Source organism: Streptomyces syringium (assembly GCF_017876625.1).
Taxonomy (GTDB): domain Bacteria; phylum Actinomycetota; class Actinomycetes; order Streptomycetales; family Streptomycetaceae; genus Streptomyces; species Streptomyces syringius.
The window spans coordinates 5,207,522-5,438,207 of sequence record NZ_JAGIOH010000001.1 but is presented as its reverse complement, the minus strand read 5'-3'; the positions used below and the strand labels follow the sequence as shown (position 1 = coordinate 5,438,207).

At 71.1% G+C, this 230,686-nt stretch carries 202 protein-coding genes, 2 tRNA genes and 1 riboswitch (2 of these 205 cut by a window edge); of the genes, 86 read left to right on the top strand and 118 right to left on the bottom strand.

Annotation, left to right across the window (positions count from 1 at the left end; all coding sequences use genetic code 11):
• The 3 genes from JO379_RS24355 to JO379_RS24345 all read left to right on the top strand — a co-directional run.
• Positions 1 to 85, top strand: partial view of a roadblock/LC7 domain-containing protein gene (locus tag JO379_RS24355; RefSeq protein ID WP_130880092.1) — the 3' portion only. It extends 338 nt beyond the left edge of the window; 85 of the gene's 423 nt are visible here — the last part of the coding sequence; its start codon lies off the left edge, out of view; its stop codon occupies positions 83 to 85.
• 84 nt (positions 86 to 169) lie between these two features.
• On the top strand, positions 170 to 691 hold the full coding sequence (locus tag JO379_RS24350; RefSeq protein ID WP_130880091.1) for a DUF742 domain-containing protein: 522 nt from the start codon (positions 170 to 172) through the stop codon (positions 689 to 691).
• Positions 672 to 1,253 carry a GTP-binding protein gene (locus tag JO379_RS24345; protein WP_130880090.1) on the top strand — a complete coding sequence of 194 codons (582 nt, stop codon included), beginning with the start codon at positions 672 to 674 and terminating at the stop codon, positions 1,251 to 1,253. Before JO379_RS24350 ends, JO379_RS24345 begins: the two co-directional genes overlap by 20 nt.
• 219 nt (positions 1,254 to 1,472) lie before the next feature.
• Here the strand turns inward: JO379_RS24345 and JO379_RS24340 are convergent, their stop codons facing one another.
• The 3 genes from JO379_RS24340 to JO379_RS24330 form a co-directional block, all read right to left on the bottom strand.
• A complete protein-coding gene (locus tag JO379_RS24340; protein WP_130880089.1) occupies positions 1,473 to 1,670 on the bottom strand; it encodes an acyl-CoA carboxylase subunit epsilon in 198 nt (65 codons plus the stop codon).
• 11 nt (positions 1,671 to 1,681) lie between these two features.
• Complete coding sequence (locus JO379_RS24335) at positions 1,682 to 3,265, bottom strand: acyl-CoA carboxylase subunit beta (protein WP_130880088.1); 1,584 nt, start codon at positions 3,263 to 3,265, stop codon at positions 1,682 to 1,684.
• Positions 3,266 to 3,464: 199 nt separating this feature from the next.
• On the bottom strand, positions 3,465 to 5,867 hold the full coding sequence (locus JO379_RS24330; protein ID WP_307842116.1) for a polysaccharide lyase 8 family protein: 2,403 nt from the start codon (positions 5,865 to 5,867) through the stop codon (positions 3,465 to 3,467).
• 223 nt (positions 5,868 to 6,090) lie between these two features.
• Between JO379_RS24330 and JO379_RS24325 the strand changes: the two genes are divergently transcribed.
• Entirely contained in the window at positions 6,091 to 6,723 is a 633-nt protein-coding gene (locus JO379_RS24325; protein WP_130880086.1) for a YceI family protein, read from the top strand.
• A 12-nt stretch (positions 6,724 to 6,735) separates the two neighbouring features.
• Here the strand turns inward: JO379_RS24325 and JO379_RS24320 are convergent, their stop codons facing one another.
• A complete protein-coding gene (locus tag JO379_RS24320) occupies positions 6,736 to 8,253 on the bottom strand; it encodes an FAD-dependent monooxygenase (protein WP_209516993.1) in 1,518 nt (505 codons plus the stop codon).
• A gap of 106 nt (positions 8,254 to 8,359) precedes the next feature.
• Between JO379_RS24320 and JO379_RS24315 the strand changes: the two genes are divergently transcribed.
• The gene (locus tag JO379_RS24315; protein ID WP_130880084.1) at positions 8,360 to 9,007 is read left to right on the top strand and encodes a TetR/AcrR family transcriptional regulator; all 648 of its coding nucleotides are present in this window, start codon (positions 8,360 to 8,362) and stop codon (positions 9,005 to 9,007) included.
• A gap of 70 nt (positions 9,008 to 9,077) precedes the next feature.
• Here JO379_RS24315 and cimA read toward each other — a convergent pair whose 3' ends face one another.
• From cimA to JO379_RS24295, 4 genes are all read right to left on the bottom strand, one after another.
• Positions 9,078 to 10,712: a citramalate synthase gene (gene cimA, locus JO379_RS24310; RefSeq protein ID WP_130880083.1), complete on the bottom strand. Its 1,635-nt coding sequence runs from the start codon at positions 10,710 to 10,712 to the stop codon at positions 9,078 to 9,080.
• A 381-nt stretch (positions 10,713 to 11,093) separates the two neighbouring features.
• On the bottom strand, positions 11,094 to 12,434 hold the full coding sequence (locus JO379_RS24305; protein ID WP_130880082.1) for an MFS transporter: 1,341 nt from the start codon (positions 12,432 to 12,434) through the stop codon (positions 11,094 to 11,096).
• A gap of 168 nt (positions 12,435 to 12,602) precedes the next feature.
• Positions 12,603 to 13,709 carry a branched-chain amino acid aminotransferase gene (locus tag JO379_RS24300; protein ID WP_130880081.1) on the bottom strand — a complete coding sequence of 369 codons (1,107 nt, stop codon included), beginning with the start codon at positions 13,707 to 13,709 and terminating at the stop codon, positions 12,603 to 12,605.
• 262 nt (positions 13,710 to 13,971) lie between these two features.
• Positions 13,972 to 15,012 (bottom strand): 3-isopropylmalate dehydrogenase, encoded by a 1,041-nt coding sequence (locus JO379_RS24295; RefSeq protein WP_130880080.1) that lies wholly within the window; start codon positions 15,010 to 15,012, stop codon positions 13,972 to 13,974.
• Positions 15,013 to 15,142: 130 nt separating this feature from the next.
• Here JO379_RS24295 and JO379_RS24290 point away from each other — a divergent pair, with 130 nt between their 5' ends.
• Complete coding sequence (locus JO379_RS24290; protein WP_130880079.1) at positions 15,143 to 16,720, top strand: purple acid phosphatase family protein; 1,578 nt, start codon at positions 15,143 to 15,145, stop codon at positions 16,718 to 16,720.
• 223 nt (positions 16,721 to 16,943) lie between these two features.
• Here JO379_RS24290 and JO379_RS24285 read toward each other — a convergent pair whose 3' ends face one another.
• Positions 16,944 to 17,096, bottom strand: a complete 153-nt coding sequence (locus JO379_RS24285; protein WP_130880078.1) for a hypothetical protein — start codon at positions 17,094 to 17,096, stop codon at positions 16,944 to 16,946.
• 330 nt (positions 17,097 to 17,426) lie between these two features.
• Here JO379_RS24285 and JO379_RS24280 point away from each other — a divergent pair, with 330 nt between their 5' ends.
• Entirely contained in the window at positions 17,427 to 18,311 is an 885-nt protein-coding gene (locus tag JO379_RS24280) for a phosphatidate cytidylyltransferase (protein ID WP_130880077.1), read from the top strand.
• 185 nt (positions 18,312 to 18,496) lie between these two features.
• Positions 18,497 to 18,847, top strand: coding sequence for an SH3 domain-containing protein (locus tag JO379_RS24275; RefSeq protein ID WP_165451608.1), 351 nt, complete (start codon positions 18,497 to 18,499; stop codon positions 18,845 to 18,847).
• A 143-nt stretch (positions 18,848 to 18,990) separates the two neighbouring features.
• Here JO379_RS24275 and pruA read toward each other — a convergent pair whose 3' ends face one another.
• Both pruA and JO379_RS24265 read right to left on the bottom strand, forming a co-directional pair.
• Entirely contained in the window at positions 18,991 to 20,622 is a 1,632-nt protein-coding gene (gene pruA, locus JO379_RS24270; protein ID WP_130880075.1) for an L-glutamate gamma-semialdehyde dehydrogenase, read from the bottom strand.
• A gap of 42 nt (positions 20,623 to 20,664) precedes the next feature.
• Positions 20,665 to 21,591, bottom strand: coding sequence for a proline dehydrogenase family protein (locus JO379_RS24265; RefSeq protein WP_209518846.1), 927 nt, complete (start codon positions 21,589 to 21,591; stop codon positions 20,665 to 20,667).
• A gap of 189 nt (positions 21,592 to 21,780) precedes the next feature.
• Between JO379_RS24265 and JO379_RS24260 the strand changes: the two genes are divergently transcribed.
• Positions 21,781 to 23,040, top strand: a complete 1,260-nt coding sequence (locus tag JO379_RS24260) for a helix-turn-helix domain-containing protein (RefSeq protein ID WP_130880074.1) — start codon at positions 21,781 to 21,783, stop codon at positions 23,038 to 23,040.
• Between the two features lie 14 nt (positions 23,041 to 23,054).
• Here the strand turns inward: JO379_RS24260 and JO379_RS24255 are convergent, their stop codons facing one another.
• From JO379_RS24255 to JO379_RS24245, 3 genes are all read right to left on the bottom strand, one after another.
• The gene (locus JO379_RS24255) at positions 23,055 to 23,249 is read right to left on the bottom strand and encodes a ferredoxin (protein ID WP_130880073.1); all 195 of its coding nucleotides are present in this window, start codon (positions 23,247 to 23,249) and stop codon (positions 23,055 to 23,057) included.
• Positions 23,250 to 23,293: 44 nt separating this feature from the next.
• Entirely contained in the window at positions 23,294 to 24,556 is a 1,263-nt protein-coding gene (locus JO379_RS24250; RefSeq protein WP_242626265.1) for a cytochrome P450, read from the bottom strand.
• 132 nt (positions 24,557 to 24,688) lie between these two features.
• Complete coding sequence (locus tag JO379_RS24245; protein WP_130880071.1) at positions 24,689 to 25,294, bottom strand: TetR/AcrR family transcriptional regulator; 606 nt, start codon at positions 25,292 to 25,294, stop codon at positions 24,689 to 24,691.
• Between the two features lie 96 nt (positions 25,295 to 25,390).
• On the opposite strand from JO379_RS24245, the gene JO379_RS24240 reads away from it, so the two are divergent.
• Positions 25,391 to 26,953: an MFS transporter gene (locus JO379_RS24240; RefSeq protein WP_209516990.1), complete on the top strand. Its 1,563-nt coding sequence runs from the start codon at positions 25,391 to 25,393 to the stop codon at positions 26,951 to 26,953.
• A 106-nt stretch (positions 26,954 to 27,059) separates the two neighbouring features.
• Here JO379_RS24240 and serA read toward each other — a convergent pair whose 3' ends face one another.
• The 6 genes from serA to JO379_RS24210 form a co-directional block, all read right to left on the bottom strand.
• The gene (gene serA, locus JO379_RS24235; RefSeq protein ID WP_130880069.1) at positions 27,060 to 28,664 is read right to left on the bottom strand and encodes a phosphoglycerate dehydrogenase; all 1,605 of its coding nucleotides are present in this window, start codon (positions 28,662 to 28,664) and stop codon (positions 27,060 to 27,062) included.
• Between the two features lie 285 nt (positions 28,665 to 28,949).
• A complete protein-coding gene (gene ilvC, locus JO379_RS24230) occupies positions 28,950 to 29,951 on the bottom strand; it encodes a ketol-acid reductoisomerase (RefSeq protein ID WP_130880068.1) in 1,002 nt (333 codons plus the stop codon).
• Between the two features lie 155 nt (positions 29,952 to 30,106).
• Positions 30,107 to 30,631: an acetolactate synthase small subunit gene (ilvN, locus tag JO379_RS24225; protein ID WP_130880067.1), complete on the bottom strand. Its 525-nt coding sequence runs from the start codon at positions 30,629 to 30,631 to the stop codon at positions 30,107 to 30,109.
• A 48-nt stretch (positions 30,632 to 30,679) separates the two neighbouring features.
• On the bottom strand, positions 30,680 to 32,539 hold the full coding sequence (locus tag JO379_RS24220) for an acetolactate synthase large subunit (RefSeq protein WP_130880066.1): 1,860 nt from the start codon (positions 32,537 to 32,539) through the stop codon (positions 30,680 to 30,682).
• 243 nt (positions 32,540 to 32,782) lie between these two features.
• A complete protein-coding gene (locus JO379_RS24215) occupies positions 32,783 to 35,710 on the bottom strand; it encodes a putative bifunctional diguanylate cyclase/phosphodiesterase (protein WP_307842219.1) in 2,928 nt (975 codons plus the stop codon).
• A 292-nt stretch (positions 35,711 to 36,002) separates the two neighbouring features.
• Entirely contained in the window at positions 36,003 to 36,965 is a 963-nt protein-coding gene (locus JO379_RS24210; protein WP_209516985.1) for a 2-hydroxyacid dehydrogenase, read from the bottom strand.
• A gap of 72 nt (positions 36,966 to 37,037) precedes the next feature.
• Here JO379_RS24210 and JO379_RS24205 point away from each other — a divergent pair, with 72 nt between their 5' ends.
• From JO379_RS24205 to JO379_RS24195, 3 genes are all read left to right on the top strand, one after another.
• Positions 37,038 to 38,030, top strand: a complete 993-nt coding sequence (locus JO379_RS24205) for an aldo/keto reductase (RefSeq protein WP_209516982.1) — start codon at positions 37,038 to 37,040, stop codon at positions 38,028 to 38,030.
• Between the two features lie 181 nt (positions 38,031 to 38,211).
• Positions 38,212 to 39,390 carry a PQQ-dependent sugar dehydrogenase gene (locus JO379_RS24200; RefSeq protein WP_209516979.1) on the top strand — a complete coding sequence of 393 codons (1,179 nt, stop codon included), beginning with the start codon at positions 38,212 to 38,214 and terminating at the stop codon, positions 39,388 to 39,390.
• Between the two features lie 77 nt (positions 39,391 to 39,467).
• Positions 39,468 to 39,644 (top strand): DUF6191 domain-containing protein, encoded by a 177-nt coding sequence (locus JO379_RS24195; RefSeq protein WP_165451581.1) that lies wholly within the window; start codon positions 39,468 to 39,470, stop codon positions 39,642 to 39,644.
• Here JO379_RS24195 and JO379_RS24190 read toward each other — a convergent pair.
• The 13 genes from JO379_RS24190 to JO379_RS24130 all read right to left on the bottom strand — a co-directional run bounded on the left by JO379_RS24190 (position 39,622) and on the right by JO379_RS24130 (position 58,050).
• The gene (locus JO379_RS24190) at positions 39,622 to 42,651 is read right to left on the bottom strand and encodes a helix-turn-helix transcriptional regulator (protein ID WP_209516976.1); all 3,030 of its coding nucleotides are present in this window, start codon (positions 42,649 to 42,651) and stop codon (positions 39,622 to 39,624) included. The genes JO379_RS24195 and JO379_RS24190 overlap by 23 nt on opposite strands.
• A gap of 101 nt (positions 42,652 to 42,752) precedes the next feature.
• Positions 42,753 to 42,971 carry a hypothetical protein gene (locus tag JO379_RS24185; RefSeq protein ID WP_130880059.1) on the bottom strand — a complete coding sequence of 73 codons (219 nt, stop codon included), beginning with the start codon at positions 42,969 to 42,971 and terminating at the stop codon, positions 42,753 to 42,755.
• A 151-nt stretch (positions 42,972 to 43,122) separates the two neighbouring features.
• Positions 43,123 to 45,363: an MMPL family transporter gene (locus JO379_RS24180; RefSeq protein WP_209516973.1), complete on the bottom strand. Its 2,241-nt coding sequence runs from the start codon at positions 45,361 to 45,363 to the stop codon at positions 43,123 to 43,125.
• Between the two features lie 368 nt (positions 45,364 to 45,731).
• Positions 45,732 to 46,322 carry an AMIN-like domain-containing (lipo)protein gene (locus tag JO379_RS24175; protein ID WP_209516969.1) on the bottom strand — a complete coding sequence of 197 codons (591 nt, stop codon included), beginning with the start codon at positions 46,320 to 46,322 and terminating at the stop codon, positions 45,732 to 45,734.
• Positions 46,323 to 46,546: 224 nt separating this feature from the next.
• A complete protein-coding gene (gene gatB, locus JO379_RS24170; protein WP_130880056.1) occupies positions 46,547 to 48,055 on the bottom strand; it encodes an Asp-tRNA(Asn)/Glu-tRNA(Gln) amidotransferase subunit GatB in 1,509 nt (502 codons plus the stop codon).
• 14 nt (positions 48,056 to 48,069) lie between these two features.
• On the bottom strand, positions 48,070 to 48,324 hold the full coding sequence (locus JO379_RS24165) for a hypothetical protein (protein WP_130880055.1): 255 nt from the start codon (positions 48,322 to 48,324) through the stop codon (positions 48,070 to 48,072).
• Complete coding sequence (gatA, locus tag JO379_RS24160) at positions 48,321 to 49,820, bottom strand: Asp-tRNA(Asn)/Glu-tRNA(Gln) amidotransferase subunit GatA (protein ID WP_209516965.1); 1,500 nt, start codon at positions 49,818 to 49,820, stop codon at positions 48,321 to 48,323. Before gatA ends, JO379_RS24165 begins: the two co-directional genes overlap by 4 nt.
• Before the next feature lies 1 nt (position 49,821).
• Positions 49,822 to 50,118 (bottom strand): Asp-tRNA(Asn)/Glu-tRNA(Gln) amidotransferase subunit GatC, encoded by a 297-nt coding sequence (gene gatC, locus JO379_RS24155; RefSeq protein WP_130880053.1) that lies wholly within the window; start codon positions 50,116 to 50,118, stop codon positions 49,822 to 49,824.
• Between the two features lie 717 nt (positions 50,119 to 50,835).
• A complete protein-coding gene (locus tag JO379_RS24150) occupies positions 50,836 to 52,965 on the bottom strand; it encodes a putative bifunctional diguanylate cyclase/phosphodiesterase (protein WP_130880052.1) in 2,130 nt (709 codons plus the stop codon).
• A gap of 241 nt (positions 52,966 to 53,206) precedes the next feature.
• Entirely contained in the window at positions 53,207 to 55,510 is a 2,304-nt protein-coding gene (gene ligA, locus JO379_RS24145) for an NAD-dependent DNA ligase LigA (RefSeq protein ID WP_209516962.1), read from the bottom strand.
• A 33-nt stretch (positions 55,511 to 55,543) separates the two neighbouring features.
• On the bottom strand, positions 55,544 to 56,566 hold the full coding sequence (locus JO379_RS24140; protein ID WP_130880050.1) for a methionine synthase: 1,023 nt from the start codon (positions 56,564 to 56,566) through the stop codon (positions 55,544 to 55,546).
• Positions 56,567 to 56,805: 239 nt separating this feature from the next.
• Positions 56,806 to 57,495 carry an SDR family oxidoreductase gene (locus tag JO379_RS24135; protein WP_130880049.1) on the bottom strand — a complete coding sequence of 230 codons (690 nt, stop codon included), beginning with the start codon at positions 57,493 to 57,495 and terminating at the stop codon, positions 56,806 to 56,808.
• A gap of 15 nt (positions 57,496 to 57,510) precedes the next feature.
• Positions 57,511 to 58,050 carry an LOG family protein gene (locus JO379_RS24130; protein WP_209516959.1) on the bottom strand — a complete coding sequence of 180 codons (540 nt, stop codon included), beginning with the start codon at positions 58,048 to 58,050 and terminating at the stop codon, positions 57,511 to 57,513.
• Between the two features lie 248 nt (positions 58,051 to 58,298).
• Between JO379_RS24130 and JO379_RS24125 the strand changes: the two genes are divergently transcribed.
• Entirely contained in the window at positions 58,299 to 58,895 is a 597-nt protein-coding gene (locus JO379_RS24125) for a hypothetical protein (protein ID WP_130880047.1), read from the top strand.
• A gap of 101 nt (positions 58,896 to 58,996) precedes the next feature.
• On the opposite strand, the gene mnmA is transcribed toward JO379_RS24125, so the two are convergent.
• Positions 58,997 to 60,154 carry a tRNA 2-thiouridine(34) synthase MnmA gene (mnmA, locus tag JO379_RS24120; RefSeq protein WP_130880046.1) on the bottom strand — a complete coding sequence of 386 codons (1,158 nt, stop codon included), beginning with the start codon at positions 60,152 to 60,154 and terminating at the stop codon, positions 58,997 to 58,999.
• 139 nt (positions 60,155 to 60,293) lie between these two features.
• On the opposite strand from mnmA, the gene JO379_RS24115 reads away from it, so the two are divergent.
• A complete protein-coding gene (locus JO379_RS24115; protein ID WP_242626264.1) occupies positions 60,294 to 60,932 on the top strand; it encodes an N-acetylmuramoyl-L-alanine amidase in 639 nt (212 codons plus the stop codon).
• Here the strand turns inward: JO379_RS24115 and JO379_RS24110 are convergent.
• The 11 genes from JO379_RS24110 to JO379_RS24060 all read right to left on the bottom strand — a co-directional run bounded on the left by JO379_RS24110 (position 60,929) and on the right by JO379_RS24060 (position 73,758).
• Positions 60,929 to 62,098: a cysteine desulfurase family protein gene (locus tag JO379_RS24110; protein ID WP_209516956.1), complete on the bottom strand. Its 1,170-nt coding sequence runs from the start codon at positions 62,096 to 62,098 to the stop codon at positions 60,929 to 60,931. The two genes, JO379_RS24115 and JO379_RS24110, sit on opposite strands and share 4 nt — an antisense overlap.
• A 50-nt stretch (positions 62,099 to 62,148) precedes the next feature.
• Positions 62,149 to 62,991 (bottom strand): thioesterase family protein, encoded by an 843-nt coding sequence (locus tag JO379_RS24105; protein ID WP_209516954.1) that lies wholly within the window; start codon positions 62,989 to 62,991, stop codon positions 62,149 to 62,151.
• A gap of 81 nt (positions 62,992 to 63,072) precedes the next feature.
• Positions 63,073 to 63,732 carry a trimeric intracellular cation channel family protein gene (locus JO379_RS24100; protein WP_130880043.1) on the bottom strand — a complete coding sequence of 220 codons (660 nt, stop codon included), beginning with the start codon at positions 63,730 to 63,732 and terminating at the stop codon, positions 63,073 to 63,075.
• Positions 63,733 to 63,825: 93 nt separating this feature from the next.
• Entirely contained in the window at positions 63,826 to 65,238 is a 1,413-nt protein-coding gene (locus tag JO379_RS24095; RefSeq protein WP_130880042.1) for a M1 family metallopeptidase, read from the bottom strand.
• A 93-nt stretch (positions 65,239 to 65,331) separates the two neighbouring features.
• Positions 65,332 to 66,369: an ABC transporter ATP-binding protein gene (locus JO379_RS24090; RefSeq protein ID WP_130880331.1), complete on the bottom strand. Its 1,038-nt coding sequence runs from the start codon at positions 66,367 to 66,369 to the stop codon at positions 65,332 to 65,334.
• 56 nt (positions 66,370 to 66,425) lie between these two features.
• Complete coding sequence (locus tag JO379_RS24085; RefSeq protein ID WP_130880041.1) at positions 66,426 to 67,535, bottom strand: ABC transporter ATP-binding protein; 1,110 nt, start codon at positions 67,533 to 67,535, stop codon at positions 66,426 to 66,428.
• Positions 67,532 to 68,530, bottom strand: a complete 999-nt coding sequence (locus tag JO379_RS24080) for an ABC transporter permease (RefSeq protein ID WP_130880040.1) — start codon at positions 68,528 to 68,530, stop codon at positions 67,532 to 67,534. Before JO379_RS24080 ends, JO379_RS24085 begins: the two co-directional genes overlap by 4 nt.
• A gap of 121 nt (positions 68,531 to 68,651) precedes the next feature.
• The gene (locus JO379_RS24075; RefSeq protein ID WP_130880039.1) at positions 68,652 to 70,421 is read right to left on the bottom strand and encodes an ABC transporter substrate-binding protein; all 1,770 of its coding nucleotides are present in this window, start codon (positions 70,419 to 70,421) and stop codon (positions 68,652 to 68,654) included.
• Positions 70,422 to 70,536: 115 nt separating this feature from the next.
• Positions 70,537 to 71,535, bottom strand: a complete 999-nt coding sequence (locus JO379_RS24070) for an ABC transporter permease (RefSeq protein ID WP_130880038.1) — start codon at positions 71,533 to 71,535, stop codon at positions 70,537 to 70,539.
• A 486-nt stretch (positions 71,536 to 72,021) separates the two neighbouring features.
• Entirely contained in the window at positions 72,022 to 72,780 is a 759-nt protein-coding gene (locus JO379_RS24065) for an enhanced serine sensitivity protein SseB C-terminal domain-containing protein (protein WP_130880330.1), read from the bottom strand.
• Between the two features lie 144 nt (positions 72,781 to 72,924).
• Positions 72,925 to 73,758, bottom strand: a complete 834-nt coding sequence (locus JO379_RS24060) for an enhanced serine sensitivity protein SseB C-terminal domain-containing protein (RefSeq protein ID WP_209518844.1) — start codon at positions 73,756 to 73,758, stop codon at positions 72,925 to 72,927.
• Positions 73,759 to 74,136: 378 nt separating this feature from the next.
• Between JO379_RS24060 and JO379_RS24055 the strand changes: the two genes are divergently transcribed.
• Entirely contained in the window at positions 74,137 to 74,667 is a 531-nt protein-coding gene (locus tag JO379_RS24055) for a hypothetical protein (protein WP_130880037.1), read from the top strand.
• Between the two features lie 58 nt (positions 74,668 to 74,725).
• On the opposite strand, the gene JO379_RS24050 is transcribed toward JO379_RS24055, so the two are convergent.
• Positions 74,726 to 75,412 carry an AAA family ATPase gene (locus tag JO379_RS24050; RefSeq protein ID WP_372449150.1) on the bottom strand — a complete coding sequence of 229 codons (687 nt, stop codon included), beginning with the start codon at positions 75,410 to 75,412 and terminating at the stop codon, positions 74,726 to 74,728.
• Between the two features lie 147 nt (positions 75,413 to 75,559).
• Positions 75,560 to 75,656: riboswitch (glycine riboswitch) on the top strand.
• 176 nt (positions 75,657 to 75,832) lie between these two features.
• Between JO379_RS24050 and gcvT the strand changes: the two genes are divergently transcribed.
• The 5 genes from gcvT (at position 75,833) to JO379_RS24025 (ending at position 80,879) form a co-directional block, all read left to right on the top strand.
• Positions 75,833 to 76,948 carry a glycine cleavage system aminomethyltransferase GcvT gene (gene gcvT / locus JO379_RS24045; protein ID WP_130880035.1) on the top strand — a complete coding sequence of 372 codons (1,116 nt, stop codon included), beginning with the start codon at positions 75,833 to 75,835 and terminating at the stop codon, positions 76,946 to 76,948.
• A gap of 77 nt (positions 76,949 to 77,025) precedes the next feature.
• A complete protein-coding gene (gene gcvH, locus JO379_RS24040) occupies positions 77,026 to 77,400 on the top strand; it encodes a glycine cleavage system protein GcvH (RefSeq protein ID WP_130880034.1) in 375 nt (124 codons plus the stop codon).
• 46 nt (positions 77,401 to 77,446) lie between these two features.
• Positions 77,447 to 78,709, top strand: coding sequence for a serine hydroxymethyltransferase (gene glyA, locus JO379_RS24035; RefSeq protein ID WP_130880033.1), 1,263 nt, complete (start codon positions 77,447 to 77,449; stop codon positions 78,707 to 78,709).
• Positions 78,710 to 78,959: 250 nt separating this feature from the next.
• A complete protein-coding gene (locus tag JO379_RS24030; protein WP_130880032.1) occupies positions 78,960 to 80,342 on the top strand; it encodes an L-serine ammonia-lyase in 1,383 nt (460 codons plus the stop codon).
• A 105-nt stretch (positions 80,343 to 80,447) separates the two neighbouring features.
• Positions 80,448 to 80,879 carry a VOC family protein gene (locus JO379_RS24025; RefSeq protein WP_209516952.1) on the top strand — a complete coding sequence of 144 codons (432 nt, stop codon included), beginning with the start codon at positions 80,448 to 80,450 and terminating at the stop codon, positions 80,877 to 80,879.
• Here the strand turns inward: JO379_RS24025 and cutA are convergent.
• Entirely contained in the window at positions 80,839 to 81,174 is a 336-nt protein-coding gene (cutA, locus tag JO379_RS24020) for a divalent-cation tolerance protein CutA (protein WP_130880027.1), read from the bottom strand. The genes JO379_RS24025 and cutA overlap by 41 nt on opposite strands.
• A gap of 62 nt (positions 81,175 to 81,236) precedes the next feature.
• On the opposite strand from cutA, the gene JO379_RS24015 reads away from it, so the two are divergent.
• On the top strand, positions 81,237 to 81,545 hold the full coding sequence (locus JO379_RS24015; protein WP_130880026.1) for a hypothetical protein: 309 nt from the start codon (positions 81,237 to 81,239) through the stop codon (positions 81,543 to 81,545).
• Positions 81,546 to 81,582: 37 nt separating this feature from the next.
• Here the strand turns inward: JO379_RS24015 and JO379_RS24010 are convergent, their stop codons facing one another.
• From JO379_RS24010 to JO379_RS23990, 5 genes are all read right to left on the bottom strand, one after another.
• Complete coding sequence (locus JO379_RS24010) at positions 81,583 to 81,795, bottom strand: EF-hand domain-containing protein (RefSeq protein ID WP_130880025.1); 213 nt, start codon at positions 81,793 to 81,795, stop codon at positions 81,583 to 81,585.
• Between the two features lie 73 nt (positions 81,796 to 81,868).
• Positions 81,869 to 82,393, bottom strand: coding sequence for an N-acetylmuramoyl-L-alanine amidase (locus JO379_RS24005; protein ID WP_245381538.1), 525 nt, complete (start codon positions 82,391 to 82,393; stop codon positions 81,869 to 81,871).
• A gap of 433 nt (positions 82,394 to 82,826) precedes the next feature.
• Positions 82,827 to 83,435 (bottom strand): ATP-binding protein, encoded by a 609-nt coding sequence (locus tag JO379_RS24000; protein ID WP_370423964.1) that lies wholly within the window; start codon positions 83,433 to 83,435, stop codon positions 82,827 to 82,829.
• A 178-nt stretch (positions 83,436 to 83,613) separates the two neighbouring features.
• Positions 83,614 to 84,381, bottom strand: coding sequence for an enoyl-CoA hydratase/isomerase family protein (locus JO379_RS23995; RefSeq protein ID WP_209516946.1), 768 nt, complete (start codon positions 84,379 to 84,381; stop codon positions 83,614 to 83,616).
• A 105-nt stretch (positions 84,382 to 84,486) separates the two neighbouring features.
• Positions 84,487 to 85,710 (bottom strand): L,D-transpeptidase, encoded by a 1,224-nt coding sequence (locus JO379_RS23990; RefSeq protein WP_245381537.1) that lies wholly within the window; start codon positions 85,708 to 85,710, stop codon positions 84,487 to 84,489.
• Positions 85,711 to 86,116: 406 nt separating this feature from the next.
• Between JO379_RS23990 and glgX the strand changes: the two genes are divergently transcribed.
• The gene (gene glgX / locus JO379_RS23985; RefSeq protein WP_209516943.1) at positions 86,117 to 88,504 is read left to right on the top strand and encodes a glycogen debranching protein GlgX; all 2,388 of its coding nucleotides are present in this window, start codon (positions 86,117 to 86,119) and stop codon (positions 88,502 to 88,504) included.
• Here the strand turns inward: glgX and JO379_RS23980 are convergent.
• Complete coding sequence (locus tag JO379_RS23980) at positions 88,474 to 89,658, bottom strand: hypothetical protein (protein ID WP_209516940.1); 1,185 nt, start codon at positions 89,656 to 89,658, stop codon at positions 88,474 to 88,476. The genes glgX and JO379_RS23980 overlap by 31 nt on opposite strands.
• 190 nt (positions 89,659 to 89,848) lie before the next feature.
• On the opposite strand from JO379_RS23980, the gene JO379_RS23975 reads away from it, so the two are divergent.
• Both JO379_RS23975 and JO379_RS23970 read left to right on the top strand, forming a co-directional pair.
• On the top strand, positions 89,849 to 91,690 hold the full coding sequence (locus JO379_RS23975; protein WP_209516937.1) for an ABC transporter ATP-binding protein: 1,842 nt from the start codon (positions 89,849 to 89,851) through the stop codon (positions 91,688 to 91,690).
• Complete coding sequence (locus JO379_RS23970) at positions 91,687 to 93,540, top strand: ABC transporter ATP-binding protein (RefSeq protein ID WP_130880018.1); 1,854 nt, start codon at positions 91,687 to 91,689, stop codon at positions 93,538 to 93,540. Before JO379_RS23975 ends, JO379_RS23970 begins: the two co-directional genes overlap by 4 nt.
• Before the next feature lie 50 nt (positions 93,541 to 93,590).
• Here JO379_RS23970 and JO379_RS23965 read toward each other — a convergent pair whose 3' ends face one another.
• The gene (locus tag JO379_RS23965) at positions 93,591 to 95,087 is read right to left on the bottom strand and encodes an alpha/beta hydrolase (RefSeq protein WP_209516934.1); all 1,497 of its coding nucleotides are present in this window, start codon (positions 95,085 to 95,087) and stop codon (positions 93,591 to 93,593) included.
• Between the two features lie 69 nt (positions 95,088 to 95,156).
• A complete protein-coding gene (locus JO379_RS23960; RefSeq protein ID WP_209516931.1) occupies positions 95,157 to 95,303 on the bottom strand; it encodes a hypothetical protein in 147 nt (48 codons plus the stop codon).
• A gap of 219 nt (positions 95,304 to 95,522) precedes the next feature.
• On the opposite strand from JO379_RS23960, the gene JO379_RS23955 reads away from it, so the two are divergent.
• The 4 genes from JO379_RS23955 to JO379_RS23940 all read left to right on the top strand — a co-directional run bounded on the left by JO379_RS23955 (position 95,523) and on the right by JO379_RS23940 (position 102,178).
• A complete protein-coding gene (locus JO379_RS23955) occupies positions 95,523 to 96,752 on the top strand; it encodes a sensor histidine kinase (RefSeq protein ID WP_209516928.1) in 1,230 nt (409 codons plus the stop codon).
• A complete protein-coding gene (locus JO379_RS23950) occupies positions 96,749 to 97,489 on the top strand; it encodes a response regulator transcription factor (protein WP_209516925.1) in 741 nt (246 codons plus the stop codon). The genes JO379_RS23955 and JO379_RS23950 overlap by 4 nt, the downstream gene beginning before the upstream one ends.
• 582 nt (positions 97,490 to 98,071) lie before the next feature.
• On the top strand, positions 98,072 to 100,339 hold the full coding sequence (locus JO379_RS23945) for a M4 family metallopeptidase (RefSeq protein WP_130880014.1): 2,268 nt from the start codon (positions 98,072 to 98,074) through the stop codon (positions 100,337 to 100,339).
• 264 nt (positions 100,340 to 100,603) lie between these two features.
• Positions 100,604 to 102,178, top strand: coding sequence for a M4 family metallopeptidase (locus JO379_RS23940; RefSeq protein WP_209516922.1), 1,575 nt, complete (start codon positions 100,604 to 100,606; stop codon positions 102,176 to 102,178).
• A gap of 71 nt (positions 102,179 to 102,249) precedes the next feature.
• On the opposite strand, the gene glgP is transcribed toward JO379_RS23940, so the two are convergent.
• Positions 102,250 to 104,877, bottom strand: a complete 2,628-nt coding sequence (gene glgP, locus JO379_RS23935; protein ID WP_165451606.1) for an alpha-glucan family phosphorylase — start codon at positions 104,875 to 104,877, stop codon at positions 102,250 to 102,252.
• Positions 104,878 to 104,985: 108 nt separating this feature from the next.
• Between glgP and JO379_RS23930 the strand changes: the two genes are divergently transcribed.
• The 5 genes from JO379_RS23930 to glgB all read left to right on the top strand — a co-directional run bounded on the left by JO379_RS23930 (position 104,986) and on the right by glgB (position 114,696).
• Positions 104,986 to 105,957, top strand: a complete 972-nt coding sequence (locus JO379_RS23930) for a helix-turn-helix domain-containing protein (protein ID WP_130880011.1) — start codon at positions 104,986 to 104,988, stop codon at positions 105,955 to 105,957.
• A gap of 471 nt (positions 105,958 to 106,428) precedes the next feature.
• Positions 106,429 to 108,420, top strand: a complete 1,992-nt coding sequence (locus JO379_RS23925) for an alpha-1,4-glucan--maltose-1-phosphate maltosyltransferase (protein WP_209516919.1) — start codon at positions 106,429 to 106,431, stop codon at positions 108,418 to 108,420.
• A complete protein-coding gene (gene treS / locus JO379_RS23920; protein WP_130880009.1) occupies positions 108,417 to 110,147 on the top strand; it encodes a maltose alpha-D-glucosyltransferase in 1,731 nt (576 codons plus the stop codon). Before JO379_RS23925 ends, treS begins: the two co-directional genes overlap by 4 nt.
• Positions 110,148 to 110,447: 300 nt before the next feature.
• On the top strand, positions 110,448 to 112,031 hold the full coding sequence (locus tag JO379_RS23915) for a maltokinase N-terminal cap-like domain-containing protein (protein ID WP_130880008.1): 1,584 nt from the start codon (positions 110,448 to 110,450) through the stop codon (positions 112,029 to 112,031).
• 445 nt (positions 112,032 to 112,476) lie between these two features.
• A complete protein-coding gene (gene glgB / locus JO379_RS23910) occupies positions 112,477 to 114,696 on the top strand; it encodes a 1,4-alpha-glucan branching enzyme (protein ID WP_209516916.1) in 2,220 nt (739 codons plus the stop codon).
• Positions 114,697 to 114,763: 67 nt separating this feature from the next.
• Here the strand turns inward: glgB and JO379_RS23905 are convergent.
• The 4 genes from JO379_RS23905 to JO379_RS23890 form a co-directional block, all read right to left on the bottom strand.
• Positions 114,764 to 114,837, bottom strand: a tRNA-Met gene (locus JO379_RS23905).
• Positions 114,838 to 114,891: 54 nt separating this feature from the next.
• A complete protein-coding gene (locus tag JO379_RS23900) occupies positions 114,892 to 115,269 on the bottom strand; it encodes a MerR family transcriptional regulator (RefSeq protein ID WP_207304000.1) in 378 nt (125 codons plus the stop codon).
• 26 nt (positions 115,270 to 115,295) lie between these two features.
• A complete protein-coding gene (locus tag JO379_RS23895) occupies positions 115,296 to 116,054 on the bottom strand; it encodes an SDR family NAD(P)-dependent oxidoreductase (protein WP_207303985.1) in 759 nt (252 codons plus the stop codon).
• Positions 116,055 to 116,165: 111 nt separating this feature from the next.
• Complete coding sequence (locus tag JO379_RS23890; RefSeq protein ID WP_209516913.1) at positions 116,166 to 117,845, bottom strand: MFS transporter; 1,680 nt, start codon at positions 117,843 to 117,845, stop codon at positions 116,166 to 116,168.
• Positions 117,846 to 118,003: 158 nt separating this feature from the next.
• On the opposite strand from JO379_RS23890, the gene JO379_RS23885 reads away from it, so the two are divergent.
• Positions 118,004 to 118,681 carry a TetR/AcrR family transcriptional regulator gene (locus JO379_RS23885; protein WP_209516910.1) on the top strand — a complete coding sequence of 226 codons (678 nt, stop codon included), beginning with the start codon at positions 118,004 to 118,006 and terminating at the stop codon, positions 118,679 to 118,681.
• A gap of 60 nt (positions 118,682 to 118,741) precedes the next feature.
• Here JO379_RS23885 and JO379_RS23880 read toward each other — a convergent pair whose 3' ends face one another.
• The gene (locus tag JO379_RS23880) at positions 118,742 to 120,127 is read right to left on the bottom strand and encodes a cation:dicarboxylate symporter family transporter (RefSeq protein ID WP_209516907.1); all 1,386 of its coding nucleotides are present in this window, start codon (positions 120,125 to 120,127) and stop codon (positions 118,742 to 118,744) included.
• A 153-nt stretch (positions 120,128 to 120,280) separates the two neighbouring features.
• Here JO379_RS23880 and JO379_RS34315 point away from each other — a divergent pair, with 153 nt between their 5' ends.
• The 10 genes from JO379_RS34315 (at position 120,281) to JO379_RS23825 (ending at position 133,195) form a co-directional block, all read left to right on the top strand.
• The gene (locus JO379_RS34315; protein ID WP_245381536.1) at positions 120,281 to 122,521 is read left to right on the top strand and encodes a sensor histidine kinase; all 2,241 of its coding nucleotides are present in this window, start codon (positions 120,281 to 120,283) and stop codon (positions 122,519 to 122,521) included.
• Positions 122,518 to 123,219 carry a response regulator gene (locus tag JO379_RS23865; RefSeq protein WP_130880001.1) on the top strand — a complete coding sequence of 234 codons (702 nt, stop codon included), beginning with the start codon at positions 122,518 to 122,520 and terminating at the stop codon, positions 123,217 to 123,219. Before JO379_RS34315 ends, JO379_RS23865 begins: the two co-directional genes overlap by 4 nt.
• Before the next feature lie 144 nt (positions 123,220 to 123,363).
• Positions 123,364 to 124,725 (top strand): extracellular solute-binding protein, encoded by a 1,362-nt coding sequence (locus JO379_RS23860; protein WP_209516904.1) that lies wholly within the window; start codon positions 123,364 to 123,366, stop codon positions 124,723 to 124,725.
• Positions 124,722 to 125,621, top strand: a complete 900-nt coding sequence (locus JO379_RS23855; RefSeq protein ID WP_130879999.1) for a carbohydrate ABC transporter permease — start codon at positions 124,722 to 124,724, stop codon at positions 125,619 to 125,621. The genes JO379_RS23860 and JO379_RS23855 overlap by 4 nt, the downstream gene beginning before the upstream one ends.
• A gap of 51 nt (positions 125,622 to 125,672) precedes the next feature.
• A complete protein-coding gene (locus JO379_RS23850; protein ID WP_130879998.1) occupies positions 125,673 to 126,116 on the top strand; it encodes an RICIN domain-containing protein in 444 nt (147 codons plus the stop codon).
• 213 nt (positions 126,117 to 126,329) lie between these two features.
• The gene (locus JO379_RS23845) at positions 126,330 to 127,166 is read left to right on the top strand and encodes a carbohydrate ABC transporter permease (protein ID WP_130879997.1); all 837 of its coding nucleotides are present in this window, start codon (positions 126,330 to 126,332) and stop codon (positions 127,164 to 127,166) included.
• A gap of 298 nt (positions 127,167 to 127,464) precedes the next feature.
• Entirely contained in the window at positions 127,465 to 128,490 is a 1,026-nt protein-coding gene (locus JO379_RS23840) for an AraC family transcriptional regulator (protein ID WP_242626257.1), read from the top strand.
• A complete protein-coding gene (locus JO379_RS23835; RefSeq protein ID WP_307842114.1) occupies positions 128,487 to 129,365 on the top strand; it encodes an SDR family NAD(P)-dependent oxidoreductase in 879 nt (292 codons plus the stop codon). Before JO379_RS23840 ends, JO379_RS23835 begins: the two co-directional genes overlap by 4 nt.
• A 268-nt stretch (positions 129,366 to 129,633) precedes the next feature.
• Positions 129,634 to 130,425, top strand: coding sequence for an ABC transporter ATP-binding protein (locus tag JO379_RS23830; protein ID WP_207303984.1), 792 nt, complete (start codon positions 129,634 to 129,636; stop codon positions 130,423 to 130,425).
• 226 nt (positions 130,426 to 130,651) lie between these two features.
• A complete protein-coding gene (locus tag JO379_RS23825; protein ID WP_130879996.1) occupies positions 130,652 to 133,195 on the top strand; it encodes an ABC transporter permease in 2,544 nt (847 codons plus the stop codon).
• A gap of 87 nt (positions 133,196 to 133,282) precedes the next feature.
• Here JO379_RS23825 and JO379_RS23820 read toward each other — a convergent pair whose 3' ends face one another.
• A complete protein-coding gene (locus tag JO379_RS23820) occupies positions 133,283 to 134,308 on the bottom strand; it encodes an ATP-dependent 6-phosphofructokinase (protein ID WP_130879995.1) in 1,026 nt (341 codons plus the stop codon).
• Positions 134,309 to 134,544: 236 nt separating this feature from the next.
• Between JO379_RS23820 and pta the strand changes: the two genes are divergently transcribed.
• The 3 genes from pta (at position 134,545) to pyk (ending at position 139,426) form a co-directional block, all read left to right on the top strand.
• A complete protein-coding gene (gene pta / locus JO379_RS23815; RefSeq protein WP_130879994.1) occupies positions 134,545 to 136,626 on the top strand; it encodes a phosphate acetyltransferase in 2,082 nt (693 codons plus the stop codon).
• Positions 136,627 to 136,718: 92 nt separating this feature from the next.
• Positions 136,719 to 137,930: an acetate kinase gene (locus JO379_RS23810; RefSeq protein ID WP_130879993.1), complete on the top strand. Its 1,212-nt coding sequence runs from the start codon at positions 136,719 to 136,721 to the stop codon at positions 137,928 to 137,930.
• 71 nt (positions 137,931 to 138,001) lie between these two features.
• On the top strand, positions 138,002 to 139,426 hold the full coding sequence (pyk, locus tag JO379_RS23805) for a pyruvate kinase (protein WP_130879992.1): 1,425 nt from the start codon (positions 138,002 to 138,004) through the stop codon (positions 139,424 to 139,426).
• Positions 139,427 to 139,636: 210 nt separating this feature from the next.
• On the opposite strand, the gene JO379_RS23800 is transcribed toward pyk, so the two are convergent.
• From JO379_RS23800 to JO379_RS23785, 4 genes are all read right to left on the bottom strand, one after another.
• Entirely contained in the window at positions 139,637 to 140,923 is a 1,287-nt protein-coding gene (locus JO379_RS23800) for a hypothetical protein (RefSeq protein ID WP_130879991.1), read from the bottom strand.
• Positions 140,913 to 141,452 (bottom strand): DUF6114 domain-containing protein, encoded by a 540-nt coding sequence (locus tag JO379_RS23795; RefSeq protein WP_242626255.1) that lies wholly within the window; start codon positions 141,450 to 141,452, stop codon positions 140,913 to 140,915. The genes JO379_RS23800 and JO379_RS23795 overlap by 11 nt, the downstream gene beginning before the upstream one ends.
• Before the next feature lie 138 nt (positions 141,453 to 141,590).
• Complete coding sequence (locus tag JO379_RS23790) at positions 141,591 to 142,232, bottom strand: DUF6230 family protein (RefSeq protein ID WP_130879990.1); 642 nt, start codon at positions 142,230 to 142,232, stop codon at positions 141,591 to 141,593.
• Positions 142,233 to 142,811: 579 nt separating this feature from the next.
• Complete coding sequence (locus JO379_RS23785) at positions 142,812 to 143,789, bottom strand: tetratricopeptide repeat protein (RefSeq protein ID WP_130879989.1); 978 nt, start codon at positions 143,787 to 143,789, stop codon at positions 142,812 to 142,814.
• A gap of 264 nt (positions 143,790 to 144,053) precedes the next feature.
• Here JO379_RS23785 and JO379_RS23780 point away from each other — a divergent pair, with 264 nt between their 5' ends.
• Complete coding sequence (locus tag JO379_RS23780) at positions 144,054 to 144,695, top strand: TetR/AcrR family transcriptional regulator (RefSeq protein ID WP_130879988.1); 642 nt, start codon at positions 144,054 to 144,056, stop codon at positions 144,693 to 144,695.
• Between the two features lie 37 nt (positions 144,696 to 144,732).
• Here JO379_RS23780 and icmA read toward each other — a convergent pair whose 3' ends face one another.
• The 5 genes from icmA to JO379_RS23755 all read right to left on the bottom strand — a co-directional run bounded on the left by icmA (position 144,733) and on the right by JO379_RS23755 (position 149,542).
• Positions 144,733 to 146,436: a coenzyme B12-dependent isobutyryl-CoA mutase large subunit gene (gene icmA / locus JO379_RS23775; protein WP_130879987.1), complete on the bottom strand. Its 1,704-nt coding sequence runs from the start codon at positions 146,434 to 146,436 to the stop codon at positions 144,733 to 144,735.
• A 148-nt stretch (positions 146,437 to 146,584) separates the two neighbouring features.
• Positions 146,585 to 146,920, bottom strand: coding sequence for a DUF3817 domain-containing protein (locus JO379_RS23770; RefSeq protein WP_130879986.1), 336 nt, complete (start codon positions 146,918 to 146,920; stop codon positions 146,585 to 146,587).
• Positions 146,921 to 147,236: 316 nt separating this feature from the next.
• Positions 147,237 to 147,758: a MarR family winged helix-turn-helix transcriptional regulator gene (locus JO379_RS23765; RefSeq protein WP_209516901.1), complete on the bottom strand. Its 522-nt coding sequence runs from the start codon at positions 147,756 to 147,758 to the stop codon at positions 147,237 to 147,239.
• A gap of 195 nt (positions 147,759 to 147,953) precedes the next feature.
• Positions 147,954 to 148,298 (bottom strand): hypothetical protein, encoded by a 345-nt coding sequence (locus JO379_RS23760; RefSeq protein ID WP_130879984.1) that lies wholly within the window; start codon positions 148,296 to 148,298, stop codon positions 147,954 to 147,956.
• 32 nt (positions 148,299 to 148,330) lie between these two features.
• Positions 148,331 to 149,542: an MFS transporter gene (locus tag JO379_RS23755; RefSeq protein WP_209516898.1), complete on the bottom strand. Its 1,212-nt coding sequence runs from the start codon at positions 149,540 to 149,542 to the stop codon at positions 148,331 to 148,333.
• A 68-nt stretch (positions 149,543 to 149,610) separates the two neighbouring features.
• On the opposite strand from JO379_RS23755, the gene JO379_RS23750 reads away from it, so the two are divergent.
• Complete coding sequence (locus JO379_RS23750; RefSeq protein WP_209516895.1) at positions 149,611 to 150,594, top strand: ArsR/SmtB family transcription factor; 984 nt, start codon at positions 149,611 to 149,613, stop codon at positions 150,592 to 150,594.
• A gap of 117 nt (positions 150,595 to 150,711) precedes the next feature.
• Positions 150,712 to 152,271, top strand: a complete 1,560-nt coding sequence (locus JO379_RS23745) for an alpha/beta hydrolase (protein ID WP_209516892.1) — start codon at positions 150,712 to 150,714, stop codon at positions 152,269 to 152,271.
• A gap of 73 nt (positions 152,272 to 152,344) precedes the next feature.
• On the opposite strand, the gene JO379_RS23740 is transcribed toward JO379_RS23745, so the two are convergent.
• The gene (locus JO379_RS23740; protein WP_130879980.1) at positions 152,345 to 152,641 is read right to left on the bottom strand and encodes an MTH1187 family thiamine-binding protein; all 297 of its coding nucleotides are present in this window, start codon (positions 152,639 to 152,641) and stop codon (positions 152,345 to 152,347) included.
• Entirely contained in the window at positions 152,638 to 152,982 is a 345-nt protein-coding gene (locus JO379_RS23735; RefSeq protein ID WP_130879979.1) for a DUF3817 domain-containing protein, read from the bottom strand. The genes JO379_RS23740 and JO379_RS23735 overlap by 4 nt, the downstream gene beginning before the upstream one ends.
• A gap of 197 nt (positions 152,983 to 153,179) precedes the next feature.
• Here JO379_RS23735 and JO379_RS23730 point away from each other — a divergent pair, with 197 nt between their 5' ends.
• From JO379_RS23730 to JO379_RS23700, 7 genes are all read left to right on the top strand, one after another.
• The gene (locus tag JO379_RS23730; RefSeq protein WP_209516889.1) at positions 153,180 to 153,863 is read left to right on the top strand and encodes an AIM24 family protein; all 684 of its coding nucleotides are present in this window, start codon (positions 153,180 to 153,182) and stop codon (positions 153,861 to 153,863) included.
• Positions 153,863 to 154,513 carry an AIM24 family protein gene (locus tag JO379_RS23725; protein ID WP_130879977.1) on the top strand — a complete coding sequence of 217 codons (651 nt, stop codon included), beginning with the start codon at positions 153,863 to 153,865 and terminating at the stop codon, positions 154,511 to 154,513. The genes JO379_RS23730 and JO379_RS23725 overlap by 1 nt, the downstream gene beginning before the upstream one ends.
• Positions 154,510 to 155,274 carry an AIM24 family protein gene (locus JO379_RS23720; protein ID WP_209516886.1) on the top strand — a complete coding sequence of 255 codons (765 nt, stop codon included), beginning with the start codon at positions 154,510 to 154,512 and terminating at the stop codon, positions 155,272 to 155,274. Before JO379_RS23725 ends, JO379_RS23720 begins: the two co-directional genes overlap by 4 nt.
• A gap of 104 nt (positions 155,275 to 155,378) precedes the next feature.
• Positions 155,379 to 155,855, top strand: a complete 477-nt coding sequence (locus JO379_RS23715) for a MarR family winged helix-turn-helix transcriptional regulator (RefSeq protein ID WP_130879975.1) — start codon at positions 155,379 to 155,381, stop codon at positions 155,853 to 155,855.
• Between the two features lie 166 nt (positions 155,856 to 156,021).
• Positions 156,022 to 156,810: a helix-turn-helix domain-containing protein gene (locus JO379_RS23710; protein WP_209518835.1), complete on the top strand. Its 789-nt coding sequence runs from the start codon at positions 156,022 to 156,024 to the stop codon at positions 156,808 to 156,810.
• Entirely contained in the window at positions 156,807 to 156,992 is a 186-nt protein-coding gene (locus tag JO379_RS23705; protein ID WP_209516883.1) for a DUF397 domain-containing protein, read from the top strand. The genes JO379_RS23710 and JO379_RS23705 overlap by 4 nt, the downstream gene beginning before the upstream one ends.
• 229 nt (positions 156,993 to 157,221) lie before the next feature.
• Entirely contained in the window at positions 157,222 to 158,073 is an 852-nt protein-coding gene (locus JO379_RS23700) for a hypothetical protein (protein WP_209516880.1), read from the top strand.
• 27 nt (positions 158,074 to 158,100) lie between these two features.
• On the opposite strand, the gene JO379_RS23695 is transcribed toward JO379_RS23700, so the two are convergent.
• Positions 158,101 to 158,301, bottom strand: coding sequence for an SCO3870 family protein (locus JO379_RS23695; protein WP_209516878.1), 201 nt, complete (start codon positions 158,299 to 158,301; stop codon positions 158,101 to 158,103).
• A gap of 187 nt (positions 158,302 to 158,488) precedes the next feature.
• Here JO379_RS23695 and JO379_RS23690 point away from each other — a divergent pair, with 187 nt between their 5' ends.
• Both JO379_RS23690 and JO379_RS23685 read left to right on the top strand, forming a co-directional pair.
• Positions 158,489 to 158,962, top strand: a complete 474-nt coding sequence (locus JO379_RS23690) for a carboxymuconolactone decarboxylase family protein (RefSeq protein ID WP_130879972.1) — start codon at positions 158,489 to 158,491, stop codon at positions 158,960 to 158,962.
• A gap of 124 nt (positions 158,963 to 159,086) precedes the next feature.
• Positions 159,087 to 160,013 carry an RNA polymerase sigma-70 factor gene (locus tag JO379_RS23685; protein WP_209516875.1) on the top strand — a complete coding sequence of 309 codons (927 nt, stop codon included), beginning with the start codon at positions 159,087 to 159,089 and terminating at the stop codon, positions 160,011 to 160,013.
• Between the two features lie 6 nt (positions 160,014 to 160,019).
• On the opposite strand, the gene JO379_RS23680 is transcribed toward JO379_RS23685, so the two are convergent.
• A complete protein-coding gene (locus JO379_RS23680; RefSeq protein WP_130879970.1) occupies positions 160,020 to 160,553 on the bottom strand; it encodes a putative immunity protein in 534 nt (177 codons plus the stop codon).
• 138 nt (positions 160,554 to 160,691) lie between these two features.
• Here JO379_RS23680 and JO379_RS23675 point away from each other — a divergent pair, with 138 nt between their 5' ends.
• The 4 genes from JO379_RS23675 to JO379_RS23660 all read left to right on the top strand — a co-directional run bounded on the left by JO379_RS23675 (position 160,692) and on the right by JO379_RS23660 (position 163,761).
• Entirely contained in the window at positions 160,692 to 161,243 is a 552-nt protein-coding gene (locus JO379_RS23675) for an RICIN domain-containing protein (RefSeq protein ID WP_209516871.1), read from the top strand.
• Between the two features lie 130 nt (positions 161,244 to 161,373).
• Positions 161,374 to 162,381, top strand: a complete 1,008-nt coding sequence (locus JO379_RS33425; RefSeq protein WP_245381535.1) for a hypothetical protein — start codon at positions 161,374 to 161,376, stop codon at positions 162,379 to 162,381.
• Positions 162,382 to 162,544: 163 nt separating this feature from the next.
• Positions 162,545 to 162,952, top strand: coding sequence for a hypothetical protein (locus JO379_RS23665; RefSeq protein WP_245381534.1), 408 nt, complete (start codon positions 162,545 to 162,547; stop codon positions 162,950 to 162,952).
• Positions 162,953 to 163,038: 86 nt separating this feature from the next.
• A complete protein-coding gene (locus tag JO379_RS23660) occupies positions 163,039 to 163,761 on the top strand; it encodes a DUF6766 family protein (protein WP_209516869.1) in 723 nt (240 codons plus the stop codon).
• 6 nt (positions 163,762 to 163,767) lie between these two features.
• Here JO379_RS23660 and meaB read toward each other — a convergent pair whose 3' ends face one another.
• Complete coding sequence (meaB, locus tag JO379_RS23655; protein ID WP_130879966.1) at positions 163,768 to 164,736, bottom strand: methylmalonyl Co-A mutase-associated GTPase MeaB; 969 nt, start codon at positions 164,734 to 164,736, stop codon at positions 163,768 to 163,770.
• A 66-nt stretch (positions 164,737 to 164,802) separates the two neighbouring features.
• Complete coding sequence (locus JO379_RS23650; protein WP_372449148.1) at positions 164,803 to 165,978, bottom strand: acetyl-CoA C-acetyltransferase; 1,176 nt, start codon at positions 165,976 to 165,978, stop codon at positions 164,803 to 164,805.
• A gap of 173 nt (positions 165,979 to 166,151) precedes the next feature.
• On the opposite strand from JO379_RS23650, the gene mce reads away from it, so the two are divergent.
• From mce to JO379_RS23615, 7 genes are all read left to right on the top strand, one after another.
• A complete protein-coding gene (mce, locus tag JO379_RS23645) occupies positions 166,152 to 166,592 on the top strand; it encodes a methylmalonyl-CoA epimerase (protein WP_130879964.1) in 441 nt (146 codons plus the stop codon).
• Between the two features lie 175 nt (positions 166,593 to 166,767).
• Entirely contained in the window at positions 166,768 to 171,588 is a 4,821-nt protein-coding gene (scy, locus tag JO379_RS23640; RefSeq protein WP_209516866.1) for a polarized growth protein Scy, read from the top strand.
• A gap of 114 nt (positions 171,589 to 171,702) precedes the next feature.
• A complete protein-coding gene (locus JO379_RS23635) occupies positions 171,703 to 172,641 on the top strand; it encodes a coiled-coil domain-containing protein (protein WP_130879962.1) in 939 nt (312 codons plus the stop codon).
• A gap of 209 nt (positions 172,642 to 172,850) precedes the next feature.
• Positions 172,851 to 173,849: an ABC transporter ATP-binding protein gene (locus JO379_RS23630; protein WP_209516863.1), complete on the top strand. Its 999-nt coding sequence runs from the start codon at positions 172,851 to 172,853 to the stop codon at positions 173,847 to 173,849.
• Positions 173,850 to 173,851: 2 nt separating this feature from the next.
• On the top strand, positions 173,852 to 174,622 hold the full coding sequence (locus JO379_RS23625; RefSeq protein ID WP_207303982.1) for an ABC transporter permease: 771 nt from the start codon (positions 173,852 to 173,854) through the stop codon (positions 174,620 to 174,622).
• 130 nt (positions 174,623 to 174,752) lie between these two features.
• Positions 174,753 to 175,988 (top strand): ABC transporter ATP-binding protein, encoded by a 1,236-nt coding sequence (locus JO379_RS23620; RefSeq protein ID WP_209516860.1) that lies wholly within the window; start codon positions 174,753 to 174,755, stop codon positions 175,986 to 175,988.
• The gene (locus JO379_RS23615; protein ID WP_209516857.1) at positions 175,985 to 176,926 is read left to right on the top strand and encodes an ABC transporter permease subunit; all 942 of its coding nucleotides are present in this window, start codon (positions 175,985 to 175,987) and stop codon (positions 176,924 to 176,926) included. Before JO379_RS23620 ends, JO379_RS23615 begins: the two co-directional genes overlap by 4 nt.
• Before the next feature lie 156 nt (positions 176,927 to 177,082).
• Here the strand turns inward: JO379_RS23615 and JO379_RS23610 are convergent, their stop codons facing one another.
• Together JO379_RS23610 and JO379_RS23605 are read right to left on the bottom strand one after the other, a co-directional pair.
• On the bottom strand, positions 177,083 to 177,688 hold the full coding sequence (locus tag JO379_RS23610) for a flavodoxin family protein (RefSeq protein ID WP_209516855.1): 606 nt from the start codon (positions 177,686 to 177,688) through the stop codon (positions 177,083 to 177,085).
• 175 nt (positions 177,689 to 177,863) lie between these two features.
• Positions 177,864 to 178,205, bottom strand: a complete 342-nt coding sequence (locus JO379_RS23605; RefSeq protein WP_130879956.1) for an Rv1322 family protein — start codon at positions 178,203 to 178,205, stop codon at positions 177,864 to 177,866.
• A gap of 204 nt (positions 178,206 to 178,409) precedes the next feature.
• On the opposite strand from JO379_RS23605, the gene JO379_RS23600 reads away from it, so the two are divergent.
• Positions 178,410 to 179,450 (top strand): LLM class flavin-dependent oxidoreductase, encoded by a 1,041-nt coding sequence (locus JO379_RS23600; protein WP_209516852.1) that lies wholly within the window; start codon positions 178,410 to 178,412, stop codon positions 179,448 to 179,450.
• A gap of 217 nt (positions 179,451 to 179,667) precedes the next feature.
• Here JO379_RS23600 and JO379_RS23595 read toward each other — a convergent pair whose 3' ends face one another.
• The gene (locus JO379_RS23595) at positions 179,668 to 180,060 is read right to left on the bottom strand and encodes an SCO5389 family protein (protein ID WP_184732534.1); all 393 of its coding nucleotides are present in this window, start codon (positions 180,058 to 180,060) and stop codon (positions 179,668 to 179,670) included.
• 221 nt (positions 180,061 to 180,281) lie between these two features.
• Between JO379_RS23595 and nucS the strand changes: the two genes are divergently transcribed.
• A complete protein-coding gene (gene nucS / locus JO379_RS23590; protein WP_130879953.1) occupies positions 180,282 to 180,944 on the top strand; it encodes an endonuclease NucS in 663 nt (220 codons plus the stop codon).
• 180 nt (positions 180,945 to 181,124) lie between these two features.
• Here nucS and JO379_RS23585 read toward each other — a convergent pair whose 3' ends face one another.
• The 4 genes from JO379_RS23585 to JO379_RS23570 all read right to left on the bottom strand — a co-directional run bounded on the left by JO379_RS23585 (position 181,125) and on the right by JO379_RS23570 (position 186,083).
• Positions 181,125 to 183,683: an ATP-binding protein gene (locus JO379_RS23585; RefSeq protein WP_209516849.1), complete on the bottom strand. Its 2,559-nt coding sequence runs from the start codon at positions 183,681 to 183,683 to the stop codon at positions 181,125 to 181,127.
• Between the two features lie 268 nt (positions 183,684 to 183,951).
• Complete coding sequence (locus JO379_RS23580; RefSeq protein ID WP_130879951.1) at positions 183,952 to 184,275, bottom strand: STAS domain-containing protein; 324 nt, start codon at positions 184,273 to 184,275, stop codon at positions 183,952 to 183,954.
• Positions 184,276 to 184,412: 137 nt separating this feature from the next.
• Positions 184,413 to 185,261 carry a 3-hydroxyacyl-CoA dehydrogenase family protein gene (locus tag JO379_RS23575; protein ID WP_130879950.1) on the bottom strand — a complete coding sequence of 283 codons (849 nt, stop codon included), beginning with the start codon at positions 185,259 to 185,261 and terminating at the stop codon, positions 184,413 to 184,415.
• 171 nt (positions 185,262 to 185,432) lie between these two features.
• Positions 185,433 to 186,083 (bottom strand): TetR/AcrR family transcriptional regulator, encoded by a 651-nt coding sequence (locus tag JO379_RS23570; protein ID WP_209516846.1) that lies wholly within the window; start codon positions 186,081 to 186,083, stop codon positions 185,433 to 185,435.
• An 80-nt stretch (positions 186,084 to 186,163) separates the two neighbouring features.
• Between JO379_RS23570 and JO379_RS23565 the strand changes: the two genes are divergently transcribed.
• From JO379_RS23565 to JO379_RS23555, 3 genes are read left to right on the top strand one after another with little or no spacing between them, the layout of a single operon-like run.
• Complete coding sequence (locus tag JO379_RS23565; RefSeq protein ID WP_130879948.1) at positions 186,164 to 186,961, top strand: ABC transporter ATP-binding protein; 798 nt, start codon at positions 186,164 to 186,166, stop codon at positions 186,959 to 186,961.
• 11 nt (positions 186,962 to 186,972) lie between these two features.
• Positions 186,973 to 187,737: an ABC transporter permease gene (locus tag JO379_RS23560; RefSeq protein WP_130879947.1), complete on the top strand. Its 765-nt coding sequence runs from the start codon at positions 186,973 to 186,975 to the stop codon at positions 187,735 to 187,737.
• A gap of 14 nt (positions 187,738 to 187,751) precedes the next feature.
• Entirely contained in the window at positions 187,752 to 188,324 is a 573-nt protein-coding gene (locus JO379_RS23555) for a cob(I)yrinic acid a,c-diamide adenosyltransferase (RefSeq protein WP_130879946.1), read from the top strand.
• 43 nt (positions 188,325 to 188,367) lie between these two features.
• On the opposite strand, the gene JO379_RS23550 is transcribed toward JO379_RS23555, so the two are convergent.
• The gene (locus tag JO379_RS23550) at positions 188,368 to 188,946 is read right to left on the bottom strand and encodes a hypothetical protein (RefSeq protein WP_209516843.1); all 579 of its coding nucleotides are present in this window, start codon (positions 188,944 to 188,946) and stop codon (positions 188,368 to 188,370) included.
• Between the two features lie 179 nt (positions 188,947 to 189,125).
• Between JO379_RS23550 and JO379_RS23545 the strand changes: the two genes are divergently transcribed.
• The 3 genes from JO379_RS23545 to JO379_RS23535 all read left to right on the top strand — a co-directional run bounded on the left by JO379_RS23545 (position 189,126) and on the right by JO379_RS23535 (position 193,514).
• Positions 189,126 to 190,346, top strand: coding sequence for a sensor histidine kinase (locus tag JO379_RS23545; protein WP_245381532.1), 1,221 nt, complete (start codon positions 189,126 to 189,128; stop codon positions 190,344 to 190,346).
• Positions 190,343 to 191,029: a response regulator gene (locus tag JO379_RS23540; protein ID WP_130879943.1), complete on the top strand. Its 687-nt coding sequence runs from the start codon at positions 190,343 to 190,345 to the stop codon at positions 191,027 to 191,029. Before JO379_RS23545 ends, JO379_RS23540 begins: the two co-directional genes overlap by 4 nt.
• A 163-nt stretch (positions 191,030 to 191,192) precedes the next feature.
• Positions 191,193 to 193,514 (top strand): glycoside hydrolase family 18 chitinase, encoded by a 2,322-nt coding sequence (locus JO379_RS23535; protein ID WP_209516839.1) that lies wholly within the window; start codon positions 191,193 to 191,195, stop codon positions 193,512 to 193,514.
• Positions 193,515 to 193,568: 54 nt separating this feature from the next.
• Here the strand turns inward: JO379_RS23535 and JO379_RS23530 are convergent, their stop codons facing one another.
• The 25 genes from JO379_RS23530 to JO379_RS23410 form a co-directional block, all read right to left on the bottom strand.
• Positions 193,569 to 194,018 (bottom strand): DUF2550 domain-containing protein, encoded by a 450-nt coding sequence (locus JO379_RS23530; protein ID WP_130879941.1) that lies wholly within the window; start codon positions 194,016 to 194,018, stop codon positions 193,569 to 193,571.
• A 120-nt stretch (positions 194,019 to 194,138) separates the two neighbouring features.
• On the bottom strand, positions 194,139 to 194,513 hold the full coding sequence (locus JO379_RS23525) for a F0F1 ATP synthase subunit epsilon (protein WP_130879940.1): 375 nt from the start codon (positions 194,511 to 194,513) through the stop codon (positions 194,139 to 194,141).
• Positions 194,514 to 194,641: 128 nt separating this feature from the next.
• Positions 194,642 to 196,084, bottom strand: coding sequence for a F0F1 ATP synthase subunit beta (atpD, locus tag JO379_RS23520; protein WP_130879939.1), 1,443 nt, complete (start codon positions 196,082 to 196,084; stop codon positions 194,642 to 194,644).
• A 5-nt stretch (positions 196,085 to 196,089) separates the two neighbouring features.
• Positions 196,090 to 197,007, bottom strand: coding sequence for a F0F1 ATP synthase subunit gamma (locus tag JO379_RS23515; protein ID WP_130879938.1), 918 nt, complete (start codon positions 197,005 to 197,007; stop codon positions 196,090 to 196,092).
• Positions 197,008 to 197,030: 23 nt separating this feature from the next.
• On the bottom strand, positions 197,031 to 198,623 hold the full coding sequence (atpA, locus tag JO379_RS23510; protein ID WP_130879937.1) for a F0F1 ATP synthase subunit alpha: 1,593 nt from the start codon (positions 198,621 to 198,623) through the stop codon (positions 197,031 to 197,033).
• Between the two features lie 115 nt (positions 198,624 to 198,738).
• A complete protein-coding gene (locus tag JO379_RS23505; protein WP_130879936.1) occupies positions 198,739 to 199,554 on the bottom strand; it encodes a F0F1 ATP synthase subunit delta in 816 nt (271 codons plus the stop codon).
• The gene (locus JO379_RS23500) at positions 199,551 to 200,114 is read right to left on the bottom strand and encodes a F0F1 ATP synthase subunit B (RefSeq protein WP_130879935.1); all 564 of its coding nucleotides are present in this window, start codon (positions 200,112 to 200,114) and stop codon (positions 199,551 to 199,553) included. The genes JO379_RS23505 and JO379_RS23500 overlap by 4 nt, the downstream gene beginning before the upstream one ends.
• 41 nt (positions 200,115 to 200,155) lie before the next feature.
• The gene (gene atpE / locus JO379_RS23495; protein WP_087926250.1) at positions 200,156 to 200,407 is read right to left on the bottom strand and encodes an ATP synthase F0 subunit C; all 252 of its coding nucleotides are present in this window, start codon (positions 200,405 to 200,407) and stop codon (positions 200,156 to 200,158) included.
• Positions 200,408 to 200,483: 76 nt separating this feature from the next.
• A complete protein-coding gene (atpB, locus tag JO379_RS23490; RefSeq protein ID WP_130880319.1) occupies positions 200,484 to 201,278 on the bottom strand; it encodes a F0F1 ATP synthase subunit A in 795 nt (264 codons plus the stop codon).
• A 279-nt stretch (positions 201,279 to 201,557) separates the two neighbouring features.
• Complete coding sequence (locus JO379_RS23485; protein WP_130879934.1) at positions 201,558 to 201,995, bottom strand: Cg1360 family ATP-synthase-associated protein; 438 nt, start codon at positions 201,993 to 201,995, stop codon at positions 201,558 to 201,560.
• Between the two features lie 295 nt (positions 201,996 to 202,290).
• Positions 202,291 to 203,625 (bottom strand): MraY family glycosyltransferase, encoded by a 1,335-nt coding sequence (locus JO379_RS23480; RefSeq protein WP_242626252.1) that lies wholly within the window; start codon positions 203,623 to 203,625, stop codon positions 202,291 to 202,293.
• A 112-nt stretch (positions 203,626 to 203,737) separates the two neighbouring features.
• Complete coding sequence (gene glyA / locus JO379_RS23475; RefSeq protein WP_209516838.1) at positions 203,738 to 205,033, bottom strand: serine hydroxymethyltransferase; 1,296 nt, start codon at positions 205,031 to 205,033, stop codon at positions 203,738 to 203,740.
• 256 nt (positions 205,034 to 205,289) lie between these two features.
• A complete protein-coding gene (locus JO379_RS23470) occupies positions 205,290 to 205,961 on the bottom strand; it encodes an arsenate reductase/protein-tyrosine-phosphatase family protein (protein WP_245381531.1) in 672 nt (223 codons plus the stop codon).
• Complete coding sequence (locus JO379_RS23465; protein ID WP_130879931.1) at positions 205,958 to 206,605, bottom strand: L-threonylcarbamoyladenylate synthase; 648 nt, start codon at positions 206,603 to 206,605, stop codon at positions 205,958 to 205,960. The genes JO379_RS23470 and JO379_RS23465 overlap by 4 nt, the downstream gene beginning before the upstream one ends.
• Before the next feature lie 40 nt (positions 206,606 to 206,645).
• A complete protein-coding gene (gene prmC, locus JO379_RS23460) occupies positions 206,646 to 207,491 on the bottom strand; it encodes a peptide chain release factor N(5)-glutamine methyltransferase (RefSeq protein ID WP_130879930.1) in 846 nt (281 codons plus the stop codon).
• 121 nt (positions 207,492 to 207,612) lie between these two features.
• Positions 207,613 to 208,692, bottom strand: coding sequence for a peptide chain release factor 1 (prfA, locus tag JO379_RS23455; protein WP_130879929.1), 1,080 nt, complete (start codon positions 208,690 to 208,692; stop codon positions 207,613 to 207,615).
• A 103-nt stretch (positions 208,693 to 208,795) separates the two neighbouring features.
• On the bottom strand, positions 208,796 to 209,017 hold the full coding sequence (rpmE, locus tag JO379_RS23450; RefSeq protein ID WP_087926259.1) for a 50S ribosomal protein L31: 222 nt from the start codon (positions 209,015 to 209,017) through the stop codon (positions 208,796 to 208,798).
• A 273-nt stretch (positions 209,018 to 209,290) separates the two neighbouring features.
• Positions 209,291 to 210,466: an LCP family protein gene (locus JO379_RS23445; RefSeq protein WP_130879928.1), complete on the bottom strand. Its 1,176-nt coding sequence runs from the start codon at positions 210,464 to 210,466 to the stop codon at positions 209,291 to 209,293.
• 405 nt (positions 210,467 to 210,871) lie between these two features.
• Positions 210,872 to 212,947 carry a transcription termination factor Rho gene (rho, locus tag JO379_RS23440; RefSeq protein ID WP_209516835.1) on the bottom strand — a complete coding sequence of 692 codons (2,076 nt, stop codon included), beginning with the start codon at positions 212,945 to 212,947 and terminating at the stop codon, positions 210,872 to 210,874.
• A gap of 414 nt (positions 212,948 to 213,361) precedes the next feature.
• Complete coding sequence (gene thrB, locus JO379_RS23435; RefSeq protein WP_130879926.1) at positions 213,362 to 214,276, bottom strand: homoserine kinase; 915 nt, start codon at positions 214,274 to 214,276, stop codon at positions 213,362 to 213,364.
• 325 nt (positions 214,277 to 214,601) lie between these two features.
• On the bottom strand, positions 214,602 to 215,690 hold the full coding sequence (gene thrC / locus JO379_RS23430) for a threonine synthase (RefSeq protein ID WP_209516832.1): 1,089 nt from the start codon (positions 215,688 to 215,690) through the stop codon (positions 214,602 to 214,604).
• 16 nt (positions 215,691 to 215,706) lie between these two features.
• Complete coding sequence (locus JO379_RS23425) at positions 215,707 to 216,999, bottom strand: homoserine dehydrogenase (RefSeq protein ID WP_130879924.1); 1,293 nt, start codon at positions 216,997 to 216,999, stop codon at positions 215,707 to 215,709.
• Positions 217,000 to 217,199: 200 nt separating this feature from the next.
• Positions 217,200 to 218,591 (bottom strand): diaminopimelate decarboxylase, encoded by a 1,392-nt coding sequence (gene lysA, locus JO379_RS23420; RefSeq protein ID WP_130879923.1) that lies wholly within the window; start codon positions 218,589 to 218,591, stop codon positions 217,200 to 217,202.
• Between the two features lie 14 nt (positions 218,592 to 218,605).
• Positions 218,606 to 219,427 carry an ArgS-related anticodon-binding protein NrtL gene (gene nrtL, locus JO379_RS23415; RefSeq protein WP_209516830.1) on the bottom strand — a complete coding sequence of 274 codons (822 nt, stop codon included), beginning with the start codon at positions 219,425 to 219,427 and terminating at the stop codon, positions 218,606 to 218,608.
• 88 nt (positions 219,428 to 219,515) lie between these two features.
• Entirely contained in the window at positions 219,516 to 219,968 is a 453-nt protein-coding gene (locus JO379_RS23410; RefSeq protein ID WP_242626251.1) for a response regulator, read from the bottom strand.
• Between the two features lie 203 nt (positions 219,969 to 220,171).
• Here JO379_RS23410 and JO379_RS23405 point away from each other — a divergent pair.
• Positions 220,172 to 220,243: transfer RNA gene (locus tag JO379_RS23405), tRNA-Arg, on the top strand.
• A gap of 160 nt (positions 220,244 to 220,403) precedes the next feature.
• Here JO379_RS23405 and JO379_RS23400 read toward each other — a convergent pair.
• From JO379_RS23400 to JO379_RS23390, 3 genes are all read right to left on the bottom strand, one after another.
• Positions 220,404 to 220,640: a hypothetical protein gene (locus JO379_RS23400; protein ID WP_130879921.1), complete on the bottom strand. Its 237-nt coding sequence runs from the start codon at positions 220,638 to 220,640 to the stop codon at positions 220,404 to 220,406.
• A 208-nt stretch (positions 220,641 to 220,848) separates the two neighbouring features.
• Entirely contained in the window at positions 220,849 to 221,052 is a 204-nt protein-coding gene (locus JO379_RS23395; RefSeq protein WP_130879920.1) for a hypothetical protein, read from the bottom strand.
• Positions 221,053 to 221,208: 156 nt separating this feature from the next.
• Positions 221,209 to 221,460, bottom strand: coding sequence for a response regulator transcription factor (locus JO379_RS23390; protein ID WP_130879919.1), 252 nt, complete (start codon positions 221,458 to 221,460; stop codon positions 221,209 to 221,211).
• 242 nt (positions 221,461 to 221,702) lie between these two features.
• Between JO379_RS23390 and JO379_RS23385 the strand changes: the two genes are divergently transcribed.
• Together JO379_RS23385 and JO379_RS23380 are read left to right on the top strand one after the other, a co-directional pair.
• Positions 221,703 to 222,764: a helix-turn-helix transcriptional regulator gene (locus JO379_RS23385; protein WP_245381530.1), complete on the top strand. Its 1,062-nt coding sequence runs from the start codon at positions 221,703 to 221,705 to the stop codon at positions 222,762 to 222,764.
• Between the two features lie 89 nt (positions 222,765 to 222,853).
• On the top strand, positions 222,854 to 223,450 hold the full coding sequence (locus tag JO379_RS23380) for a hypothetical protein (RefSeq protein WP_209516827.1): 597 nt from the start codon (positions 222,854 to 222,856) through the stop codon (positions 223,448 to 223,450).
• On the opposite strand, the gene JO379_RS23375 is transcribed toward JO379_RS23380, so the two are convergent.
• Positions 223,357 to 224,472 (bottom strand): ferritin-like domain-containing protein, encoded by a 1,116-nt coding sequence (locus JO379_RS23375; RefSeq protein ID WP_130879917.1) that lies wholly within the window; start codon positions 224,470 to 224,472, stop codon positions 223,357 to 223,359. The two genes, JO379_RS23380 and JO379_RS23375, sit on opposite strands and share 94 nt — an antisense overlap.
• A gap of 202 nt (positions 224,473 to 224,674) precedes the next feature.
• On the opposite strand from JO379_RS23375, the gene JO379_RS23370 reads away from it, so the two are divergent.
• The 4 genes from JO379_RS23370 to JO379_RS23355 all read left to right on the top strand — a co-directional run bounded on the left by JO379_RS23370 (position 224,675) and on the right by JO379_RS23355 (position 228,124).
• Positions 224,675 to 225,604, top strand: coding sequence for an AurF N-oxygenase family protein (locus tag JO379_RS23370; protein ID WP_130879916.1), 930 nt, complete (start codon positions 224,675 to 224,677; stop codon positions 225,602 to 225,604).
• Between the two features lie 55 nt (positions 225,605 to 225,659).
• The gene (locus JO379_RS23365; protein WP_130879915.1) at positions 225,660 to 226,481 is read left to right on the top strand and encodes a TetR/AcrR family transcriptional regulator; all 822 of its coding nucleotides are present in this window, start codon (positions 225,660 to 225,662) and stop codon (positions 226,479 to 226,481) included.
• A gap of 92 nt (positions 226,482 to 226,573) precedes the next feature.
• Positions 226,574 to 226,849 (top strand): DUF8847 domain-containing protein, encoded by a 276-nt coding sequence (locus tag JO379_RS23360; RefSeq protein ID WP_130879914.1) that lies wholly within the window; start codon positions 226,574 to 226,576, stop codon positions 226,847 to 226,849.
• A 150-nt stretch (positions 226,850 to 226,999) separates the two neighbouring features.
• Entirely contained in the window at positions 227,000 to 228,124 is a 1,125-nt protein-coding gene (locus JO379_RS23355; protein ID WP_242626249.1) for a C40 family peptidase, read from the top strand.
• A gap of 19 nt (positions 228,125 to 228,143) precedes the next feature.
• On the opposite strand, the gene JO379_RS23350 is transcribed toward JO379_RS23355, so the two are convergent.
• The 4 genes from JO379_RS23350 to JO379_RS33415 all read right to left on the bottom strand — a co-directional run.
• Positions 228,144 to 229,412: a styrene monooxygenase/indole monooxygenase family protein gene (locus tag JO379_RS23350; RefSeq protein ID WP_130879913.1), complete on the bottom strand. Its 1,269-nt coding sequence runs from the start codon at positions 229,410 to 229,412 to the stop codon at positions 228,144 to 228,146.
• 93 nt (positions 229,413 to 229,505) lie between these two features.
• The gene (locus tag JO379_RS23345) at positions 229,506 to 230,144 is read right to left on the bottom strand and encodes a GTP-binding protein (RefSeq protein ID WP_372449105.1); all 639 of its coding nucleotides are present in this window, start codon (positions 230,142 to 230,144) and stop codon (positions 229,506 to 229,508) included.
• The gene (locus JO379_RS33420) at positions 230,125 to 230,541 is read right to left on the bottom strand and encodes a DUF742 domain-containing protein (protein WP_242626248.1); all 417 of its coding nucleotides are present in this window, start codon (positions 230,539 to 230,541) and stop codon (positions 230,125 to 230,127) included. Before JO379_RS33420 ends, JO379_RS23345 begins: the two co-directional genes overlap by 20 nt.
• A protein-coding gene (locus JO379_RS33415; RefSeq protein WP_242626247.1) for a roadblock/LC7 domain-containing protein crosses the window boundary here: on the bottom strand, positions 230,538 to 230,686 show its end. The gene runs 364 nt beyond the window's last position; the window shows 149 of its 513 coding nt (coding positions 365–513); its start codon lies beyond the right edge, outside the window — the gene reads right to left on this strand; it ends in the stop codon at positions 230,538 to 230,540. The genes JO379_RS33420 and JO379_RS33415 overlap by 4 nt, the downstream gene beginning before the upstream one ends.

Below are 230,686 nucleotides of genomic sequence, written 5' to 3'. Positions count from 1 at the left end.
CGAGATGGCCCTGTTGGTCGACCGCGCGGGCAGTGTGCTCACGCCCGACCTCCGCGCCGAATTGCAGGGGAGCCTTCTCAACTAGCAAAGAGGCAGTGCGTTTCGCGCCACCGCCCCATAAGGTGCGGTGGCGCGACCAGCATCAGACAGGCAAGTTGGAGGAGGAGACGTGGCAACGCCCCCCGGCGGTTACCCGTACGGCAATGAACAGCAGGCTCAGCCCCCGCTGAACCGCTTCAATTTCCCCTCCGCACCGAGCCACCAAGCTCAGCCGGAGGCTCCGCGGTCGCCGTACTCGGCACCCGCGCAGCCCCAGAAGCACCGGCGTGCGACCCCCTCGGGGGGCGCGCACAACCCGCTGGTGCGACCGTATGCGATGACCGGCGGCCGTACGCGGCCGCGCTACCAGCTCGCCATCGAGGCACTGGTGCACACCACGGCTCAGCCGTCCCAGCTCCAAGGGCAGTTGCCGGAACACCAGCGCATCTGCCAACTGTGCCGTGAGATCAAGTCGGTCGCCGAGATCTCGGCACTTCTTTCCATCCCGCTCGGCGTAGCCCGAATCCTCGTCGCCGACTTGGCGGAGGCCGGACTTGTCGCCATCCATCAGCCCGGCGGCGACGAGTCCGCCGGCGGCCAGCCTGACGTGACACTGCTCGAAAGGGTGCTCAGTGGACTTCGGAACCTCTAGCGGCGAGGCAGCCCGCTCCACCACCTCCGCGAAGATTGTGGTGGCCGGTGGCTTCGGCGTGGGCAAGACCACGTTCGTCGGCGCGGTCTCGGAGATCAACCCGCTGCGCACCGAAGCGGTCATGACCTCCGCCTCGGCGGGGATCGACGACCTCACGCACGCGCCGGACAAGACCACGACGACCGTGGCCATGGACTTCGGCCGCATCACCTTGGACCAGGACCTGATCCTGTACCTCTTCGGTACACCCGGTCAGGACCGCTTCTGGTTCATGTGGGACGACCTGGTCCGCGGCGCCATCGGCGCCGTCGTCCTCGTCGACACCAGGCGCCTCGCCGACTGCTTCCCCGCCGTCGACTACTTCGAGAACAGCGGCCTCCCCTTCGTCATCGCCCTCAACGGCTTCGACGGACACCAGCCCTACAACCCCGAAGAAGTCCGCGAAGCACTCCAGATCGGCCCCGACGCACCGATCATCACCACCGACGCCCGCCACCGCAACGAAGCCAAGAGCGCACTCATCACGCTCGTCGAGCACGCCCTCATGGCCCGGCTGCGGTAGAGCGGTCAGGGATGGCTGTGCGGATCTGCTGACACCGGGTGTCAGCACCTCCGCACAGCCATCGCTTTTGGTCGCGCAGACGAAGAGGTCCCCGCACTCGGATGAGTGCGGGGACCTTTTCGCGTGGTTCATTTCGCGTGGCTCAGCCCTGCCAGCTGTGCGGGGCCCGGCTGTGCCCACCCGGGGGCAGCCCCCGGACCCCCGGCCGGGGGCGGCGCGTCAGCCCTGCCAGCTGTGCGGGGCCCGGAAGCCCGGGGTGCGCTCCAGGCGGCGCCAGCCGGCGGAGGAGCGGCGCGGGCGGGCGGGGGCCTCGTGGCCGTTGCCGGCCGCGGCGCGGGCGAGGAGGACGGCGGTGACCGCGGCCAGTTCCTCGGCGTCGGCGGTGCCCTTCTCGACGCGTACGAGCGTGTCGTTCATGTGTTTCTCCCTTACTGGGGCGGGTTGCCGTGCTTGCGCGAGGGCAGATCGGCGTGCTTCGTCGCGAGCATGGCCAGCGACTTGATCAGCACGGAACGGGTCTCGACGGGGTCGATCACGTCGTCGATCAGCCCGCGCTCGGCCGCGTAGTACGGATGCATCAGCTCCGCCTTGTACTCCTTGACCATGCGTGCCCGCATCGCCTCCGGGTCGTCGGCCTCCGCGATCTGCTTCCGGAAGATCACGTTTGCCGCGCCTTCCGCGCCCATCACGGCGATCTCGTTGGTCGGCCACGCGTACGTCAGGTCCGCACCGATGGACTGGGAGTCCATCACGATGTACGCGCCGCCGTACGCCTTGCGCAGGATCACCGAAATACGCGGAACCGTGGCATTGCAGTACGCGTACAGCAGCTTCGCGCCGTGGCGGATGATTCCACCGTGCTCCTGGTCCACACCGGGCAGGAAGCCGGGGACGTCCAGAAGAGTGATGATCGGGATGTTGAAGGCGTCGCACATCTGGATGAATCGCGCGGCCTTCTCCGAGGCCTCGATGTCCAGGACACCGGCCAGGGACTGCGGCTGGTTGGCGACGATGCCCACGACCTGGCCGTCGAGCCGGGCCAGCGCGCAGATGATGTTGGTAGCCCAGCGCTCGTGGATCTCCAGGTGGTCGCCGTCGTCGACGAGCTCCTCGATCACCTTGCGCATGTCGTACGGGCGGTTGCCGTCCGCCGGGACCAGGTCCAGGAGGGCGTCGCCGGTGCGGTCGGCCGGGTCCTCGGAGGCGACCCGCGGCGGGTTCTCGCGGTTGTTCTGCGGGAGGAGCGAGAGGAGGTAGCGAACCTCTTCGAGGCAGGTCTCCTCGTCGTCGTAGGCGAAGTGCGCGACGCCGGAGGTCTCGGCGTGCACATCGGCACCCCCCAGACCGTTCTGGGTGATCTCCTCACCCGTCACGGCCCGCACCACATCCGGGCCCGTGATGAACATCTGCGAGGTCTCACGGACCATGAACACGAAGTCCGTCAGCGCCGGACTGTACGCCGCACCACCCGCGCACGGGCCGAGCATCACACTGATCTGCGGGATGACACCCGACGCCTTGGTGTTCCGCTGGAAGATCCCGCCGTACCCGGCCAGCGCCGAGACGCCCTCCTGGATACGCGCACCCGCACCGTCGTTCAACGACACCAGCGGAGCACCCGCCGAAATCGCCATGTCCATGATCTTGTGGATCTTCGTCGCATGCGCCTCACCCAACGCACCACCGAAGATCCGGAAATCATGCGCGTACACAAAAACCGTACGCCCGTGCACCGTCCCCCACCCGGTGATCACACCATCGGTGTAGGGCTTCTTCGCCTCCAGGCCGAACCCCGAAGCGCGGTGCCGCCGCAGCGGCTCCACCTCGGAAAAAGAGCCTTCGTCGAGGAGGAGGTCAATACGCTCGCGAGCCGTCAGCTTGCCCTTGGCCTTCTGGGCCTCGGTCGCCCGGTCACTGGGCCCACGCCGAACCTGCTCGCGGATGGCGTGCAGCTCGGCGACGCGCCCACGGACGTCACTCGCCTCTACGGGCGCACCTTCGAGATTGCTCATGCATAGACGGTACGTGCCGGGGGTGCTGGAAACTCATGTCGGTTCCATACAACGTCATGCGCTGTTTGGTGGGCAGGCAGCACAGAAACGCACACAGGCTTTATCACTTCACCACACCCGCCGAGGGCTCACAGCGCTGTGGATATTCCACAAATCTCCACGTCATGAGCCGTAGGGCGAGCGTCTTGACGGCGGAGGCTCAGCCGAGGGCCACCTCGCAGACGTGCGCCGCGCACGCCGTGCCCGGCTGGACGCGGAGCCGCAGCGCGGCTCCCGTGGCGAGCACACGGACGGAGGAGTCGTGCGCGGTGACCCGGCGCACGGGCCGGGTCCAGAGGAGATCGATCGGGGTGCCGGCGCGCAGCGGATCGGCGAGATGGAGGATCGCGGTGCGGCCCCGCCGGCGGACGAGCACGGCCGCGGGGGCCGTGACGCAGAGCGTACCGGCCGTGCCCGGGGACCAGAAATTGGCCGCGGTGAGTCCCTGCGCGGGCACATGGACGGCCTGGCAGTCGCGGGAGTTGGCGAGGACCGTGAGCCGGTGCGGGTCCCGGGAGTGGGCGGCCAGGTCGCGGGGGGTGGCGCCGGGCATGAGGACGTAGGCGTACGAGGAGTCCGCGGGGTCGGTGCCGTGGGGGCGCAGGAGGGTGAGATAGCGGCGGGTGATCCGGTCGGCACTGCCGCCGGTGTTGATGTCCCGCCAGGCGCCGGTGCGCGATCGGCGCAGCGCGGTGAGCGGGGTGCCGCCGGGGAAGAGATAGCCGCCGTGCCCTTCGAGGTGGGCCCAGTGGGCGCGCGCGTAGGACTGTGACCAGCCGTCGTCCTGGGGCTGGGGGGTGCCGTCGACGGTGAGCCGCGGGGTGCCGGTGGCGCCGAGGTTGCGGTTGTCGACGATCGTTTCGACGGGGACGCCGTCGTGCGCGGTGATCCCGGCGCCGAGGCAGATGACGGAATCGGCCGCGCAGAACCAGGACTTCCTGGCGTCCAGGGTGGAGCCGAGGCCCTTGAGATGCTGGCCGACGGCGGCGAACTCCCCGTCGGTGACGCCGCCCACCCAGCGCGCGGCGGGCCTGGGTTCGCCCCAGCCGCCGCCCTCGTTGTCGGCGAGGGGCTTGGTGGAAACGGTGGTGCCGGGCAGCCGGTACGGGTCGACGGTGGGCCAGAAGCCGTCCGTGTACTGGCCGCCGCCGTGGTCGCGGCCCCACCAGTAGAGCATTCCGGCGCCGGTGTGCCAGCCGCGCGGGTTCTCGCCGTTGCCGTTCTCGTAGTGGCTGACGCGGTCGGAGGCCATGGCGATGTTCGCGCACCAGCCGGGGCGCCGGTGGACGGCCCGGTCCATGGCGGCGAAGAGCCGGTGTCCGACGGGCTCGGGGGCGGCGGGTGCCGGGCCGTCGGCGACGGCGGCGAGCCGGGCCAGGTCGGCGACGCCGAACTGGGGGTCGGAGCGGACGGGGCTGGTGGTGTCGCGGGCGATCCAGCCCTTGACCAGGGCGTGCCAGCGGTCCCGCTCCGCCGCGCTCGCGCCGCCGGACAGCAGCGCGATGGCCGCGATGAGCGCGTGGCCGCGCTGGTGGTCGCCCTGGGTCAGCCGCCGGGGGTCGGCCGTCTGCACGCCGCGGCTGATGGCGCGGCCGGAGACGCTGTCCATCATCAGGCCGTTGTACAGCAGGGGGGCGTAGGCCCGCTCGACGCTGTCGTGGATGATCTGCCGGCGGGGGTCGGTGACCTCCCAACGCGACCCGCGCAGCAGGGAGAAGAGCCGTCCGAGTCCGTCGAGCAGCACCTGGCCGTAGGTGCCGGAGTAGGCGACCCAGGTGTGCTGGATGAAGGAGCCGTCGGCGTAGAGCCCGTCCCCCTCGGTGACGTAGGGGAAGACCGGGGAGAGGGCGTCGCGGGCGAGGGCGACCTTGGCGGGGGCCTCGCCGAGGATGCCGCGCACGGCCACGACGCGGCACAGGTCGACGCGGTTGGCTCCGGTGCTGGTGCCGGTGTAGGCGCCGAGCATCGTGTCGGGGACGAAGTGGTCGACGGCGGCGAGTTGACCCGCGCGCCGGGTGGGGTCGATGCGGTCGTGGAGGAGGGTGAGGGTGTCGAGGAGCAGTCGGGGGCTGCCGATCTGCCACTCCCACCAATTGCCGTAGCGGGTCGTTCCGGGGTGGTAGATCCGGTCGTGGACGTGGTCGAGTCCGGCGATCACGTCGGCGGCGAGGCCGGCGTCACCGGTGCTGCCGGTGCCGGGCTGGGTGCAGGCCTGGGCCATGGTGTGCAGACGTGCGTAGCTCTGGGTGATGCCGGCGGGCGAGTCGAAGGGCGCGTCGGGCCAGAGCCAGGCGGGACCGGGCCGCATGCCCGCCCGGTGGGATCGGGCGAGGTCGCCGGTGCGGCGCAGGGCCGAGGCGTAGGGCTCGGCCGAGGCGTCGAACCCGCTGCCGAGCATGAGGTCGCGCCATCTCTCCCGCAGCACCCGGAACTCCTCGCCCGGGTCCGCCCCCGCACCGGCCGCGGCGGCCCCGGCCGGCGGACCGGCCGCGGTGAGGCCGAGGGCGGTCACGGCGGAGGCGGCGAGGAAGCCGCGGCGGGTCCAGCTCGGGGCAGACGGCACGGCGGGTCCTCCCGGGGCACGGGGTGCGGGCGGTACCGGGGCCACACCGTGGCACGGCCCGTGGACGTGCGGCAATACCCCCGACTCGGCCATCGCCGATCCCTTCCTGGAAGACCCTCGGGAAAAATCCCCACCACAAATGTTGAAAGTTGAACCAGATCGAGCTAACGTCATTCTCGTTGAACCTTCAACAACCACCTCTCATCTTCTCCAGGAGCACGTCATGGGCATCTTCAGCCGCAAGAGCAATACCGCCGCCACTGCCGCCGACCGTGGCGCCACCGCCGTCCTCGATGTGGACCCCGCGCTGGCGGCCCTGACCGGTGACTACGCCATCGACCCGGCCCACAGCAGCATCGGCTTCACCGTGCGCCACGCCATGGTGACCAATGTGAAGGGCTCCTTCGCCGAGCACGAGGGCAACCTCCACCTCGATGGCACCGACCCGTCCCGCTCCACGGCGAGCATCGACGTCAAGATCGAGAGCGTGGACACCGGCATCAAGGACCGCGACGCCCATCTGCGCGGTGACGACTTCTTCGACGCCGCGGCGTTCCCCCTGATGACCTTCCGCTCCACCGGCGCCGAGCAGCTCGGCGGCGACCGCTACCGGGTCACCGGCGACCTCACCATCAAGGACGTCACCCGCCCCCTCGCCATCGACCTGGAGTTCAACGGCTCGGCCACCGACGTCTACGGCAATGAGCGCGTCGGCTTCGAGGGCAGCGCCGAGATCCTGCGCTCCGACTGGGGCCTGACCTGGAACGCGGCCCTGGAGACCGGTGGTGTGATGGTCAGCGACAAGGTGAAGCTGACCTTCGACATCTCCGCCGTCAAGACCGCCGCCCAGGCCTGACCCCCGTGCGGATCAGCGACCGAGGCGCCGCAGACAGTCGATGACGTCCGCGCCTCGGTCCGCGGCCGCGCTCAGCGCTATGTGGTTGTCGGGCCGCACGAGCACAAGACCTCCCCGGCCCTCCGGCACCCGGTACGCCGCGCGGGCGTGCCCCTCGGGGTCCGCGAGACCCGCCTCGGGCCCCCCGTCGACAAGGCAGGTGCGGACGAGGTCACCGCACTCCCCCGCGACTTCCGCCAGCGCCTTCGCGCTGTCCTCACCGAAGCCCAGCAGCGTGAAGTGCGGTCCGGCGAAGACGTCGAAGAGCCGCACCGGCCGGCCGGTGACCGCGTCCACGCAGGGCGCGTCCGGTGCCCGGTCGCCCGCCGTCTCCCCGCCGCAGGCCAGCGAGCTCCAGCGGTAGCCCACACCCAGCGTGGTGGCGGCGTCGTCGATGACCACCTCCGTGCCGACGCCCGCTTCCTTGACGGCCTCCCGCACCACCCGCATCCGCTCATCGGTGGTCTTCAACGTCCAGGCCGCGACGGGGAGCCGCTCCTCCTCGTACGTGTCCAACAGCCCCTCCCCCGCCTGTCCCTTGGCGACGAGTGCGAGCTTCCAGCCGAGGTTGAAGGCGTCCTGGACGCCGGTGTTCATCCCGAGGCCGCCCGCTATCGGCTGCACGTGTGCCGCGTCGCCCGCGAGGAAGGCACGACCGACCCTGAAGCGCTCGGCCATCCGTACATTGATGCGGTAGGTCGAGATCCACGTCGGGTTGGCGAGCCGCACCCCGGGCAGCCGCGCGTGCCGGTCGAAGAGGCGCTGAAAGGTCTCCAGCGAAGGTGCCACCAAGCGGCCCCGGTCATCGCGCTCGGGCGTCCCCTGGAGCTGCCACGATGTGGTGCCCGGAATGGGCCAGAGCATGATCGCACCGTCCTCGTCGAACCACTGGTGCCAGTAGGCGCGGTCCAGCCCGTCGGCCTCCACGTCCCCGATCACCATGCATTCCTCGTCCTCGGACTCGCCCTCGAAGGGCACGCCGAGCGTCCTGCGCAGCACGCCGCGCCCGCCGTCGCACCCCACGACGTACGACGCCTCGACGCTTCGCCCGTCCGCGAGGGTGACGGTCGCCTTCTCCTCGCCCTGCGTCAACCCGGCCACCTCGCAGCCGAGTTCGACGGCCACCCCGTACTCGGCGAGCTTGGTGCGGAGGATCTCCTCGGTGCGCCACTGCGGAAGGCCCAGCCCCTTTCCGTACGGCGCCGTGGGTGTCGGGACCGCTCCCGCGAAGATCTCGGCATCCGCCAGCGGGACGCCTCCCCGGTACTTGCGCAGCACCATGCGCTCCACGCCGGCGGCATCGAGCTCCGCCGCCACGCCGAGGTCCGCGAACACCTCCCGGCTGCGCTGATTGGGGCCCTTGGCCCGCGAAGTGCGGTGAAAAGCGGGGGACTTGTCGATGATGCGGACCGGCACCCCGGCCCGGGCGATCGTGCACGCGAGAGTCAGCCCGGTCGGCCCGGCGCCCACGATCAGCACTGTGGATGTCATGCGGTGTCCCTCCGTCGTTCGGTGTCTCCATGAAAGACCCCCGGAGCAGAAAACGCAACCGGGTAACGAATCTTTCTTGGTAACGAGAATCTGGTAGGGTGGCCGTGTGAACGAGGTGACCGGACTGCGGGAACGAAAGAAGCAGCGCACGCGAGAAGCGCTGTCCAGCACGGCGATCGAGCTCTTCCTGGAGCGAGGCTTCGATCGGGTGTCGGTCGCGGACGTGGCGGCCGCGGTGGAGGTGTCCAAGCCGACCCTCTTCCGCTACTTCCCGGCCAAGGAGGATCTGGCCCTGCACCGGATCGCCGACCACCAGGGCGAGGCCGCCCGCGTGGTGCGCGCCCGGGCCGAGGGCCAGTCGCCGCTGGCCGCCCTGCGCGCCCACTTCCACGCGCGGCTCGACGCCCATGATCCGATCACGGGTCTCAACGACGACGCCCGGATACGCGCGTTCAACGACATGCTCTACACCACGCCGAGCCTGCTGGCCCGGCTGGTGCGCTACACCGGCCGCGACGAGGAGGAGCTGACCGATGCGCTCCACGAGAGTGCCGACGACGGCGCTGCGGCGGCCCGGTTCACGGCCGGGCTCGCGGCCGCGCAGGTCATCACCCTCCACCGGCGCCTCGCCGAGGGGAACTGGCGCAGGATCACGGACGGCCGCACCGCCGAGCAGGCACTGCCCGAGGCGCACGCCGCCGCCGACCTCGGTTACGACCTGCTCGACGGCGGGCTGGCGGCCCACTACGGCTGACGGGGGCGGTGGCGGGCCGGGCGGGGGCGCGCGCCGGGCGCCGCCCGCCCAAGAGCCCTGCGCTACTGCGCTACTCCTGTGGTTCGACCCCGGCGCGCCGCAGACCGTAGGCATAGGCGTCGTCGAGCGCCTGCCAGGACGCGGCGATGACGTTCTCCGCGACACCGACGGTGGACCACTCGCCGTGCTCGTCGCTCGTGGAGACCAGGACCCGGGTGATCGAGCCCGTGCCCAGACTGCCCTCCAGGATGCGGACCTTGTAGTCCGTCAGCTTCAGGGCGGCCAGCTTCGGATAGATGCGCTCCAGCGCGACGCGCAGCGCGCGGTCGAGGGCGTTGACCGGGCCGTTTCCCTCCGCGGTGGCGACGATGCGCTCGCCCTTGGCCCACAGCTTCACGGTCGCCTCGTTGGCGTGCGTACCGTCGGGGCGGTCCTCGACGATCGCGCGCCAGGACTCCACGCGGTAGTAGCGGCGGGCTCTGCCTTCGACCTCCGCGCGCAGCAGCAGTTCGAAGGACGCGTCGGCGGCCTCGTACGTGTAGCCGGCGAGTTCACGCTCCTTCACGCGCTCGACGACGCGCGCGACCAGGGCGCGGTCGCCGCCGAGGTCGATGCCCAGCTCCTTGCCCTTGAGCTCGATGGATGCCCGTCCGGCCATGTCGGAGACGAGCATCCGCATGGTGTTGCCGACCCGCTCCGGGTCGATGTGCTGGTACAGATCCGGGTCGACCTTGATCGCCGATGCGTGCAGCCCCGCCTTGTGGGCGAAGGCGGAGACCCCCACATAGGGCTGGTGGGTGGAGGGCGTGAGATTGACGACCTCGGCGATGGCGTGCGAGATGCGCGTCATCTCCGCGAGCTTCCCCGCCGGGAGCACCCGCCGGTCGTACTTGATCTCCAGCGCCGCGACCACGGGGAAGAGGTTGGAATTGCCGACCCGTTCGCCGTAGCCGTTGGCGGTGCACTGCACGTGCGTGGCGCCCGCGTCCACGGCGGCGAGCGTATTGGCCACCGCGCAGCCGGTGTCGTCCTGGGCGTGGATGCCGAGCCGGGCGCCGGTCTCGGCCAGCACGGCCGCCACGACCGTCTGGACCTGGGCGGGGAGCATGCCGCCGTTGGTGTCGCAGAGCACGACCACGTCGGCGCCGGCCTCGTGCGCGGTGCGCACGACCTGCGTCGCGTAGCCGGGGTTGGCGTGGTAGCCGTCGAAGAAGTGCTCGCAGTCGACGAAGACGCGACGTCCCCGCGCCCGCAGATGGGCGACGGTGTCCCGCACCATCGCGAGGTTCTCCTCCAGCGTGGTGCGCAGGGCGAGTTCGACGTGCCGGTCGTGGGACTTGGCCACCAGGGTGACGACCGGGGCGCCGGAGTCGACCAGCGCGGCGACCTGCGGGTCGTCCTCGGCCCGCACGCCCGCCTTGCGTGTGGCGCCGAACGCGACGAGCTGCGCGTGCCGGAAGTCGATCTCGGCGGCGGCCCGCTGGAAGAACTCGGTGTCGCGTGGGTTGGCGCCGGGCCAGCCGCCCTCGATGAAGCCGACGCCGAAGTCGTCCAGGTGCCGGGCGATGGTCAGCTTGTCCGCGACGGTGAGGCTGATGCCCTCGCGCTGCGCGCCGTCGCGCAGCGTCGTGTCGAAGACGTGAAAGCTGTCGTCGACCTGAAGGCCGTCCTCGGCGGGAAAGCCGTCCTCGGGTGCGTCCGTCATGCTGCTCTGACTCCTGTCGAGATCTCGGTCTACCGGAATAACCGGTTCCACCGTCCCCCTATGATCCCGCGCGGTGCGCCTCCGGCGTGGTGGGCCGGGAAACGAAAAGACCTCTCGCGGGTGCGAGAGGTCTGCGCGCGGGTCTGGGACGACGGTGTCCGCGTCGTACGGGTTGGTACGAGGCGGTCACTGCGGACCGGCGCGCCTGCTGCCAATAATCATGGCGAACGAGAGCATGGTGCCATCCTGGCACGGTGTCTCGCGTCGGCGCTGCCGAGTCTCACGATGCGGATGCCTCCGGCGATGCGGCTGCGTCCCACGCTGCGGTCAGTGTCGCCCTCAAGCGCCGGGCAGGCTTGGTTTCGCGGGCTGGTGACGTCATCAGACACCCGGACGACTGGCCTCCGTCGCGTCCTCGGTCGTGGTTCGAGCCGGGATCACCGTCCCCGTGGTGCCGACGTTCTTCAGGTCGATGTCCCGCGTCTCGCGCATCGTGAGGTAGACGATCAGCGAGACGGCCGCACAGCCCGCCACGTACCAGTAGTAGCCGGACTCGATGCCGCCCTTCTTGAACCACAGCGCCACGTATTCCGCCGTCCCCCCGAAGAGCGCGTTGGCGATGGCGTAGGGCAGGGCCACGCCCAGCGACCGGACACCGGTGGGGAACAGCTCCGCCTTCACGCACGCGTTGATCGACGTGTAGCCCGTGACGACGATCAGCGCCAGCAGGGCCAGGCCGAGCGCCGGCCAGAAGGAGCCCGCGTGGCCGAGCAGCGTCATGATCGGCACGGTCAGGAAGGTGGAGCCCACGGCGAAGGTGACGAGCAGCGGGCGGCGGCCGATGCGGTCCGAGAGGGCGCCCGCGAGGGGCTGCAGGCACATGAAGACGAAGAGGGCGCAGAAGCTGACGAGGGTCGCCGTCTGCTTGGACAGGCCCGCGCTGTTGGAGAGGTACTTGGTGAGGTAGGTCGTGTAGGTGTAGTACGCGACCGTGCCGCCCATGGTCAGCGCGATGACGAGGAACGCCTCGCGCTTGTGCCGCAGCAGCGCCTTGATCGTGCCGCGGTCCTCCTCGGAGGTCTCGCCCGACTCCTCGTACACCTCCGTCTCCAGCATGTTGCGCCGCAGATAGAAGATGACGGCCGCGCCCAGCGCGCCCACGATGAAGGGGATGCGCCAGCCCCAGCTGTGCAGCGCGCTGTCGGACAGGGTGTGTTGCAGAAGGATCTGCAGGCCGAGGCCGACGAGCTGGCCCGCGGTCATGGAGACGTACTGGAAGCTGGAGGCGAAGCCTCGGCGGCCGGGCGCGGACGCCTCGGTGAGGTAGGTCGCGCTGGCCGCGTACTCGCCGCCGACCGAGAGGCCCTGGAGCAGCCGGGCGACCAGCAGGACCGCCGCGCCGCCGTAGCCCGCGACGGCGTAGGTCGGCGCGATGGCGATCAGTACGGCGGAGGCCGACATCAAGGTGACGGTCAAGGTGAGTGCCGACTTGCGGCCGCGCCGGTCGCCGACGCGGCCGAGCAGCCAGCCGCCGAGGGGGCGCATGAAGAAGCCGACGGCGAAGAGGCCCGCGGTGTTCATGAGCTTCGCCGTGTCGTCACCCGAGGGGAAGAAGGCGCCCGCGAAGTAGGTGGCGAAGCTGGCGTACACGAACCAGTCGAACCATTCGACCATGTTGCCGGCCGAGCCGACCCAGATCTTCTTCCAGTGCTGTCGTCCCATGGTCGATCACGGTGGCGGAGCGACAGGTGTCGGACAAGGGGCCGGGCGGCAACGATCATGCCAACTTGCGTGCGTTGCGTTCACGGCGGCCACCGGAGCCGAGCCGGTACGGCTGAGGCCGCCCCGACGGTTCGTCCGGGGCGGCCTCGGCGGTGGCGAGGAGCGGGCTCAGCCCAGCGGGTGCATCCAGCCGCGGGTGTCCTCGGCCTTGCCGGTCTGGATGGCGAGCAGCGCCTCGCGCAGCTTCATCGTGACCTCGCCGGGCCGGCCGTCGGCCTGGGTCCACTCGGCGCCCGCGGACTTCACGGAGCCGACCGGGGTGATGACCGCGGCCGTGCCGCAGGCGAACACCTCGGTGAGCGTGCCGTTCTCGGTGTCGCGCTTCCAGTCGTCGGTGGAGATGCGGCGCTCCTCGGACTCGTAGCCGAGGTCCTTGGCCAGCTTCAGCAGGGAGTCACGGGTGACGCCGGCGAGGAGCGAGCCGGTGAGCTCGGGGGTGACGATCCTGGGCTGCTCATTGGCTTCGGACCCGTACACGAAGTACAGGTTCATGCCGCCCATCTCCTCGACCCAGCGGTGCTCCAGGGCGTCGAGCCAGACCACCTGGTCGCAGCCCTTCTCCGCCGCCTCGGCCTGGGCGAGCAGGGAGGCCGCGTAGTTGCCGCCGGTCTTGGCGAAACCCATGCCGCCGGGCACCGCGCGGACGTAGTTCTCCGAGAGCCAGACGGACACCGGCTGCACGCCGCCGGGGAAGTACGCGCCGGCGGGCGAGGCGATGACGATGAAGAGGTACTCATTGGCGGGCCGCACGCCGAGACCGACCTCGGTCGCGATCATGAACGGGCGCAGATAGAGCGACTCCTCGCCGCCGTGCTCGGGCACCCACTTCTTGTCCTGCTCGACCAGCACGTCACAGGCCTCGATGAAGGTCTCGACGGGCAGCTCCGGCATCGCCAGACGGCGGGCGGACTTCTGGAAGCGCTCGGCGTTGGCCTCGGGCCGGAAGGTGGCGACCGACCCGTCGGGGCCGCGGTAGGCCTTCAGGCCCTCGAAGATCTCCTGCGCGTAGTGCAGGGTCATGTTGGCCGGGTCGATCGACAGCGGCGCGTACGGGACGAGCTGCCCGTCGTGCCAGCCACGGCCCTCGGTCCACTTGATGGTGACCATGTGGTCGGTGAAGTGCCGGCCGAAACCGGGGGCAGCCAGGATCTTCTCGCGCTCCGCGTCGGACAGCGGGTGCGAGGAGGGCTTGAGCTCGATCGTGGGCGTCGTCATGAATGCGTGTCCTTCACCTTGGTGTGTGGCGGACCGCGCTCATTCCGTCCCGATCGGCTCGAGGACGTCCGAGCTTCCCCTCATGCCGCGGCCCCACGTTCGATTATCTCTCCCGTGGGGCCGTGGACGAAAAAACTGCGCGCGGCCCTGGATGGATGGTCGCACCCAACCGCGCGGTAGCACAGCGACCCACCTCATACAGCGGTGCTCTACGGGTAGAGCACCGCCATCGGGGAGGGTGCCGGGAGCCGGGGCGGCCGGGTCAGCCGGATACTCGTGCGGCGAGCGCGTCGCCGATCTCGTCCGTCGTACGGGGGCCTGTGCCGCGGGCGGCGAGGTCGTCGGCGACGGCCTCCTCGACGCGGTCCGCCTCCGCCTCGTGGCCGAGGTGGCGCAGCAGCAGCGCGACGGAGAGGACGGCGGCCGTGGGGTCGGCCTTGCCGGTGCCGGCGATGTCGGGCGCGGAGCCGTGGACCGGTTCGAACATCGACGGGAAGGCGCCGGTCGGGTTGATGTTCCCGGAGGCGGCCAGGCCGATGCCACCGGTGACGGCGGCGGCGAGGTCGGTGAGGATGTCACCGAAGAGGTTGTCGGTGACGATGACGTCGAAACGCTCGGGCTGGGTGACGAAGAAGATCGTCGCCGCGTCGACGTGCAGATAGTCGGTGGTGACCTCGGGGTATTCCCGGCCGACCCGGTCGAAGACGTTCTTCCACAGGTGGCCCGCGTAGACGAGGACGTTGTTCTTGTGGACGAGGGTCAGCTTCTTGCGCGGCCGGGCCTGCGCGCGCTCGTACGCGTCGCGCACCACGCGCTCCACGCCCAGCGCCGTGTTGAGGCTGACCTCGGTGGCGACCTCGTGGGGGGTGCCGGTGCGCAGGCTGCCGCCGTTGCCGACGTAGGGGCCCTCGGTGCCCTCGCGGACGACGATGAAGTCGATCTCCGGGCGTCCGGCGAGCGGGGTGTCCGTGTGGGGGAAGAGCTTCGAGGGGCGCAGATTGACGTAGTGGTCGAAGGCGAAGCGCAGCTTGAGCAGCAGCCCGCGCTCGAGCACGCCGGACGGCACGGAGGGGTCGCCGACCGCGCCGAGCAGGATCGCGTCGTGGTCCTTGAGGGATTCGAGCTCGGCGTCCGGCAGGGTCTCGCCGGTCGCGTGCCAGCGCCGGGCGCCGAGATCGTACTCCCGGGTCTCCAGCTTCACGTCCGAAGGAAGGACGGCATTGAGGACCTTGAGGCCCTGGGCCACGACTTCCTGGCCGATACCGTCACCGGGGATCACTGCGAGGCGCATGGTGCGAGACATAGCGGGACCGTACTCCGCCGTCCCGGTGGTTGACACGCGATGTCCACGATCCGGACAGATGGCGGTCCGGTCAGGTCACGTTCACCTCAAGGACGGGACGGTGTCGCTCGTTCCTGGGACGTTTTCGAGCATGGAGACACCACGGGTAGGCATCCCCGACCACCTCGCCGTCCGGATGACGATGGCCGAGCAGCACGAGTATCTGCGGACGAAGCTCACCCGGCGCGGGATGCTGCGCGCCGGTGCCGCCACGGCCGGGACGGTCGCCGGGCTGGGTGTCCTCGGCGGCGCGGGCGCGTACGCGGGCCCCACCCTGGTCGGCGCGCCCGCGACCGCCCGGGTGGACGGCTCGGTGGTCGCGCCCTTCGGCCGCCATCTCGCCTTCGGCGCCGATCCGAGGACGCAGATGCGGATCTCCTGGCAGGTGCCGTTCGCGGTCAGGGACCCGTTCGTCCGGGTGGGCCTCGAACCGTGGGACCTCGGCCTGCGCGTGGCGGCGGAGGTGCGCGCTCTGCACACGCCCGCGCTCAGCAAAAAGCTCCCGGCCGTCGACCAGGTCTATCTGCACGCGGCGCTGGACGGCCTCAGCCCGGGCAGGACGTACTACTACGGCGTCGGCCACACCGGCCACGACCCCGCCGACCCGCGCCACTTCGCGACCATCGGCACCTTCCGCACCGCCCCACAGAGCGCGGAGAGATTCGTCTTCACCGCCTTCGGCGACCAGGGCGTCAGCTACGACGCGCTCGCCAACGACCAGCTGATCCTCGGCCAGAACCCCGCGTTCCATCTCCACGCGGGCGACATCTGCTACGCCGACTCCAGCGGCGGGGGCAAGCCGACGGACGTCTACGACGCGCGGGTGTGGGACCAGTTCCTCGCCCAGACCGAGTCCGTGGCGGCGCGGGTGCCGTGGATGGTGACCACCGGCAACCACGACATGGAGGCCTGGTACTCCCCCAACGGCTACGGCGGTCAGCGGGCCCGCTGGACCCTGCCGGACAACGGCTTCGACCCGCGCCAGGCGCCGGGCGTCTACTCCTTCACCTACGGAAACGTGGGGGTCGTCGCGCTGGACGCCAACGACGTCTCGTACGAGATCGCCGCCAACACCGGTTACACCGGCGGCAGACAGACCGCCTGGCTGGACCGGCGGCTGCGGGAGTTGCGCGGGCGGCGCGGGATCGATTTCCTCGTCGTCTTCTTCCACCACTGCGCGTTCTCGACGACGAAGGCGCACGCGTCGGACGGCGGGGTGCGCGAGGCATGGCTGCCGCTGTTCGAGAAGCACCAGGTGGACCTGGTGATCAACGGCCACAATCACGTCTACGAACGGACCGACGCGATCCGCGGCGGGCGAGTGGGCAGGAAGGTCCCGATCGGTGGGAGCGTCGACGGGACGCGCGACGGCATTGTGTACGTCACCGCGGGCGGGGCGGGCAAGGCGCTGTACGACTTCCCGGTGCCGGACAGCTACGAGGGCCGTGTGAAGGACCTCGACGGCATCGCCAGCTACCACTGGGGGAAGGGCCGGGTGAAGCGCCCGGAGACGGTGGAGTGGTCACGTGTGCGCTACACCGGCTTCTCCTTCCTCGCCGTCGAGGCCGAGCCGGGCCGCCACCCGCGACTGCGGGTGACGGCACTGGCGGAGAGCGGAGCGCGGGTGGATTACTTCGAAGTGACGCGGAGCGGAGCCGAGAAGAACTAGCACCGCGAAGTGACGCGGAGCGGAGCCGAGAAGAACTAGCACCGCGAAGTGACGCGGAGCGTCGGCGCGACGTAACGCGCGGCGGAGAAGAAACAGCGGCTGCGGGCCGCCTCACGCGCACCTCCGCTGCGCGGCGGTGTCCTCGATCGCCGGACGGGCTGGATGTGGCTGACCCCAGCCGAAAGCAGCCTGTCCGGCGTTTGAGGACGCGCCCGCAGGGCGCTCAGTGACCCGTCGCGCCGCCGTTGTCGCGGCGGTCGAGCGCGCGCTGGAGCGCGGCGGCGGCGTTGGCGCGGTCGGTCTTGTGGGCGGTGGTGTCGGAGGTGCGGGTGCCGCGGGCGCCGCGGCGGGTCCTGCGGACGACGGTCTCGGCCATGAAGTCACGTCTCCTCTGAATGGAAGCCCGAGAAGTGCGGATGAGAGCCGGAAAGAGTGCGGGGGCCCGCGTACGGCAGGGATCACCTGCGCTCACGCACCGGGCCGCAACCGCCTTCGCTCGATGGAGCGGGACGTTCGGCTGCTTCCACGCTAGGTCAGCGGGGACGCGCTGTCTGCACATTTAGTCGGCCTTCCTACTATCTGAGACGGGGGTGCGGCTCCACCCGCCCGTACAGCGCGGAAACGGGTCGGCGACAGTAGGGCCCATGAACGGCCAGTACGTACGCGAACCCTGGGCCCCGGCCCGCCTCCTGCCCGACGAGGCGCGATGAGTGCGCTGTTGGAAGCCGAGGAGGCGTTCGGCCGCGCCCTGCCGGTCGTCGCGGGGGCGCTGGCCGTCGCCGGTGCGGCCGTCGCGGTCCTCCCCGCGGGCGTCACCGCCCGCCGTGAACTGCGGCGCGCCTGGGGCACTTCGGTCGTGGCGGCGCTGTTGTTCTTCGCCGCGCTGTACCCGGTGGACTCGCCGGGGCCGCTGTTGCTGCCGGCCGTGCTGGGGCTGGTCGCGGTGGCGGAGTACGCGGCTCTGCTGCGCCTCGCGCGGGGCGAGCGGGTGGTGCTGGGCGTCGCGGCCGTGCTGGTGCCGCCGCTGGCGTATGTGGCCCATGTGCTGCCGGAGGAGGTGCGTTTCGACCTGCGGTTCCCGGCGCTCGTGCTGGTCGCGTGCGTGCTGGCGGCGGTGCTGTCCGGGGATCCCGCGCGGGCCGGTGAGCGGGCGGCGCGCACGGTCTTCGGGGTGCTGTGGATCCCGTTGACGCTGAGCGGACTCCTGGTGCTGGAGGGCACGGCGATCGCCGTGGTCGTGGCCGTCGCCTTCGGTGATGTGGCCGCCTGGTGCGGAGGGGCCCTGTTGGCCCGGCTGGGCGGCGGCCTGGCCCGGCCGCTGTCCCGGCTCTCCCCCGACCGGACGTGGGCGCACGTGCTCACGGGGGGCATGGGCGTGGCCGTCGGCCTGGGCGCGGTCGGCGGGTTCACGGTCAGCCTGTGGGCCGCGGTGCTGTGCGGCTGTGTCGTGGGCGGTCTGCTCGGTTCCGCGCTCACCCGCGAGGCCGGCGCGGAGGGTACGGGCAGCTGGCTGCCGGGCTTCGGCGGCCTCCTCGGTCGACTCGGCTCCCTGCTGTCGGCGCTGCCGCTCGCGATGCTGGTGGCGCTGTGACGTCCGCCCGCTCCCGCTGCGACGCGCGCCGCCCGCGGGGACGCCGCCGTCCGCACCACCCGTGACAGGGGCGTGACAAAACCGCCATACGAGCACGACCCGACGGCGCTTAAGGTGATCGCCGCGGCCGTAGCCGCGATCTTGATTCACCGTTCCACTCGCTCCACCCACCGGAGGACATGCCCGTGCGTCGAATATCCCTCGCGCTCACCACCGTCGCGCTGATCGGCACCGCCGCCCTGGCCGCCCCGGCCCAGGCGGCCACCGCGGCACCGCAGCGCGCGGCGGCGGCCAAGCCGTGCAACGCGGACAACGCGGCCATCTACACCGACGGCACCCGGCTGCGCACCAAGGCGAGCGCGTCGAGCGGCGTCAAGGGCCAGCTCTACTTCAAGGACCCGATCCGGATCCTCAGCAAGTCGGGCAAGTGGGACTACGTCCAGCTGAAGGCCAAGAGCAGGGGCGGGCTGCCCAAGGGCACCCGCGGCTATGTGGCCCACGCCAACATCATCCCGCCGTACTGCGGCGGTCTGTAGGACCACCGCCGCACCTCCGCGGCACGCTCCACTGCCGGTCCGGCGGCCGGCCGTGGGGACCGGGGAGGATCCCGGAAACCGGAAAAGCGACGCCGCCGCCCGGCTGGGGAGCCGGGCGGCGGCGTCGCTTGTGAAAGGGCTGGTCAGCCCATGTGCGGGTAGCCGTACTCGGTCGGCGGGACCAGCGTCTCCTTGATGGAGCGGGTCGAGGTCCAGCGCATCAGGTTGGACGCGGCGCCGGCCTTGTCGTTGGTGCCGGACGCGCGGCCGCCACCGAAGGGCTGCTGGCCGACGACGGCACCGGTCGACTTGTCGTTGATGTAGAAGTTGCCCGCGGCGAAGCGGAGCTTCTCCATCGCGTCGGCCGCCGCGTAGCGGTCCTGGGCGATGATCGAGCCGGTCAGGGCGTACGCCGAGACGGACTCCATCTGGGCCAGCATCGCGTCGAAGTCGGCGTCCTCGTAGACGTGGACGGCGAGGATCGGGCCGAAGTACTCGGTCGTGAAGACCTCGTTCTCCGGGTCCGTGCACTCGATGACCGTCGGGCGGACGAAGTAGCCGACCGAGTCGTCGTACGTGCCGCCCGCGATGATCGTGCAGGTCGGGTCGGACTTGGCCCGGTCGATCGCGGCCTTGTTCTTGGCGAACGAACGGTCGTCGATGACGGCGCCGATGAAGTGCGACAGGTCGGTGACGTCACCCATGGTGATGCCGTCGACCTCGGCCGCGAACTGCTCCTTGAAGCCGTTGTCCCAGAGGGAACGCGGGATGTAGGCGCGGGAGGAGGCCGAGCACTTCTGGCCCTGGAACTCGAAGGAGCCGCGGGTCAGCGCGGTCTTCAGGATCGCCGGGTCGGCGCTCGGGTGCGCGACGACGAAGTCCTTGCCACCGGTCTCGCCGACCAGACGCGGGTAGGACTTGTACTTCTCGATGTTGTTGCCGACCGTCTTCCACAGGTACTGGAAGGTCTTGGTCGAGCCGGTGAAGTGGATACCGGCCAGCTCGGGGTGGTTCAGGGCCACCTCGGAGACGGCGATGCCGTCACCGGTCACCAGGTTGATGACGCCCTTGGGCAGGCCCGCCTCCTCCAGGAGCTGCATCAGCAGCACGGCGGAGTGGGTCTGGGTCGGGGACGGCTTCCAGACGACCACGTTGCCCATCAGGGCCGGGGCGGTCGGCAGGTTGCCCGCGATGGCGGTGAAGTTGAAGGGCGTGATCGCGTAGACGAAGCCCTCGAGCGGACGGTGGTCGCTGCGGTTCCACACACCGGCGGAGTTGGCGACCGGCTGCTCGGCGAGAATCTGGCGCGCGAAGTGCACGTTGAAGCGCCAGAAGTCGACGAGCTCACAGGGGGTGTCGATCTCCGCCTGCTGGGCGGTCTTCGACTGGCCGAGCATGGTGGAGGCGGCCAGCGTCTCGCGCCAGGGGCCGGCCAGCAGCTCGGCGGCGCGCAGGATGATCGCCGCGCGGTCGTCGAAGGACATCGCGCGCCACGCCGGGGCGGCGGCCAGGGCGGCGTCGACCGCGTCCTGGGCGTCCCGGACGGTGGCGTTGTTGAAGGTGCCGATGACGGCCGCGTGGTTGTGCGGCTGCACGACCTGGAACGGCTCGCCGCCGCCCATCCGCTTCTCACCGTTGATGGTCATCGGCAGGTCGATGGGGTTGCCGGCCAGCTCCTTGAGCTTGGCCTCGAGGCGGGCACGCTCCGGGGAACCGGGGGCGTAGCTGTGCACCGGCTCGTTGACCGGCGCGGGGACCTGGGTAACGGCGTCCATGAGTTCCGTGTCTCCTTCGGGGCTCTTGCGGGGGTTCGGGGGTCAGCCCGTGGTGAGGATGGAACGGGCGAAGAACAGCAGGTTCGCGGGCTTCTCGGCGAGGCGGCGCATGAAGTAGCCGTACCAGTCGGTGCCGTACGCGGTGTACACCCGCATCCGGTGGCCCTCGGCGGCCAGCCGGACGTGCTCGTCGCTGCGGATGCCGTACAGCATCTGGAATTCGTACTCATCCAGTTTGCGCCCCGCCTGCCGGGCCAGCTCCTGCGAGATGGCGATCAGACGCGGGTCGTGCGACCCGATCATCGGGTAGCCCTCGCCCTGCATGAGGATCTTGACGATGCGGACGAACGCCTTGTCGATCTCGGCCTTGTCCAGGTACGCGACGGAGGCGGGCTCCTTGTACGCACCCTTCACGATACGCACTCGGCTGCCGGCCGCGGCGAGCCGGCGGGCGTCGTCCTCGGTGCGGAAGAGGTAGGCCTGGATCACACAGCCGGTCTGCGGGAAGTCCTTCCGCAGCTCCTCGTGGATGGCGAACATCGAGTCGAGGGTGGTGTGGTCCTCGGCGTCCAGGGTGACCGTGGTGCCGATGGCGGCGGCGGCCTCGACGACCGGGCGGACATTGGCGAGCGCCAGCTCGTGGCCGCCCTCCAGGGCCTGGCCGAACATGGAGAGCTTGACCGACATCTCGGCCTTGGTGCCGAGGCCGAGCGCCTTGAGGCGGTCGATCAGCTCCAGGTAGGCGTCACGGGCGGCGTAGGACTGCTCGACCGTGGTGATGTCCTCGCCCACGACGTCCAGGGTGACCTCCAGGCCCTTGGCCGAGGCGTCCTGCACGATCGGGATGACCTGGTCGACGGTCTCGCCGGCGATGAACCGGTCGACGACCTGCTTGGTGCCCGGGGCAGCCGACACGAAACGGCGCATCTTGTCGCTGCGCGAAGCGGCGAGGATCACGGGAGCCAGCACGGGCACCTCCACAATGACGGCCGCCCCCACCTGGGGAGTCGGCATAAGTAACTCAACGTGAAACGTAGAGTTCATGCCACCGCGCGGCCATCGACAGCTGTCACGCATCCGTGGCCGGGATCTCAGACAGATGTATGACAATGGGGGCACGGGCATGGGGAATACCCGAGGGAAGGAGCGGAGCGCGGCATGCGGGGCGACTATCAGCAGCTCGTGGACGACATCTCGGCGGCGCTCGGCGCGCCCGCGACGCTCGAGGACCGCGACTTCGGGCTGATCGCGTTCGGCGCCCACGGCGGTGACGACGATCTCGACCTGATGATGGACCCGGTCCGCACCCGCTCGATCCTCCAGCGCCGGTCGACGGCGGCGGTCCGGGCGTGGTTCGAGGCGTTCGGCATCGCGCGGGCCCAGTCGCCGCTGCGGATCCCGCCGGACCCGGCGGCGGGGGTCTTCAAGGGGCGCATCTGTCTGCCCGTGCGCCACCGCGGGGTGGTCCACGGCTATGTCTGGCTGCTGGACGACGAGCAGCTCGCGGGGCTCGATCTCGCCCTGCCGTACGCGGACCCCCGGCTCGCGCACGCCATGGAGACCGCCGACCGGATCGGCGCGCTGCTGGCCGCGGAGGCCCGGGCCGGGGCCGAGCTGGGCGAGCTGCTGCGGGAGCTGCTGACGGCCCGCTCCGCCGGGCGGGACGCGGCGCGCGGCGCGCTGCGGGAGGCGCTCGGAGCGGCGGCCGACGGCCCGCTGGCGATCGTCGCGGTGGCCCCCTGGCGCCCGGTGGGCGAACCGGGCTCCGCCGGGGACGAGCCGGACCGGTCGGCGGCGCCGGCGGACACGGGCTCCGGCTCGATGCTCGCCGCGCAGTCGGGCGTCGCCGCGCTCTGCGCCGTCCCGGACTCGCTGCCCGACGGCTCGGCGGCGCTGGCCGCCCTGGTCCGGCTGCGCGCCCTCACCACCCCCGCCCCGGCCCGCACCGCGGCGGAGCGGCTGCTGCGCTCCCCGCGCGCGGCCGGGGCGGCCTCGGCGGCCACGGCGGGGATCGGAACCCCCCGCCGGGGCCTGGCCGAGCTGCCCACCGCCTGGTCGGAGGCGCTGGCCGCGGCCCGCGCGGCGGGTGCCGCGGCCGGGTCGGGGCGGCGGCTGGGACCGGTGGCGGAGTGGGAGGCGCTCGGCGCGTACCGCGCGCTGACGGCCCTGCCGGCCGACCGCGCGGCGGATCCCGCGGTGCTGCGCCTGCTGGAGCCCGCGCACACCGAGCTGGCCCGCACGGCGGAGACCTTCCTCGACTCCGCCGGCCAGGCGGGCAGGGCGGCCGCCGCCCTCGGCATCCACCGCCAGACGCTCTACTACCGGCTCGCGCGCGTGGAGCAGCTCACCGGCCTCGACCTGGACGAGGGCGAGGACCGGCTGCTGCTGCACATGTCGCTCAAGGCCTCCCGGCTCTAGGCGCCCGGGGGCGGTCAGTCCTCCTCGACCGTGATCGCCTGCACGGGGCAGGCCCGTGCCGCTTCCCGTACGAGCGGCTCGCCGGCGCCGTTCTCACGGCCCGGCAGGACTTCGCCGAATCCGTCGTCGTCCTGGGTGAAGACACCGGGTGCGGTGAGGGCGCACTGGCCGCTGCCGATACAGGTGTCCGTGTCGATGCTGATCTTCATGACGGGCTCCGTTCTCTCCGTGGGCGGCTGGTCGGCCGCTCTGCTCACCACGCGACCGGCAGGGCGAACAGTCCCTGGAGCGTCGTGGCGGGCTTGATGAGCAGCTCGTCACGGGCAACGGTGATCCGCAGGGTGGGGATGCGGGTCAGAAGGGTGCTGAGGGCGATTTCCAGCTCGGCGCGGGCCAGGTTCTGGCCCAGGCACTGGTGGATGCCGAAGCCGAAGGCGACGTGGTGCCGGGCCGAGCGGCGGACGTCGAGCGCCCCGGGCCGCTCGTAGACCTCGGCGTCACGGTTGATCAGCGAGACCGCGAGGAGGACCCCGTCCCCCGCCCGGATGGTCCGGCCGCCGATCTCGATGTCCGAGGTGGCGACCCGCATCATGATGTCGGCGATGGACAGATAGCGCAGCAGTTCCTCGACGGCGCCGGGCATCAGTGCCGGATCGGCGCGCAACGCGGCGAGCTGGTCCGGGTGTTCGTGGAGGGTGTATGTCCCGAGGCTGATCATGTTGGCCGTGGTCTCGTGTCCGGCGATGAGCGTGACCATGGCCGTCATGACCAGCTCCCGGCGGTCCAGCTGCCCTTCCGCGAGCCGGTCGGCGATGAGTTCGTCGAGCAGCCCGTCGCCGGGGGCCGCTTCCTTGCGGGCGATGAGCCCGTCGAGGTAGTCCTCGAACTCCATCCGTTTCGCGCGCGCTTCGGCGCTCGTCTCCGAGAGCAGCAGGGCCCGCGACAGGGACTCGAAGAGTTCGTGCTCCTCATAGGGGACGCCGAGCAGTGAACAAATGACCATGGACGGCAGGGGCAGGGCGTACGCGGAGACGAGCTCCGCCTCCGTGCCGCCGGCGAGCATCGCATCGATGAGGTCGTCCGCGATCCGCTGGATCTGCGGGCGCATGGCGGCGATCCGCTTGAGCCCGAAGCTGGGGATCAGCATGCGCCGTTGCCGGGCGTGTTCGGGGTCGTCGTAGCCGATGAGCGGGAAGGAGGCCTCGCCCTGCCCCTCGGCACGGGGGGCGAAGACCGGAAAGGCCGGATTCTTCCGGTCGGAGGAGAGCCTCTGGTCGGTGAGCAGGGCCCGCCCCTCGGCGTGCCCGGTCACCAGCCACACCTCACGGCCGTCGTACAACCTCACGTGTGTCAGGGGGCCGTCCGAGGTGAGGGCTTCATGGCCGGCGGGCGGCTGGTAGGGGCAGGTGCGTGCATGGGGGAAATCGGGGGCGGTGGCGCTCTTCTCGGCGCGGCTGTCGGCGTCGGTGGTGCCGTCGTCGACAACGACGTCGCTGCTGGTGCGGCTCCGGGTCACGGTCAACCTCCCAGTTCGGGACTGACGTCCTTTCCCTTCCCTACCCATGGCGGAACGTCAGGTTGCCGGACTGGGTACGGTTCGGGCCATATTTCCGTTCAACCGCCAACAAGTCCCCCGCGCACCCCCACCTCAGGCGTCCGGCAGGGGCTCGCCGCTCAGGGCCGTGCCGGTCAGGACCCTGCGCATGCCCTCCACCAGCTCATGCCCGGTCGGCACGGCCTCCGGGTCCATGAGCCACTGCACCCACATACCGATGAAGAGCGCGTGGACGAAGGCTCCGGCGGTCCGCGTGGCCTCGGCGGGCACGTCGGTGTCGTCGACGCCCTCGAAGATCGCCAGCATGCCCTCGCGCCCGCTGGGCAGGACCTCGGCGAACCGCTTCTTCAGGTCGGGGTTGCGGTCCAGCTGCCCGATGACCTCCATCTGGACCAGCCAGAACTGCCGGTCCCGCTCGAACTCGCCGAACATCGCGTCCATGGCCTGCGCGAGCTGCCGCTCCCGGCCCGCTTCCCGGTCGCGCCCCGCCGCGAGCCTGCGCGTGGCCCCATCGCCCCACTCCTCGACCATCTGGAAGAACGCCGCCATCATCAGCGCGTCCTTGGAGCCGTAGTGGTAGCCGATGGAGGCGAGGTTGGCGCCGGAGGCGGCCACGATGTCGCGCGCGGTGGTGCGCACCCAGCCCTTTTCGAGCAGGCAGCGCTTCGCGCCTTCGAGCAGATCTTCGCGATGTCCCATGCCGGAACCCTAGCGCCGCCCCATACGCCCGTACCAGACAGGCGTCTTATACAAGCGTCATAGACAAGCGTTTAAGACATCCGTATATTCGTGGCCATGACGAACCTCAGCGCACGCGCCGGGCGGAAGGAATGGACGGCGTTCGTCGTCCTCCTGCTGCCCCTCCTCCTGGTCTCGATGGACGCCTCCGTCCTGTTCTTCGCCGTCCCCTCCATCAGCGAGTCGCTCGACGCCTCCGCCACCCAGCAGCTGTGGATCTTCGATGTCTACGCCTTCGCCCTCGCCGGGCTGCTGATCACGATGGGGTCGCTCGGCGACCGGATCGGCCGGCGCAAGCTGCTGATGTTCGGGGCGGCGGCCTTCGGGGTGGCCTCGGTGGCGGCGGCGTACGCGCAGAGCGCGGAGATGCTGATCGCGGCGCGTGCCGTGCTCGGCATCGGCGGTGCGACGCTGATGCCGAGCACGATGGCGCTGGTACGCAGCATGTTTCACGACGACACCCAGCGCACCAAGGCCATCGGCATCTGGTCCGGGGCCATGGCGGGCGGGATCGCGCTCGGGTCGGTGCTGGGCGGGGTGATGCTGGAGCACTTCTGGTGGGGCTCGGTCTTCCTGATCAACGTCCCCGCGATGGTGCTGCTGCTGGTGCTCGTGCCGTTCCTGGTGCCGGAGCACAAGGACCCGGAGCCGGGGCGGTTCGATCTGCTGAGCGTGCCGCTGTCCATGGCCGCCGTGCTCCCGGTGACCTACGGACTCAAGGAGATCGCCGCCGAGGGGTTCAGCGCGGCGATGGCCCTGTGCGTCGCCGTGGGCCTGGCCGTGGGCGGGGTCTTCGTACGCCGCCAGCGCACCCTGCGGTCCGCGATGATCAGCCGGGAGCTGTTCCGCCACCGCGCCTTCGGGGCGGGCATCGCGCTCAACACCGTCGCGGCGTTCGGCATGATGGGCTCGGTCTACTTCACCACCCAGTACCTGCAGTCCGTGCTCGGCAAGGGCCCGATGGAGGCCGCGCTGTGGAGCGTCGCCCCGTCCCTTGCGGTCGGCATCGCCGCGCCCCTGTCGACGGCGATCGCGCAGAAGGTCGACAAGGCGTACGTCATCGCCGCCGGATTCGTCGTCGCCGCGCTGGGCTACGCCGTTCTGACCCGGGCCGGCACCGACTCGATGTGGACCACGTTGACCGGCGCCGGCGTCATCGGCTGCGGCATCGTGACGGTCATGGCCCTGGTCTCCGACATGGCGCTGTCCACCACCCCGCCGGAGAAGGCCGGTTCGGCGGCCTCGCTGCTGGAGACGGGTCAGGAGTTCGGCGGGGCGCTCGGCATGGCGGTGTTCGGCAGCGTCGGCGTCGCCGTCTACCGCCGTGACGTGACCGACTCCCTGCCCGCAGGCCTGCCGCAGGGGGCCCTGGAGGCGGCCCGCGAGACGCTCGGCGGGGCGGCGGGCGTGGCGGCCGGGCTGCCGGGCCGGGCGGGCGAGAGTGTCCTGGCCGTCGCCCGCGACGCCTTCACCCACGGCATGAACCTCGCCGCCCTCGGCGGAGCCGCCGTGCTGGCCCTCGCCGCCCTCGGCGCGCTGGCCGCACTGCGCAAGGTGACGACGACGCCGGAGCAGCCCACTGCGGAGAGGGCGCCCGAGGCGGTGCTGACCCGGCACTGAGCGGGTCGTCCCTCAGCAGAGCGGCGCCCCCGTCCACCGGGACGGGGGCGCCGCTTCGCCATACGCTCCGCCGGCTCGGCCGTGCCGAACCGGCGGGCGGCGGCCGTCAGTCGGTCAGGTTGACCGCGCGGGCGGACGCGGCGCCGATCTCCTCGGCGATCTCCGCGAGCACGGGTGCCGGGATCGACTCGTCGACCGTGAGGGCGACGAGCGCCTCGCCGCCCTCCGTGGCGCGGGAGACCTGCATGCCGGCGATGTTGATGCCCGCCTCGCCGAGGATGCGGCCGACCGTGCCGACGACGCCGGGGCGGTCGCCGTAGCGGAGGAAGGCCATGTGGTCGGCAAGGCCGAGGTCCACGTCGTGCTCACCGACGGCGACGATCTTCTGGAGGTGCTTCGGGCCGGCCAGCGTGCCGGAGATGGACACCTCGCCACCGCCCGAGAGCGTGCCGCGCACGGTGACCACGTTGCGGTGGTCGGGCGACTCGGAGCTGGTGGTCAGCCGGACCTCGACGCCGCGCTCCTGCGCGAACAGCGGGGCGTTGACGTAGCTCACCGTCTCGTCGACGACGTCTTCGAACACACCCTTGAGCGCGCTCAGTTCGAGCACCTTCACATCGTGCTGGGTGATCTCGCCGTAGACCTCGACGTCGAGCCGGACCGCGACCTCGCCCGCGAGGGCGGTGAAGATCCGGCCCAGCTTCTCGGCCAGCGGCAGCGCGGGCTTGACGTCCTCGGCGATGACCCCGCCCTGGACGTTGACCGCGTCCGGTACCAGCTCGCCCGCGAGCGCGAGCCGCACGGACCGCGCGACCGCGATGCCCGCCTTCTCCTGCGCCTCGCCCGTGGAGGCGCCGAGGTGCGGGGTGGCGACCACGTTGTCGAACTCGAAGAGCGGGGAGTCGGTGCAGGGCTCGGTGGTGTAGACGTCCAGGCCCGCGGCCGCGACCCGGCCCTCCTTCAGGGCCGTCGCCAGCGCGGCCTCGTCCACGATCCCGCCGCGGGCGGCGTTGACGATACGGACCGAGGGCTTGACCTTGTGCAGCGCGTCGTCACCGATCAGCCCGAGGGTCTCGGGGGTCTTCGGCAGGTGCACGGTGATGAAGTCCGCGACCTCCAGCAACTCGTCGAGGGTGAGGAGCTTCACCCCCATCTGCGCGGCGCGCGCGGGCTGGACGTACGGGTCGTAGGCGACGACCTTCATGCCGAACGCGGACATGCGCTGGGCGACGAGGACACCGATCCGGCCGAGGCCGACGACGCCGAGGACCTTCTCGGACAGCTCGACGCCGGTGTACTTCGAGCGCTTCCACTCGCCGTTCTTGAGCGCGGTGTTGGCCTGCGGGATGTTGCGGGCGGTGGCGATGAGCAGACCGCAGGCCAGCTCGGCGGCGGTGACGATGTTGGACGTCGGGGCGTTGACGACCATCACGCCGGCCTTGGTGGCGGCGGAGACGTCGACGTTGTCCAGGCCGACCCCGGCGCGGGCGACGACCCGCAGCTTCTTCGCGGCCGCGATGGCCTCCGCGTCGATCTTCGTGGCGGAGCGCACGAGGATGGCGTCCACGTCGACGACGGCGGGCAGCAGCTCGGCGCGGTCCGCGCCGTTGCAGTGCCGGATCTCGAAGTCCGGACCGAGGGCGTCGACGGTGGCGGGCGACAGCTCTTCGGCGATGAGTACGACGGGTTTACGGGACGAAGCAGTGCTCACGTGGTCCTCACTAGTCCTTTGCGGGACGGCCGTCCCTACGGCCGAAGGCGGTGAAGGGGGCAGCCGCGTGGAAGACGCACGACGCTGTGAGCCTGACGCGTTTGTGCTCCGCAGTGTATCGGGGACCCGGGCCCGGCCCCGGGCGGACGGGAAAAGGTCACCCGCCGGTGCGGCTCCGTGTCGCCCTCGATCGCCGGGCAGGCTTTTTCGAGCCTGCCCGGCGATCGAGGGAGAAGGGGCCCGGGGGGCGACGCCCCCGGAACCCCCCGAACCGCGCCGGAGGTGCTACTCCTTGTCGTCCACCCAGCTCATCAGCTTGCGGAGCTTCTTGCCGGTGGTCTCCAGCAGGTGGTCCTCGTCGGCCTTCTTGTACTCGTTGTACTTCGGCAGACCGTCGTTGTACTCCTTCATCCAGTTGTTGGCGAAGGTGCCGTCCTGGATCTCGCCGAGGACCTTCTTCATCTCGGCCTTGGTCTGGTCCGTGATGATCCGCGGGCCGGTGACGTAGTCGCCCCACTCGGCGGTCTCGGAGACCGACCAGCGCATCTTCTCCAGGCCGCCCTCGTACATCAGGTCCACGATCAGCTTGAGCTCGTGGAGGCACTCGAAGTACGCGATCTCCGGCTGGTAGCCCGCCTCGACCAGGGTCTCGAAGCCCGCCTTGACCAGCGCGGAGGCGCCGCCGCAGAGCACGGCCTGCTCACCGAACAGGTCGGTCTCGGTCTCCTCGGTGAAGGTGGTCTTGATGACGCCGGCGCGGGTACCGCCGATGGCCTTGGCGTAGGAGAGCGCGAGGGCGAAGCCGTTGCCCGTGGCGTCCTGCTCGACGGCCGCGATGCACGGAACGCCGCGGCCCTCCTCGTACTGACGGCGCACCAGGTGGCCGGGGCCCTTGGGGGCGACCATGCAGACGTCGACGCCGGCCGGGGGCTTGATGAAGCCGAAGCGGATGTTCAGACCGTGGCCGAAGAACAGCGCGTCGCCGTCCTTGAGGTGCTCCTTGATGGACTCCTCGTAGACCTTGCCCTGGATCGGGTCCGGGACGAGGATCATGATGACGTCGGCCTCGGCCGCCGCCTCGGCCGGGGTGACGACCCGCAGGCCCTGCTCCTCGGCCTTCGCCTTGGACTTGGAGCCCTCGTGCAGACCGACGCGGACGTCGACGCCCGAGTCGCGCAGCGACAGCGCGTGGGCGTGGCCCTGGCTGCCATATCCGATAACCGCGACCTTGCGGCCCTGGATGATGGACAGGTCGGCGTCGTTGTCGTAGAACAGCTCGGCAGCCACTGGGATATCTCCTTGATTTCCGGTTGTACGTCCCACCGTATGACGGGCGGGTGCGGGAAGGTGTTCGGGTCTCGCTATCCGGGCGCGTCCCGGATGGAGGGGGTGGGGCGGGCGCGCAAGGTCCCCTGGAGGACGCCGCGCGCCGGGGGCGTGCGTCAGGCCGAGCGGTCCAGAGCGCGCAGGCTGCGGTCCGTGATGGACCGGGCGCCACGCCCTATGGCGATCGTCCCGGACTGCACCAGCTCCTTGATGCCGAAGGGCTCCAGCATCTTGAGCATCGCGCCCAGCTTGTCGCTGCCACCGGTGGCCTCGATGGTCACGGCCTCCGGGGAGACGTCGACGGTCTTGGCGCGGAAGAGCTGGACGATCTCGACGATCTGCGAGCGGGTCTCGTTGTCGGCGCGGACCTTCACCAGCACGAGTTCGCGCTGGATCGCCGCGCTGTCCTCCAGCTCGACGATCTTCAGCACGTTGACGAGCTTGTTGAGCTGCTTGGTGACCTGCTCCAGCGGCAGCGTCTCGACGTTGACGACGATGGTGATGCGGGAGATGTCGGGGTGCTCGGTGACCCCGACGGCGAGCGAGTCGATGTTGAAGCCGCGGCGGGCGAACAGCGCGGCGATCCGGGTGAGGATGCCGGGGGTGTTCTCCACCAGGACGGAGAGCGTGTGCTTGGTCATCTCAGATCTTCCTCGTCGTCCTCTTCAGGCCTGGAGTCCCCACGGTCATCAGTCGTCCTCGTTGTCGCCGAAGTCCGGGCGGACGCCGCGCGCCGCGAGGATCTCGTCGTTGGAGGTGCCGGCGGCGACCATCGGCCAGACCATGGCGTCCTGGTGGACGATGAAGTCCACCACGACGGGGCGGTCGTTGATGGCGTTGGCCTGCTCGATGACGGCGTCGAGCTGGGCCGGGTCCTCACAGCGCAGCCCCACGCAGCCCATGGCCTCCGACAGCTTGACGAAGTCCGGGACCCGGGTGCCGGCGGCCGCCTCCTTGCCGTCGTGCCCGGGGCCGGAGTGCAGGACGGTGTTGGAGTAGCGCTGGTTGTAGAAGAGGGTCTGCCACTGGCGGACCATCCCGAGCGCGCCGTTGTTGATGATCGCGACCTTGATCGGGATGTTGTTCAGCGCGCAGGTGACCAGTTCCTGGTTGGTCATCTGGAAGCAGCCGTCGCCGTCGATGGCCCACACCGTGCGCTCGGGCACCCCGGCCTTGGCGCCCATGGCGGCCGGGACCGCGTATCCCATCGTCCCGGCGCCGCCGGAGTTCAGCCAGGTGGCGGGCTGTTCGTAGTCGATGAAGTGCGAGGCCCACATCTGGTGCTGGCCGACGCCGGCCGCGTAGATGGTGCCCTCCGGGGCGAGTTGCCCGATGCGCTGGATGACCTGCTGCGGGGAGAGGCTGCCGTCCTCGGGCTGGTCGTAGCCGAGCGGGTAGGTGTCGCGCCAGCGGTTGAGGTCGGTCCACCAGGCGTCGTAGTCACCCTGGTGACCGGCGGCGTGCTCCGCCTGGAGGGCGACGATCAGATCCGCGATGACCTCGCGGGCGTCACCGACGATGGGGACGTCGGCGGCGCGGTTCTTGCCGATCTCGGCGGGGTCGATGTCCGCGTGGACGATCTTGGCGTAGGGGGCGAACGAGTCGAGCTTGCCGGTGACGCGGTCGTCGAACCGCGCGCCGAGGGCGACGATCAGATCCGCCTTCTGCAGGGCGGTGACGGCGGCGACCGCGCCGTGCATGCCCGGCATGCCGACGTGCAGCGGGTGGCTGTCGGGGAAGGAGCCCAGCGCCATCAGGGTGGTGGTGACGGGGGCGCCGGTCAGCTCGGCGAGGACCTTCAGCTCGGCCGTGGCGCGGGCCTTCATCACACCGCCGCCGACGTAGAGCACCGGCCGTCTGGCCTGCGTGATCAGCTTGGCCGCCTCGCGGATCTGCTTGGCGTGCGGCTTGGTGACCGGGCGGTAGCCGGGCAGGTCGGTGTGCGGCGGCCAGACGAAGGTGGTCTGGGCCTGGAGGGCGTCCTTGGCGATGTCGACGAGCACCGGGCCGGGCCGGCCGGTGGAGGCGACGTGGAACGCCTCGGCGATGGTCCGGGGGATCTCCGCCGGGTCGGTGACCAGCCAGTTGTGCTTGGTGATCGGCATGGTGATGCCGCAGATGTCCGCCTCCTGGAAGGCGTCCGTACCGATCGACTTGGAGGCGACCTGACCGGTGATGGCGACCAGCGGGACGGAGTCCATGTGGGCGTCGGCGATCGGGGTGACGAGGTTGGTCGCGCCGGGGCCCGAAGTGGCCATGCACACCCCGACCTTGCCGGTGGCCTGCGCGTATCCGGTGGCCGCGTGACCCGCCCCCTGCTCGTGGCGCACCAGGACGTGGCGGACCTTCGAGGAGTCCATCATCGGGTCGTACGCGGGGAGGATCGCACCGCCCGGAATGCCGAACACGATGTCGGCCCCGACCTCCTCCAGCGCGCGGATGAGGGACTGCGCACCCGTGACGTGCTCGACGGTGGCGGGCTGCTGCTGCGCCCCGCCGCTACGGGCCCGCGGCTGCGGATGATGGGCCCCGGTGGCCTGCTCGGTCATCGACTTCTCTTCTCGAAGGATTCGGCGATTTCGACGGATTCGATGGAAATACGACGGTGATTTGTGGGGGTCTGCGAGGTGCCGGTGCAACAAAAAACCCCTCGTGCCGGGAGGCAAGCGAGGGGAGCGCGTCGGTGTGGTCAGCAGGGATCAAGATGCTGGCCTGCTTCAGCCGACGCGCTTTCCAAGTACGAGAATTCGGGTGCGCATGGCACTGACCCTCCCCCCGCCGCCCACGAGGTGTCAAGTGGGTGGGACGGGCGTCTCATTATTTGAGCGCAATGGAGCATGCGCGAGGGAGCCCGCGCCGCCCGCCGCTCCGGATCGTACGGGCAGCGAACCCCCGACGAGCACCTGTTCCGCGTCTTCCACCGGAACGGATGCGGCGGCCGGCACGGCGTACGCGCCCCGGTCGAGGGCGTGGCGCAGCCGGTGCTCGTCGACGGGGCCGGCGAAGGCGGCGCCCAGCCCGTGGGTGCAGCCCATGGTGCGCAGGGCGTGCGCCTGCTCGGGCACGTCCACGCCCTCGGCGACGGACTGCATTCCGAGGTCGTCCGCGATCTTCAGCAGCCCGGCGGTGATCTTGTGCAGCCGGGGGGACTCGATGACGCCTTCGACCAGCCCCCGGTCGATCTTGAGCACATCGATCGGGAGCCTGCGCAGCGCGCTGATCGCTGCGTATCCGCTGCCGAAGCCGTCCAGGGCGATGCGCACACCGAAGCGGCGCAGGGCGACCAGCCGTCGCTCCAGCTCGTCCAGCGGGATCCGCGGATCGCTGCCGGACAGCTCCAGGGTGAGCGCGCCGGTGGGCAGGGCGTGCCGGATGAGCAGCGCCTCCAGATTCTTCGGGGGCTGCGACTTGTCCAGCAGCCGGGCGCCGGAGAGCCGGACGTAGACGGGCACGCCGTAGCCCGCGAGACGGCGCTGTGCGGCGTGCTCGAGCGCCTTCTCCAGCGTCCAGCGGCCGAGCTCGGCGGTGCGGGCGCTCTCGTCGGCCCGCTCCATCTCGGCCACCCGGAGGAACTCGGCGGGGGTGAAGAGGATGCCCTGGGTCGAGCGCCAGCGGGGCTGTGCGGCGACCGCGGTGATCCGGCCGGTCGACAGCTCCACCACGGGCTGGTGCAGCAGGGCGAACTCGCCGTCGTGCAGGGCGGTGCGCAGCCGGGTGGCCAGCTCGGCGCGGCGCACGACGTCGGCCTGCATCTGCGGTGCGTACAGCTCGACGCGGCCCTTTCCGGCCTGCTTCGCGCGGTACATCGCGAGGTCGGCGTTGCGCATCAGACCGCCGGGGGTGATGCCGGGCTCGGCGAAGGCGACGCCGATGCTGGCGGCGACGCGGACCTCCTGACCGCCCTCCACCTTGTAGGGCTGGGAGAGGGTGAGCCGCAGCCGGTCGGCGATCTCGTGGATGCGGTACTCGCGGGCGGCGGGGTCGCGGGTGCCGTCACCGATGATCAGCGCGGCGAACTCGTCGCCCCCGAACCGGGCGGTGCTGTCCCCGGCCCGTACCGACTCCTGGAGCCGGCGGGCCGCCTGGACGAGCAGCTCGTCACCCGCCTGGTGGCCGACGGTGTCGTTGACCGCCTTGAAGCCGTCGAGGTCGATGAAGAGCACGGCGGTGCCCGCGTCGGTCGCTCTGCGGCCGGCGAGGGCCTGCTGGACGCGCCGGGTGAACAGGGCGCGGTTGGGCAGGTCGGTGAGCGGGTCGTGCTCGGCCGTGTGCTGCAACTGGGCCTGGAGGCGGACCCGCTCGGTGACGTCCCGGCTGTTGAAGATGAGGCCGCCGTGGTGGCGGTTGACGGTGGACTCCACATTGAGCCAGTCGCCGCTGCCGGAGCGGAAGCGGCACTCGATGCGGGTGGTGGGCTCCTCGGCGGGTGGCGCGGCGAGGAAGCGGCGCACCTCGTGGACGACCCGGCCCAGGTCCTCGGGGTGGATGAGGGAGGCCAGCTCGGAGCCGACCAGCTCCTCGGCGTCGCGGCCGTAGACCCCGGCGGCGGCGGGGCTGACGTAGCGCAGTATTCCGGTGGGGGCGGCGATCATGATGACGTCGCTGGAGCCCTGGACCAGGGAGCGGAAGTGGTTCTCCTTCTGCGCCAGCTCCTGGGTGAGGGAGATGTTGTCCAGCAGCATGATGCCCTGCCGGATGACGAGGGCCAGCACGACCGTACAGCCGGTGAAGAGCACGACGCGGTCGACCTGGTGGCCGTCGAGGACGTTGTACAGGATGCCCAACGTGCAGACGGCGGCGGCGAGATACGGGGTGAGGGCGGCGAGCGAGCCGGCGATGGGCCGGCTGGGGTGCTGGCCCGTCTGCCCCGCCTGGCCCGTCTGCCCCGCCTGGCCGGCCTGGCCCGCCTGGCCCACGGTGTCGTCGCCCTTCTCGCGGGCCACCCAGGGCGCGTACGCCATCAGCATGTAGCCCGCGAACCAGCCCGCGTCGAGGATCTGGCCGGAGCGGTAGTTGACCTTCAGCAGCGGCGAGGTGAACAGGGCGTCGCACAGGACGGTCAGGGCGAGGGCCGCGATGGCGGTGTTGATCGCGGAGCGGTTGGCGGAGGAGCGGCGGAAGTGCAGCGCCAGCACCATCGAGACCAGCACGATGTCGAGCAGCGGATAGGCCAGCGAGAGCGCGGTGTGTGCCACCGTCTCGCCCTCGAAGTGCGCGGTGTGCGCGAGCGCCAGGCTCCAGGAGAGCGTGAGCAGGGAGCCGCCGATCAGCCAGGCGTCGAGCGCGAGGCAGACCCAGCCGGCCCGGGTGACCGGGCGGCGGGCGAGGACCAGCAGGCCGATGATGGCGGGCGGCGCGAAGAGCAGGAAGCAGAAGTCGGCGGGGGACGGGGTGGGCACCGGCTGGCGCAGGATCACCTCGTACCAGCCCCAGACGGCGTTGCCGAAGCCGGCCATCGCGGAGGAGGCGGCGAAGAGCAGCCAGGCGGGGCGGAAGCGGGTGTTGCGCGTGCGGCTGTACCAGGAGCAGGAGATCGCGGCGACGACGGCGGCGGCGCTGAGGCCGAAGTCGCCCATGACGCGGGCCAGCTCGGGCGAGCCCCAGCCGAGGGCCGCGCCCGTGGCGTAGCCGCCGCAGACCAGGGCCAGCAGGAGCTGGGACCACAGCCCGGAGCCGGCGGGGGCCGGCTGGCGGGGCAGCGTCGCTCCGGGGGCGCTCACCGCGCCGCCGTCCCGGGCCGGGGGCTCCCAAGGAGCCGTGGATCCGGGGTCGCGGCGCGGCGGAGTCGTGATCGGCGCATGAGCCGCGTCGGGTAGATCGTCCATTGGCCGTGCATCGCCCGTCGCCCCCCTCGAGTCGCGGTCCCTCGCTGCGGCCGTACGGTGCGCGGCGCAGCCCCCGGTCGGGACGATACACCAGACTCGTCACTCAGGGACATAGCTCATATACACAGCGTAATCAGGCGGGCGTTTATGGATACGCAGTGCAGTCAAACGGTACCTCTACGTGCCGCTACGCCGCGCTGACTACGACATTTCGCAGAGGCTCGTCCAGTACAAATCTGGCCAGTTGATCGCGGAGCAGGGCCTTGGCGCGGGGCAGGAACGCCGACGAAGGACCACCCACATGGGGGGTGATGAGGGTCCCCGGAGCGGTCCACAGCGGGTGTCCCGGGGGCAGCGGCTCGGGGTCGGTCACGTCCAGCGCGGCCCGCAGCCGCCCGCTCTCCAGCTCGGCGAGGAGCGCCTCGGTGTCCACGACGGCGCCGCGCGCGACGTTCACCAGAAGGGCCCCGTCCTTCATCCGGCCGAGGAACCCCGCGTTGACGAGCCCCCGGGTCTCCTCGGTGAGCGGCGTCGCGAGAATCACCACGTCGGCGTCGGGAAGCAACTCGGGCAGGGAGGCGACCGGATGCACCGGACCGCGCGCGGTGTTACGCGCGGAGCGCGCGACGCGCGCCACCCGCGCGCACTCAAAGGGCGCGAGCCGGTCTTCGATCGCACTGCCGATCGAGCCGTAACCCACAATGAGCACGGAGCTGTCGGCGAGCGCCGGGCGGAAGCCCTGCCGCCACTGCCCGGCGTCCTGGGCCCGTACGAAGCCGGGGATGTCCCGCAGGGCGGCGAGGGTCAGCGCGAGGGCCAGCTCGGCGGTGCTCGCGTCGTGCAGCCCGCGCGCGTTGCAGAGCAGGGTGCCCGACGGCATCCGCGGTACGGCGGGCAGGATGTCGTCCACGCCGGCGGTCAGGGTCTGCACGACCCGTAGCCACGGCATGTGCGCCAGGGGACGGGCGGACACCTCGGGGGGCGCCAGATAGGGGACGCCGTAGAAAACGCACCGGGCGGGGTCGGTGGGGAAGTCCGAGACCCCGGCCCAGTAGGCGTAGTCGAGTTCGGCGGGCAGCCCGTCGATCTCCTCGGGGTGGAGGGGCAGCCATGCCAGTGGGCGCCCGGAACCGCTGTGATCTGCACTCATGCCAGGAGGCTATGCGAACCGGGCCGGAGCGCAGAGGTTAGTTTGGGGGCGAGGAACGGGAGGGAACGGCGGGTGGAGCGCAGGACAATCGGTGCGACGGCGCTCGAGGTGGGCGCGATCGGCCTCGGGTGCATGCCCATGCACTGGGCGTACACCGCCTCCCAGCAGAGCGGCGAGGGGGCCCTGCGCACGGTGCACGCGGCGCTCGACGCCGGAGTGAGCCTGCTCGACACCGCCGATATGTACGGGCCCTTCACCAATGAGCTGCTCGTGGGGCGGGTACTGCGGGAGCGGCGCTCGGAGGCGTTCGTGTCGACCAAGTGCGGGCTGCTGGTGGGCGAGCAGCACATCGTCGCCAACGGCCGCCCCGGCTATGTGAAGCGGGCATGCGATGCCTCGCTGCGCCGCCTCCAGACCGATGTCATCGACCTCTACCAGCTCCACCGGCCCGACCCCGAGGTGCCCGTCGAGGAGACCTGGGGCGCGATGGCGGAGCTGGTCTCCGCCGGCAAGGTCCGCGCGCTGGGATGGTGCGCGATCGGGGCGCGCACCCGCCGCCGGTCCCGGGCGGGGCTCTACGACGCGACGGTCCGGCAGCTGGAGCGGGTGCAGCAGGTCTTCCCGGTGAGCTGTGTGCAGGCCGAGCTGTCGGTGTGGTCGCGGGAGGCGCTGGACACGCTGGTCCCGTGGTGCGCGTCGCGAGGGGTCGGGCTGCTGGCCGCGATGCCGCTGGGGAATGGTTTCCTCAGTGGCACGCTCACGCCGGGCCAGGGCTTCGAGCCGGAGGACATCCGGGCCCGCCATCCGCGCTTCACGGCGGAGATGATGGCCGCCAACCAGCCGATCGTGGCGGGGCTGCGCCGGGTCGGGGACCGCCACGGCGCGTCCGCCGCGCAGGTCGCGCTGGCGTGGGTGCTGGCGCAGGGGCGGCACGTGGTGCCCGTACCGGGCACGAAGAAGGCGCGGTGGGCGGTGCACAACGCCGCGGCGGCCGAACTGCGGCTCACCGGGGAGGACTTCGCGGAGCTGGCGGCGCTGCCGAGGGCGCTGGGCTCCTGGTACTGACCGGGCGGGCCGGGCGGCGGCGCCGCGGCGGCGCGGCGCCTGGGGTACGGCGCGGTCCGCCGCGGTGCGGTGTATAAGGAACGCAGGACAGCAGTAGCAGTACAGAGGAACGCAGGACACAGGAACGCAGTACAGGAGAGCGCCGCGCTCCGGCGGGCCGTCCCCGTGAGAGGAACGAACCGTGCGCCGTACCGCCGTCACCGCCGCGCTGGCCGCCGCCGCGCTGCTGATCGCCACGGGCTGCTCCACCGGTGAACTCCCCGACGGCGTCACCACCTCCGGCGACCGGACGCCGTCCGGGGCCAAGTCCCCCGGGGCGGGCGGGCCTTCGGGCTCCCCCACCGCCGCCGCCTCCCCCGCCCCGGCCAAGGGCTCGGTCGAGGTCGTCCGTACGCTCACCACGAAGCTCGGCTCCCCCTGGGGCGTGGCCACGCTGCCCGACGGGGATCTGCTGGTGGCCTCCCGCGACACGGCGAAGATCTTCCGGGTCGCGGTGAAGGACGGCAAGCAGACCGAGCTGGGCTCGGTGCCCGGCGTCTCGCCGGGCGGCGAGGGCGGGCTGCTGGGCCTCGCCGTGAGCGCCGACTTCGACACCGATCACCAGGTGTACGCCTACTTCACCACCGAGTCCGACAATCGCGTCGCGAGCATGCTCTACGACGAGCGGAAGCCCGCGGGGCGCCGGCTCGGCGCACCGAACACGGTCTTCCGGGGCATCCCCAAGGGCACCGTCCACAACGGCGGCCGGATCGCCTTCGGCCCCGACAAAATGCTCTACGCCGGTACGGGTGAGAGCGGGCGGCGCGGCCTGTCCCAGGACCGGGAGTCGCTCGGCGGGAAGATCCTGCGCATGACCCCGGACGGGCGGCCCGCCCCGGGCAATCCGTGGCCCGACTCGGTCGTCTATTCCCTGGGCCACCGCAATGTGCAGGGCCTGGCGTGGGACGCGGACAAGCGGCTGTGGGCGGCGGAGTTCGGCCAGGACACCTGGGACGAGCTGAATCTCGTCGAGCCGGGCAAGAACTACGGCTGGCCGCTCGTCGAGGGCAAGGGCGGCAAGAGCGGCTATGTGGACCCGGTCGCGCAGTGGAAGACCGCCGACGCCTCCCCCAGCGGCCTCGCCTACGCGCAGGGCTCGCTGTGGCTCGCCGGTCTGCGCGGCGAGCGGCTGTGGCGGGTCCCGCTGGCGGGTGCCAGGCCGGTCGCCGATCCGCAGCCGTTCCTGCCGGGCGAGTACGGGCGGCTGCGCACGGTGGTCGCGGCGGACGACGGCGGGCTGTGGCTCACGACGAGCAACACCGACGGCCGCGGCACCCCCGGTGACCAGGACGATCGTCTGCTGCGGCTGAAGGTGCGCTGACGGTCCAGGGCGCCGCCGGGTTCGCGTACCGGGGGACGCGCGCACCGTCTGCCTACACTGACGGGGACAGTTGAGCGATGGGGGTTGACGTGTTCAACGTTTTCGAAGAACTGTTCGCACCCGGGCGGAAGCACGAGGAAGAGGAGCAGAACCGGCTGGAGCTGGTCCGCGAAGACGTCGGCGACGCCGACCCGGGCAAGGGCCCGATCGACCTGGAGTCCGGTCAGGTGGTCATCCGGCCCCGGCAGGGCTGAACAGCCGGAACCGGTGGGCCAGGGCCGCCGCCTCGCCACGGCCCGAGACGCCCAGCTTGGCGAGGATGTTGGACACATGCACGCTCGCCGTCTTCGGCGAGATGAACAGCTCCTCGGCTATCCGGCGGTTGCTGTGCCCCTGGGCGACCAGCCGGAGGACGTCCCGCTCGCGCGGGGTGAGGCCGAGCGACTCGGCGGGCGCGGGCTCCTCGGCGGCCGGCGGCGCCGCGGTGGCCGGGGTGAGCGACAGCCGTGCGCGGCGGGCCAGCAGCTCCGTCGCCTCGCGCAGCGGCCGGGCGCCGATCCGCTCGGCGCTCTCATAGGCCTCCCTCAGCGGCTTCGCGGCGGCCTCCGCGCCGGATCCGCCGGTGGCGAGCAGGGCCTCGGCCCAGCGGTAGCGGACCCGGGCCAGCTCGTAGGGGCGGTCCGTGGCCTCGAAGGCGGCCACCGCGTCCGCCCAGCGGTCCGCGTCCTGCCGGCCGTCCTCGGCCCGCTGGAGTTCGGCCTCCAGGAAGATCCCGTACGCGTCCCAGACGGGCACGGCCCGGGCGAGCTGCTTGGCCCCGGCCCGGATCCGGTCGAGCACGCCGGCCCGGCCGGGCTCGGCGGCGGGCAGACCGCGGGCGTCGGCCTCGGCTGTGGCGGCGGCGACCAGGAGCGGCCAGACGTAGCGCTGGACGGCCGGGTTCACCCCCTGCTCCAGGACGCCGTCCAGCGCCGCGCGGCCCTCGGCGATCCTGCCCCGGGCGGCGGCGAGCTCGACGGTGAAACGGGCGAGGGGGATGGTGTGCTGCGGCTCCGGCTGGTGGGCGTCGTAGTGCTCACGGGCGGTGGCCAGCTCGCGCTCGGCCCGCTCCCAGTGGCCGCGGACCAGTGCCAGCCGGGTGAAGCGGCTGGCAGCGATGCCGCGTGACTTGAGGCTCTGGGCGATGCGCAGGCACTCGCGGGCGGCCTCCTCCGACTCCTCCCAGCGGCCGAGCGAGAACAGGGACTCCGACGCGTTCCCGAACACCCAGGAACGGGCGTCGGGCAGGCCGAAGCGGCACAGTTCCCGGGCCCCCTCGGTCGCCACCTCGACGGCCTCCGCCGACCGGCCCACGCCCTCCAGGGCGGAGGCCAGGTTGATGTAGCACCGGCCGAGCACATGGACGTTGCCCAGCTCGACGACGCGGCCGCAGACCGCGCGCATCTCGGCGATGCCGCCCTCCGCGTCCCCGGCGTCGATCTTCAGGCCGGCCAGGGTGAGGCGGGCGTTGAGCTCCGTGCTCTCGGCGCCGACGAGACGGGACAGCTCGACGGCCCGTTCGGCGATGCCGTAGCTCCCCGGCCCCGGGGTGTGGGTGGCCTCCCAGGCGGCGACCTGCGTCAGCACCTCGGCGTGCACGGCGGACGGCGGAAGCCCGCGCACCAGCTCCTGCGCGTGGGCGAACTCCACCCGGGCGTCGCCCCGGCCGAGGGCTCCCAGCATCCTGCCGCGCTGGGTGCGGAACCAGGCGGCCCGCAGCGGTTCCTTGTGCTCGTCGAGCAGCCGCAGCCCGCTCTTGACGATCGCGAGGGCCCGCTCCCGGTCGCCCGCCATCTGCGCGGCGACGACGGTCTCGGCCAGCAGGTCCAGCCGGCGCAGGGCCTCGTCGCTGCAGCCGCACGCCGGGTAGACGCCCGCGTCGTCGACGGGGCGCTGGCGCTCGCGGACCTCGGCCGGTACGTCCTCCCACAGTTCCAGCGCGCGCTCCAGCAGCCGCAGTTGCTCGGCGTAGGCGTAGCGGCCGCGGGCCCGCACCGACGCGTCGAGCACGGCGGGCAGCGCCTTGGCGGGATCGTGGGCGTGGTACCAGTAGCTGGCCAGGCGGGCGGGGCGTTCGTCGGCCCGGACGATCCCCGGCGCGGCCTCGAGCGCCTCGGCGTAGCGGCGGTTGAGCCGGGAGCGCTCGCCGGGCAGCAGGTCGTCCACGACGGCCTCGCGCACGAGGGCGTGCCGGAAGCGGTAGCCGTCGCCGTCGGGGGTGGGGAGCAGGATGTTGGCGCCGACGGCCGTGCGCAGCGCTTCGATCAGCTCGTCCTCGCCGAGGCCGGTGACGGCGCGCAGCAGTTCGTATTCGACGGTGGAGCCGCCCTCGGCGGCGATGCGGATCACGCGCTGCACAGCGTCGGGCAGCGCCTCGACGCGGACGAGCAGCAGGTCGCGGAGGGACTCGCTGAGTCCGGTGGAACAGCCGCAGGAGAGCGAGGCGACGATCTCCTCGACGAAGAAGGCGTTGCCGTCGGAGCGCTCGAAGATCCGGTCGAGGAGCTCGCGGTCGGGGCGGGCGCCGCTGATGCCGGTGAGCTGGGCGCCCACTTCGGCGCGGGTGAAGCGGGAGAGCTCGACGCGGTGCACGCTGCGGGTGCGGTCGAGTTCGGCGAGGAAGGGGCGCAGCGGGTGGCGGCGGTGGATGTCGTCGGAGCGGTAGGTGGCGACGATGACCAGCCGGGCGGTCTGCAGCGAGCGGAAGAGATAGCCGAGGAGTTCGCGGGTGGAGCGGTCGGCCCAGTGCAGGTCCTCGATGGCGAGGACGAGCGTGCGGTCGGCGGTGAGCCGCTCCAGCAGCCGGGCGGTCAGCTCGAACAGCCGGGCGCGGCCGTCCTCGTCGTGGGACTCGCGGGTCGTCTCGCCCAGCTCCGGCAGCAGTCGGGCCAGCTCGCCCTCCTGGCCGGCGGCGGCGACGGCCAGGGCGTCGCCGAGCTTGCGGTGCAGGGCGCGCAGGGCGGTGGAGACGGGCGCGAACGGCAGCCCGTCCGCGCCGATCTCCACGCAGCCGCCGACCGCGGTGACCGCCCCGGCCGCCGCGGCGGCGGACAGGAACTCCTCGACGAGCCGGGTCTTGCCCACGCCGGCCTCGCCGCCGACGAGCAGGGCCTGCGGCTCGCCGTCGGCGGCACGGGCGAGCGCGTCGGTGAGCGCGGCCAGTTCGTCGGTACGGCCGACGAACACGGGGCTGACGTTGGTGTTCTGCACGGTGCCGAGCATCGCACAACCGTCCGACACCGGGGGACGGATATCCACAGGCCCGCGGGCGGGTGCGGCCGCCGTGGGCAGAGCCGTCGTGGGCAGGGGCGCTGCCACGGTGCTCAGGCGGTGGCGCGGTGGGTCCGGCCGTGGCGGCGGGCGAGGCGCCAGGTGCCGGTGGTCCTCACCCGCCCCTCGGCTTCCCGGCGTCCCTGACGGGTCCTGCGGGCGTCCTCGGTCCGGGCGGCGAGCCGGGCCTCGTGGGCCAGCCGGTGCTCGGCGGCGTCACGGGCGAAGTCGGCGGCGCGGAAGTGGTGGAGGGCGAGGTTGAAGTCGAACATGGTGGTTTCCCCCTGGTGATGACGGGCTTCTCGGTTCTGCCGGGCCGTTTCCTGGCCCACGAGAAGCTTCGTCCCCCAGGGGGGTCGCGCACATCGGGCGACTGCCTCATCTACGGCCCCAGGGGGGCCTTAGGTATGCCTCCGGCCCTGCTCAGAGGGCTTTGGAGGGGACCTTGGCGGACGCGGCCGCGGCCGGGACCGGGATGAGGTCCATCGGTCCCACCGGGCTCGCCGGGACAGCCGCGCTGTCCTCGGACGGTTCGATGCTGATGCGCGGCAGCCTGCGGTCCAGCCACTTCGGCAGCCACCAGTTGGCGCCGCCCAGCATGTGCATGAGGGCCGGGACCAGCAGGGTCCGCAGGACGAAGGCGTCCAGGGCGACGGCGGAGGCCAGTCCGATGCCGAACATCGCGATGACGCGGTCGCCGCTGAGGACGAAGGCCAGGAACACGGCGATCATGATGACCGCGGCGGAGTTGATGACGCGGCTGGTCTCGGCGAGACCGACGCGGACGGCCCGGGTGTTGTCGCGGGTGGCGAGCCACTCCTCGTACATCCGGCTGACCAGGAAGACCTGGTAGTCCATGGAGAGCCCGAAGAGCACGGAGACCATCACGACCGGCAGGAACGGCTCGATCGGGCCCGCGGCCCCGAGGCCGAGCAGCTCGCTGCCCCAGCCCCACTGGAACATCGCGGTGACGACGCCGAAGGAGGAGGCGACGGCGGCGATGTTCATCGCGGCGGCCTTGAGCGGGATGCCGATGCTGCGGAAGGCCAGGAGCAGCAGGACGCAGCCGAGGCCGACGACCGCGCCGACGAACAGCGGCAGCTTGGCGAGGATGACCTTGGCGAAGTCGTCGTAGCTCGCGGTCACCCCGCCGACGTGGACGTCCATGCCGGTGGTGGCGGTGGCCTTGGGCAGGACCTCGGCGCGCAGCCGCTCGACGAGGTCACTGGTGTCGGTGGACTGCGGGGAGGCGGTGGGGATGACGGTGATGACACCGGTGTCGCCGCTGCCGCTGAGGGTGGAGGAGCTGACGGAGGCGACGCCCTCGGTCTGCCGGAGGGTGCCCGGCAGCTGGTCGAAGGCGAGCCGGTCGGCAGCGCCGTCGAGGTCGGCGACGAGGGTGAGCGGGCCGTTGACGCCGGGGCCGAAGCCCTCGCCGAGCATGTCGTACGCCTGGCGGGTGGAGGAGGTCGCCGGGTTGTTGCCCTGGTCGGAGGTGCCCAGGTGGAGGGAGGCCGTGGGCAGGGCCAGCACCAGCATGACGGCGGCGGCGAGGGTGCCCAGCAGCTTGGGGTGGCGCTCGACGAACGCGGACCAGCGGGCGGCGAGTCCGGTGGGGATCTCCGGCCGGGGGCCGTGCTCGGCCAGCCGGCGGCGCTCGCGGCGGCTCAGCGCCCGCGGCCCGATGACCCCGAGGAGGGCGGGCAGCAGGGTGACGGAGGCGGCGACGGTGAGGACGACGGTCAGCGAGGCGGCGATGGCGACGCCGTTGAGGAAGCTGAGCCGCAGGATGAGCATGCCGAGCAGGGCGACGCACACGGTGCCGCCGGCGAAGACCACGGCCCGCCCGGTGGTGGCGACGGCCCGTTCCGCGGCGACGTGCACCGGGAGCCCGGCCCGCAGGCCGCGGCGGTGCCGGGTGACGATGAACAGGGCGTAGTCGATGCCCACCCCGAGCCCGATGAGGGTGCCCAGCATGGGGGCGAAGTCCGCGACGGACATCAGATGGCCGAGCAGGACGGTGCCCATGGCGGCGGTGCCCACGCCCACGAGGGCGGTGGCGATGGGCAGCAGGCTCGCGGCCAGCGAGCCGAAGACGAGGAAGAGCACGACGGCGGCGATGACGACGCCGATGATCTCGCTGAGGTGGCCGCTCTTGCCCTCGGCGGCGCCGGCGGCGCTGCCGCCGACCGCGACGTCCAGATTGTCGGTGGCGGCGGACCGCGCGGTGTCGATCACCCGCTGGACCTCGGCCTTGTCGAGCTGGCCGGAGGTCCGCGCGAAGGCGAGGGAGGCGTAGGCGGTGTGCCCGTCGGCGCTGATCCGGCTCGCGCCGTCGCTGCCGTACGGGCCGCTGACCGAGGCCACGCCGGGCAGCTCGGCGACCTCGCGCAGGGTGTCGGTCATGCGCTGCTCGACGTCGGCCGCCCGTACGGTGCCCCGGTCGGTGTGCCAGACGAGGGTGGCGCTGTCGCCGCCCTGGCCGGGGAACGCCTTCTCCAGGAGGGCGGTGGCACGGGACGCCTCGGTGCCGGGGACGGTGTAGTCGTTGGAGTACGCGGACCCCGTCAGCGTCGCGGCGGCGGTCGTGCCCGCGAGGGCGACGAGCCAGAGCACGATGACGACGAAACGGCGGCGCAGGCACCACCGGGCAAGTGAGGTCAAAATCGCTGCTTCCCGGGTATCGCGTCGATCTCACCGGGAAAATCCCGTGGTGCCGATCGCATGGCTACTGGGGCGGATGGGCCGCTGCCGATACTGATCGGGGGCCCTCTGCTGAGCAACTCTGACAGCCGGAAAAGATCATTTGTCCCTTTTGTGGGTTAGCCCACAAGGCGCTAACAGTGCGCCGAATGGGCGTACCAGCCGGTGACGGACCTGCCCCGACCAGGCACGGAGCAGACATCGCCCGGCGTTTCCCGGGCGCGCGGCCGTTTCCCGGGCATGCCGATGGGGGCCGGCCGGGAAGATCCCCGGCCGGCCCCCGGGGTCGGCGCGCGAACGGTCGGCGGTCCCGCCGCCTCCGGTTCGCGTCAGTCCAGGACGCCCCACCGGTGGGCGACGTCGATCACGATGCGGTGGTCCCACTGGAAGACCCGGAACGGCAGCCGGGCGCGGACGCCCAGACCGAGCTGGGTGTCGCCCTCGAAGCTGCCGACGAACCGGGTGTCCTTGAAGGTGCGGTAGCCGGTGACGTCCACGCCCGGCAGCCGCCGCCCCGCCTTCGCACGGTAGGTCGCCCTGCCCGTGGCCGGGTCGTAGCTGGGCGCCGCGACCCGGATCTCCAGGACCGCACCGCCGGCGACGTGGACGGCGTCGCCGGAACCGTCCTGATCGAGCGAGTCGACGTAACCGACGCGATAACCGATCGGGCGGTGTCCCACGCCCTCCATATCGAGAACCATCCGGTCGAAACACTCGTGCCGCCCGGTTCTCACGTCGGTCAGCGGCTTGTACGAGCTGTCGACGCCGGTCTTGCCGTAGCTTCCCCAGCCGACCTCGCACATCGCCGAGGACGGGTGGGCCTTGGCCGCGGTCCGGGACGCCGAGGCCGGAGCCGTCGTCGTCGCCACTGCGGCGCCCGCCAACAACAGTGCGGCCAGCGCTGTACTCCACCGTCGCATGCAGCTACCCCCAGCCTTCGAGTACGGGCTCCGGATCCGGCCCGTTGCCCGGGATCATGCCGGACCATTCGGAATGCGCACCCCACACCGACCAATTCCGGCCAATACGCCTCTGCACAAAGGCCGCCCCTCGGTGCGAGGGGCGGCCTGGTGTTCTACGTATGCGCTGCTGGACGCGGTGCGGGGATCAGCCCTCGACGCCCAGCTTCTCGAGACTGTGCTGATTATTCTTTCGCGGCAAGCCGCTCAAGAATCAGCTCGCGGACGCGCGCCGCGTCCGCCTGACCGCGGGTGGCCTTCATGACCGCGCCGACGAGCGCGCCCGCCGCCGCGACCTTGCCGGAGCGGATCTTGTCGGCGATGCCCGCGTTGGCCGCGATGGCCTCGTCGACGGCCGTGCCCAGCGCGCCCTCGTCGGAGACGACCGCGAGACCGCGGCCGGCGACGACCGCGTCGGGGTCGCCCTCGCCCGCGAGCACGCCCTCGATGACCTGGCGGGCGAGCTTGTCGTTGAGGGAGCCCTCGGCGACCAGCGCGCACACCCGGGCGACCTGCTCCGGGGTGATCTCCAGGGCGGCGAGGTCGGTACCGGCCTCGTTCGCCCGGCGGGCCAGCTCGCCCATCCACCACTTGCGCGCGGAGGCGGCGTCCGCGCCCGCGTCGATGGTGGCGACGATCAGGTCGACGGCACCGGCGTTGAGGATGGACTGCATGTCGTGCTCGGAGACGCCCCACTCCTCGCGCAGCCGGTTACGGCGCACGCGCGGCAGCTCGGGCAGGCCCTTGCGGAGCTCCTCGACCCACTCCCGGGAGGGAGCGACCGGCACCAGGTCCGGCTCGGGGAAGTAGCGGTAGTCCTCGGCGTTGTCCTTGATGCGGCCCGCCGTGGTCGACCCGTCCTCCTCGTGGAAGTGCCGGGTCTCCTGCACGATCGTGCCGCCGGAGGACAGCACCGCCGCGTGCCGCTGGATCTCGAAGCGGGCGGCGCGCTCGACGCTCCGCAGCGAGTTGACGTTCTTCGTCTCCGAGCGGGTGCCGAACTTCTCGGTGCCGTTCGGGCGCAGCGACAGGTTCACGTCGCAGCGCATCTGGCCCTGCTCCATGCGGGCCTCGGAGACGCCGAGCGCCTTGATGAGCTCGCGCAGCTCGGCGACGTAGGCCTTGGCGACCTCGGGGGCCCGCTCGCCCGCGCCCTCGATCGGCTTGGTGACGATCTCGATGAGCGGGATGCCGGCCCGGTTGTAGTCGAGCAGGGAGTGGGACGCGCCGTGGATACGGCCGGTGGCGCCGCCGACGTGCAGCGACTTTCCGGTGTCCTCCTCCATGTGGGCGCGCTCGATCTCCACGCGGAAGATCTCGCCGTCCTCCAGCTGGACGTCCAGGTAGCCGTTGAAGGCGATGGGCTCGTCGTACTGGGAGGTCTGGAAGTTCTTCGGCATGTCCGGATAGAAGTAGTTCTTCCGGGCGAAGCGGCACCACTCGGCGATCTCGCAGTGCAGCGCGAGACCGATCTTCACGGCCGACTCGACGCCGATCGCGTTGACGACCGGGAGCGAGCCGGGCAGGCCGAGGCAGGTGGGGCAGGTCTGCGCATTGGGCTCGGCGCCCAGCTCCGTGGAGCAGCCGCAGAACATCTTGGTCCTGGTGCCCAGCTCGACATGGACTTCGAGGCCCATGACGGGGTCGTAGGACGCCAGCGCGTCCTCGTACGACACCAGATCAATGGTGGTCACGGAAAACTAACCTCTCAGTCCGCGAGGACGTCGTCGCTGCTCATCCGGCGCAGTTCGCGCACGAGCAGGGCGACACCGGTGGCGATGGCGGCGGCGGAGACGACGGCGTCCACGAGCTGCAGGGTGTCCTGCTCGCCGCGGGCCTTCTTCGCCTGCTTGATGACGCTCACAGCCCCGAAGAGCGTGGTGCCGATGGACAGGTACGTGCCGGGCCGGGACTTCTTGAAGCCCTTGGCCTTCGCGAGCTTTCCGCCCTTTTCGGTGTTCACAGTGACGGTGCCTCCTCGAGCAGCGGGTGACCCCAGCGGGCGTTGAACGCGGCCTCGACCGCGGCACCGACCCGGTAGAGCCGGTCGTCGGCCATCGCGGGCGCGATGATCTGCAGACCCACCGGCATCCCGTCCTCGGGCGCCAGACCGCAGGGCAGCGACATGGCGGCGTTGCCGGCCAGGTTGGTCGGGATGGTGCACAGGTCGGCGAGGTACATCGCCATCGGGTCGTCGGCCCGCTCGCCGATCGGGAACGCCGTGGTCGGGGTGGTCGGCGAGATCAGCACGTCGACACCACCCTCCCCGAAGGCCTTCTCGAAATCGCGCGTGATGAGCGTACGGACCTTCTGCGCGGAGCCGTAGTACGCGTCGTAGTAGCCGGAGCTGAGGGCGTACGTACCCAGGATGACGCGGCGCTTCACCTCGTCGCCGAAGCCGGCCTCGCGGGTGAGCGCGGTGACCTCCTCGGCGGACTTCGTGCCGTCGTCGCCGACGCGCAGGCCGTAGCGCATGGCGTCGAAGCGGGCCAGGTTGGAGGAGCACTCGGACGGCGCGATGAGGTAGTACGCGGCCAGGGCCAGGTCGAAGGACGGGCAGTCCACCTCGACGACCTCGGCACCGAGCTCCTTCAGCAGCTCCACGGACTCGTCGAAGCGCTGCAGGACACCCGCCTGGTAGCCCTCGCCGCGGAACTGCTTGACGACGCCGACGCGCATGCCCTTGACGTCGCCGTTCCGCGCCGCCTCGACGACCGGCGGGACCGGGGCGTCGATGGAGGTGGAGTCCAGCGGGTCGTGGCCGGCGATGGCCTCGTGCAGCAGGGCCGCGTCCAGGACCGTGCGGGCGCAGGGCCCGCCCTGGTCGAGGGAGGAGGAGAAGGCGACCATGCCGTAGCGGGAGACGGCGCCGTAGGTCGGCTTGACGCCGACGGTGCCGGTGACGGCGGCGGGCTGGCGGATCGAGCCGCCGGTGTCCGTGCCGATGGCGAGCGCGGCCTCGTAGGAGGCGAGGGCGGCGGAGGAGCCGCCGCCGGAACCGCCGGGGATCTTGGTCAGGTCCCAGGGGTTGCCGGTGGGGCCGTACGCGCTGTTCTCCGTCGACGACCCCATGGCGAACTCGTCCATGTTGGTCTTGCCGAGGATGACGACGTCCGCTTCCTTGAGCTTGCGGGTGAGCGTCGCGTCGTACGGCGGGATCCAGCCTTCGAGGATCTTGGAACCGACGGTGGTCGGGATCCCCTTGGTGGTGAAGATGTCCTTGAGCGCCAGCGGCACACCGGCCAGCGGGCCGAGCTTCTCGCCGCGCTCGCGCTTGGCGTCCACCTCGCGCGCCTGGGCCAGCGCGCCCTCGCGGTCGACGTGCAGGAAGGCGTGCACCTTCTCGTCGACGGCCTCGATCCGGGCCAGGTGCGCCTCGGTCACCTGGACGGCGGTGACCTCACCCGAGGCGATCTTCGCGGCGATCTCGGCCGCGGTGAGCTTGATCAGGTCGGTCATGTCAGTCCTCCCCCAGGATCTGCGGCACCTTGAAACGCTGCTGCTCCTGGGCCGGGGCGCCGGACAGCGCCTCCTGCGGGGTCAGCGACGGACGGACGTCGTCCGAGCGCATGACGTTGGTCAGCGGCAGCGGGTGGGACGTCGGCGGTACGTCCTCGTCGGCCACATCGGAAACGCGGGCGACCGCGCCGATGATGTCGTCGAGCTGCGTGGCGAAGTGGTCGAGCTCTTCGTCCTTCAGCTCCAGACGTGCCAGCCGTGCGAGGTGGGCGACCTCCTCGCGCGTGATGCCAGGCATGCGGCGATCCTCAGGGTTCGTGACGGTTCTGGGCGGGTTATTGCGCCCAATCCTATGGCGCGGCGAGCACTGCCCGCGAAACGGTTTCGCTGGGCGCTGTGCCGGTGCCGATTTCCGGGCCTCCGGGGAGGGAAGCGCGCTACCGCGCGGGTCGCCTGCGGCGGGCTGCGGGTACGGTCCGGCTGCGCGCGGCGGGGCGGACACCACCGCCGGTCGGCCGCCGTCACGGCGTCCCGCTCCAGCAGTGCGGCGACACCCCATCCCCCACCACAGCGAACGTCCCCATGGCCAGACACGCATTCCCGCCGCCACCGCGCGCACCCACGACGGCGCAGTCCGGCGGTGCCCGACTGTTGGTGGGGGGCATTGCCGACGGCTAGCCGGCACTCATTCCCGCCGCCACCGCGCGCACCCACGACGGCACAGTCCGGCGGTGCCCGACTGCTGGTCGGGGGGCATTGCCGACGCCGAGCCGGCACTCATTCCCGCCGCCACCGCGCGCACCCACGACGGCACAGTCCGGCGGTGCCCGACTGCTGGTCGGGGGGCATTGCCGACGCCGAGCCGGCACTCATTCCCGCCGCCACCGCGCGCACCCACGACGGCACAGTCCGGCGGTGCCCGACTGTTGGTGGGGGGCATTGCCGACGGCGAGTCGGCGCTCGTTACCTCCGCCCGGCGGAGCCGCACCGCAACCCGCCGTTTCCAGCCCGACCGCTAGGTCACGGGCTGGTCCGCTTCTTCCTCCGCCGGGGCCGTGGACGTCGCGGCCGCCGCCGCGGTGGCGGCGTGGAGGGGTTCGTCCTCGCGGTGCCAACCGCTTTCGCTGCGCAGGCGCAGCCACGCCGTCGTCTCGTCCGGCGGCATCGCCGCCGCGACCAGCCAGCCCTGGACCGCGTCACAGCCCAGGTCCCGCAGGCGCTCCCAGGTCTCGTCGTCCTCGACGCCCTCGGCGACGACGACCAGGCCGAGGGAGTGGGCCAGGTCCAGCGTGCAGCGGACGATCTCGGCGTCCTCGTTGTCGATGGCGAGGCGGGCGACGAAGGAACGGTCGATCTTGAGCTCGCTGACCGGCAGGCGGCGCAGGTGGACGAGGGAGGAGTAGCCGGTGCCGAAGTCGTCGAGGGACATCTTCACGCCGTGGCCGGTGAGCCCGGCGAGGGTGTCGGCGGCACGCTGCGGGTCCTCCAGGAGGACGTGCTCCGTTATTTCCAGCTGGAGCGATCCGGCGGGGACACCGTGCCGGGCGAGGCGGGCGGCGACCGAGCCCGCGAAGCCCGGGGTGTGGACGTCGCGCGGCGAGACGTTGACCGCGACGGGCACCTCCAGGCCCATGGCCCGCCACTTGGCGACCTGCCCGAGGGCGGTCTCCAGGACGTACTCCGTCAGCCGGGGCATCAGGCCGGACGATTCGGCTATCGCGATGAACTCGTCCGGGGAGACCCTGCCGCGCTCGGGGTGCACCCAGCGCACCAGCGCCTCCAGCCCCGCGACGTGTCCGTCGAAGCCGACCTTGGGCTGGTAGTGCAGCTCGACGTCGCCCGCGTCCAGGGCGCGCCGCAGATCGCCCAACAGGCCGAGCCGGTCGGGGGTGTTGCCGTCGCGGCGGGCCTCGTAGACCTCGACTCCGCTGCGGTCCCGCTTGGCCTGGTACATCGCCACGTCGGCGCGGCGCAGCAGCCCCTCCGCGTCGAGGGCGTGGTCGGGGTAGACGGCGACGCCGGCGCTGGCTTCGAGGACGAGGGTGAGGCCGTCCAGGTCGAGCGGTGAGCCCAGTGCGGCGACCAGCGACCGGGCCACCCGCTGGGCGCTGGTCAGGGAGTCGGTGGTGGGCAGCAGTACGGCGAATTCGTCGCCGCCGAGCCGGGCGGCCTCCGCGCCGTGCGGCAGGGCGAGCCGCAGCCGCTCGGCTATCTGCAGCAGCAGCCGGTCGCCGGCGAGGTGGCCGAGGGTGTCGTTGACGGACCGGAAGCGGTCGAGGTCGATGAGGACGAGGGCGGCGCGGTCACCGGCCTGCTCGGCCTCGTCGAGGGCGTTCCAGGTGCTCTCCAGCAGCCATTGGCGGTTGGGCAGCCCGGTGAGGGGGTCGCGGAGCTGTTCCTCGGCGCGGGCGTGGGCGATCCACAGGGTGGAGTCCAGCGCGATGAGCGGGACGGCGAAGAGGGGCAGCAGCAGGGGCGCGTGGTCGGCGACGACGGCGATGAGCGGGGCGATGCCGAGGAGGGCGCCGCCGACGAGGGCCTGCCGGACCAGGGCCGTACGGGCGATGCTGCTGATGCCGCCGTTGCGCGGGGCCATGGAGTACCAGAGCAGGGCGCGGGTGACGACGAGGTAGAGGAAGGCGGCGACGGCGATCTGGGGGATGTCGGTGAGCTGCCAGGTGTCCGGGAGCCAGGGGTCCTCGACGGTGGCGGCCGTCCCGCACAGGGCGAGGGCGAGACCGGCGGCGACGATGCCGAGGATGTCGACCGCGCCGTGGAGTAATGCCTGTCGCCAGCGGTGCCGGCGGGCGGTGGCGACGAGGGTGACGACGGCGATGCTGATGAGGGCTGCGGGGACCCAGCCGTAGAGCATCAGGACGGCGAGGGTGAGGGCGGCGCCGGATCCGGTGCCGCCCCACCAGCGGTCCCGGCCGAGGGCGACGAGATGGGCGACGATGAGCGCCGTCAGGGTCGCCAGCGACCAGCCGACGGCACGGCCGGGAAAGAGGCCGTGCCCGGTGCTGAGTGCCCAACAGATTCCGGTGGCGAGCGCGAGCGCGGCCATCACGACACAGACCGCCGGCAGCGCGGGCGGGGGGACCCGGCGCAGCCGCGAGGCCGGTTCGGCGCTGTCGGTGGGTTTCATGCCCGTCCCTCTCACAGCCGGCGGTGCCCGCGCCACGGCAGGCGCACATCTCAACAGTAGGCCGCAGAAGGCTATGACGGGCAGCGATCGGCAGCGGTTGCCCGATTGCGGTCCGCCCTCCTCCGGCCTTTGGTAGGCGCTGTAGAGGTAATGCCCACTGACTATGCGGGCATTACTCCGCTGGGGTGGCGACCTGGGTGCCGCCACCCCTCGCGCGCCCCCCGGCGAGCCGGGGAGCGGGTCAGCCGGCGGCGGGGACGTCGGCCTTGGCGTCACCCGAACTGTCGTCCGTGCCGGCGCCCGCGCCACCCTCCTGGGGGACCGCCGCCGCGCGGGCCGCCTCGGGCCCTTCCGCGAGCAGCACGGCGAAGCCGTCCTCTTCCAGTACCGGGACCTTCAATTGCATGGCCTTGTCGAACTTCGACCCGGGGTTGTCGCCCACGACGACGAAGTCCGTCTTCTTGGAGACCGATCCGGTCACCTTCGCGCCCTGGCTCTGGAGGGCTTCCTTCGCTCCGTCACGGGTGTGGGAGGCCAGCGTTCCGGTGACGACGACCGTCAGCCCCGCCAGCGGGCGCGGGCCTTCGTCCTCGCCGACCTCTTCTTCCATGCGGACGCCGGCGGCCTTCCACTTCTCCACGATCTCGCGGTGCCAGTCCTCGGCGAACCACTGCCGCACCGAGGCCGCGATGGTGCCGCCGACGCCCTCGACGGCGGCCAGCTCCTCCTCGCTCGCCTCGGCGATCCGGTCCAGCGAGCGGAACTCCCGTGCCAGGGCGACCGCCGCGACGGGCCCGACGTGGCGGATGGAGAGCCCGGTGAGGATGCGGGACAGCGGGCTGGACTTGGCCCGCTCCAGCTCGCTCATGAGCTTCTTGGTGTTCTCCTTCGGCTCGGGAGGCAGTGTGCGCTTCTCCTCGCCCCGGCCCACCGTCTTCCCCTGGCCGTAGAAGTACGGCACGAGGAGGCGGTCGTCCTCGGCGGCGCCCTTGCGGGTGTCGCGGCGCCACATGCGGACGTCGCGCAGGTCCTCGACCTTCAGGTCGAACAGGTCGGCCTCGGTGGTGAGCGCGCGGGGGCCCTCGTCGGGGCTCGTGAGCGCCCGGACCGTCTCCTCGCCGAGCGCCTCGATGTCGAGCGCCTTACGGCCCGCCAGGTAGAAGATGCGCTCACGCAACTGCGCCGGACACGACCGGGCATTGGGGCACCGGAGGTCGATGTCGCCCTCCTTCATCGGGCGTAGCCCGGCCCCGCACTCCGGGCACTCGGCGGGCATCACGAACTCCCGCTCGGTGCCGTCGCGCAGATCCACCACGGGGCCCAGGATCTCGGGGATCACATCGCCGGCCTTGCGGAGCACGACGGTGTCGCCGATGAGGACGCCCTTGGCCTTGACGACCTCCTGGTTGTGCAGGGTGGCGAACTCGACCTCGGAGCCCGCGACCGTGACGGGCTCCACCACCGCGTACGGGGTGACGCGGCCGGTGCGGCCGACGCCGACGCGGATGTCGACCAGCTTGGTGTTGACCTCCTCCGGGGCGTACTTCCAGGCGATGGCCCAGCGCGGGGCGCGCGAGGTGGAGCCGAGGCGGCCCTGGAGGGGGATCTCGTCGACCTTGACGACCGTGCCGTCGATCTCGTGCTCCATCGAGTGCCGGACCTCGGGGTCGCCGTAGTGGGCGATGAACTCCCGCACGCCGTCCAGCGAGTCGACGACCTTGGCGTGCGCGGCGGTGGGCAGACCCCACTCGCGCAGCAGTTCGTACGCGTGCGACTGGCAGTCGATGTCGAAGCCCTCGCGGGCGCCGATGCCGTGCACCACCATGTGCAGCGGCCGGGTCGCGGTGATCTTGGGGTCCTTCTGGCGCAGCGAGCCGGCCGCCGCGTTGCGCGGGTTGGCGAAGGGCGGCTTGCCGGCCTCCACCAGGCGGGCGTTCAGCTCCTGGAACTTCTCCATCGGGAAGTAGACCTCGCCGCGCACCTCGACGAAGGCGGGGACGCGGTCGCCCTGGAGCCGGTTGGGGATCTCTTCGATGGTGCGGACGTTGGGCGTGATGTCCTCGCCGGTGCGGCCGTCGCCGCGGGTGGCGGCGCGGACGAGCCTGCCGCGCTCGTACGTGAGGTTGACGGCGAGTCCGTCGACCTTGAGCTCGCACAGGAAGTGGTACGCGGTGCCCTCGCCGATGTCCTTGGCGACGCGCTCGGCCCAGCCGGCCAGCTCTTCGTCGTCGAAGGCGTTGTCGAGGGAGAGCATGCGCTCGCGGTGCTCGACGGCGCTGAATTCCGTCTCGTAGGACCCCGCGACCTTCTGGGTGGGCGAGTCGGGGGTGCGCAGCTCCGGATGCTCCTCCTCCAGGGCCTCCAGTGAGCGCAGCAGCTGGTCGAACTCGGCGTCACTGACGACCGGGGCGTCCTTCACGTAATACCGGAAGCGGTGCTCCTCGATCTGCTCGGCCAGCAGCGCGTGCCTCTCCCGCGCCTCCGCGGGTGCCGTGGCAAGCGGCGTCTTCGCCTCGAGCTGTTCGCCGTGCTGTTCGCCAGCCACCGTCTGGTCCTCCCGTTTATTCCAAGAGCGCAGTCACTCAGGGTTGTCTGCGAGTGATCTCGCCGCCCGGGCGCAGTGGGCGAGGGCCGCCCGGGCATATGCGGGCGAAGCACCCGCGAGCCCGCACGACGGGGTGATCACCACGGACTCCGCGAGGGTCCCCGGCGACAGCCCCAGCCTGCGCCACAGCGTCCTGACACCCATGACGCTACCGGCAGGGTCTGACAATGGACCGTCCACGCCCGGCACCACGCCAGCGAAGAGCTTGGTGCCGGCCTCCGCGGCCTCACCGATCGCCTCGTCATCACGCTCGGTGAGCAGCGAGAAATCGAACGAGACGCCCTCGACGCCGGCTCGGCGCAGAAGGGCGAACGGCACGCCGGGGGCGCACGAGTGCACGACGGGGGGTGCGCCGGTGACGTCCCGCGCGAGGCCCACCAGGTCGCGCAGCGCGCCCTCGACGACGGCCCGGTCGACGGCGCGGTGGGTGCGGTAGCCGCTGGCCGTGCGGACCCGGCCGAGCAGCACGGCGGTCAGCGACGGTTCGTCGAGCTGGAGCACCACCTGGGCGCCGGGCACCCGGCGGCGCACCTCCGTCAGATGGTTCCGCAGCCCCTCCACGAGGGAGGCGGTCAGGTCCCGGCAGGCCCCGGCATCGCTCAGCGCCGCCTCGCCGCCGCGCAGTTCCAGGGCGGAGGCGAGGGTCCACGGGCCGACGGCCGACACCTTGAGCGGCCCCTCGTACCCCTGGGTGAACTCCTCGATCGCGTCCAGGTCCTCGCCCAGCCACGACCGTGCGCGCCGGGTGTCCCGGCCCGGCCGGTCACTGATCCGCCAGCCGCTCGGCTCGACGTGCGCGAACACCTCCACGAGCAGCCCGGCGGTCCTGCCGATCATGTCGGCGCCGGGCCCGCGCGCGGGCAGCTCCGGCAGATACGGCAGGGCCTCCAGCGACCCCGTGACGGTTTTCGCGGCCTCGCGCGCGTCCGTCCCGGGCATCGAACCGACCCCGGTGGCGACGCCCGCACCCCAGCTGAACTTGCTCTTCTCGCTCACGCAGGAAGGGTACGGGGCCGGAGCGGGGCTCCGCCCGCACCGGTCGCCTGGCCGGCGGATCTCCGGCTACCGGCCCGTCCTGCCGCCTCTCGCCTGACCGGCGGATCTCCGGCTACCGGCCCGTCCTGCCGCCTGCGGCGGCGAGCGCCCTGCGGGCGCGTCCTCAAGCGCCGGACGGGCTTGATTCGGCTGAGCTCAGCCAGACCCACGGCCCGTACGGGCAAGCCGCGGGCACCGCGTCAGCGGCCCGGCCGGACCGTCAGGTCGTTGATCTCCGCGTCCCGCGGGAGGTCGATGGCGAGAAGGACGGTCGTCGCGACGGACTCGGGGTCGATGTACGCCGCCGGGTCGTACTCCCTGCCCTCCTGCTGGTGCACCTTCGCCTGCATGGGGGTGGCCGTGCGCCCGGGGTAGACGCTGGTGACCCGGACGCCGTTGCCGTGCTCCTCCTCGCGCAGCGCGTCGGCGAGCGCCTTGAGGCCGTGCTTGCTCGCCGCGTACGCCCCCCAGTTGGCGTGGGCGTGCATCCCGGCCCCGGAGTTGACGAAGACCACATGCCCCTTGGTGACCCGCAGCTGCGGCAGGAACAGCCGGGTCAGCTCGGCCGGGGAGACGAGGTTCGCCGCGAGCTGGCGGTTCCACACCTTGGGTGCCAGGTCACCGACGCCGCCCAGGTCGCAGACGCCCGCGATGTGCAGCAGCGAGTCGACGTGGTCGGGCAGCGTCTGCTTGCTGAGGGCCCACGCCAGCCGGTCGGGGTTGGACAGGTCGCCGACGAGCGTGCGGGCGCCGGGGAACTGCGCGGCCAGCTCCTTCGCCCGGCCCGCGTCCCGCGCGAACAGATACAGCTCGTCGCCGCGCTCGAGCAGCCGCCGGGCGACCGCCGCCCCGATGCCGGAACCGGACCCAGTGATCAGATGTGTTGCCATACCGCCCAGCTTGCCCTACTGAATCCCGGCCGACTCCTCCAGGTACGCCATCGCGCCCACACCGTCCTCCGCGAAGAACACCAGGTCGGCGAGGGGAAGCGGCAGAAAACCCTCCGCGTCCATCCGCTGGAACTGCTGCTTCAGCCCGTCGTAGAAACCGGCGGCGTTCAGCAGCACCACGGGCTTGGAGTGCATTCCGTGCTTCTTCAGCTCCAGGATCTCCGTCGCCTCGTCGAGCGTCCCGGTGCCGCCGACCATGATCACGATTGCGTCGGCCCGCGCGAGCAACTGCGCCTTGCGCTCGGCGAGATCCTTGGTGATCACCATTTCGTCGGCGTTCTTACGGGCCTTCGCCGCGAGGAATTCCACCGAGATCCCGACCAGCCGCCCGCCGTGCGCCTGGACGCCGTCCGCCATGACCTTCATCAGACCGGACTCCGAACCGCCCCAGACCAGGGTGTGCCCGCCCTTGCCGATGAGTTCGGCGAATTCCCGGGCGGGGGTGGTGTAGCAGTCGTCGAGGTCGGCGGCGGAGCAGAAGACGGAAATATGCATAAGCCCACGGTACGCGCGCGGATATGCGGCCCGACGGCGACTCGGCCCCCGTCGGAACAAGGGCGCGAATCGTACCGACCTCCGCTATGACCTGCTTTCGGACATCCTCTGTCCCGTTTCCGGATCTGTTCCGTCGCGACCTCGTCACAGTCCCCGCCGCGATTTGGGGGCTCGGCCCGGCATTGCTAGCCTGACGTGCGCTCGTCAAGCGGGCGCAAATCAAGCCAATTCCTCGGGGGAGTTCTCACGTGAAGCTTCGTCATGTCCGCGGCGCCGCCGTATTCGTCATCGCCGTCGTCGCCCTCACCGGTGCGCGCGGCAGCCACGGCGGCAGCTGTGGCGGTGGCGGCGGGTCGAGCCACAGCTCCTCGTCCTCCTCCGGCGGCACCACCTCGGGCGGTACGTCCGGCGACTCCACCAGTGGTCTCACGAGCGGCGGCACGACCTCCTCCGGTACGACCTCCGGCACGACGAGCGGCACGTCCGGCGACTCGACGACCTCCTCGGGCTCGACCACCTTCGGCTCGACCGGCGGCAGCGGCAGCCGGAACTCCGCGATGCGGGACATCAAGATCCTCGACTGCGCGTACACCGACCGGCTGGGCATCACCGCGAAGCTGGCCGCCACCAACAGCAGCTCGACGGTCTCGTACGACTACCGCATCACCGTGAAGTTCACCGGCCCGGACGGTGCCGTCATCGGCACCCGCAACCCGTCCATCCCGTGGGTCCAGCCGGGCAAGACGAGCAACCTCGACGTCTCGACCCCCTACGTCCCCAAGCCGGGCGCACCCCAGAGCGGCGGCAAGTGCGAGGTCACGAACGTCCTGCGCACGCAGCGCTGACCTCCGAGGGACACCTCTTCATCCGGCGGCGCCGGGTGCCGGAAAAGACCGGCGCCCGGCGCCGCCGTGTGTGCGGGCCGGGCGTATCAGAACAGTCGCGGTCAGCCGCTGTGGGCCGCACCCGCCGGGACACGGTCCGTCGCCGCGATCGTGGCCGAGCCGACGACCCGGGTGCCGTCGTAGAGCACGATGGCCTGGCCGGGGGCCACGCCGCGGACGGGCTCGGCGAAGGACACGCGCAGCTCCTCGCCGACGAGCTCGGCCGTCACCGACGTCTCGCCGCCGTGCGCGCGCAGCTGCGCCGTGTACGTGCCGACGCCCTCCGGGGCCACCCCGCACCAGCGGGGCTTGATCGCGGTCAGGGCGGTCACGTCCAGGGCCTCCACCGGGCCGACGGTCACCGTGTTGTTCACCGGAGAGATGTCCAGGACGTAGCGCGGCTTGCCGTCGGGGGCCGGGTGGCCGATGCGCAGGCCCTTGCGCTGGCCGATGGTGAAGCCGTACGCGCCCTCGTGGGTGCCGATCTTGGTGCCGGACTCGTCGACGATGTCGCCCTCGGACGTGCCCAGGTGCTTGGCGAGGAAGCCCTGGGTGTCACCGTCGGCAATGAAGCAGATGTCGTGGCTGTCGGGCTTCTTCGCCACGGCCAGGCCGCGTCGCTCCGCCTCGGCCCGGATCTCGTCCTTGGTCGTCAGGGTGTCGCCCAGCGGGAACATCGCGTGCGCCAGCTGCTTCTCGTCCAGCACGCCGAGGACGTACGACTGGTCCTTGGCCATGTCGCTCGCGCGGTGCAGCTCGCGGGTGCCGTCCTCGTTCAGCACGACCGTCGCGTAGTGGCCGGTGCAGACCGCGTCGAAGCCGAGCGCGAGGGCCTTGTCGAGCAGCGCCGCGAACTTGATCTTCTCGTTGCAGCGCAGGCAGGGGTTGGGCGTGCGCCCGGCCTCGTACTCCGCGATGAAGTCCTCGACCACGTCCTCACGGAAGCGCTCGGCGAGGTCCCAGCAGTAGAAGGGGATGCCGATGACGTCGGCGGCGCGGCGGGCGTCGCGCGAGTCCTCGATGGTGCAGCAGCCGCGCGCGCCCGTGCGGAAGGACTGCGGGTTCGCGGACAGCGCGAGGTGCACGCCGGTCACCTCGTGCCCGGCCTCGGCGGCACGGGCGGCCGCAACGGCGGAGTCGACGCCGCCGGACATGGCGGCGAGTACGCGCAGGCGACGGCCGTCGCGAGGTCCTGAAGGTGCACCGGGGAAGTCAGTCATAGCTGTACCAGGGTAAGGGTTGCGTCCGGTCGCGGTACCGGTCACCGATGTCCTCAATCGCCGGACGGGCTGGATCTTGCGGAGCCCCGGCTGGAACCAGGGGGGCGCCGCACGCGTTCTGCGCATCAGGGGGTCACACGTGGAACGAAAACGCATCAGCCGTCGCGGGCTGCTGATCGGCGGGGCCGCCGTGGCAGGCGCAGCCGGCTACGCGGGGCGTGACGCACTCGTCCGCTGGTGCTATCGGGCCGCCGGGCTGGAGCGCCCCCGCACGGACGGCGAGCTCGACCACGACGGCGCCGAGTGGGTCGCCGCCTCGTCCGCGAACTGGCGGTGGGCGGACCGGCCGGCCGACTACACCATCGACCGGGTCGTCATCCACGTCGTCCAGGGCAGCTACGGCGACGCCCTGCGGGTCTTCCGCGATCCCCTGCACCAGGCCGCCGCGCACTACGTCGTGCGCAAGGACGGCCATGTCGCGCAGACCGTCCGCGAGCTGGACGTGGCCTTCCACTCCGGGAACCGCCGTTTCAACGAGCGCAGCGTCGGCATAGAGCACGAGGGCTACGTGGACCGGCCCGGTGATTTCACGGACGCGATGTACCGGGCGTCGGCCGCGCTCACGGCCGGGATCTGCGCGCGCTACGGGTTCCCGGCGGACCGGGCCCATATCGTCGCCCACTCCCAGGTGCCGGGGACGGATCACACCGATCCCGGCCCGCACTGGGACTGGGACCGGTATCTGAAGCTCGTCGGGGCGGCGGCGGGGAGCCGCTAACTGAGCCCGGCCGTGCGGGCCCGCTCCACCACCGAGGCGATGACGTCGCGCACGGCGGCCACGTCCTCCTCGGTGGAGGTGTGGCCGAGGGAGAAGCGCAGGGTGCCGCGGGCCAGGTTCCGGTCCGTGCCCGTGGCGAGGACCACATGGCTGGGCTGGGCGACGCCGGCGGTGCAGGCGGAGCCGGTGGAGCACTCGATGCCCTGGGCGTCCAGCAGCAGGAGCAGCGAGTCGCCCTCGCAGCCGGGGAAGGAGAAGTGGGCGTTGGCGGGCAGGCGGCCCGCCGGGTCGGGGTCGCCGCCGAGCACCGCGTCGGGCACGGCCGCCAGGACCGCCTCGACCAGCTCGTCACGGAGCGCGCCGACCTCGCGCGCGAAGTGCTCGCGCCGCTCGGCGGCGAGCACGCCCGCGACCGCGAAGGAGGCGATGCCGGGCACGTCGAGGGTCCCGGAGCGCACGTGCCGCTCCTGGCCGCCGCCGTGCAGCAGGGGTACGGGCGCGTACCGGCGGCCCAGCAGCAGGGCACCGATGCCGTACGGGCCGCCGACCTTGTGGCCGCTGACGGTCATCGCGGCGAGCCCCGAGGCGGCGAAGTCGACGTCCAGCTGTCCGAAGGCCTGCACCGCGTCGGCGTGCAGGGGGATGTCGAACTCGGCCGCCACGTCCGCCAGTTCACGGACCGGCATGACCGTGCCGATCTCGTTGTTGGCCCACATGACGGTGATCAGGGCCACGTCGTCGGGGTCGCGGGCTATGGCCTCGCGCAGCGCGTCGGGGTGCACCCGCCCGTAGGAGTCGACGGGCAGGTACTCCACGGTCGCCCCCTCGTGCGTGGCGAGCCAGTCGACGGCGTCGAGGACGGCGTGGTGCTCCACGGGGCTGGCGAGGACTCGGCGGCGGGCCGGGTCGGCGTCCCGGCGGGCCCAGTACAGGCCCTTGACGGCGAGGTTGTCCGCTTCGGTGCCGCCCGCGGTGAAGACCACTTCGCTGGGGCGCGCGCCGAGCGATGCCGCGAGCGATTCGCGCGACTCCTCGACGGTACGGCGCGCGCGACGCCCGGCGGCGTGCAGCGAGGAGGCGTTCCCGGCGAGGGCGAGCTGGGCGGTCATCGCCTGCACCGCTTCCGGGAGCATCGGGGTGGTGGCGGCGTGGTCGAGGTAGGCCATGGTGGGACGATTCTACGAGCTGGGCCCGGGCGCCGTACCGGGCGTTCCGGTCAGGAGGTGCGCAGCACCCGCGCCAGCTGGCGGGACTGTGCCACCAGGCGGTCCTGGCTGTCCCAGACCTCGGCGTCCTCCTCCAGATAGCCGCCCGCGAGGTTGCGGGTGCTGACGGAGACGCGCAGCGGGCCGGGGGCGGGGCGGCTGCGGATGTGGGCGGTCAGCTCGATGGTGGGGACCCAGCCGGTGACGCCCAGCTCGAAGACGGCGGGCGGCAGCGCGTCGACGGCCAGCAGGAGTGCGAGCGGGTCGGGGTCGCGGCCGTCGGCGAGGCCGAACCAGCCGCGCATCTCGCCCTGCCCGCCGGGGGCGCCGATCGCCCAGCCGGCCGTGGCCGGGTCGAGCCGGATGTCGAGGCGCCCGGCGATCTCGGGTGTCGTCGACGGGTCGCCGTCCTCGCTGCTCAGGCACCGTTCGTAGGGCGGGAGGGCCGGGGGCTTGGCGGTGGTGCGGACGTCCTCGGGGAGGGCGTCCAGCTCGCCGTAGGTGGCCAGGACGCGGATGCGCTCGACCTCGGCGCCGTCCTCGTCGAACTGGAGCAGCGTGGCCTGGCCCGTGGAGAGCGTCCGGCTGGCACGGATCTGCTCGGTGCGGATCAGGGCGGGTCCGGGCTTGGAGGCGGAGAGGTAGTGGGCGGTGATGGAGAACGGGTCGGGGTGCCGGAGCGTCTCGCCGAGGGCCCGGCCCAGCAGGGCGAGGAGGTAGCCGCCGTTGACGGCGTGGCCGATGGTCCACCCCGCGGAGAGGTCCGCGTCGAAGACGGCGGACGTGCCGGGCGCGCGCCGCGCGATGGCGGTGTCCCGGTCGAATTCGCTGGTGCCGATGGTTCCCTGTGCCATGGTCCGCACGCTACACCCGGAAGTTACTGACTGGTAGGGCCAGCGTGCGTCCGGACTCCGGCGCGGGCGGAAGCCCCCTCGTCACACCTCTTCGGCGGCCGCGCTGCGCCGGTGCCAGGCGCGCGGCGCCCGCCAGTGGAAGTGCATCGACAGCAGCCGCAGCGCGAACGCCGTCAGGACCGGGATCACGCTGGTGGTGGCGGAGAGCGCGTCGAAGTGGATCAGCAGGGCGGCCATCGTCGCCCCCATCATCGCGGGCACGGCGTACAGATCGCGGTCCCAGCGCAGCAGCGAGGGCACCTCGTGGGCGAGTATGTCGCGCAGCACGCCGCCGCCGACCGCCGTGGCCACGCCGAGCGCGGCGGCGAAGGTGAGGCCGAGCCCGTAGGCGTGGGCCTTCATCGTGCCGGTGACACAGAACAGGCCGAGGCCGGCGGCGTCGAAGACACCCACCGCCTTGGTGATCCGCTCGACCTCGGGATGCAGGAAGACGACGAGCAGGGTGGCCAGCATCGGGGTCAGGAAGTAGCCGAGGTCGGTGAAGGCGGCGGGCGGCACGGCACCGATGATCAGGTCCCGCAGCACGCCGCCGCCCAGCGCCGTGACCTCGGCGAGCACGGTCATGCCGAAGACGTCGAAGTTCTTCCGCACGGCGAGCAGCGCACCCGAGATGGCGAAGACGAAGATCCCGACGAGATCCAGTGAATGCTGGACTGAGGGGCTGAACAGATCGGTGAGCACGCGACATTCTTACCCGTCGCGGACAGTGGTCCCGACCTCCCCACTGTCCCCAGCACTCTCACTGACTCTACCCAGCCCCACGGCCCCCTGGCGCTACGGCAGCGCGGGCTTCCCCGGCTTCCCGATCCAGGTGTCGAAGAGGCCGCCGAGCTTCTGACCCGAGACCTTCTCGGCGAGCGCGATGAACTGCTTGATCTCGGCGTTGCCGTAGCGGTGCTGCGAGGTCCACAGCGGCAGCAGCTTGAAGAAGGCCTTGTCGCCGATCCGCTCACGCAGCGCCTGCAGGGCCATCGCCCCGCGCGTGTAGACCGCCCGGGAGAACATGGTGTCGCGCTGCGGGTCGGCGACGACGATCTTCCAGAACGGGTCGTCGGCCCCGTAGCGGTTGTAGGCGTCCAGGAAGGACTGGTGGGCGCTCTTCTTGCCCTTGTGCTCGGCCCACAGCCACTCGGAGTAGGAGGCGAAGCCCTCGTTGAGCCAGATGTTCTTCCACTCGCGCACCGAGACGGAGTCGCCGAACCACTGGTGGGCCAGCTCGTGGACGATGGTCTCCTCGTCCCGGACCGCCGAGTAGACCGGCTTGGTCTGGGTCTCCAGCGAGAACTCGGCGTCCGGCATGTCGTCGACGATGGCGCCCGTCTCCTCGAAGGGGTACGGACCGAAGACCTTCGACCAGTAGTCGGTGGCCTCCGCGGTGATCCCGTAGAAGTCGACGGGGTTGTCGCCCTTGAGCTTCGGGTCGATGGCCACGTAGATCGGGGTGCCGGCGGGGGTCCTGCCCGTGCGGACGTCGAACTTCCCGATGGTGGCGGTGGCGAGGTAGGGCGCCATGGGCCGGGTGGCCCGCCAGTGCGAGACGGTCTTGGACCCCTGGGTGCGGGTGGAGACCAGCCGGCCGTTGGAGATGCCGGTGAGGCCCTTGGGGGCCTTGATCCGGACGTCGAACGCCGCCTTGTCCGAGGGGTGGTCGCTGGAGGGGAACCAGGTGGAGGCGGCGTTGGGCTCGCAGGCGACGAAGACGCCGTCGGGGGTCTTCATCCAGCCGTACTTGGAGCCGAAGATGATGGGGCCGCTGAGCGGCTTGGGTATGCCGCCGTACGTCACCGTGGTGGTGAAGGTCCGGCCCTTGGCCAGGTGCCGGCCGGGGCGGATGTTGATCTCGTCGCCGGTGCGGGTGAAGTGCGCGCGCTTGCCGTTCACCTCGACCGAGGTGACCTTCAGCTGCTGGAGGTCGAGGTGGAAGGAGGAGAGGGACTTGGTGGCCCGCGCGGTGATGGTGGCGCGTCCCTCGAGCCGCCCGGTGTCGGGCGTGTAGCCGATGTCGAGGCCGTAGTGCCGGACGTCGAAGCCGCCGTTGCCCAGGTTCGGGAAGTAGGAGTCACCCACACCGGGCGCTCCCGGCACGGGGGCCGGGGCGGCGGAGATCACCCACACGGACGCCGCGGCGGTGGCGAGGGCGAGAAGTCTGGTCGAGCGGTGCCGGGCGGAGCGGCGGGAGAGTGCCATGAGTCGTTCCTTTCGAACACGCGAACGCCAATGCAGCGCACGCGCCGACTCTGCCCCCTCCCGCCCCAACCGGCCAAGGGTTTTACCCATTTGTCACGCCGGGACGTTCGTCACAGCCCCTTCCGGAATGTTCTCGGGGTGGTGGCAGGCAACTTGATGGCCCGTCACCAGGGGAATCAGCGGCGGCTCCTGCTGCTTGCACACGTCCGTCGCCTTCCAGCAGCGGGTGTGGAAGCGGCACCCCGCCGGCGGTGAGATCGGCGAGGGCACATCGCCCTTGAGCAGGATCCGCTCCCGCTTCGCCCGCCGCTTGGGGTCCGGCACCGGCACCGCGGACATCAGCGCCTTGGTGTAGGGGTGCATCGGCGTCTCGTACAACGCCTTGCGGTCGGCCAACTCGACGATCTTTCCGAGGTACATGACCGCGATCCGGTCGGAGACGTGCCGGATGACCGACAGGTCGTGCGCGATGATCACGTAGGTGAGACCCAGTTCGTCCTGGAGGTCGTCCAGCAGGTTGACCACCTGGGCCTGGATCGACACGTCCAGCGCGGAGACCGGCTCGTCCGCGACCACCAGCTTGGGCTTGAGCGCGAGCGCCCGGGCGATGCCGATGCGCTGCCGCTGCCCGCCGGAGAACTCGTGCGGATAGCGGTTGTAGTGCTCGGGGTTGAGCCCCACCAGTCCCAGCAGTCGCTGGACCTCCTTCTTGATCCCGCCTTCGGGCGTGATCCGCTGGAGCTTGAACGGCGCGCTGACGATCGAGCCGACCGTGTGCCGGGGATTCAGCGAGGAGTACGGGTCCTGGAAGATCATCTGGACGTCGCGGCGCATCGGCCGCATCCCGGCCACGCCGAGGTGCGTGATGTCCTTGCCCTCGAACTCGATCCGCCCGCCGGTGGGCTCCAGCAGCCGGGTGATCAGCCGGCCCATGGTGGACTTCCCGCAGCCGGACTCGCCCACCACCCCCAGGGTCTCCCCCGGCCGTACGTCGAAGGAGATGCCGTCCACGGCCTGCACCGCGCCCACCTGGCGGCGCAGCAGCCCCTTGTTGATCGGGAAGTGCTTGACCAGGCCCTCGACCTTGAGCAGGGGCTCGCCCTCGGGCGCCTGCTGCCGGGGAATGGTCACGTCTTTCTCGGGCGCGGTCTCGTCGGGTACGGCGTTATCGGGCACGGGTCGGTCCTTCACAGCTTGGGCGCAATCTCTTCGGTCCAGATGCGCGTCCGCTCCTCCTGCGCCATGTGACAGGCGGAGTGGTGCCGGCCGCCCTCACCACCGGTCACCAGGCGCAGTTCGGGCCGCTCGGTGCGGGTGACGCCGTCCTTGGGAACGTCGGCGTAGGGACAGCGCGGGTTGAAGGCGCAGCCGGACGGCACGTTGATGAGGCTGGGCGGCGAGCCCTTGACCGGGATCAGCCGCTCGGTCTGGTCCCGGTCGATGCGCGGCATCGAGCCCAGCAGGCCCCAGGTGTAGGGGTGCTGGGGTTCGTAGAAGACCTTCTCCGCCGGGCCGCGCTCGACGCAGCGGCCGCCGTACATCACCAGGATGTCGTCGGCCAGTTCGGCGACGACGCCCAGGTCGTGGGTGATGATGATGACCGCGGAGCCGAACTCCTTCTGCAGATCGCGGATCAGGTCGAGGATCTGCGCCTGGACGGTCACGTCCAGGGCGGTCGTCGGCTCGTCCGCGATGAGCAGCTCGGGGTTGTTGACCAGCGCCATCGCGATCATCGCGCGCTGGCGCATCCCGCCGGAGAACTGGTGCGGGTAGTCGTCCACCCGCCGGTCGGGCTGGGGGATGCCGACGCGGTCCAGCAGCTCGATCGCGCGCTTGCGGGCGGCCTTCTTGTCCACGTCGTGGTGGACCCGGTAGGCCTCGACGATCTGGGCGCCGATGGTGAAGTACGGGTGCATGGCCGACAGCGGATCCTGGAAGATCATCGCCATCTCGCGGCCGCGCAGCCGGCGCACCTCGTCCGGGTCGGCGGTCATCAGCTCCTTGCCGTCCAGCCAGATCTCCCCGGAGATCCGGGCCTTGCCGCGCCCGTACTGGCCGACGGTGTGCAGGCCCATGATGCCGAGCGAGGTGACCGACTTGCCGGAGCCGGACTCGCCGACGATGCCGAGGGTCCTGCCCTTCTCCAGCTGGAAGGAGAGCCCGTCGACGGACTTCACCAGGCCGTCGTCGGTGGGGAAGTGGATGTGCAGGTCGCGCACGTCGAGGAAGGCGGAGGGGGTTGCGGCGCCCGTGCGGACGGGCTCGCCGACGGCGCCGCTCTTGGAAAGGTCCGTCACGAGAGCCTCACTCGGGGGTCGATCACGGCGTACAGGAGGTCCACCACGAGGTTGGCGACCACGACGGCGGCCGCGGCGATGAGCGTCACGCCGAGGATCAGCGGCAGGTCGCGGTCGCTGATGGCCTTGACCGCGGCCTGGCCGAGGCCCGGCAGATTGAAGGTGGTCTCGGTGAGGATCGCGCCGCCGACGAGCGCGCCGAGGTCCATGCCGAGGATGGTCAGGATGGGGGTCATCGTGGAGCGCATGGCGTGTTTGCCGATGACGACGGGTTCGCGCAGGCCCTTGGCGCGGGCCGTGCGGATGTAGTCCTCGCCGAGGATCTCCAGCATGGTGGCCCGGGTGAGCCGGGCGTACATCGCCGCGTAGAGGAAGGCGAGGGTGACCCAGGGCAGGATCAGTCCGCCGAACCACGCGGCCGGATCCACGGCGAATTCGACGTACTCGCCGTTCACCCAGCCCAGTCCGTAGCTGAAGACCGCGAGCGAGAGCAGACCGGTGAAGTAGATCGGCAGCGAGACACCGCTGAGGGCGATGGTCATGGCCGCGCGGTCCCATAGGCTGCCGCGCTTGAGCGCGGAGACGATGCCGGTGGTGACGCCGCCCAGCAGCCACAGCACGCACGCGCCCCCGGCCAGCGAGAGCGTGACCGGCAGCCGGTCCTGGAGCACGGGCCAGATGGGCTGCTCGTTGCGGAAGGAGTAGCCGAAGCACGGGGCGTCGCAGCGGACGGTGGTCCCGCCGCCGGTGTAGTCCCGGCCGGCGAAGATGCCGGTGACGAAGTCCCAGAACTGCACGAGGATCGGCTCGCCCAGTCCGAGCTTCTCCCGGATCCCCTCGATCGTGGCCGGGTCCGCCTGCTTGCCGACGTACAGGGCGGCGGGGTCGGCTCCGGTGAGCTTCGGAATCGCGAAGAAGATGCCGAAGGTCACGAGGGTGACCACGAGCAGCATCACAATGACGGCGATCAGCCGCCTGACGATATAAGCGAACACTGCGGTCGGCCCGGCGGCGGCCCGGGAACCCCTTGGGTCAAGGGGCGCCCGGGCCGCCACGCGCGGCCCTCACCTGCCCTTCGGGCCTAGCGGCGGGTGCGCCGGTGGAGCGGACGGACTGTCACTTGACGACACCGAGGGAGGCGTAGTCGTAGCGGCCGTTGTAGGAGTCGGCCGTGTAGACGTTGGTCAGCCGGGAGCTGCGCCAGATGATGTTCTTCTCGTAGGTGAAGGGCAGGTACCAGGCGCCCTCCATGACCTTCTTGTTGGCTTCCTGGTAGATCTTCCCGGCCTTCTCGGGGTCGGTCTCGGCAAGGGCGTCGTCGAAGAGCTTGTTGATCGCCGGGTCGTTCAGCTCGGGGTAGTTCTGGTTGCCGCTCTGCTGGATGAAGCGGCCGTCCGCGATGGGCTTCAGGAAGCCCTGGCCGCTGGGGAAGTCGGCGCCCCAGCCCATGATGATGATGCCGTAGTTCTTGGCCTTGACGTTCTTCGGAGCACCGATGATGCCGGTGGACTGCGCGCCGTCGTACTGGTCGATCTGCGCGTCGATGCCGACCTTCTTCAGGGCCGCCTGGAGCGACTCGGCGGTGGCGACCTCCGGCGGCTTGTTGTTGCGCACCGCGATCGTGGTCTTGAAGCCCCCGGGCTTGCCGCAGGCCTTCAGCTCCTCCTTGGCCTTGGCCTCGTTGGGCTTGCCCTGCTTGACGTCGTACGGGTCGTAATTGGCGTCGAAGCCCTTGACCGACGGCGGGAGCATGCTGGTGCCGATGTCGCCGCCCGCCTGCGGGCCGCCGCGGGCGGTCTGCAGCGAGGTGTGGTCGGCGGCGTAGATGACGGCCTTGCGGCAGTGCTCGTTGTCGAACGGCGCGACCGTCTTCGGGAAGGCGGCGTAGCGGATGAAGCCGGTCTCGGGGTTGTCGACGTTGGCCTTGTGGGACTGCAGTGCCTTCTGCCGGCCGGCCGAGCCCATGCCCGTCGCGTTGATGTCGAGGTCGTAGTCACCGGCGATCAGCCGGTTGTCCATGTCGTCGGCGTTGGTGGTGAGCTTGACCGTGATCTTGTCCGGCAGGGCCTTGCGGACCGGGTCGCTCTCCTTCTTCCACTTGTCGTTGCGGACCAGCTCCAGGCCCTTGTTCGGGGTGTAGGACACCCACTTGTACGGGCCGTTGGAGAAGGGTTTGCTGCCGTACTTCTCCGCGGTGTCCTTGTCCGGGCGGACCGGGCCCGCCGCGGGCACGGCCAGCATCTGCAGGAAGTCGCCGTTGGGCTTGGGCAGCTTGAAGACGATCGTCTTCTCGTCGGGCGTCTCGATCGCCTTCAGGCCCAGCTTGTCCTTGGAGGTGTCCTTGTACGGACCCTTGTACTCGTTCTCCGGGTCCAGGGTGTCCTTCAGCCAGGTCGGACCGCCGGAGATCTTGTCCGTGGCCCAGGTGCGCTCGATGCCGTACTTGATGTGCCGAGAGGTGACGGGCTGGCCGTCCTCCCAGGTCAGGCCGGAGCGCAGCGTGAAGGTGTAGGTCTTCTTGTCGGCCGAGACCTGACCGGTGTCCGTGGCCATGTCCGGCACGATCGTGGAGCTCTGCGCGCCGGGGGCGGCCTTCGGGGTGACGAGGGTGCGGACGTAGTAGCGGGCGAAGTCCCACACGAAACCGTAGTAACCGCGTTGCGGGTCCCATGAGTCGGCGTCCTGGGTGCCGATGAACTTCAGCTCGCCACCCTTCTTGTCGGACGGGCTGGCCACCTTGCCGACGCCGGCGTTGAAGCCCGCGGCCTTGCCGCCCTTGCTGTCGCCGCTCCCGCCGCCGCCACAGGCCGCGGTGCCGACGAGGGCCGCGACCACGAGGGCCGACCCTGCGGCCAGTCTCCGCCTCGAAGTGCTCTGAGTTGTCAAGATGTCGCGACCTCCGTGATCGACGCGGCCCGTGGGACGGGCCGGCTTGTTTCGGGAACGGCCTCCTGACGGAACGACAGGGGCGGTGTACGACAGCGGACTTGGGCTGTTGGGGTCAGCGCGAACCCTTCGGGTCCAGCGCGTCACGCACGCCGTCGCCGAAGAGGTTGAACGCCAGTACGGTGATGAAGATGGCGAGACCGGGGATGATCATGAACATCGGGTCGGACTCGTAGGTGCTGACGGCCTTGGAGAGCATCTGCCCCCAGGACGCGGTGGGCGGCTTGACGCCGGCGCCGAGGAAGCTCAGCGCGGCCTCGGTGAGCACATTGGTGGGGATCATCAGCGTGGCGTACACGGTGATCGGCGCCACCAGGTTGGGCAGCAGCTCGCGGAAGAGGATGTACAACTGTCCGGCGCCCAGGCTGCGCGCCGCCTCGACATACTCGCGCTCCCGTAGAGACAGCGTCTGACCTCGCACGATGCGCCCCACATAGGGCCAGCCGAAGAAGCCGATCACCATGATCAGCACAGCCATGCGCACGCCCGAACCGGACATTCCCCACAGCGAGTTGGGCACCACGGACACCAGTGCGATGATGAACAGCAGCTGCGGGAAGGCCAGCAGCAGGTCCATGACCCGGCTGATGACGGCGTCGACCCAGCCACCGAAGTAGCCGGCGACGATGCCGACGACCGTACCGACCACGACGGCGACGACCGCGGAGAGGAAGGCCACGAGCAGCGAGATCCGGGCCCCGTAGACGACCCGGCTGAAGACATCACGGCCGTTGCCGGGCTCGACGCCGAAGAGGAAGTCGCCGCTGATACCGCCCCAGTCCCCCTTGGGGGTGCTGAACAGCGGGTCGATCTGCTCCTCGTGGAATTCGTTCGGCGGATGCCCGAACGCGCTCACGATGAGCGGGGCGAAGATCGCGACCAGTATGAGCAGCAGCACCACGATGCCGCCGGACAGGGCCACCTTGTCGCGCTTCAGCCGGATCCAGGCGATGCGCCAGGGAGAACGCCCCTCGATCGCCTTCGCCGGGACGCCGGCGGCGACATCGACGGCTGCGGTCTCCGCCGCGCTCGTGTCGTGCAATGGTGCCGTCATCGTCTGGTGGACCCCTCTCGGCCGGCGCAACCGGCCCAACGCCCGCCGCCCGAAAGGCGGCTGGATCACATCACTGGTGCATCACTGGTGCATCGCTTGGTGCAGATGGTGCATGGATGGTGCGATGGTGCGGGAAGTTCACGCGGAGCAGGTCGTACGCAGGGCCGATGGCCCGGAGAGCGAGAGCCGACGGCCCTTGTTGCGGGAGTCTTCAACGCGTTCACGATCACCCGCCAGACCTGACCGGCAATGGATGCGCAACCGTGATGTGTAGAGGAGGGTTCCGTTATACGGACATCCTTGATTCATCAGCGGATGCGGCAACCCGCTGAAACGTTTGGCCAGTTGCCGTCGGCAGGGCGGGGCCACACGGAAAAACACGGCCTGAGCGGGGCGTTCAGGCGGGAAGGGCGCGAAACCGGCGGGCCCGGCCGAGGTCACGCGAGGGTCAGTCGGGACAGCCGGGGCCCCTGGACCGGGCCGGGATCAGTAGGCCCCGGCCTGCCAGCCCTGTTGCGGCGGATAGCCGTAGCCGGCCGAAGGGGCGGGCGCGGCGCCGCCGTAGGCGTCGCGGTCGAAGAAGGGCCGCGCGTTGGCCCGCATCCACATCGCGACCGGGTCGTACTCGTCCGACATCGCCACCGTGGACACCGGCAGCCCCTCGGGCACCACACCGATCGACTGCTGCATCATCAAGCGCACGGATTCCACGGCGGCTTGCGAGGTGTCGTACAGATCGAGGCCGATCGCCAGGTATGGGGTGCCCAGTGCGGGCTGCACCCAGGCCCGGCGCAGCGCCCGGACGGCGGGCGTGCGGTGGGCGTTCTGCCCGAGCAGGGCGTAGAACTGCGGAATGTCTATGGCCGGTTCGCTCAGCCGCAGCGGTCCGGCGGGCAGCCGGTCGAGGCCGCCGGAGATCCGCCGCAGGTCGAGCCACGGGATGCCGACACCGCCGCCGGGCGCGTGCGGGTTGAGCCACAGTCCCCAGCGGTCGGGGAAGAGGGAGGCGGCGATGGACCGCCCGGCAACGACCTCGTGGGCGCGGTTCCAGCCGCTGGCGGCGAGCTCCTGCGCGGAGGTCACACAGGGCGCGTAACCGAGCCCGTCGACCTCCATGTTCCCGTACTGGGCGTCGGGCGATCCGGCCTGCCCGTGCCACAGCAGCATCCAGATCTGCCCCTCGGCGAGGGCGTGCAGCAGCGCCTCATAGGCGTCATACCTGCCGGGCGCCACTTGGCGCAGCATCTGCTCCACGCCGCTCTCCGCGCCCGCGCTCACCTGGGTCCGCCTCTTCTCTCGGCCGTCTCTCCACCGCAGGGGGACGTGACTGCGCGCCCCCTGTCGTCATCCAACCAGCTTACGAGCCCGCGACGGCGGGCACGGGAGGAGTCACAGGTCACGGTCGTAGAACGGGCGGACTCTCTCCCGCAGCCAGTCACCGACGGGGTCCTGCGCGACGTCGAGGAAGACCAGCTGCACGGGCCAGGGCACCGGCACGGTGCCGAGGGCCCGGCCGAGGGCGTCCAGGGCGGCGGTGCGGCTCCCGGGGTCGGGCAGGTCCAGCTCGACGCCGACGAACAGCGCCGGGGCGCCGCCCTCGACGCTCGCCAGGGTGCGGCGCGCGGTCCTCACGACGGCGGCGGCCGCGAATTCCAGCCCGGCGGCGGCGAGGAAGGCGGTGGGCTCGTCCTGCCAGTCGGGCTCGAAGAGCCTGACCCGGCCGCCGGTCGCGTCACCGTCCAGCGCGCTGCGCCCGGCCCGGCAGAGCGCGGCCACGGCGGCCGGCGGCAGCGGAACGCCGACCGCGCCCTCGGGGTTGACCACGATGCCCACCTGCGGGGGCAGCCCGCGGGCGAATTCCACGGCGGGCGCGACGGCGAAGGACATCAGATCGCCGGCGACGCTCCGGAACTGCGCCTCGGAGCTGAAGACGGGGACGAACGCAGCGCCGTCGAGTTCGAGGGTGGGGAGATCGAGGTCGGGGCTGTCGGGGCCGCCGCCGTTCGGCAGCGGTATCCACAGGTGACTGCGGCCGAGGGCCTCGACGATCGCCGGACCGGCGCCGGGGTCGCCGAGGGAGCCGGCGAGCACCGTCTCGAGTTCGTTGGCGGGCCACCCCTGAGGGAGGCCGGGGGCGCCCGGAGCACCGGGGCCGCCCTGGGGGCCGCCCTTAAGGACACCGCCCTGAGCGGGGGTCCAGCCGTACTGCTCGGGGATGCTCATCTCGTCCAACTCGCCCAACGCCGTCCAACCACCGTATCGACAAAGCCGCATCCGAACCCTAGCGGCTCCGGGCCCCGCCGCTCTCGTCGGCCGCCGAATTCGGTGCCGATCCGGGCGTTCGGCGCGGGTGGCGACGTCCGTACCGATATAGGGCACGAGCCCCCGGCGGTCGGGGCGCACGCGCACCCTTTCGGCGGGCAGTGCTCTCTCGGGGCGGCGGCTCCCGAGCGGCCGACGAAGACGCAGGTCAAAGGGGTGGAACGGCGCGTAACAGCCGCCACGCACGGTAGCCGATGAGTTGCGCAGGGCCACCGGCCCGGCACACGGTGAGCGGACAGCTTCCCGGCAGCCTCACCGAACTGAAGGGACACACCCCGCATGCGCGTCAACAAGCTCGTCTCCACCGCCATAGCCGCCGTCGCCTGCGGCTCCCTCGTCGTGGGTGTCGCCGGTCCCGCCCTCGCCGCCGCACCGGAACCGGCCCCCACAGCCGCGGCCCCGGACCCGAAGGCGGCCACGGCACAGCAGCTGGAGACCGTGGCCAATCTGGGTGAGCTGCTCGCCCTGGCCGCGAAGATCGCAACCGAGGCACAGGCGAAGACCCCGAACAAGGCCGTGCTCGCGGATCTGCGCCAGCGGTATCAAGCGGCGGCCGACAAGCTGCTGAAGTCCGTGAAGTCCAGAGCGGGCACGCCCGGCGGTCTGCCGGCGGACGCCGTCAAGGACGTCCGGGACGCCCTGGCGAAGCTGACCAAGGACCTCACCGAGCTGCTCGCGGCCGTGGTGGCCGTCGACCTGCCGAAGGTGACGGCAGGCATCGCGGAGGTCGTCAAGGACCTGCAGGCCCTTCTCACTGCGGTGCCGAAGCTCGCGACGGGCGCGCTGCCGCTGCCGGTTCCCGGCGTCTAGAGGCAGGGGCCCGGCCGGCCCGGCGGGCCGTCAGCCGTCAGCCGTCAGCCGTCAGCCGTCAGCCGTCGAAGACGATGCCCTCCAGCGCCCGGGCGGCGGCGCGGTCGAGCAGCGCCGCGGACACGCATCCGTCCGGCAGCCGCCCGGCCGCGGTGTCCGCGACCAGCCGTGCCATCGCCCGGCGGTGCCGCCCGAAGGCGTAGGCGGAGACGGTGCGGCCGCGCGCCGCCTGACCGGCGAGGGCGGTGGCCGGGTCCACGGCCAGCACCAGCAGATGGACCGAGCTGCCGCGCCGCCGCGCGTCCCGGACGAGCCAGCGGCGGACCCAGCCGCGCTGGCCGCAGTCGTGCACGACCGCGCTCGCGTCCGAGCGCAGGGCCCGGCGCAGCCCGGCGTAGTGGGCGATCCGCACGAGCGGGCGGTAGACCCCGTAGGGCAGCCAGGGCGGCATGCGGCGCTCCAGCCGGTCACGGGCGTCCTGCGAGTCGACGCACCAGACCACCGCGTCCCGGCTGTCGAGGGCGGCCACGGACCGCCGGATCAATGTCGACTTGCCGCTTCCGGGCAGCCCGGAGACGACGAGCAGGTCTCCGGCCGGATAGCGCAGGACCGCGGGGACCGCGCCCCCGCGGAGATCGCGCACACCCGTCGGCCCCACTTGTCGCCGCGCCCCCTGTGCCTGCTGTGGCCCAGGCGGCACGGAGCCCGCCCCTCTCGCGTCCGTACCCCGCGCCCGCACCGTGATCCCCCTCCTCTGGCCTCCCCCGTCCGGCCCTTCCCGCCCCCTACCCACCGAACGTAAAGAAAAGGTAATCCAATTCAGGGGGTCTCGGGCCGTCCGTCGCACGCCTGTACGTGCAATGATGTGCGCGCCAACTGCATACCGGCCGCTCGAATCCGCGCGGGAGAGTCTCAGCACTATGTGTGCTGGGCGCCGAAGGAGCAAGTTCCTCCCTTGAATCTCTCAGGCCCCGTACCGCGCGGGTGAGGCAGATCTGAAAAGCGAGGCGCCCCCGGGCGACCTCCACCCAAGGTGCAAGCCGGGGACTCGCTCGTTTCGAGGCTCCCGGTGAACCTCTCAGGTTCCGATGACAGATGGGGAGGCCGTGACCCCTCTTTCGCGAGCCTTCCGCGAGTCTCGCGACCACGCCTGGGAGCCTGAACCATGACCGAAGCCCCCCGCCGCACCGCCCTCGACGCGCTTCACCGCGCGCTCGGCGCGACGATGACCGACTTCGCGGGCTGGGACATGCCCCTGCGTTACGGGAGCGAGCGCGACGAGCACGTCGCCGTGCGGACCCGTGCCGGTCTCTTCGACCTGTCGCACATGGGCGAGATCACCCTCACCGGCCCGCAGGCCGGCCGGGCGCTGGACTTCGCGCTCGTCGGCAATCTGTCCGCGCTGGCCGTCGGCCGGGCCCGGTACACCATGATCTGTGACGCCGCGGGCGGCATCCTGGACGACCTGATCGTCTACCGCCTGGCCGACGAGGAGTTCATGGTCGTCGCCAACGCCTCGAACGCGCAGGTCGTGCTGGACGCGCTGACCGAGCGCGCCGCGGGCTTCGAGACGGCCGTCCGCGACGACCGCGAGAACTACGCGCTGCTCGCGATCCAGGGCCCGCAGTCCCCCGGCATCCTGAAGTCCCTCACCGACGCCGACCTCGACGGCCTCAAGTACTACGCGGGTCTGCCGGGCACGGTGGCGGGCGTTCCCGCGCTGATCGCCCGTACGGGTTACACCGGCGAGGACGGCTTCGAGCTGTTCGTCGCCCCGGCCGACGCCGAGCGGCTGTGGCAGGCGCTCACCGAGGCGGGCGCGGCTGCCGGTCTGGTGCCGTGCGGCCTCTCCTGCCGCGACACGCTGCGCCTGGAGGCGGGCATGCCGCTGTACGGGCACGAGCTGACCACCGCCACGACGCCCTTCGACGCGGGCCTGGGCCGGGTCGTGAAGTTCGACAAGGAGGGTGACTTCGTCGGCCGCGAGGCCCTCACCGCCGCCGCCGAGCGCGCCGCGGCGAAGGCGCCCCGCAAGCTGGTCGGCCTGATCGCCGAGGGCCGCCGGGTGCCGCGCGCCGGGTTCCAGGTCGTCGCCGACGGCCAGGTCGTCGGCGAGGTCACCTCCGGTGCCCCCTCCCCCACGCTCGGGAAGCCGATCGCCATCGCCTACGTCGACGCGGCGCACGCCGAGCCGGGCACCAAGGGTGTAGCTGTGGACATCCGCGGCACCCACGAGCCGTACGAGGTCGTCGCCCTGCCGTTCTACAAGCGTCAGCGCTGACCCTTCTCGCTCAACTCTCGTCCCACCTGTCAAGACCCGTTGCAAAAGCATCAACGCGCATCCAGGAGAATCAAGCCATGAGCAACCCCCAGCAGCTGCGTTACAGCAAGGAGCACGAGTGGCTGTCGGCCGTCGAGGACGGCGTGGCGACGGTCGGGATCACCGAGTTCGCGGCCAACGCGCTCGGCGATGTCGTCTTCGCCCAGCTCCCCGCGGTCGGCGACACCGTCACCGCCGGTGAGTCCTGTGGCGAGCTGGAGTCGACCAAGTCGGTCAGCGACCTGTACTCCCCGGTGTCCGGCGAGGTCGTCGCGGCCAACCAGGACGTCGTGGACGACCCCGCGCTGGTGAACTCCGCCCCCTTCGAGGGCGGCTGGCTGTTCAAGGTGAAGATCACGGACGAGCCGGCGGACCTGATGTCCGCCGACGAGTACACCGCCTTCGCCGGCTGAGCCCGTACCCCGCCTCCGCCCCACCCAGGAAGTCCAGGAAGAACTCATGTCGCTTCTGAACAGCTCCCTCCATGAGCTCGACCCCGACGTCGCCGCCGCTGTCGACGCCGAACTCCACCGCCAGCAGTCCACCCTCGAGATGATCGCCTCGGAGAACTTCGCTCCGGTCGCGGTCATGGAGGCACAGGGCTCGGTCCTCACCAACAAGTACGCCGAGGGTTACCCGGGCCGCCGCTACTACGGCGGCTGCGAGCACGTGGACGTCGTCGAGCAGATCGCGATCGACCGGATCAAGGCGCTCTTCGGCGCCGAGGCCGCGAACGTGCAGCCGCACTCCGGCGCGCAGGCCAACGCCGCGGCGATGTTCGCCCTGATCAAGCCCGGCGACACGATCCTGGGTCTGAACCTCGCCCACGGCGGGCACCTGACCCACGGCATGAAGATCAACTTCTCCGGCAAGCTCTACAACGTGGTCGCCTACCACGTCGACGAGCAGACCAACGTGGTCGACATGGAGGAGGTCGAGCGCCTCGCCAAGGAGCACCGTCCGAAGCTGATCATCGCCGGCTGGTCGGCGTACCCGCGCCAGCTCGACTTCGCCGCCTTCCGCCGGATCGCGGACGAGGTCGGCGCGTACCTGATGGTCGACATGGCCCACTTCGCGGGCCTCGTCGCCGCCGGGCTGCACCCCTCCCCGGTGCCGCACGCGCACGTCGTGACCACCACCACGCACAAGACCCTCGGCGGTCCGCGCGGTGGTGTGATCCTCTCCACGGCCGAGCTGGCCAAGAAGATCAACTCCGCGGTCTTCCCCGGTCAGCAGGGCGGCCCGCTGGAGCACGTGATCGCGGCGAAGGCGGTGTCCTTCAAGGTCGCGGCGAGCGAGGAGTTCAAGGAGCGCCAGCAGCGCACCCTGGACGGCGCGAAGATCCTGGCCGAGCGCCTGACGCAGTCCGACGTGGCCGAGGTGGGCGTCTCCGTCCTCTCCGGCGGCACGGACGTGCACCTGGTCCTGGTCGACCTGCGCAACTCCGAGCTGGACGGCCAGCAGGCCGAGGACCGGCTCCACGAGGTCGGCATCACGGTCAACCGCAACGCCATCCCGAACGACCCGCGCCCCCCGATGGTCACCTCGGGCCTGCGGATCGGCACCCCGGCGCTGGCCACCCGCGGTTTCCAGGCCGAGGACTTCCGTGAGGTCGCGGACATCATCGCCGAGGCCCTCAAGCCGGTCTACGACGCGGAAGGCCTGCGCGGCCGCGTCACGGCCCTGGCGGACAAGCACCCGCTGTACGCCGGCCTGAAGTAACGAAGGCAGTTCGGATTCACCCGCCGGTCCGGGGCATCGCGCACACTGAGAAGTGAGTGCGGTGCCCCGTACCGTGTGGCGCAGCGCACGCCCCTCGCCCCCAGGAGTGGCGTCCGCACACCGCACACTGGACATACGGCTGTAGAACAGTGCACAGTGCCCGTCCGGTATGTCGGCGCGTACGCGCCCGCCCCGTGCGTCACCGCACGTCCCCCCAGTACCACCCACCAGCAGACAGGAAGCCGCCACCGTGGCCATCTCCGTTTTCGATCTCTTCTCGATCGGCATAGGCCCGTCCAGCTCCCACACGGTCGGCCCGATGCGCGCCGCACTGATGTTCACGCGGCGGCTGAAGAACGAGGGCCTGCTGGCGCACACCACGTCCGTGCGGGCCGAGCTCTTCGGCTCGCTCGGCGCCACCGGCCACGGCCACGGCACCCCCAAGGCCGTCCTGCTGGGCCTGGAGGGCCACTCCCCCCGCACGGTCGACGTCGAGACCGCCGACGACGAGGTCGAGCGCATCCGCACCACGAAGCGGCTGCGGCTGCTCGGCGCGGAGATCGGTTCGGACCACGAGATCGACTTCGACGAGTCGACCCAGCTGATCCTGCACCGCCGCCGCTCCCTGCCGTACCACGCGAACGGCATGACCCTCTTCGCATACGACGAGGCCGGCGCCCCGCTGCTGGAGAAGACGTACTACTCGGTCGGCGGCGGCTTCGTCGTGGACGAGGACGCGGTCGGCGAGGACCGGATCGTCCTCGACGACACCGTGCTGAAGTACCCCTTCCGCACCGGTGACGAGCTGCTGCGCCTCTCCCGCGAGACTGGCCTGTCGATCTCCGCGCTGATGATGGAGAACGAGAAGGCCTGGCGCACCGAGACGGAGATCCGCGAGGGGCTGCTGGAGATCTGGCGCGTCATGCAGGCGTGCGTCGCGCGCGGCATGTCCCGCGAGGGCATCCTCCCCGGCGGTCTCAAGGTCCGCCGCCGTGCCGCGAGCACCGCCCGCCAGCTGCGCGCCGAGGGTGACGCGCAGGCCCGCGCGATGGAGTGGATCACGGTCTACGCCATGGCGGTCAACGAGGAGAACGCCGCCGGCGGCCGGGTCGTCACCGCCCCCACCAACGGCGCCGCCGGCATCATCCCCGCCGTCCTGCACTACTTCCTCGACTTCGTGCCCGGCGCGGACGAGGACGGCATCGTCCGCTTCCTGCTGGCCGCGGGCGCGATCGGCATGCTCTTCAAGGAGAACGCCTCGATCTCCGGCGCCGAGGTCGGCTGCCAGGGCGAGGTCGGCTCGGCCTGCTCGATGGCGTCCGGCGGTCTCGCCGAGGTGCTCGGCGGCTCCCCGGAGCAGGTCGAGAACGCCGCGGAGATCGGCATGGAGCACAACCTGGGCCTGACCTGCGACCCCGTGGGCGGTCTGGTGCAGATCCCGTGCATCGAGCGCAACGGCATGGCCGCCGCCAAGGCCGTCACCGCCGCGCGCATGGCCCTGCGCGGCGACGGCCGCCACCACGTCTCCCTCGACAAGGTCATCAAGACCATGAAGGAGACGGGCGCCGACATGAAGGTCAAGTACAAGGAGACGGCGCGCGGCGGCCTCGCCGTCAACGTCATCGAGTGCTGATCCGGCCGTTCAGCGCCGCGACGGCCTGAAACCTGCCCCCTGCCACCCCGTGGCAGGGGGCAGGGCCGTTTCCCGGGCCGGCCGCTTCCGGGGCATGATCACCACATGCATCGTCTCGGACTGGTGACCCTCGTCGTGCGGGACTACGACGAGGCCATCGCCTTCTACGTGGACGCCGTCGGATTCGAACTCGTCGAGGACACCCGCATCGACGAGCAGAAGCGCTGGGTGGTCGTCCGCCCGCCGGGCGCCCGGGAGACGGGGCTGCTGCTGGCCCGGGCGGCGGGCCCCGCGCAGGAGGCGCGGGTGGGCGATCAGACGGGCGGCCGGGTCGGGCTGTTCCTCAACACCGACGACTTCGCGCGCGACCACGAGCGGATGCGGGCGGCCGGGGTCGTGTTCCAGGAGGCTCCCCGCAAGGAGCCCTACGGGACGGTGGCCGTCTTCCGGGACCTGTACGGGAACCTGTGGGATCTGATCGGGCTCGACGCCCCCGCTACGGCCCCGTCTCCCTCGTCTCCTCCGTCAGCCACCTGAGGTACTCGGCGCTGCCCGTCGTGACCGGCGTGGCGATGATCTCGGGGGTGTCGTAGCCGTGCTCGGCCCGGAGATGGGCTTCCAGCTCCGGGTAGCGGGCGGCCGTGGTCTTGTAGACCACACGCCATTCGGGGGCCGTTTCGACCTGGCCGCGCCACCGGTAGACGCTGGTGACCGGGCCGTCGACCTGGGCGCAGGCGGCAAGACGGCGGGCGATCGCGGTCGTGGCCAGGTGGTGCGCGTGGTCGGCGCTGTCGGTCGTGGTCGTCACCGTGAGGTACTGGGCGTCCGGCATGGCGCCGACCGTACCGCAGCGCGACGAGGGCGTTGTCAGTGGCGCCGCGTACGCTCGCGAGCATGAGTTACGCAGACCTGCGCGAACTCCAGAGCGCGCTCAATACCGCTTCGGACATCGCCTTCTCGCTGGACGCCGCGCCCGCGGCGCACGAGGCCGATCAGCTCGTGGACGCCCTGCGCCGGGCACTGACCGCGGCCAATGCCCTGGGGGCCGGGTTCGGTGCGACGGGCTGCGCCGAGCATCCGCGGGGAGCGGTCGACCCGCTGTACGGGGACAAGGACGATCCGCTGCCGCCGGGGTGGGGGCGGTGCCTGTTGTGCAACGACCGCCGGCGGCGGGCCAGCGCGCAGCGACGGGGCTGGCGCTGACCCGGCGGCCGGGCCCGCATGGTTCCCGCGGGCCGGGTCAGGCGTTGTAGGAGGTCCAGAACTCCTCGAAGGACAGCACGCCGTCGCCGTTGCCGTCCTTCTTGTTGATGATGGCCTGGGCCACGGTCTCGGTGACGTTGAAGTCGCCGAGCTCGGCCATCACGCTCTTGTACTCGGTGGCGGTGATGAAACCGTCCCCGTCCACGTCGAACCGGTCGAACGCCTTGCGCGCTGCATCGATGCTGGCCACGCGGGCCTCCCCTTTTGTGTGCTGGTGTGACCGGCACAGATTAGCCGTCGCCTCCGGGTGCCGGTCCGGGGGTTCAGCCGTCGGCCACCAGCTCCATGTAGCGGGTCCAGTCCCAGTACCGTCCGGGGTCGGTGTGGGTGGCGCCGGGGACCTCGTGGTGGCCGATGACATGGGCGCGGGTCCTGGGGATGCCGTAGCGCGTGCAGATGGCGGCGGCGAGCCTCGCGGAGGAGCGGTAGAGCGCGTCGGTGAAGTACTCGGGGCGGTCGGTCCAGCCCTCGTGCTCGATGCCGATGCTGCGGGTGTTGTAGTCCCAGTTGCCGGCGTGCCAGGCGATGTCCTTCTCGCGGACGAACTGGCCGATGTAGCCGTCGGCGGAGGCGACCATGTAGTGCGCGGAGACCTTCGACCGCGGATTCTGGAAGATCTTCATGGCGTCGGGGAACGTCTCCTGGGTCACATGGACCACGACGTAGCGGACGGGGTAGGCGGCGGGGCGGCCGGAGACCGTGTAGTTGGCGCTGTCGGCCGGGATCCAGTGGGTGGCCGGGTAGCCGGCCGCGGGGGTGGCGGGGTCGGGTAAGGCGGGTTGTGCCATGGGGGGCTCCATCGGTCCGCGGCGCGGGAAGCGCCGGATGGTGCCATGACACCCGCCGGGCACCCGGACCGCAAGGACCGCGGCCGCGGCCCCCGTTATTACTCACAGTAAAGGCGCATAAAGATAAGCGGTCGCGCCAAATGATTCATGGAATGCAAGGCGGGTGGCATAGCTCACCTTTGATTACCGAACGGTATTGCCAGTGATATCCCATTGGGGGTGATTGCCCCTTTGGCTCCCGACCACTCCGCGTGACATAGTCGGGGCAACGACCCCCATTGACCCGGGCCAGGTCGTCATTACGCCGCGGGATACACCCCAATTCATTCCGCGGCCCACGAAGAGGCCTCCGGCCCGTCGCATTCCGACGGATGGAGGCCTCTTCGTTTGGGGTGAACGCGCACGGCACCGGCCGCACCCGCCCGCCACCGGCTCAGCGGTCGGCGACCCGCATCTCGAACCACGTCGTCTTGCCGCGCGCCAGCAGGTCCACGCCCCAGCGGTCGGACAGCTTGTCGACCAGGAACAGCCCCCGGCCGCTCGTGTCGAGCTCGCGCACGGGCAGCAGGCACGGCAGCCCGCGCGAGGGGTCGCGCACCTCTATCCGGAGCCAGCCGCGGCGGCGCAGCATCCGCAGGCCGAAGCACCGGGCACCGGTGTGCCGGACGGCGTTGCCGACGAGCTCGGAGACCAGCAGGACCGCGTGCTCGGTGAGTTGGGCCGACAGGCCCCACTGACGCAGGACGACGGTCTGGGTCAGCCGCCGGGCCGCGGCCGCCGACTCCGGACGCGAAGGCAACCGGACCTCACCGAGTGTGGGGTTGCCGAACAGTTCGAGCGCCTTCAGCGCCAGTTCATCCTCAACGGTCGGGCTCCACCGCACAGCGGCCGTACCGACCCGCTGCCGCGGTTGCTCCGATCCCTCCAGGCCCGCCATGCCCCCATCATGGCCGCCGTAAAGCCGCCACGGAGGGGAACGTAGGGATTCACCGCACCGGAACCTACGATTCCACGCGCCCCTCCCGACATATGCCATGGGCAGCGAGGCCCCTGGGAAACGTTCACCGACCTGCGGCGACGCCCGGTGCCCGACGGGCCCCCGACGGGCCGCGACCGGGTCAATCCAAGGGGTACGCACGCCGGAGGAAATTCCCCCACAAGAGGCAACCCTCCGGCGTGCGCCCCCGACAGGGTGTCGGCGGCCGGCAACCCGGCGCGGGTCAGCTGAACTTGGCCTTGCCCGGCCCGTCCTGGACAAAGCTGCGCATACCGATCTCCCGGTCCTCGGTCGCGAACAGCCCCGCGAACCAGTTCCGCTCGATCGCGAGCCCGGTGTCGATGTCGGTCTCCAGCCCCGCGTCCACCGCCTCCTTGGCCGCGCGCAACGCGATGGCGGGGCCGGCCGCGAGCCTGGCCGCCCACGCGTGTGCCTGCTCGTACACCTCCTCGGCCGGTACGACCCGGTCGACGAGGCCCAGGGAGAGCGCCTCCTCGGCCTTGACCTGACGACCGGTGAAGATGAGGTCCTTGGCCTTGGACGGGCCGATGAGCCGGGACAGCCGCTGGGTGCCGCCCGCGCCGGGGATGAGTCCGAGCAGGATCTCGGGCTGGCCGAACTTGGCGTTCTCGGCGGCGATCCGGAAGTCGGCGCACAGGGCCAGCTCACAGCCGCCGCCCAGGGCGTAGCCGGTGACGGCGGCGACGACGGGCTTGGGGATGCGGGCCACGGCCGTGAAGGAGTCCTGGAGCCCGCGGGACCGCGCCACCATGGCGGCGTGGTCCATGTTCTGCATCTCCTTGATGTCCGCCCCGGCCGCGAACACCTTCTCCCCGCCCCACAGCACGACGGCCCGTACGTCGTCGCGGCGGGACGTCTCCTCGGCCAGCTCCCGGATCCGGTCCTGGGAGGCGATGTCCAGTGCGTTCATCGGCGGACGGTCGAGCCGGATCGTGCCGACGCCCTCGGCTACCTCTAGGTGCACAGTCATGGCAGCAGGTTAGTACTGGTTAACCGCATGTGCGTGGGGCCCGGTCCACGGATCTACCGTGCACCGGGCCCCACAAAAACGACGTCAGGCGTCAGGTGTCAGACGTCAGCTGCTCTTGCCCCAGTCCGCCCAGGGCATGTTCCAGCCGTTGAGGCCGTTCTCGGGCTGGATCGTCTTGTCGTCGGAGTTCTTCACGACGACGACGTCACCGATGAGGGAGTTGTTGTAGAACCAGGCGGCCGGGGTGGACGGGTCGCCACCGCCGCGCTGGTCCTCCAGGCCCACGCAACCGTGGCTGGCGTTCTCCGAGCCGAAGGTGGAGGAGCCGGACCAGTAGTTGCCGTGCAGGAAGGTGCCGGAGGTGGACAGGCGCATCGCGTGCGGCACGTCCGGGATGTCGTACTCGCCCTTGCCGTCGGCCTTGGTGAAGCCGACGGTGGCGCCGTTCATGCGCGTCACCTCGTGCTTCTCGCTGATGACCATCTGGCCGTTGTACGTGGGGCTGGCGGGGGAGCCGGCCGAGATCGGGATGTCCTTGATGACCTTGCCGTCCCGCTCGACCGTCATCCGGTGGGACTTGGCGTCGACCGTGCTGATCTGGCTGCGGCCGACCGTGAACTTCAGGGTCTTGGTCTGCGAGCCGTACACGCCCTCGCGGCCCTCGACGCCGTCGAGGTTGAGCTGGACGGTCACCTTGGTGCCGGCGGCCCAGTACTTCTCGGGGCGGATGTCGAGGCGGTCGTTGCCGAACCAGTGGCCCTTGACGGGTACGGACGGCTCGGCGGTCACCTTGACGGCCCGCTCGACGGCCTTGGGGTTGGTGATGCCACGGCTGAAATTGATCGAAACGGGCATTCCCACGCCGACGGTGGTGCCGTCCTCGGGCGTGAAGTAGCCAACGAAAGTGTTCTTCGGGGTGAGGGTCGTGAACGCCGCGTGCTTGGCGGACGTCCGGCCCTTCTTGTCCTTCGCGATGGCGTCGACCGTGTACTTCGTGGAGGCGGCCAGGTGACTGGTCGGCTCCCAGGCCGCACCATCGCCGGTTATCTTGCCGTCGACCGTTCTGCCCTTGGCGTCGGCGACCTTGACGGACGTGATGCTGCCCTTCTCGGCGGTGACCTTGAGGGCACCGCTCGTCGCGACGTCCTTCGCACCGTCCTTGGGGGCGATGGTGACGACGGCCTCGGAGGGGCCGCTGACACTGGCACCGGCCTTCTTCGCGTCATCCGACCCGCCACAGGCGGTGACCAGCAGCAATGTGGCCCCGAGCAGCGCGGCGAGCGGTGCGCTGCGGCTCCCCCGCCGACCCGGTATCGGCTGCGTCTTCAAAACGGTTGTCTCCCCTCACACGGCCCGCCCACGCGGCGCCCATCTGAGCGCGGCACGCGCGCATGGCGATAGATAACCACACGCCCCGGACGGCACCGCCCCCCGCGTATGTCACCGTTCGGTCCCAAATGGGAGTGGTGGTACGAGCCGTGTGCCTGGCGCTTGACCAGTGGCTCGATCGGGGCAGCATATTTCAGCCACCCGGGCCGGATGACCGGGGCCCGGCCCGACACCGTCGAGGGGACCGGGCGGGGCCGTATCCACCGGTGCACTCGTTTGCCGGTCCCGATCACGCGTGTGAGCACACCCGTGGATCTGGGCAGAACTGGGGGAAGGACGCGACCGCCGACGCCCGGCACGGGAGCCGGGTGCCCGGCGCGCCAGCCGAGCCGCCGGAGGCGAACACGTGTCGAGCGCACCCGAGCAAGAGGCGGAACAGGGCGAGAGCTTCACAGGCGGTCCAGGGCGTCCCGGCGCGGGGGCCGGGCCGGCCCCCGCCACGGCCGGGGCGAACGGCCACCGGCCGACGGCCTCGGCGCGCCCGCCCGCCGCCCCCGTCCGGCCGGGCAGTACCGAGCCGCTCGGGGCCCGCTTCACGGTGGGCGCGGACGGCGTGGCCGGGACGAACTTCGCCCTGTGGGCGGCCGGGGCGGAGGCGGTGGAGCTGTGCCTGTTCGATGACGAGGAAGCCGAAGAAGGGGCCGAGGGGACGACGGGGGCCGGCCCCGGCGGCGCCGTGCGCGAAACCCGCTGCCGGCTGACCGAGTTGACGCACGAGATCTGGCACGGCTTCGTCCCCGGCGTGCTGCCCGGCCGCCGCTACGGCTACCGCGTGCACGGCCGCTGGGACCCCTGGACGGGCGCCCGCTGGAACCCCTCGAAGCTGCTGCTCGACCCGTACGCGCGCGCGGTGGACGGCGACTTCTCCCTCCCTCCCGAGGTGTACGGGCACGTCCGCGACTGGCCGCAGCAGCACATCGCGGACACCGTGCGCGACGAGCGCGACTCGGCCCCGTACGTCCCCAAAGGGGTGGTCGTCGCCGACGATGACGACTGGGCGGACGACCACCGCCCCAAGACCCCCTGGCCCGACTCGGTCATCTACGAGCTGCACGTGCGCGGCTTCACCATGCGCCACCCCGGCATCCCGGAGCGGCTGCGCGGCACCTACGCCGGGCTGGCGCACCCGGCGGCCGTGGAGCACCTGGTCCGGCTCGGGGTGACGGCCGTGGAACTGCTGCCGGTGCACCAGTTCGCGCACGAGGACCACCTGTTACGGCGCGGCCTGCGTAATTACTGGGGCTACAACTCCATCGGCTACTTCGCGCCGCACGCCGCCTACGCCGCCTCGGGATCGCGTGGCCGGCAGGTCGGCGAGTTCAAGCGCATGGTGCGGGCCCTGCACGCGGCGGGCATCGAGGTCATCCTCGACGTCGTCTACAACCACACGGCCGAGGGCGGCGAGCTGGGCCCGACCCTGTCCCTGCGGGGCATCGACAACCGCGGCTACTACCGGCTGCAGGGCGACGCCCGCCGCTACACCGACTACACGGGGTGCGGGAACACCCTCCACGTGGTGCAGCCGAACGTCCTGCGGCTGATCACCGACTCGCTGCGCTACTGGGTCACGGAGATGGGCGTCGACGGCTTCCGCTTCGACCTGGCGGCGGCCCTGGCCCGGTCGATGCACGACGTCGACATGCTCTCCCCCTTCCTCGCGGTCATCGCCCAGGACCCCGTGCTGCGCCGCGTCAAACTGATCGCCGAGCCCTGGGACGTGGGCTCCGGCGGCTATCAGGTCGGCGCCTTCCCCCCGCTGTGGGCGGAGTGGAACGACCGCTACCGCGACGCGGTGCGCGACTTCTGGCGGGGTGCGCTGCCCGACGTCCGCGACCTCGGCTACCGGCTCTCCGGCTCCAGCGACCTCTACGCGTGGGGCGGCCGCCGCCCGTACGCCTCCGTCAACTTCATCACCGCGCACGACGGCTTCACCCTGCGGGACCTGGTCAGTTACGAGCAGAAACACAACGAGGCCAACGGCGAGGGCAACCGGGACGGCACAGGGGACAACCGGTCGTGGAACTGCGGCGCCGAGGGCGAGAGTGACGATCCGGCCGTCCGGTCGCTGCGCCAGCGGCAGTTACGCAACCTGCTGACCACGCTGCTGCTGTCCACCGGGGTGCCGATGCTGGTGGCGGGAGACGAGATGGGCCGCACCCAGCAGGGCAACAACAACGCCTACTGCCAGGACAACGCCACCAGTTGGATCGACTGGTCACTGCTGGACGACACGGCGGACCCGGGCTGGCGGGCCCTGACGGACCTCTGCTCCCGACTGCTCGCGCTGCGCCGCACCCATCCGGTGCTGCGCAGTCACGCCTTCTTCTCCGGCCGCCCGCAGAGCGCGGACGGTCTGCGGGACCTGGCCTGGTTCAGCCCGCGCGGCACGGAGATGACCGAGGCCGACTGGTACGCGCCGGCCCGCACCCTCGGCATGTACCTCTCCGGCCGGGACATCCCGCAGCGCGACCCGAAGGGCGACCCGGTCACGGACGACAGTTTCCTGGCCGTCCTGCACGGCGGCCACCGCCCGCAGCGTTTCACCCTTCCGGGTCCTCCTTGGGCGGACGCGTACGAGCTGCTGGTGGACACCTCACGGGAGGACCAGCGCACGGCACCGGGCACCCGCCGCAGGGCGGGCGCCCGGGTCACGGTGCCGCCCCGGACGGTACTGCTGCTGCGGGCGGTGCCACCGCGCGGTGATCAGGAAGCGGGCGCGGAGGTGCGGACGTAGCAGGTGTATTGGCCTCTGAGCCGGCTGTTGCTCTTGCCGCTGGCGCCGATGTGTCCAGTGAAGCGGGACCCGCCCGTGACCAGGTAGCGGCCTGCCGGGACGGCCTCCCGCACCCATGCCTCGGGGGCCTCGTGGAACTGGTCCCGGCACGATGCCACGGCGTCCTTCCTCGCCGCGCCCTCTTCCACGGCTCGCGAGCCCAGGATGCCCACGAGTGCCTGCCCGAACACGCGAAGATCGTGCTTCCGGGTGCAGGGCACCGTGCGGACCATCGCGGCCGAGGCGAGTCCGGGGGCGAACAGCGCGCAGTCACCCGGGGCCACTTCGCCGATCAGCGTCAGGGTCTTCGTGGCGTCCTCGACCGTGGAAGGGTCGGGCAACGTCCTGGTCGCCCTGCCGCCGTGACCCGACAGCTCGTACGTTGCCCGGACGCTCTGCACTCCCTCCACGTCCCGCATATGGGTGAGCAGCGGTGTCAGGTCCATCGTGGCCCGGGTCACCCGGCCCCGGGAGTCGAGCCGGATCTCCATGGGGAACATGCCGTTCTGTCCTTTGCCGGCTTCGCTGTTCCAGCCGTCCTTCATCTTCCCCAGGCCGCTGGGCAGGGCGGCGGCCGCGACGCCTCCGGGCACCACGGCCCGGTAGTCACGCCCGCCGTCCTCGCGCACCACGGGCCGGCCCTGCGGGCGCGCCGACGGGATCGCCTCGGCCAGAGTGTCGCCGAACGGTGCCGTCTCCCCTTCGAACCGCCTCAGCGAGCGCATCGCGTCAGCGACCGGGCCGACTCCCACGGGCCGGTAGTGGAGCCATACGGATCCGTCGCGGACGAGCACCTGGCGCGCCGTGATCGCGAACGTCTCCGTTCCGGGCGGGCCCAGCCGGTCGGCGACCCTCTCGGGGAAGTCGTCCGCAATACTCACGGTCCGTTCCGCGTAGGCGGTGCCCCTGCCGAAGTCCTGTTCGCCCCGGCTGGTTTCGACCAAGTCGCCTCCGGCGGATCCGACGACGACGGTCGAGGTGAAGCGGGCCAGGCCCGACTGCCGTGTCACGTCCCGGGCCTTGAGCAGCTGCATCGACTGCTCGGCGTCGAACACCGGGTGCGCCGGCTCGGGGGGCTTGTCACCGCCCGGCGTCCCGCAGGAGACAGCCCCCATCAATAAAGCAAGTAACGCCACCGCTCTTCGGCCACCACGGCCCCCACGACCATCACGCATCGCGCCCCACCCCTGAACTCGCTCTGAATTGCCTATGAATCGAACAACCCCCGACCACTACCACGAACTTGAGCCCTAGGTACGAACATCGGCTGGGCGTTGTCAGTGCGGAACCGTACGCTCGCCGGTGATGACTGAGACGACCACGCCCCCGGAGGCCCGCCCCCGGCGCTCCGCCGTGCGCTCGCTCTACCGCCTGTGGCCGTATGTGCGGCCGGTGCGGGGGCGGCTGGTCGGGGCGGCGCTCGTGGGGGTGCTGGCGTCGTGTCTGGGGCTGGTCATTCCGCTCGCGCTCAAGTGGATCGTGGACGGGCCGGTCGCCGATCGGGATCCGTCCGGGGTGTGGGTCGGCGGGGTGGTGCTGCTGGTGCTCGGCACCGCCGAGGCGGTGTTGTTCTGGGTGCGGCGGGTGTTGGTGGCGCGGCCCCTCGCACGGGTCGAGGCGGACATGCGGGCGGCGCTCTTCCGTCATCTGCAGCGGCTGCCCGTCGCCTTCCACGACCGCTGGTCCTCGGGGCAGCTGCTCTCGCGCGGCACGACCGATCTGATGCTGATGCGGATGTTCCTGGCGTTTCCGCTGACCTTCCTCCTGGTCAACGCGACGACGATCGTCGTGGGCTTCGCCATTCTGCTGGCGCAGCAGTGGACGCTGGGGCTGGTGCTGCTCGCCCCCGTGGCCCCGCTGGTCGTGCTGTGCTGGTTCTTCGAGGAGCGTTATTCCCTGGCCGCGCGCACCGCGCAGGACCAGGTGGGTGATGTGACCACGATCGTCGAGGAGAGCGTCCTCGGCATCCGCATCATCAAAGGGTTCGGTCAACACCGGGGGCAGGAGCGGGCCTTCGGTTCGCTGTCCGAGCGGCTGCGGACGACGGAGCTGCGCAAGGCGGGCCTGCTGGGGACGCTCTGGGCGTTGATCATGGTGTTGCCCGAGCTGGCGATCGGGGCGGCGCTCCTGCTCGGGGTGGTGCAGGTCGCGGACGGCGAGCTGTCGGCGGGCACGCTCGTGGCGTTCCTGTCCACGGCGCTGGCGCTGCGCTGGCCGGTCGAGTCGCTCGGCTTCCTGCTCGCGATGACCAATGAGACCGCGACGGCTTCGGACCGTTTCTTCGAGGTGATGGACGTCGCGGAGGCGGACCCCCGGCCGGTGACCCCGGCGGGGAAGCCGGAAGCGCAGGACCGCGGGCTGCGTCTCGAAGGCGTCGAATTCCGCTATCCCGACGCACCACCGGACGCCCCGCCCGTTCTCCGGGGGATCGATCTGCACATCCGGCCGGGCGAGACCATGGCTCTCGTCGGCACCACGGGCAGCGGCAAGACCACGCTGACCGCGCTGATCCCCCGGCTGCACGAGGCGACCGCCGGCCGCATCACCCTCGACGGCGAGGACATCACCGCGCTGCCCCGCCGGCGGCTGCGTGAGCTGGTCTCCGTCGCCTTCGAGGAGCCCACCCTCTTCTCCGCCTCCGTCGGCGAGAACGTCCTGATGGGTTCGGAGGGCGCGGACGAGTCCGATCTGAAGCGTGCGCTGGCCGTCGCCCAGGCCGACTTCGTGGACGCCCTCCCCGACGGGCACCGCACCCAGGTCGGTGAGCAGGGGCTCAGCCTCTCCGGCGGTCAGCGGCAGCGGCTGGCACTGGCCCGGGCGGTCGTCGGCAGCCCGCGCTTCCTCATCCTGGACGACCCGCTGTCGGCGCTCGACGTGCACACGGAGGCGGCGGTCGAGGCGGCGCTGCGCGAGGTGCTGGCGACCACGACGGCCCTCGTCGTCGCCCACCGCCCGTCGACGGTGCTGCTCGCCGATCGCGTCGCGCTGCTCTCGCGGGGCCGGATCGCGGCGGTCGGCACCCACCACGAACTTCTGCACGGCAACGAGGAGTACGCGTCGCTCATGTCCGGCCACGGGAGCTCCGACGACTCCGACGATTCCGACGACTTCGAGGACTACGCGCGGGACGGAGGCTCTCCGCGATGACCACCGATGTCTCCGGCCCACCGGCCGCCCAGCAGAAGGAGAAAGGGGACGAGCCCGCCGGCGACCCCTTCGACCGGGACGTCCTGCCCACCCCCAAGGGCGCCTCCCGCGCCCTGCTGCGCTCACTGCTCACCCCCGCCCGGGGCCGGGTGCGGATCGCCGTCGTCCTGCTGCTGCTCCAGCAGGCCGCGGTGCAGGCGGGCCCGCTGCTCGTCGCGTACGCCATCGACCACGGTGTGCCCGCCGTGCGCCGCCACGACTACGGCCCGCTCGTCGCCGTCGGCGCCGGATATGTGATCTGCGCGCTGGCCGCCGGGCTGTTGCAGCTCGCCTTCGTCCGGCTCGCGGCCCGCATCGGCCAGGGCGCCCTGCTGGACCTGCGCGGCCGGATCTTCCGGCACGCACAGACGCTCGGCGTCGACTTCCACGAGCGCTACACCTCCGGCCGGATCGTCTCCCGCGCCACCACCGACGTCGAGTCGATCCGCGAGCTGCTGAACGACGGCCTCCAGGAGCTGATCGGCGTCGCCCTGTCCGTGGTGTACGTCTCCGCGATGCTGCTCTACCTGGACTGGGGCCTGGGCGCCGCGGCGATGGTCTCCTTCGGCCCGCTGTATCTGTTCGTCCGCTCCTACCAGCGGCGCTCCCGGCGGGTGTACGGCAGGCGGTCCACGGCCATCGCGGCCGTCATCGTGAAGTTCAGCGAGACGATGAACGGCATCCGGCCGGTCCAGGCGTTCCGTCGCGAGCGGGTCAACGAGGCGGACTTCCGGCTGCTCAACGACCGCCATATGCGAGCCAACGGCGATGTGATGCTGGAGATGGCCCGCTATGTGGTCTCCGCGCGGCTGGCGGCCAACGCCTCGCTGGCCGCGATCGTGCTGTGGGGCGCCTACCGGGTGGCGGGCGGCGGGCTGGCGCTCGGGGTGCTCGCGGCGTCGGTGATGTATCTGCGGCGGCTGTACGACCCGATCGACCGGCTCGGGATGTTCCTCAACGCCTATCAGTCCGCGGCGGCCTCGCTGGAGAAGATCGCGGGGTTGCTCGCCCAGCGGCCCTCCGTGCCCGAGCCGGCCGCCCCCCGGCCCCTGCCGGAGCGCCCGTCCGGCCGGCCGGGCCGCGAGGTCCTCTTCGACGGGGTGCGCTTCGCGTACCGCACGGGCGGCGAGGTGCTGCCCCGCTTCGATCTCACCCTCGCCGCCGGGCGGACGGTGGCCGTGGTCGGCTCCACGGGCGCCGGAAAGTCCACACTCGCCAAGCTGCTCGCCCGCTTCTACGACCCCACCGACGGCCGTGTCCTGCTGGACGGAGTCCCCCTGCCCGAGCTGTCGGGTTCCGAGCTGCGCCGCGCGGTGGTCATGGTGACGCAGGAGGCCTTCCTGTTCTCCGGCACGGTGGCGGAGAACATCGCCATCGGCCGCCCGGGGGCCACCCGGGAGGACATCGAGCGCGCGGCGAGGGCCATCGGCGCCCACGACTTCATCACCGCGCTGCCGGACGGCTACGACACGGACGTCCGCAAGCGCGGCGGCCGTATCTCCGCCGGCCAGCGCCAACTGGTCGGCTTCGCACGGGCCTTGCTCGCCGACCCGGCGGTCCTCATCCTCGACGAGGCGACGTCCTCGCTGGACGTTCCCGGTGAGCGTGCGGTGCAGCGCGCGATGCGCACGGTGCTGCGCGGCCGTACGGCGGTGGTCATCGCGCACCGGCTGTCGACCGTGGAGATCGCGGACCGGGTCCTGGTGATGTCCGGCGGCCGGGTCGTGGAGGACGGCACCCCCGCCGAACTGATCGCCGGCACCGGCCGCTTCGCCGCGCTGCACCGCGCGTGGCGGGACAGCCTGGTCTGACGCGGCGCAGGTGGGTTCCACGTGGCCGAGGGACAGCGGACGGGCTCCTTCTACCCGGCCGACGCTCGGCAGGCCAGGTCCTCGGCCGGGAGCCTGCCCGTGGTCAGATAGGCCGTGGCGCTCTTGTCCGCACAGGATCCGGTGCCATAGACGCCATGCCCCTCCCCTCCGGCGACAGTGATCATCCGGGAGCCGCGCAGGGCCCGGTGCATGGCCTGGCCGCCGGCCAGGGGCGTTGCGGGGTCCCATTCGTTCTGCAGGATCAGTGCGCTGACCTCACTGTTCACGGAGGTCGCGGGCTCGCTGCCCGGCTTCCAGAAGGCACACGGCTTGATGTTGGACTCGAAGTCGCCGGACAGCGGATACCGGGCCTTGTCGCGGATCGCGTCGCGGCGGTACTGCTCGGGGTCGCTCGGCCACGTCGTGCGGGTGTCGGCGCAGAGGACAGCCCAGGCGCTCGCGGCTTCATTGTCCGAGGGGACGTCACGGGCGGACGCCGGCCGGAGGGGGCTCGGGACCTGCTCGGGAGTGCCGGACGGATCGGGCTTCCTGCCCTCGGCCGCCTTCTTCAGCTCGGCGACCCATGTGGCGGCTTTCTGAACGCGGGAGAACGTGGCGCGCTGAGCGCGGATGGTGTCACCGGTGAAGAGCGTCCCACCGTGGTCGATGGGTTTGCGGTCGGCCTGGGCGATGAGGTCCCGGAACGTCTTGCGGACCTCGGCCGGGGTACGGCCCAGTGCGTACGTCGTGTGTCGCCGGGCAGTCCATTCGGTCCATCGTGTGAAGGCGGGCTCGGCCCTCTCCGCCATCGCCTGGAACGTGCCCCGCCCGTACCGTACGGGGTCGGCCGCGCTGTCCAGCAGGAACCGGTCGGTTCGCCGGGGGAACATCTGCGCGTAGACGGCGCCGAGGTAGGTGCCGTAGGAGTACCCCAGGTAGGAGATCTTCTTCTCCCCCAGCACGGCACGGATGACGTCCATGTCGCGAGCGGTGTTGCGGGTGGTGAGGTGGCGCAGCCTGTCACCTTCCGCGGCCTGGCACTTGTCGGCCACCGTACGGGCCCACTTCACCTCCTTCGCGAAGGTCTCGGTCCTGTAGGGGCGCTCCAGGTCCTGTTCGTCGGCGGTCAGACCGCAGCTGACGGGCGAGCTCTGCCCGACGCCCCTCGGGTCGAACCCGATGAGGTCGTACTGTCTCTTCACGTCCCCGGGGAAGTCCGCTCCCAGGCCGACGGGCAGCTCCAGGCCCGGCCCGCCGGGGCCGCCGGGGTTGAGCAGCAGAACGCCACGACGTTCCTTCGCGCTGCTTGCCTTGAGCCGGGACACCGCGATGTCCGTCTTCTTGCCGCCGGGATCGCTGTAGTCCAGCGGCACCTCGAGAGTCGTGCACTGAAAGGTGGCGGGGGTCTTCGCATCGCAGCGCTGCCACCGCGGCGCCTGTTGCGTGTACTGCCGCAGAGGGTCCTTGGCCGCGGATGCCTCGGATGGCGAAGAGGCCATGACCGGTGTAAGTGCCGAAAGGAAAGTCGTCACGGCGCCGACGGCCATGAGAGAGGCAATGCGTGTGTTTCGCACAGTGATGCTCGTCCTTGCTGGAAAGAAGTCGCCCGTCGCCCGTCAATTGCCGGTGAGCTGCTGACGGACGCACTGCTTGTACTGCTGGAAACTGTCGGGCTGGTAGCACTCCTGCGTCTTGTTGGCATACCGGACGAAGAAGACGGCGACCAGGACGGACACCGCGATCGCGAGGGCCGACGTCACCACACCGGTGAGCGCCTTGCCCCGGCCGGGCCGTTGGCCGATGCCGTGTGATGCGACGGCATCTCTATTTCCTTGCGTGTTCATCAAACGTCCTCCGGTCGACCGATCAGGGCACGATCCTGGCTTTCGGCGTCGCGGATGCGCATCGCACGAAGGCGGGAAAAGGTGCTCCCTCGATCGGGGGAGGCCCTCGGTGAGCTGCCCGGTCATACTGGGGCGACCATGATCAGGGGACTCCGGCCGCTGCTGCGCGGCTCCACGTATTCGGGCATGCCGTTCGCCTATTGCGGCGCATTGGCGGGCCTTCCGCTGCTGCCTTTCGCCCTGCTGCCGGCACTGGCGTGGCCGTCCGCTCCCTATGGAGTGCAGGCCGTCGTGGTCCTCCTGGTCTGGGCAGCACTGATCGGCTCGGTCGGTCTTGCCCGCACCACGCGGCGGGCCCTGATCGCGGTCGCCCGACAGCTTCTGAGGGTGCCGCTGCCGGCCCCTGCCGCCGTGCCGTCCGGCACCGACCGTTGGCGGACTCCCCTCTGGCTGCTGCTGCACGTGGCACTGGGGTGGACGGGGGCGCTGACGAGCGGCGTGCTGGTCCTCATGGGGATCGCCCTCCCCGGGAACTGGCTCGACGCCGAAGCCGGGCTGAGTGTGTTCGGCCGGTCGCTGCGGTCCGACGGCGGATGGCGGAGCTGGGTGATGGCGCTCGGCTGCGTGCTGCTCGCGGCGGTCGTGTGCGTGCTGGTGACGAGCGTGCTGCGGTGGCTGGCACCGAGGCTCCTGGGTCCTTCGTCGGCCGAGCGGCTCGCGCTGATGGCCGAGCGGGAGCAGCGTCTGGCCGAACGCAACCGGCTGGCCCACGAGTTGCACGACTCGATCGGGCACACGCTGACGGCGGCCACGATCCAGGCCGCGGTGGCGGGTGAGGTGCTCTCCGCCGACCCGGTGGCGGCGCGGGCGGCCATGCGCAGCATCGAGGAGTCGACCCGGGCCGCGCTGGAGGACCTGGACTACGTGCTGGGCGCGCTGCGCGAGGAAGAGGCGGGGACAGCGCCGACCCGGACCCTGGCCGACCTGCCGGAGCTGCTGGACCGCTTGCGGCACGCGGGCGCGACCCTTGAGGTCGAGCAGTCCGGCGAGTCGGCGCAGGTGCAGGGGACGCTCTCCCGGGCCGCGTACCGGATCCTGCAGGAAGGGCTGACGAACGCGTTGCGGCACGGGACGGGCGGCCCGATCGGGGTCCGGGTGGCGGCCCTGCCGGACTGCCTCGAGCTCGGTGTGGTCAATGAGGCGGGCGCGGGCATGCGGACGGGCGCGGGTGTCTTCCGGACGTCGGGGCACGGCCTGCCCGGCCTTGCCGAGCGCGTGCGGCTGCTGCACGGTGAGATCGAGGTCGGCCCGGACGGGCCGCGGCACTGGCGGCTGGCGGTCCGGCTGCCGGTCCGGGTGTCGGCATGACCGGCTCCCACGCGAGCTCGGCCGTCACGACCGGCGCGGGCTCCGGCCCCGCCACCACCGGCCCTGCCGGTACCCCCGTCACCCTCCTGATCGCGGACGACGACGAGGTGACCCGCAGCGGTCTGCGCACCTTGCTCGCGGCTCAGCCGGGTATCGCGGTGGTCGGGGAGGCCGCCGACGGCGTGGAGGCGGTCGAGCAGGCACGGCGGCTGCGGCCGGACGTGGTCCTGATGGATGTGCGGATGCCGCGTCGCAACGGGATCGAGGCCACCCGGCAGCTGCTGGCCGAGCCGACCTGGCCGGACGGGCCGCCGAAGGTCGTGGTGATCACCACCTTCGAGAACGACGGCTATGTCACTGCCGCGCTCTCCGCGGGGGCCAGTGGGTTCGTGCTCAAGCGGCTGCCGGTACGGCAGATCGCGGAGGCGGTGCGGGTGGTGGCGGCGGGCGAGGCGATCCTCTTCCCGGCGGCACTGCGCCGGATGGTCGCCACCCGCCCGCTGGGCTCCGCCGAAGCGTTGCCGAAGGCGGCGCTGACGGGGCGGGAGGAGGAGGTGCTGCGGCTGATGGCCACCGGCCTGTCCAACCCGGAGATCGCGGATTCGCTCACGGTGAGCCTGGAGACGGCGAAGACACACGTCGGGAACGTGCTGACCAAGCTCGGCGCGCAGAACCGTACCCACGCCGTGGTGATCGCGTACGAGTCCGGTCTGGTGGTGCCGGGGTTCGCCGGCTGACACGCCGGACCGTGCGCCCCGCGTGCAACGCAACGCGGCGTTCATAGCACCGAAACACACCGCCCCCGGACCACCGAAGCGGAACCGCCCCACGACGGCAGCGAAAACGCGCCACCCGTGCACCGCGGCAACCTCCGGACGGCCATGGCCGGTTCGCACACCTGGACGGAATGCGGTCCGGGATGTTTACCGACGGTGATCAAGGGGTCCGGTGCCGATCAGGCGGAGCGGCGGCCGACCGGCATCCGCCCGCTATCCGGACCGCGGTCTTTTCTCAACGGACGGATTTTGGCCAACTTGGTTCCACAGTCCTGACACGTACATGCCTGCGATGGCACTCTTCCCTCCACTGACGCACGGCTTCCCCACAGCCTCTCGGCCTCGCGTCGGCCTTCCGTACATCCGCCTGCCCCCACACCCCCGTTCCCCGCGGCCACCGCCCGCTCGCCCCCACGGCGCCGGGCGGCCGCCTCGGCGTACGGAGACGTTCCACGTGTTCCGCCTCGCTCTGCCCGGTCGGCCACTTGGGCCGCCCGGTCACCCCCGGCCACGCCCACCGTGGCCACCGCAGAAGGAGCCAGCGTGAGACCCACCCCCCATCGACGCGCCGTCGCGACCGGCGCGCTCGTCGCCGTCACGGCGATGCTCGCCGTCGGAGTACAGACCGGTTCCGCCAACGCCCGCACGGACGACGCGGGTTCGGGACCGAAGATCCTCGCCAAGGCCGACCCCGGCGCCCTGCCGGTCAAGCTGTCGCCGTCGCAGCGTGCGGAGCTGATACGCGACGCGAACGAGACCAAGGCGACGACCGCGAAGTCCCTCGGCCTCGGCGCCAAGGAGAAGCTGGTCGTCCGCGACGTCACCAAGGACGCCGACGGCACGACCCACACCCGGTACGAGCGCACCTACGACGGCCTGCCCGTGCTCGGCGGCGACCTCGTGGTCGACGCGGCCAAGGGCGGCAAGCTCAAGACCGTCGCCAAGGCCACCAAGGCGCGGGTGACCGTCGCCACGACCTCCGCGTCCTTCGCCGCCTCCACCGCCGAGAAGGACGCCGTCAAGGCGGCCAAGGCGCAGGGCTCGAAGGCCACCAAGGCCGACCGGGCGCCGCGCAAGGTGATCTGGGCCGCGAACGGCAAGCCCGTCCTCGCCTACGAGACGGTCGTCGGCGGTCTCCAGCACGACGGCACGCCCAACGAGCTGCACGTCATCAGCGACGCGAAGACCGGCAAGAAGCTCTTCCAGTTCCAGGGCGTCCAGCAGGGCACCGGCAACAGCCAGTACAGCGGCAAGGTCACCATCGGCACCTCCGGCTCGTACCAGCTGAACGACACGACGCGCGGCGGCCACAAGACGTACAACCTGAACAAGGGCACGTCCGGCACCGGCACGCTGTTCACGGACACCGACGACGTCTGGGGCAACGGCACCACCACCGACCCGGCCACCGCGGGCGTGGACGCGCACTACGGCGCCCAGCTCACCTGGGACTACTACAAGAACGTGCACGGCCGCAACGGCATCAAGGGCGACGGCGTGGGCGCGTACAGCCGGGTCCACTACGGCAACAACTACGTCAACGCCTTCTGGTCCGACGCCTGCTTCTGCATGACCTACGGCGACGGCAGCGGCAACGCCAAGCCGCTCACCTCGATCGACGTGGCCGCGCACGAGATGACGCACGGCGTCACCTCGAACACCGCCAAGCTCGTCTACAGCGGTGAGTCCGGCGGTCTGAACGAGGCCACCTCCGACATCTTCGCCGCGGCCGTCGAGTTCTGGGCCAACAACCCCCAGGACGTCGGCGACTACCTGGTCGGCGAGAAGATCGACATCCGGGGCAACGGCACCCCGCTGCGCTACATGGACAAGCCCAGCAAGGACGGCCAGTCCAAGGACGCGTGGTACTCGGGCATCGGCGGCATCGACGTGCACTACTCGTCGGGCCCGGCCAACCACTGGTTCTACCTGGCCTCCGAGGGCAACGGACAGAAGGAGATCAACGGGGTCAAGTACGACTCCCCGACCTCCGACGGTCTGCCGGTGACCCCGATCGGCCGGGACAACGCCGCGAAGATCTGGTTCAAGGCACTGTCGCAGCGCATGCAGTCCAACACCAACTACGCGGGCGCCCGGGACGCGACGCTGTGGGCCGCCGGTGAGCTGTTCGGCGTCGGCAGCGAGACGTACAACAACACCGCCAACGCCTGGGCCGCCATCAACGTCGGCCCCCGGGTCTCCACCGGTGTCTCGGTCACCAGCCCCGGCGACCAGGTGAGCGTGCTGAACCAGGCCGTCTCCCTCCAGGTCAAGGCCACCGGCTCCGGCGCGCTGAACTACACCGCCACCGGGCTCCCGGCCGGCCTGTCGATCAACGCGTCCACCGGTCTGATCTCCGGCACCGTCACCACCGCCGGCACCAGCAACGTGACCGTGACGGTCAAGGACGCCAACGGCAAGACGGGCACCGCCACCTTCAAGTGGACGGTCAACACCTCGGGTGACGGCAACGTCTTCGAGAACACCACCGACGTGGCCATCCCGGACGCCGGTGACGCCGTGACCTCACCGGTCCTCGTGACCCGCAGCGGCAACGCCCCGACCGCCCTCAAGGTGGACGTCAACATCAAGCACACCTACCGCGGTGACCTCCAGATCGACCTGGTCGCCCCCGACGGCACGGCCTACCGGCTGAAGAACAGCGACGCCTGGGACTCCGCCGCGGACGTCGTCGCCTCCTACACCGTCAACGCCTCCGGCAAGGCGGCCTCCGGCACCTGGAAGCTGAAGGTCCAGGACGTCTACTCCGCCGACGACGGGCACATCGACAGCTGGAAGCTCACGTTCTGAGACCGTGATCCACGGCCGCCCGCACAGTGGCCGATAACCAACTGAACCAGGCGCCGTCCGGGGTGAGTTCGACTCCCCCGGGCGGCGCCGTTGCACTGTTTTGTCCGGTATTTCCGCCCGCAATGCCGCGTTGAAGGAATCTTTACCGGACAGTAATCCCCCAAGCCTCAATATTCCCAGCGGAACGCACGCAAGTTCGAGCACACTGTGCGCAGTTGGGCGTGACCTCCGGCGCCCGGCACCCCACAGTCAGAGGAGTACCGCGTGCGCCACACCTCCCGCATATCCCGCTCCGGTCACCGCCGTGCCGTCGCCGCCAGCGCCGCCACGGTCGCCGCTGCCCTGCTCGCCGCAGGCTTCAGCGCCGGATCGGTCCAGGCCGCCGACGCCCCCGGCGCGGGCGACCACACCAAGACCCTCGGTCTCGGCGGCCAGGAGAAGCTGATCGCCCGTGGCGTCATCACCGACGCGGACGGGACGGTCCACACCCGGTACGAGCGCACCTTCGACGGCCTGCCGGTGCTCGGCGGCGACCTGATCGTCCACCAGGCCAAGAACGGCAAGGTCGAAGAGGTCACCAAGGCCACCGACGCGGACATCAAGGTCCCCACCACCACCCCGAAGGTCAAGGCTCCCGCGGCCGAGAAGCACGCGCTCGCCGCGGCGAAGAACGCCGGCGGCAAGGCGGCCGAGACCGACAAGGCGCCGCGCAAGGTGATCTGGGCCGCGAGCGGCAAGCCCGTCCTCGCGTACGAGACCGTGGTCACCGGTGTGCAGCACGACGGCACGCCCAGCAAGCTGCACGTCATCACCGACGCCACGACCGGCAAGAAGCTCTACGAGTTCCAGGCCGTCGTGACCGGCACCGGCACCGGCCAGTACAGCGGCAAGGTCAAGGTCGGCTCGGTCAAGAGCGGCAAGTCCTTCCTGCTGAAGGACAAGGCGCGCGGCGGCCACATGGTCTACAACCTCAAGCACGCCGAGGACGGCCGGGGCGCCACCTTCACCGACGCCGACGACATCTGGGGCAACGGCAAGCCGACCATCGCCCAGACCGCCGCGGTCGACGCCCAGTACGGCGCTGCCGTCACCTGGGACTACTACAAGAACGTGCTGGGCCGTAAGGGCATCAAGAACGACGGCAAGGCCGCCTTCTCCCGGGTCCACTACGGCAAGGAGTACGTCAACGCCTTCTGGGACGACGACTGCTTCTGCATGACCTACGGCGACGGCGAGGGCGACAAGAAGCCCCTCACCTCGATCGACGTCGCGGCCCACGAGATGAGCCACGGCGTCACCTCCGCCACGGCGAAGCTCAACTACAGCGGCGAGTCCGGCGGTCTCAACGAGGCCACCTCCGACATCTTCGCCGCCGCGACCGAGTTCTACGCCAAGAACTCCGCCGACAAGGGCGACTACCTGGTCGGCGAGAAGATCGACATCAACGGCGACGGCACCCCGCTGCGCTACATGGACAAGCCCAGCCGGGACGGCGGCTCGCCCGACTACTGGAACTCCAAGCTCGGCGACCTCGACGTGCACTACTCCTCGGGCGTCGCCAACCACTTCTTCTACCTGCTGTCCGAGGGCAGCGGCAAGAAGACCATCAACGGCGTCAAGTACGACAGCCCGACCAAGGACGGCAAGGCCGTCAAGGGCATCGGCCGGGCCGCCGCCGAGAAGATCTGGTACAAGGCGCTGACCACGTACATGACGTCCACGACCAACTACAAGGGCGCCCGCGCGGCGACCCTGAAGGCGGCCAAGGCGCTGTACGGGCAGAACAGCGCCCAGTACAAGGCCGTCGGCGCCGCCTGGACCGGCGTCAACGTCAAGTGACGCGCTGACGACCGCATACCTGTGAAGCGCCCGGTGCGCACGGCGAAGGCCGTGCCACCGGGCGCTTCGCGTCACCGCATCAGCACGCCCGCCTTCTCGGCGGAGGACTCCGGCGGCAGCGCCACCAGGCCCAGCTCGGCGCCGCTGGCCAGCAGCCGGTGGGCGGGCAGGATCCGGACGGTGTAGCCGAAGGGGCCCGTGCTGTCGAGGGTCAGCGAGCCCTCGTACTGGCGGCGGCCGTCCATCGCCGGGGCGCCCGTGGGCTTGAGCGGGACGGCGGCGGTCCGCGAGAGCCGGTCGGCGGGGTCGACCCGGCCGGCGACGGCCTGCACCTCCACGTCCGAGGGATCGAGATCGCCGAGGGTGACGCTCACCCGCAGACAGATCGTGGAGCCCAGCTCGGCCGTGCCGTTCAGCGGGCTGTCGGCCACCGTCTCCACGTGGTCGACGGCCACCGCCGGCCACGCGGCCCGCACCCGGGCCTTCCAGTCGGCCAGCTCCCGCGCCGCCTCCGGGAACAGGGCCCGCTGGGCCTCGGCGGCGGGCCCGTAGAGCCGCTCGACGTATTCGCGCACCATGCGCCCGGCGAGCACCTTCGGGCCGAGCGAGCCCAGCGTCCGGCGGACCATCTCGATCCAGCGCCCGGGCAGCCCGCCCGTGCCCCGGTCGTAGAAGCGCGGCGCGACGCGGTCCTCCAGCAGCTGGTAGAGGGCTGCGGCCTCCACGTCGTCGCGGCGGGTCTCGTCCATGGCCGTGCCGTCGGCGGTGGGGATCGCCCAGCCGAAGTCGGGCTCGTACCACTCGTCCCACCAGCCGTCGAGGACGGAGAGGTTCAGACAGCCGTTGAGCGCGGCCTTCATGCCGGAGGTGCCGCAGGCCTCCAGGGGGCGCAGCGGGTTGTTCAGCCAGACGTCACAGCCGGGGTAGAGCTTCTGAGCCATCGCCATGCCGTAGTCCGGGAGGAAGACGACGCGATGGCGCACGCGGGGGTCGTCGGTGAAGCGGACGAGTTCCTGGACGAGCCGTTTGCCGCTGTCGTCGGCGGGGTGGGCCTTGCCCGCGACGACGATCTGGATCGGCCGCTCGGGGTGCAGCAGCAGCCGGGTCAGCCGCTCTGGGTCGCGGAGCATCAGGGTCAGCCGCTTGTACGACGGGACGCGGCGGGCGAAGCCGATGGTGAGGATGTCGGGGTCGAGCACCCCGTCGATCCAGCCGAGCTCGGCCGTGCCGGCGCCGCGCTGCCGCCAGGAGGCGCGCAGCCGCTCCCGCACCTCTTCGACGAGCTGTTCGCGCAGGGTGCGGCGCAGCTCCCAGATGTCGGTGTCGGGGATGTCGGCGACGGTGTCCCAGCGCTGTTTGCCGCCGACGGTCAGGGCGTCCTCGGCGCGGCCCGCGCCGATCTGGCGGGCGCCGAGCCGGAAGACCTCGGGGGCGATCCAGGTGGGGGCGTGGACGCCGTTGGTGATGGCGGTGATCGGCACCTCCTCGGCGTCGAAGCCCGGCCACAGTCCGGCGAACATCTCCCGGCTGACCTGCCCGTGGAGGGTGGAGACGCCGTTGGCCCGCTGGGCCAGGCGCAGGCCCATGACGGCCATGTTGAAGAGGTTGGGCTCGCCGCCCGGGTAGGTCTCCAGACCGAGTTCGAGGATCTTGCCGACGTCGATGCCGGGCAGTTCCCCGCCGTCGCCGAGGTGGCGGGCGACCAGCTCGCGGTCGAAGCGGTCGATGCCGGCGGGCACGGGGGTGTGGGTGGTGAAGACGGCGCCGGCCCGGACGCTCTCCAGGGCGGAGTCGAAGTCGGCACCTTGTTCGGACAGCTCGCGGATGCGTTCCAGGCCGAGGAAGCCGGCGTGGCCCTCGTTGGTGTGGAAGACCTCGGGGGCGGGGTGGCCGGTCAGCCGGCAGTACGTCCGTACGGCGCGGACCCCGCCGATGCCCAGCAGCATCTCCTGGAGCAGCCGGTGCTCGCTGCCGCCGCCGTAGAGCCGGTCGGTGACGTCGCGCTCGCCCGGTCCGTTCTCCTCGACGTCGGAGTCGAGGAGCAGCAGGGGCACCCGGCCGACTCTGGCCTGCCAGATGTACGCGCGCAGGGAGCGGCCGCCGGGGAGGGCGAGGGCGACCCGGCTGGGGGTGCCGTCGGGCTCGCGGAGCATGGACAGGGGCAGCTCGTCGGGGTCGAGGAGGGGGTAGGTCTCCTGCTGCCAGCCCTCGCGGGAGAGGGACTGGCGGAAGTAGCCGTGGCGGTAGAGCAGCCCGACGCCGATGAGGGGGACGCCGAGGTCACTGGCGGACTTCAGATGGTCGCCGGCGAGGATGCCGAGACCGCCGCTGTACTGCGGGAGGGCGGCGGTGATGCCGAACTCGGGGGAGAAATAGGCGACCGCCTCGGGCAGCCCGGGGGGCTGTTCCTGGTACCAGCGCCGGCCGGTGAGGTAGTCGTGCAGATCGTCGGCGGCCGCCGCGAGCCGCCGCCGGAAGCGGCGGTCGTCGGCGAGGGCGGCCAGCCGGGTGGCGGGCACGGCGCCCAGCAGCCGCAGCGGGTCCCCGCCCGCGGCCTGCCAGCCCTCGGGGTCGACGGACTGGAAGAGCTCGCGGGTCTCGGGGTGCCAGGACCAGCGCAGATTGCGCGCCAGCTCACTGAGCGGTCGTAGGGACTCCGGAAGGACGGGGCGCACACTGAATCGACGAATGGCCTTCACCCCCACGACGGTAGCGGCGTGGCCCCCCGGGTTTCCGGCAGTGACGCCAACTGCCTGCCACTGACAGGGGCAGGCAACACGCGTGCGCCCTGTTGTTGACTGGAACGTATGAACACACCTGGCGAGTTGGGAAGCTTCCTCCGTACGCGCCGAGCCCGGTTGCAGCCGGAGGACGTGGGTCTCGTGTCGTACGGGGCACGCCGGCGCGTGCCCGGGCTGCGGCGCGAGGAGCTGGCGCAGCTGGCGGGCGTGAGCGTCGCGTATTACACCCGTTTGGAGCAGGGCCAGTCGGGCAACGCCTCGGACGGCGTCCTGGATGCGATAGCGCGGGCCTTGCGGCTGACCCCGGACGAGCACGATCACCTGCGGAACCTGGCCCGGCCGGGGCGGGCCGGGCGGCGGCCGGTGCCCCGGGCGGAGACGGCCCGGCCGGGGGTGCGGCAGCTGGTCGCGGCCATGGAGGGGGTACCGGCGGTCATCGTCGACCTCCGCTACGACGTGCTGGGCTGGAACGCCCTGGGGCACGCGCTGCTGGCGGGGCATCTGGCCGCCGACGCCCCGGCGCGGCCGGCCGACCGGCCCAATACGCAGCGGTTGTTCTTCCTGGACCCGCACGGGCGCGAGCTGTATCCGCAGTGGGACACGGAGGCGCGGCGGGCGGTCTCCTCGCTGCGGCTGGCGGCGGGCGAGCACCCGGAGGACCGCGGGCTGGCGGAGCTGATCGGTGAGCTGACGATGAAGAGCCCGGAGTTCGCCGCGCTGTGGGCCCGGCATCCTGTGCGGGCGTGCACCTCGGGGGTGAAGGACTTTCATCACCCTTTGGTGGGGCGGATGAGTCTGTCGTTCGAGATGCTGCGGTTGCCGGACTCGGGCGGCCAGGGGGTGGTGGCCTTCAGCGCCGAGCCGGGTTCGGCGTCGGAGGCGGCGCTGCGGCTGCTCTCGTCCGCGGCCGTGCCGATCCCCGCCCCCGCCACCGGGGCACGTGCCGGGAGCGGCACCGAAACAAGCGCGGACACAGGCACCGGTCCGCATGGTGGACAGAACCCGGCGGCCGAACGGGGGAGGCCGATCACCGGCTGATGCAGGGGTATGAGACGGAACTACGCCGCGCGTACAGCAGGAACGCGCGCGGCGAAATCCCGCTACGGCTGTCGGTGAGGTAGCCGGGGCGCCGATTCCCCGATCGGCCGCCGCTTACCCCGTTTCGTCACATTGCACACGATCGGCCGAGGGAGGAGACTCCCTACGGGTGACGCGATCCGGCCGCCCTCCTCAGCTGGTGCCACGGGATCTACGCACCGGCAGTTCGCACGGTCCGGGCATGCCCGGCCGGGGCTGGTGGGAAAGCTCAACCGGTATGCAGCCCGTCACGTGTCCACCGGCTCGGTCACGGCTCCGTTCTCCTCGCCCCCGCTTCCGTCCACCCGAGTGAACCCGGGCCAGCGCGGACAGGAGCAGTCATGCGCGCAGCCAGCCGACTGCCGACGGAGCAGATAGAAAGTACAGAAACCCGCCACACCCTCAGATTCCGTCGAACCTCCAGGTGATCCCATGATCGGTCGCATCCCCGTCCTGGACCTCGGGCCGCTCGTCGACTGCGGTCGCAGACCGGCCAAGGCGGTGGTGGGCGAGACCTTCCAGGTCACGGCCACCGTGTTCCGCGAGGGACACGAGGCGTTGGGTGCCAATGTGGTGCTGCGCGACCCGGCGGGCCGCTCGGGGCCCTGGGCGCCGATGCGGGAGCTGGCGCCGGGCACCGACCGCTGGGGCGCGGAGGTCACCCCGGACACCGAGGGCCGCTGGACGTACGCGGTCGAGGCGTGGAGCGATCCGGTGTCCACCTGGCGGCACCAGGCCCGGATCAAGATTCCGGCGGGCATCGACACCGAACTCGTCCTGGAGGAGGGTGCGCTGCTCTACGAGCGGGCCGCCGCCGGGGTGCCGAAGAGCGACGGCCGGGAGGCGGTGCTGGCCGCGGCCGACGCGCTGCGCGACCGGCGCCGGCAGGTCGCCGACCGGCTCGCGGCCGCCCTCACCCCTGAGGTGACCGCGGCCCTGACCTGCTATCCGTTGCGTGAACTGGTCACCAGCTCACGCTCGCTGCCGCTGCTCGTCGAGCGGGAGCGGGCGCTGTTCGGCTCGTGGTACGAGCTGTTCCCGCGCTCGGAGGGCGCGACGTGGGTGGACGGCAGGCTGCGGTCGGGTACGTTCCGTACGGCCGCCCGGCGGTTGCCCGCGGTGGCGGCCATGGGGTTCGACGTGGTGTATCTGCCGCCGATCCACCCCATCGGCACCTCCTTCCGCAAGGGCCCCAACAACGCGCTGTCCGCGGGCCCGCACGACGTGGGCAGTCCCTGGGCGATCGGCTCGGCCGACGGCGGGCACGACGCGATCCACCCGGACCTCGGCACCTTCGAGGACTTCGACCACTTCGTGTCCTGCGCCCGCGATCTGCGCATGGAGGTCGCGCTCGACTTCGCCCTCCAGTGCTCCCCCGACCATCCGTGGGTGGCGAAGCACCCCGAGTGGTTCCACCACCGGGCGGACGGCTCGATCGCGCACGCCGAGAACCCGCCGAAGAAGTACCAGGACATCTACCCCCTGGCGTTCGACGAGGACTTCGACGGTCTCGTCACGGAGACGCTGCGGGTGCTGCGGGTGTGGATGGACCGCGGCATCCGGATCTTCCGGGTCGACAATCCGCACACCAAGCCGGTGGTCTTCTGGGAGAAGGTCATCGCCGAGGTGGGGCGCACCGACCCCGATGTCGTCTTCCTCGCCGAGGCGTTCACCCGCCCCGCGATGATGCGCACCCTGGGCGCCATCGGCTTCCAGCAGTCGTACACCTACTTCACCTGGCGCAACGACAAGCGTGAACTCACCGACTATCTGCGGGAGCTGTCGGGCGAGTCCGCCGCCGTCATGCGGCCGAACCTCTTCGTGAACACGCCCGACATCCTGCACGCCTATCTCCAGCACGGCGGGCGGGCGGCCTTCGAGGTCCGGGCCGTGCTCGCCGCGACCCTCTCCCCCAGCTGGGGTGTCTACGCGGGCTACGAGCTGTGCGAGAACACCCCGGTGCGCGCGGGCAGCGAGGAGTACCTGGACTCCGAGAAGTACCAGCTGCGGCCGCGCGACTGGGAGGCCGCCGAGCGCGAGGGGCGTTCCCTGGCCCCGCTGCTGACCGCGCTGAACCGGCTGCGACGGCGCCAGCCGGCCCTGCGCCAACTGCGGAACTTGCGCTTCCATGACGCCGACAACGACGCCGTCATCGCCTACTCGAAGCGCACGGCAAGCTCCTGCGTCCTCACGGTCGTCAACCTCGACCCCCACCACACCCAGGAGGCCACGGTCTCGTTGGACATGCCGGAACTCGGCCTCGAATGGCACGAGTCCGTCCCGGTGCGCGACGAGCTCACCGGAGAGACCTATCACTGGGGCAGGGACAACTATGTGCGCCTCGAGCCGGGCCGTTCACTCGCGCCCGCGCACGTGTTCTCGCTGCGACCGTCCTCACCGATCGGAGGGTCACCCACATCATGATCGTCAATGAGCCCGTACAGGACACGTTCGAGGACACACCCGCGAAGGACCTGGATCCCGACTGGTTCAAGCGCGCCGTCTTCTACGAGGTGCTCGTACGGTCCTTCCAGGACAGCGACGGCGACGGCGTCGGCGACCTCAAGGGGCTGACGGCCAAGCTGGACTATCTGCAGTGGCTGGGCGTCGACTGCCTGTGGCTGCCGCCGTTCTTCCAGTCGCCGCTGCGCGACGGGGGCTACGACGTCTCGGACTACACCTCGGTGCTGCCCGAGTTCGGCGATCTCGCCGACTTCGTGGAGTTCGTGGACGCGGCGCATCAGCGGGGCATGCGCGTCATCATCGACTTTGTCATGAACCATACGAGCGATCAGCACGAGTGGTTCCAGCAGTCGCGCACCGACCCCGAGGGCCCCTACGGCGACTACTACGTCTGGGCCGACGACGACAAGCAGTACCAGGACGCGCGGATCATCTTCGTCGACACCGAGTCGTCCAACTGGACCTTCGACCCGGTGCGCCAGCAGTACTACTGGCACCGCTTCTTCTCCCACCAGCCGGATCTCAACTACGAGAACCCGGCGGTGCAGGAGGAGATCCTGGCCGCGCTGCGCTTCTGGCTGGACCTCGGCATCGACGGCTTCCGGCTCGACGCGGTGCCGTACCTCTTCGCCGAGGAGGGCACCAACTGCGAGAACCTGCCGCGCAGCCACGACTTCCTGAAGCGGGTGCGGGCGGAGATCGACGAGCACTACCCGGACACGGTGCTGCTGGCGGAGGCCAATCAATGGCCCGAGGACGTCGTCGACTACTTCGGTGACTACGCGGCCGGCGGCAACGAATGCCATATGGCCTTCCACTTCCCGGTCATGCCGCGCATCTTCATGGCCGTCCGCCGGGAGTCCCGCTATCCGGTCTCGGAAATCCTCGCCAAGACCCCGGCGATCCCCGCCCACTGCCAGTGGGGCATCTTCCTGCGCAACCACGACGAGCTGACGCTCGAGATGGTGACGGACGAAGAGCGCGACTACATGTACGCGGAGTACGCCAAGGATCCGCGGATGCGCGCCAACATCGGCATCCGCCGCAGGCTCGCCCCGCTGCTCGACAACGACCGCAATCAGATCGAGCTGTTCACCGCCCTGCTGCTGTCCCTGCCGGGCTCGCCGATCCTCTACTACGGCGACGAGATCGGCATGGGGGACAACATCTGGCTCGGCGACCGCGACGGGGTGCGCACCCCGATGCAGTGGACACCCGACCGGAACGCGGGCTTCTCCTCCTGCGACCCGGGGCGACTGTATCTGCCGACCATCATGGACCCGGTCTACGGCTACCAGGTCACCAACGTCGAGGCGGCCATGAGCAGCCCCTCCTCGCTGCTGCACTGGACCCGGCGGATGATCGAGATCCGCAAGCAGAACCCGGCCTTCGGCCTCGGCTCGTACACCGAGCTGCCGTCGAGCAATCCGGCCGTGCTCGCCTTCCTGCGCGAGATGCGACTGCCCGGGCAGCGGGAGGACGACCTCGTCCTGTGCGTGAACAATTTCTCGCGCTTCGCACAGCCGACCGAACTGGACCTCCAGACGTTCAACGGACTGCATCCCGTCGAGCTGATCGGTGGGGTGCGCTTCCCGGCCATCGGTGAACTGCCCTATCTGCTCACCCTGGCCGGTCACGGCTTCTACTGGTTCCGGCTGCGGCGCGGCGCGCCACCCGCCGGGCACTGAATCCGCCCCGTGCGCGGCGGCCCTGTTCGTCCGACCGCGCACGGACGGTTTTCCCTTCCGGGCCCGGGGCACCCTCACTACTACGCACGGACCCGGGTCGACCGCACGGCTCGACCCCGTTTGATTCCGCCACACGTGGCCGCACAGTCCGCAGAAGCCACCGACACCGCACACAGGGGCCTCAGGCGCTGACCGTACGGACGATCCTCGCCCGACACGTCCCGCACCGCGCACGGTCAAAGCCGCAATCCGGGACACTTTGCCCTACCTGTCGTGTGCCCGGGGAAAGGACGCGACGCCATGTCGGACGCTGCACCGTCCCGCCGGGGGGCGCCTCCCGGACCTCTGCCGTCCGCGGCCCGGGCCACCGCCGCACGGCCGGCGGCGCCCCCCGCCGACGGGGGGCTGCTCGGCTCGCTCGCCCCGCTGCTGTCGGAATGGCTGCCCCGGCAGCGCTGGTTCGCTGGCAAGGGCCGTCCGATCACCGGCTTCACGCTCGTCGCGGCCACCGAACTGCTGCCGGCCCCGACCGGCGGCACCACCCCCGGCCTGGTCCATCTGCTCATCCGCGCGCAGCAGCTGGGGTCCCCGGGGCCCGGCGGCGCCCCGGCGCACGGCACCGACGACTGCTATCAGCTGCTCCTCGGCGTCCAGGACGTCCTGCCCCCACAGCTCGCGCCCGCCCTGATCGGCCGCCCCGCGGGCGGACCGCTGCACGGCCGCGTCGTCTACGAAGCCCTCGCCGACCCACGGCTGGCGGCCGTGGTCCTGGAGCGGCTGCGGCTGCCGGGGCGCCTGGGGCCGCTGCGCTTCGCCCGGGAGGAGGGGACCGTCATCGCCGCGGGCCTCGCGCCCCGGCTGCTCGGCTCGGAGCAGTCCAACTCCTCGGTCGTTTACGGCGAAACGTATATCCTCAAGCTCTTCCGCCGCGTCTGCCCCGGCACCAACCCCGACCTCGAACTGCCGCGCGCGCTCGCCGGCGCGGGCTGCCGGCGGGTGCCGACGCCCGCCGCCTGGTTCGAGGCGGACCTGAGCGGGCTGAGCGGGCCGGCCGAGCCGGCCGGGCTCTCCGACACCGCAGGTGAGCCGATGACGCTCGGTGTGCTCCAGCCCTTCCTGCCCGGTTCCGCCGACGGCTGGCAACTGGCCCTGGGCGCGCTGGCCGTGCGGGCCGACTTCACCGCCTCCGCCCGGGCGCTCGGGCACGCCACGGCCGAGGTGCACGGCGCGCTGGCCGAGGCCCTGCCCACCGTCGTCCTGCGCCGCCCGCAGCTGGAGCGGCTCGCCGGCGCCATGACCCAGCGCCTGGACGCCGCCGCCGACGCGGTCCCCGCCCTGCGCCCCTACCGGGCCGCGCTGCGCGGGGCCTACGAGGAGCTCGCGGCGCTCGGCCGGGCCGGGCGCACCTGGTCCGCGCAGCGCATCCACGGCGATCTGCACCTGGGGCAGACACTGCGCACGGCCTCGGACGGCCGCTGGTCCCTCATCGACTTCGAGGGCGAGCCGGCCCGCCCGCTGGCCGAGCGCCGCAGGCCGCAGCCCGTGGCGCGGGACATCGCGGGCATGCTGCGCTCCTTCGACTACGCGGCGGCGGTGGGCCGGGCGGCCGGCACCGCCTGGTCCGACCGGGCGCGGGCCGCGTTCTGCGAGGGCTACGCCACGGTCCACGACGACCCGCGCGAGGAGCCGCGGCTGCTGCGCGCCCACGAGACGGACAAGGCCGTCTACGAAGTCCTCTACGAGGCCCGGCACCGCCCCGACTGGCTCCCGGTCCCCATGGCCGCGATCCGGCGGCTCGCGGAGCTCCCGGCGGAGGACGGCACGCCCACCGGCCCGTCCCCGGGCGGCGACGGCCTGCGGCCCGAACCGAGGAATCCCGTATGACCCACCGACCCGCACGACAGATCCGCCCCCGGTCGACCGTCCGGGGGACACCGAGGAGGACCGCCCCGTGACCGCTCGTCCGCCGTCCAGCCGACCGTCCCGCGAGCCCGGGGGCGACCGCCCCGGCGGTCCTGCCCCGGTCCCGGCCACGTTCCTGCCCGCCTTCCCCCCACGCGCGCGTCCGCCGAGGGCGGCCGGGCCGGAGGTACCGGTTCCGGACCAGGCGTCCGGCCCGGAATCGGCGTCGGCAACGGCACGTGAGTCGGCACGCGGCGGCGATGTCGGGCGGGAGGCCGCGCCGGACGCACGGGAAGTACCGGATGCACGGGAAGTACCAGACGCACCGGACGCACCGGAATCCGCGCCCGTCGCACCCGAAGTCCCCGCAGCCTCTGAGGCCCCAGCGGCCCCCGAAGCCCCCGAGGTGCCGGCCCCCGCGCCGTCGGTGGCTCGCGCCGCGACCCGCCGGGGCGTGCGCCCGGCCGATCCACTGGACCCCGGGGAGCGCGGGCGTCTGCTGCACGGCGCGCACCACGATCCGCACGCCCTGCTCGGGGCGCACCCCGTGCCGGGGGGCGTGGCGTTCCGGACCCTGCGCCCCTACGCGCGGGCGGTCTCGGTCACCGCGAAGGGGCTGCGGGCGGAGCTGTACGACGAGGGCGACGGGCTGTTCGGGGGCGTGCTCCCGCTGAAGGAGATCCCCGACTACCGCCTGCTGGTCACGTACGACGACGCCGAGCTGGAGGTGCACGACCCGTACCGCTTCCTGCCCGCCATCGGGGAGCTGGACATGCACCTCATCCGGGAGGGCCGGCACGAGGAGCTGTGGCGGGCGCTCGGCGCGCAGCCGATGACGCACGAGGGCGTGATCGGCACCCGCTTCACCGTGTGGGCGCCGAACGCGCAGGGCGTGCGGGTCGCCGGGGACTTCAACTACTGGGACGCCACCGGGTCCCCGATGCGCTCGCTGGGCTCCTCCGGGGTGTGGGAGCTGTTCCTGCCGGGCATCGGCGAGGGCGCCCTGTACAAGTTCCAGATCACCCGCCCCGACGGTTCGCACACACTGCGCGCCGACCCGATGGCGCGGCGCACGGAGGTCCCCCCGGCCAACGCCTCGATCGTGCACACCTCGCACCACCGGTGGCGTGACGAGGGGTGGCTGGCCCGCCGCGCGGAGCGGCCTGTGCACGAGTCGCCCTTCTCCGTCTACGAGGTGCACCTCGCGTCCTGGCGCCCGGGGCTGACCTACCGGCAGCTGGCCGAGCAGCTCCCCGCGTATGTGAAGGACCTGGGCTTCACGCACGTCGAGCTGATGCCCGTCGCCGAGCACCCCTTCGGCGGCTCGTGGGGGTACCAGGTCACCGGCTTCTACGCCCCGACCGCACGGCTGGGAACACCCGACGACTTCAAGTTCCTGGTCGACGCGTTGCACCGGGCGGGCATCGGGGTGCTCGTGGACTGGGTGCCGGCGCACTTCCCCAAGGACGACTGGGCGCTGGCGGAGTTCGACGGCCGGCCGCTGTACGAGCACGCGGACCCGGCGCGGGCGACGCACCCGGACTGGGGGACGCTGGAGTTCGACTACGGCCGTACGGAGGTCCGTAACTTCCTGGTGGCCAACGCGGTCTATTGGTGCGAGGAGTTCCACATCGACGGGCTGCGGGTCGACGCGGTCGCCTCGATGCTCTACCTCGACTACTCCCGCGAGGACGGCCAGTGGACGCCCAATGAGCGCGGCGGCCGGGAGAACCTCGACGCGGTGGCGTTCCTGCAGGAGATGAACGCGACGGTCTACCGCCGCTGCCCCGGCGTCATCACCGTCGCCGAGGAGTCCACGGCGTGGGACGGGGTCACCCGGGCCACCCACCACGTGGGGGTCAGCGGCTTCGGCGGTCTCGGCTTCGGCCTGAAGTGGAACATGGGCTGGATGCACGACTCGCTGGAGTACGTGTCGAAGGAGCCGGTGCACCGCAAGTACCACCACGGCGAGATGACGTTCTCGATGGTCTACGCCTACAGCGAGAACTACGTCCTGCCCATCTCGCACGACGAGGTGGTGCACGGCAAGCGGGCGCTGGTCTCCAAGATGCCGGGCGACTGGTGGCAGCAGCGCGCCACCCACCGCGCCTATCTGGGCTTCATGTGGGCCCACCCGGGCAAGCAGTTGCTCTTCATGGGGCAGGAGTTCGCCCAGGGCGCGGAGTGGTCCGAGGGGCACGGCCCGGACTGGTGGCTGCTCGACCCGTCGTACTCGGCGGAGGCCGACCACCGGGGCGTGCGGGATCTGGTGCGCGATCTGAACGCGGTCTACACCGCGACGCCTGCGCTGTGGCAGCGCGACACCGACCCGGGGGGCTTCGAGTGGGTCGAGGGCGACGCGAGCGAGGACAACGTCTTCGCGTTCCTGCGCTTCGACGCGGACGGCTCGCCGCTGCTGGCCGTCAGCAACTTCTCCCCCGTCGTCCGGCACGCCTACCGCCTCGGTGTACCGGCGCGGCACGCCCTGTGGCAAGAGGTCCTCAACACCGACGCCGGGCGCTACGGCGGCAGCGATGTCACGGACACGGAACCGATCAAGTCCGAGCCGACCCGGCGGCACGGCCGCCCGTCGAGCATCGCGGTGACCCTGCCTCCGCTGGCGACGGTCTGGCTGCGACCCGTCTGAGCGTCGCGGGGGCGGAGCGGCCCCGGACGCAGTGAAGGCCCGGCATGCGCCGGGCCTTCACTTTTCGTAGCGGGGACAGGATTTGAACCTGCGACCTCTGGGTTATGAGCCCAGCGAGCTACCGAGCTGCTCCACCCCGCGTCGGTAGGTTGAACAGTACGGCACCACACCGGATCGGCCCAATCGGTACCGGGCTCACGACGCCGTGGCCTCGCGGGAGGGGCTGCCGGTGGTGTCCCGGAGGGCGGCTTCCAGCCGGTCGCGGGCCTCGGTCTGGGCGGCGATCCGTTCGTTGAGGACCGCCAGCCGTTCCAAGGCGACGCGCAGGCCCTGGTCCGACGGTGGTGCGGCGGCCACGTCGCCGTCCAGGCAGGGCAGGAACACCTGCACGTCGTCGAGGGTGAGTCCGGCGGCCAGCAGGTAGCGGATGTTGCGGACCCGGACCACTGCCCGTTCGTCGTAGACGCGGTAGTCGTTGGCGGCCCGCTCGGAGGAGATCAGCCCGGCCTGTTCGTAGTGCCGCAGCGCACGGGCAGTCGTCCCGGTCGCCTTGGCCAGCTCGCCGATCCTCACTCGTTCCACCTCACGGGCCACTCCTATCACGCCACGACCGCCCCACCGTCGACCGGGAGGACGACCCCGGTGACGAACGACGCGGCCGGTGAGGCGAGCTGGGTGATGGCCCAGGCCACCTCCTCGGGCCGGCCGATCCGGCCGAGCGGGGTGTGGGCCAGCTGCCATTCCCGCACGGCGGCCATGGCCTCCGGCGTCAGGCCCTGGTGCTCGCCGATCGGGGTGTCGATCGCGCCGGGGGCGACCGCGGCCACGCGGATGCCCCGGGGTGCCAGCTCGACCGCCCAGCTGCGGGTCAGCAGCTCCAGCGCGGTCTTGGTCGCGGCGTAGAGCGAGCTGCCGGGCCAGGCCCGCTGCCCCACCGACGTGCTGACGTTGACGACCACGCCACCGGCCGCCTCCAGGAGCGGGAGCGCGGCCTGGGTCAGCAGGACGGGTGCGATCAGGTTGGTGGCGAGCTGAGCCGTGATCGTCTCCGGCGTCAGCGTGCCGAGGGGGCCGCCGCGCACGATGCCGGCGTTGTTGACGAGGACGTCCAGCCGGCCGTGTGTCTCCAGCACGGCCCGGACGATCCGCTCGGGCCCGCCCTCGGCGGTGATGTCGGCGGCCAGCGGCGTGATCCGCTCGTCCCCGGCAGCGGTCTCCTTCAGCGGTTCGGCCCGCCGCCCGATCGCGACCACGCGGGCGCCCTCGGCGGCGAAGGCGCGGGCGGTGGCCCGGCCGATCCCGGTGCCGGCTCCGGTGACGGCGACGACCCTGCTGCTCTGCGATGCGGTGCTGTTCATGCCGCTGATCGTGCAACCCTGCCGCCAACGGCAAGGTCAAACAGCGGGTTCACCAAGCGCTGTGCCCCGCCCCCCAACGAGGGGACGGGGCACAGGGGCCGTGTCGCAGGGTCAGACGCGCTCGTCCGCGCGCTCCTCGCGCCGCGCGGCCGGGGCATCGGCCGGGGCGGCCGTCGTCGGCTTGCCCGCGTTGCGCGGGAGCAGGGTGACGACCAGGACCGTGCCGACGCCGAGGATGATCGCGCCGATCATGCTGGTGTGGGCGACGGAGTCCGCGAAGGCCTTGTGCACGGCTTCCACGACGGACTGCGCCTGCTGCGCGCCGTAGGCGGCCGCCTTCTCGGCGCCCATCTTGGGCGTGGCACCGGCCGTGACCTGCTTGCCGACCTCCTTGGCGACGTACAGGCCCGCGCCGACCGAGTCCTGCGCGGCGCTCAGGGCCTTCTCCGGGAGCTTCGGACCGCCGCCGGTCGCCACCTTCTCGGCGGCGTCGGCGAGGTTGGAGGAGTAGGTCTTGGCCAGCACCGTGCCGAGGATGGCGATGCCGAGCGAGCCGCCCATCTCGATGGAGGTGCTGTTGACCGCGCCGCCGACACCGAGCTGGTCCTCGGGGAAGGAGCCCATGATGGCGTTGGTGCAGGGCGACAGGGACAGGCCGATGGCCAGGCCCAGGATCATCAGCGGCACGAGGAAGTCGCTGTACGTGGAGCCCGCGTCGACGCGGGTGAGCAGCGCGATCGCGACCGTTCCGACGGTCATGCCCAGCGCGACCGTGACCTTCATGCCGAACCTCGGCGTGAGCAGGGCCGTCAGCACACCGCCCACGAACACCGCGCCGGCCAGCGGCAGCATGCGCACACCGGTGTCCAGCGGCGAGTAGCCGAGGACGAACTGCAGGTGCTGGGTGAGGTAGTAGAAGGCGCCGAAGACGGCGAGGAAGAACAGCGCGACGGCCAGGGTCGAGCCCGCGAAGGCGCGCCGGCCGAAGCGGCGGACGTCCAGGACCGGGCGCGGGTGGCGCAGTTCCCAGAGGATGAAGCAGACCAGGCCGACGCCGGCGAGCACGGCGGCGGTGACGGCCTTGGCGCCCCAGCCGAAGTGCGGACCCTCGATGATCATGTAGATCAGCGAGCCGACCCAGATGACGGACAGCAGACCGCCGATGTAGTCGATCCTGTCGACGTTGGCGGCCTTGGACGGCGGCACCAGCAGCAGCGCGCCGATGATGCCGAGGGCGGCGATCGGCACGTTGATCAGGAACGTCGAGGCCCAGCCGTGGTCCTCCAGCAGCGCACCGGCGACCAGCGGGCCGACGGCGATGGCGAGGCCGGCGGTGGCGGTCCAGATGGTGATGGCCTTGGCCCGCTCGGCGCGCGGGAAGGTGGCGGCGAGCAGCGACAGCGTGGCCGGCATGATCATGGCCGCGCCGACGCCCATCACGGCGCGGGCGGCGATGACGCCGCCCGCGCTGTCGACCAGCGAGCCCGCGACGGAGGCGGCGCCGAAGACGAAGAGGCCGAGGACGAGCGCGCCGCGGCGGCTGTATTTGTCACCGATCGCGCCGAGGATCAGCATCAGCGCGGCGTAGGGGACGGTGTAGCCGTCGATGACCCACTGGAGGTCCGAGCTGCCGAGGCCGAGGTCCTGGACCATGTCGGGAGCGGCGACCGTCAGGGACGTGTTCGCCATGACGATGATCAGCAGACTCAGGCACAGGACGGCCAGGGCCGGCCAGCGTCGCTTGTACGGACCATCCATCTCGTCGACCGGAGTCGACATCGCGAGGCCCATCGGCCCCCCTTTCCAGATCTTGCACATGGTTGTGCAATTACACATCAGTGTGCAATTTACGACCCGATTCCGCGGTGTGCAAAATGAGGGCAGCGCCCAGCCGCATCCAGCGGCGGATTCCGGACAGTTCACGGTCCGCCCGATCGAGAAGAGAGCCAATGGCCGGCAGAGCCGACGCCAATCGCCGCCGCATCATGGACATCGCGCTCGCCGAGCTGCTGCGCGACGCGGACGCGAGCATGGACCAGATCGCGCGGGCGGCGGGCGTCGTCCGCCGCACGGTCTACGGGCACTTCCCCAGCCGCGACGCGCTGATCGTCGCGCTCGTCGACGACGTGGCCGAAACCGTCGGCGCGGCCCACGCGGCGGCGCTGCACGGGGTGGACGATCCGGCCGAGGCGCTGGCCCGGTCGGTGCTGGCCGTCTGGGAGATCGCCGACGGCTACCGCCTGCTGATCTCGCTGGCCCAGCGCAGCGTCACGGTGGAGGGCATCCACCGGCGCCTGGAGCCGGTGCGGCTGGAGACCGCGACGGTGCTCCAGCGCGGCCTGGACGCGGGGCAGTTCACCTCGCCGCTGCCCGTCACGGCCCTCGCCTACGTACGCGAGCAGGTGATCTTCGGCCTGATGCAGGCCGTCAACGAGGGCCTGCTGCCCCCCGAGGACGCGGGCCGCTCCGCCGCCGTCACCGCCCTGGCCACGCTGGGCGTCCCCGTCGCCGCGGCCACCGAGCTGGTGGCGCGCATCCTGGAGACCGGAACGGCGGGAAACGCCGCAGCGCCCGACGCGAGGGCGTCGGACGCTGCGGTGCCGGGAAGCGGGGACATTGGGGTGTAGGACTCCGGTCCACCCCGCCCTCCGGCGGCTCGGGGTGAGCGTTCGCGCTCACATCGGTGATCAGACCCCGGCGGGCTCCTTCGCGTCGTCGCTCTGCTCGGGCAGCTCCGTGCCGCCGTGTCCGTCGCTCAGCAGCGTCGTCTCGTCGAACGGCAGCCGCCCGGCGAGCACCTCGCCGACCCGCTCCTTGTCGATCTCCTTGGTCCAGGTGCCGACCAGGACCGTGGCGACCGCGTTGCCCGCGAAGTTCGTCAGGGCGCGCGCCTCGCTCATGAAGCGGTCGATGCCGACGATGAGACCGACGCCGTCCACCAGCTCGGGGCGGTGCGACTGCAGACCGCCGGCGAGGGTCGCGAGTCCGGCGCCCGTCACGCCCGCCGCGCCCTTCGACGCGATGATCATGAAGAGCAGCAGCGAGATCTGCTGCCCGACCGACAGCGGCTGCCCCATCGCCTCGGCCACGAACAGCGAGGACATCGTCAGATAGATGGCCGTGCCGTCGAGGTTGAAGGAGTAGCCGGTCGGCACGGTGATGCCGACGACCGGCTTGCTCACGCCCAGGTGCTCCATCTTCGCGATCAGGCGCGGCAGCGCCGACTCGGAGGAGGACGTGGAGAGGATGAGCAGGAATTCCCGGCCGAGGTACTTCAGCAGCGCGAAGATGTTCACCCCCGCCACCAGCCGCAGGATCGCGCCGAGCACCAGGAAGACGAAGAGCGCGCAGGTGACGTAGAAGCCGATCATGATGACGGCGAGGGACTTGAGGGCGTCCATGCCGGTCGCGCCGACCACCGCCGCGATCGCGCCGAAGGCGCCCACCGGCGCCGCCCACATGACCATCGCGAGGATCCGGAAGACCAGCCGCTGGATGTGCCCGATGCCGCGCAGCACCGGCTCGCCCGCCGGGCCCATGGCCTGCAGCGCGAAGCCCGCCAGCAGCGCCACGAGCAGGGTCTGGAGCACCTCGCCGCCGGTGAAGGCGGACACCATGGTGGTCGGGATGATCCCGAGCAGGAAGTCGGCCGTCGATTCGTGCGCGCCCTTGGCCTGGGCCTCGCCCGCGTGCCGGAGCGACTCCGTCAGGTGCAGCCCGCTGCCGGGCTCCAGGAGATTGCCGACGACCAGGCCGATGGCGAGCGCGACGGTGGACATCAGCAGGAAGTAACCGAGCGCGAGCCCCCCGACCGCGCCGACCTTCGCCGCTTTCCGCACCGAGCCGACGCCCAGCACGATCGTGCAGAAGATGATCGGGGAGATCATCATCTTGATCAGGTTCACGAAGCCGGTGCCGAGCGGCTTCAGCTCGACGGCCACCCCCGGAGCCGCGAAGCCCACCGCGATGCCGGCCAGCACCGCCGCGATCACCGCGAGATAGAGATAGTGCGTCCGGTCCGGCTTTCTGCGTGCCGTGTCCGTCGGCGGTGACTGCGCCGCTGCGCCTGCCATGGGGGGACTCCTCGTCGTCGCGGCTCGTGGGGGGGGTGAGGTGACCCCTTCCTCCCGACGAGTGGGGTCCCGGCGACTATGCACCCCGCTGTGACCGTGGTCACGATTGCGTGCATTACGTTCACGAACCCGCCGCAGTGCAGACTGTCCGCCATGCGCAAACCTCGCATACGTCGTCCCCACAGCCTGGCCGGCCGGCTCTTCGCGGTACAGATCGTGCTGGTCGCCGCCGTGGTGACCGGCTGCGCGGTCTTCGCGTACCTCACCGACCGCTCCCAGGCCGAGGCGGCCGCGCGCCGCCAGGTGACGGCGACGGCGACCGCCGTCGCCGCGTCGCCCGCCGTACGCGAATCCATCCGTTCGACGGACCCCACGTCCACGCTCCAGCCGTACGCCGAGCAGGTGCGCCGCGACACGGACGTCGACTTCGTGACGATCATGCGCCCGGACGGCAGCCGCTGGACCCACCCGGACTCCACCCGGATCGGCGAGCGCTTCCTCGGCCACACCCGCCCCGCGCTCGACGGCGTCACCTTCTCCGAGACCTACACCGGCACCCTGGGCCCGTCCGTGCGGGCGGTCGCCCCGGTGCGCGACACCGACCAGCCCGACGGCCGGGTCGTGGCACTGGTCAGCGCGGGCATCAAGGTCGACTCGATCAGCGCGGACGTGCGCCGGCAGCTCACCGGGCTGCTCGGCGTCGCCCTCGCCGCGCTCGCCCTCGGCGGCCTCGGCACGTACCTCCTCAACGCCCGGCTGCGCCGGCACACGCACGGCATGAACGCCGCCGAGCTGAGCCGGATGCACGACTACCACCAGGCCGCGCTGCACGCGGTGCGCGAGGGGCTGCTGATGCTCGACGGACGGCGGTGCGTGGCCCTCGTCAACGACGGCGGCCGTGAACTGCTCGGTCTGCACGGCGATGTCGTCGGCCGCCGCGTCGACGCGCTCGGCCTGCCGCCGGCCCTGACCGGGGCCCTGCTGGCCCCCGAGCCGCGCGTCGACGAGGTGCATCTGACCGCCGACCGGATCGTGGTCGTCAACACCTCCCCGGTCTCCGGCGGGGAGCGGCGCGGCACGGTCGTCACCCTGCGGGACCACACCGAACTCCAGGCGCTGTCGGGCGAGCTGGACTCCGTACGGGGCTTCGCGGAGGCGCTGCGCTCGCAGTCCCACGAGGCGGCGAACCTGCTGCACGCCGTGGTCTCGCTGATCGAACTCGGCCGCGCGGACGAGGCCGTCGACTTCGCGACGGCGGAACTCGAACTCGCCCAGGCCCTCACCGACCAGGTCATGGCCGCCGTCGCCGAACCGGTCCTCGCGGCCCTCCTCCTCGGCAAGGCCGCCCAGGCCAACGAACACGGCGTGGAGCTCCTCCTCACCCCGGACACCCGCATAGACGACGGCCTGCTCCCGCCCGCTCTCACACCCCGCGACCTGGTCACGATCCTGGGCAACCTCATCGACAACGCGATCGACGCGTCCGCGTCGGAAGCGAACCGGCCGTTGGCCGAAACCGAACCGACGGCCGCCGGTGCGGGCGCGGCAACGCCGCAGGCAGACCCGGTGGACGCGCCGGACGCGCCGGACGAACCGACGTCCCGGCAGGCCGGACACCTCACCGCGCACCACACGACCGCGCAGCCGCCGCACGCCGGGCGCGGCCCCGGAATCCCCGCCCGTCCGGGCCCGCCCGGCACGACTCGGCCGGAGGCCGGACGTCACGACGCGACAGCGCCACAGGCGGACCCGGCGGGCGTGCCGGACGAACCGGCAGCCCGGCCGATGACGCATGCCGCGCCGCCGCCGTCACACCCGCACCCCGTGCGGCCGGAGGGCCACAGGCCCGGCGCGGCAGCGCAACACGCTGGTCGCGGCACCGTGCTCCCCGGCACGCCCGACCCTGCTCGGCCGGAGGCCGGAAGCCACGGCGCGACAGCGTCGCAGGCGGACCCGGCGTCCCGGCCGACGAGCCACGCCGCAGCGCACCACACGGCCGCGGAGCGGGACACCGCAGCGCAGCCCGCGGGGCGCCGCCCCACACTTCTCACGCCCGCGCACGCGGCACCGCACCGACGTCCGCAGGTCACCGTGACCGTGCGGGCCGACGGCGGGGAGTTGCTGTTGCGGGTCGGGGACACCGGGCCCGGGGTGGCGGCCGAGGTGGTGGACGAGGTGTTCCGCCGGGGGTGGTCGACCAAGTCGGCCGGGCCCGCGCCGCACGGCCGGGGGCTCGGGCTGGCACTGGTCCGGCAGGCCGCCCGGCGCAACGGTGGCACGGTCACGGTCGGGGAGTCCCCCGCCGGGGGCGCCGAGTTCACGGTCCGGCTGCCCCTGCTCGTCGCCGCGAGCGCACCCGCGAGCGCCGCACCCACCCCAGGAGCCACCACATGAGCACGACGCAGGCGACCGCACCGCCCATCCGGGTCCTCGTCGTCGAGGACGACCCCCTCGCCGCCGACGCGCACGCGCTCTACGTCGGGCGCGTTCCCGGCTTCACGGTCGCCGGCGTCGTCCACTCGCGCGCGGACGCCTCGCAGTTCCTCAAGCGGACGGCCGTCGATCTGCTGCTGCTCGATCTGTACCTCCCCGACGGCCACGGGCTCCAGCTCGTGCGCTCGCTGCGCAGCGCCGGGCACACCGCCGACGTCATCGCGGTGACGTCGGCGCGCGATCTGGCCGTCGTCCGGGAGGGCGTCTCGCTGGGCGTCGTCCAGTACGTGCTGAAGCCCTTCACGTTCGCCACCCTCCGCGACCGGCTCGTCCGCTACGCGGAGTTCCGTGCCGTCGTCGGCGAGGCGAGCGGTCAGGACGAGGTGGACCGCGCGCTCGCCGCGCTGCGCGCCCCGCAACCCGCCGCGCTGCCCAAGGGGTTGAGCCTGGACACGCTCCAGGCGATCACCGAGGTGCTGCGCGCGGCGGGCGGCGAGGGCGTCTCCTCGGGCGCGGCCGCCGCCACCGTCGGGATCTCGCGGATCACCGCCCGCCGCTATCTGGAACACCTGGTGACCGGCGGCCGGGCCGCCCGCGCCCCGCAGTACGGGCAGATCGGCCGGCCCGAACTGCGCTACCGGTGGCTGAGCCGGCGGTAGCGGCGGTAACCGGCCCCGAGGCGTGCGACGGCGCCAACGAGGGAACGTACGACTGCATCAGGCCGCCGACCGTCCGCGACGAGGGGACCGAGTGTTCCCGGACGGCCGCCGGCCGGCCCCCGAGGTTCGCAGGAGGTCGTGCCCGTGCGTCCCACCGCCCCTCTGCTCCTGGTCACCGTCCTCGCCGCCGCATCGCTCACCGCCTGTGGCGGGGGCTCCGGCGGCGACCCCGACACCGTGAAGGTCGCCTATCCGCGCAGCACCGACAACAAGGTGCGGATCATGGACGAGTACCTGGCCATGATCAAGAAGCAGTTCGAGCAGCGCCACCGGGGCAAGAAGCTCCAACTCGTCCCGATCCAGGCCTCCCAGGACGACTACTACACCAAGATCCAGCAGATGATGCGGTCGCCGAAGACGGCACCGGACGTGGTGCACGAGGACACCTTCCTCATCAACTCCGACATCAAGAGCGGCTATCTACGGCCCCTGGACGACAAGCTGGCGGCCTGGAAGGACTGGGCGCGGTACGCGGAGACGGCGAAGTCCTCGGCGAGAGCGGAGGACGGCAAGACCTACGGCGTACCGGACGGCACGGACACCCGCGGCCTGTGGTTCAACAAGGAGATCTTCGCCAAGGCCGGGCTCCCCGCCGACTGGCAGCCGAAGACCTGGCAGGAGGTCCTCGACGCGGCCCGCACGGTCAAGCGGAAGGTCCCGGGCGTCATCCCCTTCAACGTCTACACGGGCAAGGGGCCGGGCGAGGCGGCCGTCATGCAGGGCTTCGAGATGCTGCTGTACGGCACGGGGAAGGACCCCCTCTACGACCCGGCGGCGAAGAAGTGGGTGGCCGGCGGGAAGGGCTTCACCGACGCCCTGGAATTCGTCCGGACCGTCTACGGCGAGAAGCTCGGCCCCGAACCCGCGGACGCGCTGGACCCCAACGTCGGCACCCGCGTCTCCGCCGAGTGGATCCCCGGCGGCAAGCTCGCCATCGCCCTCGACGGCAACTGGCTCCCCAAGAGCTGGCTCGCGAAGGGCGCCCGGCCCTGGCCGCAGTGGTCGAAGGTGATGGGCCGGGCCGCCTTCCCCACGCAGAACGGCGCGGCACCGGGCAAGGTGAGCCTCTCCGGCGGCTGGACCTGGTCGATCGGGGCGAAGTCCACGAAGCCGGACCTGGCGTGGCAGCTCATCGAGTTGCTGCAGACGAAGGAGAACGCGCTGGAGTGGACCGTGCGGGACGGCCAGATCGCCGTGCGGGGCGACGTCGCGGCGGACCCGAGGTACCGGACGTCGATGCCCGGCATCGACTTCTTCACCGGCCTGGTCGAGTACACCCACTACCGCCCCACCCTGCCCGTGTACCCGCAGGTGTCCGGGGCGATCGGGGAGGCCATGGAGTCGGTCACGACGGGCGACGCGACGGCGGCGAAGGCGGCCCGGGGCTATGACGAGCAGCTGAAGTCGATCGCGGGTGGCGGCAACGTCCGGGACGGGGCCCGGTGACGAGCGCGCCGGGCGCGGCGAGCGCCTCGCTCCCGGGCGGCCCCCGCCGGGCCGCCCGCTGGCTGCCGCTGGCCCCGGCGACGGTCCTGCTGCTCCTCTTCCTCGCCGGGCCGATCGCCTACTGCGTCTACCTCGCCTTCACCGACACCCAGCTGACCGGCCAGGCCTCGGCGTCCTTCGTCGGCCTCGCCAACTTCCGCCGCGCGTTCGCCGACGACGGCTTCCGCAACGCCGTCGTCCTCACGCTCCTCTTCACGGTCCTCTCCTCGATCGTGGGCCAGAACAGCCTCGGCTTCGCCCTGGCCGCCCTGATGCGGCGCGCGTCGAAGCCCGTGCGCTCCCTGACCGGCTCGATCGTGATCGCCGCGTGGGTGCTCCCGGAGATCGTGGCGGGCTTCCTGCTCTACACCTTCTTCAACCGGCGCGGCACGCTGAACGCCGTGCTGGAGTGGCTCCATCTGCCGGCCCAGAACTGGCTGTTCACCCTGCCCATCCTCGCCGTCTCCTTCGCCAACGTCTGGCGCGGCACGGCCTTCTCCATGCTCGTCTACTCCGCCGCCCTCGCCGAGATCCCCCGGGACGTCACCGAGGCGGCAGAGGTGGACGGCGCGAGCGGCCTGCGTCGCTTCTGGCACATCACGCTGCCGATGATCCGGCGCTCGATCGGCACCAATCTCATGCTCAACACCCTCCAGACGCTGTCGGTCTTCGGCCTCATCTGGGCCATGACCCGGGGCGGCCCCGGCAATCGCAGCCAGACGCTGCCGGTGTTCATGTACGACCAGGCGTTCCTGAAGTCGCTGATCGGCTACGGCACGGCGGTGGCACTGCTGCTTCTGCTGGTGGGGGCGGTGTTCTCGGTGGTGTACCTGCGCATGATGCGGGAGGAGGTGTGACGGCGGATTGTCAGACCCCGGATTGTCGGACCCCGCCCTTACGATCAGCGCATGGAAGGCACGTACCACCTACGCAATGTCCACAGCGGTCTGCTGCTGGAGGTCGCCGACGGCCGCAAGGGCAGCGGAGCCAATGTGCGGCAGGGCAAGGACGACGGCACGCCCGCGCAGTTGTGGCGGGTGAGCCCGGTGCACGCCGGCGGCGGCGTGCACCACCTGGAGAACGTGGGCAGTGGCAAGCGCCTGGACGTGACGGGCGCCTCCACGGAGAACGGGGCGAACGTCCAGCAGTGGAAGGCCAATAACTACGGCGCCCAGGAGTGGCTGATCGAGCAGCACCTGGACGCGCCGGGCACGGTCACGCTCGTCAACCACGTCAGCGGCCTCCTCCTGGAGGTCGCCGACGCGGGCACGTCCCCCGGGGACAACGTCCAGCAGTGGGAGGACAAGGACAGCCCGGCCCAGTGGTGGCGCCTGGAGCCTGCGGCCGGCTAGGGAGGTGTCCAGCGGATCTTCGCGAGAGCGCTTGCCCGTGCGGGCTGTGGCGGGTGCACCTCCGCTGCGCGGCGGTGTCCTCAATCGCCGGACGGGCTGTTTTGGCTGAGCTCAGCCACATCAAGCCCGACCGGCGATTGAGGACGCGCCCGCAGGGCGCCCGCCGCCGCAGACGGCAACACGACCCACGGCACGACAAACCACGGAGGTGCCATGCTCCCGCTCCTCGCCCGCCGCACCCGTCACCGTCTGGCCGCCGACCTCGCACTGCTCGCCGTGGCCGTCTCCTTCGCCGTTCCGCTCGTCTGGCTGCTGGTCTCCTCCGTCGACTCCGAGGCGGGGCTGCGCGTCGCCGCCCCCGCCTCGCCGACGGCGGACAACTTCTCGGCGGTGCTGACCGATGAGATCACTTTCCGGCCGATGCTCAACAGCCTGCTGCTCTGCGGCGGGGCCACCTTCCTGACCATCGGGTGCGCCGCGCTCGCCGCGTACCCCCTCTCCCGCTACCGGTCGCGCTTCAGCAGGCCGTATCTGATGGGCGTCCTGTTCACCACGTGCCTGCCGATCACCGCTGTCATGGTGCCGGTCTACGGGCTGTTCGTGCGGGTCGACCTCATCGACACGGTGTACGGGACGGCCCTGTTCATGGCGACCGCCCAACTGCCCTTCGCGATCTGGCTGATGAAGAACTTCATGGACGGGGTCCCCACCGTCCTCGAGGAGGCCGCCTGGACGGACGGGGCGAGCCGGCTGCAAGCGCTGGTCAGGGTGATTCTGCCGCTGATGGGGCCGGGGATCACGGTCGTGACGATCTACAGCTTCATCATGATGTGGGGGAACTTCTTCGTCCCGTTCATGCTGCTGCTGTCCCCCGACCGACTTCCCGCGTCGGTCAGCATCTTCACGTTCTTCGGCAATTACGGGCAGGTCGCCTACGGCCAGCTCGCCGCCTTTTCGATCCTCTACTCGACGCCCGTGATTCTGCTCTACGCCCTGATTTCCCGCCGTCTCGGCGGCGGCTTCGCCCTGGGCGGCGCCGTGAAGGGGTAGCCCCGGCGGCGGCGTTCCCGGCAGTGACCTGCGAAAAGCCCCCCGGGCACGGAAAGGCCCCGCCGTCCGTGCCCAGACGGCGGGGCGTGCCATCCGATGTCGGATGGCCGGCCCTGAATCTCCCCCGTTAACCCAAGGCCGGGTCCGCTGACCGCGCCCGGCCTGTCCCGAAACCGATGTGGGATTTGCCGACGCCTTGACTGCGAACAAGCAGAACGGTACTAACGGGGCCACCCGTCGGCTACTCGCGAAACGCGGCTGTCGGCCGGATAACGCGGTCATCCCGGGAGGAAGCCCGATGAGTGAATCCGACGCGGGATCCATCAGTCCCGATAGCCCCAATGACCTCATTAACAACAGCAATATGCGCACGCTGGTGCTCAGCAACGACCTCGACGAAACGCAGGAGGCCATCAGCTCCGCGTACAGCCCGTACCGGCTCAGCTGCCTGGGCGACCCCGAGGACTTCTCCGCCTGGTACGCGGAAGGCGGCTTCCCGGGGCTCACCCTCTCGGGGCTCCAGTACGGCGCCGAGACGCTCGTGGACCCCCAGCCCCTCGGCTCGTACCTCCTGGTCTGCCGGCTCGTGAACGGCGGGGTCCGGGTGTCCTCGCCGGGCCGCGAGGAGCGGTTCGTCGGGACCGGCCAGACCTATGTGCTCGACCCGTACCGCAAGTTCCAGGTGCACTGGACCCCCGGCGCCCGGATGACAACCGTCCGCCTCGCCCGGGAGACCGTGGAGCAGGCCGCGGCCGACGCGCTCGGCGTCGAGGGGCCCGTCCGGGCGCGGTTCACGCTGGAGGGCACGGTCTCCGGGAAGGCCGCCGCGAGTTGGGAGAGGATCTCCGAGGCCGTGCACCGGGAGGTGCTCGGCGAGGGCATCGCGCGCAACAGCCCCATCCTCGCGTCCCACCTGACCCAGACGACGGCCGCGATGCTCATGGAGACCCACCATCTGGTCACCGCGGGCATCGACGCGCGCCGCACCGGCGTCGTCGCGCATCCGGCCGTGCGCCGCGTCATGGCCCTGGCCGAGGAGCGGGCGGACGAGCCCCTCACCCTGACCGAGCTCGCGGCGGTGGCGCGGTGCAGCCCACGTGCGCTGCAGGAGGCCTTCCGCCGGTATCTGGACACCACGCCGCTGGGCTACTTACGCGAGGTCCGGCTGGGCCGGGCCCACGAGGAGCTCGTCGCCGCGCAGGGGAACGGGGACGTCACCGTCTCCGACGTCGCCTACCGTTGGGGTTTCTCCAACCTGGGCCGGTTCGCGGCGTATTACCAGCAGCGGTACGGCCATGCGCCGTCCCACACGCTGCGCACGTGAGCCGCACGGCCGCGACGCACGAACAGCGCGAGCAGCACGAGCAACATCAGCACCACGAGCAGCATGAGAAAGGCACGACCGACATGACCTACCAGCAGCCCGAGCCCCTGGCGTTCACCGCCGGGCGGCTCACCGGGCGCGTCATATTCGTGACCGGCGCGTCCAGTGGCATCGGCGCCGCGGCCGTACGCCGGTTCGCCGCCGAGGGCGCGCTCGTCGCCGCGGCCGCCCGCCGCGCCGACCGGGTCGAGGCGCTCGCCGCGGAGCTGCGCGCGGCGGGGCACGAGGCGCTGGGCCTGGAGTGCGACGTGACGGACGAACGGTCGGTGGCCGACGCCGTGGACAGGACCGTACGCACCTTCGGTCGGCTCGACGGAGCGTTCAACAACGCGGGGGCGGGCGGCGCGCGGGCGCGGTTGCACGAGCTGGACACGGATCACTTCGACACGGTCATGGCCACGAACGTGCGCGGCGTCTTCCTCTCCATGAAGCACCAGATTCCGGCCATGCTCGACAGCGGCGGCGGGTCCGTCGTGATCTCCTCGTCGGTGGCCGGGCTGGTGGGGAGCCCGCTGAACACCGACTACGCCACCAGCAAGCACGCCCTCACCGGCCTCGTGAAGTGCGCCGCGCTGGACTACGCCCGGGACGACATCCGGGTCAACGCCATCGCGCCCGGGCCGACCCGCTCGGAGATGTTCGACCGCTGGATGCCGACCGACGAGGCGCGGGCCGCGCTGGCCGACCGCTTCCCCATGAATTACGTCGCCGACCCGGACGACATGGCACGGACCGCGCTCTTCCTCCTCTCCGACGAGTCCCGCTGGACGACGGGCACGGTGCTGCCCTGCGAGGGCGGCTTCACCGCCGGCTGACCGCACCGGCACCGCACCCGGCTCCTCGGTCCTTGAGGATGACGGCGTCCGTCTGAAGGACTACGGCCGACCGCCCCCACGGACCTAAAGTCCGACGCCGGGTTCAAGCCGTACGGCTGAGGCGGCGGCGGTTTGTGGCTCCGAGAATTGGAAGCGTTGATTCCCCCCGGTCTCGACGTCTCGACCTTGTCGGCCGGTCGGTCGCGCCTTCGCAGGCACCGACCTCGTCGGCCTTCTCGACGCATCCCGCCCCTCCGGAGGAGCCCCCGTGTCCCATGCGACGCCTTTCCCCGTTTCGTCCGCCCCCCACGCGCCCCACGGCTCCATCGCCGCCCGCGCCACCGACCTGAGCAAGGTCTACGGGCAGGGCGAGACCCGGGTGGCAGCCCTGGACTCGGTCTCCGTCGAGTTCCGCCGCGCCGAGTTCACGGCGATCATGGGCCCGTCCGGGTCCGGCAAGTCGACGCTCATGCACTGCATGGCGGGCCTGGACTCCGTCTCCTCCGGTTCCACCCGGATCGGTGACGTCGAGCTGGCCTCCCTCGGTGACCGGCAGCTGACCCGGCTCCGCCGCGACAAGGTCGGCTTCATCTTCCAGGCGTTCAACCTGCTGCCGACGCTGACCGCGCTGGAGAACATCACGCTGCCGATGGACATCGCGGGCCGTAAGGCGGACCGTGGCTGGCTCGAGCAGATCGTGACGACGCTCGGCCTGTCCGGCCGGCTCGCGCACCGCCCCAGCCAGCTCTCCGGCGGCCAGCAGCAGCGCGTCGCCGTGGCCCGCGCCCTGGCCGGCCGCCCCGAGATCATCTTCGCGGACGAGCCGACCGGAAACCTCGACTCCCGCTCCGGCGCCGAGCTGCTGGGCTTCCTGCACGAGTCGGTACGGGCCCTGGAGCAGACGGTCGTCATGGTCACCCACGACCCCGTCGCCGCGTCCTACGCCGACCGTGTGATCTTCCTGGCCGACGGGCGCATCGTCGACGAACTGCGCGAACCCACCGCCGACGCGGTGCTGGACCGCATGAAGCGCTTCGACGCGAAGGGCCGTACGAGCTGAGCCCGTACGAGCCGAGGCCTTAGAGCCGAGGCCTTACGAGCCGAGCAGCGGACGGCCCGCGTTCCCTCGCCCCGCGCGGACGTAGGCGCTGACCACCCGCGCACGCCCGCAGCCGCCGCACGCCCGCTCACAGCGACGCACGACGCCGCACGGCCCCTCGCCACCGCCACCCGACTTCCCCCCGTCCCTCACCAGGGCGTGGGAATCCCACCCAGGACCCGCCATCATGTTCCGTACCGCCCTGCGCAATCTCCTCGCGCACAAAGCCCGGCTGATGATGACCGCCCTCGCGGTCCTCCTCGGCACCGCCTTCGTCTCCGGCACGCTCGTCTTCAGCGACTCCGTCGGCAGCGCCTACCGCGACAAGACGTCCAAGAGCCTGGACGACGTCGCCGTCTCCGTGACGGGGTTCGGCCCTACCAAGACCGATGCGCGCGGGAACCGCCAAGTCCTCGACGACAAGATGGTCGCCACCGTCCGCGCGCTGCCCGGCGTGACGTCCGTACGCCCCTCGGTCGTCGGCGTCGCCACGGTCGCCGACAAGAACAACGACCCCGCGGGCAGCGAGTGGGGCAGCAGCGCCGCCAACTACGTCCCGGGCAAGGACGGCAAGGACAGCCGTTACCCGCTGCTCAAGGGCCGGGGCCCGGCCGCAGCGGGCGAGCTGGCCCTGGACGTGAAGACCGCCGGCAAGACGGGCGCCAAGATCGGCGACACCGTCCGGCTGGCCGTCGACGGCCCGGTGATGAAGAAGAAGCTCGTCGGCATCGTGGAGACCGACGACCCGCGCGTGAGCGCGGGCGGCAGCCTCGCGCTGTTCGACACCCCGACGGCGCAGAAGCTCTTCGGCAAGCCGGGCGAGTACGGCGAGCTCGTCGTCTCCGCCACCCCGGGCACCGACCAGAACGAGCTGACCCGCAAGGTCGGGGCCATCCTGCCGAAGGAGGGCTTCAAGGCGCAGAGCGGCAAGCAGCTGGCGGCCGACGAGTCCAAGCTCATCGACGAGCAGACCAGCTCGATCCGGAACACCTTTCTGGTCTTCGCGGGCATCTCCCTCTTCGTCGGCATCTTCATCATCGCCAACACCTTCACCATGCTCATCGCCCAGCGCAGCCGTGAGATCGCCCTGCTGCGCGCGGTCGGTGCCTCCCGCCGCCAGGTCGTGCGCTCGGTGATGATCGAGGCGGGCCTGCTGGGACTCGTCGCCTCCGCCGTCGGCTTCGTGCTGGGCCTCGGCATCGCCACGGGCCTGTGGTCGGTGCTGAACTCGTCCGGCGCCGCGCTGCCCGAAGGCCCGCTGGTCATCGAGCCGACCGCCGCGCTGTCCGCCCTCGCCGTCGGCGTCGTCGTGACCGTGCTGGCCGCCTGGCTGCCCTCCCGCAAGGCCGCGAAGATCGCCCCCGTCGAGGCGCTGTCGGCCGTGGACCAGGCGCCGACCACCCGCGGCCTCGTCGTCCGCAACTCCATCGGCGCGGCCCTGACCGCGCTGGGCGTGGCCGTCATGCTGTACGTGACCACGCTGCGCGACAGCGGTGGTCTGACGGCCGCCATGGCGGGCTCGGCCCTGACGCTCGCGGGCGTCATCGTGCTGGCCCCGCTGCTCTCCCGCCCGTTCGTGACGCTCTTCGGCCGTCTCGCCGTCCGCCTCTTCGGCGTCAGCGGCAAGCTCGCCACCCAGAACGCGCTGCGCAACCCGCGCCGCACGGCCGCCACCGCCTCCGCGCTGATGATCGGCCTGACCCTGATCACGGGTCTGACGGTGGCCGCGGTCTCCGCGAACCAGGGCATGGACAAGATGGGTCCCCAGGACCTGACGGCCGACTACAAGGTCTCGTCGAACAGCTACCTCGGCCTCTCCCCCGACGTCGCCAAGAAGCTCGCCGACCAGCCCGGCGTCGCCGCCTCGGTGCCCCTGCGGATGGTCGGTTTCCAGTCGAAGGGCGACCCGGCGGGGGTCCGCGCGACGGACCTCTCCAAGCTCTCTCAGGTCACCGATCTGAAGATCACCGGTGGCTCGCTCACCGGGGTGCGCGGCACGACCGCCGTCGCGGTGGCCGAGGACTACGCGAAGAGGAAGGGCCTCACGGTCGGCTCCGCGCTGCCCATGGAGTTCTACGACGGCAAGAAGGCCACCCCGCGCGTCGTCGCGGTCTACGCCGAGAACGACGTCCTCACCGATGTCCTCGCCGCCCCGGCCCTCGTGGACCCGCACCTGGAGAAGGTCCGCGACGACGACGTGCTGATCAAGGCCGCCCCCGGCCAGGCGGACAGCCTGCCCGGCAAGATCAAGGAGACGCTGGGCGGCAACCCGATCATCAAGGTCCAGAGCCAGGACGATCTGCGCCGCTCCGAGGCGGGCAGCATCGACGACGTCCTCTACCTGATGTACGGGCTGCTGGGCATGGCCGTCGTCATCGCGGTCATCGGTGTCGTCAACACCCTCGCGATGTCGGTGTTCGAGCGGACCCGCGAGATCGGGATGCTGCGCGCGATCGGTCTGGCCCGCACCGGGATCAAGCAGATGGTGCGGCTGGAGTCCGTGATGATCTCGATGTTCGGCGCGGTGCTCGGCGTCGGCGTGGGCATCTTCCTGGCCTGGTCCGGCGGCCATCTGCTGCGGTCCTCGTTCCCGCAGTACGAGATGGTCGTGCCGTGGGCCCGGATCGGTCTGTTCCTGCTGATCGCGCTCGTCGTCGGCGTCCTGGCCGCGGTCTGGCCGGCCCGCAGGGCGGCGAAGCTGAACATGCTGGAGTCGATCGGGGCGCAGTAACCGGGGCTCCGCCCCGGACCCCGGTCCTCAAACGCCGGACGGGCTGGATTTCTCCAGCCCGTCCGGTGTGTGCGTTGCGAGTCCGGCCTAGAAGACCGACTCCGCCTCGTCCATCCGGTTCTCCGGCACCCGCTTCAGCTCGGTGACGGCCTCCTTGAGCGGCACCATCGTGATGTCCGTGCCGCGCAGCGCGGTCATCTTGCCGAAGTCGCCGCGGTGGGCGGCCTCGACGGCGTGCCAGCCGAAGCGGGTGGCGAGGACACGGTCGTAGGCGGTCGGCGTGCCGCCGCGCTGGACGTGGCCGAGGATGACCGGGCGGGCCTCCTTGCCGAGCCGCTTCTCGAGCTCGACGGCGAGCTTCGTGCCGATGCCGGCGAAGCGCTCGTGGCCGAACTGGTCTATGGCGCCCTTGGCGTAGTCCATCGACCCCTCGGCGGGGTGCGCGCCCTCGGCGACGCAGATGACGGCGAACTTCTTGCCGCGGGAGAAGCGCTCCTCGACCATCGTGACCAGGTCGGCGACGTCGAAGGGGCGCTCCGGGAGGCAGATGCCGTGGGCGCCGCCGGCCATGCCGGACTCCAGGGCGATCCAGCCCGCGTGGCGGCCCATGACCTCGACGACCATGACGCGCTGGTGCGACTCGGCGGTGGTCTTCAGGCGGTCGATGGCCTCGGTGGCCACGCCGACGGCGGTGTCGAAGCCGAAGGTGCGGTCGGTGGCGGAGATGTCGTTGTCGATGGTCTTCGGGACACCGACGACGGGCATGCCCGCGTCCGAGAGCATTCGGGCGGCGGTCAGTGTGCCCTCGCCGCCGATGGGAATGAGGACGTCGATGCCGTATTCACGGGAGAAGTCCTGGGCGCTCTCGCACGCCTCGCGCAGCCGGGCGCGCTCCAGGCGCGCGGAGCCGAGGATGGTGCCGCCGCGGGCCAGGATGCCGCTGACGGCGTCGAGGTCGAGCTTGCGGAACCGGCCGTCGAGGAGGCCCTTGAAGCCGTCCTCGAAGCCGATGACCTCGTCGTTGTGGCCGACGAGTGCCCGGTGCACCACCGAGCGGATGACAGCGTTCAGGCCGGGGCAGTCGCCGCCTGCGGTGAGGACTCCGATGCGCATCGTGCTGTTTCTCCTGCTCGCTACTGGTACATGTGAGCCAGAACCGATTGTTTCACGGGCCGGGCGGTACTGCCGCACCCCTAAGGACGCCCCTCCGACATCCCGTCGACGTCCACCGCCGAGCGCCCTACCCACGGGCGCAGGTATTGTCAAGAGGGCAAGGCCACCCTAACGGCTATTTTTTCAGCAGTGGCACTCGGCGAAGAAAAACAAGCGACGGAACAAGGAGAGCACGCGTGACGCGCAGCGTGTACGTGACCGGGACCGACCGGGGCGACGGCCGCCAGGTCATCGAGCTGGGAGTCATGGAGCTCCTGACCCGCCACGTGGACCGGGTGGGCGTCTTCCGCCCGCTCGTTCACGACCACGGCCCGGACCGTCTCTTCGACCTCCTGCGGTCGCGCTACCGCCTCGGGCAGGCGCCCGAGTCCGTCTACGGCCTGACCTACGGCGAGGCCTCCGCCCTTCAGGCCGAGCGCGGCATGGACGAGCTGGTCTCGGCCCTCGTCGAGCGCTTCCTCGCGGTCGCCCGGGAGTACGAGTACGTCCTGGTGCTCGGCACCGACTTCGCCGCCACCAACGTCCCGGACGAGCTGGCTCTCAACGCCCGGCTGGCGAACGAGTTCGGCGCCTCCGTGATCACCGTCGTGGGCGGCCAGGACCAGGCCGCCGAGGCCGTGCGGGCCGAGGCGGCCAACGCCTACCGCGCCTACGAGGCGCTGGGCTGCGACGTCGTGGCGCTCGTCGTCAACCGCGTCGCGCCCGCCGACCGCGCGGCCGTCGCCGAGGGGCTCGCCGCGCACCTGCCGGTGGCCTGCTACGCGCTCCCCGAGGACGGCTCGCTGTCCGCGCCGACCGTGGCGCAGATCGTCCGCAAGCTGGGCGCCGAGGTGCTGCTCGGCGATGACGCGGGGCTCAACCGCGACGCCCGCGACTTCGTCTTCGGCGGCGCGATGCTCCCCGCGTTCCTGCCCGCCCTGACCGAGGGCTGCCTGGTCGTGACCCCCGGGGACCGCACCGACCTGATCATCGGCGCGCTGGCCGCGCACAGCGCGGGCGCGCCGCCGATAGCCGGACTGCTGCTCACCCTCGACGAGCGCCCCGGCCCGAGCATCCTGGCCCTGGCCGGCCGGCTGGCCCCGGGCACGCCGGTAATCTCCGTGCCCGGTGGTTCCTTCCCCACTGCGGCCGAGCTCTTCGCGATCGAGGGCAAGCTGAACGCCGCGTCGCCGCGCAAGTCGGAGACCGCCCTCGGCCTGTTCGAGCGCCATGTGGACACCGCCGAGCTGACGAACCGCATCTCCGTGGCCCGCTCCAGCCGGGTCACGCCGATGATGTTCGAGCACGAGCTGATCGAGCGCTCCCGCTCCGGCCGCCGCCGGGTGGTCCTGCCCGAGGGCACCGAGGAGCGCGTGCTGCGCGCCGCCGATGTGCTGCTGCGCCGCGACGTCTGCGATCTCACCCTCCTGGGTGAGGAGGAAGCGATCCGCAAGCGCGCCGCCGAGCTGGGCATCGACCTTTCCGAGGCGCAGCTCATCGACCCGCAGACGTCCCCGCTGCGCGAGCGCTTCGCCGAGCTCTACGCGCGGGTCCGCGCCCACAAGGGCATGACGGTGGAGCTGGCGCACGACGTCGTCGCCGATGTCTCCTACTTCGGCACGCTGATGGTCCAGGAGGGCCTGGCCGACGGCATGGTCTCGGGCGCGGTGCACTCCACGGCCGCCACCATCCGGCCCGCCTTCGAGATCATCAAGACCGCGCCGGGCGCCCAGATCGTCTCCTCGGTCTTCTTCATGTGCCTGGCCGACCGGGTCCTCGTCTACGGCGACTGCGCGGTCAACCCGGACCCGAACGCGGAGCAGCTCGCGGACATCGCCATCCAGTCCGCCGCGACCGCCGCCCAGTTCGGCGTGGAGCCCCGGATCGCGATGCTGTCGTACTCCACCGGCACCTCCGGGTCCGGCGCGGACGTCGACAAGGTCCGCAAGGCCACCGAGATCGTCCGTGAGCGCCGCCCGGACCTCCTGGTCGAGGGCCCGATCCAGTACGACGCCGCCGTGGACGCGTCCGTCGCGGCGACCAAGCTCCCGGGCTCGGAGGTCGCGGGCAAGGCCACCGTGCTGGTCTTCCCGGACCTGAACACGGGTAACAACACCTACAAGGCCGTCCAGCGCTCGGCCGGCGCGGTCGCGGTCGGCCCGGTCCTCCAGGGCCTGCGCAAGCCCGTCAACGACCTCTCGCGCGGCGCGCTCGTGCAGGACATCGTCAACACGGTCGCCATCACCGCCATCCAGGCGCAGGGCGAGCAGCGCCCCTGACGCCCGTACGGCCGTACGGGGACCGCCCGGTTCCCGTACGGCCCGTGTCCCCCCGGACGCCCAGCACCGCCCCCCAACCCGGAAAGCCCTTCATGACTGCCAACGCCACCCGAGTCCTCGTCCTCAACTCCGGTTCCTCGTCGGTGAAGTACCAGCTGCTCGACATGGCCGACGGCGCCCGGCTGGCCGTCGGGCTGGTCGAGCGCATCGGTGAGGAGACCTCCCGGCTGGCGCACACGCCGCTCGCGACGGGCGGTGCCAAGCGCGAGCGCGAGCAGCCGATCGCCGACCACGAGGCCGCGCTGAAGGCCGTCGCCGGGGAGCTGGCGGCGGACGGGCTGGGGCTGGACTCCCCGGAGCTGGCCGCGATTGGCCACCGGGTGGTGCACGGCGGCAAGAAGTTCACCGAGCCGACGGTGATCACCGACGAGGTGACGGCGGAGATCGAGCGGCTGGTCCCGGTCGCGCCGCTGCACAACCCGGCGAACATCACCGGCATCCGGGTGGCCCAGGCGCTGCGCCCCGACCTCCCGCAGGTCGCGGTCTTCGACACCGCCTTCCACACCACGATGCCCGAGGCCGCCGCGCGCTACGCGATCGACGTGGAGACGGCCGACGCGCACCGCATCCGCCGCTACGGCTTCCACGGCACCTCGCACGCGTACGTCTCGCGCGAGACCGCCAAGCTGCTCGGCAAGGACCCCTCCGAGGTCAACGTCATCGTGCTGCATCTGGGCAACGGCGCCTCCGCCTCCGCCGTGCGGGGCGGTCGCTGCGTCGACACCTCCATGGGTCTGACCCCGCTGGAGGGCCTGGTCATGGGCACCCGTTCCGGTGACATCGACCCGGCGGTGATCTCCCACCTGGCGCGCAACGCGGACATGTCCATCGACGAGATCGACTCGCTCCTCAACAAGAAGAGCGGTCTGATCGGACTGTGCGGCGACAACGACATGCGCGAGATCCGCCGGCGGATCGACGCGGGCGACGAGCGGGCGGCGCTCGCCTTCGACATCTACGTGCACCGGCTGAAGAAGTACATCGGCGCCTACTACGCGGTCCTCGGCAAGGTCGACGCCGTGGCCTTCACGGCGGGCGTCGGCGAGAACGCGGCCCCCGTGCGGGAGGCCGCCGTGGCCGGTCTGGAGGAGCTGGGTCTGGCCGTGGACGCCGATCTCAACGCCGTCCGGGGCGACGAGGCGCGGCTGATCTCCCCCGAGTACGCCCGGGTCGCGGTGGCGGTCGTCCCCACCGACGAGGAGCTGGAGATCGCCACTCAGACGTACGCCCTGGTCAGCGCTTGATCGACGACCTGCCCCGGTCGTTACCCCAGCTCGAATATTCCGCTCCGAAACAAACCGATAGGATCTGCCCCATGCGCCGTTCCAAAATCGTCTGCACCCTGGGCCCCGCCGTCGACTCCTTCGACCAGCTGAAGACGCTGATCGAGGCCGGTATGAACGTGGCCCGCTTCAACATGAGCCACGGGACCCACCAGGAGCACGAGGAGCGGTACGACCGCCTCCGTAAGGCCACCGAGGCGACCGGCCGCGCGGTCGGCGTCCTCGCCGACCTCCAGGGCCCGAAGATCCGCCTGGAGACCTTCGCGGACGGCCCCGTGGAGCTGGTGCGCGGTGACGAGTTCACCATCACCGTCGAGGACGTCCCCGGCGACCGGACGATCTGCGGCACGACCTACAAGGGTCTGCCGGGCGACGTCTCCAAGGGCGACCAGATCCTGATCAACGACGGCAACGTCGAGCTGCGCGTCACCGAGGTCCAGGGCCCCCGGGTCAAGACCATCGTGATCGAGGGCGGTGTGATCTCCGACCACAAGGGCATCAACCTGCCCGGCGCGGCCGTCAACGTCCCGGCGCTGTCCGAGAAGGACATCGATGACCTGAAGTTCGCCCTCGACATGGGCTGCGACATGGTCGCGCTGTCCTTCGTCCGCGACGCGAAGGACGTCCTCGACGTGCACCGCGTCATGGACGAGGTCGGCCGCCGGGTGCCGGTCATCGCCAAGGTCGAGAAGCCGCAGGCCGTGGCCAACATGCAGGACGTCGTCATGGCGTTCGACGGCGTGATGGTGGCACGTGGCGACCTGGCGGTGGAGTACCCGCTGGAGAAGGTCCCGATGGTGCAGAAGCGCCTCATCGAGCTGTGCCGCCGCAACGCCAAGCCGGTGATCGTGGCGACCCAGATGATGGAGTCGATGATCACCAACTCGCGGCCGACCCGCGCCGAGGCCTCCGACGTCGCCAACGCGATCCTCGACGGCGCGGACGCGGTCATGCTGTCCGCCGAGTCCAGCGTCGGCGCGTACCCGATCGAGACCGTCAAGACGATGTCCCGCATCGTCGAGGCGGCCGAGGAGGAGCTGCTCTCCAAGGGCCTCCAGCCGCTGGTGCCGGGCAAGAAGCCGCGCACGCAGGGCGGTTCGGTCGCCCGCGCGGCCTGCGAGATCGCGGACTTCCTGGGTGCGAAGTCGCTGGTCGCCTTCACCAAGTCCGGTGACACGGCCCGCCGCCTGTCCCGCTACCGCACGGCCCAGCCGATCCTGGCCTTCACCACGGACGCCTCGACCCGCAACCAGCTCGCGCTGAGCTGGGGCGTCGAGACCTACGTCGTCCCGCACGTGGAGAACACCGACGCGATGGTCGACCTGGTCGACGCCGAGCTGCTCAAGCTCAACCGCTACGGCGAGGGCGACACGATGATCATCACGGCCGGTTCGCCCCCCGGCGTCCCCGGCACGACGAACATGGTGCGGGTGCACCACCTGGGCGAGAACCGCTAGTTCTCGCGCTCAGCGCCTACGGCCGTGGCCGCCACCCCCTGCTGACGGGGGTGGTGACCACGGCCGTTTCGGTTCGGGCTGAGTCGTCCGCACCTCCGCTGCGCGGCGGTGTCCTCAATCGCCGGACGGGCTCAAATCAGCCCGTCCGGCGATTGAGGACGAAACGGCGGGTCAGCCGACGAATGCCACCCGGACAGGCCCTGAACCGGTCTACGGATACGTCCCATCCGTCAGATACTGGTGCAGACTCGGAACGGAGAGGGTGCCGCCGAACTGGCCCGCCTGACGGATCTTGACGTCGGTGAAGACGAGCTCCGGCAGGGACAGCGGGGGCGGGGACTCCGGGCTGAAGGTGACCTTGAGCGTGGGGATGCCCAGAAGATTGAGCGTGCCCTTGAGCTCCTCGGTGTACATGGTCACCTTGCCGTTGCGGATCGTGGACGTCTGCCCCATACCCGTGACGTGGTACTGCTTGCCGCCGCTGTTGACGATCTGATGCAGGTCCTTGATGTCCAGCGCGCTCGCGGTGAACTTCAGGGCCTTCTTCCGCTGCCCGTTCACCATCGTGATCTCTTTGATGCCCTCGTACTTGAGCCCGTGCAGGGACAGCTTGCTGGTCTCCAGGTACCAGGGCTGCGTCGGGAAGGCGTGCTGCTCGTTCTCGTCCGTCACGGCCCGGCTGGGGCAGGGCGTCTCCTCGGACCCGTCGGCGTCCGCGTCCGCGCTCGCGCTGGTGCTCGGCGAGGGGGACGGCGACGAGGTGGCGGAGCCGGTCGGCGTGGGCTCCTGCGTCGGCGTGGGCTTCTTCGACGGCCGGGCCTTGTCGGCCGGCGTCTTCGTGGGCGGAAGGGGCTTCCCCGGCTCGGCGGACTTGGTGGCCGACGGACCGGTCGGAGCGCTCGGCAGGGTGACAGGTGGGGCCTTGTCCCCCGGGTCCGACTTGCTGCCCGTGAGGATCTCCCCGAGCTTCTCGCCGAGGCCCAGCGGGTCCAGCGGGTTCGTGGACTTGGTGGCCGACGGGGTGGGGGTGGGGGTGGGAGTCGCCGAAGGGGATGTCTGGGGTTCGGCGGTCCGTTTACGGGGCACGGCGGGAGACGCAGTCGTGGACGGCTTGGAGGGCTTCGTCGCCCCGTCCGGCTTCCCGGTGTCCTTCCCGGCATCCTTCGCGGACCCGGTCGGGTCCGGACGGGCAGTCGCCCCGGCCGTGCCGCTCGGCGTCCCGCTGGGCGTCCCGCTCGGTGTCCGGTCCGGCGCCGTGACGCACGGCCCGTCCAGGAAGGGGTTCTTCGGTACGGGCTTGGCCTGGGCCAGCTGGGGTGTGAACCCCATCCCCATCAGCACCGCGGTGGGCATCGCGGCCAGCGCCACGGCCTTGCCGGCGGGCATGTGCAGCCGGTTCAGCAGCGGCTTCCTGGGCGCGGCGTGCCGCGGCCCGGTTCTCGGCCGGTCGGCCGGCCCGGGGGCCGTGCCGTCTTCGCGAGCGTCGTCAGTCGCCACGGTTCCCCCCGTCGAATTCGCCAACCGGCGTCGTTCCTGACACCTCGCCCCGGGGGGAGGTGTCCTTCGTCAGCCGCACCGGCTCGTCCGAAGGCCCGTCCGCAGGCCCGTCCACGGCCGGGGCCGCGATCGGCTTGCCGGGCATCCAGGACACGCTGAGCGCGCCGCCGATCAGAGCCAGCAGGAAACCGATCAGGAACGCACCGATGTTGGAGACGACCAGGGAGACGAGCGCGAGCAGGATGGCCGCGACGCCCGCGAAGATGCGCGACTGCTGCTGAAACCACATGGTCAGGCCCAGCACGACCAGCAGCACACCGATGATCAGCGAGCCGGCGCCCGCCGTGGTGGCCATGCGGATGCTCAAGTCGCCCAGCGTCATGGTCTGGTACGGGATGTACATGATCGGAAACCCGGCCAGCAAGGTCAACAGCCCGGCCCAGAAGGGGCGTTGTCCGCGCCAGTGCCGGAACGAGTGACGGAAGCGGCGGAAATTGTCGATCGGCTGGGGGCGCGTGTCGGCGCTCATGGCGTACAGCTCCTCGGAACCGGCGAATCGGTGGAACCTGAACTCGGCGCCACTGCTCCAACGGTGCGGGGCGCGGCGCGGTACGGGTACGGGTACGGGGGCACGAAAGCAGTCCCCCGTACCCGCCCGTTCAGTGCGTCAGTTGTTCTTGCAATCGGCTTCGCCCATGTTGACGCCCATCTTCAGGCCGGGAAGCGTGAACGATCCGGCCGAGGTCGCCCAGGCACGCTGGTGGACGTCGGTGAACTCCACCTCGTCGGCCTGCTGGGCGAACGAGCCCGGCACATAGCCGCCGCGCTCACCGTGCGCACCACCGGGCTTGGCCGGGCCGGGGCCCTTGGTGGTGTCGGTCACCGAGACGCCGATGTCCACATTGGTGAACTTCGCGTTGGCCTGGAGGTCGTCGGCGTCGATGTAGAGCTTCTGCGCCTGGACCTTGTCCTTGCCACCGCCGGCCTGCAGCTTCATCGACACCTTGCCGAACGGGGTGGGGATGGTGACCGCCTGGCAGAGCTTGGTGATCTCCGCCTTCTCGATACCGACCACCGCGACCGGCTTGTTTCCCTGCTTGGTGACGTCGTTCGCCCCGTACTGGACGAAACCCCAGCCGTGCAGGCTTTCGGCCGCCACTTCGAACTGCTGCCCCGACACACTGAAGGACGCCGCGAGGGCGCCCTGCGCGAGGGCCACTCCGATGGCGGCCGTCGCCGCGACGCTGGGCACCATGACGACGGCGAACCGCTTCCATCTGGTGCCGCCGCGAGTCGTCATCGACTCCATGACTTTCCTCCTTCTCGGACGTACATCTCCGGCAAGGGCTGGGACACCCGTGCCCGGGATGGGAGAAGTGCTACGTCCTCGGGAAGGAGCGCCGTCGCTTCGGTGGCGCCAACCACTCCGCACCCGATACTCCGGCGATCACCCCCGAGCGACAACCACTGGCCACGCCTTCGCGCAACCTCGGGGACAGGCACCGCCGTTGGCGACGGAGACCCCCCTGTCCCAAGGCCGGCTTATGGTGCCGCCGGCCACCCGGTGGGGACCCATCACCCCCTGGCGCGGGCCAGTTGGGGCCGTGCCGGGGGAATGGACCGAGCTTGGCCGATCGTGGTCCATTCCCGGCCGGGGCACAAGAGGTTCGTTACTAGCGAGTAACGGGGGGATAACCGAAGGGCGACCGACCCGCATCGACCGGGCGTGCGAGAGCGCCGGAGTGTGCCCGGACAGAAGGGGTGCGAAAGAAAAAACCCGGGCGAAGGGCCCGGGTTTTCTTACTGCCAGTAACAGCAGCGCCGTTTATCAAGTTTTGGTAAAGCGCCGCCGTCGTCCCGTCGGTGGTGCGGGAGGTACGGGAGTCCGTCAGAACAGCGCGCGGGAGAGCGCGGTACGCGCTGCGGTCACCCGCGGATCATCCGGCCCGATCACCTCGAAGAGCTCCAACAGCCGCACCCGTGCGGCGTCCCGGTCCTCGCCGGCCGTCCGCTTCACCGCGTCGATCAGGCGGCCGAAGGCGTCCTCGACATGCCCGCCGACCAGGTCGAGGTCGGCGGCGGCGAGCTGCGCCTGCACATCGGTGGGACGCTCGGCGGCGTCCCGGCGGACCTTCTGCGGGTCCAGGTCCTGGACGCGCTGGAGCAGTTCGGCCTGGGAGAGACCGAGCTTCGCCTCCAGATTGCCCGGGTCGTCGGACAGCACGTTCTTGTACGCCTGGAGGGCGCCGCCCAGGTCACCGGCGTCCAGCGCCTCGTGGGCCAGGGCAAGGGCGCTGTCGTGCGGGCCCGCGGGCGGCTGCGGCGCGGCCGCGGCCGCCTGCTCGTCGGCCGCACCGGGCTGCACCGGCGCGCCCACGATCCCGAAGCGCTGCTCCGAGACCTGGATGAGCTGGTCCAGCACCTGGCGGATCTGCCCCTCGGGCGCGGCGCCCTGGAACAGCGGCAGGGCCTGCCCGGCCACCACCGCGAAGACCGCGGGGATGGACTGCACGCCGAACTGCTGGAAGAGCATCTGATTGGCTTCGACGTCGACCTTGGCGAGCACGAACCGGCCGGCGTACTCCGCCGCCAGCCGCTCCAGCAGCGGGCCGAGCTGCTTGCACGGCTCGCACCATTCGGCCCAGAAGTCGATGACGACCGGCACCTCGGCGGAGCGCTGGAGGACCTCGAGCTCGAAGCCCGCCTCGTCGACGTCGAAGACGAGGCCGGAGGCCCCGACGGGCGGCGTACCGCCCTGGCGCGCCGCTTCGGCGCGCGCCTGCTCGGCCTTCTGCTTGGCTTCCCCGGCCGCCTTCACCGCGGCGAGGTCGACCACTCCACTCATGGACATGTTCCGTGGCTGCATGGGCCTATCCTCCCCCCTCCGCGCGGCGATCGGAAAAACGCACGTCGTCACGTGATCTCATAGCGCTTCGCAATCGACACCGGGTCCCCACCCGGCATCCGTGGTTGTCGCTCTTTCGCTACGAGTCGTAGCGTAACTGCAACCCCATATCCCTCCGCAAGCATTTCCGGTGATCTGCCTCACGGACAGGCGCACGAAGGGGCGCACGAAGAGGCGCTCGAGGGGCACGCTTCCCCGGTCGTACTCATGGGTAAGGTCGCGGGCATGACTTCCGCCTCCCCCTCCGGGCGCCGGACGGGCCGCCCGCGCAGCGCCGAGGCCGACCGCGCGATCCTCGACGCGACGCGCGCCGCGCTGGTCGAACTCGGCTGGGGAAAGCTGACGCTGGGCGACGTGGCGGCCCGCGCCGGGGTCGCGAAGACCACCCTCTACAGACGCTGGGCGGGCAAGAGCGAACTCGTCGTGGACGCCGTGGCAGCCCTCTTCGACGAGCACTTGGAGCTCCCCGACCGGGGCAGCCTCCAGGCGGACATCGAGGGGGTCGTCCTGCAGTTCGCCGCCCTGCTGGAACGCCCGGAGACGAAGACGGCCCTGATGGCCGTGGTGGCCGAATCCACCCGCGACGACGCCCTGCGCGCCCGCATCCGCTCCGCGATCGTGGACCGGCAGAAGACGCTGGTGCTCCTGGGGCGGGAGCGGGCGCAGGCTCGGGGCGAACTCCCCCACGAGCCGGACCCGGCGGCGGCCGGCCGCAACACGGACCTGATCTTCGACGTGGTCGCGGGGACGGTGCTGCACCGCACGCTGGTGAGCGCGGAGGCGGTGGACGGCGAGTGGGCACGAAGCTTCGCGGCACTGGTGGTGGGCGGGCTGGCATCAGCACAATCCAGCCCGTCCGGCGCTTGAGGACCGGGGTCCGGGGCGGAGCCCCGGTCAGGAACCGTCAGAAGCCCGCCGGCTCGACATACGTCCCCCACTCATCCCGCAGCACGTCACAGATCTCCCCCAACGTGGCCTCGGCGCGCACGGCCTCCAACATCGGCTCGATCATGTTGGAACCGTCCCGCGCCGCAGCCAGCATGGCCTCGAGACCGGCCTTCACCCGCGCGTCGTCGCGACCGGCCTTCCGCCCGCCCAGGACCCGGACCTGCTCCCGCTCGACCTCGTGGCTGACCCGCAGGATCTCCAGATCACCGGTCACCGAGCCGTGGTGGCAGTTGACGCCGACGACCCGCTTGTCGCCCTTCTCCAGGGACCGCTGGTACTGGAAGGCGGACTCGGCGATCTCGCCCGTGAACCAGCCGTCCTCGATGCCGCGCAGGATGCCGGACGTGATCGGGCCGATGGGATGCTCGCCACCGTCCCGCACGGCACGGGTGCCGCGCTCGCGGATCTGCTCGAAGATCTTCTCCGCGTCGGCCTCGATCCGGTCGGTGAGCTGCTCGACGTACCAGGAGCCGCCGAGCGGGTCCGCGACGTTGGCGACGCCGGTCTCCTCCATCAGCACCTGCTGCGTGCGCAGGGCGATCTCGGCGGCCTGCTCGCTCGGGAGGGCGAGGGTCTCGTCGAGGGCGTTGGTGTGCAGGGAGTTCGTGCCGCCGAGGACGGCGGACAGGGCCTCCACGGCCGTGCGGACGACGTTGTTGTACGGCTGCTGCGCGGTCAGGGACACGCCCGCCGTCTGAGTGTGGAAGCGCAGCCACTGGGCCTTGTCGGTCTTGGCGCCGTAGACGTCCCGCATCCAGCGGGCCCAGATGCGGCGGGCCGCGCGGAACTTGGCGATCTCCTCGAAGAAGTCGAGGTGCGCGTCGAAGAAGAAGGAGAGCCCGGGGGCGAAGGTGTCGACGTCGAGGCCCCGGGAGAGCCCGAGCTCCACGTAACCGAAGCCGTCGGCGAGGGTGTACGCGAGCTCCTGCGCGGCCGTGGCCCCGGCCTCGCGGATGTGATAGCCGGAGACGGAGAGGGGCTTGTAGGCGGGGATGGCGCGGGCGCAGTGCTCCATCAGGTCGCCGATCAGGCGCAGGTGCGGCTCGGGCGGGAAGAGCCACTCCTTCTGCGCGATGTACTCCTTGAAGATGTCGGTCTGGAGCGTGCCGTTGAGCACGGCGGGGTCGATGCCCTGCCGCTCGGCGGCGACCAGGTACATGCAGAAGACGGGCACGGCGGGGCCGCTGATCGTCATCGAGGTCGTGACGTCACCGAGGGGGATGTCCTTGAAGAGGACCTCCATGTCGGCGGCGGAGTCGATGGCGACGCCGCAGTGGCCGACCTCGCCGAGCGAGCGCGCGTCGTCGGAGTCACGGCCCATGAGGGTCGGCATGTCGAACGCGACCGAGAGTCCGCCGCCGCCCGCGGCGAGGATCATCTTGTACCGCTCGTTGGTCTGCTCGGCGTTGCCGAAGCCGGCGAACTGGCGGATGGTCCAGGTCCGGCCGCGGTAGCCGGTCGCGTGGAGCCCCCGGGTGAAGGGGTACTCACCGGGCCAGCCGATCCGCTCGAACCCCTCGTAGGAGTCGCCGGGACGGGGCCCGTAGACCGGGTCGACCGGGTCACCGGAGAGCGTGGTGAAGTCGGCGTCCCGCTTGCGTGCCGCGTCGTAACGGGCCTGCCACCGACTGCGTCCTGCCTCGATCGCCTCTGCGTCCATAACGCTGCCTGCCGCCTCTCGCGCTGCCCGCCGCCTCGCGGGGCCAGATTTACTAGGACGTCCTAGTAAATGGTCGCGCACAAACGCCCCGGACACAAGGCTTGTCCGGGGCGGCGGTGTGTGGAGTCGTGCCGAGGAGCGGCGGCGGTCAGGCGCCGACCGGCTCCGCGGTGCCCTCGATCAGCGGCTCCAGTTCCCGGGCGACCTTGCGCTCGACGAAGAACGCGGCCGTGGGGATGGTGCCCGCGAGCAGCACCCACACGAGCTTGCCGAACGACCACTTGGCCTTGGAGCCCATGTCGAAGGCGAAGATCAGGTAGAGGACGTAGAGCCAGCCGTGCGCGATGCCGACGAGGCTGACGAAACCGTCCGCGCCGTCCATCGTGAGCAGGTACTTGGCGATGACGCCGATCGTCAGCAGGACCAGCAGCACACCCGTGACGTATGCCATCACGCGGTAGCGGGTCAGCACGCTCTTCTTCACTGAGGGGTTCCTCGCATTACCGTCTCGGAGCAGCCGCCTCCCGGGGCGGAAGACCGCGGCAGTAGTCGAGCGTAACGCCACGTTCCGGGGCGATCTTCGCCGCCCCTTCGGCTGCGCCGCGCCACGTCCTGTCCGGCGGATCTTCGCGGGCTCCCGATGCCCGGCGCGCGCGCCCGCCGCGTTGTCGAAAGTCGTGGGAGCACGCCGGGTGCGACGACGGTCCTCCGCCATGCGAGCGCACGCACGCTCCCCCGGCCATCGCTGGAGGGGTGCCCCCAAGCCGCTCCCTGATCCGCGGAGATCCGCCGGCCAGACGCTAGTCCTCGGCGGGGGCGTCCTCGAAGTCGTTCGCGGCGACCCGCAGCGGCCGCAACATCGTGAAGATCTCCGTGCACTCCTCCGCGTCGTACGCGCCGAGCCCGAAGTCCATGGCCATCAGATCGCGCGTGGCCGACTCGACGACCTCGCGGCCCTTTTCGGTGATCGAGGCGAGCGTGCCGCGCCCGTCGTTGGGGTTGGGCCGCTTGTCGACGAAGCCGGCGGTCACCAGCCGGTCGACGGTGTTGGTGACCGAGGTCGGGTGGACCATCAGCCGCTCGCCGATCTTGGACATCGGCAGCTCGCCCGCCTTGCTGAACGTGAGCAGCACCAGGGCCTCGTAGCGCGCGAACGTCAGCCCGTACGGCTTGACGACCGCGTCGACCTGGCCGAGCAGGATCTGCTGGGCGCGCATGATCGAGGTGATCGCGGCCATGGACGGCACGGATCCCCAACGCTGCTTCCAGAGCTCGTCGGCTCGGGCGATGGGATCGAAGGGGAGGCTGAGGGGCTTCGGCACGGCATCGAGCCTACCCGGCGGCCATATCCTGGTCGCCGGTATCTCGCACTCCGGACGCGCTTGCCGAGTCTTCGGCTGCGGCTGCGGCTCGTCGTCACGGGCCGGCATCGGCTGAGCTCAGCCAAAACCAGCCCGTCCGGCGATTGAGGACACCGCCGCGCAGCGGTGGTGCACCCAGTTCACAACCCACGGTTGCTACTTCGACTTGACCTCGTTCACCAGCTCCACCGCCGCGCGCAGGCTCAGGCCCCGCTCCGCGTCCCGTACCGCCTTGACCGCGCGGACCTCGTGCTTGACCGGGTCCACTCCCGCCGCCGCGAGGACACCCCGCACCCACTCCACACGGGCCTCCGCCTCGGGGCGGCCCCCGTGCTCGGCGACGATCGCGGCGGCACGCTCCAGGCCCGGCCGCTCCTCGTCACTCGCACCGGCCAGTGCCTCGCGTATCGCGGCGGCGATCGCCTCGCTGTCGCGCAGCACGAGGACCTCGTGCTCGAGCCCGGTCTTCTTACCGCCGTTACCGCTCAGGAAATCCAGCATCCGGTCCACTCCCCCGGTTGATTCGATCTTGATCAGGCAGCCGAGCGTACGACAAGCCGCACCACGCCACCCACTGCCACCGTCCCGAGCAGCCCCACCCCCGCCACCACCGCGTGCACCGGCGCGAACTCCGCGGCCACGCCCGCGAGTGCCATGCCCAGGCCCTGGATCGTCATCATCCCGGCCGTCTGGAGCGTCATCGCCCGCCCGCGCAGCTCTTCCGGCACGGCCGCGATGAACCACTGGTCCAGGCCCAGCGTGTACGCCATGCCCGTGCCGGCCAGCGCCACGATCAGCAGGGCCCAGCCCAGGGACGGGCGGAAGGCGTACGCGAGGAACGGCAGCAGGGCCGTCGCCGCCACCGGCAAGGTGATCCGCTCCCGGCCCCGCGCGCTGAGCACCGACCCCGCGAGCATCTCCCCCACGATCGAGCCCACCGGCATCCCGCACATCAGCAGCCCCAGGCCCACCGGCCCCACCCCGATCGCGTCCGCGTACGGCGCCGCGAGGGCCTCCGGGGCGACGAGGAGGAACGGCGGCACCCAGGACAGCAGCAGCAACGCCCGGATGCGCCGGTCGGCGAAGAGCTGCCGGGCGCCGGACAGCGAGGACTTCACCAGCGCCCCGCCCGCGCCCGTACGCGACGGCCGCCGCCGCGTCCCGAAGCGCAGCAGCGCCGCCGAGCCCAGGAACCCGGCGACCGTGGCCACCAGCACCTCACGCGGCGACGCCACCGTCAGCAGCACGCCGCCCGCCGCGAACCCGGCGAGCTGCGCGCCCTGCGAGACGATCCGGATCAGCGAGCGCCCCAGGACGAAGAGTTCGCCCTCGCCGAGGATGTCGCCCAGGGTGGCCGCCCTGGTCCCGCCGAAGACGGGGGCGACGGCGGCGAGGACGCAGCGCAGGGCGAGCAGCCCGGCGATCGGTGTCGCGGGCAGCGCCATGGTCGCGGCGGCCCCGGCGCACACCAGGTCGCAGACCACCAGCACCCGCCGGGCGGGATACCGGTCGGCTATGCCGGACAGCAGCGTGCCGCCCGCGACATACGGCAGGAAGCCGAGTGCGAAGGTCAGCGCGGTCAGCATCGGCGATCCGGTCAGCCGGTAGACGAGCACGGACAGCGCGATCTCCCCGACGACGATGCCGAGCAGGGACAGCAGATGGGCGGCGAAGACGGTTCGGAACTCGCGCACGGCGAAGACGGCGGCGTAGCCGGCCGGGGCGACGGCAGGGGCGGAAGACATGCCGGTCAGCGTGCCGAGGCCGACCGACGGGAACTAGTGTTTCGGCTGGATCCGAAAGAAAGACCGAGATGCCTTTCCATATGCGGTTCGGAGCCGGCGATCTGCTGCGCTGCCGGTTCGGGATCTCCCCGCTGTGGGAGACCCATCAGGCGCTGTACACGCTGCTGCGCCCGGAGCGGCACGGCTACCACCTGCCGTGGCTGCGCCGGATGCGGGAGGCGGTCGGCCGGCTGGACCTCGCGCAGATGGCGCTGCTCGCCCCCGCCGCTTCCGGCGGCTACCACCCGGACTTCCTCTGCCCGCCGCCCATCGGCCCCCTGTCGTCGTTCGAGGACGAGCTGACGCGCGTACGGGCAACCGACCCGGCAGTCGTCCGCGCCGAGCTGGCCCGGTCCCTGGCCGACACCCCGGGCGCGGCCGAATCCGCGCACGGCCGGGCGCTGCTGGCCGCCCCCGGGCGCGCCCTCGCCGAGCTGACCGGTCTGCTGGAGCGGGCCTGGCTCACGCTGCTCGCCCCGGACTGGCCGCGGCTGCGCGCCCTGCTGGAAGCCGATGTCGCCTTCCATACGCGGCGACTGGCGGAAGGCGGCCTGGAGCGGCTCTTCGCGGATCTGCACCCGCGGCTGATCTGGTCGGACGGCACCCTCACGATCACCAATCGCGGTGATCACGTCCGTGAACTGGGCGGCCAGGGGCTGATGCTGGTGCCGAGCGTCTTCGCGTGGCCGGAGGTGATCGGTGGTTTCGACGCGCCCTGGCAGGCGACCGTGATCTATCCGGCGCGCGGCATCGGCGGCCTGTGGGCCGAGCCGGACGCGGAGACGTCGGACGCGCTCGTCCGTCTGCTCGGCCCGAACCGCGCCGCCGTCCTGTCCGCCCTGGACGAGCCCGCCTCCACCACCGCCCTGGCCCACCGCCACGGCCTCGCCCTGTCGTCGGTCTCCGCCCACCTGTCGGTGCTGCGGGCCGCCGGCCTCCTGACGTCCCGCCGCCACGGCCACCAGGTCCTGTACGAACGCACGCCCCTGGGCATGGCGCTGGCGGGAAGGTGACAGGCGGGGCCACCGGGGCCTGGAGGGAGCCTCCCGTACTTCGGGGGGATTCCCCCCGATCACACCCGGGTGCTGGTCCCGTGGGAACGCGGTCGCGCGATTCCTAGGTTGGTGGCCATGAACACCCCCCTGACCGCGGCGACCGCCGCGACCCTGGCCGTCCTCGTCCTCGCGGGGTCCGCGGAAGCCCGCGCCGACCAGCCGCAGTCCGCGTCGAAGCCGGGCACGTCCGCGGCCCCCGCTGCCACCGAGGCGCTCGACCGCTTCTACCGGCAGGACCTCTTATGGGGGCCGTGCGAGGCCCCGGCCCTGGCGAAGTCCGGGACCGAGTGCGCGAAGGTCACCGTGCCGCTCGACTACGCCGCTCCCGACGGCCGCACCCTCTCCCTCGCCGTCTCCCGGATCAAGGCCACCGGTCCCCGCACCGCGCGCCGGGGCATCATCCAGACCAACCCCGGCGGCCCCGGCGGCCGTGGCCTGGACTTCCCCGCCATGCTGCGCACCAAGATGACCCCGCAGGTGGCGGCGGCGTACGACGTCATCGGCATGGACACCCGCGGCCTGGGCAAGAGCGAACCGCTCGACTGCGGGCTGAACAGCCTCAGCTGGATGCGGGGCACCGGCTTCGACCGTGCCTCGTTCGACCGGGTCACGAAGCAGGCCATCGGCGACGCCGCCAAGTGCGACGCCAAGTACGGCGACTCACTGCGGCACTACTCCACGCGCAACATCGCCCGCGATGTGGACATCGTGCGCGGTGCCCTGCGCGAGCGGAAGACCTCGTGGTTCGGCCAGTCCTACGGCACCTACTTGGGCGCCGTGTACGCGCAGATGTTCCCGGGCAGGGTGGACCGGCTGGTCCTCGACAGCGCCCTGGATCCCCGCACGTACGGCCGCGCGACGATCCAGGCGCTGGGTCCGGCCAATGAGAAGGCACTGGACGACCTTGCCGCCTGGGCCGCCCCTCGGGACGCGGTCTACCACCTGGGGAAGACGCCCGCGGCCGTGCGCGCCACGGCCGAGGGCCTGGTGCGCCGGGCCGCCGAGCGCCCGATCGCCATCGGTGGGTACCGGCTCGATGCGCAGACCCTGCCGTTCATCCTCTTCGCCATGGGCACGGACGACTTCGACAACAAGGAGTACGCCGCCATCCTGCGGCAGCTCGCCGACGCCGCGGCGGGCAAGAAGGTCGAGCCGACCGAGCGGCTGGCCGGCCTGCTGGCCGCCGCGTTCCGCACCGGCGCCGACGAGACCGGCACCGGGCCCGACTACGCCTCGCAGCTCGCCGTCCTCTGCGCGGACACCACGATGCCGGGCGACCCCGAGAGCTACCGCAAGACCATCGAGCGGGTCCGCCGCACGCAGCCGGTCTTCGGCCCGCTCGTCAATGCCCCGATGCCGTGCGGCTGGTGGAAGCACAAGCCGCGCGAGCGGCGCACCGAGATCGACAACACCGTCCCGGCCCTCCAGCTCCAGGCCACCGGCGATACCCGCACCACCTACGAACAGGGCCTCGGCATGCACAAGGCGATGCGCGGCTCCAAGCTCGTGACCGTCCCCGTACGGACCCACGCCGTGTTCGGTTACTACCCCAACGCCTGCGCCAACAAGGCGGTCAACGACTACTTGCTGACCGGCGACCTGCCCAAGGCCGACACCACGTGCGAGCGCGACTGACCCGGCAGAAAAACGGCCCGGCCCGGGACGCGCGCAGGTGCGCGTCCCGGGCCGGGCCGTTGTCGTGCCGGGGTCACCCCTCGGAGAGGTACCGCTCCACCGTGTCGACCTTCGACGTCAGTCCGTTCGTCACGCCCGGCCGGATGTCCGCCTTCAATACGAGCGACACCCGCCCGCACCGCGCCTCGACGGCGGCCACCGCGCGCTTGACGACGTCCATGACCTCGTCCCACTCGCCCTCGATGGACGTGAACATCGCGTCCGTGCGGTTCGGCAGTCCGGACTCGCGCACCACGCGCACCGCGTCGGCCACGTACTCGCCGACGTCCTCACCCACGCCCAGCGGCGAGACGGAGAAGGCGACGATCATGCGTTGACCACGCCTTCCTTGCGGGCGCGGGCGGCGATGACGCTCGCCTCGGCCTCACGGCGCAGCATGCGGTCGGCGAAGAAGCCACCGGTCGGCAGGACGGAGAGGACGAAGTAGAGGGCGGCGGTCTTCAGGCCCCACTTGGTCTTGTTCCAGGCGTCCAGCCAGAAGAGTACGTAGATCACGAACAGCACGCCGTGCACGGCGCCCATCACGGGCACCGCGTTGAAGTCCGTGGTCCGCTTGAGCACCGAGCAGAGCAGCAGCAGGAGGAAGGAGACAGCCTCCGGGGCGGAGACCAGGCGGAGTCGGCGCAGGGCGGATGCGGTCGTCATGTCCACGGGGGCACGCACCTTCTGTAAGCGAGTGGCGGATCAGCTACGGCTTGTGACGGCATTCACAAACCACCCCATTGTTGCAGCTCGCGAGTTGATCAAGCCCGCCGGGTCCGCCGGAGGCGCCCTCGCGACTCCCGACGATCTTCCTCCGGGCCTTCTCCGGGACTTCTCCGGGACTTCTTCGGACCGGTTCCGGGACCATGGGGCCTGTTGGAGGGGTATGTCCTGCCGCTAGCGTCTGGTCCGTGGCTCAGTTTCGGCTCCAAGGGAGCAAAGTCCTCGCCGTCGACATGGCGGGTGACGCGGTCAAGGCCAAGAACGGCGCCATGGTCGCGTACGAGGGCGAGATGACGTTCAAGAAGATGACCGGCGGCGGTGACGGCCTGCGCGGCATGGTCACCCGTCGGCTCACCGGCGAACAGATGGAAGTCATGGAGGTGAAGGGACACGGCACCTGCTACTTCGCCGACCGCGCGAGCGAGATCAGTCTCGTCACGCTGCACGGCGACACGTTGTACGTCGAGTCGAGCAATCTGCTCTGCACGGACAGCGGCCTCCGCACGGGCACCTCGTTCACCGGTCTGCGCGGCGCCTCGCAGGGCACCGGACTGTTCACGACCACCGTCGAGGGCTCCGGCCAGGCGGCGATCATGTCGGCCGGCACGGCCGTCGTCCTGCGGGTGACGCCGAACATGCCGCTCCAGGTCGACCCCGGCGCGTACATCGCCCACACCGGCAAGCTCAAGCAGCACTTCCAGTCCGGGGTGAACTTCCGGACGTTCATGGGCGAGGGCTCCGGCGAGGCCTTCCAGATCCGCTTCGAGGGCGAGGGGCTCGTCTACGTGCAACCCAGCGAGCGCAACACCATCGGGGGTGACGTCTGATGCCCTTCCGGCTTCTGAACTCGCGCATGGTCGAAGCCAGCGTCCTGCCGGGCCAGCGGCTCTTCAGCCAGCGCGGCGCGATGCTCGCCTACCAGGGCGATGTCTCCTTCACCCCCAGCATCACCGGCGGCCAGGGCGGCGTCATGGGGATGATCGGCCGCCGGATCGCCAACGAGGCCACCCCGCTGATGACCGTCGAAGGCAGCGGCACGGTCATGTTCGGCCACGGCGGCCACCACGTCTCGGTGATCGAGCTGTCCGGCGACACCCTCTACGTCGAGGCCGACCGGCTGCTCGCCTTCGACGGCACGCTCCAGCAAGGCACGATGTTCATGGGGTCCCAGGGAGGTGTGATGGGCATGGTGCGCGGCCAGGTCACCGGCCAGGGGCTCTTCACCACCACCCTCAAGGGCCATGGCGCGGTGGCGGTGATGGCCCACGGCGGCTTCATCGAGCTGCCCATCTCCCCGCAGCGCCCCATTCACGTCGACCCGCAGGCCTACGTCGCCCACCGCGGCGACGTCCGCAACAAGCTCTCGACCGCCCTCGGCTGGCGCGAGATGGTCGGCCGCGGCTCGGGCGAGGGCTTCCAGCTGGAGCTGTCCGGCAGCGGCACGGTGTACGTACAGGCGTCGGAGGAAAAGCTGTGAACGGCCCGGTCATCCATGACGCGACCACGCTCCCGGTCGACGACAACGTCAATCCGTACGCGTTCTCCGTCGACCTCAACGGCCAGTGGTTCCTGCAGAAGGGGAAGATGATCGCCTATTACGGGCGCATCGACTTCCACGGCATCGGCCACGGCCCCCTCGACCGTCTCATCCGCAGCAGCTTCCACTCCCCGCTGCACGCCTCGGACTGGGTCGTCGCCGAGGGCCAGGGCAAGATGCTCCTCGCGGACCGCAGCTTCGACGTCAATTCCTTCGACCTCGAAGACGGCAATCTCACCGTTCGCTCGGGCAATCTCCTCGCCTTCCAGCCCTCGCTCTCACTGAAGCAGTCGATCATCCCCGGCTTTCTGACGCTGATCGGCACGGGCAAGTTCGTGGCCGCCTCCAACGGCCCGGTCCACTTCGTCGAGCCCCCGATCCGCGTGGACCCCCAGGCCCTCGTCGGCTGGGCCGACTGCCCTTCCCCTTGCCACCACTACGATCACCAGTACCTGAAGGGCGTCCTCGGCGGGATCCGCTCCCTGACGGGCCTCGGCGGCACCTCGGGCGAGGAGCATCAATTCGAATTCGTCGGTGCCGGTACGGTGCTCCTGCAGTCCACCGAGCAGCTGATGGACGAGCAGAACACGGGCGTCACGCCACAGCAGGCCGGCGTTCCGAACGCAACACCGGCAAACCAGCCAATGACACCCCGGATGCCCGGCCAGCTCGGCGACCTCCAGCGTCGCTTCGGGCTGTGAGCGGTACCCTGCGGAGTGTGACGCCGAACGCGTGACTTCTCAGTCCCGATCGCTCCACAAAGACCATTGGTTCATCTTTCAACTTTCTTAGGTAGAATCCATCTATGGACACCGAGAACGGCACCCGTTGGCTCAGCGACGAGGAACAGCGCGCCTGGCGTGCCCACCTGGAGGTCAGCCGACTGCTGATGCACCAGCTCGAACGGGACCTCCAGCCGTTCGGACTCACCAATAACGACTACGAGATCCTGGTCAACCTCTCGGAGTCCGAGGACCACCGGATGCGGATGAGCGACCTCGCCACCGCGACCCTCCAGTCCAAGAGCCGTCTCTCGCACCAGATCACTCGCATGGAGACGGCGGGCCTCGTCCGCCGCGAGAACTGCGAGTCGGACCGGCGCGGCCTCTTCGCCGTCCTCACCGACCAGGGCTGGGAGACCATGCGCGAGGTCGCCCCGCACCATGTCGCCTCGGTGCGCGAGCACTTCATCGACCTGCTGTCCCCCGAGGACCTCAAGGCACTCCACGCCGCACTCGCCCCGATCGCGAAGCGGTTGCGCACGACGCGCGGTCGCGTCTGAGCGTCCCCTCGCGGGGCACCTTCTCACTCCGTCGCTCCCGTCACTCGGGAGCGGGGAGTTTCCCCGAACCCGGCTCATATACCCCTTGCCCGGCCATAGCGTCGCCAGTAACGACATGGGTACGGGAAAGGCGGATGCCGTGACCGGAGAGACCTCCCAGCCGCCGATGGCATGGCGGTATTGCGGGAACCAGATCAAACTGTGGCGGACCCAAGCGGGCATCTCCCGCGAGGAGTTGGGCAAGGAAGCCGGGTACGAGTACGAGTCGGTCAAGTCGATGGAGCAGGGGCGGCGGAAGCCGCAGCTTCGGCTCCTCGAGGTGGCGGACGAGATGTGCGGGGCGCGGGGGTTGTTGCTCGCGGCTCAGGATTACTTGAAGCCGGATAAATTTCCGGCGCGCATGCAGGAGTTTCTGCAGGCCGAGGCCGAAGCCATCTCCGTGCACTCCTACCAGACACTGCTCATCCCGGGCCTGTTGCAGACCGAGGACTATGCGCGGGCGCTCATTGGCAACCGCTGTCCACCGCTGGACGACGAAACGATCGAGGAGAGGGTCGCGGGTCGGCTGGAGCGGCAGGAAGGCCTGAGGCTGCGACCCACCGCGCTCTTCAGCTTCGTGATCTACGAAGCAGCCCTGCGGACCATGGTGGGCGGCGCTGAGGTGATGAAGCGACAGCTCCACCAGCTGCTGGAATTCGGCGAGTTGCGCAATGTGTCGATCCAGGTCCTGCCCGCCGATGGAGGCGTAAATCCCGGGCTCGGAGGTCCACTAGTGCTACTGGAGACCGCTGAGCACGAGCGCTACGCCTATGTGGAAGGTCAAGAGACCGGGGCACTGCATACAGCCCCCGAGAAGATCAGCCTCCTCTCGCAGCGCCATGGCATGATCCGCATGCAGGCTCTCAGCGTTGAGGAGTCGGCTCGCTTCATAAGCAAAGTGGCGGAGGAGCTATGAGCACCGAGCTGGCGTGGTTCAAATCCAGCTACAGCGACGACGAGGGCGGCGAGTGCGTCGAAGTGTCCGCCCCGCACCCCGACACCATCCACATCCGAGACTCGAAGCTCGGGTCCGGACCGGAGGTCCGCGTATCGGCGGCGACCTGGACGGAGTTCATATCGCACGTAGCCGGGGCTTGAGCGTCGGGCTTCGGGGGTCGGGATCCGAGCTCCTTACCAACGGAATGGTGGGGAAGAGATAACCCACCCACCCTCCCACCTCCCGCGTGCACTCGTACAGATGACTTTTTCGCGACGAGGTCACGGCGACGCGCAGCGCCCGGTAGCGTGCGGAGCAACAAACAACCCCCGGCCGGTGGTGGAACACCGAACGGGGGTCTGACCAACAAGATCGAGAGAAGCGATCTCAGTGGCTGTTGCCAACCCTACCGCCGCCCCGCCCATGGCCGCACCGGGCTACGGAAAACGCTCCGCGCCCGGAGAAGCACCGCGCCGCCGGGACGACTTCACGCACTTACCGGCCCGTGAGGCGTCCATCGCGACACACATCGACCGTCTCCCGGACGGCGCGGCGATCGACACAAAGACGCTCGCCAAGGAGCTACCGCCCTACGGCCAGCAAGCGATCCGCACCGCACTCAACGCCCTTTCCGTTGCTGGCCACTTGCGCCGCGTACGGGAGCCCGTCGGGGACGGACGTACGCAGTGGGTGTTCCGTACGTACTTCTCACGGACCGCCCGCAGTGATGCCTGGTGGAGCCGCTTCTTGGCGGGAGACGTACCGGAGGCAGAACCGCAGGCGCCTGCGCCGCAGGCTCAGCAGCCGAAGCGGACGGACGCCTACGAGGCGCTGGCCGCACTCGGGAGGACCGACGCCCGCCTGACGCTCTCGGCGGCGGAATGCAAGGCGCTGGAACCCCTGGCAGCCGAATGGCTGGCACGCGGGGTGCGGCCGGCGGACTTCGCGACGACCCTCACCGCCGGGCTTCCGGACGTCATCCACTCCCCCGGAGCGTTCACCCGAAAGCGGCTGGTCGACAAACTCCCACCCGAGCCACCCCGAACGCCATCAGCTGAGCCGACCCCACCCAGCCGCATCATGGAATGCACGGACTGTGGGATCGCGGGCCGCCCAGAAGCCCTCCCTGGCGGCCTCTGCCGAATCTGCCGAGGCCAAGTGCCCAACGACCCCGCCCCGGCGGCCGACTGGATCCACTCCCAGGTCGACCGCCTACGCGCCGCCGCCCGCCAAGCCCGCTGACGACACCGACGAGCGCGCGGGGCCTCCTCAGTCCAAGCGCGCCCGACGGTCACGGGCCCACGTCACCACGACCAGGCTTGCAGTGATGTACATGAGAACGGCGGCGGTGGACACGGACTCGACGTACTGCTCGTACCCGACTGTGCGCAACTCGATCGCCAGGCAAGCCAGCACGGTACCGAGCGCCGCGATCGCGCCGGTCAAGGCGCCGAAGGGGGGCTTCGCCATTCCATTTCCTCCAAACAACAAGACAACCCGGCCCTCGCCGGGATCACCGACGCCCCGTCAACTACCCCCACCTGCCCGGACCATCGCAACTCAGCGGGAGACCCAGGTCACATTCACCCGTGTCACAAGGCGTCGGGCTGTCCCGTCTCAAGGGGTGTAGCCACTGACGACCACGGAGGAGCACACCATGGACGCACGACTGGACTTCCTTGCCGACCCGACCACCGGCAAGGCCCTCAAGCAATTCATGGCACTGGGCAAGTCGTTCAGGGAGTCGTCGCTGCCGGCCGCGACGCAGGAGCTGGTGTCGCTGCGCGTGAGCCAGATCAACGGCTGCGCCGTCTGCATCGACATGCACACCAAGGAGGCAGCCGCCGCCGGTGAGACCTCGGTGCGACTGAACCTGGTGGCGGCCTGGCGGGAGGCCACGGTCTTCACGGACGCCGAGCGGGCCGCGCTGGAGCTGGCGGAGGAGGGGACCAGGGTCGCGGACGCGGCCGGTGGGGTCAGCGACGCGGTGTGGGCGAACGCCGCCAAGCACTTCGACCAGGAGCAGCTCTCCTGCCTGACCCTCCTGATCTCCGCCATGAACATGGCCAACCGGCTGAACATCATCACCCAGCAGCCGGCCGGTGACTACAAGGCCGGGCAGTTCCACTGAGCGGCGTCAGCCCCCCGGCCGACGGGCGTTAGTGTGGCCTGCCGGTGGTCCGGATGATCACCGGCAGCCACCTGCGCCGACGAGTACGGCCAGGTGGGAGGGGATCAGGGGGAGGAGAGTCGGCGTGAGCAAGGTCGAGGAGTTCGAGGAGCTGCGGCCGCTGCTGTTTTCGATCGCCTATCGGATTCTGGGCAGTGTGGGTGAGGCCGAGGACGCGGTGCAGGAGACATGGCTGCGCTTCGACGGCTCGACGACCCGGCCCACGTCGACCAAGGCCTTCCTGTCGGCCACGGTGACGCGGATATCGATCGATGTGCTGCGCTCCGCGCGGGTGCGGAGGGAGCAGTACGTGGGCCCGTGGTTTCCCGAGCCGTTGCTGAACGATCCGTATCAGGATCCGGCGCGGGCGGCGGAGCTGGCCGACTCGGTGTCGATGGCGGCACTGGTGCTGCTGGAACGGCTCAGCCCGCTGGAGCGGGCCGTGTTCGTGCTGCGGGAAGTGTTCGGCTTCGGGTTCGACGAGATCGCCACGGCGGTGGAGCGTTCGGAGGCGGCCTGCCGACAGCTGCTGGTGCGGGCACGGCGGCACATGCAGGCCGGACGGCCACGCTTCGAGGCGGACCGTCAGGAGCGCCAGGAGCTGGCGACGCGGTTCTTCGACGCCCTCCGCGAAGGCGACGTCACCGGCTTGCAGGAACTGCTGGCAGCCGACGTATCGCTGGTCGGCGACGGCGGCGGCAAGTCCCCGGCGCTGGCCAGGGCCATCGTGGGCGCGGAGAAGGCGGCCAGGTTGCTCGCCTCCATCTTCCCCTGGCTGATCCGGGTCGACGTGACGTTCGAGCCGCGCGACGTCAACGGCCAGCCGGGCGCGATCTTCCGCGACCGGGACGGCAAGGTGCTGTACGCCATGGCCCTCGATGTGCTCGACGGGCAGATCCAGACGATCCGCTCGGTGAGCAACCCCGACAAGCTCGGCCACCTCGGCCCGGTAGCCGACGCCTGGGCCACCGACCGCGAGCTCAAGGAAGCCCGTCGGATTTCCCGTACTTGACCCGCCTCACGCGCGAAGAGCGGCGTCGAGATCGCGAATGAACTCTCCCACGCGCCCGCCCCCGGGAGGTGCGGCGGGCAGACGGCCGAGCACCGCCGTGACCGCTGTTGGTGCGTGATGCCGGGCCCATTCAAGGGTCCCTGCGGTGACGAGCCGGTCTTCTCCGGACGCCAATTCTTCGGCTCGTGCCGCATGCGCTGCCGCACCGAGAATGTGTTTCACCTGATGCGCGCTTGCCTTGGGATGAAGGTACGCAGCGGCAGCCGCATGGCTCGCCGCTCGTGCCGCGTCGACCGCAGCGGGTGAAGCGGCTTCTCGCGCCGCTCGGTACGCCGCCCACGCGCTCTGCCGCAGGGCGCCCGTGCGCCGGCCGCCGTCGGCGAAGTCGGTTGCCGCATCGATGGCGTCCCGAGGGCGCGTGTCAGCGGGCAGATTCTGCTCGAAGACCGGCAGCACCCTGCGCGCACAGTCAGCCGCGTAGCCCGCGATTTCACGCAGCTCGTGTTCGCTCAGCTCGATTTCGTCCGACTCGGTTGGCACGGCTCAATCTTGCCTCACGTATCTCCGCCGGCCCGTTGATCCACTGGCCCGTTTGTTGGCCGCTTATCGCCACGACAGCCCGCTCCGGGCGGGCCAGGCTGCCTACCGACAGTCTTCCGTTGGAGGGGGATCGGGACGATGGAGCCGACGCGTACGCGAAAAACGTTCTCAGGGCTGGCGGCTGCCGCCGCTGTGTGCGGTCTGGGCCTGGCCGGCGGGTCACCGGCTGCCGCCGCTGTTCCTCCGTCCCCGCAGATCATTTACGAGCAGGTGGTCAACCTCCACAGCGGCAAGTGCCTGGAGGTGGCGGGCGGCAGTCAGGCCAACGGCGCCAGGGTGCAGCAGTACTCCTGTAACGGCACGGTCGCCCAGCAGTGGAACAAGCGCCCCACCAGCGACGGGTACTTCCAGCTCGTCGTCGCCAGCAGTGGCAAGTGCCTGGAGATCGCGAACGCGAGCCAGGCCAACAACTACAGGGCTCAGCAGAATCCCTGCGGCAGTGGCTATCACCAGCAGTTCGCGCAGCTGCCGAGCGGAGTGCCCGGCTACCCGTTCATCGTGGCCCGGCACAGCGGCAAAGGCCTGACCATCCTTTCGGAGAGCCTGCTGAACGGCGCCCAGATCGTCCAATACGACACCGGCGACGACGGCCCCGACACGCTCCATGCGGGCGACTGGCAGTTCCGTTAAGTGGGGTAGGGAGTCAGAAGCGCCCTGGCCGGGTCGACGCCCCGGACGGCTCGCGGATCACCCGCCCGACGGATGCGGATCATCCAGCCGAGGGACGTGCGCAGACCACCGCTGATGCGACGTTCGACGCATGACCGATGTCGTACGAATGACGAGCATGTCCTGGCGCGAGCGACGGCAGGCGTGGCCGCGCTGGGTGGGGTACGCGACGCTCGGCTGGGCCGTGGTCTACGGCGGGTTCGGGCTGGGGGCCGTGCTGAGTGGCACACCTGTCTTCTACCGGGGCGACGACCCCGGACCCGTCGAACTGGGCTGGCTGCTCGTGGGGTTGGGCGCTCTGGCCACGCTCGCCGCCACGCTGACCCGGGCGCGGGCGTTGCTCTGGGCGGCCTGCGCGCTGTCCGCCGTCTGCGCGTTCGGGCTGCTCATGGACGTGATCACACTGATGGTCAATCAGGAAGTCGACAGCGGCGCCGGTTTCGCCAAGAACGCGCTCGGCGGGATCGGTGCCGTCCTGCTCGCCGCCACCGCCACCGCCACCGCCACCGCCCGCGCCGGCGACGCGCGCCCCGCGACCGGCACCCGCCCACAGCCATCCCCCGCGTCCCGCGACGTCCACCTCGCCGCCTACGCCGGGACGGCCGCCTTCGTTCCGTACGCGGCGATGAAGGTGACCTGGGTGGTCGGCGGAACCTTCGCGGGGGTGAGCGGCGAGGAGATGCTCGCGAAGGCCGAGGAGAACGGCGCTTCCGGGCTGTGGCTCACCCTGGCGTCCTGGGGCCTCGACGCCACCGCACTGCTGGCCGCGCTCGGTGTGTTCCTGCTGTTCGGGCTGATCCGGCCCTGGGGCCAGGTCTTCCCCCGCTGGACCCTCGTCCTCGGCGGCCGCCGGGTGCCGCGCTGGCTGCCGCTCACCCCGGCCCTCATCGGCGCCGCCACGCTGCTGCCCCACGGCGTGCTCGGGACCGGCTACTGCGCCCTGGCCACCGTCGGAGCGGTGCGCGTGCGGTCCGGTGACTTCCCTTCCTCCGCCGACGCGCTGCTCGTCAGCTGGATCGGCCTCGTCGCCTTCGCCGTCTACGGCATCGCGCTGACCGTGGCCGCCCGCTCGTACTGGCTCCGCACCCGGCCCAGCTGACCCATCCACCGCCCGCTCGACGAGGCTCGGCGAGGCGATTGGGCCGAACGGCGCACCCCAAGGCGTGGAAAACGGGCCGCCCGGGTACCGATGCCGCACTGATCGACAGGGTCGGCCGTCGGACCAGCGGCTTCGCGGCCCGGCCGGGTGAGCGAGGTGGCCTGTGACCGGCCGATGGTTCGGGGTGGTGATCGCGGTGGCGGCCGTGTCCGCGGCGAGCGGATGCGGAACGGTCTCCGAACGGCGCGACGGGGCCACCGCGGCCAGCGCCCTCTTCGAGAAGGCCCTCGGGTCCCGGCAGTACGCGAAGGTGTGTGCCGTACTGGCCCCCGCCACCCGCGAGGAGCTCGCCCAGTCGGCACGCGCGACGTGCGAGGAAGCCGTCGGTCAGGAAGACGTGCCGGCCGGTGGCCCGGTGCGGCACGTGGACGTCTACGGCAACCAGGCCCGAGCCGTTCTCACGGCGGACACCCTGTTCCTGTCGCGGTTCCCCGGCGGCTGGAAAGTCACCGCGGCGGGCTGCGAGGAGCGCCCGGACAAGCCGTACCAGTGCGAGATCAAGGGCGGGTGAGAGCGGGTGAAGGTGATGTTCATCGGAATCCTGCTGCTCCTGGCCGCCGGCCTGGCGTACTTCATGACGCTGGGGCTGATGTACCGATGAAGGAGCCGACGGGCGACGAGGAGCAGCGGCAGCACACCCCGCCGCAGCGGAGCTTCCTGCGCGACAACGGCCTCGGACTCGCCTTCGGCATCGGCTTCTTGCTCACCCTCGTGGGCCAAGCCATCGCCGGGCACGCGGAGTTCAACAGCCAGCTCGTCGACGAGGGCCTGGCCCGGGTCGACTTCGGCGGCTATGTGACGTCCTCGGACTTCGCGGTGGACGTCACCGAGAACTGGCAGTCGGAGTACCTGCAGTTCTTCCTCTACATCTTCGTCACCGTATGGCTGGTGCAGCGCGGTTCGCCGGAGTCCAAGGAACCGCACAAGGCGGGCACCGAGTCGGACAAGGAGCAGATGGTCGGCGAGCACGCCAAGCAGGACTCACCTCGCTGGGCCAAGAAGCGCGGCTGGCGGCAGACCACCTACGCCCGCTCGCTGGGCATGGTCATGGGCACCATCTTCCTGCTGTCCTGGCTGGCCCAGTCCGTCACCGGCGTGGCCGCCCACAACGAGCGGCAGCTCAGGGAATTGCAGGCACCGAACAGCTGGGGCGAGTACCTGGTGCTGCCGGACTTCTGGGACCGCACCCTGCAGAACTGGCAGTCCGAACTGCTCGCCGTCGCCTCCATGGCGGTGCTGTCGATCTATCTGCGCCAGCGCGGCTCACCCGAGTCCAAGCCCGTGGGCGCGGCCCACACCGCCACCGGAGTCGAGGGCTGACGGGTCTCAGCCCTCCGTGATGCCCTCCGCAATGCCCGCCACCAGCTCGTCCGCCGCCGCGTACGGGTCCAGGTCGCCGGCGACGATCCGCTCCGCCAGCGCGTCCAGGCGGCGGTCGCCGTGCAGGTCGCCGATGCGCTCGCGCAGGGCGGTCACCGCGATGGTCTCCACTTCGCGGGCCGCCCGTGCCACGCGCCGCTCCGACAGGACGCCGCGCTCCTCCATCCACGCCCGGTGCTTCTCCAGCGCCTCGACGACCTCGTCGAGACCCTCACCGCGCGCGGCGACGGTCTTGACGATGGGGGGCCGCCAGTCGCCCGGGCCACGGGACTCGCCGAGGCCCAGCATGTGGTTCAGCTCGCGGGCCGTGGCGTCGGCGCCGTCGCGGTCGGCCTTGTTGACGACGTAGACGTCGCCGATCTCCAGGATGCCCGCCTTGGCGGCCTGGATGCCGTCGCCCATGCCCGGGGCCAGCAGCACCACGCTCGTATCGGCCTGGGAGGCGATCTCCACCTCGGACTGCCCCACGCCCACCGTCTCGACGAGGATCACGTCGCAGCCCGCCGCGTCCAGCACCCGGATGGCCTGGGGGGCGGCCCAGGCCAAGCCGCCGAGGTGGCCGCGGGTGGCCATCGAGCGGATGTAGACCCCCGGGTCGGAGGCGTGGTCGGACATCCGCACGCGGTCACCGAGCAGGGCGCCGCCCGAGAACGGGGAGGACGGGTCGACGGCGAGGACGCCGACCCGCTTGCCCGCCCGGCGGTAGGCGGAGACCAGGCCCGAGGTGGAGGTGGACTTGCCGACGCCGGGCGAGCCGGTGAGGCCGACGACGTACGCCCCGCCGGTCAGCGGGGCCAGCGCCGCCATCACCTCGCGCAGCTGCGGGGACGCCCCCTCGACCAGGGAGATCAGCCGGGCCACGGCACGCGGCCGGCCTTCCCGTGCCTGCTCGACCAGCGTGGGGACGTCCGCCATGACTGCTCCGTTCGATCTGAGAAAGCCCGAGCCCGCGCGTCGGAATCCGGGAGGGTCCCGGGAGGGTCAGTTCCCCGGCACCCGGATGATCAGCGCGTCGCCCTGGCCGCCGCCACCGCACAGCGCCGCCGCGCCCACGCCGCCGCCGCGCCGCTTCAGCTCCAGCGCGAGGTGCAGCACGATGCGGGCACCCGACATACCGATGGGGTGGCCGAGCGCGATGGCTCCGCCGTTGACGTTCACCTTTTCCGGGGATACCCCGAGGTCCTTCATTGACTGCACGGCCACCGCGGCGAACGCCTCGTTGATCTCGATGAGATCGAGGTCATCGACGGTGAGGCCCTCCTTGCCCAGCGCGTGGTTGATCGCGTTGGACGGCTGGGACTGGAGGGAATTGTCCGGCCCGGCCACATTTCCGTGGGCGCCGATCTCGGCGATCCACTCCAGGCCGAGCTCCTCGGCCTTGGCCTTGCTCATCACGACCACGGCGGCGGCGCCGTCGGAGATCTGCGAGGACGTACCGGCCGTGATCGTGCCGTCCTTGGCGAAAGCGGGCCGCAGCTTGGCCAGCGACTCGACGGTGGTCTCCGGGCGGATGCCCTCGTCCTTGCTGAAGATGACGGGCTCGCCCTTGCGCTGCGGGATCTCCACGGGGGTGATCTCCGCCTCGAAGAGGCCGTTCTTCTGGGCGGCGGCGGCGCGCTGGTGGGAGCCGGCCGCGATCTCGTCCTGCGCGGCGCGGGCGATACCGAGACGGGTGTTGTGCTTCTCGGTCGACTCGCCCATGGCGATGTTCTCGAACGCGTCCGTCAACCCGTCGTGCGCCATCGCGTCGAGCATCTCGATCGCGCCGTACTTGTAGCCCTCACGGGACTTGGGCAGCAGGTGCGGGGCGTTGGTCATCGACTCCTGGCCGCCGGCCACCACGATGTCGAACTCGCCCGCGCGGATGAGCTGGTCGGCCAGCGCGATGGCGTCGAGGCCCGAGAGGCAGACCTTGTTGATGGTGAGGGCGGGCACGCTCATCGGGATGCCGCCCTTGACGGCCGCCTGGCGGGCCGGGATCTGCCCGGCGCCGGCCTGCAGCACCTGGCCCATGATCACGTACTGGACCTGGTCGCCGCCGATGCCCGCCCGGTCCAGGGCCGCCTTGATGGCCACCCCGCCCAGGTCGGCACCGGAGAAGGTGCGCAGCGATCCGAGGAGGCGGCCCATGGGCGTCCGGGCGCCCGCGACGATCACGGAGGTCTTGTCGGTGGAACCGTTCGTACCGGTCATGAGGCGCGGCCCCTTCGAGCGGAGGAGGTTAACGAGGGTTTCCGTCAATGTACTGAGCGGTACCCGCCCGGTCACCGGGCAGCGGGTGTGATCGCGCGCACGTTGCGTAACCACGCGTACGGCGGTGCACTGGAGCCATGCTGACGCGAATCGACCACATCGGGATCGCCTGTTTCGACCTCGACAAGACTGTCGAGTTCTACCGTGCCACGTATGGCTTCGAGGTGTTCCACAGCGAGGTCAACGAGGAGCAGGGCGTGCGCGAGGCCATGCTCAAGATCAATGAGACGTCCGACGGCGGGGCGTCCTACCTCCAGCTCCTGGAGCCCACCCGGGAGGACTCCGCGGTCGGCAAGTGGCTTGCGAAGAACGGGGAAGGGGTCCATCACATCGCCTTCGGCACCGCCGACGTGGACGGCGACGCGGCGGCCATCCGGGACAAGGGCGTACGGGTCCTCTACGAGGAGCCGCGGATCGGTTCGATGGGCTCCCGGATCACCTTCCTGCACCCCAAGGACTGTCACGGCGTTCTCACCGAACTGGTCACCTCGGCGACCACCCCCGGGACGGAGCACTGACCACTGCCTCCCCCGGCCGGTAGAGTGCAGGCTCAGCCGGGGTACGGGTGGGGCCCGGCCCAGGCTGTACCGATGATCTGACACCATTTCTTCGGAAGGGCGGGCTCCGGGGTTCCACCAGTACGCAGGACGGGGCCGGCCGCCAACGCGACCAGGGGACGGATGGGACCGCGCAGTGCGGGGCAACGACCGCTACGAGGCTGACGACCACCTCTCGCAATTCGAAGCCGAGATGGAGCGGCTGAAGAAGGAGCGGGAGAAGGCGGTCCAGCACGCCGACGACCTCGGCTATCAGGTCGAGGTGCTGCGCGCCAAGCTCCACGAGGCGCGCCGCACTCTCGCCCACCGTCCGGCATACGACACCGCCGATATCGGGTACCAGGCGGAGCAGTTGCTCCGTAATGCCCAGATTCAGGCGGAACAGCTCCGCACCGACGCCGAGCGCGAGCTGCGCGAGGCCCGGGCCCAGACGCAGCGTCTCCTCCAGGAGCAGGCCGAGCGCCAGGCCCGGATGGAGGCCGAGCTGCACGCCGAGGCCGTCGCGCGCCGGCAGCGGCTCGACGAGGAGCTCAACGAGCGCCGCCAGACCGTCGAGTCGCACGTCAACGAGAACGTGGCCTGGGCCGAGCAGCTGCGGGCCCGCACGGAGTCGCAGGCGCGGCGGCTGCTGGAGGAGTCCCGGGCGGAGTCGGAGGCCGCGCTGGCCGCCGCCCGCGCGGAGGCCCAGCGGCTGACCGAGCAGGCCCGGGCCCGGCTCGGGGCGGCCGCCGAGGAGGCGCGCGCCGAAGCGGAAGCGATACTGCGCCGGGCGCGCACCGACGCGGAGCGGCTGCTGACCGCCGCGTCCGCGCAGGCCCAGGAGGCCACCGACCACGCCGAGCAGCTGCGCACGGCCACGAGCGCGGAGTCCGACCAGGCCCGTACGACGGCGGCCGAGCTGACGCGCGGCGCCGAGGCGCGGATGCAGGAGGCCGACACGGCGCTGCGCGAGGCGCGCGCCGAGGCCGAGAAGCTCGTCACCGAGGCGAAGGAGTCCGCCGCCCGCCGGCTGACGTCCGCCGAGTCGGAGAACGAGCAGCGCACCCGTACCGCCAAGGCCGAGATCGCCCGCCTGGTGGGCGAGGCGACGAAGGAGGCCGAGGCCCTCAAGGCCGAGGCGGAGCAGCTGCGCGCCGATGCCCGGGCGGAGGCCGACCGGCTGCTGGCCGAGGCGTCCGACAACGCCCGCAGTGCCGCCGCCGAGGACTCCGCGGCGCAGCTCGCGAAGGCCGCCCGGACGGCGGAGGAGATCCTGACCAAGGCGTCCGAGGACGCCCGTGCCGCCACGAAGGCGGCCGCCGAGGAGGCCGAGCGGATCCGCCGGGAGGCGGAGGCCGAGGCCGAGCGGCTGCGTGAGCAGGCGGCGGACACCGCCGAGCAGCTCAAGGGCGAGGCGAAGGACGACACCAAGGAGTACCGCGCCAAGACCGTCGAGCTCCAGGAGGAGGCACGGCGGCTGCGCGGCGAGGCCGAGCAGCTGCGGGCCGAAGCGGTCGCCGAGGGCGAGCGGATCCGGGGTGAGGCGCGCCGGGAGGCGCTCCAGCAGATCGAGGAGGCGGCCAGCACCGCCGAGGAGCTGCTCGCCAAGGCCAAGGCCGACGCGGAGGAGACCCGGGGCGGCGCGAACGCCGAGAGCGAGCGGGTGCGCGCCGAGGCCGCCGAGCGCGCGGCGGGCCTGCGCAAGCAGGCCGAGGAGGTGCTGGAGCGGTCCCGCGCCGAGGCCGAGGAGATGGCCGAGGAGGCCGAGGACCACGCGACGCGCACCCGCACCGAGGCGGCGGAGGCCGCCCGGCAGCTGCGCGAGGAGGCCGAGCGGGCCGCGAAGGCGCGCCGCGAGGAGGCGGACGCGGAGCTGACGCGGCTGCACACCGAGGCCGAGCAGCGGGTGGAGTCCGCTGAGACGGCGCTGCGCGAGGCCCGCACGGAGGCCGAGCGGCTGCGCCGGGAGACCGCCGAGGAGACCGAGCGGCTCCGTGCGGAGTCCGCGGAGCGGATCCGTACGCTCCAGGCGCAGGCCGAGACGGAGGCCGAGCGGCTGCGCGCCGAGGCCGCCGAGGAGGCGGCCGCCGCGCGTACCGAGGGCGAGGCCGTGGCCGTGCGGCTGCGGACCGAGGCCGCCGCGGAGGCGGAGCGGCTGCGCGCCGAGGCGCGGGAGAAGGCCGACCGGGTGCGGGCCGAGGCGAACGCCGCGGCCGAGCGGACGGCCGCCGAGGCCGCCGAGGCCCTGACGGCCGCGCAGGAGGAGGCCGCCCGCCGGCGTCGCGAGGCCGAGGAGCTGCTCGGTGACGCCCGTACGGAGGCGCAGGCCGAGCGTGCCGCGGCCCATGAGCAGAGCGAGGAGCTGCTGGCGTCGGCCCGTAAGCGGGTCACGGAGGCGCAGGAGGAGGCGCGGCGGCTGGTCGAGGAGGCCGAGCAGCGCGCCACCGAGCTGGTGGCCGCCGCCGAGCTGACGGCCCAGCAGGTGCGGGACGCGGTCGCGGGGCTGCACGAGCAGGCCGAGGAGGAGATCGCCGGGCTGCGCTCGGCGGCCGAGCACAACGCCGAGCGGACCCGTACCGAGGCGCAGGAGGAAGCGGACCGGGTCCGTGCCGACGCCTATGCCGAGCGCGAGCGCGGCGGCGAGGACGCTGCCCGGATGCGGGCCGAGGCGCAGGCGGCGAAGGACGCCGCGAAGGCGCTGGCGGAGCGGACGGTCGAGGAGGCCGTCGCCGAGGGGCAGCGGCTGGAGGCGGAGGCCGCCCGCACACTGGACGAGGCGCGGGAGGCCGCGAACGCCCGGCGTACCGAGGCCGCCGAGCAGGCGGACCAGTTGCTCGCCGAGGCCATGGCCGAGGCGGAGAAGCTGGTCACGGAGGCCGAGGAGACGGTCGAGCTGGCCCGGGCCGAGGCGGCCCGGACGGCGGACGAGGCCCGTAAGGCCGCGGACGCCAAGCGTGCCGAGGCCGCGGAGCAGGCCGACGCCCTCGTGATCGAGGCGACGATCGAGGCGGACCGGCTGCGGGCCGAGGCCGCCCAGGTGCTCGACGACGCCCGGGACGCCGCGAACGCCCGTCGCACGGAGGCCGCCGGTCAGGCGGACGCGCTCCTGGCCGAGGCGACCGCGGAGGCCGAGCGGCTGGTGGCCGAGGCCACCGCGACGGTGGACACGGCCCGCGAGCGCGCCGAGGCGCATCGCGCGGAGGCCGCCGGGCGGGCCGAGGCCCTCGTGGCCGAGGCGACCGCGGAGGCGGAGCGGCTGCAGGCCGAGGCCGCCAAGGCCCTCGACGAGGCGCAGGAGTTCGCCGAGACGCACAAGGCGGAGGCCACGGCGGAGGCCGAGCGGCTGGTCGCCGAGGCCGAGCGGACCGTGGACGAGGCCCGTGAGGCCGCGAACGCGCACCGCACGGAGGCCGCCGAGCAGGCCGACGAGCTGATCGCCAAGGCGACGGCCGAGGCCGAGCGGATGGTCTCGGACGCGTCGGCCAAGGCGCAGCAGATGCGCATCGACGCCTCCGACGCGCTCGCGTCGGCCGAGCAGGACGCGTCGCGTGCGCGCGCCGAGGCCCGCGAGGACGCGAACAAGATGCGGGCCGAGGGTCACGCCGAGGCCGAACGGATCGTCAACGCGGCGACGGAGCTGACCTCTTCCGCGCAGGACGACGCGGACCGCATCGTCGACGAGGCCCGCGAGGCGGCGGGTGCGCGGCGCACGGAGGCGGCCAAGCAGGCCGATGAGCTGATCGCCGAGGCGACGGCTCAGGCCGAGCGGATGCGTGCCGAGGCCGAGGAGAGCCTGGAGACGGCCCGGGCCGAGGCGGCCCGTACGGCCGAGGAGGCCCGGGAGGCCGCCGACGCCCGGCGCACGGAGGCCGGCGAGCAGGCCGACGCGCTCATGGCCGAGGCCACCGCCGAGGCGGACCGGCTGCGTACCGAGGCCGCCAAGGCCCTGGACGAGGCCCGGGAGGCCGCGAACGCCCGCCGCACGGAGGCCGCCGAGCAGGCGGACGCCCTCGTCGCGGAGGCGACGGCGGAGGCCGAGCGGATGCGGCTGGAGGCCGAGGCCGCGCTCAACTCCGCGCAGGAGAACGCGAACAGCACGCGTGCCGACTCCGCGAAGATCAAGGCCGATGCCGTGCTGGAGGCGGAGCGGCTGCGGTCCGAGGCGCGGGCCGAGGGCGAGCGGACCATCGACCAGGCGCGGGACGCGGCGGCGCAGAAGCGCACCGAGGCCGCCGAGCAGGCGGACGCCCTGATCGCCAAGGCCCAGGAGGAGGCCCTGCGGGCCGCCGCGGCCGCGGAGGAGCAGGCCGACACCATGGTGGGCGCCGCCCGCCGGGAGGCCGAGCGGATCGTGAAGGAGGCCACCGGCGAGGGCAACGCGCTGGTGGAGCAGGCCCGTACCGATGCGAACACCATGCTCGCGGAGGCGCGCGGGGACGCGACGGCCATAAGGGAGCGGGCCGAGGAGCTGCGCTCGCGGCTCGAGGGAGAGGTCGAGGAGCTGCACGACCGGGCCCGCCGGGAGGCGGCCGAGGCGATGCAGTCGGCGGGTGAGCGCTGCGACAAGCTCGTCGCGGCGGCCACCGAGCAGCTGGCGGCGGCGGAGGAGAAGGCGAAGAAGCTGGTCTCCGACGCCGGGGCCGAGGCCAACAAGGTCCGGATCGCCGCCGTGCGGAAGGCCGAGGGGCTGCTGAAGGAGGCCGAGCAGAAGAAGGCGGCCGCTGTACGCGAGTCCGAGCGCCTGCGCACCGAGGGTGCGGAGGAGGCCAAGCGGCTCGTCGAGGAGGGAAAGCGGGAGTTGGAGGTGTTGGTGCGCCGTCGGGAGGACATCAATGCCGAGATTTCCCGTGTCCAGGACGTGTTGGAAGCGTTGGAATCATTTGAGGCCCCGGGGGCAGGCGGCACCAAGGACGGTGGGGTGAAGGCGGCTGCGGGCGCGGGGGCAACTCGATCGAGTGGCAAGCAGTCCCAGAAGTAGCCACTCAAACGGGGGGACATTCTCCAGTTGTCCCTCCCATCCTCTCGTTGACACGCCGCTCGCACCCCTAGGATTCCCTCTATCACCTCACCGGTCTCTTTCGACAGGAACCCCATGAGTGACACTTCCTCCCCCTTCGGCTTCGAGCTCGTGCGGCGTGGCTACGACCGCGGCCAGGTGGACGACCGCATTTCGAAGCTCGTTGCCGACCGTGACAGCGCACTGGCTCGCATCACGTCCTTGGAAAAGCGGATCGAGGAGCTGCACCTCGAAACGCAGAACGCTCAGGCCCAGGTCAATGACGCGGAGCCGTCCTACGCGGGTCTCGGGGCACGGGTCGAGAAGATCCTGCGGCTGGCCGAGGAAGAGGCCAAGGACCTGCGCGAGGAGGCCCGTCGGGCCGCCGAGCAGCACCGTGAGCTGGCGGAGTCGGCGGCGCAGCAGGTGCGCAACGACGCCGAGTCGTTCGCCGCCGAGCGCAAGGCGAAGGCGGAGGACGAGGGCGCCCGGATCGTCGAGAAGGCGAAGGGCGACGCCGCTTCCCTGCGGGCCGAGGCGCAGAAGGACGCGCAGTCCAAGCGGGAGGAGGCGGACTCCCTCTTCGAGGAGACCCGCGCCAAGGCCGCCCAGGCCGCGGCGGACTTCGAGACCAACCTGGCCAAGCGCCGCGAGCAGTCCGAGCGCGATCTGGCGTCCCGCCAGGCCAAGGCCGAGAAGCGGCTCGCGGAGATCGAGCACCGGGCCGAGCAGCTGCGCCTGGAGGCGGAGAAGCTGCGGACGGACGCCGAGCGCCGGGCCCGCCAGACGGTGGAGACCGCGCAGCGCCAGGCCGAGGACATCGTCGCCGACGCCAACGCGAAGGCCGACCGGATCCGCAGCGAATCCGAGCGCGAGCTGGCGGCGCTCACCAACCGCCGCGACAGCATCAACGCCCAGCTGACCAACGTCCGCGAGATGCTGGCCACGCTGACCGGCGCGGCGGTGGCCGCGGCCGGCGTCCCCGGCGACGACGAGCCGATCTCCCGCGGCGTCCCGGCCCAGCAGAGCCGCTGATCCCTTGAACGACGCCCCGTAGCGGGCCGTACGTTACCCAGCGACGTACCCAGCGCGTCGTGCGCGAACCCCTGTGGCGCACGGGGCGCTGGGCTGCTTTCAGCCATAGTTTCGGCCATACATCCGGCATGCATCCGGCCCGGTCCGCCGGCGTTCCGGACCCGCCGCCACCGGTGGCGGGGCGCCCCGGGCGCCCTTAGCGTGGGTGGATGATCGAGCTTGAGGGGCTGACCAAGCGCTACGGCGAAAAGCTCGCCGTCGACCACCTCACCTTCACCGTGCGCCCCGGAATCGTCACCGGCTTCCTGGGCCCCAATGGCGCGGGCAAGTCCACGACCATGCGCATGATGCTCGACCTGGACAACCCCACCAGCGGCTCGGTGCGGATCGACGGCAGGCACTACCGCTCGCTGAAGGACCCGCTGAAGGTCGTCGGCGCCCTGCTGGAGGCCAAGGCCTGGCACGGCGGCCGCAGCGCCCACAACCACCTGCTGTGCCTGGCCCAGAGCAACGGCATCCCCCGCGCCCGGGTGCGGGAGGTGCTGGACACCGTCGGCCTGACCTCGGTGGCCAAGAAGCGCACCAAGGGCTTCTCGCTCGGCATGGGCCAGCGGCTCGGCATCGCCGCCGCGCTGCTCGGCGACCCCGAGATCCTGATGTTCGACGAGCCGGTCAACGGGCTCGACCCCGAGGGCATCCACTGGATCCGCAACCTCATGAAGAACCTGGCGGCCCAGGGCCGTACGGTCTTCGTCTCCTCGCACCTGATGAGCGAGATGGCGCTGACCGCCGAGCACCTCGTGGTCATCGGCCAGGGCCGGCTGCTCGCCGACACCTCCATGGCCGCCTTCATCGCGGAGAACTCACGCTCGTACGTACGGATGCGCTCGCCCGACCACGAGCGGCTGCGGGACGTGCTCTCCGGGGCCGGCATCACCGCCCGGCCCACGGCCGACGGCTCCCTGGAGGTGGACGGCGAGGACGCGCCGCACCTCGGTGAGCTGGCCGCGCGGCATCAGCTCACGCTGCACGAGCTGAGCCCCCAGCGGGCGTCCCTGGAAGAGGCCTTCATGCAGCTCACCGCCGAGTCGGTGGAGTACCACGCGCACGACGGCCGCCCGCCGGAGGAGGCCCGGCAGGCCGGCCCGGCCGCGCCGCCGGGCGGGCGTCCCGGCTGGGGAGCCGACTGGCGGAAGAAAGGGTCCTGACGATGGCGGTGGTGACGCAGGTCCTGCGCTCCGAATGGACAAAGATCAAATCCGTGCGTTCCACGGTATGGACGCTCGGTCTGGCCGTGGTGGTGACGGTCGCGCTCGGCGCGCTGATCAGCGCATTGTCCAAAAATGAGTTCGATAAACTCTCCACGCGGGAGAAATTGACCTTCGATCCGACCTTCACGAGTTTCGCGGGGATGGGTCTCGGGCAGCTCGCGATGATCGTTTTCGGTGTGCTGGTGGTGTCGAACGAATACAGCACCGGAATGATCCGCACCTCGCTGGCGGCCGTTCCGCAGCGCGGCACCTTTCTCTTCAGCAAGATCACCATTGCCACACTGCTCGCCCTCGTCGTCAGCATGATCACGAGTTTTGTCGCCTTTTTCGTCGGCCAGGCGATGCTCGGCAGCCACAAAGCGGCCCTCGGTGACCCCGGCGTGCTGCGCGCGGTGATCGGCGGCGGGCTCTACATGACGCTGATCACGGTCTTCTCGATGGGCGTCGCGACGATGCTGCGCAGCCCGATGCTCTCGCTCGGCATCCTCATGCCGTTCTTCTTCCTCATCTCGGCCATCCTCGGCAACGTCTCCGCCACCAAGAAGGTCGGCCAGTACCTCCCGGACCAGGCGGGGCAGAAGGTCATGCAGGTCGTCACCTTCGACGACGACGCCCCGTACGGGCCGTGGGGCGGATTCGCGATCATGGTGGTATGGGTGGTCGCCGCGCTGATCTGCGCATATGTCCTGCTGAAGAAGCGCGACGCATGAGCGCTCGGTGACCGCTCCCTGACCCACCGCCGACCCTGGAAATCCCACAAATCGGGAACCGTCAACCCTCGTCTATCCTCCTAACCCTCACGGGGGCTTATTGCCCCGACCAGCTCGCGAGGGGCGGAGAATGATCGAGGCAGTCGGCCTGACGAAGCGCTACGGCGCCAAGACGGCCGTGTACAACCTGTCGTTCCAGGTACGGCCAGGCGCCGTCACCGGCTTCCTGGGGCCCAACGGCTCCGGCAAGTCGACGACGATGCGCATGATCCTGGGCCTGGACAACCCGACGGCCGGGCAGGTGACCATCGGTGGCCACCCGTTCAACAAGCTGCCCAACGCCCCCCGCCAGGTCGGTGCCCTCCTCGACGCGAAGGCCGTGCACGGCGGGCGGAGCGCGCGGCAGCACCTGCTGTCCCTCGCCCAGCTCTCCGGCATCCCGGCCCGCCGGGTCGACGAGGTGCTCGGCGTCGTGGGCCTCCAGGACGTGGCCCGCAGGCGCTCCAAGGGCTTCTCCCTCGGCATGGGCCAGCGGCTCGGCATCGCCGCCGCGCTGCTCGGCGACCCGCAGGTGCTGCTCTTCGACGAGCCGGTCAACGGCCTCGACCCCGAGGGCATCCTGTGGGTCCGCAACCTCATGAAGCGGCTCGCCGCGGAGGGCCGCACGGTCTTCGTCTCCTCGCACCTGATGAGCGAGATGGCGCTGACCGCCGACCACCTGATCGTCATCGGGCGCGGCCAGCTGATGGCCGACATGAGCGTCACCGACTTCATCTCCGCGAACTCGGCTGACTTCGCCCGCGTCCGCACGCCCGAGGGCGAGCAGGAGGGTCGCGAGAAGCTCACCGCCGCGCTGGTCGAGGCGGGCGGCCAGGTGCTGCCCGAGCAGGACGGCGGGCTGCGCGTCACGGGCCTGGCCCTCCCCCGCATCAGCGACCTCGCGCACAGCGCGGACGTCCGCCTGTGGGAACTCTCCCCGCACCAGGCGTCCCTGGAAGAGGCGTACATGCGCCTCACCCAGGGTGCGGTCGACTACCGCTCGACCGCCGACCAGATGTCGGGCTTCCAGCAGCCGGCCCCCGGGTACGGCCAGCCGGGCGCCCCGCAGGGCTGGGCCCCGCCGCAGGGCCAGCCGCATGGTCAGCCGCAGGGCAACCCCTACCCGGTGCTTCCGGGCGAGCAGCCCAACCCGTACGCGCAGCAGCACCAGCAGCAGTTCGCCGCCGCCCCTGCCGCGCCGCAGTACCAGCAGCCTCAGCCGCCCGCCGCGGCTCCGGCCTCTCCCCCGGCGCAGCCGACCGCCGCGCCGGCTTCCGCACCCGCCCCCGCCGACCTCACCAAGCGCGACAGCGAGGACGCCCGATGACCACCCCCCAGCACCCCGCGCCCCCGCAGTCCGCCCCGCAGGGCCCGCCGCAGGGACCCCCGCAGGCCCAGGCCTACGCCCAGCCCCAGCCGCCCCAGCAGCAGCCCCAGCACGAGCAGGGCTACTGGCCGGGCACGGCGCCCGCCGGCGGTTACGTCTCGCCGATCCCGGTGCGCAAGGCCACCCTCGGGGACGCGCTCGCCTCCGAGTGGACCAAGATCAAGTCGGTCCCCTCGACGATGTGGACGCTCGGCGTCATGGTCGTGCTCGTGGTCGGCATCGGCATCCTGATCGGGACGATCTTCAAGGCGGTGAACAAGGAGGTCGACGCCTCCGCGCTGGGCCTCGGCGTCTTCGGCCTGCTGCTGGGCTCGATCTGTGTGATCACCCTCGGCGTCCTGACGATCGCCTCCGAGTACGCCACGGGGATGATCCGCACGACCCTGACCGCCTGCCCGAACCGCGGCCGGGTGCTGGCGGCCAAGGCGATCGTGTTCTTCTCGCTGACGTTCGTGATCACCTTGGTCTCCACCGCGCTGGTGAGTGTGATCAACACGGCGATGGTGGGCGATCTGGCCCTTGAGGCGACGGGCGATGAGTGGTTCAAGGCGACCGTCGGTGTGAGCCTGTACATGGGTGCGCTGGGCCTGCTGGCGCTCGCCGTGGGCACGCTGCTGCGGCACTCCGCCGGGGCCATCACGACGATGCTGGGCCTGGTACTGCTGCCCGTGGTGGTGGCGATGTTCATGATGTCCGAGAGCCTCTCGGACGTCCGTGAGTGGCTCTTCGAGTACTCGATCCCCAGCCAGCTCGTCGGCATCTTCGCCACCGAGGGCGGGGACGGCCTGACCGGCTGGGAACCGCTGTGGGTCATGCTCGGCATGGCAGCCATGGCCCTGGGCGGCGCGTACGCGGCACTGGTGAAGCGCGACGCGTAACGCTGGGCGCTGAGCCTTTCGACGGGCCTTGTGCCGCGTCCGCCTCTGCCTCCCGGCAGGGGCGGGCCTCCCGCCGGTCCGGCCCTTCGCCTGGACTTCACCCTGGCCCCCGACAGGAGCGAGCCCGGCCGACGCGGCCGGGCCGGGCCCTGTCGGTCAGGCGGGAGGCGGGCCCATGGGGGTGGTGGCCAGTGCGCGGGCGACCGTGTGCAGGTTGGCCGCCATCGCGCGCCCGGTTTTGGCCGACCACTCGTGACCTTCTTCGGTTTCGCTGTAACTCGGGCCCGGCCCGGGGCCCCTGTTCCAGTAGGTCCACGCCTGGCCGGGGATGGTGTAGCCGATGTCCATCAGTCCGCCGGTGATCTCGGAGATCACATGGTGCGCGCCGTCCTCGTTGCCGGTGACGACGACGCCGGCGACCCGGTTGTAGGCGACCGGTCGGCTTTCCGCGTCGGTTTCGCCGAGCATCGCGTCCATCCGCTCCAGCATGCGCTGCGCGATCGAGGAAGGGTGTCCCACCCACGTGGGGGTGGCCACGACGAGGATCTGCGAGTTCAGCAGCTGCTCATGGACCTGCGGCCAGTCGTCGCCGTCACCCGTATCGGTCGTCACGCCGGGCGGAATGTTGAGATCGACCAGCCGGAGTGCGGTGACCTCCACCTTCCGCTCCCGCAACGCCTGGATGACGATCCCGGCGAGACGTTCGGTGTTCGACGGCTCCGGTGAAGCCTTCAATGTGCAGTTCAGCACCAGCGCACGCACAGCACTCCCGACATGCCTCATGGAGGTGGGCCGGACAGCCCGCACAGCACGGTAACCACATGGGCCGCACCCGCCACCACGGCACGCCGATCGCCCGTCGACGCCGTCCCTGCGGCGCCCGCCGTCGTATCCACAGCGGCCTCCTGACCTGGGGCGGGACCGGGCCCGCCGCCGATCAGTAACGCGGTGCGTTACGAGACCGCTGGAGCCTCGCGCTCCGGCGGTCTCTCGCGTTCCAGCACGCCTTGTGCCAGTGGCGGCGGTCCTCGACGCCGCCGCCGTACTGCGGCCAGGCGACGAGGTGCGGGACGCCGGGCGGGATCTCCTGGTCGCAGCCGGGGCAGCGATAGTGCTTGGCCGCCGAGCCGCCGCCGATCATGCGGACGTTCCACTCCTCGCCCTGCCAGCTCTCCGTGCGCTCCAGCCCGTAACGGTTGCCGACCGGTTCGCGCTCGTCGCGCGGGTCGGCGGCTTGCTTGTCGGCGCCGCCTCGCGGGCGGTTTCGGCGCGGGGACACGGAACACCTCGGAGGTCTGGAAACACGGGCCGTGACCAGTATTACGCGCTGCGGCGGCCCGCCCGGGCACCCGCACCCCGGCACCACCCCCGCCTACTCTCCGATCATCATGAAAACTTCACGCTCCGCCGTGCCCTTGGCACGTGTCGGGCGTTATTGCCTTTGGGGGGAGGCCGCGTCGGTCGCTTAGGAGGAGTCAGAGCGATGCGCGTTGGAGCTTTTGTCCTTGCCGCCCAATTCCCCGGTCAGGGCCACGGAGAAGCGCTGTACCGAGCCGTGCGGTCGGCGGAAGTCGCCGAGGAGGCCGGGCTGGACGCCGTCTGGGTGGCCGAGCACCACTTCGTACCGTACGGAGTCTGCCCGTCCGCCGTCACCCTGGCGGCACTGCTGCTGGGGCGCACGCATTCCATCGAAGTGGGCACGGCCGTCAGCGTGTTGCCGACCGTGCACCCGGTGGCCCTGGGTGAACAGGCGGCACTCCTGCATCTGACGTCCGGTGGCCGATTCACCCTCGGGGTGGGGCGCGGCGGGCCGTGGGTGGACCTGGAGGTCTTCGACTCCGGCCTCGCGGCGTACGAAGAGGGGTTCCCCGAGTCCCTCGAACTGCTGATGCGCTGGCTGCGCGAACCCCGCGTGAGCGCTGACGGGAAACGATTCGCCTTCCGCGAGGTCCCGGTCGTCCCGCGCCCGGACGAACTGCTCGACCCCTCCGGTGCCGGCCGCCCCGGCCCGCCGGTCATGGTCGCCTGCACCTCGCCCGACAGCGTGCGGCTCGCGGCCCGGCACGGACTGCCGATGCTGCTCGGCATGCACATCGGGGACGAGGAGAAGGCGGAGATGGTCGCCGCGTGGCGCAAATGCGCCCTGGAGTCCGGGAGTTCACCGGAGGAGGTCGCGGCGGCGGGCCATGTGGCGGCCGGGGTCGCCCAGGTCGCCGACAACCGGGCCGCAGCGACCGAGACCCTGCTGAAGGCCATGCCGGGCTGGCTGCACAAGGGACTCACGGCACATGTGACGGTCGACGGCCGTGAGCGGCGGATGCGCGACCCGTACGACTACACGGAGCTGCTCTGCGATCTCCATCCGGTGGGACCGCCCCGGCTGTGCGCCGACCGGCTGGCCGCGACCGCCGAGCGCACGGGCATCAGCCGCTTCGCCCTGCTGACCGAGGGCTCCGGGGATCTCGCCGCCACCGAGGACAATCTCCGTCGGCTCGGCGGGGAGGTACTGCCGCTGCTCGCCTGAGCCGCCCCCGGCCGGTACTGGCCCCCGCCCCCGGCCGTGCGCCCCTGCCCATGTCCTTCGCCCGGCTTCCCCCGGGCCGGGCCCCTCGCACCCTTGTGTCCCTGTGCCCTGTCCCCCGTGCCCCCGTGTCCCGTGCCCCCGCGGATCGTGCGGAGCTGCCGCCCACGACTCGTCGCGCACCTCCCCTCCCCCCGCGAGGAGCGGCAGCAAGGGCAGGTCAGCAGTCCCGCAGCTCCGGGGACTGGTTCAGCAGCTGGCCCCGGATCGAGGTGAAGCGGGCCAGGCGGTCGTCCACCGCCGGGTCGAGCGGGAAGACGGCCACCCGATGGCAGTTCTGGAACGCCAGGCGTACCCCGAAGTGTCGCTGGAGCGCACCGCGAATCGCGTCACTCGCCAGGGCGCGCAGCAGCTGACCGCGCGCCTGCTCGTCCGGCGGCGGCGTCCGGTTGTCGGCGAATTCGCCGCCTTCGACCTTGAGCTGGACCACCAGGGAGCTGACCATCTCCCACGCGTACGGCAGGGAGTTCCGGACGCAGTCGACGAATTCCGCTTCGTCGACCTCGCCTCGCTCGGCCTGTTCAAGGAGGGCCGGTGAGACGTCGAGCGACATGGGTTCTCCTCTCGAGGACCCCGCGAGCGGGGTCACAGGGATGGGCGGGCGGACGACGACGCCCTGTGCCCGTACGGCGACCGCCCGCTTCAACGGTAATTCGGCCACTGCTGCCGCACCAGGAGAACGCACATACAACTGGCCATCCAGTGCCCTCCATCGAACGGGTTCTTCCGGGGCGAATCGCGTCGAGCGGCAGGAGTCGAGTAGCGTGACCCACCATGCGTCTCGTCATTGCCCGTTGCTCCGTGGACTACGCGGGCCGGCTCACCGCCCACCTTCCTTCCGCCCCGCGTCTGATCCTGGTCAAGGCGGACGGCAGCGTCTCCATCCACGCGGACGACCGGGCCTACAAGCCCCTCAACTGGATGTCCCCGCCCTGCACGCTGAAGGAGGGCGACGGCAGTGTGTGGACGGTGGTGAACAAGGCAGGCGAGAAATTGATCATCACCATGGAGGAAGTCCTCCATGATTCCTCGCACGAGCTGGGCGTCGACCCCGGTCTGGTGAAGGACGGCGTGGAAGCGCACCTTCAGGAACTGCTCGCGGACCGCATCACCACGCTCGGTGACGGCTACACCCTGATCCGTCGCGAATATCCGACGGCCATCGGGCCCGTGGACATCCTCTGCCGGGACGCCGACGGCGCCACCGTGGCGGTGGAGCTGAAGCGGCGCGGCGACATCGACGGCGTCGAGCAGCTGACCCGCTATCTCGAGCTGCTCAACCGCGACCCGCACCTGGCCCCCGTACGAGGGATTTTCGCCGCCCAGGAGATCAAGCCGCAAGCACGCGTCCTGGCCACGGACCGCGGCATCGGCTGCGTCGTCCTGGACTACGACGCGATGCGCGGCATCGAGGACGACAAGCTCAGGCTGTTCTAGGGACCGGGCGCCCTGCGGGGTGTCCTGCCGACGGCGGGCCGTCTTGCCGCCTGCGGCGGCGGGCGCCCTGCGGGCGCGTCCTCAATCGCCGGACGGGCTTGATGTGGCTGAGCTCAGCCACATCAAGCCCGTCCGGCGATTGAGGACACCGCCGCGCAGCGGAGGTGCACCCGCCACGGCCTACACAGCGGGAGCGCTTCCGCTCGCGGAGTTCGAGCTGTCGGCGGGGGACGTGGGAGGCGTCGGATTCTGCGTCGGCGGCTCGGGGTCCTTCGTGGGCTCCTGCGTCTTCGTCGGCGTCGGCTTCTGCGTCGGCGGCGTGGGATCGCCACCGCCCGGCGTACGCGTGGGGCTCTTCGTCGGCCCGCCCGACGACGACGGCGAGCCGGACGGCGAACCGCTGCCGCTCGGGCTCGGCGACGTGCTGCCGGAGGCACCCGGCGAGGACGGCGTGGCGCCCGGGCTCTGCGACTGGCCGGGCTTCCCGCTGCCGCCCGGTGCCTGCGGGCGACCGGTGGCGCCCGGCGCCGGCTGATCGGCGTTGAGGGTGTTGTCGCCGTCCTGCTGGGACGCCGACTGGTCCGGCTTCACCTGGTCCGACGGCTTGTGGTTGGGGCCGCCGGAGGCCGCACCGAGCGTGACGACCGTGCCGAGGACGCCCGCGAGGAGCGCGCCCGCGCCCGCCGCGATCAGATTGCGCCGGGCCCGGCCCACCATGAGTCTCCTGGCCCACGGCTCCCGGTGCGCCGGGCGGCCCGGGCCGCTCTGCGCGACGGGCCCGGAGGCCCCCGCGGGCCCGGCCTTGCCGCTGTCCGCGCCGAAGCCGTGGACGACCGTGGTCGCCCCCGAGTCGTGGGAGCGGGCCGCGGGCACGGCGTAGGGCGGGGTGACCGACTGCTCGCTCCGCGCGGCCGGGATCTCCTCGCCCGCCGGGGCGGGGCCGTCCTCGCCGGGCAGCGGCGGCAGCGGGGGCACGCCGGGGACGCCGCGCATGCCCATCGCCAGCCCGGAGCGGTCGGCGACGAGCGCGAGCGCCCGGCGGCCGGCGACCGCGCCGCGCTTGTCGGCCATCACACCGCGGAGCCCTATCGAGGCCTCCAGCTCGGCGCGGGCCCGGTCGAGGCTGCCGGTGCACAGCGCCAGCACGCCCAACTCGTGGTGGAAATACGCTTCTTCGCCGACCTCGCCCGACATGCGCGCGGCCGCCTGGCCGTGCCGCAGGCAGCGCTCCCAGGCACTCCAGTGGCAGGCGGCGGCGAAGGCGGGCGCCGCCGTACGGGCCAGCAGCACCGCGGCCGCCGGGTGTCCGGCCTCGCCGTCGGCGACCAGCACGGCCATCGCGGCGAGGATCGCGTCGGCCTCGGCGGCGGCGCGCTCGGGGGCCACGGAGGGATGCCCGGCCCACCAGGCGTAGTGCTGCGCGGCGGAGTGCGCGCGAGCGGCGGTGTCGGTGCCGTAGCCCTCGGCGAGCAGCTGGTCGGCGACGCCGACCGCGAGCCGGTAGTGCGCGCCGACGGCGGTGATCAGCCCGCTGGCGAGCAGCTCGCCGACGGCGGCGTCCGCGTGGGTGTCACCGGCCAGCGCGGGCAGATGGGCCTGGTGGGGGACCTCGCCGCCGAGGGCGAGGGCGAAGCTCAGGGTGTCGCGGGCGACGTCGCTGAGCCGGGAGGCGAGCACGCCGACGGGCGCCGCGCTGACGGCGAGGCTCGGCAGCGGCGGCTTGACGTCGCCGCCGGCCTCCTCGGAAGCGCCGGCCGCGTCGGCCACGTAGGGCCGCTCGGCGAAGACGCCGAACTCGTCGACGGCGGCGGGGTCGGCGCCCGTCCGGTCGCGCTGCCGCAGCAGGGCCCCGGCCTGGACGAACCGCAGCGGCAGCCCCTCGGACTCGAACCACAGGTCCGCCGCCCAGTCGGCTTCCTCGTCCGTGAGCGGCCGCTCGACGGCCCGCTCCAGCAGCTCCAGGCAGCCGGTGCGGTCGAGGCCGCCGAGGAAGACCTCTTCGAGGTGCGAGTCGGGGGAGGGCGCGGCGACATCGGGCGTGGCCGCGAGGAGGAAGGCGCACTCGGGGGTCGCGTCGAGCAGCTCGTCGAGCGCGCTGCCGCCGAACTCGAGGTCGTCCAGGACGACGATCGCGCCGATCTCGTGCACCGCCGCCAGGATCCCGGCCCGGTCGGGGCGGTTCAGCGGCGCGTGGTGGACGGCGGCGAAGAGCTCGTAGAGCAGGTCGGCGGGGGTGCGGTGGTAGCCGCTGAGGCGGACGACGCCGTCGGGGGCCAGGCCCTCGACGTCCGTGGCGACGGCGTCCAGCAGGGCGGTGCGCCCGGAGCCGGCGGGGCCGGTGAGGCGCACGGAACGGCCACGGGAGAGCAGCCGGGTCAGCCGCTCGCGCTCCTCGTCCCGCTCGACGAGCGGCAGCTCGGGGCCGACGGGGCGGGCGGGCGGCGGCGGGGCCGCGGCCCGGCGCCGCTCGGCGCGCTCGTCGGCGTCGTGCCGCTGGGGGCGGGCGGGCAGTCTGCCGGGCGGGCAGGGCTCTATTTCGCTGCCGTCGACGGGGTTGACGGTGAGCAGATAGTCACCGGTGACCAGCTGGACGACCCGGACGGGCCCCTGGCTCGGGGTGTCGGGCGCGCTCGACGACGCGGCCGCGGGCTCCGACCGCGACGGCTGCTGCGGGCCGCCGTCGGCGGACGCGCGGGCGTCGTCGTGGAAGTCCTCGGATCCCGGGTTCGTCGGGTCCATGGTCAAAAGCCCCCCAGATGCGTGGCGTGCCGTCCTGCCCTTTCGGCCTGACCTTCGCTTCTGGTCCGGTGCCCGCCGTGGGCGTACTTATGCGGCCTTTTCGTGTGCGGCGGGAAAACCGAACCTCAGACCTGCGCCCAGTATCTACGACGGCCGGGGGCGGATGCCGCCGGGGCAGATCACAGTCTTATGAGGATCTGATGCCGGATGGGGCCGGGGGGCGGAAGGGGACCCGAGCGGACCGGGTGACGTCCCGAAGGGGGGCGGGTCAGACCCGGGGCAGGGACTCCGCCTCGATGCCGCCCTCGATGGCGAGGATGCGGTGCAGCCGGGTGGCGACCAGGAGCCGCTGCATCCGGTCGGGGACCCCGCGCAGGACGAGCCGCCTGCCGGTGCGGCCGGCCCGGCGGTGGGCTCCCATGATCACCCCGAGCCCGGTGGCGTCCCAGGAGTCCAGCTCGGTCAGGTCCAGGACGAGGTCGCCCCGGCCGGCGTCGAGCGCGGAGTGCAGCAGGCTTCGGGCGTCCGCCGCGTTACGGACGTCGAGGCGCCCCCCGACGACCAGCTCGGCGTGGTCGCCCCTGATATGCATATGCGCTCCCGGGAGTGGTCGGTGATGTGGGTGTGGCCGTACTGAACTGACTGCCTCTCACACGACAAAGTTGCCGCCTGTAAGCGAACCGATACCGAATTCACCCCGGAGGGTGAATTCGATTGGGCGTTACAGGCTCAGTGCTGGTAAAAGCCCTGCCCGCTCTTGCGGCCGAGGTCACCCGCGTCCACCATGCGGCGCATCAGCTCCGGCGGTGCGAACTTCTCGTCCTGGCACTCGGTGTAGATGTTGTCCGTGGCGTGCATCAGGATGTCGACACCGGTCAGGTCGGCGGTGGCCAGCGGCCCCATCGCATGACCGAAGCCCAGCTTGCAGGCGATGTCGATGTCCTCGGCGCTGGCCACCCCGGACTCGTACAGCTTGGCCGCCTCGACGACGAGCGCCGAGATGAGGCGCGTGGTGACAAAGCCCGCGACGTCGCGATTGACGACGATGCAGGTCTTGCCGACACCCTCGGCGAACTCCCGCGCGATGGCGAGCGTTTCGTCACTGGTCTTGTACCCGCGAACGAGCTCGCAAAGCTGCATCATCGGCACCGGCGAGAAGAAGTGCGTCCCGACGACGCGCTCCGGGCGCTGCGTGGCGGCGGCGATCTTGGTGATCGGGATGGCGGAGGTGTTGGAGGCGAGGACCGTCTCGTCCTTGACCAGCCCGTCCAGGGTGCGGAAGATCTCGCGCTTGGTGTCGACGTCCTCGAACACCGCCTCGACGACGATGTCGGCGTCGGCGGCCGCGTCCAGGTCGGTGGTGGCGGTGATCCGGGCGAGGGCCGCCTCGGCGACGTCCGCGTCGAGCTTGCCCTTGGAGACGAACTTGTCGTACGAGGCCTTGATGCCGTCCGTGCCCCGCGTGAGCGCGGCGCCGGTGACGTCCCGCAGCACGACGTCCCACCCGGCCTGGGCGGAGACCTGTGCGATCCCGGAACCCATCAGACCGGCTCCGATGACGGCGAGCTTCTTGGCCACTGCTGTCCCCTTACTCCCTGTTCACTTACGGTCTCTGGCCCGGACCTTAGCGTCAGTGGACGCGCCGTTGGGAAGGAAGAGATGCGCGTCACGTCCCAAATGACGGACATCACACTGGACAGCCCAGCGGCCTGACCACACCCCGCAGTTGAGCCACTCCAGCCCCATGATTCACACGGTCGGTCGTACGGTCCCACCGGCGTAGCCGAGCAGCTTCTCCCCCATCAGCTCCTCCATCTCGTCCAGCAGGACGAGCGCGTCGCGGGAGACGTCCTCGGCCGTACGGCCCGTCAGCAGCGCGCGCCCGATGTGCTCGGCGAGCCGGGCCCGCACCCAGGCGAGCTGACCGGCCACCAGTTCCGGCAGTACGTCACCGGGCGCGGCCCCGGCCTCCTCGGCGAGGGTGACCGTGAGCGCCTCGGTGGCCTGCCGGTCCATGGCGGCGAGACGGGACGTCAGGACCTCCGACTCGCCGATGACCCGCAGGAAGCGGTCGTATCCGTCGATCAGCCCGAGGCGCGGCGAAACGGCCACGGCCTCGGCGCGCAGCACGCGCAGCACGGCCCGGGCGGCCGACTCGCCCTCGGCCCGGCCCCGGACGATGGACGGCAGCCAGTCGACGACGTCGTCCTGCCGGTCGAGGAAGAGGTCTTCCTTGGCGGGGAAGTAGTTGTACACGGTGTTGACGGACACGTCGGCCGCCGCCGCGATCTCCGCGATCGTCACGGCGTCGAATCCGCGCTCCAGGAACAGGCCGGTCGCGACATCGGAGATGTGCTGCCTGGTCTGCCGCTTCTTCCGCTCCCTGAGCCCCTCGGTCATGGCCCCATCGTAGCTTCGTTGGGCTCTATTAAAACTTGGTGTCATTGCAAACTTTAAGAGACTCTGCTTTTCTTGCGGCCATGGACGCACCCGATCGGCTCAGCATCAGCGCCACCGGGCTCACCCGGACCTTCCACACCGCGCGAGGCCCCGTCGAGGCCGTACGCGGCATCGACCTCACTGTCCGCGAGGGCGAGATCCTCGGCCTCCTCGGACCCAACGGCGCGGGCAAGACCACCACCCTGCGCATGCTCACCACCCTTCTCTCCCCCACCGGCGGCACCGCGACCGTCGCCGGCCACGACCTCGCCCGCGACCCGGCGGGCGTACGGCGCCGCACGGGCTACGTCGCCCAGGCCGGCGGCGTGGATCCGACCGTGTCCGTACGCGAGGAACTGCTCACCCAGGCCCGCCTCTACCGGCTCCGCAAGGCCGAAGCCGCCGCCCGCGTCGAGGAACTCACCCTCGACCTCGGTCTCACCGGACTGCTCGACCGTCCCTGCGGCGCCCTCTCCGGCGGCCAGCGGCGCCGTCTCGACCTCGCCATGGCCCTGACCCACCGGCCCGAAGTGCTCTTCCTCGACGAGCCCACCACCGGACTCGACCCCGGCAGCCGCGCCGACCTGTGGGACCTCCTGCGCCGCGTCCGTGCCGAGTGGGGCACCACCGTCGTCCTCACCACCCACTACCTCGACGAGGCCGACGCGCTCGCCGACCGGCTGGTCGTCGTCGACCGGGGCGCCGTCGCCGCCGAGGGAACCCCGGCCGACCTCAAGGCCCGATACGCCGGCTCACCCGACGCGAGCCTCCAGGACGCCTTCCTCGCCGTCACCGGGCGCACCACCACGCCCCGGGAACCCGCCCCCGTAGCCGTCTAGGAGCCACCGCGATGCCCCCTGTCCCCGCCCTCCTGTCCGACACGGCGCTGGTCTTCGGCCGCTACGCCCGGCAGACCCTGCGCTCGAAGATGGCCGTCACCTTCGGCATGCTGATGCCGCTGCTCTACCTCCTTCTCTACGGGCCCCTGCTCACCGACGTGCCGCTCGGCGCCTCGGGCAGCTCCTGGCAGATCCTCGTCCCCGGACTACTGCTCCAACTCGCGCTGTTCGGTGCGGGCTTCGCCGGGATCGGCCTGCTGATGGAGAAGCAGCACGGCGTGATCGAACGCATGCGGGTGACCCCCGTCAGCCGACTGGCCCTGCTGCTGGGGCGGGTGCTGCGCGACGCGGTGCTGCTGACCTTCCAGGCCGGGCTGCTCGTCCTCGCGGCCGTCGTCATGGGTCTGCGCGCGCCGCTGCCCGGCGTGCTCATCGGCTTCGCCTTCGTCGCCCTGCTGGCGGCCTCGCTGGCGTCGCTGTCCTACGCGCTGGCCATGAAGGCCGCCGCCCCCCAGGCCTTCGCACCGGTCGTCAACGCCGTCAATCTGCCCGCGATGCTGCTGTCGGGCCTGATGCTGCCGATGTCACTGGCGCCCGGCTGGCTCGACGCGCTCTCGCACCTGATGCCGCTGCGCTATCCGGTCGACGCGGTACGGGCGGCGTTCGTCGGCGACTACACGGCGCCGGCCATGCTGCACGGCGCCCTCGCGGCACTCGCCCTGGCCGCCGTCTCCGTGACGGCGGGCACACGGCTCTTCCGTGCGGCCGGTGCGTAGCTAGGCTCGTACCCATGGTCAATCTGACGCGCATCTACACCCGCACCGGGGACGACGGCACGACCGCCCTCGGCGACATGAGCCGCACCGTGAAGACCGACACCCGGATCGCGGCGTACGCCGACGCGAACGAGGCGAACGCCGCGATCGGCGTGGCCATCGCGCTGGGGCAGCTGCCGCAGGAGGTCGTCAAGGTACTCGTACGGGTGCAGAACGACCTCTTCGACGTCGGCGCGGATCTGGCGACGCCGGTCGTCGAGGAGCCGAAGTACCCGCCGCTGCGGGTCGAGCAGTCCTACGTCGACAAGCTGGAGGCGGACTGCGACCACTTCCTGGAGGGCCTGGAGAAGCTGCGCAGCTTCATCCTGCCCGGCGGCACGCCCGGCGCGGCCCTGCTGCACCAGGCGTGCACGGTGGTCCGGCGCGCCGAGCGCTCCACGTGGGCGGCGCTGGAACTGCACGGCGACATCATGAACCCGCTGACGGCGACGTACCTCAACCGGCTCTCGGACCTGCTGTTCATCCTCGCGAGGACGGCGAACAAGGAGCTCGGGGACGTCCTGTGGGTACCGGGCGGGGATCGCTGAGACCCGGCGTGTCCCGGCCCCCGTCGAGGGCCGGGACACGAGGTCAGAGCTTTTCGAAGGTGCGGGACGGTTCCTCGGAACCCGCTCCGCCCTTCGGCTCCTTGGGCCAGATCGTGTAGCTCGCCGCGATGGCCAGGTTGATGCCGATCACGATGAGCATCTTCGTCTGCCAGCCGCGCAGCGAGCTGATGTCACCCGAGTCGCCGACGTACCAGATCGCGGCCTGGAGCAGGCCCATGGCGACGACCGCCGCCAGGACCCAGCGGCCGGCGGTCTTCCACTCGTGGACCGTGCGCGCCGTGCCGTACTTCGGTGCCTTGACCGGCGGGGGGCCGCCCGCGAAGCGGTGGGCGAAGCGCTGGTCGATCCACTTGATCGTGGCGTGGCCCATGCCGACCGACCAGCCGATGTAGACCGCCGCCAGGCCGTGCTTCCAGTCGGCCTCCGCGCCGTTGCGCAGGTCCATCGCGGTGGCGACCAGCAGCACCAGCTCCAGCACGGGCTCCAGCAGCAGCACGGCCGCGCCGGCGCGGGGCATCTTCGCCAGATAGCGCAGGCTCAGGCCGCCGGCCAGCAGCACCCAGAAGCCGACCTCACAGGCGATGATCAGCATGACGATCACGGGTCTCTCCTTCCCTTACCGCCCCCTTCGTCCGGGACCCCTCCAGCGTCGCCGCCGGCCGGTTCCGTTTCGTCGTCGCGCGTGACGATCCCGCGCTGCATCCTTCGATGTACCGAAGTCCGTCGCGAAGCGCCCCGCAGGGGACGTCCGCACCCCCTCCGACATGCTGTGATGGACCCATGCCCGTCCGCCTCCCCAGCCGTCCCCACCGTGACGACGTCCTCATCGCGGCCGTCGGGCTGCTCGGCGGGCTCACCCTGTGGTTCCTCGGGCTGAGCAACAACCCGCCGATGCTCGGGCTGCCGAAGTGGCTGTGCCTGGTCGCGCTGGGCATCATGTGCGGCACCGAGCTGCTGCGGCGCAGCGCCCCGCTGACGGGGCTCGCGATCGGCACGGTCACGATCGTGCTCGACATCTGCACGGGTTCGCTCGTCGCGACGATCGCCATGTACACGGACGTCGTCTACGCGGCCGCGCTGTACGGGCGGCTCTCCGTCGCCCGCCGCATCCCGCGCGCCTGCGAGCTGGTGACGGGCATCGCGACGCTGCTGGCCCTGGCTCTCATCCGGAAGCCGGAGGCGCTGCTCATCGGCTTCGGCGTCGGGGTGCTGACCATCGCCCCCGCCTGGACCGGCATCGGTATCCGGGAGCACCGGGACGCCGCCCGGTCCGCTCGGCTGGAGGCCGAGCGGACCGCGCTGCTGGCCGAGCTGGACCGGCGTGAGGCGGTCGGCGCGGAGCGCGCCCGGATGGCGCGCGAGCTGCACGACATGGTCGCGGGGCATCTGTCGGCCATCGCAATCCACTCCACGGCCGCGCTGTCGATAGGCGATCCGAAGGCGTCCGGGGAGGCGCTGACCGTGATCCGGGAGAACAGCGTGCAGGGGCTCGCCGAGATGCGCCGTCTCATCGGGCTCCTGCGGCACGCGGTCCCCGATGAGGAGCCCGCCGCCTCGCCCCGGCTCGACGGTGTCGACGCGCTGCTCGCCCGGGCGCGTACCACCGTGCGCGACGACCGTTTCGTCTTCGTCCTGCGGGACGGGCGCGGTCCGGGCGCCCTCCCGGCGCCGGTGGAGCTGGCGGCATACCGCATCGTGCAGGAGTCGCTGACCAACGCCGTGAAGCACGCGGCGCCGGGCGAGGTGGTGGTGGAGCTGTCCCGTGACGGGCACGGGGGCGGGGCGGGTGCCGGGCCGCTGACCGTGCGGGTGACGAGCTCGCTGAGCGGCGACCAGCACGCTCCCCGGGCCCCGGGTGCGGGGGCCGGCCTGGTCGGCATGCGGGAGCGGGTCGCCCTGCTGGGCGGGGCGTTGGAGGCCGGCCCGGTGGCCGGATCCGACGGAGAGAAGTTCTGGGAGGTACGGGCGGAGCTGCCCGTGGAAGAGGAGTGGACGCCATGACGGACCGCGAGACGGGCACCGGGCACATCCGCGTCGTGGTCGCCGACGACCAGTCGGCCGTGCGGTCCGGACTGGTGCTCATCCTGCGTTCGGCGCCCGGTGTCGAGGTCGTCGGCGAGGCCCCGGACGGCGAGGAGGCCGTGCGGCTGGCCCGCGAGCTGCGGCCCGATCTGGTGCTGATGGATGTGCAGATGCCCCGCCTCGACGGGGTGTCGGCGACCCGGCTGATCGTCGCCGAGGGGCTGGCGGACGTTCTCGTGCTGACCACCTTCGATCTGGACGAGTACGTCTTCGGGGCGCTGCGCGCGGGGGCGGCCGGGTTCCTGCTCAAGAACAGCGAGGCCGCCGACCTGGTCGCGGCCGTGCGGACCGTCGCGCGCGGCGAGGGGCTGATCTCCCCGGCGGTGACGCGCCGGCTGATCGCGGAGTTCGCCCGCCCCGTGCCCGCGCGGTCGGCGAACGCACCCGACCCCGCCGTCCTCGACGTCCTGACGCGCCGGGAGCGCGAGGTGCTGGCGGCGCTCGGGGCGGGGTTGTCGAACGCGCAGATCGCCGAGCGGCTGGGGATGGCGGAGGCGACGGTGAAGACGCACGTCAGCCGGTTGCTCGGGAAGCTGGAGCTGCGCAGCCGGGTGCAAGCGGCCGTGCTGGCCCAGGAGTTGGGTCTGGTCCAGACCTCTTGACCGTTGGTCCAGACCTTCTTACCCTCCCCTCACAACTGTGGTGAGGGTGTTCATATAACGCACACTCACCGGGCTGCGCACAGGTTCCGACGTTCGTCCCCCACCAGTTAAGGACTCCCCCGGCCCACCGCTGGGTGGTCCCCCCACACTCAAGGAGTTTCCCTTGAGCACAGGAACCTCAGCACGTGTCAGACACACCAAACGCATCACTTCCGTAGCCGTCGTGGTGCTCGCCGCACTACTGCTCCCGCTCGCCACCCTGGTCGGCCTCGCTGCCGCGCCGGCCCGGGCGGCGGCCTCCGCGACGGCCTCCTTCACCAAGACCTCCGAGTGGGGCAGCGGCTTCCAGGGCCAGTGGACGGTGAAGAACACCGGCACCGCCCCCATCAACGGGTGGACCGTCGAGTGGGACTTCCCCGCCACCACCACCGTCGGCGCCTACTGGGACGCCCTGGTCACCTCCTCGGGCGGGCACCACACCGCGAAGAACCGCGAGTACAACGGCACCATCGCCCCCGGCGCCAGCGTCTCCTTCGGCTTCGTCGCCTCCGGCGACGGCGAGCCGAGCGGCTGCAGGCTGGACGGCGGCCCCTGCGACGGCTCCTCGGGCGACGACCCGCCGAGCGCGCCCGGGCAGCCCGCCTCCACCGGCGTCACCGAGAACAGCGTCTCGCTGAGCTGGACGGCGGCCACCGACGACAAGGGCATCAAGAACTACGACGTCCTGCGCGGTACCACCGTGGTCGGTACGGTCTCCGGCACCACCTTCACCGACACCGGCCTGACCGCCGACACCGAATACACCTACACCGTCGTCGCGCGCGACACCGCCGGTCAGACGGGACCCGCCTCCCCGCCCGCCACCGTCCGTACCGGCACGGGCGGCGGCACCGACAGACCGCCCTCCGCCCCCGGCACCCCCCAGGCCACCGCCGTCACCGACACCTCCGTCGTGCTGAAGTGGACCGCCGCCACCGACGACAAGGGCATCAAGGACTACGACGTCTACCGCGGCACCGCCAAGGTCACGACCGTGGCCAAGCTCGCCTGGAAGGACACCGGGCTCACCCCCGGCACCGACTACGCCTACACCGTCGTCGCCCGCGACACCGCCGACCAGACCGGCAAGGCCAGTGCGCCGCTGAGCGTCCGGACCACCGGCGGGGGCGGACAGCCGGGTGAGTACGCCAAGGTCGGCTACTTCGTGCAGTGGGGCATCTACGGGCGCGGCTACACCGTGAAGTCCCTGGACACCACGGGCGCCGCCGCCAAGCTCACGCACCTCAACTACGCCTTCTCCAACATCGACCCGGTGAACCTCACCTGTCTCAACGGCGTCACCAAGGCCACCTCCCCCAACCCCCAGGACCCCAATCAGGGTGACGGCGCGGGCGACGCCTGGGCCGACTACGAGAAGGGCTTCGGGGCGGGCGAGTCCGTCGACGGCGTCGGCGACACCTGGAACCAGCCGCTGGCGGGCAACTACAACCAGCTCAAGAAGCTCAAGGCCAAGTACCCCGAGCTCAAGACCCTGATCTCCCTCGGGGGCTGGACCTACAGCAAGTACTTCTCCGACGCGGCGAAGACCGACGCCTCCCGGCAGAAGTTCGTGAAGTCCTGCGTCGACATGTACATCAAGGGCAATCTGCCGGCCACCGGCGGGCGCGGCGGCGCCGGGGCCGCGGCGGGCGTCTTCGACGGCTTCGACCTCGACTGGGAGTGGCCGGGCTCCGAGGGCCACGCCGGAAACCACGTCTCGAAGGACGACAAGGCGAACAACACCCTGCTGTTCGCCGAGTTCCGCCGCCAGCTCGACGCCCTGAGCAGCACGACCGGCAAGAAGTACCTGCTCACGGCCTTCACCCCGGCCGACCCGGGCAAGATCGAGGCGGGCTGGGACATCACCACCAAGGACGGCACGCCCAGCGTCTTCGACTACATGGACTTCGCCAACGTCCAGGGCTACGACTTCCACGGCTCCGGCAGCGACAACAGCTGGGAGCCGAACCGCACGGGTCACCAGGGGAATCTCTACACCGACGCCCAGGACCCGTACCCCACGAAGTTCAGCGTCGAGTCGACCGTCCGGGCGTACCTCGACGCCGGCGTCGACCCGCGCAAGGTCGTCCTCGGCCTCGCGTTCTACGGCCGCGGCTGGCAGCAGGTCGCCGACGGCGGCGCACGCGGCGAGTGGCAGGCGGCGGGCGGCGCGGCCCCCGGCCAGTTCCCGGAGGAGGCCGGCACCCGCGGCTACGACAACCTGCTCGCGTCGGTGCCCAACCTGACCGTGCACCACGACGAGCAGTCGGTCGCGACGTACGGCTACACGGGCGACAAGGGCCAGTGGTGGACCTTCGACGACGTCTGGTCCATCAACAAGAAGACGGCCTGGCTCAAGAGCCGGAAGCTGGGCGGCGTCATGATCTGGGAGATGTCCGGCGACAGCGGCACGCTGATGACCGCCGTCGACAGCGGCCTGAAATAACAAATCGCCGGCCGGGCTGGTCTCAGCCCGGCCGGCGATCGAGGCCATACGCGACTACGCCACGTTCACGCGTTGCCCCGGAGGCGCCGCCTCCAGCCACGCCAGGAAGCCCGTCAGGGCGTCCTCGCTCATCGCCAGCTCCAGCCGCGTACCGCGGTGCATACAGACCAGGACGACGGCGTCGGACAGCAGGGCCAGCTCCTCCTCGCCCTGCGGCGTACGCCGCTCCAGCACCTCGATCGAGGCCCGCTCCAGGACCCGGCGGGGCCGGTACGCGTACGAGAAGACCCGGAACCACTCGATCCGGTCACCGTTGTACCGCGCTACGCCGTACACCCACCCCTTGCCCGCCGGCTCCGGGTCGTCCTCGGGGACGTTCCAGCGCAGGCTGCAGTCGAAGGTTCCCCCCGACCGCTGGATGAGCCGTCTGCGCAGCCCGAAGACGAAGAGTCCCACCAAAACCAGCAAGACGACGATGCCGCTCACGAGCAGAGCGAGGACCATCTCCACCGACCTCCTCGCATCATCTAGAGCAACCGCACCTGTATTGCCTCAGCCGCGGACCGCCCTGGAGAACTCCAGTGCGGTCCGCGGCTGAGGGACGAACTCAGTGAGTCGCGGGGTTCAGTGAACGCCCGTGACCGAACGCAGCCGGACATCCGCACGACGCTCGGCGTGCGCGTCGGCCTCGGCCTTCGCGCGCTCCAGCGCCCGCTCCGCGCGCTGGACGTCGATCTCGTCGGCCAGCTCCGCGACCTCGGCGAGCAGCGAGAGCTTGTCGTCCGCGAACGAGATGAATCCACCGTGCACCGCTGCGACGACATTGCCGTCCGCGGTCTTGATCGTCACCGGGCCGGACTCCAGCACACCGAGCAGCGGCTGGTGGCCGGGCATGACGCCGATGTCGCCCGATGTGGTACGCGCGATGACCAGAGTGGCCTCGCCGGACCAGACGCTTCGGTCCGCCGCGACCAGCTCGACGTGCAGCTCAGCAGCCAACGTGGCTCCTCGGGTCTCCACCTGCCGGGTCTGACAGGTGTTGGGTCAAAGAATAGGGGACGTACGGTCCGGGGGCGGGGGAGCCCCGCCCCCGGACCGCTGATCACAGGGCTCGACGAGCCCGAGGATCAGGAGACGCCCAGCTCCTTGGCGTTGGCCTTGAGGTCCTCGAGGCCACCGCACATGAAGAACGCCTGCTCGGGGAAGTGGTCGTAGTCGCCGTCGCAGATCGCGTTGAACGCGGCGATCGACTCGTCCAGCGGCACGTCCGAACCGTCCACGCCGGTGAACTGCTTCGCCACGTGGGTGTTCTGCGACAGGAAGCGCTCGACGCGACGGGCACGGTGGACAACGAGCTTGTCCTCCTCGCCCAGCTCGTCGATACCGAGGATCGCGATGATGTCCTGGAGGTCCTTGTACTTCTGCAGGATCGTCTTGACGCGCATGGCGGCGTCGTAGTGCTCCTGCGCGATGTAGCGCGGGTCCAGGATGCGGGACGTCGAGTCCAGCGGGTCGACCGCCGGGTAGATGCCCTTCTCCGAGATCGGACGCGACAGCACGGTCGTCGCGTCGAGGTGCGCGAAGGTCGTGGCCGGGGCCGGGTCGGTCAGGTCGTCCGCGGGGACGTAGATCGCCTGCATCGACGTGATCGAGTGACCACGCGTCGAGGTGATGCGCTCCTGCAGCAGACCCATCTCGTCCGCCAGGTTCGGCTGGTAACCCACCGCGGACGGCATACGGCCGAGCAGGGTGGACACCTCGGAACCGGCCTGGGTGTACCGGAAGATGTTGTCGATGAAGAAGAGCACGTCCTGCTTCTGCACATCGCGGAAGTACTCCGCCATGGTCAGACCGGCCAGGGCGACGCGCAGACGGGTGCCCGGGGGCTCGTCCATCTGGCCGAAGACGAGCGCCGTCTTGTCGATGACGCCCGAGTCGGTCATTTCCTCGATGAGGTCGTTGCCCTCACGAGTGCGCTCACCGACACCGGCGAACACCGACACACCGTCGTGGTTGTTGGCCACGCGGTAGATCATTTCCTGGATCAGCACGGTCTTGCCGACACCGGCACCACCGAACAGACCGATCTTGCCGCCCTTGACGTACGGGGTCAGCAGGTCGATGACCTTGACGCCGGTCTCGAACATCTCGGTCTTCGACTCGAGCTGGTCGAAGTTCGGGGCCTTGCGGTGGATCGGCCAGCGCTCGGTGACCTCGACCGTGGACGGGTCCACGTTCAGGATCTCGCCGAGGGTGTTGAACACCTTGCCCTTGGTGACGTCACCGACGGGCACGGTGATGCCCGCGCCGGTGTCGGTCACCGCGGCCTGGCGGACCAGACCGTCGGTGGGCTGCATGGAGATGGCGCGGACCAGGCCGTCACCCAGGTGCTGGGCGACCTCGAGGGTCAGCGTCTTGAGCTTGCCGTCCTCGGCCGGGTCGGCCACCTGGACGTGCAGCGCGTTGTAGATCTCCGGCATCGCGTCGACGGGGAACTCCACGTCGACGACCGGGCCGATGACCCGCGCGACGCGGCCGGTGGCCGCAGCGGTTTCAACAGTCGTGGTCATAGTGGTCAGTCACTCCCCGCGTTCGCGTCGGCCAGGGCACTGGAGCCACCGACGATCTCGCTGATTTCCTGGGTGATTTCGGCCTGGCGGGCCGCGTTCGCAAGCCGCGAGAGCGACTTGATGAGTTCGCCGGCGTTGTCGGTCGCCGACTTCATCGCGCGACGGCGGGCGGCGTGCTCGGAGGCAGCCGACTGCAGCAGCGCGTTGTAGATCCGGCTCTCGACGTACCGCGGCAGCAGCGCGTCGAGGACACCCTCGGCCGACGGCTCGAAGTCGAAGAGCGGAAGGATCTTGCCCTTGCCCGCCTCCGCGGCCTCGTCCGTCACGTCGAGGCTGAGCGGCAGCAGCCGCTTCTCGACCGGCGACTGCGTCATCATCGAGACGAACTCGGTGAAGACGATGTGCAGCTCGTCGACGCCGCCCTCGGCGGTGTCCCGCTGGACCGCCTCGATGAGCGGACCCGCGACCTTCTTGGCGTCCGCGTAGGTCGGGCTGTCGGTGAAGCCGGTCCACGACTCGGCCACCGGACGCTCCCGGAAGCCGTAGTACGCCACGCCCTTGCGGCCGATGATGTACGTCACGACGTCCTTGCCCTCCGAGCGCAGGCGCTCGGTGAGCTTGTCCGCGGCCTTGATGGCGTTGGAGGAGTAGCCGCCGGCCAGACCGCGGTCGCTCGTGACGAGCAGCACCGCGGCGCGGACCGGGTTCTCGACCTCGGTGGTGAGGGCGTGCTTGGTGTTCGAGCCGGTGGCAACCGCCGTCACCGCGCGGGTGAGCTCACTCGCGTACGGCGTCGATGCCGCCACCTGGCGCTGCGCCTTGACGATGCGCGAGGCGGCGATCATCTCCATCGCCTTGGTGATCTTCTTGGTCGCGGTGACGGAGCGGATGCGACGCTTGTAGACCCGGAGCTGGGCTCCCATGGATCAGGTCCCTTCCGTCGTCGTCACTTCGCGGAGCCGGCCGTGGCGTCGTCACCGAGAAGCTTGCCGTCCGAGGTCTCGAACTGCTTCTTGAAGGTGGCGATGGCGTCGGCGAGCGCCTGGAGGGTGTCGTCGGACATCTTGCCGCCCTCGACAATGCTGTCCATCAGGCCCTTGTGCTCGCGGCCCAGGTAGTCGAGCATCTCGCGCTCGAAGCGCTGGATGTCCTCGACCGGCACGTCGTCCATCTTGCCGGTGGTGCCGGCCCAGACGGAGACGACCTGGTTCTCGACCGAGTACGGGGCGTACTGGCCCTGCTTCAGCAGCTCGACCATGCGCTTGCCGCGCTCCAGCTGCGACTTCGAGGCCGCGTCCAGGTCGGAACCGAAGGCGGCGAACGCCTCCAGCTCGCGGTACTGGGCGAGGTCGACACGGAGTCGGCCGGAGACCTGCTTCATGGCCTTGTGCTGGGCCGAGCCACCGACGCGGGAGACCGAGATACCGACGTTCAGCGCCGGGCGCTGGCCCGCGTTGAACAGGTCGGACTCCAGGAAGCACTGGCCGTCGGTGATGGAGATGACGTTGGTCGGGATGAACGCCGACACGTCGTTCGCCTTGGTCTCGACGATCGGCAGACCCGTCATCGAACCGGCGCCCATGTCGTCGGAGAGCTTGGCGCAGCGCTCCAGCAGACGCGAGTGCAGGTAGAAGACGTCACCCGGGTAGGCCTCACGGCCCGGCGGGCGGCGCAGCAGCAGGGACACGGCGCGGTAGGCGTCGGCCTGCTTCGACAGGTCGTCGAAGACGATCAGGACGTGCTTGCCCTGGTACATCCAGTGCTGACCGATGGCCGAGCCGGTGTACGGGGCGAGGTACTTGAAGCCGGCCGGGTCGGACGCCGGAGCCGCGACGATCGTCGTGTACTCCAGGGCGCCGGCCTCCTCCAGCGCACCGCGCACGGACGCGATGGTGGAGCCCTTCTGGCCGATGGCGACGTAGATGCAGCGGACCTGCTTCTTCGGGTCGCCGGAGCGCCAGTTGTCGCGCTGGTTGATGATCGTGTCGACGGCCAGCGCGGTCTTGCCGGTCTGGCGGTCGCCGATGATCAGCTGACGCTGGCCACGGCCGATCGGCACCATCGCGTCGACGGCCTTGAGGCCGGTCTGCATCGGCTCGTGCACCGACTTGCGGACCATGACGCCAGGAGCCTGCAGCTCCAGGGCGCGGCGACCTTCGGTCGCGATCTCGCCGAGGCCGTCGATCGGGTTGCCCAGCGGGTCGACGACGCGGCCGAGGTAACCCTCGCCTACCGCGACGGAGAGCACCTCACCGGTGCGCTGCACCGGCTGGCCCTCCTCGATGCCGCTGAACTCGCCGAGGACGACCGCACCGATCTCGCGCTCCTCGAGGTTGAGGGCGAGACCGAGGGTTCCGTCCTCGAACCGCAGCAGCTCGTTCGCCATGGCCGAGGGAAGACCCTCGACCTTCGCGATGCCGTCGCCGGCAACGCTGACCGTACCGACCTCCTCGCGCGAGGCCGCGTCCGGCTTGTACGCCTGGACAAAGTTCTCCAGCGCGTCCCGGATCTCCTCCGGCCGGATCGTGAGCTCCGCCATCTGGGTTCCCTGCTCTCCTTGTTGGGCCCGAAGTATTTCTTCTCTGGAGGAAGCCCTCCAGAGGACACCGTCGGCCCAACTCGGGCCGTCAGTCATGCTCTTGAGTTGGTGGCTGTCAGCCGGCCATCCGGCGGCTCGCCTCGGCGAGCCGGTCCGCGATGGTGCCGTTGATGACCTCGTCACCGATCCGCACCTGGACACCACCGAGAACCTCGGGGTCCACGTCCAGGTTGAGGTGGACACGCCGTCCGTACAGCTTGGCGAGCGCCTCACCGAGGCGCTGCTTCTGCTGGTCGTTCAGCGGCACCGCGGACCTGACCTCCGCGACCATCCGGTCCCGGCGGTCGGCGGCCAGCTTGGAGAGGGCGTTGAGCCCCGACTCCAGGCTACGTCCACGCGGGTGCGTGACGAGTCGGATCACCAGTCGCTCGGTGGCCGGGTTGGCCCGGCCGCCCAGCAGGCTGTGCAGCAGCTCGGCCTTGGCCGAACGGCTCGCGACCTTGTCGGTCAGCGCCGACCGCAGCTCGGCGTTCGAGGTGACGATCCGGCCGAAGCGGAACAGCTCGTCCTCGACGTCGTCCAGGACACCGGTCCGCTGAGCGGCGATGAAGTCGGCGCTGTCGGCCAGCTCCTCGATCGCGTCCACCAGGTCACGCGAACGCGACCAGCGGGAGCGCACCATGCCGGCCACCAGATCGGCGGTCTCGCCGCCCACCTGGGCGCCCAGCAGCCGCCGGGCAAGCTCGGCCTTGGCCTCGCCGGACTGCGCCGGGTCGGTCAGGACCCGACGCAGCGACACCTCGCGGTCGAGCAGCGCGGTGACGGCGGCAAGCTCCTCGGCGAGCTTCGCCGCGTCGACGGACGTGTTGTCCGCCAGCGCGTCGAGGCTCTCGCGTGCGGAGGCCAGGGCCTCGCGGCTCGCTCCGCTCATCGGGTCACCTCTGCCTTCGCCGCACCGGCCGACTTGTTCTCGAGTTCGTCGAGGAAGCGGTCGATGGTCCGGCTCTGCCGGGTGGCGTCCTTGAGGGACTCACCCACGAGCTTGGCCGCCAGGTCGCCGGCCAGCTGGCCCACGTCCTGTCGCAGCGAAGCCGCTGCGGACTTGCGGTCGGCCTCGATCTGGGCGTGGCCGGCCGCGATGATCTCCTCGCGCTGACGCTGACCCTCGGACCGCATCTCGGCGATCATCGCGACGCCCTGCTCCTGCGCCTCCTGGCGCAGACGCGCGGCCTCGTGGCGGGCGTCGGCGAGCTGTGCCCGGTAGTCGTCGAGCACCTGCTGAGCCTCGGCCTGCGCGGCCTCGGCCTTCTCCAGGCCGCCTTCGATGGCCTCGCGGCGCTCTTCGAGAACCTTGTTGATCTTCGGAGAGAGCTTCTTGGCCAGGAAGAAGAAGACGATGGCGAAGGCGATCAGACCGATGACGAGCTCTGGGATCGGCGGCAGAAGGGGAGCTTCCACTTCCCCCTCGCTCGCCAAGAGCAGGGCTTTCACATCAATGCCTTCCGTCGAAAACAGTGGTCGTCGGACCGTGATCAGGCAGACGGGTAGACGAACGGCATGACCAGACCGATCAGGGCGAGCGCCTCACAGAAGGCGAAGCCGAGGATCTGGTTGGCGCGGATCAGGCCGGCGGCCTCGGGCTGACGGGCCAGCGCCTGGGTGCCGTTACCGAAGACGATGCCGACGCCGACGCCGGGGCCGATCGCGGCGAGGCCGTAGCCGATCGAGCCGAGGTTGCCCTTGATCTCGACACCAGCGGCGATGGTCTGGAGAGCAGCAGACATGCTCGTTCTTCCTTCTCTTTCACGGACCGGTGGGGGTTGGCCACCGGACGATTGTTGGACTGGGAGGCGAGGGCACTCAGTGGTGCTCGGCGAGCGCGCCCTGGACGTAGTTGGTGGCCAGCAGCACGAAGACGTACGCCTGGACGGCCTGGATGAACAGCTCGAAGGCGGTCATCACGATGGTCATCACGAACGAGACACCCGCGTAGGCGATGCCGATGCCGTTCAGCAGGTACCAGCTGGCGATGGTGAACATCAGGATCAGCAGGTGGCCGGCGAACATGTTGGCGAAGAGTCGCACCGCGTGGGTGAACGGCCTGACCAGCACGTTCGAGAAGAACTCCAGGGTCACCGCGAGCGGGAGGACGCCACCGAGCGACTTGTCGTAGCCGGTGATGTTCTTCAGACCGCCGACGAAGCCGTGCTTCTTGAACGTCAGGTACATCCACAGGACGTAGACGATCAGCGCGAGCGCCGCCGGGAAGGCGATGATCGAGGTCACGGGGAACTGGGCGACCGGAATGATCGACCAGAGGTTCATGATCCAGACGAAGAAGAACAGCGAGACCATGAAGGGGACGTACTTCTCGCCCTCCTTCTTGCCGAGCGCCTCGTAGACGATGCCGCGGCGTACGAAGTCGTAACCCGCCTCACCGACCATCTGCAGCTTGCCCGGGACCACCTTCGCCCGGCCGAACGCCGCCCAGAAGAAACCGATGATCAGGAACGTGCCCAGCACGGCCAGCAGCATCGGCTTGTTGAAGTCGAAGCCACCGATGCTGAAGATCGGTTCAAACAAGAACGAGTGAAGGCCTGGGGCTGGGAAGCCGCACCCATCGAAGATGTGGCAATCGGTCTCGAAGGCGAGCATCTGTTCAGCACTCACCGCGAGCTCCTTCAGCGTGGCGCATAGGTACGGCAACCTCGTTGTGTCGGCGCGGCGCACAGCCGCGGAACGGCACTGGACTGGTCTTGCGGATGGGGGGGCAGGTGACCGGCGCGGGACCGGTCGGCGTAAGCGGCATCAGCTGCATGGACCGCCGATTCCGTCCCGGGATACTCGGGAGTTCAGCTGCCTGCGCCCACTGTGCCTCAGATGGCACCGGACGATAGCAGGTGAGCACCGGCACCTTTATGGCGGCCCTACCGGTCACGACGGAGACCCTGCGGGCGCGGACTTCTTCGCCTCGGAGGATTCCGGTTCCACATAAAGGATCTTGGCCTTCAGGTAGGCACGCGTCTGGGCCGCCGTCCACACGAGGACGGCGGCGAGCAGCGCGAACGCGAAGGCCCGGGTGTTGAAAAGCGAGGTGTCCCGGAAGACCGCCAGCACGACGGCGGAGATCAGGAACTGGGTCACGTACAGCACCAGGCCCATGGCCTGGAACAAGTGCGGGAACGACTTCGCGGTGCGCTGGAGCACATAGAGACCCAGGGCCATGACGCCACCCGCGACGGCTGTGCCGACGGCGGCGCCGATCGCACCCTTGCCACCGGCGAGGACACCGCTGACGGCGACAGCGACCACACCGGCGAGGGCGGTCGGGACGGCGCAGCGCAGGAGTGTTCGAGCGTCGTTGGACTGCATGAAGGGTTTCTCCGGCGAGAGGTCGGAAGCAACGATTCGTCGTGGACGAGCGTATCCCCGGGAGTGAGACGTGACTCGCGACGAAGGGCCGCCGCACTACGGTCCTTCGGCTCTAGCACCGGGTTTAGTGAACGGTATCACAAACTATTTGATGAGGTCTTTACCTACATCGTGTGCTGGCCCTCACACACAAGGGTGAATGTGCTGGTTGTAGGGCTGACGGGCCACATATTTCTCTGCTAAAAGCCCCCAGCGAAACCTGCTTCACTCCTGCGGCGGTGCCACTCGGGCTGGGTCAACGGTGGCTGCTGATCTTCCTGGTGTGCGGGAAGCGCGACCGGTCGCCGATGGCCGTCGCCCCGTGCAGCCCCGCCGGAACGGGCTCGCGCTGCTCCCCGATGCCCGCGCCCTCGGCCGTCCCGCCGGCGCCCGCCCCTGCCGCCGCGGCCACCACGACCGACTTGCGGCGGCGGTAGCGCGGCGGCACGAAGGCCTCCGCCCAGCGCGGAGCGCGCGGGGTGAAGCGCGGCAGCAGCAGAAGGACCAGGCCGACCGCGCTGAGCGCCACGATGACCAGCAAGATCCAGACACTCGCCGAGTGCACGGAATAGGCGACGGTGCCGAAGGCGATGAGCGCCGACCAGAAATACATGATCAATACGGCGCGGCTGTGCGAGTGGCCGATTTCCAGCAGCCGGTGGTGCAGATGCCCGCGGTCGGCGGCGAACGGCGACTGCCCGTTCCAGGTCCGGCGCACGATGGCCAGCAGCAGGTCCGCGACGGGCACCGCGATCACCGTGAGCGGCAGCAGCAGCGGGATGTAGACCGGCACCGTGGCATGCACGGCCGCGCGCTCCGAACCGACGAAGAGACTGAGCGCGTCCGGGTCGAGCTGCCCGGTCACCGAGATGGCGCCCGCCGCCAGCACCAGGCCGATCAGCATCGAGCCGGAGTCGCCCATGAAGATCCGGGCTGGGTGCATGTTGTGCGGCAGGAAGCCCAGGCACATGCCCATCAGGACCGCCGCGAACAGCGTCGCGGGCGCGGCCGCCTCCAGCCCGTACCCGAACCAGATCCGGTAGGTGTACATGAAGAACGCGGCGGCGGCGATGCAGACCATGCCCGACGCCAGCCCGTCCAGGCCGTCCACGAAGTTCACGGCGTTGATGGTGATGACGACCAGCGCGACGGTCAGCAGCGTGCCCTGCATCGGCGTGAGCGAGACCGGGCCCACACCGGGCACCGGGATCCACAGGATCGTCAGACCCTGGAGCACCATCACACCGGCGGCGATCATCTGCCCGCCGAGCTTGACCAGGGCGTCCACGCCCCACTTGTCGTCCAGCACCCCGAGCAGCCAGATCAGCCCGGCCCCGGAGAGCAGCGCCCGGGGCTCGTTGGACAGCTCGAAGACGCTCTTGAGGTTCGACAGGTGCGCGGCCACCAGCAGTCCCGCGCACAGCCCGCCGAACATCGCGATACCGCCGAGCCGCGGCGTCGGTTCGCGGTGCACGTCCCGCGCGCGGATCTCCGGCATCGCCCCGGCCGCGATGGCGAACTTCCGCACCGGACCCGTCAGCAGATAAGTGACCGCTGCGGTGACGCACAGCGTCAGCAGATATTCACGCACGGGCTGCCCCAGAGTTTTCGCTGGACATCACAGCCCCACACCATATTCGCGTCCGCCCCCGATCTGTGAATGTGGCTGGAGACGTTGGCCACGCCCCGGCGGTTGCGGAGGGTCAGAATCGGGCGGGATAGGGCGGGAAGTCCGCTGCCAGGCGCAGCACCGCCTCCCGGACGGCGCCGCCCGGCCCGTCCCCGCGCAGCGCGGCACCCATGAGGCCCGCCAGGCGGCCCATCTCGGCCTCGCCCATGCCCTGGGTGGTGACCGCCGCGGTGCCCAGCCGCAGGCCGCGACCGGTGCCGTGGGGCAGCCCGCAGGTGTCGAGGACGATGCCCGCCGCCGCGAGCCGGCCGCGGGCCACGGCGGCGTCCGGTGCGAGCGCGCCGAGGTGCGCGGTGATCAGGTGGGTGTCGGTGCCGCCCGTGGTCACGGTGAGTCCCTCCGCGGCCAGCGCGCCGGCCAGCGCACGGGCGTTGGCCACCACCCGATGGGCGTACGTGGTGAACGCCGGCGTCGCGGCCTCGCCGAAGGCGACGGCCTTCGCCGCCACGGTGTGCATCTGCGGGCCGCCCTGCGTGAGCGGGAACACCGCCCGGTCGATCCGGTCGGCCAGCTCCGGACCGCACAGCAGCAGCCCGCCGCGCGGGCCGCGCAGCACCTTGTGCGTGGTGGCGCACACCACGTCCGCGTACGGCACGGGGCTGGGCGCCGCTCCCCCGGCGACCAGGCCGATGGGGTGCGCGGCGTCGACGACGAGATACGCGCCGGTCTCGTCGCAGATGTCGCGGAAGGCGGCGTAGTCGGGATGCCGGGGGTAGGAGATCGAGCCGCAGACGATCGCCTTGGGCCGGTGCTCACGGGCCAGGGCGCGGACCCGCGCGTAGTCGATCAGACCGGTCTCCTCGCGGACCCCGTAGCCGACGAAGTCGTACCAGCGGCCCGAGAAGCTCGCAGGTGAGCCGTGGGAGAGGTGCCCGCCGTGGGTGAGGGACATGGCCAGGGCGGTGTCGCCGGGGCGCAGCAGGGCGGCGTAGGCGGCCATCACGGCGGCGGTCCCGGAGTGCGGCTGGACGTTGGCGTGCGCGGCGCCGAAGAGGTCCTTGGCGCGGTCGACGGCGGTGCGCTCGGCGGCGTCCACCAGCTCGCAGCCGCCGTGGTGGCGGGCGCCGGGGTAACCCTCGGCGTACTTGTTGGCCAGCGGGGAGCCGAGGGCGGCGAGCACGGCGGGCGAGGTGAAGTTCTCGGCGGCGATGAGCTGGATGCCGGTGGCCTGCCGGTTCGCCTCGCCGAGGAGGATCTCGGCCATCTCGGGGTCCTGCCGCAGCAGCGCGTCGAAGCCGGGGCCCCATGCGGGGAGGCCGGTGGCGCCGTCCGCGGGGGCGCCCCTGGTGGGCGTGGGGGTGACGGGCATCGCTGGCTCCGGGCTGTGCGGTGCGATGGCTGTGCGGTGCGATGGTCTCCACCCCAATGTAGGCCCGTGCCGGCCCGCGTGCCCGTCGTTGCCGCCTGCGCCCGTCGTTGCCGCCTGCGGCGGCGAGCGCCCTGCGGGCGCGTCCTCAAACGCCGGACGGGCTTGTTTCGGCTGAGCCCGGCCACATCAAGCCCGTCCGGCGTTTGAGGACACCCGCCGCGCAGCGGTGGTGCGCCCCGTGATCCGCCGGACAGGCCTACGCGCGGGCAGGTACCCCGGTCAGGGCGGTGACGACCGGGTCGAGTGCCTGGTTGATCTCGTCACCGATGGAGCGGAAGAAGGTGATCGGGGCGCCGTAGGGGTCGTGGACCTCGTCGGCCTCCGCGTTCGGGGCGAGCAGCCAGCCGCGCAGCGCGGCGGCTGCCTGCACCAGGGCGCGGGCGCGGTCGACCACCCCGCCGGCCTGCTCGGGGTCCGGGAGGGTCGCGTGGTCTATGGCCCGTACCAGCCGGGTGAACTCCTTGAGCGTGAACGTCCGCAGCCCCGCGGAGTGGCCCATCGAGATGACCTGGGCGCGGTGGTCCCGGGTGGCGGTGAGCACGAGATCGGCGCGGATGACGTGCTCGTCCAGCAGCTCACGGCCGATGAAGCCGTCCGGGTCGGCGCCGAGGTCGGCCAGGACGGTCGCCGCGTGCGCCTCCATCGGGGCTCCCTCGTGTCCCCAGGTGCCGGCGCTCTCCACCACGAGACCGCCCGTGAGGGGGTCGCCGAGGCGGTCGGAGAGGGCATGGCGGGTCAGCCGCTCGGTGATGGGCGAGCGGCAGACGTTGCCGGTGCTGACGTGGAGGATGCGGAAGGTGGGGACCCCGGACCGGCCGGGGTCATAGGTGTCCGGTCCCGCTATGCCACGCCCCTGCGGGGCGATCAATTGGCCACCTCGAGATCGGGGACTACCTCGCGCAGCTGCTCGGCGCTGAGCGCGCCGGCCCGCAGCAGCACGGGCACCTTGCCGGTGACGTCGACGATGGAGGAGGGCACGTTGTCCGGGGTGGAGCCGCCGTCGAGGTAGACCGAGACGGAGTCGCCGAGCATCTCCTGCGCGGAGTCGCAGTCCTGCGGGGCCGGGTGGCCCGTGAGGTTGGCGCTGGAGACGGCCATGGGGCCGAACTCGGTGAGCAGCTCGATGGCGACGGGGTGCAGCGGCATCCGCACGGCGACGGTGCCGTGCGTCTCGCCGAGGTCCCAGGTCAGCGAGGGCTGGTGGTTGGCGACCAGGGTGAGCGCGCCGGGCCAGAAGGCGTCGACCAGCTCCCAGGCCTGCTCGGAGAAGTCCGTGACCAGCCCGTGCAGGGTGTTCGGAGAACCGACGAGAACGGGCGTGGGCATGCCACGTCCGCGTCCCTTGGCCTCCAGGAGGTCGCCGACGGCCTCGCGGCTGAAGGCGTCCGCACCGATGCCGTAGACGGTGTCGGTGGGCAGCACGACCAGCTCGCCGCGGCGGACCGCGGCGGCGGCTTCGCGCAGACCGGTCTTGCGGTCGGTCGCGTCGCTGCAGTCGTATCGCCGTGCCATCACATCTCCTTCGCGAAGCGGTTAGGTGCCGTTGCCCCGCTCACGCCGTCGCCCTACGGGCCGTCGCGAAGCGCGGGCGGTTGTTGAGGTCGGGGTGGTCGGCAGCGTCCGCCCAGCCCTTCTCCTCGGTGAAGATCCACGGCACCTGGCCGCCCTGGGTGTCGGCGTGCTCGATGACGACGACGCCGCCCGGCCGCAGCAGCCGGTGGGCGGTGCGCTCGATGCCGCGGATGGTGTCGAGGCCGTCCTCGCCGGAGAACAGCGCGAGCTGCGGGTCGTGGTCGCGGGCCTCGGGCGCCACGAACTCCCACTCGGTGAGCGGGATGTACGGCGGGTTGCTGATGACCAGGTCGACCTGGCCGTCCAGCTCCGGCAGGGCGGTCAGGGCGTTGCCGTGGTGCAGCGACACCCGGGAGCCCTCGACGTTCTTGCGGGCCCAGCCGAGGGCGCCCTCGTCCAGCTCCACGGCGTGCACCCGGGAGCGCGGCACCTCCTGCGCGAGGGCCAGGGCGATGGCCCCGGAGCCGGTGCACAGGTCGACGATCAGGGGCTCGACGACGTCCATGGCCCGTACGGCGTCTATGGCCCAGCCGACGACCGACTCGGTCTCGGGGCGGGGCACGAAGACTCCGGGGCCCACCTGGAGCTCGAGGTAGCGGAAGAACGCGCGGCCGGTGATGTGCTGGAGCGGCTCCCGGGCCTCGCGGCGGGCGACCGCCTCCCAGTAGCGGGCGTCGAAGTCGGCGTCGGCCACGTTGTGCAGCTCACCCCGCTTGACGCCGTGCACGAACGCGGCCAGCTCCTCCGCGTCGAAGCGCGGAGAAGGTACGCCGGCGTCGGCCAACCGCTGGGTGGCTTGCGCCACCTCGGCGAGCAGCAGGTTCACGTTGATCCTCTCGCGCTTTCGTCACGGCGGCTGTCCTGGCCGTCGCACGGGCTCGACGGGTCGAGCCCGCCCGGCGACCGCGGACGCGTCGCACGCCGCATTGGGGCATTGTCTCAGTCGGTCAGCCGGCGTCAGCCAGTTTGGCGGCCGAGTCGGCGTCGACGCACGCCTGGATGACCGGGTCCAGCTCGCCGTCGAGCACCTGGTCCAAGTTGTACGCCTTGAACCCGACCCGGTGGTCGGAGATGCGGTTTTCCGGGAAGTTGTACGTACGGATCTTCTCGGAGCGGTCGACCGTGCGGACCTGGCTGCGACGGGCGTCGGCGGCGTTCTTCTCCGCCTCCTCCTGGGCCGCGGCGAGCAGCCGGGACCGCAGGATGCGCATGGCCTGCTCCTTGTTCTGGAGCTGGCTCTTCTCGTTCTGGCAGGAGGCGACGATGCCGGTCGGCAGGTGCGTGATGCGGACCGCGGAGTCGGTGGTATTGACGGACTGGCCGCCGGGGCCCGACGAGCGGTAGACGTCGATGCGCAGGTCGTTGGCGTGGATCTCGACGTCGATCTCCTCGGCCTCGGGCGTGACGAGCACGCCGGCGGCGGAGGTGTGGATCCGGCCCTGGGACTCGGTGGCGGGCACGCGCTGCACGCGGTGCACTCCGCCCTCGTACTTCAGCCGCGCCCAGACGCCCTGGCCGGGCTCGGTGGCGCCGTTGCCGCCCTTGGTCTTCACGGCGACCTGGACGTCCTTGTAGCCGCCCAGCTCGGACTCGGTGGCGTCGATGATCTCGGTCTTCCAGCCGACGCGCTCGGCGTAGCGCAGGTACATCCGCAGCAGGTCGCCGGCGAAGAGCGCCGACTCGTCGCCGCCCGCACCCGCCTTGACCTCGAGGATGACGTCCTTGTCGTCGCTGGGGTCGCGCGGGACGAGCAGCAGGCGCAGCTTCTCGGTGAGCGCCTCGCGCTGCTTCTCGATCACCTTGACCTCGGCGGCGAAGTCCGGGTCGTCGGCGGCGAACTCGCGCGCGGTCTCGATGTCCTCGCCGGCCTGCTTCCAGGAGCGGTAGGTCCCGACGATCGGGGTCAGCTCGGCGTAGCGCTTGTTGAGCTTGCGGGCGTTGGCCTGGTCCGCGTGCACGGCGGGGTCGGCGAGCCGCTTCTCGAGGTCGGCGTGCTCACCGATCAGTTCCTCGACTGCCTCGAACATCAAGTTTCCCTAGCTGGAAGTGACGGGCCTGCTGGACGACAAAGCGCCGGTCCGGTCACCCCTCGCGCGCGAAGGGCGACCGAGAACCGGCGCCTGCGGGTCGCTACTTCTTGGCAGCGGCGGCCTTGCCGAAGCGGGCCTCGAACCGCGCCACGCGGCCACCGGTGTCGAGGATCTTCTGCTTGCCCGTGTAGAACGGGTGGCACTCGGAGCACACGTCGGCACGGATGGTGCCGTCCGCGACGGTGCTACGGGTGGTGAACGAGGCGCCACAGGTGCAGCTGACCTGGGTCTCGACGTAATCCGGGTGGATGTCGCGCTTCAAGGGATCTCCTAGGTTCGGGAGGGCGCCGGGTCGCAGAGGCGGGATTGCCTTACGTGAACCGGGGCCGACGTACCAGTTTGCCAGTACTGGCCGTATCCCCCAAAACGTGGGGTGGCGGCCAGGTATTCCCCCGTTGTCCGGCCCCGGGACCAGGAGCGGCCCCGGGGGAAAAGGCGCAGGTGGGGGGCGGGATGGCGGCCCGCAAGGGGCCATTACGGCCGGTCCGGCCGATTGCCACCTGGCCGGCCGGCTACTTGACGGGGCTCTTCTCCGCTACTTGACGGGGCTCTTCTTCTCGGCCTTCCCGTCCGCGCCCTTGCCGGCCGAGACCTGCTTCACGGCGTTGTCCGCGTCCGTCTTCGTGCCCGCGCCGTCCTTGAGCGCGGACTGCGGTATCTCCCGGTCGGCGCGGAGCGCGTCCCAGACCTCGGCGGACTCGGCCTCCAGCGGCACCACCCGGTTGGGGTCCCGGGGGTCGTACGTGACCGGCAGCGTGACCATGTGCATGTCGTTGGACTCGATGCCCTTGAGCCCGTTGGCGAAGCTCATCAGCTTGTCGAGCGAGGCCAGCTCCCGGTCGGTGGTGACGGCCTTGGTGGCGGTGTCGGCGAGACCGTAGAGCTTGGTGGGGCTGGTGAAGAGGCCCACCGACTTGATCTGGTCCAGCAGCGCCTTGATGAAGGTCTGCTGGAGCTTGATCCGGCCGAGGTCGCTGCCGTCACCGACGCCCTTGCGGGTGCGGACGAGCGCGAGGGACTTCTCGCCGTCGAGGGTGTGGGTGCCCGCGGCGAGGTCGAGGTGGCTCCACTTGTCGTGGATGGGCTTGGCGGTGGTGACCTCCACCCCGCCGAGCTTGTCGATCATCTTCTGGAAGCCGGCGAAGTCGACCTCCACGAAGTGGTCCATCCGGATGCCGGTCATGCTCTCGACGGTCGCGACCGCGCAGGCCGGGCCGCCGATCGAGTACGCCTCGTTGAACTGCGCGCGCTTCACGGCCGGGCTGGTCCTGCCCTCGGACGTCTTGCACTCGGGGCGGGAGACGATGGTGTCGCGCGGGATGCTGACGACGCTGGCCTTCTTGTGGCCCTCGTAGACGTGCAGGATCATCGCGGTGTCGGAGCGGGCGCTGCCCTCGTCCGTGCCGTACTTGGCGTTGGCACCGGCCCGGGAGTCGGAGCCGAGGACGAGGATGTCCTGCGAGCCGTTGTCGACGTCCTTGGGGCGGTTCTTGCCCAGCGCGGCATTGATGTCCACGCCGTGCAGATTGCCGTTGAACTTGAAGTAGAGGAACCCGAGGCCGCAGCCTCCGAGCAGAATGACCCCGGCGAGGGCCCAGGCGGCTATTCGCCAGCCCTTACGACGGGCCGGAGGCTTACGGCGCCGGCCGCGTGACCCGCCGGCACGCCGACGGCGCGATCCCGCCCTCGTGCCCTTGCTGTCGTCAGCCATACGTCCTCAGTCCTCCGCTGCTCTCCGGCTACCCCCTGCCGCCTTGGTCAGGCATGGTGTCCCGTCATCCGGTCAGACGGGAGAGCCTGCGCCAGGGTTGCACAGCGGGTTCTGAGGACCTTCTTAGAAAGCACGCCGCCCGGCGCCCCCGCGCGAACCCGCCACGACCCCGCCCACCTGGGATTTCGGCCAGAAAGAGGCAAAAGTTCAAGCCAATGTCGGACGGCGGTGCTGTGGCGCAAATCTCAGACGGTCACGAGGCGGACTCGAGATGATCACGACTGCGACACGGCACGGTCGTTGCGACCGGCGACGGGGCCGGGGCCGGACGCACGACCGCCCCGCCACACAAGTGGCGGGGCGGTCGTGGTGATGCGTGGGTGACGCGTCGTGCGTCAGAGCAGATCAGTCGTTGCCGTTGCCCGAGGAGGGCGTGGTCTTCGCGATCTGCATCAGGAACTCCGCGTTGGACTTCGTCTGCTTCATCTTGTCGAGAAGCAGCTCGATGGCCTGCTGCGAGTCGAGCGCGTGCAGCACCCGGCGGAGCTTCCAGACGATCGCCAACTCATCGGCACCCAGGAGGATCTCCTCCTTGCGGGTACCGGACGGGTCGACGTCCACGGCCGGGAAGATGCGCTTGTCGGCGAGCTTCCGGTCGAGCTTGAGCTCCATGTTGCCGGTGCCCTTGAACTCCTCGAAGATCACCTCGTCCATGCGCGAGCCGGTCTCGACGAGCGCGGTGGCCAGGATGGTCAGCGAGCCGCCGTCCTCGATGTTGCGCGCGGCACCGAAGAACTTCTTCGGCGGGTAGAGCGCGGTCGAGTCGACACCACCGGACAGGATGCGGCCCGAGGCCGGGGCGGCCAGGTTGTAGGCACGGCCCAGACGGGTGATCGAGTCCAGCAGGACGACCACGTCGTGACCCAGCTCGACGAGGCGCTTGGCGCGCTCGATGGCCAGCTCGGCGACGGTGGTGTGGTCCTCGGCCGGGCGGTCGAAGGTCGAGGAGATGACCTCGCCCTTGACCGACCGCTGCATGTCGGTGACCTCTTCCGGACGCTCGTCGACCAGGACGACCATCAGGTGGCACTCGGGGTTGTTCGTGGTGATCGCGTTGGCGATCGCCTGCATGATCATGGTCTTGCCGGTCTTCGGCGGGGCCACGATCAGACCGCGCTGGCCCTTGCCGATCGGCGCGACCAGGTCGATGATCCGGGTCGTCAGCACACCCGGGTCCGTCTCCAACCGCAGGCGGTCCTGCGGGTAGAGCGGGGTGAGCTTGCCGAACTCCGGGCGGCCACGGCCCGTTTCGGGCGCCATGCCGTTCACCGAGTCGAGGCGGACGAGGGCGTTGAACTTCTCGCGCCGCTCGCCGTCCTTCGGCTGCCGGACCGCACCGGTGACGTGGTCACCCTTGCGCAGGCCGTTCTTACGGACCTGGGCGAGGGAGACATAGACGTCGTTCGGGCCCGGGAGGTAGCCGGAGGTCCGGATGAACGCGTAGTTGTCGAGGATGTCGAGGATGCCGGCGACGGGGATCAGGACGTCGTCGTCGGAGACCTGCGGCTCGTTGCCGAAGCCCTCGTCACGGCCACGACGGCCACGGCGGTCGCGGTAGCGGCCGCGACGGCCGCGACGGCCGCCCTCGAAGTCGTCGTCGTCCTGCGGGCCGCCCTGGCCGCCGCCCTGCGGGCCGCGGTTGTCGCGCTGCTGCTGACGGTCCTGGCGGTCGCCGCCGGCCTGGCCGGCACCGTCGCGGTTGCCACGGCGGTCACGGTCACGCTCGCCGCGCTCGCCACGGTCACGCTCGCCGCGCTGGCCGCGCTCGGCACGCTCACCGCGCTCGCGGCGCTCGCCCTTGCCGGCGCGCTCGCCGCGCTCCTGGCGCTCGCCGCTCTTGGCGGCCTTGCCCTCGGCGGTGTCCACGGCCGTCTCGGCCTTGGCCTCGGCGCGCTCCTCGACCTTGACCTCGGTCTTGGTCTCGGTGGCCGTCTCGGGGCTGCCCGAGGGCGCGGTCGCACGACGGCGACGGCGCTCGCCGGCCGGCTGCTCGTCGCTGCTCGGCTGGCCCGGGATCTCGATCTGCTGCTGGGCAGCGGCCTTCTCGGCGGGCTTCTCGGCGGCCGCCTCACCCGTACGGGCCTTGGAGGTCGCACGGCGCTTCGGCTTGGCCTCGGCGGGGGCCGCCTCGGCGGCCTTGGCGGACGAGGCGGAGCCGGCCTGCTTCTCCTTGATGACCTCGATCAGCTGGCCTTTGCGCATCCGCGCGGTGCCCTTGATGCCGAGGCCGGAGGCAACCTGCTGGAGCTCGGCCAGGACCATGCCGTCGAGGCCGGTGCCCGAGCGGCGCCGCTTGGGCGCGGTAGAGGCACCGGTGGCAGGCGCGGCGGGAGCGTCCGTGGCGGGCGCGGAGGCATTGCCGGCGTCACTGCCCGCAGTGCCGGCGGCGTTCACGCCCATCAGATCGGTGGTGTCGCTCACGAAGGGTCCTTCCCTGGAGCGGGCGTCGGCCTGTCTGGCTCGGCGACCGGTTGTGCTGTCCGGCTGCGGTCCTGGTATGCGGACCGGGCCTGGGCGGTGGTCCGCCGGTACGGCGGAAGAATCAGGTTCATTGGTTTCGGCGTGAAGGAATCAGTGAAGACATGGCGTTTCACTTCACTCATGTCACCCACGCCGATTCCGGAGCGTGCTCGAAGCTGCTCAGGCAGGCTGCTCAGGCAGTTTGGGAGGCTCCCGGAAGAAAAGCGGTCCCTGATCGGGACACAGAGCACCGAGCCGATGTGGCTTCGAGTGCAGACTTGAGGTTAACACTACCGGATCCCACAAACATTCCCCCTCTCAAAGACCGGCAACCGCAATTTTCGGGTGTCCGGGGTCGCCCCCGGACACCGCTGGTCAGGACAGCGGCAGCACGCTCGTCCCCCCGGCGTCGAGAGTCAGCCGATTGGCCGCCCACCCCTCGCCCGCCAGTCGTGCGACCTTGTCGGCCGCACCGTCCTCGACCAGCGCGAGCACCGTGGGGCCCGCGCCGGAGATGACCGCGGGGACGCCGTCCGCGCGCAGTCGGTTGACCAGGGCCACGCTCTCCGGCATCGCCGGAGAGCGGTATTCCTGGTGGAGCCGGTCCTCGGTGGCCGGCAGCAGCAGCTCGGGACGCCTGGTCAGGGCCTCCACGAGCAGCGCCGCGCGCCCGGCGTTGGCCGCCGCGTCCACATGGGGGACATTGCGCGGCAACAGCCCGCGCGCGGTCTCGGTCAGTACGGCCTTGGAGGGCACGAAGACCACCGGAACGATGGAATCCGCCGGGTCCATCCGAATGGCCCGCGCGGCCCCCGCCTCAGTCCAGGCCAGGGTGAATCCGCCGAGCAGACAGGCGGCGACGTTGTCCGGGTGGCCCTCGATCTCGGTGGCCAGCTCGAGCAGCGCGGCGTCGTCGAGCCGCTCGGCCCCGCCTATCGTCACGGCGCGGGCGGCGACGATGCCCGCGCAGATGGCGGCGGAGGAGGAGCCGAGGCCCCGCCCGTGCGGAATGCGGTTGGCACAGACGACCTCGAGGCCGCGCGGCTGGCCGCCGAGCAGATCGAAGGCCGTACGCAGGGACCGTACGAGCAGATGACTCTCGTCACGCGGCAGGGTTTCGGCACCCTCGCCCGCGATGTCGATGTGCAGCCCGGATTCGGCCACCCGGACGACGACGTCGTCGTAGAGCCCCAGGGACAGGCCGAGGGCATCAAAGCCGGGACCGAGATTTGCGCTGGTGGCAGGGGTGCGCACTCGGACGGCGGCGGCGCGGAACGCGGGACCGGCCATCGCTCGAAGACTCTCCTTGGTGTGGCCTCGGTGGGGCGTGCAACGTCCGCAAGGGCCGCGACGGCGATGCCGCGTGGGGGCGACAGGGGTCTGCGACGGGGCGGAGTGAGTACAGCCTATCGAAGGAAGGTTCTGCGGCGACATAGGGCGCACGGGAGGCGCACGAAGCGTGTCGCCTGCGGCGCGCCGCTATGGCACGAGCTGGGTTGATTTGGTGTTGTCCTCGATCGCCGGGACGGGCTGAATTCTCAGCCCGTCCGGCACAATCGAGCCCGTCCGGCATTGAGGACACAGGGCCCGGGGCGGAGCCCCGGGGCATGAGCCGTCAGACGAGGCCCAGCCGCTCCGCGGCAACCGTGGCGTCCACCGGCACGGTGATGGGCTGCGGCGCACCGGCCACGGCCCAGTCGGGGTCCTTGAGGCCGTTGCCCGTGACCGTACAGACGATGCGCTGGCCCGGGTCGACCAGGCCCAGCTCGGCGGCCTTGAGCAGACCGGCGACGCTCGCCGCCGAGGCGGGCTCGACGAAGACGCCCTCCTGGGAGGCCAACAGACGGTAGGCGGCCAGGATCTGTCGGTCGGTCACCTCGTCGATGAGACCGCCCGACTCGTCCCGCGCCTCCTCGGCGAACTGCCAGGAGGCGGGGTTGCCGATGCGGATCGCGGTGGCGATGGTGTGCGGGTCCTTGACCGGCTCGCCGCGCACGATCGGCGCGGAACCGGAGGCCTGGAATCCCCACATCCGGGGGTTGCGGGAGGAGATCCCGTCGGCCGCGTACTCGCGGTAGCCCCGCCAGTAGGCGGTGATGTTGCCCGCGTTGCCGACCGGCAGGACGTGGATGTCGGGCGCGTCGCCGAGCATGTCGACGATCTCGAAGGCCGCCGTCTTCTGGCCCTCGATCCGTACCGGGTTGACGGAGTTGACCAGCGCCACCGGGTAGTGGTCGGACAGGTTGCGGGCCAGCGTGAGGCAGTCGTCGAAGTTGCCGTCGACCTGGAGGATGCGGGCGCCGTGGACCAGCGCCTGGCCCATCTTGCCGAGCGCGATCTTGCCTTCCGGCACCAGAACGGCGCAGACCATTCCGGCGCGTACGGCGTAGGCGGCGGCCGACGCGGAGGTGTTGCCGGTGGAGGCGCAGATGACGGCCTTCGCGCCCTCCTCCTTGGCCCGCGTGATGGCCATGGTCATGCCGCGGTCCTTGAAGGACCCGGTGGGGTTGGCTCCCTCGACCTTCAGGTGCACCTCGCAGCCCGTGCGCTCGGAGAGCACCTGGGCCGGTACGAGCGGCGTACCGCCCTCGCGGAGGGTGACGACCGGCGTGTCGGCGGAGACCGGAAGCCGGTCGCGGTACTCCTCGATGATGCCGCGCCACTGGTGGGTGCGGGAGGCCTGGCGACCGTTGTTGGCAGACATTGCTTTCGTAACTCCCCTACTCGCCTTCAACGCGCATGATGCTCGCGACGCCGCGGACCGTGTCCAGCTTGCGCAGCGCCTCGACGGTCGCCGAGAGGGCGGCGTCGGGTGCCCGGTGGGTGACGACGACGAGGGACGCCTCGCCGTCCTTGCCCGTCTGCCGGACGGTGTCGATGGACACGTCGTGCTCGGCGAAGACCGTGGCGACCTGGGCGAGGACACCCGGCTTGTCGGCGACGTCGAGGCTGATGTGATAGCGGGTCACGACCTCGCCCATCGGGCTCACGGGCAGCCGGGTGTAGGCCGATTCGCCGGGGCCGGTGGCCTCGCCGAGCTTGTTGCGGCAGACGGCCACGAGGTCGCCGAGGACCGCGGAGGCGGTCGGCGAGCCGCCCGCGCCCGGCCCGTAGAACATCAGCTGGCCGGCCGCCTCGGCCTCGATGAACACCGCGTTGTAGGCCTCGCGCACGGAGGCGAGGGGGTGGCTCAGCGGGATCATCGCCGGGTGCACGCGGGCGGTGACGGACTGCCCGTCGGCGGCCCGCTCGCAGATGGCGAGCAGCTTGATGGTGCACCCCATCTGCTTCGCGGACGCGAAGTCGGCTGCGGTGACCTCGGTCATGCCCTCGCGGTGCACGTCGTCCAGCCGGACCCGGGTGTGGAAGGCGATGCCGGCCAGGATCGCGGCCTTGGCGGCGGCGTCGAAGCCCTCGACGTCGGCGGTCGGGTCCGCCTCGGCGTAACCGAGGGCGGTGGCCTCGTCCAGCGCCTCGGAGTAGCCCGCGCCGCTGGTGTCCATCTTGTCGAGGATGAAGTTGGTCGTGCCGTTGACGATGCCGAGCACCCGGTTGACCTTGTCGCCGGCGAGGGACTCGCGCAGCGGCCGGACGAGCGGGATGGCGCCCGCGACGGCGGCCTCGTAGTACAGGTCGGCGCCGTGGCTCTCGGCGGCGGCGTGCAGGGCGGCACCGTCCTGGGCGAGCAGCGCCTTGTTCGCGGAGACGACGCTGGCGCCGTGCTCGAACGCGGTCGTGATCAGCGCGCGGGCGGGCTCGATGCCGCCGATGACCTCGACGACCACATCGATGTCACCGCGCTTGACGAGCGCGGTGGCATCGGTGGTGATCAGCTCCGCGGGCACCCCGGCGCGCACCCGGCTCGGGCGGCGGACGGCGATGCCGGCGAGCTCGACGGGCGCGCCGATGCGCGCCGCGAGGTCGTCCGCGTGCGTCGTCATGATGCGCGCCACCTCTGAGCCGACCACTCCACAGCCCAGCAGCGCCACTTTCAGCGGACGCGTACGCATCATCCGACCCCTGCTTCTCATCGACACAGCCTCGTACATCTTCGGTGGTTCACCAGTCTCACTCACTGGACGGGGGTTTCCCTCCCCGGGTCCAGTATTCGAGATCTTTGTTTCCGTGGGCCGACATGTGTCCGCCAACGGAATCATCTGTCAGCTAAATGCCAGCCGACGTATTTCGGCCGACACGGGGTTGCCCGCGTGGTTTATCCGACGTCGAGGCGGAGCAGGTCCTCCTCCGTCTCGCGCCGCACGATGACCCGTGCGGCACCATCCTTCACCGCTACGACCGGCGGGCGCAGCGCATGGTTGTAGTTGCTCGCCATCGAGCGGCAGTAGGCACCGGTCGCGGGCACGGCGAGCAGATCGCCGGGCGCCAGGTCGGCGGGGAGGAAGGCGTCACGGACGACGATGTCGCCGGACTCGCAGTGCTTGCCGACGACGCGGGAGAGCATCGGCGCGGCGGTGGAGGTGCGGGAGACCAGCGCGACGGAGTACTCGGCGTCGTAGAGCGCGGTACGGATGTTGTCGGACATGCCGCCGTCGACGCTCACGTACGTCCGCAGGCCCGGCAGCTCCTTGATGGTGCCGACCTCGTACAGCGTGAAGGCCGTGGGGCCGACGATGGCGCGCCCCGGCTCGACGGACAGGCGCGGCACGGCGAGCCCGGCGGCCGCGCACTCGCGGGTGACGATGTCGCCCAGCGCCTTGGCGATCTCGTGCGGCTCGCGCGGGTCGTCCTCGGGGGTGTAGGCGATGCCGAGGCCGCCGCCGAGGTCGATCTCGGGCAGCTCGATGCCGTGCTCGTCGCGGATCTCCTTCAGCAGCCCGACGACTCGGTGGGCGGCCACCTCGAAGCCGGAGGTGTCGAAGATCTGCGAGCCGATGTGCGAGTGGATGCCGATGACCTCGAGCCCGTCGAGCTTGAGCGCGCGCCGGACGGCCTCGGCCGCCTGCCCGCCGGCCAGCGCGAGACCGAACTTCTGGTCCTCGTGGGCGGTGGCGATGAACTCGTGGGTGTGCGCCTCGACGCCGACGGTGACGCGGATCTGCACGCGCTGGCGCTTGCCGAGCCGCTCGGCGATGTGCGCGACGCGGACGATCTCCTGGAAGGAGTCGAGGACGATCCGCCCGACCCCGGCCTCGACGGCGCGGGTGATCTCCTCGGCCGACTTGTTGTTGCCGTGCAGCGCGATGCGCTCGGCGGGCATTCCGGCGTCGAGGGCGGTGGCCAGCTCCCCGGCGGAGCAGACGTCGAGGTTGAGGCCCTCCTCGTGCAGCCAGCGCACGACGGCCCGGGAGAGGAACGCCTTGCCGGCGTAGAAGACGTCGGCCTCGTCACCGAAGGCGTCGCGCCAGGCGCGGCAGCGGGCGCGGAAGTCGTCCTCGTCGAGGAAGTAGGCGGGGGTGCCGAACTCCTCGGCGAGCCGCTTCACGTCGAGCCCGCCGACGGTGGCGACGCCCTCGGCGTTCCGGGTGACGGTGCGGGACCACACACGCGGGTCGAGCGCGTTGAGGTCCGTGGGCGGTGCGGTGTAGTGACCCTCAGGAAGGACGTCGGCGTAGCGGGGCCCGGCGGGGTGGGCGGAGCGGCTCATGGGCTCTGATCTCCTCAGAGGTGTGCGGGTGCGGTGATGCCGAGCTGGTGGAGGCCGTCGGCGAGCACCTTGCCCGAGGCCTCGGCGACGGCCAGTCGGGCGCGGTGAACGGCCGAGGGTTTCTCGTCGCCGCGGGGCAGCGTGGGACACGCCGCGGTCCAGCGGAGGAAGGCGTCGGCGAGCCGTTCGAGATGCCGGGCCAGCCGGTCGGGCGCACGGGTGGCACTGACGCGGGCGTGGTCGGCGAGGGCGGCCAGGAGCGCTCCGGCGTCCGCGCTGTCGATCTCCCCGGGTTCGGGTGAGAACCCCAGGTCACGGGCGTTGCGCAGCAGTGCCTGGCTACGGGCGTGGGCGTAGCGGACCCGGAAGAGCGGGTTACTCTCGCGCTGTGCGAGCAGCAGGTCGCGGTCGAGGCCGGGCGGGCAGAGCAGGCTCCACCGGGCGGCGTCCGCACCGAGCCGGCGCAGCAGCGCGGGGTCGGGTTCGGGGAGCGGGAGGGGCCGGCCGCCCTCCCGGGCGCCCAGCAGCCCCCGCACCAGCTCCGCCTGGCCGGCGCCGGCGAGGGTGATGTTGAGGAACCCGGGTCCGGCGATGTCGACCGCCGCGATCCCCGGCTCCCGCACGAGCCGCCGTCGCAGCACCTCGGCGACGTCGAGGGCGGGGCGGCCGGTGTCCTGGGCGATCCGCAGGGCGACGTTGGTGGCGTAGTCCCCGCACCCCGGCCGCGGCGGAACCCGCACGGTGACCCGCTCCGGCACGACGGCGCACAGCTCGTCGGCCTCGACGGCGCGACGCACGGTGTGCAGCACGGTGCGGGTGAGATCGGCGGGGGTCACAGGGTCAAGCCTAGGGGAGGTGGGGGGTCACTCCGCGAACAGGTTTCACCAGACGGGACGGAAGGAGGGGCCGCCACGGCCACCGCGGCTACCCGGCGGGCCGCGCGGCCGGCTCCGCCTCCCCGGGGGTGCGGACCCCCGGCAGCCCGTCGTCGCCCTTCACTTGACCGCACCCCATGAGCCGCCGGACGAGCCGCACCATCTCCGCCGGCTCGAACGGCTTCGCCAGGAACGCGTCCACCCCGGCGGCCCGGCCGCCGTCGACTTCCAGCTGGGTGCAGGCACTGATGATCGCGATCGGTATGTCCCGCGTGCGGACATCGGCCCGTAGCCGAGCGGCGGCCTGCAGTCCGTCGAGACGCGGCATGACGACGTCCAGCGTCACGACATCGGGACGCACGCGGTGCACGATCTCCAGGCACTCGGCACCATCGGCCGCGGTCACGACCTCGAAGCCTTCGAGCTCGAGGTTGACCCTGATCAACTGCCGGATGACCTTGTTGTCGTCGACAACGAGGACCCGGCCGGACAAGCCAGGCACAACCCCGAGAGTAGGCGCGCCCGCCGCGCTGCGTCCGGGTTTTCCCCACTTCCACCCCCGTGCGAGCGAGCTTTCTCCGACCGCGCCACCCCCCACCACCCCATGCGCTGATCCCCCGCCCCGACCACCCCCGACCACCTGTTACTTCCCACCCGACGAGAGCTGGTAGTGTTCTACCCGTCGCCGCGAAACGCGGCAGACACGCCCCCGTAGCTCAGGGGATAGAGCAACGGCCTCCGGAGCCGTGTGCGCAGGTTCGAATCCTGCCGGGGGCACTCACCGGGAAGCAGTCGGATCACTCGCTGATCTCGGTAAGTGCCAAGTCGAAGGGCCGGACTCAGGGAACTGAGTCCGGCCCTTCTGCGTTGCCCTCACACCCCGGCCGCACGACTCAAGCCCGCGCGCTGCCACGGCGGTTGCCTGCGCGGCGGTGCGTCACGCGCCGCGCAGGAAAGCATCCCCGTGGGCGGTGATGTGGGCGTCGAGTTCGGACAGGGCGCGCTGGGTCGCCTCGGGGGTGCCCGAGCCGCGCTTTTCCGCGTAGTAGGCGGCGCCGAGTTTCTTCAGCAGGTCTCCCCCGGCCCGCTGGGCCTGGACCTCCTCCAGTTTTTCCTTGCCCTGCGCCATGCTGCGCTGCGCCTGCTCCTTGGCCCGGTCGAGAAAACCTGCCATTGCGTGCCTCCGGTGAAGTCGGGGTGTGCGGTCGGGACGTGAAGTCGGACGACGTCGCGATTCGTGGCGAAACAACGAAGCGCGTGATCGGGAGACACGGAGTTGGGGCCGACAGGGGGACCGGCGGGGAACGCGCCCGAGCCCCGCCGTCGGCATGGGGGGTGCCGGACACGGGGCTCGGGTGCGGGCAGCTGGGAGGCCGCGGGGGTCAGCCGCCCCAGCTGCTGTCGGTGGGCTTGTTGCCGCCGCCGGGGCGGGTGGTGGTCGTGGGGAGGACGATCACGCGGGGCGTCTCGCCTGCCGTCGCCCCCGGGGTGGTGGGGGTGGTGGGGGCAGTGTCCGCCTGGGCGGGGGACGCCAGGGCGAAGAGGGCCGCGACGACGGGGGCGGCAACCAGGGCGATGCGCTTCATGAGGTCCTCTTGAAGTAGGGGGTGGGCCGGCGGTGGCCGGTGGGATCAATATGCCGAGCCGTCCGGCCCGGTCTCCAGTAGTCACCCATGTCACCAAACTGCCGCGCACGAAAGGGAATGGGGGATAAGACCGGACAGAAATGGCTATAGCCGGTCTTAGGCGGCCTGCGCCCGGGGCAGTGCCGCCAGTCGGGGCTGGTGGAACGACACCGCCAACACCGCCAGCTGCGTGCGGTTGTTGATCCCCGTCTTGCCACGGATCCGGCGCAGGTAGGTGTCGACCGTGTGGGCGCTGACACCCATGCGGCGGGCGATGGCGGCGTAGGTGTGGCCGTCGGCGAGGTGGCCGAGCACCTCCCGCTCGCGCTCGGAGAGGAGGGCGAGGGCTTGGGGGATCGCCTGGTTCACGCTGACTTCACTGCCTTCCTGGGAGGGGACGACGCGTCACATGACAGCAACGGTGGATACCCCGAAACCGCAGACATTCGTCTTAAAATCCCCACGGTGGCCCGGTGTTCGAACAACCGCGGTGGGGGGACTTGCCGGTTTCGGCCGGCCTCGACCGGCACGACCAAGCCTGATGGACAACCGGCGCCATCACCACACACGGGACAGATCACCAAGCTGCCTGGCAGCAAGGCGAGCAGGGGATGAGTATGGACATATGCGACGACCGCGCCTCTGATGCCTCATGCACCGCCCTGAGTGCGGACGAGATGGCCGCGTACGGCTGGGTGCTCGACCATCGGCGCACCGATCCCGCACGGGCCGCCGCCGATCTGGGCCTGACGCGGGGGCAGGTGGACGCGGCCTTCGCGAAGCTGACCGCCCTGCGGCTGGTGGTCCCGGACGCGGAAGCCGGCCCGGAGGCCCCGGCCCGGGTGCGGGCGGTCGATCCGGACGCCGTCCTCGGCGGACTGACGGAGTCCTTGCGGGAATCGATCCAGCAACGGCAGTCGCAGTTGCAGCGGGTCCAGGAGGACTTCGACCGGCTGCGGGAGAGATTTCTGCGCGGCCGCGGCGAGACGTCCCCGGCCGGGCTGGAGGTCATTCCGAGCCTGGAGGAGGTCCGTGCCGCGCTCAACCGCGCCTCCGCCGAGTGCCGCACCGAGCTGATGACCAGCCAGCCGGGCGGCAACCGGGTGCCGGCGGCGATGGAGGAGGCCCTCGCCCGGGACACGGCCCTGCTCAACCGCGGGATCCGGATCCGTACGCTCTACCACCACACCGCCCGGTTCAACGGGCCCAGCCAGGCCTATGTGGCCGCCGCCTCGGCGCTCGGGGCCGAATACCGCACCGCGCACGAGCTGTTCGGGCGGATCATCGTCTTCGACCGTGAGCTGGCCTTCATCCCCGACCACATGGGCACCTGGGGCGCGGTGGCCGTCCGCGAGCCCTCCGTCGTCGCCTACCTCTGCGAGATCTTCGAGCAGGCCTGGACCCACGCCACCGTCTTCTCCGAGGCCGGGCAGGACGGGCTGGAGCGCGTGGCCAAGGAGCTCGACCACACCATCGTCCGGCTGCTGGCCGCCGGGCTGAAGGACGAGGCGATCGCCCGGCGGCTGGGCATGTCCCTGCGCACGGCCCGGCGGCACATCGCGGACATCATGGAGACGCTCGGCGCCGAGAGCCGCTTCCAGGCGGGCGTGCTCGCCGCCCGGGCCGGGATGACCGACGAGGTCGACGCCCCCGCGGGAGCCACGGGACCGTGAATACGTGACTGGCCCTCCGCCCTGCGGCGGGCCAGGATTTCCGGGACAGCGGGCGGGGGAACGCACCGCGCCGTACGCCGGAGGGGCCCATGCGCAGCGAACCAGCCGACCCCGACGTCTGTCCCCCGCCGGCTCTCGCCGCCTTCGTCACGGACATCGCCCTGTCCCTCGCCGTCCACCGCGGCCGCAGCGCCGCCCTCGTCTGGCCGGAGCACGAGCCCGCCGGCCTGCTCGACACGCTGGCCGCCGCGGCGCGGACGGCCACGGGCACGGTCCCCGCCGGCGTTGAGGCGGACGAGCTGGCCGGGCTGCTGCACACCGCGCTGGGCGGCGGCAGCGACCCCGTGCGCGCCTGGTACGCCACCTCGCCCCCGACGATCCCCGGTGAACTGGCGATCCCCGGTGAAGTGCTCCTCGTCCCGCTCGCCCGGGGCTGCGACTGCCGTGTGACCTCCGCAGTCCGGCCGCCGCTCCGGCTGCGGCTGCGCAAGGGCGATGTGCTCTACGTGCCGGAGTCCTCGGCCCTCGACGTCGTCTCCCGGTGGCCCGCCCCCTGTCCCCTTCTCGTCCTCGCCCTCCCCCGCCGGGCCGGTCAGCCCTGCGCCGCCTCCTCGCCCTCCTTGATCGTCTCCGCCACCTCCGCCGTGCGGGCGGCCTCCTCGGCCGCGAACCGCTCCGCGTCGTAGGCCTCGGCGATCTCCTCGTCCTGTGCCATGAGGAGGTCCAGGCTCGTGTCGCCCATCTCGAAGACCCCCATGTCGACGTAGGCGCGCTGGAGCCGCTCGCCCCACAGGCCGATGTCCTTCACGCACGGGACGATGCGGCTGAAGAGCAGCTTCCGGAAGAGCCGGAGGTATTCGGCCTGCTCGCTCAGCTCCCGGGCGTCCTTCGCGGGGATGCCGAAGTCGGTCAGGACCTCGTCACCGCGCAGCCGGTCGCGCATCAGGTAGCAGCCCTCGATGACGAATTCCTCGCGCTCGCGCAGCTCGGCGTCGGTGAGCTCTTTGTAGTAGTCGCGCAGCGCCATCCGGCCGAACGCGACGTGCCGGGCCTCGTCCTGCATGACATAGGTGAGGATCTGCCGGGGCAGCGGCTTGTCGGTGGTGTCGCGCAGCATGCCGAAGGCGGCGAGGGCGAGGCCCTCGATGAGGACCTGCATGCCGAGGTAGGGCATGTCCCAGCGGGAGTCCCGCAGGGTGTCGCCCAGCAGTGACTGGAGGTTGTCGTTGATCGGGTAGAGCATCCCGATCTTCTCGCGCAGGAACCGGCTGTAGATCTCGGCGTGCCGGGCCTCGTCCATGGTCTGGGTGGCGGAGTAGAACTTCGCGTCCAGGTCGGGCACGGACTCCACGATGCGCGCGGCGCACACCATCGCCCCCTGCTCGCCGTGCAGGAACTGGCTGAACTGCCAGGAGGCGAAGTGGCGGCGCATGTCGCGCCGCTCGGCCTCGCCCATCCGGTCCCAGTACGGGGAGCCGTAGATGGTCATGTTCTCGTCGGGCACGCCGAGCGGGTCGTACGGGTCGACCTCGAGGTCCCAGTCGATGCGCTTGACGGAGTCCCACTGCTTGTCCTTGCCCTTCTGATAGAGGGCGAGAAGCCGGTCGCGGCCGCTGTCGTAGTCCCAGTTGAACCGGGCGGCGCCGCTCGCCGGGACCTCCCAGGCGCCGGCACCGGGGTCGTGTGCGTAGAGCTTTCGCGTCGTCATCGACGCCTCCTGTCCCTCGCGCGCATGGCTGATTGGCAGGCTCACACGCCGTTCGTCACCGGGTCAATGAGGGGGTGTCAGCTCGTTGGGCCCGTCGTGCGACTTGTCGTACCGGGGGGATTGACGTCCTTGCTGACAAGCAGTCTCATAAGGACGACCGAAGTGGTACCACGGGTAACTCATAGACGAGGTGTCCTCAGTCATGACCACGGTGACCGAAAAGACCGCGCTCCGGGACGCGCTGGGGCTGCTCAAGGACCGCGAGCAGGTCGCCGAGCGACTCCTGGAGTCCTCCGCCAGGCACTCCTTCGACCCGGACACCGAGCTGGACTGGGCCGCGCCGCTCGAAGAGGGCAAGTGGTTCCTGCCCCCGGAGCTGGTCTCCCTCTACGGCACCCCGCTGTGGCGCCGGATGGCGGAGGAACAGCGGATGGAGCTCGCCCGGCACGAAGTCGCGGCGCTCGCGTCCCTCGGCATCTGGTTCGAGATCATCCTGATGCAACTGCTGGTCCGGCACATCTACGACCGGCCCGTGACCAGCGCACACGTCCGGTACGCGCTGACGGAGATCGCGGACGAGTGCAGGCACTCCAAGATGTTCGCCCGCATGATCGACAAGACGGGGGCGCCGACCTACCCGGTCCGCCGGCTGCACCACAACCTCGGCCGCGTCCTCAAGACGGTCTCCACCACGCCCGGCTCCTTCGCCGCCACGCTGCTCGGCGAGGAGATCCTCGACTATCTGCAGCGCCTGACCTTCCCCGACGAGCGCGTGCAGACCCTCGTGCGCGGCGTCAGCCGTATCCACGTCGTCGAGGAGGCGCGGCACGTGCGGTACGCGCGGGAGGAGCTGCGGCGCCAGATGGTCTCCTGCCCGCGCTGGGAGGCGGAGCTGACCCGGGTCAGCTGCGGCGAGGCGGCCCGCGTCTTCTCCATCGCCTTCGTCAATCCGGCCGTCTACACGAACGTCGGCCTCGACCGCCGCGAGGCCGTCGCCCAGGTGCGGGCGAGCGGCCACCGGCGTGAGGTCATGCAGGCCGGGGCGAAGCGGCTCACCGACTTCCTGGACGACGTCGGGGTCCTGCGGGGCGTCGGCCGCCGGCTGTGGCGGAGCTCCGGACTGCTCGCCTGAGCCCCGTCGGCGAAGGCCGCCGCGCACACCCACCAGGACCGTTACGCTGCGCACCATGAACGGCAGCGGAACCGCCTCGGCAGCACCGACCCCGGCCGTACCGACTCCCGCAGCACCCCCGTCCCCCGGCCCCGGCACCGACGGCGGGCCGGCCGCCGCTCCGGCCGCCCGTGGCTCCTACCGCAGGCTCAGTGTCGAGGAGCGCCGCGCCCAGCTCATCACCGCCGCGCTCACCCTGTTCGGGCACCGCGCGCCCGAGGACGTCTCGCTCGACGATGTCGCGGCGGCCGCGAAGGCGTCGAGGCCGCTGGTGTACCGCTACTTCCCCGGCGGCAAGCCCCAGCTCTACGAGGCCGCCCTGCGCAGCGCCGCCGACGACCTCCAGCAGTGCTTCGCCGAGCCGCAGAGCGGCCCCGTCACCGGCCGGCTGGCCGCCGCGCTCGACCGCTATCTGGCCTTCGTCGACGGGCACGCCGCGGGTTTCAGCGCGCTGCTCCAGGGCGGCAGCGTCGTCGAGACCACCCGTACGGGGGCGATCGTGGACGAGGTGCGACGCGCGGCCACCGACCAGGTGCTGGCGCATCTCCAAGTGGCGGAGCCGGGGCCGCGGCTGCGGATGATGGTCCGCACGTGGATATCGGCCGTCGAGGCCGCGTCGCTGATCTGGCTGGACGAGGGCAAGCAGCCCCCGGTGGAGGAGCTGCGCGACTGGCTGGTCGACCACTTCGTGGCTCTGCTCACCGTGACCGCGGCGACCGACCCGCAGGCCGCGGAGGTCACCCGCGCCACGCTCGCCCTGGAGTCGGCGGACGGCCCGGTGGGACAGCTGGGCCGCCGGGTGCTGGAGGTCGTCGCGGACGCGGAGCATCTGCTCTGATCCGGCCCTCCCAGCACCCGGTCCCCCGGGACGGCCGCGGCTGACGCCCGCCCGGTGCGGCCGACGCGCCCGCGACGACGGAGACTGGAGGGGTGAAAAGCGAAGAGACGCCCTTCGTGGGCGGGCCGCTGGACGGCCGCGTTCTGCCGGTGCTCCTGGGACCCACCGGTCATCCGCCGAAGAGGTACGAGATCCCCGTGCCGGACGCGGCGGGCGGCGAGCCGACCGTGCTCGTCTACCACAGGGTGCAGGCGGGCACCACCCGGCGGCTCGGGCTGCACAAGGGGTGGAAATACGAGTACGACCCCGAGGGACGGCGGAGCACCGGCCTCAAGTGGCCGTGGTCGCGGACGGACGCACAGCCCTGACCGTCCCGCTGTACCCGAAACGGTGACCGGGTTAGGCGGATTCGCCCACCGGACTGCCATTAGTACTACTGGCATGGCACGATCCTCCTGGGGCTGCCGACACGCCCCATTACCGGAGGTGAAGCTGTGTCAGGACGGTCAGGACGCTTCGTGCAAGCGGTCTGCACGGCGGCGCTCGTCGCGAGTGCCACGCTCGTACTGCCCGCGCCGATGGCGGCCGCCGCGCCCGCCGACCCCGACCGGTCGGTCAGCGCCCTGCTCAGCCAGCTCCAGACGCTCTATCAGAAGACCGAAGAGGCCACCGAGACGTACAACGCGACCGAGGAGAAGCTGAAGAAGCAGCGCGCCAAGGTCAAGAAGCTCAACGAGGACCTGGCCGACGCCCGCGTCGCCCTCGACGGCAGCCGCGACGACGCGGGGCGGCTGGCCCGGGAGCAGTACCGCGGCGTCGACAACCCCCTCTCCCCGTACATGCGGTTCCTGCTCAGCGGCAACGCCCGGCAGGCCCTCGACCAGGGGCACGAGCTGAAGCGGGCCGCGGGCCGCCGCGCCGCCACCGTCGAACGCCTCACGGGCAGCGAGAAGAGGGCGGCAGTCCTCGCCTCGCAGGCGCGCGACGCGCTCAATGTGCAGGAAGCCCTCGCCGCGAAGCAGAAGCAGCAGCGCGACACCGTGCGCAAGCGGCTGGCCGCCGTCGAGCGGCTGCTGGCCTCGATGACCCGTGAGCAGCTGGAGCGGCTGCGGAAGCTCGAACAGCAGGGCATCACCGAGGCACAGCGCAAGCTCGTCGACTCGGGCAGGCTCGGCGGCTCGGTCAATCCCTCCGACGTCGGTGGGAAGGCGGTGCGGTACGCCTTCCAGCAGGTCGGCAAGCCGTACGTGTGGGGTGCGTCGGGACCGGACTCCTTCGACTGCTCGGGGCTGACCTCCCAGGCGTGGGCGCACGCGGGCGGCGCGATCCCCCGGACCAGCCAGGAGCAGTGGAAGTCGCTGCCGAGGGTGCCGCTGAACGAGCTGCGCCCCGGTGACCTGGTGCTCTACTTCGGCGGGGCGACGCACGTCGCGCTCTACATCGGCAACGGCCAGGTCATACAGGCGCCCCGGCCCGGGGCGTACGTGAAGGTCTCCCCGATAGCGGCGAACCCGCTGCTCGGCGCGGTGCGCCCGGACGCGGGCAGGGCCCCGCTGCGCGACTACGTCCCGCCGAAGGCGCCCGCGGGCGCCGGGGCCGGTTCGGACGCCGGGTACGGCTCGGCGAGCGCGCCGGGGCGCTAGCGCCGTCCGGCCCGCACCCTCAGTCCTCGTCCTCCCCCTCCGCCTGGCCCGTGTCCCGCACGAACGCGTCGGCCTTCGCGGAGTCGAAGAAGAAGTGCTCGAAGTCCGCCGGGTCGTCGAAGCCGTTCGCGATGCGGTCCGCGACCGGCTGGAGGCGGCCCGCCGCGCCGATGAGGTTCAGCACGTGCGGGGGCGGGGGCGCCAGCATCGCGTTGGTCCACTTCGTCGCGGGCCGGGCCGTGGCCCAGAACCGCTCGAAGGTGGCCTGCATCCACGCCGCGTCGAAGGGCGCGCCACCACGCGCGACGATCGCTTCGAGGTACGAGGCCGCGCACTTGGCGGCCAGGTTCGCCCCCTGGCCGGTGACCGGGTCGTTGGCCACGACGACGTCACCGGCACCGAGGACCGCCCCGCCCGACGGCAGCCGTCCGACGGGGTGCCGGACGGTCGGGGCGTAGCGGCCGACGAGGGTGGCGTTGGCGTCGGTCAGCTCGACCTTCGTGGCGCGCGCGTACTCCCAAGGGGTGAAACGCTCCAGCAGTTCCAGGGTGCGCACCAGATGCTCGCCCGGGTCCCTGACGTCCCGGAAGACGTCGATCGGGCCGCCCGGTATGCCCTCCCAGAAGAGGATGTCGGCGTGGCCGGAGGTGGTGAGCGTGGGCATGACGAACAATTCGCCCGCGCCGGGCACGAGATTGCACCGTATGGCGTCGTACTCCGGGTGCTCGTGGCGCGGGCCGAGCCCGTGGACGTAGGCGACGGCCAGCGACCGCTGGGGGGCGGCGTACGGCGAGCGGGCGGCGTCGCGGCCGAACATCGACGCCAGCTCGCCCTTGCCGGTCGCGACCACCACCAGTTCGTAGCGGCGGGAGAGGAAGTCCAGGTCGGAGACGGCCGCGCCGTGGATGACGAGCCGGCCGCCGCGCTCGGCGAAGACGTCCATCCAGCCGGCCATCTTCACGCGCTGGTCGACTGACTGGGCGTAGCCGTCGAGGCTGCCGGCCCAGTCGACGGTCCGCTGGTAGCCGCCGGGCTCGCGGGCGGGCCCGGCCACGGACATGCCGAGGCCCTCGATGCGCGGGGCCCGGTTCTCCCAGAAGTTCAGCTTGAGGTCGCGCTCGTGGTCGAGCGCGGTGGCGAACATGACCTGGGTGGACATGACCCGGCCGGTGCGCGTCTCGTCGGCCGTGCGGTGGGACATCAGGGTCACGTCGTACCCCTTGGACTGGAGCCCGAGGGCCAGCTGGAGGCCGGACTGGCCGGCCCCGACGATGAGGATCCGTCGCATGGTCTGTCTCGCTCCCGCTCTGGCTCGGTACGAAAGTCCTTGCCCGGTGGTGCCTCCCTCAGGTCGGGGCCGGCCGGTCCCGCGGGCCCGCGGCTACGCGGGGGCGGCGTCGAGGGCCTGCCGGACCAGGGTCAGCAGCGCGTCGACGACGTTCTCCCGCCGCCGGGCGTCGATGTCGACCACCGCCACGTACGACGGCAGGGACAGCGCTTCCCGCACATCCTCCGGCGCGTACCGGGCGGTGCCCTCGAAGTGGTTGACCGCGACGATGTACGGCAGCCCGCAGCTCTCGAAGTAGTCGAGCGCGGGGAAGCACTCCGTCAGCCGCCGGGTGTCGGCCATCACCACCGCGCCGATCGCCCCGCGCACCAGGTCGTCCCACATGAACCAGAAGCGTTTCTGGCCCGGTGTGCCGAAGAGGTACAGCACCAGCTCGGCGTCGAGGGTGATGCGGCCGAAGTCCATGGCGACCGTGGTCGTGGCCTTCTCCGGGATGGCGACGAGGTCGTCGAGTCCCTCGCTGGCGACCGTCATCACCGCCTCGGTGCGCAGCGGGGTGATCTCGGAGACCGATCCGACGAAGGTCGTCTTGCCGACGCCGAAGCCGCCGGCCACGACGATCTTCGTGGCGGCGGGGGCCCGCGACCGGTCGGTCTGCCAGCTCTGCGGCTCCCCTTCGTCGCCGGGGGCCGCGGCCTTCGCGGCTATCGTGTCAGAGTCCGGAAAGTCCACTCAGCACCCTTTCGAGCAGCGCGCGGTCGGGCCGGCAGCCGCCGTACCCGATGCCGTACACGCGGATCCTTCCCTGGTCGGCCAGATCGCCGAGGAGTACGCGCACGACGCCCAGCGGCATCTTCAGCAGCGCGGACACCTCGGCGACCGACCGCAGTCGGCGGCAGAGCCCGATGACGGCACGGACCTCGGGCATGAGCAGGGCGGCCAGCCCGCCGGTGACCGGCTCGGGCCACTCGCCGGGGTCGTCGAGCGCCGCCACGAACGTCTCCACGCGCAGGACGTGGCCGTAGCGGTGCCGCCCGCCGGCGAGCGAGTACGGGCGTACCCGCGCCGGTCTCCTGCCCGGCGCGGCCCGCTCGGGGACGCGCACGGGCAGGGGGTGGGTGAGGGTCACGTAACCGCCTCCACCGACCGGCGCAGCTCCCTGCGCAGTTCGGGGGTGAGTACGTGGCCGGCCCGGCCGACGAAGAGGGCCATGTGGTAGGCGACGACGCTCATGTCGCAGTCCGGTGAGGTGTGGACACCGAGCAGCGAGCCGT

Coding starts and splice junctions, on each gene's coding strand:
- JO379_RS23820 (WP_130879995.1), bottom strand. CDS start 134,308: ATGCGCATCGGAGTCCTCACCGCAGGCGGCGACTGCCCCGGCCTGAAC.
- JO379_RS24105 (WP_209516954.1), bottom strand. CDS start 62,991: ATGGCACAGGGAACCATCGGCACCAGCGAATTCGACCGGGACACCGCC.
- JO379_RS23660 (WP_209516869.1), top strand. CDS start 163,039: ATGAAGGAGCCGACGGGCGACGAGGAGCAGCGGCAGCACACCCCGCCG.
- nucS (WP_130879953.1), top strand. CDS start 180,282: ATGCGTCTCGTCATTGCCCGTTGCTCCGTGGACTACGCGGGCCGGCTC.
- JO379_RS34315 (WP_245381536.1), top strand. CDS start 120,281: ATGCGCAAACCTCGCATACGTCGTCCCCACAGCCTGGCCGGCCGGCTC.
- JO379_RS23545 (WP_245381532.1), top strand. CDS start 189,126: ATGCCCGTCCGCCTCCCCAGCCGTCCCCACCGTGACGACGTCCTCATC.
- JO379_RS23850 (WP_130879998.1), top strand. CDS start 125,673: ATGGAAGGCACGTACCACCTACGCAATGTCCACAGCGGTCTGCTGCTG.
- JO379_RS23615 (WP_209516857.1), top strand. CDS start 175,985: ATGACCACCCCCCAGCACCCCGCGCCCCCGCAGTCCGCCCCGCAGGGC.
- mce (WP_130879964.1), top strand. CDS start 166,152: ATGCTGACGCGAATCGACCACATCGGGATCGCCTGTTTCGACCTCGAC.
- JO379_RS23865 (WP_130880001.1), top strand. CDS start 122,518: ATGAGCACGACGCAGGCGACCGCACCGCCCATCCGGGTCCTCGTCGTC.
- JO379_RS24290 (WP_130880079.1), top strand. CDS start 15,143: ATGGAGACACCACGGGTAGGCATCCCCGACCACCTCGCCGTCCGGATG.
- JO379_RS24060 (WP_209518844.1), bottom strand. CDS start 73,758: ATGAGCATCCCCGAGCAGTACGGCTGGACCCCCGCTCAGGGCGGTGTC.
- JO379_RS24285 (WP_130880078.1), bottom strand. CDS start 17,096: ATGGCCGAGACCGTCGTCCGCAGGACCCGCCGCGGCGCCCGCGGCACC.
- pyk (WP_130879992.1), top strand. CDS start 138,002: ATGCGCCGTTCCAAAATCGTCTGCACCCTGGGCCCCGCCGTCGACTCC.
- JO379_RS23750 (WP_209516895.1), top strand. CDS start 149,611: ATGCCTTTCCATATGCGGTTCGGAGCCGGCGATCTGCTGCGCTGCCGG.
- JO379_RS23370 (WP_130879916.1), top strand. CDS start 224,675: ATGACCACGGTGACCGAAAAGACCGCGCTCCGGGACGCGCTGGGGCTG.
- JO379_RS23425 (WP_130879924.1), bottom strand. CDS start 216,999: ATGATGCGTACGCGTCCGCTGAAAGTGGCGCTGCTGGGCTGTGGAGTG.
- JO379_RS23530 (WP_130879941.1), bottom strand. CDS start 194,018: ATGGTCCTCGCTCTGCTCGTGAGCGGCATCGTCGTCTTGCTGGTTTTG.
- JO379_RS23995 (WP_209516946.1), bottom strand. CDS start 84,381: ATGACTGTGCACCTAGAGGTAGCCGAGGGCGTCGGCACGATCCGGCTC.
- JO379_RS23560 (WP_130879947.1), top strand. CDS start 186,973: ATGCCCCCTGTCCCCGCCCTCCTGTCCGACACGGCGCTGGTCTTCGGC.
- JO379_RS24210 (WP_209516985.1), bottom strand. CDS start 36,965: ATGAGTGCAGATCACAGCGGTTCCGGGCGCCCACTGGCATGGCTGCCC.
- JO379_RS24190 (WP_209516976.1), bottom strand. CDS start 42,651: ATGCTCGGCACCGTGCAGAACACCAACGTCAGCCCCGTGTTCGTCGGC.
- prfA (WP_130879929.1), bottom strand. CDS start 208,692: ATGTTCGAGGCAGTCGAGGAACTGATCGGTGAGCACGCCGACCTCGAG.
- JO379_RS23585 (WP_209516849.1), bottom strand. CDS start 183,683: ATGGACCCGACGAACCCGGGATCCGAGGACTTCCACGACGACGCCCGC.
- JO379_RS24305 (WP_130880082.1), bottom strand. CDS start 12,434: ATGGGACGACAGCACTGGAAGAAGATCTGGGTCGGCTCGGCCGGCAAC.
- JO379_RS23925 (WP_209516919.1), top strand. CDS start 106,429: ATGATCGGTCGCATCCCCGTCCTGGACCTCGGGCCGCTCGTCGACTGC.
- lysA (WP_130879923.1), bottom strand. CDS start 218,591: ATGAGCCGCTCCGCCCACCCCGCCGGGCCCCGCTACGCCGACGTCCTT.
- JO379_RS24110 (WP_209516956.1), bottom strand. CDS start 62,098: ATGGCCTACCTCGACCACGCCGCCACCACCCCGATGCTCCCGGAAGCG.
- JO379_RS23725 (WP_130879977.1), top strand. CDS start 153,863: ATGCCCTTCCGGCTTCTGAACTCGCGCATGGTCGAAGCCAGCGTCCTG.
- JO379_RS23915 (WP_130880008.1), top strand. CDS start 110,448: ATGTCGGACGCTGCACCGTCCCGCCGGGGGGCGCCTCCCGGACCTCTG.
- JO379_RS23695 (WP_209516878.1), bottom strand. CDS start 158,301: ATGGCGAAGCCCCCCTTCGGCGCCTTGACCGGCGCGATCGCGGCGCTC.
- cutA (WP_130880027.1), bottom strand. CDS start 81,174: ATGCCGGACGCCCAGTACCTCACGGTGACGACCACGACCGACAGCGCC.
- JO379_RS23825 (WP_130879996.1), top strand. CDS start 130,652: ATGTTCCGTACCGCCCTGCGCAATCTCCTCGCGCACAAAGCCCGGCTG.
- JO379_RS24325 (WP_130880086.1), top strand. CDS start 6,091: ATGGGCATCTTCAGCCGCAAGAGCAATACCGCCGCCACTGCCGCCGAC.
- meaB (WP_130879966.1), bottom strand. CDS start 164,736: ATGGCGGACGTCCCCACGCTGGTCGAGCAGGCACGGGAAGGCCGGCCG.
- JO379_RS23620 (WP_209516860.1), top strand. CDS start 174,753: ATGATCGAGGCAGTCGGCCTGACGAAGCGCTACGGCGCCAAGACGGCC.
- JO379_RS23880 (WP_209516907.1), bottom strand. CDS start 120,127: ATGGCAGGCGCAGCGGCGCAGTCACCGCCGACGGACACGGCACGCAGA.
- JO379_RS23635 (WP_130879962.1), top strand. CDS start 171,703: ATGAGTGACACTTCCTCCCCCTTCGGCTTCGAGCTCGTGCGGCGTGGC.
- thrC (WP_209516832.1), bottom strand. CDS start 215,690: ATGTCTGCCAACAACGGTCGCCAGGCCTCCCGCACCCACCAGTGGCGC.
- JO379_RS23785 (WP_130879989.1), bottom strand. CDS start 143,789: ATGCAGCCACGGAACATGTCCATGAGTGGAGTGGTCGACCTCGCCGCG.
- JO379_RS24185 (WP_130880059.1), bottom strand. CDS start 42,971: ATGTTCGACTTCAACCTCGCCCTCCACCACTTCCGCGCCGCCGACTTC.
- JO379_RS23895 (WP_207303985.1), bottom strand. CDS start 116,054: ATGAACAGCACCGCATCGCAGAGCAGCAGGGTCGTCGCCGTCACCGGA.
- JO379_RS24015 (WP_130880026.1), top strand. CDS start 81,237: ATGAGTTACGCAGACCTGCGCGAACTCCAGAGCGCGCTCAATACCGCT.
- JO379_RS23570 (WP_209516846.1), bottom strand. CDS start 186,083: ATGACCGAGGGGCTCAGGGAGCGGAAGAAGCGGCAGACCAGGCAGCAC.
- JO379_RS23375 (WP_130879917.1), bottom strand. CDS start 224,472: ATGACGACGCGAAAGCTCTACGCACACGACCCCGGTGCCGGCGCCTGG.
- JO379_RS24260 (WP_130880074.1), top strand. CDS start 21,781: ATGCGGGGCGACTATCAGCAGCTCGTGGACGACATCTCGGCGGCGCTC.
- JO379_RS24335 (WP_130880088.1), bottom strand. CDS start 3,265: ATGAGCAATCTCGAAGGTGCGCCCGTAGAGGCGAGTGACGTCCGTGGG.
- JO379_RS23705 (WP_209516883.1), top strand. CDS start 156,807: ATGAGCACCGAGCTGGCGTGGTTCAAATCCAGCTACAGCGACGACGAG.
- JO379_RS23540 (WP_130879943.1), top strand. CDS start 190,343: ATGACGGACCGCGAGACGGGCACCGGGCACATCCGCGTCGTGGTCGCC.
- JO379_RS23950 (WP_209516925.1), top strand. CDS start 96,749: ATGACCGGCTCCCACGCGAGCTCGGCCGTCACGACCGGCGCGGGCTCC.
- JO379_RS23980 (WP_209516940.1), bottom strand. CDS start 89,658: ATGGGGGCTGTCTCCTGCGGGACGCCGGGCGGTGACAAGCCCCCCGAG.
- JO379_RS23365 (WP_130879915.1), top strand. CDS start 225,660: ATGAACGGCAGCGGAACCGCCTCGGCAGCACCGACCCCGGCCGTACCG.
- glyA (WP_130880033.1), top strand. CDS start 77,447: ATGTCGCTTCTGAACAGCTCCCTCCATGAGCTCGACCCCGACGTCGCC.
- thrB (WP_130879926.1), bottom strand. CDS start 214,276: ATGGCCGGTCCCGCGTTCCGCGCCGCCGCCGTCCGAGTGCGCACCCCT.
- JO379_RS23710 (WP_209518835.1), top strand. CDS start 156,022: ATGGCATGGCGGTATTGCGGGAACCAGATCAAACTGTGGCGGACCCAA.
- JO379_RS23715 (WP_130879975.1), top strand. CDS start 155,379: ATGGACACCGAGAACGGCACCCGTTGGCTCAGCGACGAGGAACAGCGC.
- JO379_RS24135 (WP_130880049.1), bottom strand. CDS start 57,495: ATGGCAACACATCTGATCACTGGGTCCGGTTCCGGCATCGGGGCGGCG.
- JO379_RS23755 (WP_209516898.1), bottom strand. CDS start 149,542: ATGTCTTCCGCCCCTGCCGTCGCCCCGGCCGGCTACGCCGCCGTCTTC.
- JO379_RS24295 (WP_130880080.1), bottom strand. CDS start 15,012: ATGTCTCGCACCATGCGCCTCGCAGTGATCCCCGGTGACGGTATCGGC.
- JO379_RS23350 (WP_130879913.1), bottom strand. CDS start 229,412: ATGCGACGGATCCTCATCGTCGGGGCCGGCCAGTCCGGCCTCCAGCTG.
- JO379_RS24320 (WP_209516993.1), bottom strand. CDS start 8,253: ATGACATCCACAGTGCTGATCGTGGGCGCCGGGCCGACCGGGCTGACT.
- icmA (WP_130879987.1), bottom strand. CDS start 146,436: ATGGACGCAGAGGCGATCGAGGCAGGACGCAGTCGGTGGCAGGCCCGT.
- JO379_RS23955 (WP_209516928.1), top strand. CDS start 95,523: ATGATCAGGGGACTCCGGCCGCTGCTGCGCGGCTCCACGTATTCGGGC.
- atpD (WP_130879939.1), bottom strand. CDS start 196,084: ATGACCACGACTGTTGAAACCGCTGCGGCCACCGGCCGCGTCGCGCGG.
- JO379_RS23745 (WP_209516892.1), top strand. CDS start 150,712: ATGAACACCCCCCTGACCGCGGCGACCGCCGCGACCCTGGCCGTCCTC.
- pruA (WP_130880075.1), bottom strand. CDS start 20,622: ATGGACGCCGTTACCCAGGTCCCCGCGCCGGTCAACGAGCCGGTGCAC.
- JO379_RS24025 (WP_209516952.1), top strand. CDS start 80,448: ATGCATCGTCTCGGACTGGTGACCCTCGTCGTGCGGGACTACGACGAG.
- JO379_RS24255 (WP_130880073.1), bottom strand. CDS start 23,249: ATGAAGATCAGCATCGACACGGACACCTGTATCGGCAGCGGCCAGTGC.
- JO379_RS23975 (WP_209516937.1), top strand. CDS start 89,849: ATGACTGAGACGACCACGCCCCCGGAGGCCCGCCCCCGGCGCTCCGCC.
- gcvH (WP_130880034.1), top strand. CDS start 77,026: ATGAGCAACCCCCAGCAGCTGCGTTACAGCAAGGAGCACGAGTGGCTG.
- JO379_RS23675 (WP_209516871.1), top strand. CDS start 160,692: ATGGAGCCGACGCGTACGCGAAAAACGTTCTCAGGGCTGGCGGCTGCC.
- JO379_RS24195 (WP_165451581.1), top strand. CDS start 39,468: ATGGGGGTTGACGTGTTCAACGTTTTCGAAGAACTGTTCGCACCCGGG.
- JO379_RS24245 (WP_130880071.1), bottom strand. CDS start 25,294: ATGGGACATCGCGAAGATCTGCTCGAAGGCGCGAAGCGCTGCCTGCTC.
- JO379_RS24070 (WP_130880038.1), bottom strand. CDS start 71,535: ATGACGGCACCATTGCACGACACGAGCGCGGCGGAGACCGCAGCCGTC.
- treS (WP_130880009.1), top strand. CDS start 108,417: ATGATCGTCAATGAGCCCGTACAGGACACGTTCGAGGACACACCCGCG.
- gatC (WP_130880053.1), bottom strand. CDS start 50,118: ATGCCTGGCATCACGCGCGAGGAGGTCGCCCACCTCGCACGGCTGGCA.
- JO379_RS23580 (WP_130879951.1), bottom strand. CDS start 184,275: ATGCATATCAGGGGCGACCACGCCGAGCTGGTCGTCGGGGGGCGCCTC.
- mnmA (WP_130880046.1), bottom strand. CDS start 60,154: ATGACTGACTTCCCCGGTGCACCTTCAGGACCTCGCGACGGCCGTCGC.
- JO379_RS23845 (WP_130879997.1), top strand. CDS start 126,330: ATGCTCCCGCTCCTCGCCCGCCGCACCCGTCACCGTCTGGCCGCCGAC.
- JO379_RS24340 (WP_130880089.1), bottom strand. CDS start 1,670: ATGAACGACACGCTCGTACGCGTCGAGAAGGGCACCGCCGACGCCGAG.
- JO379_RS23810 (WP_130879993.1), top strand. CDS start 136,719: ATGACTGCCAACGCCACCCGAGTCCTCGTCCTCAACTCCGGTTCCTCG.
- cimA (WP_130880083.1), bottom strand. CDS start 10,712: ATGACGGACGCACCCGAGGACGGCTTTCCCGCCGAGGACGGCCTTCAG.
- JO379_RS23565 (WP_130879948.1), top strand. CDS start 186,164: ATGGACGCACCCGATCGGCTCAGCATCAGCGCCACCGGGCTCACCCGG.
- JO379_RS23690 (WP_130879972.1), top strand. CDS start 158,489: ATGGACGCACGACTGGACTTCCTTGCCGACCCGACCACCGGCAAGGCC.
- atpA (WP_130879937.1), bottom strand. CDS start 198,623: ATGGCGGAGCTCACGATCCGGCCGGAGGAGATCCGGGACGCGCTGGAG.
- JO379_RS24130 (WP_209516959.1), bottom strand. CDS start 58,050: ATGCATATTTCCGTCTTCTGCTCCGCCGCCGACCTCGACGACTGCTAC.
- JO379_RS23740 (WP_130879980.1), bottom strand. CDS start 152,641: ATGATCGTCGCCTTCTCCGTCTCGCCGCTGGGCGTGGGTGAGGACGTC.
- JO379_RS24055 (WP_130880037.1), top strand. CDS start 74,137: ATGCGCGTCAACAAGCTCGTCTCCACCGCCATAGCCGCCGTCGCCTGC.
- JO379_RS23625 (WP_207303982.1), top strand. CDS start 173,852: ATGGCGGTGGTGACGCAGGTCCTGCGCTCCGAATGGACAAAGATCAAA.
- JO379_RS24175 (WP_209516969.1), bottom strand. CDS start 46,322: ATGCGACGGTGGAGTACAGCGCTGGCCGCACTGTTGTTGGCGGGCGCC.
- gcvT (WP_130880035.1), top strand. CDS start 75,833: ATGACCGAAGCCCCCCGCCGCACCGCCCTCGACGCGCTTCACCGCGCG.
- JO379_RS24150 (WP_130880052.1), bottom strand. CDS start 52,965: ATGAAACCCACCGACAGCGCCGAACCGGCCTCGCGGCTGCGCCGGGTC.
- JO379_RS23395 (WP_130879920.1), bottom strand. CDS start 221,052: ATGAAGCGCATCGCCCTGGTTGCCGCCCCCGTCGTCGCGGCCCTCTTC.
- JO379_RS23790 (WP_130879990.1), bottom strand. CDS start 142,232: ATGGAGTCGATGACGACTCGCGGCGGCACCAGATGGAAGCGGTTCGCC.
- JO379_RS23760 (WP_130879984.1), bottom strand. CDS start 148,298: ATGCTGGATTTCCTGAGCGGTAACGGCGGTAAGAAGACCGGGCTCGAG.
- JO379_RS23515 (WP_130879938.1), bottom strand. CDS start 197,007: ATGGGAGCCCAGCTCCGGGTCTACAAGCGTCGCATCCGCTCCGTCACC.
- JO379_RS23555 (WP_130879946.1), top strand. CDS start 187,752: ATGGTCAATCTGACGCGCATCTACACCCGCACCGGGGACGACGGCACG.
- JO379_RS23630 (WP_209516863.1), top strand. CDS start 172,851: ATGATCGAGCTTGAGGGGCTGACCAAGCGCTACGGCGAAAAGCTCGCC.
- ilvN (WP_130880067.1), bottom strand. CDS start 30,631: ATGACCAAGCACACGCTCTCCGTCCTGGTGGAGAACACCCCCGGCATC.
- atpB (WP_130880319.1), bottom strand. CDS start 201,278: ATGCTCGCCTTCGAGACCGATTGCCACATCTTCGATGGGTGCGGCTTC.
- JO379_RS23485 (WP_130879934.1), bottom strand. CDS start 201,995: ATGCAGTCCAACGACGCTCGAACACTCCTGCGCTGCGCCGTCCCGACC.
- JO379_RS24240 (WP_209516990.1), top strand. CDS start 25,391: ATGACGAACCTCAGCGCACGCGCCGGGCGGAAGGAATGGACGGCGTTC.
- gatA (WP_209516965.1), bottom strand. CDS start 49,820: ATGACCGACCTGATCAAGCTCACCGCGGCCGAGATCGCCGCGAAGATC.
- JO379_RS23780 (WP_130879988.1), top strand. CDS start 144,054: ATGACTTCCGCCTCCCCCTCCGGGCGCCGGACGGGCCGCCCGCGCAGC.
- JO379_RS23400 (WP_130879921.1), bottom strand. CDS start 220,640: ATGGCAGGTTTTCTCGACCGGGCCAAGGAGCAGGCGCAGCGCAGCATG.
- JO379_RS23505 (WP_130879936.1), bottom strand. CDS start 199,554: ATGAGCGGAGCGAGCCGCGAGGCCCTGGCCTCCGCACGCGAGAGCCTC.
- JO379_RS24220 (WP_130880066.1), bottom strand. CDS start 32,539: ATGACCGAGCAGGCCACCGGGGCCCATCATCCGCAGCCGCGGGCCCGT.
- JO379_RS24065 (WP_130880330.1), bottom strand. CDS start 72,780: ATGCTGCGCCAAGTGGCGCCCGGCAGGTATGACGCCTATGAGGCGCTG.
- JO379_RS23840 (WP_242626257.1), top strand. CDS start 127,465: ATGAGTGAATCCGACGCGGGATCCATCAGTCCCGATAGCCCCAATGAC.
- glyA (WP_209516838.1), bottom strand. CDS start 205,033: ATGCCCGTCACCCCCACGCCCACCAGGGGCGCCCCCGCGGACGGCGCC.
- JO379_RS24005 (WP_245381538.1), bottom strand. CDS start 82,393: ATGGCACAACCCGCCTTACCCGACCCCGCCACCCCCGCGGCCGGCTAC.
- JO379_RS23385 (WP_245381530.1), top strand. CDS start 221,703: ATGAGTATGGACATATGCGACGACCGCGCCTCTGATGCCTCATGCACC.
- JO379_RS24300 (WP_130880081.1), bottom strand. CDS start 13,709: ATGACGACGCCCACGATCGAGCTCAAGCCCTCCTCGCACCCGCTGTCC.
- JO379_RS33425 (WP_245381535.1), top strand. CDS start 161,374: ATGACCGATGTCGTACGAATGACGAGCATGTCCTGGCGCGAGCGACGG.
- JO379_RS23930 (WP_130880011.1), top strand. CDS start 104,986: ATGAACACACCTGGCGAGTTGGGAAGCTTCCTCCGTACGCGCCGAGCC.
- JO379_RS23795 (WP_242626255.1), bottom strand. CDS start 141,452: ATGAGCGCCGACACGCGCCCCCAGCCGATCGACAATTTCCGCCGCTTC.
- JO379_RS23890 (WP_209516913.1), bottom strand. CDS start 117,845: ATGGGCCTCGCGATGTCGACTCCGGTCGACGAGATGGATGGTCCGTAC.
- JO379_RS23965 (WP_209516934.1), bottom strand. CDS start 95,087: ATGGCCGTCGGCGCCGTGACGACTTTCCTTTCGGCACTTACACCGGTC.
- JO379_RS23595 (WP_184732534.1), bottom strand. CDS start 180,060: ATGTCGCTCGACGTCTCACCGGCCCTCCTTGAACAGGCCGAGCGAGGC.
- JO379_RS23885 (WP_209516910.1), top strand. CDS start 118,004: ATGGCCGGCAGAGCCGACGCCAATCGCCGCCGCATCATGGACATCGCG.
- JO379_RS23465 (WP_130879931.1), bottom strand. CDS start 206,605: ATGGCACGGCGATACGACTGCAGCGACGCGACCGACCGCAAGACCGGT.
- JO379_RS23970 (WP_130880018.1), top strand. CDS start 91,687: ATGACCACCGATGTCTCCGGCCCACCGGCCGCCCAGCAGAAGGAGAAA.
- JO379_RS23730 (WP_209516889.1), top strand. CDS start 153,180: ATGGGGCCTGTTGGAGGGGTATGTCCTGCCGCTAGCGTCTGGTCCGTG.
- JO379_RS23445 (WP_130879928.1), bottom strand. CDS start 210,466: ATGGCTGACGACAGCAAGGGCACGAGGGCGGGATCGCGCCGTCGGCGT.
- JO379_RS24280 (WP_130880077.1), top strand. CDS start 17,427: ATGAGTGCGCTGTTGGAAGCCGAGGAGGCGTTCGGCCGCGCCCTGCCG.
- JO379_RS24095 (WP_130880042.1), bottom strand. CDS start 65,238: ATGGCACTCTCCCGCCGCTCCGCCCGGCACCGCTCGACCAGACTTCTC.
- JO379_RS23380 (WP_209516827.1), top strand. CDS start 222,854: ATGCGCAGCGAACCAGCCGACCCCGACGTCTGTCCCCCGCCGGCTCTC.
- atpE (WP_087926250.1), bottom strand. CDS start 200,407: ATGTCTGCTGCTCTCCAGACCATCGCCGCTGGTGTCGAGATCAAGGGC.
- JO379_RS23600 (WP_209516852.1), top strand. CDS start 178,410: ATGCGCGTTGGAGCTTTTGTCCTTGCCGCCCAATTCCCCGGTCAGGGC.